General features: G+C 72.6%; 179 protein-coding genes, 2 tRNA genes and 5 pseudogenes (2 of these 186 only partly in view). 85 read left to right on the top strand and 101 right to left on the bottom strand.

Going from position 1 to position 230,686, the window contains the following annotated elements; genetic code table 11:
- Positions 1–1,053, bottom strand: the 5' portion of a protein-coding gene (locus AC2RP6_RS24025) for a nucleoside triphosphate pyrophosphohydrolase (RefSeq protein WP_486448071.1). The gene continues 15 nt to the left of window position 1, outside the view; the window shows 1,053 of its 1,068 coding nt (coding positions 1–1,053); it begins with the start codon at positions 1,051–1,053; its stop codon lies off the left edge, out of view.
- 28 nt (positions 1,054–1,081) lie between these two features.
- Complete coding sequence (locus AC2RP6_RS24020) at positions 1,082–1,702, bottom strand: SurA N-terminal domain-containing protein (protein ID WP_486448070.1); 621 nt, start codon at positions 1,700–1,702, stop codon at positions 1,082–1,084.
- Between the two features lie 193 nt (positions 1,703–1,895).
- Here AC2RP6_RS24020 and AC2RP6_RS24015 point away from each other — a divergent pair, with 193 nt between their 5' ends.
- Positions 1,896–4,244, top strand: a complete 2,349-nt coding sequence (locus AC2RP6_RS24015) for a YfhO family protein (protein WP_486448069.1) — start codon at positions 1,896–1,898, stop codon at positions 4,242–4,244.
- A 168-nt stretch (positions 4,245–4,412) separates the two neighbouring features.
- Here AC2RP6_RS24015 and AC2RP6_RS24010 read toward each other — a convergent pair whose 3' ends face one another.
- The 3 genes from AC2RP6_RS24010 to mfd all read right to left on the bottom strand — a co-directional run bounded on the left by AC2RP6_RS24010 (position 4,413) and on the right by mfd (position 10,344).
- Positions 4,413–5,948 carry a protein kinase domain-containing protein gene (locus tag AC2RP6_RS24010; RefSeq protein WP_486450426.1) on the bottom strand — a complete coding sequence of 512 codons (1,536 nt, stop codon included), beginning with the start codon at positions 5,946–5,948 and terminating at the stop codon, positions 4,413–4,415.
- Positions 5,949–6,004: 56 nt separating this feature from the next.
- Complete coding sequence (locus AC2RP6_RS24005) at positions 6,005–6,637, bottom strand: hypothetical protein (protein ID WP_486448068.1); 633 nt, start codon at positions 6,635–6,637, stop codon at positions 6,005–6,007.
- A gap of 170 nt (positions 6,638–6,807) precedes the next feature.
- Positions 6,808–10,344: a transcription-repair coupling factor gene (gene mfd, locus AC2RP6_RS24000; protein WP_486448067.1), complete on the bottom strand. Its 3,537-nt coding sequence runs from the start codon at positions 10,342–10,344 to the stop codon at positions 6,808–6,810.
- 241 nt (positions 10,345–10,585) lie between these two features.
- On the opposite strand from mfd, the gene AC2RP6_RS23995 reads away from it, so the two are divergent.
- Positions 10,586–12,037: a DUF2079 domain-containing protein gene (locus AC2RP6_RS23995; protein WP_486448066.1), complete on the top strand. Its 1,452-nt coding sequence runs from the start codon at positions 10,586–10,588 to the stop codon at positions 12,035–12,037.
- Positions 12,038–12,125: 88 nt separating this feature from the next.
- On the opposite strand, the gene AC2RP6_RS23990 is transcribed toward AC2RP6_RS23995, so the two are convergent.
- Together AC2RP6_RS23990 and AC2RP6_RS23985 are read right to left on the bottom strand one after the other, a co-directional pair.
- Complete coding sequence (locus tag AC2RP6_RS23990; RefSeq protein WP_486448065.1) at positions 12,126–14,711, bottom strand: ABC transporter permease; 2,586 nt, start codon at positions 14,709–14,711, stop codon at positions 12,126–12,128.
- Entirely contained in the window at positions 14,708–15,484 is a 777-nt protein-coding gene (locus tag AC2RP6_RS23985; RefSeq protein WP_486450425.1) for an ABC transporter ATP-binding protein, read from the bottom strand. The genes AC2RP6_RS23990 and AC2RP6_RS23985 overlap by 4 nt, the downstream gene beginning before the upstream one ends.
- 388 nt (positions 15,485–15,872) lie before the next feature.
- Between AC2RP6_RS23985 and AC2RP6_RS23980 the strand changes: the two genes are divergently transcribed.
- Positions 15,873–17,483: an MDR family MFS transporter gene (locus tag AC2RP6_RS23980; protein ID WP_486450424.1), complete on the top strand. Its 1,611-nt coding sequence runs from the start codon at positions 15,873–15,875 to the stop codon at positions 17,481–17,483.
- A gap of 76 nt (positions 17,484–17,559) precedes the next feature.
- Positions 17,560–18,396: a hypothetical protein gene (locus AC2RP6_RS23975; protein WP_486448064.1), complete on the top strand. Its 837-nt coding sequence runs from the start codon at positions 17,560–17,562 to the stop codon at positions 18,394–18,396.
- 266 nt (positions 18,397–18,662) lie between these two features.
- On the opposite strand, the gene AC2RP6_RS23970 is transcribed toward AC2RP6_RS23975, so the two are convergent.
- The 3 genes from AC2RP6_RS23970 to AC2RP6_RS23960 all read right to left on the bottom strand — a co-directional run bounded on the left by AC2RP6_RS23970 (position 18,663) and on the right by AC2RP6_RS23960 (position 23,294).
- Positions 18,663–19,535, bottom strand: a complete 873-nt coding sequence (locus AC2RP6_RS23970) for a cellulose-binding protein (RefSeq protein ID WP_486448063.1) — start codon at positions 19,533–19,535, stop codon at positions 18,663–18,665.
- 143 nt (positions 19,536–19,678) lie between these two features.
- Complete coding sequence (locus AC2RP6_RS23965; protein ID WP_486448062.1) at positions 19,679–22,291, bottom strand: SUKH-4 family immunity protein; 2,613 nt, start codon at positions 22,289–22,291, stop codon at positions 19,679–19,681.
- A 7-nt stretch (positions 22,292–22,298) separates the two neighbouring features.
- The gene (locus tag AC2RP6_RS23960) at positions 22,299–23,294 is read right to left on the bottom strand and encodes an SMI1/KNR4 family protein (RefSeq protein ID WP_486448061.1); all 996 of its coding nucleotides are present in this window, start codon (positions 23,292–23,294) and stop codon (positions 22,299–22,301) included.
- A 230-nt stretch (positions 23,295–23,524) separates the two neighbouring features.
- On the opposite strand from AC2RP6_RS23960, the gene AC2RP6_RS23955 reads away from it, so the two are divergent.
- Both AC2RP6_RS23955 and AC2RP6_RS23950 read left to right on the top strand, forming a co-directional pair.
- Positions 23,525–24,085 carry a YwqJ-related putative deaminase gene (locus AC2RP6_RS23955; RefSeq protein ID WP_486448060.1) on the top strand — a complete coding sequence of 187 codons (561 nt, stop codon included), beginning with the start codon at positions 23,525–23,527 and terminating at the stop codon, positions 24,083–24,085.
- 2 nt (positions 24,086–24,087) lie between these two features.
- Positions 24,088–24,603, top strand: a complete 516-nt coding sequence (locus AC2RP6_RS23950; protein ID WP_486448059.1) for an SUKH-3 domain-containing protein — start codon at positions 24,088–24,090, stop codon at positions 24,601–24,603.
- A 29-nt stretch (positions 24,604–24,632) separates the two neighbouring features.
- Here AC2RP6_RS23950 and AC2RP6_RS23945 read toward each other — a convergent pair whose 3' ends face one another.
- The gene (locus AC2RP6_RS23945; RefSeq protein ID WP_486448058.1) at positions 24,633–25,898 is read right to left on the bottom strand and encodes a histidine kinase; all 1,266 of its coding nucleotides are present in this window, start codon (positions 25,896–25,898) and stop codon (positions 24,633–24,635) included.
- A 201-nt stretch (positions 25,899–26,099) separates the two neighbouring features.
- Here AC2RP6_RS23945 and AC2RP6_RS23940 point away from each other — a divergent pair.
- From AC2RP6_RS23940 to pth, 5 genes are all read left to right on the top strand, one after another.
- Positions 26,100–26,171: transfer RNA gene (locus AC2RP6_RS23940), tRNA-Gln, on the top strand.
- Positions 26,172–26,281: 110 nt separating this feature from the next.
- Positions 26,282–27,727: a bifunctional UDP-N-acetylglucosamine diphosphorylase/glucosamine-1-phosphate N-acetyltransferase GlmU gene (gene glmU / locus AC2RP6_RS23935; RefSeq protein WP_486448057.1), complete on the top strand. Its 1,446-nt coding sequence runs from the start codon at positions 26,282–26,284 to the stop codon at positions 27,725–27,727.
- Positions 27,728–27,860: 133 nt separating this feature from the next.
- Positions 27,861–28,838: a ribose-phosphate diphosphokinase gene (locus AC2RP6_RS23930; RefSeq protein WP_030027111.1), complete on the top strand. Its 978-nt coding sequence runs from the start codon at positions 27,861–27,863 to the stop codon at positions 28,836–28,838.
- 186 nt (positions 28,839–29,024) lie between these two features.
- Entirely contained in the window at positions 29,025–29,618 is a 594-nt protein-coding gene (locus AC2RP6_RS23925) for a 50S ribosomal protein L25/general stress protein Ctc (RefSeq protein WP_486448056.1), read from the top strand.
- Between the two features lie 99 nt (positions 29,619–29,717).
- Complete coding sequence (gene pth, locus AC2RP6_RS23920; protein ID WP_486448055.1) at positions 29,718–30,308, top strand: aminoacyl-tRNA hydrolase; 591 nt, start codon at positions 29,718–29,720, stop codon at positions 30,306–30,308.
- A 75-nt stretch (positions 30,309–30,383) separates the two neighbouring features.
- On the opposite strand, the gene ppc is transcribed toward pth, so the two are convergent.
- Positions 30,384–33,152, bottom strand: coding sequence for a phosphoenolpyruvate carboxylase (gene ppc / locus AC2RP6_RS23915; RefSeq protein ID WP_486448054.1), 2,769 nt, complete (start codon positions 33,150–33,152; stop codon positions 30,384–30,386).
- Between the two features lie 380 nt (positions 33,153–33,532).
- On the opposite strand from ppc, the gene AC2RP6_RS23910 reads away from it, so the two are divergent.
- Both AC2RP6_RS23910 and AC2RP6_RS23905 read left to right on the top strand, forming a co-directional pair.
- A complete protein-coding gene (locus AC2RP6_RS23910; protein WP_486448053.1) occupies positions 33,533–34,513 on the top strand; it encodes an acyl-CoA desaturase in 981 nt (326 codons plus the stop codon).
- A complete protein-coding gene (locus tag AC2RP6_RS23905) occupies positions 34,510–35,184 on the top strand; it encodes a TetR family transcriptional regulator (protein ID WP_386186608.1) in 675 nt (224 codons plus the stop codon). Before AC2RP6_RS23910 ends, AC2RP6_RS23905 begins: the two co-directional genes overlap by 4 nt.
- Positions 35,185–35,253: 69 nt before the next feature.
- Here AC2RP6_RS23905 and AC2RP6_RS23900 read toward each other — a convergent pair whose 3' ends face one another.
- From AC2RP6_RS23900 to AC2RP6_RS23890, 3 genes are all read right to left on the bottom strand, one after another.
- On the bottom strand, positions 35,254–35,628 hold the full coding sequence (locus tag AC2RP6_RS23900; protein ID WP_486448052.1) for a VOC family protein: 375 nt from the start codon (positions 35,626–35,628) through the stop codon (positions 35,254–35,256).
- A gap of 2 nt (positions 35,629–35,630) precedes the next feature.
- Positions 35,631–36,488: a trans-aconitate 2-methyltransferase gene (locus AC2RP6_RS23895; protein ID WP_486448051.1), complete on the bottom strand. Its 858-nt coding sequence runs from the start codon at positions 36,486–36,488 to the stop codon at positions 35,631–35,633.
- A gap of 77 nt (positions 36,489–36,565) precedes the next feature.
- On the bottom strand, positions 36,566–36,793 hold the full coding sequence (locus tag AC2RP6_RS23890) for a hypothetical protein (protein ID WP_486450591.1): 228 nt from the start codon (positions 36,791–36,793) through the stop codon (positions 36,566–36,568).
- On the opposite strand from AC2RP6_RS23890, the pseudogene AC2RP6_RS23885 reads away from it, so the two are divergent.
- Positions 36,710–37,148, top strand: a pseudogene (locus AC2RP6_RS23885) (MarR family winged helix-turn-helix transcriptional regulator). The gene AC2RP6_RS23890 and the pseudogene AC2RP6_RS23885 sit on opposite strands and share 84 nt — an antisense overlap.
- Here the strand turns inward: AC2RP6_RS23885 and AC2RP6_RS23880 are convergent.
- The 13 genes from AC2RP6_RS23880 to rsmI form a co-directional block, all read right to left on the bottom strand.
- Positions 37,107–37,874: a LuxR C-terminal-related transcriptional regulator gene (locus tag AC2RP6_RS23880; RefSeq protein WP_486448050.1), complete on the bottom strand. Its 768-nt coding sequence runs from the start codon at positions 37,872–37,874 to the stop codon at positions 37,107–37,109. The pseudogene AC2RP6_RS23885 and the gene AC2RP6_RS23880 overlap by 42 nt on opposite strands.
- A gap of 601 nt (positions 37,875–38,475) precedes the next feature.
- Entirely contained in the window at positions 38,476–39,438 is a 963-nt protein-coding gene (gene galE / locus AC2RP6_RS23875; protein ID WP_486448049.1) for a UDP-glucose 4-epimerase GalE, read from the bottom strand.
- A 123-nt stretch (positions 39,439–39,561) separates the two neighbouring features.
- On the bottom strand, positions 39,562–40,260 hold the full coding sequence (locus AC2RP6_RS23870; RefSeq protein WP_486450423.1) for a response regulator transcription factor: 699 nt from the start codon (positions 40,258–40,260) through the stop codon (positions 39,562–39,564).
- A 127-nt stretch (positions 40,261–40,387) separates the two neighbouring features.
- Complete coding sequence (locus AC2RP6_RS23865; protein ID WP_486448048.1) at positions 40,388–42,118, bottom strand: outer membrane protein assembly factor BamB family protein; 1,731 nt, start codon at positions 42,116–42,118, stop codon at positions 40,388–40,390.
- Between the two features lie 79 nt (positions 42,119–42,197).
- Positions 42,198–43,838 (bottom strand): outer membrane protein assembly factor BamB family protein, encoded by a 1,641-nt coding sequence (locus AC2RP6_RS23860; protein WP_486448047.1) that lies wholly within the window; start codon positions 43,836–43,838, stop codon positions 42,198–42,200.
- A gap of 153 nt (positions 43,839–43,991) precedes the next feature.
- Positions 43,992–45,794, bottom strand: coding sequence for an ABC-F family ATP-binding cassette domain-containing protein (locus tag AC2RP6_RS23855; RefSeq protein ID WP_486448046.1), 1,803 nt, complete (start codon positions 45,792–45,794; stop codon positions 43,992–43,994).
- Between the two features lie 28 nt (positions 45,795–45,822).
- Positions 45,823–47,154 (bottom strand): acyltransferase family protein, encoded by a 1,332-nt coding sequence (locus AC2RP6_RS23850; protein WP_486448045.1) that lies wholly within the window; start codon positions 47,152–47,154, stop codon positions 45,823–45,825.
- A gap of 272 nt (positions 47,155–47,426) precedes the next feature.
- Positions 47,427–48,338: a 4-(cytidine 5'-diphospho)-2-C-methyl-D-erythritol kinase gene (locus AC2RP6_RS23845; RefSeq protein WP_486448044.1), complete on the bottom strand. Its 912-nt coding sequence runs from the start codon at positions 48,336–48,338 to the stop codon at positions 47,427–47,429.
- The gene (gene rsmA, locus AC2RP6_RS23840) at positions 48,335–49,246 is read right to left on the bottom strand and encodes a 16S rRNA (adenine(1518)-N(6)/adenine(1519)-N(6))-dimethyltransferase RsmA (protein ID WP_486448043.1); all 912 of its coding nucleotides are present in this window, start codon (positions 49,244–49,246) and stop codon (positions 48,335–48,337) included. The genes AC2RP6_RS23845 and rsmA overlap by 4 nt, the downstream gene beginning before the upstream one ends.
- Positions 49,247–49,341: 95 nt before the next feature.
- The gene (locus tag AC2RP6_RS23835; RefSeq protein ID WP_486448042.1) at positions 49,342–51,084 is read right to left on the bottom strand and encodes a resuscitation-promoting factor; all 1,743 of its coding nucleotides are present in this window, start codon (positions 51,082–51,084) and stop codon (positions 49,342–49,344) included.
- Between the two features lie 116 nt (positions 51,085–51,200).
- Positions 51,201–52,082 (bottom strand): TatD family hydrolase, encoded by an 882-nt coding sequence (locus AC2RP6_RS23830; RefSeq protein WP_486448041.1) that lies wholly within the window; start codon positions 52,080–52,082, stop codon positions 51,201–51,203.
- A 10-nt stretch (positions 52,083–52,092) separates the two neighbouring features.
- The gene (locus AC2RP6_RS23825) at positions 52,093–52,587 is read right to left on the bottom strand and encodes a hypothetical protein (protein ID WP_486448040.1); all 495 of its coding nucleotides are present in this window, start codon (positions 52,585–52,587) and stop codon (positions 52,093–52,095) included.
- Positions 52,588–52,747: 160 nt separating this feature from the next.
- Entirely contained in the window at positions 52,748–53,665 is a 918-nt protein-coding gene (rsmI, locus tag AC2RP6_RS23820) for a 16S rRNA (cytidine(1402)-2'-O)-methyltransferase (RefSeq protein WP_486448039.1), read from the bottom strand.
- A gap of 130 nt (positions 53,666–53,795) precedes the next feature.
- Here rsmI and AC2RP6_RS23815 point away from each other — a divergent pair, with 130 nt between their 5' ends.
- From AC2RP6_RS23815 to AC2RP6_RS23805, 3 genes are all read left to right on the top strand, one after another.
- Positions 53,796–55,523 (top strand): dolichyl-phosphate-mannose--protein mannosyltransferase, encoded by a 1,728-nt coding sequence (locus AC2RP6_RS23815; RefSeq protein WP_486450422.1) that lies wholly within the window; start codon positions 53,796–53,798, stop codon positions 55,521–55,523.
- A 202-nt stretch (positions 55,524–55,725) separates the two neighbouring features.
- Complete coding sequence (locus AC2RP6_RS23810) at positions 55,726–56,178, top strand: GntR family transcriptional regulator (protein ID WP_486448038.1); 453 nt, start codon at positions 55,726–55,728, stop codon at positions 56,176–56,178.
- Complete coding sequence (locus AC2RP6_RS23805) at positions 56,175–56,735, top strand: HD domain-containing protein (protein ID WP_486448037.1); 561 nt, start codon at positions 56,175–56,177, stop codon at positions 56,733–56,735. Before AC2RP6_RS23810 ends, AC2RP6_RS23805 begins: the two co-directional genes overlap by 4 nt.
- Here the strand turns inward: AC2RP6_RS23805 and AC2RP6_RS23800 are convergent.
- From AC2RP6_RS23800 to AC2RP6_RS23785, 4 genes are all read right to left on the bottom strand, one after another.
- Positions 56,718–57,680: a reverse transcriptase family protein gene (locus tag AC2RP6_RS23800; protein ID WP_486448036.1), complete on the bottom strand. Its 963-nt coding sequence runs from the start codon at positions 57,678–57,680 to the stop codon at positions 56,718–56,720. The genes AC2RP6_RS23805 and AC2RP6_RS23800 overlap by 18 nt on opposite strands.
- Positions 57,681–57,806: 126 nt before the next feature.
- Complete coding sequence (locus AC2RP6_RS23795) at positions 57,807–58,547, bottom strand: hypothetical protein (protein WP_486448035.1); 741 nt, start codon at positions 58,545–58,547, stop codon at positions 57,807–57,809.
- A 75-nt stretch (positions 58,548–58,622) separates the two neighbouring features.
- Positions 58,623–59,096, bottom strand: coding sequence for an NUDIX domain-containing protein (locus tag AC2RP6_RS23790; protein WP_486448034.1), 474 nt, complete (start codon positions 59,094–59,096; stop codon positions 58,623–58,625).
- 14 nt (positions 59,097–59,110) lie between these two features.
- Positions 59,111–59,863: a helix-turn-helix domain-containing protein gene (locus AC2RP6_RS23785; protein WP_486448033.1), complete on the bottom strand. Its 753-nt coding sequence runs from the start codon at positions 59,861–59,863 to the stop codon at positions 59,111–59,113.
- Positions 59,864–60,855: 992 nt separating this feature from the next.
- Here AC2RP6_RS23785 and AC2RP6_RS23780 point away from each other — a divergent pair.
- The 15 genes from AC2RP6_RS23780 (at position 60,856) to AC2RP6_RS23710 (ending at position 73,178) form a co-directional block, all read left to right on the top strand.
- Positions 60,856–61,119, top strand: coding sequence for a DUF6284 family protein (locus AC2RP6_RS23780; protein ID WP_486448032.1), 264 nt, complete (start codon positions 60,856–60,858; stop codon positions 61,117–61,119).
- Positions 61,119–61,394, top strand: coding sequence for a DUF6303 family protein (locus AC2RP6_RS23775; protein ID WP_486448031.1), 276 nt, complete (start codon positions 61,119–61,121; stop codon positions 61,392–61,394). The genes AC2RP6_RS23780 and AC2RP6_RS23775 overlap by 1 nt, the downstream gene beginning before the upstream one ends.
- Complete coding sequence (locus AC2RP6_RS23770) at positions 61,391–62,404, top strand: DUF2637 domain-containing protein (RefSeq protein ID WP_486448030.1); 1,014 nt, start codon at positions 61,391–61,393, stop codon at positions 62,402–62,404. Before AC2RP6_RS23775 ends, AC2RP6_RS23770 begins: the two co-directional genes overlap by 4 nt.
- On the top strand, positions 62,401–62,625 hold the full coding sequence (locus AC2RP6_RS23765; RefSeq protein WP_486448029.1) for a hypothetical protein: 225 nt from the start codon (positions 62,401–62,403) through the stop codon (positions 62,623–62,625). Before AC2RP6_RS23770 ends, AC2RP6_RS23765 begins: the two co-directional genes overlap by 4 nt.
- Positions 62,625–62,960, top strand: a complete 336-nt coding sequence (locus tag AC2RP6_RS23760; RefSeq protein WP_486448028.1) for an RRQRL motif-containing zinc-binding protein — start codon at positions 62,625–62,627, stop codon at positions 62,958–62,960. Before AC2RP6_RS23765 ends, AC2RP6_RS23760 begins: the two co-directional genes overlap by 1 nt.
- Before the next feature lie 183 nt (positions 62,961–63,143).
- Complete coding sequence (locus tag AC2RP6_RS23755) at positions 63,144–64,583, top strand: hypothetical protein (RefSeq protein ID WP_486448027.1); 1,440 nt, start codon at positions 63,144–63,146, stop codon at positions 64,581–64,583.
- A gap of 79 nt (positions 64,584–64,662) precedes the next feature.
- Positions 64,663–66,747 (top strand): hypothetical protein, encoded by a 2,085-nt coding sequence (locus tag AC2RP6_RS23750; RefSeq protein WP_486448026.1) that lies wholly within the window; start codon positions 64,663–64,665, stop codon positions 66,745–66,747.
- 187 nt (positions 66,748–66,934) lie between these two features.
- On the top strand, positions 66,935–67,432 hold the full coding sequence (locus AC2RP6_RS23745; RefSeq protein ID WP_486448025.1) for a hypothetical protein: 498 nt from the start codon (positions 66,935–66,937) through the stop codon (positions 67,430–67,432).
- Between the two features lie 11 nt (positions 67,433–67,443).
- Complete coding sequence (locus AC2RP6_RS23740; RefSeq protein ID WP_486448024.1) at positions 67,444–67,620, top strand: hypothetical protein; 177 nt, start codon at positions 67,444–67,446, stop codon at positions 67,618–67,620.
- Between the two features lie 85 nt (positions 67,621–67,705).
- Positions 67,706–68,440, top strand: coding sequence for a DNA methylase (locus tag AC2RP6_RS23735; protein ID WP_486448023.1), 735 nt, complete (start codon positions 67,706–67,708; stop codon positions 68,438–68,440).
- Positions 68,437–69,363: a bifunctional DNA primase/polymerase gene (locus AC2RP6_RS23730; protein ID WP_486448022.1), complete on the top strand. Its 927-nt coding sequence runs from the start codon at positions 68,437–68,439 to the stop codon at positions 69,361–69,363. Before AC2RP6_RS23735 ends, AC2RP6_RS23730 begins: the two co-directional genes overlap by 4 nt.
- Before the next feature lie 188 nt (positions 69,364–69,551).
- On the top strand, positions 69,552–70,787 hold the full coding sequence (locus AC2RP6_RS23725; protein ID WP_486448021.1) for a DUF3631 domain-containing protein: 1,236 nt from the start codon (positions 69,552–69,554) through the stop codon (positions 70,785–70,787).
- Between the two features lie 150 nt (positions 70,788–70,937).
- Positions 70,938–71,174, top strand: a complete 237-nt coding sequence (locus AC2RP6_RS23720; RefSeq protein ID WP_486448020.1) for a helix-turn-helix domain-containing protein — start codon at positions 70,938–70,940, stop codon at positions 71,172–71,174.
- Positions 71,175–71,243: 69 nt separating this feature from the next.
- A complete protein-coding gene (locus tag AC2RP6_RS23715; RefSeq protein WP_486448019.1) occupies positions 71,244–72,503 on the top strand; it encodes a tyrosine-type recombinase/integrase in 1,260 nt (419 codons plus the stop codon).
- A gap of 87 nt (positions 72,504–72,590) precedes the next feature.
- Positions 72,591–73,178: a hypothetical protein gene (locus AC2RP6_RS23710; protein WP_486448018.1), complete on the top strand. Its 588-nt coding sequence runs from the start codon at positions 72,591–72,593 to the stop codon at positions 73,176–73,178.
- 222 nt (positions 73,179–73,400) lie between these two features.
- Here AC2RP6_RS23710 and AC2RP6_RS23705 read toward each other — a convergent pair whose 3' ends face one another.
- Together AC2RP6_RS23705 and AC2RP6_RS23700 are read right to left on the bottom strand one after the other, a co-directional pair.
- Entirely contained in the window at positions 73,401–73,664 is a 264-nt protein-coding gene (locus AC2RP6_RS23705; protein ID WP_486448017.1) for a hypothetical protein, read from the bottom strand.
- A 172-nt stretch (positions 73,665–73,836) separates the two neighbouring features.
- Positions 73,837–74,091 carry a GNAT family N-acetyltransferase gene (locus AC2RP6_RS23700; RefSeq protein WP_486448016.1) on the bottom strand — a complete coding sequence of 85 codons (255 nt, stop codon included), beginning with the start codon at positions 74,089–74,091 and terminating at the stop codon, positions 73,837–73,839.
- Positions 74,092–74,270: 179 nt separating this feature from the next.
- On the opposite strand from AC2RP6_RS23700, the gene AC2RP6_RS23695 reads away from it, so the two are divergent.
- A complete protein-coding gene (locus tag AC2RP6_RS23695; RefSeq protein WP_486448015.1) occupies positions 74,271–75,896 on the top strand; it encodes a penicillin-binding transpeptidase domain-containing protein in 1,626 nt (541 codons plus the stop codon).
- A 153-nt stretch (positions 75,897–76,049) separates the two neighbouring features.
- Here the strand turns inward: AC2RP6_RS23695 and AC2RP6_RS23690 are convergent, their stop codons facing one another.
- Genes AC2RP6_RS23690 through AC2RP6_RS23675 form a run of 4 tightly spaced genes read right to left on the bottom strand, consistent with a single transcriptional unit; the run spans position 76,050 to position 79,821 of the window.
- Positions 76,050–77,207 carry a serine hydrolase domain-containing protein gene (locus tag AC2RP6_RS23690; RefSeq protein ID WP_486448014.1) on the bottom strand — a complete coding sequence of 386 codons (1,158 nt, stop codon included), beginning with the start codon at positions 77,205–77,207 and terminating at the stop codon, positions 76,050–76,052.
- Positions 77,208–77,235: 28 nt separating this feature from the next.
- On the bottom strand, positions 77,236–78,009 hold the full coding sequence (locus tag AC2RP6_RS23685; protein ID WP_486448013.1) for an energy-coupling factor ABC transporter ATP-binding protein: 774 nt from the start codon (positions 78,007–78,009) through the stop codon (positions 77,236–77,238).
- Positions 77,997–78,758, bottom strand: coding sequence for a cobalt ECF transporter T component CbiQ (gene cbiQ / locus AC2RP6_RS23680; protein ID WP_486448012.1), 762 nt, complete (start codon positions 78,756–78,758; stop codon positions 77,997–77,999). Before cbiQ ends, AC2RP6_RS23685 begins: the two co-directional genes overlap by 13 nt.
- 1 nt (position 78,759) lies before the next feature.
- Entirely contained in the window at positions 78,760–79,821 is a 1,062-nt protein-coding gene (locus AC2RP6_RS23675) for an energy-coupling factor ABC transporter permease (RefSeq protein ID WP_486448011.1), read from the bottom strand.
- Between the two features lie 167 nt (positions 79,822–79,988).
- On the opposite strand from AC2RP6_RS23675, the gene AC2RP6_RS23670 reads away from it, so the two are divergent.
- Positions 79,989–80,384 (top strand): SsgA family sporulation/cell division regulator, encoded by a 396-nt coding sequence (locus AC2RP6_RS23670; RefSeq protein WP_486448010.1) that lies wholly within the window; start codon positions 79,989–79,991, stop codon positions 80,382–80,384.
- Between the two features lie 69 nt (positions 80,385–80,453).
- Here the strand turns inward: AC2RP6_RS23670 and AC2RP6_RS23665 are convergent, their stop codons facing one another.
- Positions 80,454–82,655, bottom strand: a complete 2,202-nt coding sequence (locus AC2RP6_RS23665; RefSeq protein ID WP_486448009.1) for an MMPL family transporter — start codon at positions 82,653–82,655, stop codon at positions 80,454–80,456.
- Positions 82,656–82,790: 135 nt separating this feature from the next.
- Positions 82,791–83,381, bottom strand: coding sequence for a TetR/AcrR family transcriptional regulator (locus AC2RP6_RS23660; RefSeq protein ID WP_486448008.1), 591 nt, complete (start codon positions 83,379–83,381; stop codon positions 82,791–82,793).
- 158 nt (positions 83,382–83,539) lie between these two features.
- On the opposite strand from AC2RP6_RS23660, the gene AC2RP6_RS23655 reads away from it, so the two are divergent.
- Positions 83,540–86,809: a S41 family peptidase gene (locus AC2RP6_RS23655; protein WP_486448007.1), complete on the top strand. Its 3,270-nt coding sequence runs from the start codon at positions 83,540–83,542 to the stop codon at positions 86,807–86,809.
- Between the two features lie 75 nt (positions 86,810–86,884).
- On the opposite strand, the gene AC2RP6_RS23650 is transcribed toward AC2RP6_RS23655, so the two are convergent.
- From AC2RP6_RS23650 to AC2RP6_RS23640, 3 genes are read right to left on the bottom strand one after another with little or no spacing between them, the layout of a single operon-like run.
- Positions 86,885–87,775, bottom strand: a complete 891-nt coding sequence (locus tag AC2RP6_RS23650) for an SDR family oxidoreductase (RefSeq protein ID WP_486448006.1) — start codon at positions 87,773–87,775, stop codon at positions 86,885–86,887.
- Positions 87,772–88,698 (bottom strand): alpha/beta fold hydrolase, encoded by a 927-nt coding sequence (locus AC2RP6_RS23645; RefSeq protein ID WP_486448005.1) that lies wholly within the window; start codon positions 88,696–88,698, stop codon positions 87,772–87,774. The genes AC2RP6_RS23650 and AC2RP6_RS23645 overlap by 4 nt, the downstream gene beginning before the upstream one ends.
- On the bottom strand, positions 88,695–90,233 hold the full coding sequence (locus tag AC2RP6_RS23640; RefSeq protein WP_486450421.1) for a flavin-containing monooxygenase: 1,539 nt from the start codon (positions 90,231–90,233) through the stop codon (positions 88,695–88,697). Before AC2RP6_RS23640 ends, AC2RP6_RS23645 begins: the two co-directional genes overlap by 4 nt.
- A 188-nt stretch (positions 90,234–90,421) precedes the next feature.
- Between AC2RP6_RS23640 and AC2RP6_RS23635 the strand changes: the two genes are divergently transcribed.
- On the top strand, positions 90,422–91,147 hold the full coding sequence (locus AC2RP6_RS23635; protein WP_486448004.1) for a MerR family transcriptional regulator: 726 nt from the start codon (positions 90,422–90,424) through the stop codon (positions 91,145–91,147).
- On the opposite strand, the gene AC2RP6_RS23630 is transcribed toward AC2RP6_RS23635, so the two are convergent.
- A complete protein-coding gene (locus tag AC2RP6_RS23630) occupies positions 91,129–91,932 on the bottom strand; it encodes an exodeoxyribonuclease III (protein WP_486448003.1) in 804 nt (267 codons plus the stop codon). The genes AC2RP6_RS23635 and AC2RP6_RS23630 overlap by 19 nt on opposite strands.
- 38 nt (positions 91,933–91,970) lie before the next feature.
- On the opposite strand from AC2RP6_RS23630, the gene AC2RP6_RS23625 reads away from it, so the two are divergent.
- A complete protein-coding gene (locus tag AC2RP6_RS23625; protein WP_486448002.1) occupies positions 91,971–92,492 on the top strand; it encodes a GNAT family N-acetyltransferase in 522 nt (173 codons plus the stop codon).
- 261 nt (positions 92,493–92,753) lie between these two features.
- Here AC2RP6_RS23625 and AC2RP6_RS23620 read toward each other — a convergent pair whose 3' ends face one another.
- The 8 genes from AC2RP6_RS23620 to galU all read right to left on the bottom strand — a co-directional run bounded on the left by AC2RP6_RS23620 (position 92,754) and on the right by galU (position 99,735).
- The gene (locus AC2RP6_RS23620) at positions 92,754–94,121 is read right to left on the bottom strand and encodes a CoA transferase (RefSeq protein ID WP_486448001.1); all 1,368 of its coding nucleotides are present in this window, start codon (positions 94,119–94,121) and stop codon (positions 92,754–92,756) included.
- 108 nt (positions 94,122–94,229) lie between these two features.
- A tRNA-Ala gene (locus AC2RP6_RS23615) sits at positions 94,230–94,303 on the bottom strand.
- Positions 94,304–94,381: 78 nt separating this feature from the next.
- Entirely contained in the window at positions 94,382–95,440 is a 1,059-nt protein-coding gene (gene sepX, locus AC2RP6_RS23610; RefSeq protein WP_486448000.1) for a divisome protein SepX/GlpR, read from the bottom strand.
- Between the two features lie 189 nt (positions 95,441–95,629).
- Complete coding sequence (locus AC2RP6_RS23605; RefSeq protein WP_486447999.1) at positions 95,630–96,238, bottom strand: GNAT family N-acetyltransferase; 609 nt, start codon at positions 96,236–96,238, stop codon at positions 95,630–95,632.
- A gap of 17 nt (positions 96,239–96,255) precedes the next feature.
- Entirely contained in the window at positions 96,256–96,807 is a 552-nt protein-coding gene (locus AC2RP6_RS23600; RefSeq protein ID WP_486450420.1) for a MogA/MoaB family molybdenum cofactor biosynthesis protein, read from the bottom strand.
- A 38-nt stretch (positions 96,808–96,845) separates the two neighbouring features.
- Positions 96,846–97,325 carry a cyclic pyranopterin monophosphate synthase MoaC gene (gene moaC / locus AC2RP6_RS23595; RefSeq protein WP_486447998.1) on the bottom strand — a complete coding sequence of 160 codons (480 nt, stop codon included), beginning with the start codon at positions 97,323–97,325 and terminating at the stop codon, positions 96,846–96,848.
- A gap of 120 nt (positions 97,326–97,445) precedes the next feature.
- Positions 97,446–98,828, bottom strand: coding sequence for a molybdotransferase-like divisome protein Glp (gene glp, locus AC2RP6_RS23590; RefSeq protein WP_486447997.1), 1,383 nt, complete (start codon positions 98,826–98,828; stop codon positions 97,446–97,448).
- A gap of 4 nt (positions 98,829–98,832) precedes the next feature.
- Positions 98,833–99,735 carry a UTP--glucose-1-phosphate uridylyltransferase GalU gene (gene galU / locus AC2RP6_RS23585; RefSeq protein ID WP_030028537.1) on the bottom strand — a complete coding sequence of 301 codons (903 nt, stop codon included), beginning with the start codon at positions 99,733–99,735 and terminating at the stop codon, positions 98,833–98,835.
- A 91-nt stretch (positions 99,736–99,826) separates the two neighbouring features.
- On the opposite strand from galU, the gene AC2RP6_RS23580 reads away from it, so the two are divergent.
- Positions 99,827–100,441 carry a 5-formyltetrahydrofolate cyclo-ligase gene (locus AC2RP6_RS23580; protein WP_486447996.1) on the top strand — a complete coding sequence of 205 codons (615 nt, stop codon included), beginning with the start codon at positions 99,827–99,829 and terminating at the stop codon, positions 100,439–100,441.
- A 45-nt stretch (positions 100,442–100,486) separates the two neighbouring features.
- Here the strand turns inward: AC2RP6_RS23580 and AC2RP6_RS23575 are convergent, their stop codons facing one another.
- The gene (locus AC2RP6_RS23575; protein ID WP_486447995.1) at positions 100,487–103,357 is read right to left on the bottom strand and encodes a penicillin acylase family protein; all 2,871 of its coding nucleotides are present in this window, start codon (positions 103,355–103,357) and stop codon (positions 100,487–100,489) included.
- Positions 103,358–103,599: 242 nt separating this feature from the next.
- On the opposite strand from AC2RP6_RS23575, the gene AC2RP6_RS23570 reads away from it, so the two are divergent.
- The 7 genes from AC2RP6_RS23570 to mscL all read left to right on the top strand — a co-directional run bounded on the left by AC2RP6_RS23570 (position 103,600) and on the right by mscL (position 110,433).
- The gene (locus AC2RP6_RS23570; RefSeq protein WP_486450419.1) at positions 103,600–105,171 is read left to right on the top strand and encodes a potassium/proton antiporter; all 1,572 of its coding nucleotides are present in this window, start codon (positions 103,600–103,602) and stop codon (positions 105,169–105,171) included.
- Between the two features lie 433 nt (positions 105,172–105,604).
- Positions 105,605–107,005: an MFS transporter gene (locus AC2RP6_RS23565; RefSeq protein ID WP_486447994.1), complete on the top strand. Its 1,401-nt coding sequence runs from the start codon at positions 105,605–105,607 to the stop codon at positions 107,003–107,005.
- A 67-nt stretch (positions 107,006–107,072) separates the two neighbouring features.
- On the top strand, positions 107,073–107,384 hold the full coding sequence (locus AC2RP6_RS23560) for an FmdB family zinc ribbon protein (RefSeq protein WP_486447993.1): 312 nt from the start codon (positions 107,073–107,075) through the stop codon (positions 107,382–107,384).
- 73 nt (positions 107,385–107,457) lie between these two features.
- On the top strand, positions 107,458–108,384 hold the full coding sequence (locus AC2RP6_RS23555) for an S-methyl-5'-thioadenosine phosphorylase (RefSeq protein ID WP_486447992.1): 927 nt from the start codon (positions 107,458–107,460) through the stop codon (positions 108,382–108,384).
- Between the two features lie 5 nt (positions 108,385–108,389).
- Complete coding sequence (locus tag AC2RP6_RS23550; protein ID WP_486447991.1) at positions 108,390–109,103, top strand: carboxymuconolactone decarboxylase family protein; 714 nt, start codon at positions 108,390–108,392, stop codon at positions 109,101–109,103.
- A gap of 127 nt (positions 109,104–109,230) precedes the next feature.
- The gene (locus AC2RP6_RS23545) at positions 109,231–109,812 is read left to right on the top strand and encodes a hypothetical protein (RefSeq protein WP_486447990.1); all 582 of its coding nucleotides are present in this window, start codon (positions 109,231–109,233) and stop codon (positions 109,810–109,812) included.
- Between the two features lie 123 nt (positions 109,813–109,935).
- Entirely contained in the window at positions 109,936–110,433 is a 498-nt protein-coding gene (gene mscL, locus AC2RP6_RS23540; RefSeq protein ID WP_486447989.1) for a large conductance mechanosensitive channel protein MscL, read from the top strand.
- Between the two features lie 22 nt (positions 110,434–110,455).
- On the opposite strand, the gene AC2RP6_RS23535 is transcribed toward mscL, so the two are convergent.
- The 9 genes from AC2RP6_RS23535 to AC2RP6_RS23495 all read right to left on the bottom strand — a co-directional run bounded on the left by AC2RP6_RS23535 (position 110,456) and on the right by AC2RP6_RS23495 (position 120,700).
- The gene (locus tag AC2RP6_RS23535; RefSeq protein ID WP_486447988.1) at positions 110,456–110,668 is read right to left on the bottom strand and encodes a hypothetical protein; all 213 of its coding nucleotides are present in this window, start codon (positions 110,666–110,668) and stop codon (positions 110,456–110,458) included.
- A gap of 42 nt (positions 110,669–110,710) precedes the next feature.
- A complete protein-coding gene (locus AC2RP6_RS23530; protein ID WP_486447987.1) occupies positions 110,711–111,079 on the bottom strand; it encodes a hypothetical protein in 369 nt (122 codons plus the stop codon).
- A complete protein-coding gene (locus AC2RP6_RS23525; RefSeq protein WP_486447986.1) occupies positions 111,076–111,735 on the bottom strand; it encodes a QcrA and Rieske domain-containing protein in 660 nt (219 codons plus the stop codon). The genes AC2RP6_RS23530 and AC2RP6_RS23525 overlap by 4 nt, the downstream gene beginning before the upstream one ends.
- Positions 111,732–112,331, bottom strand: coding sequence for a 4Fe-4S dicluster domain-containing protein (locus tag AC2RP6_RS23520; protein WP_443299424.1), 600 nt, complete (start codon positions 112,329–112,331; stop codon positions 111,732–111,734). The genes AC2RP6_RS23525 and AC2RP6_RS23520 overlap by 4 nt, the downstream gene beginning before the upstream one ends.
- A 6-nt stretch (positions 112,332–112,337) precedes the next feature.
- Complete coding sequence (locus tag AC2RP6_RS23515; protein ID WP_486447985.1) at positions 112,338–114,668, bottom strand: molybdopterin oxidoreductase family protein; 2,331 nt, start codon at positions 114,666–114,668, stop codon at positions 112,338–112,340.
- Complete coding sequence (locus AC2RP6_RS23510; RefSeq protein WP_486447984.1) at positions 114,665–115,801, bottom strand: MFS transporter; 1,137 nt, start codon at positions 115,799–115,801, stop codon at positions 114,665–114,667. The genes AC2RP6_RS23515 and AC2RP6_RS23510 overlap by 4 nt, the downstream gene beginning before the upstream one ends.
- 95 nt (positions 115,802–115,896) lie before the next feature.
- Positions 115,897–116,754 carry a pyruvate formate-lyase-activating protein gene (pflA, locus tag AC2RP6_RS23505; protein WP_486447983.1) on the bottom strand — a complete coding sequence of 286 codons (858 nt, stop codon included), beginning with the start codon at positions 116,752–116,754 and terminating at the stop codon, positions 115,897–115,899.
- Positions 116,755–116,774: 20 nt separating this feature from the next.
- On the bottom strand, positions 116,775–119,045 hold the full coding sequence (gene pflB / locus AC2RP6_RS23500; RefSeq protein WP_486447982.1) for a formate C-acetyltransferase: 2,271 nt from the start codon (positions 119,043–119,045) through the stop codon (positions 116,775–116,777).
- Between the two features lie 236 nt (positions 119,046–119,281).
- A complete protein-coding gene (locus AC2RP6_RS23495) occupies positions 119,282–120,700 on the bottom strand; it encodes a NarK family nitrate/nitrite MFS transporter (protein WP_486447981.1) in 1,419 nt (472 codons plus the stop codon).
- Between the two features lie 270 nt (positions 120,701–120,970).
- Between AC2RP6_RS23495 and AC2RP6_RS23490 the strand changes: the two genes are divergently transcribed.
- Entirely contained in the window at positions 120,971–122,140 is a 1,170-nt protein-coding gene (locus tag AC2RP6_RS23490) for a low temperature requirement protein A (protein WP_486447980.1), read from the top strand.
- 109 nt (positions 122,141–122,249) lie between these two features.
- Positions 122,250–123,497, top strand: a complete 1,248-nt coding sequence (locus tag AC2RP6_RS23485) for a cytochrome P450 (protein ID WP_486447979.1) — start codon at positions 122,250–122,252, stop codon at positions 123,495–123,497.
- Positions 123,498–123,639: 142 nt separating this feature from the next.
- On the opposite strand, the gene AC2RP6_RS23480 is transcribed toward AC2RP6_RS23485, so the two are convergent.
- Together AC2RP6_RS23480 and AC2RP6_RS23475 are read right to left on the bottom strand one after the other, a co-directional pair.
- Positions 123,640–124,134 (bottom strand): DUF5949 family protein, encoded by a 495-nt coding sequence (locus tag AC2RP6_RS23480; RefSeq protein WP_364854633.1) that lies wholly within the window; start codon positions 124,132–124,134, stop codon positions 123,640–123,642.
- A gap of 57 nt (positions 124,135–124,191) precedes the next feature.
- Positions 124,192–124,794, bottom strand: coding sequence for a DUF4352 domain-containing protein (locus AC2RP6_RS23475; protein ID WP_486447978.1), 603 nt, complete (start codon positions 124,792–124,794; stop codon positions 124,192–124,194).
- A gap of 154 nt (positions 124,795–124,948) precedes the next feature.
- Here AC2RP6_RS23475 and AC2RP6_RS23470 point away from each other — a divergent pair, with 154 nt between their 5' ends.
- On the top strand, positions 124,949–125,386 hold the full coding sequence (locus tag AC2RP6_RS23470; RefSeq protein ID WP_486447977.1) for a DUF6299 family protein: 438 nt from the start codon (positions 124,949–124,951) through the stop codon (positions 125,384–125,386).
- Between the two features lie 42 nt (positions 125,387–125,428).
- Here the strand turns inward: AC2RP6_RS23470 and AC2RP6_RS23465 are convergent, their stop codons facing one another.
- The 5 genes from AC2RP6_RS23465 to AC2RP6_RS23445 all read right to left on the bottom strand — a co-directional run bounded on the left by AC2RP6_RS23465 (position 125,429) and on the right by AC2RP6_RS23445 (position 130,878).
- Positions 125,429–125,602, bottom strand: coding sequence for a hypothetical protein (locus AC2RP6_RS23465; RefSeq protein ID WP_168714568.1), 174 nt, complete (start codon positions 125,600–125,602; stop codon positions 125,429–125,431).
- A 70-nt stretch (positions 125,603–125,672) separates the two neighbouring features.
- Positions 125,673–127,760 (bottom strand): SpoIIE family protein phosphatase, encoded by a 2,088-nt coding sequence (locus tag AC2RP6_RS23460; RefSeq protein WP_486447976.1) that lies wholly within the window; start codon positions 127,758–127,760, stop codon positions 125,673–125,675.
- A gap of 12 nt (positions 127,761–127,772) precedes the next feature.
- Positions 127,773–128,072, bottom strand: coding sequence for a hypothetical protein (locus tag AC2RP6_RS23455; RefSeq protein ID WP_486447975.1), 300 nt, complete (start codon positions 128,070–128,072; stop codon positions 127,773–127,775).
- A gap of 25 nt (positions 128,073–128,097) precedes the next feature.
- Positions 128,098–129,402, bottom strand: a complete 1,305-nt coding sequence (locus tag AC2RP6_RS23450) for an NAD(P)-binding domain-containing protein (RefSeq protein WP_486450418.1) — start codon at positions 129,400–129,402, stop codon at positions 128,098–128,100.
- A gap of 78 nt (positions 129,403–129,480) precedes the next feature.
- The gene (locus AC2RP6_RS23445) at positions 129,481–130,878 is read right to left on the bottom strand and encodes a carboxylate--amine ligase (RefSeq protein ID WP_486447974.1); all 1,398 of its coding nucleotides are present in this window, start codon (positions 130,876–130,878) and stop codon (positions 129,481–129,483) included.
- 150 nt (positions 130,879–131,028) lie between these two features.
- Between AC2RP6_RS23445 and AC2RP6_RS23440 the strand changes: the two genes are divergently transcribed.
- Positions 131,029–132,675 (top strand): glycoside hydrolase family 26 protein, encoded by a 1,647-nt coding sequence (locus AC2RP6_RS23440; RefSeq protein ID WP_486447973.1) that lies wholly within the window; start codon positions 131,029–131,031, stop codon positions 132,673–132,675.
- Positions 132,676–132,686: 11 nt separating this feature from the next.
- Here the strand turns inward: AC2RP6_RS23440 and AC2RP6_RS23435 are convergent, their stop codons facing one another.
- From AC2RP6_RS23435 to AC2RP6_RS23395, 9 genes are all read right to left on the bottom strand, one after another.
- Entirely contained in the window at positions 132,687–133,829 is a 1,143-nt protein-coding gene (locus tag AC2RP6_RS23435; protein WP_486447972.1) for a GNAT family N-acetyltransferase, read from the bottom strand.
- A complete protein-coding gene (locus AC2RP6_RS23430; RefSeq protein ID WP_486447971.1) occupies positions 133,826–134,593 on the bottom strand; it encodes a YveK family protein in 768 nt (255 codons plus the stop codon). Before AC2RP6_RS23430 ends, AC2RP6_RS23435 begins: the two co-directional genes overlap by 4 nt.
- 68 nt (positions 134,594–134,661) lie before the next feature.
- Positions 134,662–135,930, bottom strand: coding sequence for a glycosyltransferase (locus tag AC2RP6_RS23425; protein WP_486450417.1), 1,269 nt, complete (start codon positions 135,928–135,930; stop codon positions 134,662–134,664).
- Positions 135,931–135,935: 5 nt separating this feature from the next.
- Positions 135,936–136,712: a polysaccharide deacetylase family protein gene (locus AC2RP6_RS23420; RefSeq protein ID WP_486447970.1), complete on the bottom strand. Its 777-nt coding sequence runs from the start codon at positions 136,710–136,712 to the stop codon at positions 135,936–135,938.
- Positions 136,702–138,330 carry a murein biosynthesis integral membrane protein MurJ gene (gene murJ / locus AC2RP6_RS23415; protein WP_486447969.1) on the bottom strand — a complete coding sequence of 543 codons (1,629 nt, stop codon included), beginning with the start codon at positions 138,328–138,330 and terminating at the stop codon, positions 136,702–136,704. The genes AC2RP6_RS23420 and murJ overlap by 11 nt, the downstream gene beginning before the upstream one ends.
- 533 nt (positions 138,331–138,863) lie before the next feature.
- Positions 138,864–140,246, bottom strand: a complete 1,383-nt coding sequence (locus AC2RP6_RS23410; protein ID WP_486447968.1) for an O-antigen ligase family protein — start codon at positions 140,244–140,246, stop codon at positions 138,864–138,866.
- Positions 140,246–141,766, bottom strand: a complete 1,521-nt coding sequence (locus AC2RP6_RS23405; RefSeq protein WP_486447967.1) for an exopolysaccharide biosynthesis polyprenyl glycosylphosphotransferase — start codon at positions 141,764–141,766, stop codon at positions 140,246–140,248. The genes AC2RP6_RS23410 and AC2RP6_RS23405 overlap by 1 nt, the downstream gene beginning before the upstream one ends.
- Positions 141,763–142,950, bottom strand: a complete 1,188-nt coding sequence (locus AC2RP6_RS23400) for a glycosyltransferase (RefSeq protein ID WP_486447966.1) — start codon at positions 142,948–142,950, stop codon at positions 141,763–141,765. The genes AC2RP6_RS23405 and AC2RP6_RS23400 overlap by 4 nt, the downstream gene beginning before the upstream one ends.
- Before the next feature lie 19 nt (positions 142,951–142,969).
- Positions 142,970–144,133 (bottom strand): DUF3344 domain-containing protein, encoded by a 1,164-nt coding sequence (locus AC2RP6_RS23395; protein WP_486447965.1) that lies wholly within the window; start codon positions 144,131–144,133, stop codon positions 142,970–142,972.
- A 99-nt stretch (positions 144,134–144,232) separates the two neighbouring features.
- On the opposite strand from AC2RP6_RS23395, the pseudogene AC2RP6_RS23390 reads away from it, so the two are divergent.
- The 5 genes and pseudogenes from AC2RP6_RS23390 (at position 144,233) to AC2RP6_RS23370 (ending at position 147,284) form a co-directional block, all read left to right on the top strand.
- Positions 144,233–144,476: pseudogene (locus tag AC2RP6_RS23390) on the top strand (chaplin).
- Between the two features lie 130 nt (positions 144,477–144,606).
- Positions 144,607–145,017, top strand: coding sequence for a rodlin (locus AC2RP6_RS23385; protein ID WP_030031071.1), 411 nt, complete (start codon positions 144,607–144,609; stop codon positions 145,015–145,017).
- Positions 145,018–145,256: 239 nt separating this feature from the next.
- Positions 145,257–145,490, top strand: coding sequence for a chaplin (locus AC2RP6_RS23380; protein ID WP_486447964.1), 234 nt, complete (start codon positions 145,257–145,259; stop codon positions 145,488–145,490).
- A gap of 120 nt (positions 145,491–145,610) precedes the next feature.
- Positions 145,611–146,762 carry a chaplin gene (locus AC2RP6_RS23375; protein WP_486447963.1) on the top strand — a complete coding sequence of 384 codons (1,152 nt, stop codon included), beginning with the start codon at positions 145,611–145,613 and terminating at the stop codon, positions 146,760–146,762.
- Positions 146,763–146,936: 174 nt separating this feature from the next.
- On the top strand, positions 146,937–147,284 hold the full coding sequence (locus AC2RP6_RS23370; RefSeq protein ID WP_486447962.1) for a hypothetical protein: 348 nt from the start codon (positions 146,937–146,939) through the stop codon (positions 147,282–147,284).
- 115 nt (positions 147,285–147,399) lie between these two features.
- Here the strand turns inward: AC2RP6_RS23370 and AC2RP6_RS23365 are convergent, their stop codons facing one another.
- Positions 147,400–147,639: a chaplin gene (locus AC2RP6_RS23365; protein WP_030649260.1), complete on the bottom strand. Its 240-nt coding sequence runs from the start codon at positions 147,637–147,639 to the stop codon at positions 147,400–147,402.
- 145 nt (positions 147,640–147,784) lie between these two features.
- Complete coding sequence (locus AC2RP6_RS23360; protein WP_486447961.1) at positions 147,785–148,234, bottom strand: hypothetical protein; 450 nt, start codon at positions 148,232–148,234, stop codon at positions 147,785–147,787.
- 277 nt (positions 148,235–148,511) lie between these two features.
- On the opposite strand from AC2RP6_RS23360, the gene AC2RP6_RS23355 reads away from it, so the two are divergent.
- The gene (locus AC2RP6_RS23355; RefSeq protein ID WP_030649254.1) at positions 148,512–148,922 is read left to right on the top strand and encodes a rodlin; all 411 of its coding nucleotides are present in this window, start codon (positions 148,512–148,514) and stop codon (positions 148,920–148,922) included.
- Between the two features lie 116 nt (positions 148,923–149,038).
- Here the strand turns inward: AC2RP6_RS23355 and AC2RP6_RS23350 are convergent, their stop codons facing one another.
- The gene (locus tag AC2RP6_RS23350; protein ID WP_486447960.1) at positions 149,039–149,680 is read right to left on the bottom strand and encodes a vitamin K epoxide reductase family protein; all 642 of its coding nucleotides are present in this window, start codon (positions 149,678–149,680) and stop codon (positions 149,039–149,041) included.
- Between the two features lie 192 nt (positions 149,681–149,872).
- Between AC2RP6_RS23350 and AC2RP6_RS23345 the strand changes: the two genes are divergently transcribed.
- Positions 149,873–150,643, top strand: a complete 771-nt coding sequence (locus AC2RP6_RS23345) for a DUF6227 family protein (RefSeq protein WP_486447959.1) — start codon at positions 149,873–149,875, stop codon at positions 150,641–150,643.
- A gap of 28 nt (positions 150,644–150,671) precedes the next feature.
- On the opposite strand, the gene AC2RP6_RS23340 is transcribed toward AC2RP6_RS23345, so the two are convergent.
- The 3 genes from AC2RP6_RS23340 to AC2RP6_RS23330 form a co-directional block, all read right to left on the bottom strand.
- Complete coding sequence (locus AC2RP6_RS23340) at positions 150,672–151,637, bottom strand: 1-phosphofructokinase family hexose kinase (RefSeq protein ID WP_486447958.1); 966 nt, start codon at positions 151,635–151,637, stop codon at positions 150,672–150,674.
- Positions 151,634–152,395 carry a DeoR/GlpR family DNA-binding transcription regulator gene (locus AC2RP6_RS23335; protein WP_486447957.1) on the bottom strand — a complete coding sequence of 254 codons (762 nt, stop codon included), beginning with the start codon at positions 152,393–152,395 and terminating at the stop codon, positions 151,634–151,636. The genes AC2RP6_RS23340 and AC2RP6_RS23335 overlap by 4 nt, the downstream gene beginning before the upstream one ends.
- 142 nt (positions 152,396–152,537) lie before the next feature.
- Positions 152,538–154,100 (bottom strand): MFS transporter, encoded by a 1,563-nt coding sequence (locus AC2RP6_RS23330; protein WP_486447956.1) that lies wholly within the window; start codon positions 154,098–154,100, stop codon positions 152,538–152,540.
- Between the two features lie 62 nt (positions 154,101–154,162).
- On the opposite strand from AC2RP6_RS23330, the gene AC2RP6_RS23325 reads away from it, so the two are divergent.
- Entirely contained in the window at positions 154,163–155,158 is a 996-nt protein-coding gene (locus AC2RP6_RS23325) for a helix-turn-helix transcriptional regulator (protein WP_486447955.1), read from the top strand.
- 129 nt (positions 155,159–155,287) lie between these two features.
- Here AC2RP6_RS23325 and AC2RP6_RS23320 read toward each other — a convergent pair.
- Positions 155,288–156,266 (bottom strand): annotated as a pseudogene (locus tag AC2RP6_RS23320) (sigma-70 family RNA polymerase sigma factor).
- 514 nt (positions 156,267–156,780) lie between these two features.
- Between AC2RP6_RS23320 and AC2RP6_RS23315 the strand changes: the two are divergent.
- A complete protein-coding gene (locus AC2RP6_RS23315) occupies positions 156,781–157,074 on the top strand; it encodes a hypothetical protein (RefSeq protein WP_486447954.1) in 294 nt (97 codons plus the stop codon).
- Here AC2RP6_RS23315 and AC2RP6_RS23310 read toward each other — a convergent pair.
- The 3 genes and pseudogenes from AC2RP6_RS23310 to AC2RP6_RS23300 all read right to left on the bottom strand — a co-directional run bounded on the left by AC2RP6_RS23310 (position 157,071) and on the right by AC2RP6_RS23300 (position 160,363).
- Positions 157,071–157,839: pseudogene (locus tag AC2RP6_RS23310) on the bottom strand (dioxygenase family protein). The gene AC2RP6_RS23315 and the pseudogene AC2RP6_RS23310 sit on opposite strands and share 4 nt — an antisense overlap.
- A gap of 179 nt (positions 157,840–158,018) precedes the next feature.
- Complete coding sequence (locus AC2RP6_RS23305; protein ID WP_486447953.1) at positions 158,019–159,563, bottom strand: MFS transporter; 1,545 nt, start codon at positions 159,561–159,563, stop codon at positions 158,019–158,021.
- Positions 159,564–159,625: 62 nt separating this feature from the next.
- Complete coding sequence (locus AC2RP6_RS23300) at positions 159,626–160,363, bottom strand: TetR/AcrR family transcriptional regulator (RefSeq protein ID WP_486447952.1); 738 nt, start codon at positions 160,361–160,363, stop codon at positions 159,626–159,628.
- Positions 160,364–160,635: 272 nt separating this feature from the next.
- On the opposite strand from AC2RP6_RS23300, the gene AC2RP6_RS23295 reads away from it, so the two are divergent.
- Positions 160,636–161,913, top strand: coding sequence for a M6 family metalloprotease domain-containing protein (locus tag AC2RP6_RS23295; RefSeq protein WP_486447951.1), 1,278 nt, complete (start codon positions 160,636–160,638; stop codon positions 161,911–161,913).
- A gap of 87 nt (positions 161,914–162,000) precedes the next feature.
- Here AC2RP6_RS23295 and AC2RP6_RS23290 read toward each other — a convergent pair whose 3' ends face one another.
- The 7 genes from AC2RP6_RS23290 to AC2RP6_RS23260 all read right to left on the bottom strand — a co-directional run bounded on the left by AC2RP6_RS23290 (position 162,001) and on the right by AC2RP6_RS23260 (position 171,504).
- Complete coding sequence (locus AC2RP6_RS23290) at positions 162,001–164,199, bottom strand: FAD/NAD(P)-binding protein (RefSeq protein WP_486447950.1); 2,199 nt, start codon at positions 164,197–164,199, stop codon at positions 162,001–162,003.
- Between the two features lie 51 nt (positions 164,200–164,250).
- Positions 164,251–165,366, bottom strand: a complete 1,116-nt coding sequence (locus AC2RP6_RS23285) for a 2-aminoethylphosphonate aminotransferase (RefSeq protein ID WP_486447949.1) — start codon at positions 165,364–165,366, stop codon at positions 164,251–164,253.
- Positions 165,363–166,487 (bottom strand): phosphonopyruvate decarboxylase, encoded by a 1,125-nt coding sequence (gene aepY / locus AC2RP6_RS23280; RefSeq protein WP_486447948.1) that lies wholly within the window; start codon positions 166,485–166,487, stop codon positions 165,363–165,365. Before aepY ends, AC2RP6_RS23285 begins: the two co-directional genes overlap by 4 nt.
- Entirely contained in the window at positions 166,484–168,085 is a 1,602-nt protein-coding gene (locus tag AC2RP6_RS23275) for an isocitrate lyase/phosphoenolpyruvate mutase family protein (RefSeq protein WP_486447947.1), read from the bottom strand. Before AC2RP6_RS23275 ends, aepY begins: the two co-directional genes overlap by 4 nt.
- A gap of 142 nt (positions 168,086–168,227) precedes the next feature.
- Positions 168,228–168,902 (bottom strand): 4'-phosphopantetheinyl transferase family protein, encoded by a 675-nt coding sequence (locus AC2RP6_RS23270; protein ID WP_486447946.1) that lies wholly within the window; start codon positions 168,900–168,902, stop codon positions 168,228–168,230.
- On the bottom strand, positions 168,899–170,581 hold the full coding sequence (locus tag AC2RP6_RS23265; protein ID WP_486447945.1) for an MFS transporter: 1,683 nt from the start codon (positions 170,579–170,581) through the stop codon (positions 168,899–168,901). Before AC2RP6_RS23265 ends, AC2RP6_RS23270 begins: the two co-directional genes overlap by 4 nt.
- Positions 170,578–171,504, bottom strand: a complete 927-nt coding sequence (locus AC2RP6_RS23260; RefSeq protein WP_486447944.1) for a sterol desaturase family protein — start codon at positions 171,502–171,504, stop codon at positions 170,578–170,580. The genes AC2RP6_RS23265 and AC2RP6_RS23260 overlap by 4 nt, the downstream gene beginning before the upstream one ends.
- Before the next feature lie 236 nt (positions 171,505–171,740).
- On the opposite strand from AC2RP6_RS23260, the gene AC2RP6_RS23255 reads away from it, so the two are divergent.
- From AC2RP6_RS23255 to AC2RP6_RS23210, 10 genes are all read left to right on the top strand, one after another.
- Positions 171,741–172,592, top strand: a complete 852-nt coding sequence (locus tag AC2RP6_RS23255) for an alpha/beta fold hydrolase (protein WP_486447943.1) — start codon at positions 171,741–171,743, stop codon at positions 172,590–172,592.
- A gap of 3 nt (positions 172,593–172,595) precedes the next feature.
- The gene (locus AC2RP6_RS23250; RefSeq protein ID WP_486447942.1) at positions 172,596–173,798 is read left to right on the top strand and encodes a beta-ketoacyl-[acyl-carrier-protein] synthase family protein; all 1,203 of its coding nucleotides are present in this window, start codon (positions 172,596–172,598) and stop codon (positions 173,796–173,798) included.
- On the top strand, positions 173,795–174,766 hold the full coding sequence (locus AC2RP6_RS23245; RefSeq protein WP_486447941.1) for a beta-ketoacyl synthase N-terminal-like domain-containing protein: 972 nt from the start codon (positions 173,795–173,797) through the stop codon (positions 174,764–174,766). The genes AC2RP6_RS23250 and AC2RP6_RS23245 overlap by 4 nt, the downstream gene beginning before the upstream one ends.
- A gap of 9 nt (positions 174,767–174,775) precedes the next feature.
- On the top strand, positions 174,776–175,588 hold the full coding sequence (locus tag AC2RP6_RS23240; RefSeq protein ID WP_486447940.1) for an SDR family oxidoreductase: 813 nt from the start codon (positions 174,776–174,778) through the stop codon (positions 175,586–175,588).
- Positions 175,589–175,652: 64 nt separating this feature from the next.
- Positions 175,653–175,919: an acyl carrier protein gene (locus tag AC2RP6_RS23235; protein WP_486447939.1), complete on the top strand. Its 267-nt coding sequence runs from the start codon at positions 175,653–175,655 to the stop codon at positions 175,917–175,919.
- The gene (gene fabG / locus AC2RP6_RS23230) at positions 175,919–176,665 is read left to right on the top strand and encodes a 3-oxoacyl-ACP reductase FabG (protein WP_486447938.1); all 747 of its coding nucleotides are present in this window, start codon (positions 175,919–175,921) and stop codon (positions 176,663–176,665) included. Before AC2RP6_RS23235 ends, fabG begins: the two co-directional genes overlap by 1 nt.
- Positions 176,666–176,677: 12 nt before the next feature.
- Positions 176,678–177,907: a beta-ketoacyl-[acyl-carrier-protein] synthase family protein gene (locus AC2RP6_RS23225; protein WP_486447937.1), complete on the top strand. Its 1,230-nt coding sequence runs from the start codon at positions 176,678–176,680 to the stop codon at positions 177,905–177,907.
- Positions 177,904–179,088 (top strand): beta-ketoacyl synthase N-terminal-like domain-containing protein, encoded by a 1,185-nt coding sequence (locus AC2RP6_RS23220; RefSeq protein ID WP_486447936.1) that lies wholly within the window; start codon positions 177,904–177,906, stop codon positions 179,086–179,088. The genes AC2RP6_RS23225 and AC2RP6_RS23220 overlap by 4 nt, the downstream gene beginning before the upstream one ends.
- A gap of 96 nt (positions 179,089–179,184) precedes the next feature.
- Positions 179,185–185,421 carry a type I polyketide synthase gene (locus AC2RP6_RS23215; RefSeq protein WP_486447935.1) on the top strand — a complete coding sequence of 2,079 codons (6,237 nt, stop codon included), beginning with the start codon at positions 179,185–179,187 and terminating at the stop codon, positions 185,419–185,421.
- A 2-nt stretch (positions 185,422–185,423) separates the two neighbouring features.
- Positions 185,424–187,169, top strand: coding sequence for a beta-ketoacyl synthase N-terminal-like domain-containing protein (locus AC2RP6_RS23210; RefSeq protein ID WP_486447934.1), 1,746 nt, complete (start codon positions 185,424–185,426; stop codon positions 187,167–187,169).
- Between the two features lie 76 nt (positions 187,170–187,245).
- Here the strand turns inward: AC2RP6_RS23210 and AC2RP6_RS23205 are convergent, their stop codons facing one another.
- Complete coding sequence (locus AC2RP6_RS23205) at positions 187,246–187,497, bottom strand: acyl carrier protein (protein WP_486447933.1); 252 nt, start codon at positions 187,495–187,497, stop codon at positions 187,246–187,248.
- A gap of 188 nt (positions 187,498–187,685) precedes the next feature.
- On the opposite strand from AC2RP6_RS23205, the gene AC2RP6_RS23200 reads away from it, so the two are divergent.
- The 11 genes and pseudogenes from AC2RP6_RS23200 to AC2RP6_RS23150 all read left to right on the top strand — a co-directional run bounded on the left by AC2RP6_RS23200 (position 187,686) and on the right by AC2RP6_RS23150 (position 210,505).
- Positions 187,686–188,396, top strand: coding sequence for a lysophospholipid acyltransferase family protein (locus AC2RP6_RS23200; protein ID WP_486447932.1), 711 nt, complete (start codon positions 187,686–187,688; stop codon positions 188,394–188,396).
- Positions 188,397–188,462: 66 nt separating this feature from the next.
- The gene (scoE, locus tag AC2RP6_RS23195; RefSeq protein WP_486447931.1) at positions 188,463–189,353 is read left to right on the top strand and encodes a (3R)-3-[(carboxymethyl)amino]fatty acid oxygenase/decarboxylase; all 891 of its coding nucleotides are present in this window, start codon (positions 188,463–188,465) and stop codon (positions 189,351–189,353) included.
- Between the two features lie 52 nt (positions 189,354–189,405).
- Positions 189,406–190,602 (top strand): cytochrome P450 family protein, encoded by a 1,197-nt coding sequence (locus AC2RP6_RS23190; RefSeq protein ID WP_486447930.1) that lies wholly within the window; start codon positions 189,406–189,408, stop codon positions 190,600–190,602.
- A 2-nt stretch (positions 190,603–190,604) separates the two neighbouring features.
- Positions 190,605–191,132 carry an FcoT family thioesterase gene (locus tag AC2RP6_RS23185; protein WP_486447929.1) on the top strand — a complete coding sequence of 176 codons (528 nt, stop codon included), beginning with the start codon at positions 190,605–190,607 and terminating at the stop codon, positions 191,130–191,132.
- A complete protein-coding gene (locus AC2RP6_RS23180; protein ID WP_486447928.1) occupies positions 191,129–191,524 on the top strand; it encodes an acyl carrier protein in 396 nt (131 codons plus the stop codon). Before AC2RP6_RS23185 ends, AC2RP6_RS23180 begins: the two co-directional genes overlap by 4 nt.
- A gap of 140 nt (positions 191,525–191,664) precedes the next feature.
- A pseudogene (locus AC2RP6_RS23175) lies at positions 191,665–194,595 on the top strand (type I polyketide synthase); the annotation flags it as partial.
- Between the two features lie 352 nt (positions 194,596–194,947).
- Entirely contained in the window at positions 194,948–198,028 is a 3,081-nt protein-coding gene (locus AC2RP6_RS23170; RefSeq protein ID WP_486447927.1) for an SDR family NAD(P)-dependent oxidoreductase, read from the top strand.
- A gap of 4 nt (positions 198,029–198,032) precedes the next feature.
- Complete coding sequence (locus tag AC2RP6_RS23165; protein WP_486447926.1) at positions 198,033–199,484, top strand: beta-ketoacyl [acyl carrier protein] synthase domain-containing protein; 1,452 nt, start codon at positions 198,033–198,035, stop codon at positions 199,482–199,484.
- A 17-nt stretch (positions 199,485–199,501) separates the two neighbouring features.
- A complete protein-coding gene (locus tag AC2RP6_RS23160; RefSeq protein WP_486447925.1) occupies positions 199,502–201,073 on the top strand; it encodes a long-chain-fatty-acid--CoA ligase in 1,572 nt (523 codons plus the stop codon).
- Between the two features lie 72 nt (positions 201,074–201,145).
- A complete protein-coding gene (locus AC2RP6_RS23155) occupies positions 201,146–201,985 on the top strand; it encodes an alpha/beta fold hydrolase (RefSeq protein ID WP_486447924.1) in 840 nt (279 codons plus the stop codon).
- A 72-nt stretch (positions 201,986–202,057) separates the two neighbouring features.
- Positions 202,058–210,505, top strand: coding sequence for a type I polyketide synthase (locus tag AC2RP6_RS23150; RefSeq protein WP_486447923.1), 8,448 nt, complete (start codon positions 202,058–202,060; stop codon positions 210,503–210,505).
- Positions 210,506–210,561: 56 nt separating this feature from the next.
- On the opposite strand, the gene AC2RP6_RS23145 is transcribed toward AC2RP6_RS23150, so the two are convergent.
- From AC2RP6_RS23145 to AC2RP6_RS23135, 3 genes are all read right to left on the bottom strand, one after another.
- The gene (locus tag AC2RP6_RS23145; protein ID WP_486447922.1) at positions 210,562–211,338 is read right to left on the bottom strand and encodes a thioesterase II family protein; all 777 of its coding nucleotides are present in this window, start codon (positions 211,336–211,338) and stop codon (positions 210,562–210,564) included.
- A complete protein-coding gene (locus AC2RP6_RS23140) occupies positions 211,335–212,273 on the bottom strand; it encodes a beta-ketoacyl-ACP synthase III (RefSeq protein ID WP_486447921.1) in 939 nt (312 codons plus the stop codon). Before AC2RP6_RS23140 ends, AC2RP6_RS23145 begins: the two co-directional genes overlap by 4 nt.
- An 80-nt stretch (positions 212,274–212,353) precedes the next feature.
- Positions 212,354–213,154: an AfsR/SARP family transcriptional regulator gene (locus tag AC2RP6_RS23135; RefSeq protein ID WP_486447920.1), complete on the bottom strand. Its 801-nt coding sequence runs from the start codon at positions 213,152–213,154 to the stop codon at positions 212,354–212,356.
- Positions 213,155–214,105: 951 nt separating this feature from the next.
- On the opposite strand from AC2RP6_RS23135, the gene AC2RP6_RS23130 reads away from it, so the two are divergent.
- Positions 214,106–215,743 carry a PKD domain-containing protein gene (locus tag AC2RP6_RS23130; protein WP_486447919.1) on the top strand — a complete coding sequence of 546 codons (1,638 nt, stop codon included), beginning with the start codon at positions 214,106–214,108 and terminating at the stop codon, positions 215,741–215,743.
- A 146-nt stretch (positions 215,744–215,889) separates the two neighbouring features.
- On the opposite strand, the gene AC2RP6_RS23125 is transcribed toward AC2RP6_RS23130, so the two are convergent.
- Positions 215,890–217,251, bottom strand: a complete 1,362-nt coding sequence (locus AC2RP6_RS23125; RefSeq protein ID WP_486447918.1) for an acyltransferase family protein — start codon at positions 217,249–217,251, stop codon at positions 215,890–215,892.
- A gap of 272 nt (positions 217,252–217,523) precedes the next feature.
- On the opposite strand from AC2RP6_RS23125, the gene AC2RP6_RS23120 reads away from it, so the two are divergent.
- From AC2RP6_RS23120 to AC2RP6_RS23110, 3 genes are read left to right on the top strand one after another with little or no spacing between them, the layout of a single operon-like run.
- Positions 217,524–217,994 carry a hypothetical protein gene (locus AC2RP6_RS23120; RefSeq protein WP_486447917.1) on the top strand — a complete coding sequence of 157 codons (471 nt, stop codon included), beginning with the start codon at positions 217,524–217,526 and terminating at the stop codon, positions 217,992–217,994.
- A 10-nt stretch (positions 217,995–218,004) separates the two neighbouring features.
- Positions 218,005–219,444, top strand: a complete 1,440-nt coding sequence (locus AC2RP6_RS23115) for a hypothetical protein (RefSeq protein WP_486447916.1) — start codon at positions 218,005–218,007, stop codon at positions 219,442–219,444.
- Between the two features lie 47 nt (positions 219,445–219,491).
- Positions 219,492–219,974, top strand: a complete 483-nt coding sequence (locus AC2RP6_RS23110; protein ID WP_486447915.1) for a hypothetical protein — start codon at positions 219,492–219,494, stop codon at positions 219,972–219,974.
- A gap of 1,094 nt (positions 219,975–221,068) precedes the next feature.
- On the opposite strand, the gene AC2RP6_RS23105 is transcribed toward AC2RP6_RS23110, so the two are convergent.
- Entirely contained in the window at positions 221,069–227,401 is a 6,333-nt protein-coding gene (locus AC2RP6_RS23105) for an RHS repeat domain-containing protein (protein WP_486447914.1), read from the bottom strand.
- A 543-nt stretch (positions 227,402–227,944) separates the two neighbouring features.
- Between AC2RP6_RS23105 and AC2RP6_RS23100 the strand changes: the two genes are divergently transcribed.
- Positions 227,945–230,686, top strand: the 5' portion of a protein-coding gene (locus AC2RP6_RS23100; protein ID WP_486447913.1) for a LamG-like jellyroll fold domain-containing protein. 1,239 nt of this gene lie beyond the right edge of the window; only the first 2,742 of its 3,981 coding nucleotides appear in the window; the start codon lies at positions 227,945–227,947; its stop codon lies off the right edge, out of view.

The following is a 230,686-nucleotide window of genomic DNA, read 5'->3' as shown; positions in this document are numbered from 1 at the left end:
CGCGACTCCCTCGGCCGCCCGGATCGCGTCCCGGTAGACGCGGGCCGCCGCGCGCAGCGCGGTCTCCGGGTCGACGCCCTCCGCCTCGGCGCGCGCGGCCAGTTCCAGCAGCTCGTAGCCGATGCCCTCGCCGCGGGGCAGCTCGACGGCCACCCCGCCCGCGCGGGCCCGGCCCGCGAGCTTGGCCGCGAGCGCCAGGCCCGGCTGGCCCACCGGGACGCCGTCGGTGACGGACTCCCGCCGCTTCTCGACCGCCTTGGTGCGCTGCCAGTGCGCGTGGACGTCCTCCGGGGTCTCGGCGTGCGCGTCGCCGAAGACGTGCGGGTGCCGGTGGATCAGCTTCCGCACCAGGGCTCCGGCCACGTCGTCGATGGAGAAGGCCCCGAGGCGCTCCTCGTCACCGTCGGCGTCGCCGTCGCCTTCGCCTTCGCCTTCGTCCCCGTCCTCGGGGCCGGGGATCCCCTCCTCGGCGATCCGGGCGTGGAAGACCACCTGGAGCAGGACGTCGCCGAGTTCCTCGCGCAGCTCCTCCCGGTCGCCGTCCTCGATGGCCTCGACGAGTTCGTACGCCTCCTCGATGGCGTACTTGGCCAGGCCGCGGTGGGTCTGCCGGGAGGTCCACGGGCATTCGCGGCGGACCCGGTCCATCACCTGCACCAGGTCGAGCAGGCGCGCGCCCGGCAGGTCGTACGAACCCGGCAGCAGTTCCAGGTCGGGCATGGCGACCCGGCCCGAGCCGGCCAGCCGGGCCAGGCCGTCGGTGAGCCGCTGGTCGCCCTCGCCGGCCGGGAGCACCACGACCGTCCGGCCGCCGGCGCAGGCCTCGACCAGCTCGTGCGCGTCGGGGACCGAGGACTCGACCTCGACGCCCGCCTCCCGCAGGTACGGCAGCTGCGGGTGGCCGGGGTCGGCGCACAGTACCCGGTCCGCGGCGTGCAGGGTCTGCCACGCCGGCCAGGACAGCACCCCGGGCGCGACCCGGTGGCTGGTGGTCAGCAGGACGATCCGGCCGGTGGGCTCGGGCGCGGCGGTGGGCTGGGAGTGGTCGGTCACCCTCCGAACCTACCCCCGCCGCGGGACGTCAGGCTCCGGCGGGGGCCTGCTCGGGACGCGTGCGCTGGGTGATCCAGGGGGTCTCCACCGGGCCGAGGCCGACCTGCTGGGCGTCCCACGCCCCGTACCGGGGGTTCACCTCGATGTGGAGGGCCTTCGACGCCTTGGCGAGCGGCTCGATGATCTTGTCCTCGCCGTAGCGCTCGCTCAGCTTGCCGAGCAGCAGCTGGAAGCGCACCTCCTCGTCGATCTGCCCGGCGGCGAGCGGGACCCGCCCCTGGAGGGCCGCCTGCTCCAGCGCCGCCGCGCCCCGGCCGCCCTCCTGGGCCGCGCGGGCCTCCTCGATCTCCTTGGTCGTGACCGAGATGCCCGCGTCCTGCGCGGCCCGCTCCAGCACCCGCAGCTGGATCATCTTGCCGAGCTTGATCCGGTCCAGCTGCGGGGTGTTGGAGATGAGCGTCGCCGCGTGCTCGGACCGGTTCTGCGCGGCGCGGACGTCGTTGACCTGGGCCTGGAGCGCGGAGGTGGTGATCCGTTCACCGCCGACGACGGCCGCGGTGCCGGGCCGGGTCTCGCCCGAGCAGGCGGACAGCAGGGGCGCCGCCACGAGCAGGGCGGCGGAGACGGAGAGCGCAGTGCGACGGTGCAAAGGAGCCTCCAGGGCCGGGAGATTGTGCGTCGATGCACAAGGGCCGTGCGGTGATCGATGGTATGCAGTAAGGGTGGCCCGGGCCACCGCTTCGACCAACGATTCACGGGGTGTCCGGGGTACGTGTCTGTTCGTGTCGCGGTCACTCCGCGGCCACTCCCGCGTCCCCCGGTCCTGCCAGGGTCGGCCCACCATGTCGACACCGCACCGCTCGCCGCGCCGCCGCAGTCTGTCCGGTTCGGCGCTGGCCGCCCTGCTCACGGCGGTGGCCGTGTGCGCCGGGGACGCCGCCGCCCGGGTCTTCCCGTACGGACCGCGCCACCGCAGCGTCAACGACCTCGGCAACCAGTTCGTACCCTTCCACGCGCACCTGTGGGACCTCCTGCACGGCCGTGCGCAGGGCGGGCTGCTGTTCAACTGGCAGTCCGGATACGGCACGAGCTTCCTGCCCGACCTCGGCACCTACCTGGCCGGCCCGTTCTCGGTCCTCGTCGCCCTCTTCCCGCGCGCCGACATCGACCTGGCCGTGTACGTGGTCACCGTGCTGAAGACGGCCGCCGCGGCGGCGGCCATGGCCTGGCTGCTGCGCACCCTGCACCGGGGGCCGTGGTGGGCGGCCGGTCTGCTCGCGGCCTCGTACGCGCTGTGCGGCTGGTCGGTGATCGAGGCCTCCTACAACCCGATGTGGCTGGACGGGCTGATCGCCTTCCCCCTCCTCTGCCTCACCGGCGAATGGGCCCTGCGGGGGCGGCGGGTGCTGCTCGCCCCGCCGGTCGTCGCCGTCTGCTGGACGGCGAACTTCTACACCGCCTACATGGCGACCCTGGGCGCCGCGCTGGTGCTGCTGGTACGGGTGGTGCTGACCCGGGACGGCGTCCGGACGCGGATCGCGGTGGTCGCGCGGGCGGCCGGCACCACCCTGCTGGGCATCGCGCTGGCGGCGCCGGTCCTGTGGCCGCTGTTCCTCAGCTCGGGGCAGGCCCACCCGGGGTGGGTCAAGGAGTTCCGGCCGGTGTCCTGGGCCGACCTCTTCGCCCGGCTGCTGCCGGGCACGTACTCCTTCTCCTCCCCGGCCGTCTTCGTCGGCACCGGCACGCTGCTGCTGGTCGCCGCGCTGCCCTTCCACCGGGCGGTGCCGGTGCGCGAACGGCTGGGGTGGACGGGGCTGACGGCGGCCGTCGTGCTCTCCCTTCAGTGGGGGCCGACCCATCTGGCCTGGCATGTGTTCGCCACCCCGAACGGCAGTCCCTACCGGCAGACCTTCGTCCTCGCCGGGATCGCCGTCATCGCCGCCTGGACGGCGGTGGAGCGGGGCCTGCCGCGGCCGCCGGCGCTGGCCGCGGGGGCGGGCGTCCTGGCGGCAGCCGCCCTGTGGGCGCACGGCAGCACGCTGACGACGCCATGGGGGTACGCGCTCTTCGCGGGCGGCCTCGCGGCGGCGGCCGCTGCCTGGTGGGCGCTCGGCAGGCGCCGCCCGGTCCTGCCCGCGGCCGGGCTGCTGGCGCTGGTCCTGCTCGCGCAGGCGGCGGCCACCATCGCCTTCGGCCACCGGGGCAAGCTCGGCGGGCTCGACGACTATCCGTCCTGGGGGCCGGCCCACACCGCGCGCGCCCGGGCCCTGGGCGCCGCCGAGGGCTGGCCGGCGTACCGCACCGATCCGAGCCGGCCCGCGCTGTCGGGCAACGACCCGCTGCTGCTGGGCGGGGAGGGCGGCTCGTACTACAGCAGCCACACGCCCGAGGTGTTCACCCGGACGATGGCCGCCCTCGGCGCCGGCTGGACCTCGCGCGGCCGCAACGTCCAGAGCATCGACAACCCGGTGACCGACGCCGTCTTCGCCGTCGGCGCCCGCCTGCGGCCGGACGGCTCGGTGCTGCGCGCCGAGGTGCCCCCGCTGGTGACGACCCGCCCGCCCGGCCCGCCCGTCTCCTACGGCGACTCGCCCTTCGCCAACCAGGAACTGCTGCTGGGCGCCCGCGTGTACGAGGATCCGCAGGCGCCCGGGGTGTGCCGCGCGGGCACCGAGGCCTACCTGTTCGCACCGGAGTACAACGCCACGGCCCGCCTCGCCGACGGCCCGGCCCTCCGTCTGAACGGCAACGCCCCCCGCAACCGGGCCGCCCTCCAGCCGCTGGGCGTCTCCCGCGGCGCCTCCTCGGCGCTGGTCTTCGACGCCGCCCCGCCCGCCCGCTGGACCCTGTCGTGCCTGGACCGCACCCGCCTGGACGCGGCGGTGGCCGCCCTTCGGGCCACGGCCGCGACCTCGGTCCGGGTCGGCTCCTCGGGCGTGCGGGCCGTGCTGCCCGCGGGCAGCACGGGGACGGCGGTCCTCTCCGTGCCCGCGATCGCCGGCTGGACCTGCAACGACCGGCCCGCCTCGGCGCACCTGGGGCTGGTCGCGGTCCCGCTGGCCCCCGGCACCACACGGGTCGACTGCTCCTTCCGCCCACCGGGCCTGCTGCCCGGACTGGCGGTCGCGGCACTGGCGCTGACGCTCCTGGCGGTCACCGCCGTCAGGAGCCGCGGGACCGGCCCGCCCTAGGTCCTGTCGTCAAAGTGGCGCCGGTCAGGCCCGCGGTGTCCGGTGCCGTGCATCGCAAGGCGGAGGCGCGCCCGAGTACTGGACGTACGTGGGCGCCCCGACAACGCGGCGAGGTGCGGTGCCGGGCGCCGCGGGCCAGGTGCAACTTTGACGACAGGGCCTAGTCCGTCAGCGGACCTGGCTCAGCCACTGCAGGGTGCGGCGGATCTCCGACGGGAAGGGGTGGGTCGGGCCGTGCAGCCGCTCCGCGTCGAACAGCAGCCGGGCCAGGGTCTCGTGGGCCGCCGGCCGGTCCCCGAGGGACAGCAGCAGCTGCGCGATCCGGCGGCGGATCTCCAGCGGCAGGGTCTGGTCCGGGTTGGCGTAGCGGTTCTCGAAGTACGGGAGCAGCGAGCGGTACTCCGCCAGGGCCGCGGCGGGCTCGCCGAGCTGCTCCAGGCACTGCGCCGCCTCGTAGCGGAACCGCAGGGACTGCGGGTCGCCCACCGGGAACTCCTCGGCGAGGCGGCGCAGTTCGGGCAGAGCGCGGCGGTACTGGCCGTCGTCCATCAGCGTGGCTGCGTACTGCTTGCGCAGCGAGCGGACCACCGGTGAGTGCTCGCCGTGCTCGGCGGCCGCCGCGGGGAGGATCCCGCCGAGGATGTCGACGGCCTGCGTGAGCCGGCCCTGGTCCAGGAGCGTGCGGGCCTGGTCCACGGCGCCCGGGATGTCAGGCTTCTGCGGCGCCTGCACCGGCGCGGGGGTCCGCGTGGGCGTCGGCGCGGACGTGGGCGGCACGGGGGTGTCCGCCGGGGTGGTCGTCGGCGGGGCGGTCGGCCGCGGCGGGATCACCGCGGCCCGGTCCGGCCAGGGGGCCTGGGGGCGGACGAAGGGCCGGGTCGGGTCGAGCGGGCGGGCCGGGCCGCGGCCGTCGCGGGCCGGCAGCAGCGGGCTCAGGGCCTCGTATACCTCCTGCGCCGAGGACGGCCGGTCCTGCGGGTCCTTGGCGAGCAGGCGCATCAGGAGCGCCTCCAGCTCCTGCGGGACCTCCGGGCGCTGCGGGCGGACCGGGACGGGGGCCTCGTACAGGTGGCGGTGGAGCACGCCCAGGGCGGTGGACCCGGCGAAGGGAACGTTGCCGCTGAGCAGTTCGTACAGGAGCACGCCGAGCGCGTACAGGTCGGTGTACGGGCCCACGGCGCCGCTCATCGCCTGCTCGGGCGCCATGTACGCGGGGCTGCCGATCGGCGTGCCGGTGCTGGTGAGGCGGGTGGTGTCGGTGTCCATCACCGAGGCCACGCCGAGGTCGAGCACCAGGACGGTGCCGTCGGGGCGGACCATCACGTTGCGCGGCTTGAGGTCGCGGTGGACGATCGGCACGGCGTGCACGGCCGACAGCACCGAGCACAGCTGCGCGACGACCGCGACCGCCCACTGCCAGGGGTACGGGCCGTGGGCGGACACGTGCGCGGCGAGGTGGTCGGCGAGGTCGGAGCCCTCGACGTAGCCCATCACGAGGAACAGCTCGTCGCCGTCGCTGCCCGCGTCGTGGACGGTGACGAGCCCGGGGTGGTCCACCTGGGCCGTGACCCGGCATTCGCGCACGAAGCGGCGGCGCAGCTCCTCGGCGACGGTGCCGGGGCCGGCGACCTTGTCGGGGCGCAGCAGTTTGACGGCGACCCGCCGGTCCAGACGGCGGTCGTACGCCGTCCAGACCTGGCCCATGCCGCCCTGTCCGAGGATGCTCGCCAGCTGGTAGCGGTCTCCGATGAGGCGTTCGCTCACTGCTGCGGATCCCGGAAGGCGGTCTGGTTCGGGTCCTGGTGGTGCCCGCCGGGCGGCGGGGTCTGCTTGCGCAGCAGCTCGCTGAGCTCGTCGAGTTCGGCGCGGACCTGCCCGATGCGCGGGGGCGGCGTCGGCTGCGGCGGGACCTGCGGGACGGCGGGCGTCTGGCCGGAGACGACGGTGGGCCCCTGCGAGGCGTGCGGGTAGCCGTAGGACGGCGAGGTCTGCTGCGGGTGGCCGTACGAGGTGGTCTGCCCCGGGTACCAGGGCGCGGGCGCAGCGGCCCTGACGGCCTCGTGGTGCTTGATGTCGGCGACGAGGAAGTACACGCAGATCGCGAAGCCCGTGAAGATCGAGCCACCGGCGCCGAGATTGCCCTGCCAGGCGTTGACGTCGGGCGTCGGGTCCAGCTGGATGAGCGTCATCCAGACGACGGCGAGCACACCGCTGGCCACCAGCAGCGTCCAGTCCCGGGACTTCCGGGTGACCAGCGCCAGCCGCAGCATCGAGCCCCACGCCAGGAAACCGCAGCTCAGAAGGGGCAGCAGCGTGAACACCACGCGCAGTGCCACCACGCTGCCCGAGGTGGACTGGGGGGCGTGCTGCGGCGGAAGGCCGGGGCCGTGCATCGCTGCTCCTGACGGGCCGTGCGGAAGGGGTTTCGGGTCTGAGGGTATACAGCGTTCCCGGCCATCAGTGAGGGGATGCGCGCAACCGTTGCAGGGTCGCAGCACGACCCGCTCCGGCATGCCGGGCGCGGCCGGGGAGCACGCAGCTCCCCGGCCGCGCCCGCGCAGGGTTACGAGCCGAGGATGGTGGTGAGGAACTCTCCGGTCCAGGCCAGCAGTTCGCGGCCCACCACCGGCTTGCCGCCGATCTTGCCCGCCTTGGGGCGCGGGACCAGGATCTGCGAGGTCGCGGGCTTGAGGACCGTGCCCGGATAGAGCCGCTTGAGGCGCAGCTCCTGCGACTCGCGCAACTCCACCGGCCCGAAGCGGACGTTGTTGCCCTGGAGGGTGATGTCCCCGACCCCGCAGGCCCGTGCCAGCATCCGCAGCCCGGCCACCAGCAGCAGGTTCTCCACCGGCTCGGGGAGCTTGCCGTAGCGGTCGGTGAGTTCCTCGCGGACGGCCTTGATGTCCGCCTCGGAGGTGGCCGACGCGATGGACCGGTACGCCTGCAGGCGCAGCCGCTCGCCCGGCGCGTAGTCGTGGGGGACGTGCGCGTCGACCGGCAGCTCGATCTTGACCTCCAGCGGCGGCTCCTCCTCCACCCCGCCGTTCTCGACGGCGGCCCGGTAGTCGGCCACCGCCTCCCCGACCATGCGGATGTACAGGTCGAAGCCGACGCCCGCGATGTGACCGGACTGCTCGCCGCCGAGCAGGTTGCCCGCGCCGCGGATCTCCAGGTCCTTCATCGCCACGTACATGCCGGCGCCCATCTCGGTGTGCTGGGCGATCGTCGCGAGCCGCTCGTGCGCGGTCTCCGTCAGCGGCTTCTCCGGCGGGTACAGGAAGTAGGCGTACCCGCGCTCGCGGCCGCGGCCGACGCGGCCGCGCAGCTGGTGCAGCTGCGACAGGCCGAAGTTGTCGCCGCGCTCCACGATCAGGGTGTTGGCGTTGGAGATGTCGATGCCCGACTCGACGATGGTCGTGGAGACGAGGACGTCGAACTTCTTCTCCCAGAAGTCGACGACGACCTGCTCCAGCGCCTGCTCCGACATCTGGCCGTGCGCCGTCGCGATCCGCGCCTCGGGCACGATCTCGCGCAGCTTGGCCGCGGCCCGGTCGATGGACTCGACCCGGTTGTGGATGTAGAAGCACTGGCCCTCGCGCAGCAGTTCACGGCGGACGGCCGCGCCGATCTGCTTCTCCTCGTAGGGGCCGACGAAGGTGAGCACCGGGTGGCGCTCCTCGGGCGGGGTGGTGATCGTCGACATCTCGCGGATGCCGGTCACCGCCATCTCCAGGGTGCGCGGGATCGGCGTCGCGGACATCGTCAGCACGTCGACGTTGGCCCGCAGCTTCTTCAGCTGCTCCTTGTGCTCCACGCCGAAGCGCTGCTCCTCGTCGACGATGACCAGGCCCAGGTCCTTGAACTTCGTCTCCTGGGAGAACAGCCGGTGCGTGCCGATGACCACGTCCACCGAGCCTTCCCGCAGGCCCTCCAGCGTCGCCTTCGACTCGGTCTCGCTCTGGAAGCGGGACAGCGCCTTCACGTTCACCGGGAATTGGCTGTAGCGCTCGGAGAAGGTCCCGAAGTGCTGCTGCACGAGCAGGGTGGTCGGGACGAGGACGGCGACCTGCTTGCCGTCCTGGACGGCCTTGAAGGCGGCGCGCACCGCGATCTCGGTCTTGCCGTAGCCGACGTCGCCGCAGATCAGCCGGTCCATGGGGACCGACTTCTCCATGTCCTCCTTCACCTCGGCGATGGTGGTGAGCTGGTCGGGCGTCTCCGCGTACGGGAAGGCGTCCTCCAGCTCGCGCTGCCAGGGGGTGTCGGGGCCGAAGGTGTGCCCGGGAGCCGCCATGCGCGCGCTGTAGAGCTTGATGAGGTCGCCGGCGATCTCCTTGACGGCCTTCTTCGCGCGCGCCTTGGTCTTGGTCCAGTCGGCGCCGCCGAGCCGGTGCAGGGTCGGGGCCTCGCCGCCGACGTACTTGGTGACCTGCTCCAGCTGGTCGGTGGGGATGTAGAGGCGGTCGCCGGGCTGGCCGCGCTTGGCGGGGGCGTACTCGACGAGGAGGTACTCGCGGGTGGCGCCCTGCACGGTGCGCTGGACCATCTCGACGTAGCGGCCCACGCCGTGCTGCTCGTGGACGATGTAGTCGCCGGCCTCCAGGGTCAGCGGGTCGATCGTCTTGCGGCGGCGGGTCGGCATCCTGCCGAGGTCCTTGCTCGCGGTCCGCTGCCCGGTCAGGTCGGTCTCGGTGAGCACGGCCAGGCGCAGCGCCGGGTCGACGAAGCCGTTGTCGATCGAAGCGCAGGAGACGTGGACCAGGCCGGGCTCCAGGACGTCCAGGTCGGACTCCAGCCGGGCGGCGATGCCTTCGCCCGCGAGCACCTCGACGGTACGGGCGGCCGGGCCGTGGCCCTCGGTGAGGTAGACGGTGTGCCAGCCGCCGGCGATCCACCCCTTGGTGTCGGCCAGGGCGCGGGCGGTGTCGCCGCGGTAGGCCTCCGGGGCCTGCATGCCCAGCTTGAGGGTGTCGGCGGCCAGGTCGGTGTCGTCCGCGGCGAACGGGGAGATCGACCACCACATCATGTCCAGCTCGCGGGCCCGGTCGCGGACGTCGGCGATGCCGCGCAGCGACGCCGCCCCGACGTCGATGGGCGCGTCGCCGCCGCCCGCGGTGGCCGCCCAGGACGCCATCAGGAACTCCTGGCTGGTGGCGACGAGGTCGGCGGCCCGGGTCCGGACCCGCTCGGGGTCGCAGACGACGGCCATCGCCCCGGCGGGCAGCACGTCGATGAGCAGTTCCATGTCGTCGACCAGGACCGGCGCGAGGGACTCCATGCCCTCCACCGCGATCCCCTCGGCGATCTTGCCGAGCAGTTCGCCGAGTTCCGGGTGGGCCTCGGCGAGGGCCAGGGCCCGCTCGCGCACGGCGTCCGTCAGCAGCAGCTCACGGCAGGGCGGCGCCCACAGGCCGTGCTCGGCGATCTCCAGGGACCGCTGGTCGGCCACCTTGAAGTAGCGGATCTCCTCGACCTCGTCGCCCCAGAACTCCACGCGCAGCGGGTGTTCCTCGGTGGGCGGGAAGACGTCGAGGATGCCGCCGCGGACGGCGAACTCGCCGCGCTTCTCGACGAGCTCGACGCGTGCGTACGCGGCCGCGGCGAGGGCTTCGGTGACCTCGCCCAGATCGGCGCCCGCCCCCTGCCGCAGGCTCACCGGTACGAGCTCCCCCAGGCCCTTGACCTGCGGCTGGAGCACGGACCGGATGGGGGCGACGATCACGCTGACGGGCCCTGCGGCCGGGTCGTCCTTGCTGGGGTGGACCAGGCGGCGCAGTACGGCGAGCCGGCGGCCCATGGTGTCGCTGCGCGGGCTGAGCCGCTCGTGCGGGAGGGTCTCCCAGGACGGGTAGTCGGCCACCTCGTCGGGCGGCAGCAGGGAACGCAGCGCGGCGGCCAGGTCCTCGGCCTCGCGGCCTGTGGCGGTGACGGCCAGCACGGTCCGCCCGGTCCGCCGGGCCAACGCGGCGATCGCGAAGGGACGCGCGGCGGGCGGTCCGACGAGGTCCACGTGCATGCGGTTGCCGTCACCGGCCGCGGTGACCGCCTCGGTGAGGGCGGCGTCCCGGGTGACGGCGTCGAGCAGTCCGTGCAGGCTCATGAGGAGGCTTTCCGTCCGGTGAGATCTGGGGCTGGGGCTGGGATGGGGGCGTGGAGGGGGCAACGCGAAGCACCCGACACGTCGTACGGGCCGGGGGTTCCCACCCTACGACGGCGCCCGCGACGACGCGCGAGGGATTCGGGTCACGGCGCGGGCCCCGACCCACCTCACCCCTGTGACGTTGCTCCCGCTTTACGATGTTGACGTAACCACCGTCTGAGCTCGCCGCGTCCCTGTCCGCATGAGTTCACGCCGAACGGCCGAGGAGCACGAGTCCGTGACGAGCGATGCCATAGCCCGCCCGGCACCGGCCCCCCAGGCCCCGCCCCGGGCGGCCGGGCCGCGCCGGGCCGGACCCTGGCTGGTGGCCTGCGGGCTGTTCCTCGTCTACCTGGTGCTGTCCGTCGGCCGGTTCCGCCGCATGGACTGGGCCTCGTGGGACCTGGGGATCTTCGAGCAGGCGATCCGGGCGTACGCCCACCTCCAGGAGCCCGTCGCCGACCTGAAGGGGCCGGGCGCGAACATCCTCGGCGACCACTTCAGCCCGATCATCGCGCTCGTCGCACCCGTCTACCGGGTCTTCCCCGGGCCGATCACGCTGCTGGTCGTCCAGGCCGCGCTGTTCGCGCTCTCCGCGGTCCCCGTCACCCGGGCGGCCGGGCGCCTGCTGGGCCGGGCCCGCGGGATCGCCGTCGGCGTCGCGTACGGACTGTCCTGGGGCATCCAGCGGGCGGTGGAGTTCGACTTCCACGAGATCGCCTTCGCCGTGCCGCTGCTGGCCTTCGCCCTGGAGGCGGTCCTGGCCCGGCGCTGGCGGGCCGCCCTGCTGTGGGGGCTGCCGCTGGTCCTGGTCAAGGAGGACCTCGGCTTCACGCTGGCCGCCCTGGCCGTCGTGGTGGCCTGGCGCGCCCGCGCGACCGACCGGCGCACCGCCGTGACCGCGCTCGGCGTCGCGGCCGCCGCGTGCGTGTTCGCCGTGCTGGTGTTCACCGTTCTCATACCGGCCTTCGCGACCGACGGCTACGGCTACTGGCACAAGATCGACGGGGAGGGGCCCTTCGCCGGCCTCGGCACCAAGCTGGCCACGCTGGGCTGGGTGCTGATCCCCACCTCCGGGCTGCTCGCCCTGCGCTCCCCGCTGCTGCTGGTCGCCGCGCCCACCCTCGGCTGGCGGTTCCTGTCCGGGGACGACCACTACTGGTCCACCGACTGGCACTACAGCGCCGTCCTGATGCCCGTCGTCGCGCTCGCCCTGGTCGACGCGATCGACACCGTCCGCCGCGGCGACCGGCCCCGGCTGCGCGCCTACGCCCTCCAGATGCCCACGGCGGTGCTCGCCGCCTCCCTCGCCCTGGCCATGACGAGCATGCCGACCGCCAAGCTCACGGAGGCGTCCACCTACGAGAAGCCCGACCGCGTCACCGCGATCGAACGGCTCCTCGACCGGATTCCCGACGGGGCCACCGTGGAGGCGGACACCACCCCGCTGACCCGGCTGACCTCCCGCTGCCGCGTCCTGTGGATCGGCGGCAGCAAGGGCGTCGTACCGGACTGGATCACCCTCGACAACGGCAACAAGTGGGCCGGCGAGGACCCGACCCACTACGCCTCCCAGCTCCACCCCGGCGAGCGCTACACCCTGGTGGGCGAGGCCGGGGGCGTGGTCCTGATGCAGCGCGCCACCACCGGCTGAGCGGGCCCGTACCCCGCCGCGACAAGGGCGCAGGCCCGGGACGCGGTGTCCCGGGCCTGCGCCCACCCCCGTTCGAACGCGGCGCCGGCTACTCGCTCGCGATGGCGTTCAGGACGTTCATCCGGCCGGCCCGGAAGGCCGGGACCAGTGCGGCGAACAGGCCCACGAAGGCCGACGCCGCGAACACCCCGATGATGGTCGGCCACGGGATCTCCAGGACCTTCAGGCCCTCCAGCGCCAGCAGCTGCTGGGCGGTGGCCCCCCAGCCCATGCCCAGCCCGAGGCCGAGCAGGGCGCCGAAGAGGGCGATGACGACCGACTCCAGGCGGATCATGCGGCGCAGCTGGCGGCGGGAGAGGCCGATGGCGCGCATCAGGCCGATCTCGCGGGTCCGCTCGACCACCGACAGGGCGAGGGTGTTCACCACGCCGAGCACCGCGACGACGATCGCGAGGCCGAGGAGGCCGTAGACCATGTTCAGCAGCTGGCCGACCTGGTCCTTCAGGGCCTGCTTGTAGTCGGCCTGGTTGCGCACGACGTACTGCGGGTACTCGCTCAGCGCCTTCTTGACCGACGCGTACGCGGCGGTGTCGGACTGACCGTCCTTCGCGGTGGCCAGCATCATGAAGGGCAGCGGCATCCGGTCCGCAGGGACGTTCGCCCGGGCGGTCTCGGTGCTGACGTACTTCATGCCCTTGTCGAGGTTGCCCTCGTCGCTGGTGATGGCCGCGACCTTCAGCTTGACCGTCTTGCCGCCGGTGAAGGCGACCGTCATCTCGTCACCGGTCCTGATGCCGTGCGCGCTGGCGTAGAGCGAGCCGACCGACATGGAGCCCGCGCCGTAGGCGTCCGCGTGCTCACCGGCGGTCATCTTGCGCCGGATGTCCTTGGCGTACGTCGGGTCCGTCGCGCCGACGTCGGTCTTCTCGGTGCTGCCGTCGGGCGCGGTGAGCGTGACCTCCAGCTGCCGGTAGGCGGTGACGTGGTCGAGGCCGGGGGTGGCGCGCAGCGCCTGCTCGGCCTGCGGCAGGACGGGCTGGCCGGACTCGGAGGCGACGATGTAGTCCGCGCCGACCGACTTGTCGAGCTCGTCGGTCGCGGAGGCCACCATCGAGGAGCCGACCACCGACAGGCAGGCGACCAGCGCGAGGCCGATCATCAGGGCGGCTGCGGTCGCGCCGGTGCGGCGCGGGTTGCGCAGGGCGTTGCGCTCGGCGAGCCGGCCCACCGACCCGAAGGGCCGCAGGACCACGCCGGAGAGCACCCGCACCACGCCCGCGGCGAGCAGCGGGCCGATCACGATGAAGCCGACGAGGGTGAGGACGACGCCCAGTCCCAGCCAGAGGGATCCGGCCGCGGCCTTCTCGGCGGTCGCGGCGAGGTAGAGGCAGGCTCCGCCGACGGCGGTGAGGACCAGGCCGAGGGCGGCGCGGACCCGGCCGGCCTTCTTGTCGCCGGGGCTTCCGGACTCGCGCAGGGCGGCCATCGGGGAGACCTTGCCGGCCCGGCGGGCCGGGACGAAGGCGGAGACGACGGTCACGACGACGCCGAGGACGATGCCGACGACGGGCGTGGTCCAGGCGACCGTCAGGTCGTCGGTGGACAGGTGCATTCCCATCTGGCCCATGAGGGCCATCAGACCCACGGCCAGGCCCACACCCGCGGCGACGCCCAGGACCGAGCCGACCACGCCGAGCAGGAAGGCCTCCACGACCACGGACTTCAGGACCTGCCCGCTGTCGGCGCCGATGGCGCGCATGAGGCCGATCTCCCGGGTGCGCTGGGCGACCAGCATGGAGAAGGTGTTGAAGATCAGGAAGATGCCGACGAGGAAGGCGATGCCGGCGAAGCCGAGCATGACGTACTTCATGACGTCGAGGAAGGCGCCCACGTCCTTGCGGTTGGCGTCCGCGGCCTCCTTGGCGGTCTGGAGCTTGTAGGCGTCCGCCCCGAGGGCGCTCGCGACGTTCGTCTTGAGCTGCTCGTCGCTCACCCCGTCCTTGGCGGTGACGTTGACGTGCGTGAAGGAGTCGGCGGAGCCGAGCAGCGACTTCTGGGCGGTGGCCGTGTCGAAGTAGACGACGGCCGCGCCCGGGTTGGTCACGGTGAAGGCGGCGATACCGGTGATCTTCGCGCGGATGTCGCCGGTGATGGCGATGGTGCGCAGCTCGTCACCGAGCTTCAGGCCGTGCTTCTTCGCGGTGTCGGCGTCGACCATCACCTCGGTGGGGCCGCGCGGCGCCTGCCCCGAGGTGATCTTCATGGACTTCAGCTCGTTGTCGCTCCAGTTGCCCGCGATGGTCGGGGCGCCCGTGGTCGAGCCCATGTTCTCGTTCTGGGCGTTGACCACCGTGACGGCCATCGAGACGACGCCGCCCTCGGCGCTCTTGACGCCCTCGGCCTTCCTGACCTGCTCGACGACCGAGCCCGCCAGCATCTCGGGCTTGCCGCGGTCGGGGGTCTCCTCGCCGCTCTCGGCGGCCTTGGGGCTGACCGTCACGTCGGAGTTGGTGACCGCGAACAGCTTGTCGAAGGTGGTGTTCATGGTGTCGGTGAACACAAGGGTGCCGCAGACGAACGCGACGGAGAGCAGGACCGCGACGGCCGAGAGCGCCATCCGCCCCTTGTGCGCGACGAAGTTGCGCCGCGAGGTCTTCAGGACGGTGTTGCTCATGAGGTCCGCCCGCGCGCGTCGAAGTCCTTCATCCGGTCCAGGACCTGGTCGGCGGTGGGCGCGTGCATCTCGTCGACGATCCGGCCGTCGGCCAGGAAGATGACGCGGTCGGCGTAGGACGCGGCCACGGGATCGTGGGTGACCATGACGATGGTCTGGCCGAGCTCGTCCACCGAACGGCGCAGGAAGCCGAGGACCTCGGCGCCCGCACGGGAGTCCAGGTTTCCGGTCGGCTCGTCACCGAAGATGATCTCGGGGCGGGCGGCGAGGGCACGGGCCACGGCCACCCGCTGCTGCTGGCCGCCGGACAGCTCGGTCGGCCGGTGCTTGAGCCGGCCGGCCAGGCCCACCGTCTCCACCACCCGGTTCAGCCACTCCGCGTCGGGCCTGCGGCCCGCGATGTCCATGGGGAGCGTGATGTTCTCCAGGGCGTTGAGCGTGGGCAGCAGGTTGAAGGCCTGGAAGATGAAGCCGATCCGGTCGCGGCGCAGCCGCGTGAGCTTCTTGTCCTTCAGCCCGGTGATCTCGGTGTCGTCCAGGTGGATCTGCCCGCTGGTCACCGTGTCGAGGCCGGCGAGGCAGTGCATCAGCGTGGACTTGCCGGAGCCGGAGGGGCCCATGATCGCGGTGAACTGGCCGCGCATGATGTCCACGTCCACCTCGTCGAGGGCGACGACACGCGTCTCCCCGGAGCCGTAGGCCTTGACGACCTTCCGCGCCCGGGCCGCGACGGCAGCATGCCCTCCAGTACCCCCGTGCCTGGTTTCGGTCATTGCCGTTGTCACGGTCTGTCTCCTTCTTCGCAATGCGTGCGTGTGCGTGTCCGTGCGTGCGTGTTCCGCCGGGACGAGTCTCCGGCGGCGGGGCCCTGCGGCGCGCTGGTGCCCGTAGCCGTATCCACCCGGGGGTTAACCCCACCCGGCCCCCCGGTTCGTATGCTCCAGTCAAGAAGACGCCGCGCGCCGCCACCTCCTCCGCCGGGAGGAAACGCCCCTGGCCCGTAGTGCGGAGGGACCCCTAGGGGTTGTCCGCCCTTCGGACGACACGGCCTGGGGGATACCGCCCGCCGGGAGGCGGTGAGATGGTGTCACCCGCAACTACGTGCAGGGGGAAGGAATCTCGGTGCCGGCAGCGGACAGCACGGACGCGGGCCCGGACGGCATACCCGCCGGGCCGGCGGGCGCCGCCCCGGGTGCCGCCGTTCCGGCCACGGACGGTACGGCCGGCGGGGCCGCCGGCCCGGGGACGGACACGGCGGGCGGCGGCACGGACCGGCCGGGGGGACGTCCCGCGACCCCCGTGGTCGCCTCCCTGATGCTCGGCATGGCCCTCGTCGCCCTCGACAGCACCATCGTGGCCACCGCCGTCCCGCAGATCGTCGGCGACCTCGGCGGCTTCTCCGTCTTCTCCTGGCTCTTCTCCGGCTACCTGCTCGCCGTCACCGTCACCCTGCCGGTCTACGGCAAGCTGTCCGACACCTTCGGCCGCAAGCCCGTCCTGCTCTTCGGCATCGCCCTCTTCCTCCTCGGCTCGCTGCTGTGCGCGTCCGCCTGGAACATGGCCGCCCTCATCGCCTTCCGCATCGTCCAGGGCCTGGGCGGCGGCGCCCTCCAGGGCACCGTCCAGACCCTGGCCGCCGACCTGTACCCGCTCAAGGAACGCCCGCGGATCCAGGCCCGCATGTCCAGCGTCTGGGCCACCTCGGCCGTGGCCGGCCCCGCCCTCGGCGGACTGCTCGCCTCCTACGCGCACTGGCGGTGGATCTTCCTGATCAACCTGCCGCTGGCCGCCCTCGCCCTGTGGATGATCACCCGCCACCTGACCGAGCCCGTACGCTCCCCCGGCCGCCGCGGCCCGGTCGACTGGGCGGGCGCCCTGGGCGTCTTCTGCTGCGGCGGCCTGCTGCTCTTCGCGCTCGTCCAGGGCGGGGTCGCCTGGCCCTGGCTGTCCGCGCCCTCCCTGGGCCTGCTCGGCGCGAGCGCCGTCCTGGCCGCCGTGGTCGTCCGGGTGGAACGCCGGGCGGAGGAACCGATCCTTCCCGGCTGGGTGTGGCGCCGGCGCACCATCGCCGCCGTCAACCTGGCCATGGGCGCGCTCGGCCTGCTGATGGTCGCCCCGATGGTCTTCATGCCGACGTACGCCCAGTCCGTCCTGGGCCTCGGTCCCGTAGGCGCCGGACTCGTCATGTCCGTCATGACCCTGAGCTGGCCCGTCACCGCCGCCCTCAGCCAGCACGTCTACCGGCGCATCGGCTTCCGCAACAGCGCGGCGGTCGGCATCGGCCTCGCCGCGGTGGTCCTGTACTCCTTCACCCTGCTGCCCCACCCCACCCGGCCCTGGCAGCCCGCCCTGATCATGCTGCTGCTCGGTGCCTCGCTCGGCCTCTTCCAGCTCCCGCTGATCGTCGGGGTCCAGTCCACCGTGGGCTGGGCCGAACGCGGCACGACCACCGCCTCGGTGCTCTTCTGCCGCCAGGTCGGCCAGAGCGTGGGCGCCGCCCTGCTCGCCGCCGTCGCCAACGCCACCATCGCCGCCCGCCTGGCGGACGCCCCCGTCGCGGGACTACCGCGTCACCTGGACGACGTGGCCAAGGCCCTGGAACACCCGGACCTGCTCCCCCGGGCCGCCGCCGACCACCTGCGCGGGGCCGTGGCCGCCGCGGTGGAACACATCTTCCTCGGGGCGACGGCGGCGGCCGTGGCCGCGCTGCTGGTCCTGCTCCTGGTGGCGCCCAGGCGGTTCCCCGTCCTCCCCGAACTGCGCGACGACTGACGCCCGTCGTGTCGCCTTGTCATGGCCAGAGCAGTCGGCGACCCTCGTACGCAGCACCGTCATCCGGGGGGACACCATGGCATCCGCACTGCTCGCACTGCTGTTACTGGTCGCGCTGGCCGGCCCGGTCTGCCTGCGGCTGATCCGCCACCCGGCCTTCATCACCGGCCGCGACGGCCGCCTCTCCACCTCCACCGCGCTCGCCCTGGCCTGGACGGTGATCCTGGTCTGGCTGCTGCTCGCCGTCCTGGGCTACGGCCTCACCGCCGGCGGCGGAGTGACCTACTTCCGCGGCTCCGACGGCCCGTTGTCCACCCTGACGACGGTGTACCTGCCGCTGCTCGGCGGCCCGTACGTGGCGCTGATCGCCGCCAAGATCGTCGTCGGCCTGCGCGTGGAGCACGGCAGCCTGGCCAAACCGGCCGCCCCGCCGACCCCGTCGGGCCGCCGCCCGCTGCGGGAGCTCATCGCGAACGACAGCGGCCGCACCGACCTCGTCGACCTCCAGTACGTCACGCTCAGCGCGATCACGATGCTCTACGTCGTCCTCTTCTTCCTCGCCGACGTGGGCGCCGGCCTGCCCCGCCTGCCCGAGGAGATCTGGGCCCTGACGGGCGCACCGGCGGGCGCGTACCTCGTCAACAAGGTGGCCACCCGCGCCAACCCGGTGATCACCGGCGCCTCCGTCTCCGGCGACCGCCTCACGGTCGAGGGCGGCGGCTTCGCCGATGCCCGCCTCACCGTCGACGGCGCCCCCGTGCCCACCGAGACCGATCCCCTGACGGGCGCCCTGACCGCCCCCCTCCCGCCCCGGGCCCACCCGCCGCTCACCCTGGTGGTCACCGCCCGCGGGCTGCGCAGCGACCCGTACTGCTACGAGCCCGCCACGATCCCGGCCCAGCAGCCCGGGTGACCGCGACGGCACTCCCGCGGCCCGGCCCCCGGGACGGCTGAGGCCAGTCCTCGTCGTGGCGGGCGTCGTAGCGGGCCACGCGGGCTCCGGCGCCTCGGACTCCGGCGCCTCGGACTCCGGCGACGCGGACTCCGGCGACGCACCGGCGGCGGCGCGGGTGCGCGGAGAGGAACAGCAGCGCGCAGTCGTGGACCTCGCCCTCCCGCCCCTGGCCGGCCTGCGGGCCCGTCAGCAGTTCCGCGACCGCGTCCGCCCGTTCGGCCGCCTCAGCCCTCCGCCGGGGCTCGCCCCGTCAGCGACGACAGGCTCGCCTTCACATGGGCCATGTGTGCCCGCATCTCCTCCTGGGCCTCCGCGTGCTCGCGCAGCACCCGCTCCGTCTCCCGTGCGATCCGCTCCTGAGCCACCCTCGCCCGCGCCACCGACTCGGCGCCCCGGGCCTCCGCGTCCTCCTGCCCGTGCCGCGCCGCCTCCTCCGCCTCCGCGTACCCCCGCCGCGCCTCCGCCAGCACGGCCTCCGCGCACCGCTCCGCCTCCGCGTGCCGCGCGTCCGCCTCGGCCTCCCGCGCCGCCGACTCCCGGCCGGCCGCCTCCCAGCGCTCCCCCTGCTCCCGCTCCCGCTCCACCCGGGCCGCCTCCGCCCGCCGCCGCACCTGCGCCAGTGCCGCCGCCGCGTCCGCCCGCCACCCGTCCGCGTCCTGACGGGCCTCCGCCCGCAGGTCGTCCGCCTCCCGCTCCGCCCGCGACAGGCCCTGCCGCGCGCGGACCTCGGTCTGCTCCCGCACCGCCTCCGCGTCGTCGCGCGCCAGTTCCGCCACCCGCTCGGCCCGCGCGCCGGCCGCGTCCAGGGTCGCGGCCGCGTCCGCCCGCGCCTCCGCCCGTACGGACTGCGCCTCCTCCTCCGCCAGCAGCAGGATCCGCCGGGCCCGTACGCCCAGCTCGTCGTACGTCTGCGGGGCGAGACGGGCGACCACCTCGCGCAGGCGTGCCGCCTCCGCCTCCATCTGCTTGGCCAGGACCGTCAGCCGCGCCACCCGCTCCCAGGCCTCGTCGCGGCTCCCGGAGAGCCGGGCGAGATACCGGTCGACCTCTTCGATGCGGTAGCCGCGACCTCGCACGGTCGCAATGGGTGCACTCATCCTGGATGCGCCTCTCTCGCGGGGATTCCCGTCAAGGATGCGCCATTTGCTCCCTGAAGCCCGAATGGCCGGGCCGAGGCCCCCTTCGAGGGGTCCCGACCCGGCCACTCACGCCGAGCACCTCACGTCGCCTCAGACGGCCGTCACAACAACCCGTCCCACATCTGCTCCAGCAGCACCGACCACCAGCTCTCCGGCGACGCCAGCGCCGCACTGTCCAGCCCCGCCAGATTCGCCTGGAAGTCGACGGTCCAGCGTCCCGCCTGCTCCGGCGTCAGATGCTGCCGCAGCCGCCACATGTGACCGAGCATCGCCATCGAGCGCACGAACTGCGGCAGGCTCGAGTTGACGAACTGCGGGGGCACCGGCGCACCTCCCGGACCACCCTCCACCGGCACCGCCACGATGTGCGCGGTCCCGTACTGCACGCACAGCGCCTTGCCGAAGTCGCTGCCGATCACGAGGTACGAGCCCGCGTCCGTCGCCGGCTGCACCTGCCGCTGCCCCGCCAGCTCGGCCAGCGTCGGCACCGGCTGCCCCGGCACCGCCTGCGCCCAGAAGAACGGCCCGAAATCGACCGGCAGCCCCGCCCACATCAGCGTCTGCGCCACGATCTCCGGCACGCCCTGGCGGGACACCGCCCGCTGGTCGAACCGGAACACGCCCTGCGGGCCGAACGCCGCCGCCAGCTCCTGCCCGATGGCCTCCAGCGGGATCGCCTGCTGCAGCGGGACCTGCGGCAGCGGCGCGCGCACCGGCGCCGGCCGCGCCGGACCGTCGGCGACCTGGTGCAGCTCGCCCTGGTGGGTGAGCAGGTGCCGCATGCCCTGCTGACGGCCCGCGTGGTCCTGCCCGTACGGGGCGACGCTCGTGATCCGCACCTGCGGCCACGTCTCCCGGATCATCCGGGCGCAGTAACCGCCGGGCAGCTCACAGGACTCCAGCTCGGTGTGCAGCTCCAGCACCTGCTGCGGCGGCACGTTCATCGCGCGCAGCTCGTAGAGGATCTGCCACTCCGGGTGCGGGGTACCGGGCGCCGAGCGGCGGATGAGCTGCTGCTCGGAGCCGTCGGGAGCGCGGTAGCGCAGCACCGCCTGGTAGCCGGGGCCGACCGTGGGCGCACCCGTCGGGGCCTGCGGCTGCGCCGCGGGCCCACCGGGCGGCGGACCGGGAGGGCCGGGAGGCTGGGGTACGCCGGGACCCGCGAGCATGGTCGCGGCGTGGTCGAGCCCGCCACCGGGAGCCCCGGGCGCACCGGGAGCCCCCGGCGGACCGGGGGGCTGGGGTACGCCGGGACCCGCGAGCATGGTCGCGGCGTGATGGGCCCCGCCACCGGGGGCCCCGGGCGGACCGGGCGGGCCGGGAGGCTGCGGCGCACCGGCCCCGGGAGCACCGGGCGGACCCGGAGGCGCCGGAGGCTGACCCGTCACGGCCGGACCGGCCAGCATCGTCGCGGCATGGTCGAGCCCACGGCCCAGCGACCCGGGGGCCCCGGGCGGACCGGGCGGACCGGGAGGCTGCGGCGCACCGGCCCCGGGAGCACCGGGCGGACCCGGAGGCGCCGGAGGCTGACCCGTCACGGCCGGACCGGCCAGCATCGTCGCGGCATGGTCGAGCCCACGGCCCAGCGACCCGGGGGCCCCGGGCGGACCGGGCGGGCCGGGCGGACCGGGGGGCTGCGGCGCACCGGCCCCGGGAGCACCGGGCGGGCCCGGAGGCGCCGGAGGCTGACCCGTCACGGCCGGACCGGCCAGCATCGTCGCGGCGTGATCGAGCCCGCCACCGGGAGCACCGGGGGCCCCGGGCGGGCCGGGGGGCGTCGACGGCTGCCCCGCACCCGGAGCGTCCGCGGCGCCGGGCCGCGGGACACGGGCCTTGCTGGTCGGCGCGTCGGCGATGTCCTGCGACGCCGAGTCCGGCGCGGGCGGGTCCAGGGCGGGCACGATCGCGGTCCTCGGCAGCTGGCTGCCCCCGGGCATCAGCGTCGTCTTCGCCTCGGAGGCCACCGAGGAGGACGCCGGGGCGTCGTCCAGGTCCGACCCGGACAGCGGCGGCGCGAACACGGTCGCCGGAAGCGGCACGGACGCGTCGTCGGTGCCGTTCACATCGGTCCCCGCCCACGGCGTGGCCCCGGTCGGCACGGCCGCCGCGGGCGTCGCCGGGACCCCGTCGTTGGCCGTCGGCTCGTACGGGATCTCACCACCGCGACGCAACGGCACCGCGTCCGCGGCGCCCGGCACCTCGGCGGGAGACCCGACCGGCCCGGACTCCGCGGCAGGCGCCGGCGCCGACGCGGAAGCCGAGCCGGAACCGGAGCCGGAGCCGGAGTCCGCGCCGGAGCCCGGGTCCGCGCCCGCAGCCGCGGCCGGCGTGCGCGGGATCCCCGCGCGGTCCGCCGCCTCCTGCAGCCACTCCGGCGGGCTCAGCATGAACGACGTCTGCTCCGAGTCGATCCGCGGCGGCGGAACCGAAGCCTCCGAGGGCGGTGTCGCGGCCGCGGCCCCGTACTCCTCCTCGTACCGGCGGATCACCTCACCCACCGGCAGTCCCGGCCACAGCGTGACCTCGCCGCTGTCCCGGGCGATGACCAGCCGCTGCCGGCCGCCCCCCGACACCGGGCCCGCCGCCCGGTCCTCCGCCCACACCACGAACCCGAGCCCGAACTCCCGTACGCGCACCTCCCGGTGCTGGTAGGCGGGCACGTCCCCGTTGATCCACTCCTCGGCGCGCTCCTGCGCCTGCGCAAACGTCACCATCGCGCCGTCACCCCTCATCCGAACCGGTGCGCGCCACCGGAACCGAACGCGCGAATCCGCCGTCCACCATCAGACCGGCCACCGTCTCCAGTTCCGGCGGGTTACCCGCCAACCGCTCCAGAAAGGCGTCGAAATCAACGCCGCACGGCAGCAACAGCCGCTCCACGCGCTCCTGCACCGACCATCCGTCCCGGTCGCGTGCGTCGTCGTAGGGGGAGAACCACACCGATCCGATGTCCTCGCCCTTGACCTTCAGCGCGAGCAGACCGCCCTGCGCGAAGGCCACGCACAGGTAGTCCTTCGTGAGGTGGTCGCGCAGGCACTTGTTGACGTACACGAGGTCGTTGATCGCGGCCTCCTCACGCACCGTGAAGAACGGCTGGTCGACCAGGACGCCCAGGTCCACGTCCAGACCGGCGCCCACCGGCGCGCAACCGCCCGCGGCCTTCAGGAACGAGCGGTACGCCTCGGGCAGCCGGTAGCCGAGGTCCTCCTCGACCCCCTGGACCTGCTCCTCACCGACCGACACCACCGTCTTCGGCAGGCCCATGTGCGCCGGGCGCACCTCCTGCAGCGGCCGCGTCCCGCGCTTGTCGTGGTCCACCGGAGCCGTCGCCAGGCCCGCGTGGTGCCGCAGCAGTGCCTTCACCTCGACGGGGACCAGCTCCATGCGCCGCGAACCGGCCACGTGGTGCCAGGTCCAGCCGTGCGGGGTGGCCACCGGTCCGACCGTGTCCCACAGCTCGTGCCCCGCGGCCTTCATCGCCGCGTTCGCGGACACGTAGTCGGTCAGCCGCAACTCGTCCACGCCGAAGCCCTCGGGCGGCTCGGCGATCTCCACCGCCGCGCGGGCGTAGGCGGAGAAGTCCGGATACCCGTCGCCGTCCATCCGCACTCCGTGGGGATGCCGAGCGGCCCGGACCGGGTCCGGGAAATGCACGACCTGCCCCGAGTAAGCGGCGTTGGGTGGCGCGGCCTGCTGCCCGAGCCGACCTGTCGTCATGGCGGTAGCCCCCTGCTGGATCTGGCTGGTTCACCACAGCCTATGCGCTGGCACAAGAGGCTCCCCCGCCCGCGACCCGCACACCAGCCCGAGGGCCGGGAACATCCGAATTGATACGAAAATTCGACCCCGCTTCCGTATGACAGATGACATTTGGCAGGCTGTCCCCGCAGCACGGGGGCGTGCGCGCAAGCGGTCACCACCGCCGCCACGGGAGGGAAAGCGCGACCATGCAGAACACGGCAACACGTACGGATCCGGGCGACGGCACCGCCGGAGCGGCCGGCACACTAGCCGAAGCGGGCGGCCCCGCCGGGGACCCACGCCTGCGCTGGAGCAGCAGCGACGGCCGGCCCGTGCCACCCGTCCTGCGCTTCCGCCGGGACGGCATCCTGCCCACCGTCGCCGCCGCCCTCTCCGTACGCGGCGAGACCCTGACCGGTACCGCCGGCAAGGCCGACCAGCCGCCCACGCTCCACCCGCTCGTCCAGGACTTCCTGGACACCCTGACCAGCGGCCAGCGCGAACGTTTCACCGGCCGATGTCCCGAGGCGATACTGCTGTCGCGCCACCTGGCCGCCGTCGAGGGCGCCCGCTCCCGGCGCGCGTCCCGCAAACCCCTCTCGCCCAGCGAGGCACGCCGCTCCCTCAAGCACGCGAAGATCACCGCACGGCGCATCCGCGAGGACGGCGACCCCCTCCACGGCAGCTACGCGCCCCCCTGCCGCTCCTGCGACGCCCTCCTCGCCCACTTCGGCGTACGCTCCGTCGACCTCACCCCAGCCGAGTAGCCATGACGACCACCTCCGCCTCCTACGACCGCTCCTCGACCACCCGCTTCCCGGTCGCGGTGGACTCCGCGCTGCGGACCGCCGGGTGGGAACCCGGCCGCTGGGACATCAAGCAGGCCGAGTACTGGGCCGACGCCCTGCGGGACCACACCACCCCCGCGGGTCACCGGCACACGGTGTTCCCCGCCGCCGTCGAGGCCTGGGCCGAGTTCGGCGGCCTCACCGTCGCCGCCCCCGGCCCGGGCCGTCAGATCGCCCCGGTCCCGGTGCGCATCGACCCCCTCACCGGGCTGCACCTCGCGCGCACCTTCGCCGATCTGGGCCGGGCCCTGTCCACGCAGCTCTGCCCGCTCGGGGTCGAGGCCGACGGGGAGTCCCACCTCGCGCTCGACCGCGAGGGCCGCGTCTACGGCATCGACCACACAGGCGACTGGTACCTCGGCCCCACCGTCGACGATGCCCTCACCCTCCTCCTGACGGGCCTCCAGCCCCCTCGCCTCGCGCTCCCGCCGGGGTGACGGCCGAGGCTCCGGCCCCGGCCGAGGGGTCAGCGCAGGGGGAGGACCGCCGAGACGCGGAAGCCGCCCGCGTCCGTCGGGCCCGACACGAAGACCCCGCCCAGCCCGAGCACCCGCTCCCGCATCCCGACCAGCCCGTTCCCCCCGCTCGGGAGGCCGACCCCGTCCGCCGGCCCCTCGCACGGGCCGTTCTCCACCTGCATCGCCACCTCGCCGTCGCGGTGCGCGAGCCGCACCACGACCCGCGCCCCCGGAGCGTGCTTGTGGCAGTTCGTGAGCGCCTCCTGCACCACGCGGTACGCCGTCTGCTCCACCTCCGCCGCGTAGTCCTCGCCCGCGCCCTGGACGATCATCTCCACGACCATCCCGGCCGCCCGCGACTGCCCGACCAGGGCTTCCAGCTCGGCCAGCGAAGGCCCCTCCTCCGGGCCGCCCGCGAGCGCGGCCGGGCCCGCCGTCGCCACGGCCGCGGCCACGGCGGCCACGGCCGGCTTGGGCGCCGCCCGCAGCACGCCGAGCATCTCCCGCAGCTCCGTGAGCGCCTGCCGCCCCATGTCCCCCACCAGTGCGGCGTTCTTCGCCGCCCGGGCCGGGTCCTTGGCCGCGACCGCCTCCAGCGCGGCCGCGTGCACCACCATCAGCGAGACCCGGTGGGCGACCACGTCGTGCATCTCCCGCGCGATCCGGGTCCGCTCCTCCGTACGGGCCCACTCGGCCCGCTCCTCCGCCCGGTCCGCCAGCAGCGACAGCTCCCGCTCCAGCGAGTCGGCCCGCTCCTGCAGGCTCTCCATCAGCCGCCGCCGGGCGCCGATGTAGAGCCCGAGCAGCACCGGCGGCACGGTCAGGGCGATCGCGACGAAGCCGGACAGGGCGACCACGAGCGCCGGATCGGCCTCCACGTCGCCGCGCGTCTTCAGGTACATGACGATGAAGGTCGCGACGAGCGACATCGACGCGAGCCCGGCGATGATCCGCCGCGGCACCTCGGACGAGGCGAGCGTGTACATGCCCGCCACCGACAGCAGGAACCCCATCTCGGCCGGCGCCACGGCGATCCCCACGAGCACCACCGCGATCGGCCATCGCCGGCGCAGTACGAGCGTGGCCCCCACCACGGCCCCGAACAGCACCCCGGCGGCCGTGGGGATCCCGGCCTCGCGCGCGAAGCCGATCCCCTCCCACGCGCACTCGGCGGCGGACAGCGCGGTCAGCGCCAGGTCCACCGCGACGTCCCGCCTCCGCGTCCACCACAAAGGCGGCCCGGCAAGGCCTTGCTCTTCCCCCGTACTGGTCATGCCGTCCAGCGTACGCAGGCGCCCCTACAGACCACCGACAGCGACAACTCCCGCAGCGCGGGCCACGGGTGCCGCGGTACGCGTACGGCACGGCGCGGCACGGCACCGATCTTTACCGTCGCGTCCAGGGGCGCCGGTGCGGCATAGTAGGTGCCGTCGGCTCGACCACAGTGAAGTAATGTCCGGTTCAGTCGCACATAGTCCCCTGTGGTGTAATTGGCAGCACTGAGGCTTTTGGTGCCTTATGTCCGGGTTCGAGTCCTGGCGGGGGAGCTGTCGCACGTTCGGGTCCTGACCATCGCGGTCGGGACCCGGCTTCGTTTCGGGCCCCCGGCCCCCCGGTATCCTTCACGGGTCCACCCCCGAAGCCGAAGGGCACACCCGTGAGCGCCAACCGCCCGGCAGCCGTCGTCGTACTCGCAGCGGGTGAAGGCACCCGCATGAAGTCGGCCACACCCAAGGTCCTGCACGAGATCTGCGGGCGCTCGCTCGTCGGTCACGTGGTCGCCGCCTCCCGCGAGCTGGACCCCGAACACCTCGTCGTGGTCGTCGGGCACGCCCGGGAGCAGGTCACCGCGCACCTGGCCGGCATCGACGCCGACGTCCGCACCGCCGTCCAGTACGAGCAGAACGGCACCGGCCACGCCGTCCGCATGGCCCTCCAGGAGCTCGGCGGGCCCGTCGACGGCACCGTGATCGTCGTCTGCGGCGACACCCCGCTGCTGACCGGGGAGACCCTGGACCGGCTGGCGCGGACGCACGCCGCCGACGGCAACGCCGTCACCGTGCTCACCGCCGAGGTGCCCGACTCCACCGGCTACGGCCGCATCGTGCGCGACGCCGGGGGCGCCGTGACCGCCATCGTCGAGCACAAGGACGCCACCGACTCCCAGCGCGCGATCCGCGAGATCAACTCGGGCGTCTTCGCCTTCGACGGGGCCCTCCTGGCCGACGCGCTCGGCAAGGTCCGCACCGACAACAGCCAGGGCGAGGAGTACCTCACCGACGTGCTCGGCATCCTGCGCGAGGCCGGGCACCGGGTCGGCGCGGCCGTGGGCAGCGACCACCGCCAGATCCTGGGGATCAACAACCGCGTGCAGCTCGCCGAGGCGCGCGCGCTGCTGAACGCGCGCCTGCTGGAGCAGGCCATGCTCGCCGGCGTGACGGTCGTGGACCCCGCCAGTACCTTCGTGGACGTGACGGTCACCTTCGGGCAGGACGCGGTCGTGCACCCCGGCACCCAGCTCCTGGGCGCCACGCACATCGCCGAGGGCGCCGAGGTGGGCCCCAACACCCGGCTGCGGGACACCCGGGTCGGTGCGGGAGCCCGCGTGGACAACACGGTGGCCGAGAGCGCGGTCGTGGGCCCGCAGGCGAGCGTGGGGCCGTTCGCGTACCTGCGTCCGGGGACGACCCTCGGGGCGAAGGCGAAGGCCGGTACGTACGTCGAGATGAAGAACGCGACGATCGGCGAGGGCACCAAGGTGCCGCACCTGTCGTACGTGGGAGACGCCACGATCGGCGAGTACACGAACATCGGCGCCGCGAGCGTCTTCGTGAACTACGACGGTGAGCACAAGCACCACACCACCGTCGGCTCGCATTGCAAGACGGGGTCGGACAACATGTTTGTGGCACCCGTCACCATCGGGGACGGGGCCTACACGGCCGCCGGATCCGTGATCACGAAGGATGTGCCGCCCGGCGCACTGGCCGTGGCCCGCGGCCAGCAGCGGAATATCGAGGGCTGGGTGGCTCGCAAGCGTCCGGGAAGTGCCGCCGCCACCGCGGCGCAGTCGGCGGCCTCGGAGGACTCCGAGCGCCCCTGAGGTGAACTGACCGGAAACAGGTACGTCTCGAACGGCGTACCGTGATAGGTGCACGCAATTCGGCTGGCTCACCGTGTGCGGGACGGACGCACATGGGGGCGAGCAGCTTCAACACGTCTGAGGAGACAGTGCTGTGACCGGGATCAAGACGACCGGCGAGAAGAAGCTGATGCTCTTCTCCGGCCGCGCCCACCCCGAGCTGGCCGAGGAGGTCGCGCACCAGCTGGGAGTCGGCCTCGTGCCGACCAAGGCTTTCGACTTCGCGAACGGTGAGATCTACGTCCGCTTCCAGGAGTCGGCGCGTGGCGCGGACTGCTTCCTGATCCAGAGCCACACGGCTCCGATCAACAAGTGGATCATGGAGCAGCTGATCATGATCGACGCGCTGAAGCGCGCGTCGGCACGTTCCATCACCGTGATCATCCCGTCCTACGGCTACGCCCGCCAGGACAAGAAGCACAAGGGCCGCGAGCCGATCTCGGCCCGTCTGGTGGCGGACCTGCTGAAGACCTCGGGTGCGGACCGCATCCTGACGGTCGACCTGCACACCGACCAGATCCAGGGCTTCTTCGACGGCCCCGTGGACCACCTCTCGGCGCTGAACGTCCTCGCGGACTACGTGGGCGCCAAGGTGGACCGCACGAAGCTGACGATCGTGTCCCCGGACGCCGGTCGTGTGCGGGTGGCGGACCGCTGGTGCGACCGGCTGGACGCCCCGCTGGCGATCGTGCACAAGCGCCGCGACAAGGACGTCGCCAACCAGGTGACGGTCCACGAGGTCGTCGGTGAGGTCAAGGGCCGTGTCTGCGTCCTGGTCGACGACATGATCGACACGGGTGGCACGATCTGCGCCGCGGCCGAGGCGCTCTTCGCGCACGGTGCGGAGGACGTGATCGTGACGGCGACGCACGGCATCCTGTCGGGCCCCGCCGCCGACCGCCTGAAGAACTCCAAGGTGAGCGAGTTCGTCTTCACGAACACGCTGCCGGACCCGTCCGACCTTGAACTGGACAAGATCACGGTGCTGTCGATCGCCCCGATGATCGCGCGCGCGGTGCGCGAGGTCTTCGAGGACGGTTCGGTGACGAGCCTCTTCGAGGAGCAGCAGTAGACCCCCGCGGTTGCTGCGGCTAGATCCTTTTGAAGTGCGGCCTCCCCGCCGGGTACACTCTCCGAGTTGCTCGGCGAGGGAGGCCGCACTTCTGCGTGCGGATGCTCCGTTATCGACGCGCTCTTCGTAGCAGGCCGTTCAGGCCGGGTGACTGTGTCCTTTTCCATCACCCCACGAGGAGTGAGCATGTCCGAGGTCAAGCTTTCCGCTTCCAGCCGTTCCAACTTCGGCAAGGGTGCCGCCCGTCAGGCCCGCCGTGACGGCCTCGTCCCCGGTGTCATCTACGGCCACGGCACCGCCCCGAAGCACGTCGACGTCGAGGGCCACGGCCTGATGATGGCGCTCAAGACCCCGAACGTCCTGCTGTCCCTGGACATCGCGGGCGACGGCACCGAGCTGGTCATCCCCAAGGCCGTCCAGCGTCACCCGGTCAAGCGCACCCTGACCCACGTCGACTTCCTGATCGTCAAGAAGGGCGAGAAGGTCGTCGTCGAGGTTCCGGTCGTGACCGAGGGCGACCTGGCCGCCGGTGGCAACCTGCTGGAGACCCTCCTGACGGCCGTTTCCGTCGAGGCCGAGGCCACCCACATCCCGACCGAGATCACCGTCTCGATCGAGGGCCTGGAGGCCGGTGCGACCGTGCACGCCTCCGACCTGAAGCTGCCGGCCGGTACCGCCCTGGCCGTCGACGGCGAGACCGCCGTCCTGCAGGTCGTCGCCCCGCAGGCCGAGGAGCCGGCCGCCGACGCCGAGGGTGAGACCGAGGGCGCCGAGGCCTGAGCCTCGCCCCTCCCCCTCAGCAGTTGCTGACCGACCGCCGTCCGGCTCCACTGGAGCGGGACGGCGGTCGTCCTCGTTCTAGGCGGTAAGGAGCTTTTGATGTCGGACGACGCGGCGCCCTGGCTGATCGTGGGTCTGGGCAACCCGGGGCCGGAGTACGCCGGGAACCGCCACAACATCGGGTTCATGGTGGTCGACCTGCTGGCCGAGCGGATCGGCGGCCGGTTCAAGGCGCACAAGGCGCGGGCGCAGGTGGTCGAGGGCCGCATGGGCCCGCCCGGGCCGGCGAACCGCCGGGTGGTGCTGGCCAAGCCGATGTCGTTCATGAACCTGTCGGGCGGTCCGGTGACGGCCCTGCGGGACTTCTACAAGGTGCCGCTGGAGCGGATCGTCGCGGTCCACGACGAGCTGGACATCGACTACCCGACGCTGCGCCTGAAGCTGGGCGGCGGGGACAACGGGCACAACGGTCTGAAGTCGATGACGAAGTCGATGGGCGCGGACTACCACCGGGTGCGGTGCGGCATCGGGCGGCCGCCGGGCCGGATGCAGGTCGCGGACTTCGTGCTGAAGGACTTCTCCTCCACGGAGCGCAAGGAGCTGGACTGGTTCGTGGACCGGGCGGCGGACGCCGTGGAGTGCCTGGTCGCCGAGGGTCTGGAGCGCGCGCAGTCGGCGTACAACTCCTGACGTCGGCGCACGGAGGGACGGGAGCCCCCGCACCGGTCCGTGCGGGGGCTCCTGTGCGTGGTGCCGCGGGGCGGGTCAGCCGGTGTTGCGCAGACCGGCGGCGACGCCGTTGACGGTGAGCAGCAGGGCGCGGGCGAGCAGCGGGTCGGCCGCCTCGCCACGGGCCGCGGCCGCGCGCTGGCGGGCCAGGAGGGAGACCTGGAGGTAGGAGATCGGGTCGAGGTAGGCGTCGCGTACGGCGAAGGTCTGCTGGAGCACGGGGTGCGAGTCGAGGAGTTCCTCGCCCCCGGTGATGCGCAGGACCTCGCGGACGGTCAGTTCGTGCTCGGCCTCGATGCGGGCGAAGACGTGCTTGAGGTGGTCGGGCACGAGGGTGTCCACGTAGTGGCGGGCGATCCGCAGGTCGGTCTTGGCCAGCGTCATCTCGACGTTGGACAGGAAGTTGCGGAAGAAGTGCCAGCGCTCGCCCATCTCGGTGAGGGCGTCCTCGTGGCCGGCGTCGCGCAGCGCCTTGAGGCCGGAGCCGACGCCGTACCAGCCGGGGACGATCTGGCGGGACTGGGTCCAGCCGAAGACCCACGGGATGGCGCGCAGGCCGTCGAGGCCGGCTCCGGAGTCGGGCCGGCGGGAGGGCCGGGAGCCGAGGTGGAGGTCGGCGAGCTGGTCGACGGGGGTGGCGGCGAAGAAGTAGGCGGGCAGGTCGGGGTCTTCGACGAGCTCGCGGTAGGCGGCGTGGGCGGCGTCGGAGACGGTGTCCATGGCCGCGTCCCAGCGGGAGAGGGCCTCGTCGGACTGGCGGGGCGCGGTGTGCAGGGCGGAGGCCTGCAGGGTGGCCGCGACGGTCAGTTCGAGGTTCTCGCGGGCGAGGGAGGGGACGAGGTACTTGTCGGAGATGACCTCGCCCTGCTCGGTGACCTTGATCTCGCCTTCGAGGGTTCCCCAGGGCTGGGCGAGGATCGCGTCGTGGGAGGGGCCGCCGCCGCGGCCGACGGTGCCGCCCCGGCCGTGGAAGAGGCGCAGGCGGACGCCGTAGCGGTGGGCGACGTCGCGCAGCCGGCGCTGGGCCCGGTGGATCTCCCACTGGCTGGTGGTGATGCCGCCGAACTTGGAGGAGTCGGAGTAGCCGAGCATGACCTCCTGGACGTCGCCGCGCAGGGAGACCAGGCGCCGGTAGGAGGGGTCGGCGAGCATCTCGTCGAGGATGACGTCGGCGGCGCGCAGCTCGTCGGTGGTCTCCAGGAGCGGGACGATGCCGATCTTGGCCCAGCCGGCGTGGAGGTCGATGAGACCGGCCTCGCGGGCGAGGACGGCGGCGGCGAAGACGTCGTCGGCGCCCTGGCACATCGAGATGATGTAGGACTCGATGACCTCGGGGCCGAACTTCTCGAAGGCGTCCTTGACGGCGCCGAAGACGCCGAGGGTCTTGGCACCGGCGGCGTCGAGGGGCGCCGGGGTGGGGGCCAGCGGGCGGCGGGAGCGCAGTTCCTTCGCGAGGAGCTTCTGCCGGTAGTCGCGGGGCATGTCGGCGTAGCGCCAGGACTCCTCGCCGAGGCGGTCGAAGAGCTGGCCGAGGGCGTGGTGGTGGGCGTCGGCGTGCTCGCGCACGTCCATGGTGGCGAGTTGCAGGCCGAAGGCGGCGAGGGTGCGGATGGTGCGGTCCATGTGGCCGTCGGCGAAGAGGCCGCCGCGGTGCTCGCGCAGGGACGTCTGGATGAGGGTGAGGTCGGTGAGGAACTCGGCGGTGCCGAGGTAGTCGCGGCCTTCCTCGTGCGGGATGCCCTTGGCGAGGCGCTCGCGGGTGTTGAGGAGCTTCTGGCGGATGCAGGTGGCCTTGAGGCGGTACGGCTCCTCGGCGTTCAGCCGCTTGTAGCGGGGGCTGATCTCGGGGAGGCGTTCGAGGTCGGCCTGGAGCGAGGCGAGGAGTTCCTCGGTGGCTCCGGTGTAGCGGATGGAGTTGGACAGCAGGCTGCGCAGGAAGTCGACGAGTTCGAGGGCGTCGGTGATGCCGTGTTCGTGCTGGAGGATCAGCACGTCGCGGGTGACGTCGGGGGTGACGTTGGGGTTGCCGTCCCGGTCGCCGCCGATCCAGGTGCCGAAGGTGAGCGGGCGGGTGCCCGGGGGCAGCTCGATGCCGACGCGGCGCAGCTCGGCGGCCAGGTCCTCCAGGACGTCGCCGACGGCGCCGGCGTGGAGCTCGTCGAGGTAGTAGATGGCGTTGCGGGCCTCGTCGGCGGGCTCGGGACGGACCACGCGCAGCTCGTCGGTCTGCCAGACGAGGTCGATGTTCTCGGCGAGGCGCAGGTCGTGGCGGCGGCGGTCGCCGGCGCCGGTGACGGGCTCCTCCAGGAGGGCCGCGATGCGGCGCAGCTTGTTCAGGACGCTGCGGCGGGCCGCCTCGGTGGGGTGCGCGGTGAAGACGGGGCGCACGTTGAGGTTCTTGACCGTCTCGCGCAGGTGCTCGGGGTCGGCGTCCTTGAGCATGTCGGCGGTGCGGGCGAGGAGCCCGCCCTCGGCGGCCCGGTGGGCGCGCAGTTCCTTGCCGCGGTGCACCTGCTCGGTGATGTTGGCGAGGTGGAAGTAGGTGGAGAAGGCGCGCACCAGCTTGGCGGCGGTCTCCAGGTCGGTGTCGCCGAGAAGGGCGGCGGCGGCCTCGCCGTCGGTACGGGTCAGGGCGCGGACGCGCTCGACGAGGTCGAGCAGGTCCTGGCCCTCCTGGCGTACGAGGGTCTCCCCGAGGAGGTCGCCGAGGCGGCGGATGTCCGCGCGCAGTTCCGCGTTGGCGGTGGCGGCCGGGGTGACGGGGGCCTGCTGGGCGGCCAGGGGGGCCTTGTCAGCACTGCTCACAGGTGCGGCTCCTTGCAGTGTTCGAGCGCTACTGGGCGGTGGGCTCCCGGCCGCGCGGCGTGCACCCGCCGGACTCCGTCCGGGGGACCGCCGCTCCTGAGGTGTGGCTCGGGCTGCCCGTGCGGACCGCGCTGTCCGACGGGGAACAGGATAGGTGTCCCGTGCCCGTGCCTGGGCAAACGTCTCACTGACCGAGTCGTCGGGGGTCCGGCGACGGCGGCCGGGCCGGGTGGTGCGCGCGGGCGCGCTGCGGTTGCGGTGGCCGTGCTCCTCTTGTCCGGGGCCCCCGCTTTGCCATACTTACGATGCCGTAGGTTACGGACCCGTAGGGTCTCGTGACCGGCGCGCCCGCCGACATCCCTCACCCCCCAGGGGACCCCATGACCACCAGTCCCGATCTGATCGAGGGCGCCTCCGCCCCCTCCGAGACACCTGTGCCGTCCGCGACGCTGGGCGGCGAGAACAAGCGGTCGATCGAGCAGGTCGCCCTGCTGCTGTTCATCACCGTGCCCTTCCTGGCCCTGCTGGCGGCGGTGCCGCTGGCCTGGGGCTGGGGGGTGAGCTGGCTGGACCTGGGCCTGATGGTGTTCATGTACTTCCTGGCCTGCCACGGGATCACCATCGGTTTCCACCGCTACTTCACGCACGGTTCCTTCAAGGCGAAGCGGCCGCTGCGGATCGTGCTCGCGGTGATGGGCTCGATGGCGGTGGAGGGTCCGCTGGTGCGCTGGGTCGCGGACCACCGCAAGCACCACAAGTACTCCGATCACGAGGGCGACCCGCATTCGCCGTGGCGGTTCGGCGAGACGGTGCCGGCGCTGATGAAGGGCCTGTGGTGGGCGCACATCGGCTGGCTCTTCGACGAGGAGCAGACCGATCAGCAGAAGTACGCCCCGGACCTGATCAAGGACCCGGCGATCCGGCGCATCTCGCGGGACTTCATCTTCTGGACGATCTTCTCGTTGGCGATCCCGCCGCTGGTGGGCGGCCTGGTGACGATGTCGTGGTGGGGGGCGTTCACGGCGTTCTTCTGGGGCTCCCTGGTGCGGGTGGCGCTGCTGCACCACGTGACGTGGTCGATCAATTCGATCTGTCACGCGGTGGGCAAGCGGCCGTTCCGGTCCCGGGACCGGTCGGGCAACGTGTGGTGGCTGGCGGTGCTGTCGTGCGGCGAGTCGTGGCACAACCTGCACCACGCCGACCCGACGTCGGCCCGGCACGGTGTGCTGCGGGGGCAGGTCGACTCCAGTGCGCGGCTGATCCGCTGGTTCGAGCAGCTGGGGTGGGCCACGGACGTGAGGTGGCCGTCCGCGGCCCGCATCGACGCCCGGCGCAGGGAAAACGAGCCGAACGCGGCATGATGGGGGGCGTGGCGATCGACGGCGGTAATTCCAGCAGCGACAAGCCCCGGCGTGGCCGCCGGGTGCGGATGACGGGCGCGGAGCGGCGCCAGCAATTGCTGGACATCGGCCGGACCCTGTTCGCGGAGAAGGGCTTCGAAGGCACTTCGGTGGAGGAGATCGCGGCGAAGGCCGGGGTGTCCAAGCCGGTGGTGTACGAGCACTTCGGCGGCAAGGAGGGGCTGTACGCGGTCGTCGTGGACCGGGAGATGCGCCAGCTGCTGGACGGGGTGACGGGCGCGCTGACCGCCGGGCACCCCCGGGAGCTGCTGGAGCAGGCGGCGTTCGCGCTGCTCGACTACATCGAGTCGTACACGGACGGTTTCCGGATCCTCGTGCGGGACTCCCCGGTCGCGCAGTCGACGGGTACGTTCGCCTCGCTGATCAGTGACATCGCCACGCAGGTCGAGGACATCCTGGGGCTGGAGTTCAAAGCCCGGGGCTTCGATCCGAAGCTGGCTCCGCTGTACGCGCAGGCGCTGGTCGGGATGGTGGCGCTGACGGGCCAGTGGTGGCTGGACGTGCGCAGGCCGAAGAAGGCCGAGGTGGCGGCGCACCTGGTGAACCTGGCGTGGCACGGGCTGGACGGACTGGAGTCGAAGCCGCAGCTGGTGGGCCGCCGCAAGAGCTGATCCCCCGCACGGCATGACGGCGCCCCGTCACCGGAGGTCCGGTGACGGGGCGCCGTCATGCCGTGCGGGCTACGGGGTGGCCGCTTCGTCCGGTTCCAGGAATTCGAGCCGGTTGCCGACGGGGTCCTCGGAGTAGAAGCGGCGGTGGCCCGGCAGGTTGTCGTCCCAGACGACCTTGGCGCCCCGCTCCTCCAGTCTCCGCGCGTACTCCTCGATGCCGGTCACCCGCAGGCCCGGGTGCGCCTTGCGGGCGGGCCGGAAGTCGTCCTCGACGCCGAGGTGGAGCTGTACGGGGCCGGCGGCGAACCAGCAGCCCCCGCGGGCGGCGAGGACGGGCGGCTTGGGGATCTCCGTCATGCCCAGGACGCCGCTGTAGTAGACGCGGAGCAGTTCCTCCGAGTCGGGCGGCGCGGCGAGTTGGACGTGGTCGACGGCGGTGAGCACGGTCAGGCCTCCTTGCGGGCGACGGCGAAGATCCTTCGGAACGGGAAGACGGTTCCGCGCGGCCCGCTCGGGTAGGCCGCGCGCAGCCGGTCGCGGTATTCGGCCAGGAAGGCGTCGACGGCTTCGCGGTCGTCGCCGAGGGCGGTGAGGACGGGCCGCAGCGCGGTGCCCTTGACCCAGTCGAGGACGGGGTCGGGGCCCTGGAGGAGCTGGTGGTAGGTGGTTTCCCAGACGTCGGCGGTGCAGCCCAGCGCGGTGAACCGGGCGAGGTATTCGGCGGGTTCGAGCAGGTGGATGTAACGGGCGCCGTGTCCGGCGAGGCGGGAGCGCCAGCGCGGGGTGTCGCACTGCTCGGCGAGCAGGGCGTGGCTGGGGGCGGTGAAATTGCCCGGGATCTGGAAGGCGAAGGTGCCGCCGGGGCGCAGCCCGTTGATCCAGGCGCCGAAGGAGCCGGGGTGGCCGGGGACCCACTGGAGGGCGGCGTTGGAGACGATCAGGTCGTAGGGCTCCTCGGGGAGCCAGCCGGCTATGTCCCCGTGGCGGAAGTCGAGGCTGCCGCCGCCCGCGGTGGGGCCGGCGTACTGCTCGGTGGCGCGCTGCAGCATCTCCGGGGAGAGGTCGAAGCCGGTGATGACGGCCTCGGGCCAGCGGGTGGCGAGGAGTTCGGTGACGTTGCCGGGGCCGCAGCCGAGGTCGGCGATGCGGGCGGGGCGGTGGGGCAGCTCGGGTATGCGGGTGAGGAGATCGAGGAAGGGCCGTGCGCGGTGGCCGGCGTGCCGGAGGTACTGCTGGGGATCCCAGGTCGGTGCGGAGGGCGCGGTGGACGTGGGGGTTCCTGCACGCGCGGTATCGGAATACATGTTCGAGCCTCCCTGCTGGCGGGGCGGTCGGAAGCGGAATCTGTTCCGGCCCCCTCCATGCCCCATGCTCGCTCCATTTATATCTCGATGTCAAGATACTCGTAATCGAGATACTCGGGATGAAGAGACTTCACATCGACAGACCCCTTACACTGATCGGCATGGAGGACGAGGTCGACCGACTGGTGGCGGCATGGCGGCGGGAGCGCCCTGACCTCGACGTGGAACCGCTCGAGGTGCTGAGCCGCGTCAGCAGGCTCGCGCGCCATCTCGACCGCGCCCGCAGGCTGGCCTTCTCCGAGCACGGCCTGGAGCCCTGGGAGTTCGACGTCCTGACGTCGCTGCGCCGGGCCGGGCGCCCCCTACCAGCTCTCCCCCGGCCAGTTGTTGACCCAGACCCTGGTCACCTCCGGCACCATGACCAACCGCATCGACCGGCTGGCCAAGAAGGGCCTCGTCGAGCGGCTCCCGGACCCCAGCGACCGCCGCGGGGTCCTGGTGCGGCTCACCCCCGAGGGCCGGGACCGCGCCGACCAGGCGCTCGCCGGGCTGCTCGCCCAGGAACGGGCGATCCTGGCCCAGCTCTCGCAGAGCCAGCGCGGTGATCTCGCCGGGCTGCTACGCCAGTTGACCGCTCCGTTCGACAACATCCCCGGTTAGGTCGGCGGGTCGTACGCCGGCCCGCCGGGCCAGCGCCACCGCGGCCAGGGTGGAGTGCACGCCGAGCTTGCCCAGCACGTTCTGCATGTGGGTGCGGACCGTGTGCGGGGACAGGAACAGCCTGGCCGCCACGTCCTTGCGGCCCAGCCCCGCCACCATGCAGCGCAGCACCTCGTGTTCGCGCGGGGTGAGGGACTCCACGAGCCGCTCGCTGTCCGTGCGGTGCTTGCGCGCAGCGGTCAGTTCGCGGAGCACTCCGGTGAGCAGTGCGGGCGGCAGGTGGGTCTCCTCCCGCAGGACCCCGCGGATCACGGCCAGCAGGCGTGAGAGCGAGCAGTCCTTGGCCACCCAGCCCGAGGCGCCCGCCTGCAGTGCGAGGGCGGCCCGGCGCGGGTCGTCGCGCTCGGCGAGGACGACCGTACGGACTCCTGGGTGGGCCACCCGCACGCCGGCCACGAGCGCGATCCCGTCCGCGGCGGGCGGTGGGGGCCCGGCCCCCGGCTCCCGCTGGGCCGGCACGGCCCCGGGGACAGCGCCGAGATCGGCGTCGACCAGCAGGACGTCGAAGCGGCGGCCCTCGGCCACCGCGCGTTCGAGGCAGCGCAGCGCGGCGGGGCCGCTGCCGGCCGCGGACACGTCCACGTCCGGCTCGGCCGCGAGCGCGGCTGCGAGCGATTCGGCGAAGATGCGGTGATCGTCGACGACGAGAACCCGGATACGAACCACAAAACCCCCAAGGGTAGGGGAACGGACGACGGCGGGTACGGCGCCAGGACCGGGTGATCCGCATGACCCGGCCGCCGCCGAGACATATCTGCACTACCCCGGACCGGACGCCGTACCCGACTTGTCTCGACCCCTGAATCAACACCGGCCCCCACCGGTGTCACGCATCAGCGTAGGGCCGGGCCCGGCTCGTGGTTGGCCGAATAGCAGAAGTTTTCCCGGCGGTTTTCGGGAGTGTGCGTTCCGAAGGGCCTCGGCCGTGGCCGGAAATCGCCGGAATCGGCGGCTGTGGGCGCGACGTGCGCGCGGGCGCGTGCCATGGGCAGTTGCACGGGGGGCATTTCACCCGGCGTGCGCACGCCGGGCGCCCGCGCGCAGCGCCCGGCCACAGCGCGTGGTCCCGACACACACGCCCCCGCCGGGCGCACGCCCCTGCCGGGCGCCCCGAGGCCCGACGGGGGCCGCTGCACGGGCGAGTGAGCCGAAGGGGCGCGCCGGGGAGTGGGGCCGAACGCGCGGAGAAAACCGCGAGGCACGAGCGGTTTTCGAGCACGTACGGCCCCACTCCCCGGCTACCGGCGCCCCGGAGGCGAACCGAGCCCTATGAAGAGGCGTGGGTGCGGGCGAAGTTCCAGGCGTCCTGGATGATGCCGGTGAGGTCCGAGCGGTTCGGGGTCCAGCCGAGGCGTTCGTGGGCGGTGCGGGCGGAGGCGACGAGCATCGCCGGGTCACCGGCCCGGCGCGGGGCGACGACTTCGGGGATGTCCCGGCCGGTGACCTTGCGGACGGTCTCGACGACCTCGCGCACCGAGAAGCCGCTGCCGTTGCCCAGGTTGCAGATGAGGTGCTCCCCGGCGGTGGCGGACCGGAGGGCCGCCAGGTGCGCCTCCGCGAGGTCGGCCACGTGGATGTAGTCGCGTACGCAGGTGCCGTCCGGGGTCGGGTAGTCCTCGCCGAAGACCGAGATCGACTCGCGCTCGCCGAGGGCGACCTGGAGTACGAGCGGGATCAGGTGGGTCTCGGGGCTGTGCCGCTCGCCGAACTCGCCGTAGGCGCCGGCCACGTTGAAGTACCGCAGCGACACGGCGGCCAGGCCGTGCGCCACGCATTCGCCCGCGATCATGTGGTCGACGGCGAGCTTCGAGGCGCCGTACGGGTTGGTCGGCGCGGTCACCGAGGTCTCGGTGAGCAGGCCCTCGGTCGGCTCGCCGTAGGTGGCGGCGGTGGAGGAGAAGACCAGCCGGCGCACGCCCGCCTCGCGCATGGCTGCGAGCAGGGCGAGGGTGCCGCCGACGTTGTTCTCCCAGTACTTGCCGGGGTTCACCACGGACTCGCCGACCTGCGAGGAGGCCGCGAAGTGCAGCACCGCGTCGAAGGAGGGGTCCACGTACCGGGCGGCGTCCTGGATCCGGCCCTCGACGAACGTCGCGCCCGCCGGCACCCCGACGCGGAAGCCGGTGCTGAGGTCGTCGAGGACGGTGACCTCGTGGCCGGCCTCCAGGAGGTGGGCCGCGACCACGCTGCCGACGTATCCGGCGCCACCGGTTACCAGGTACTTGCTCACTCGCCTACTGCCTCTCGCGGGGGACCACGCGCGTGTGCGTGCGCGTGCTGGCTCTGGCTTACCCGATGCGGCACCCGTGGGGGAAATCGGCGGGGGCGGCGGCGGCCGCCGGCGGCCGCCCGGTCAGCCCTGCTGCGGGGCGGAGGAGAGGCCGGGAACGGGCAGGGCCCGGTCCAGCAGTCCGGTACGGGCTGCCAGCGCGGCCGCCTCCAGCCGCGATCCGACGCCCAGCTTCATCAGGACCCGCTGGACGTGCGTACGGGCGGTGCTCGGGGCGATCGCCATGCCGGCCGCGATGAGCCGGGTGTCCTCGCCCTCGGCGACCCGCACGAGCACCTCCACCTCGCGCGGGGTGAGCAGCCGCAGCAGCCGGCTGCCCTCGTCGTCGGGCTGGACGGCGGGGTTCAGGAGCTCCGCGAAGGCTCCCTGGAGCAGTTGCGGGGCGATCGCCGCCTCGCCCGACCTGGCCTTGGCCAGGGCCCGTTCGACGCCCTCGATGCGCTCGTCCTGGCGGACGTACCCGGAGGCGCCGGCGGCGAAGGCGGCGGCGATCCCGCGCGGGCTGGGCACCGGGCCGAGGACGACCACGGCGATCTGGGGCCGCTCGCGCTTGATGCGGACGACGGGCTCGAAGGCGCCCGGCTCGGCGGGGTGGGCGGTGCCGAGGAGGCAGACCTCGGGGGCCCGGCTGATGACCAGCTCGGCGGCGCCGGCCGCCGGGGCCGCGGCCGCCAGGACCCGGTGGCCGCGCAGCTTCAGTGCAGAGGCCAGTGCCTCGGCCAGCAGCCGGTGGTCGTCGACCACCACGACGCGTACGCCCATTGAGGAACCCACCCCCCACCCTTCTGCCCCGGCAAGCTACACGCTTGTTCGACGGCGCGCGGGGGATACCGCGCAGAAGCCCCCGATCGGTACGGACCGTTCGGGGGCTTCGGGCGTGCGGTGGGGATCAGCTCGCGGTGAACGACACGAAGAGGTATTCCGGATCGGTCGAGTAGGGCTTGCTGACGTTCTGCTTGGACATGAAGAGCTTGCCGTTGTGGTAGCGCAGCTCGGAGGAGAACTCGGGCGAGAAGGAGGTCTCGGCGCGCCGGATGTCCTTGTCGGCCGGGTTCTCCATGAGGAGGGTCTCCTTCATCGTCCTGCCGTCGATGCTGACGACCTGACCGCCCTTGTCGTACGGGGGGATCTTGTAGGCGATGATGTTCGACCCGTCCATGCGCAGCGGGTACATGGTGTACCGCTCGCCCGCGTCGGCGCGGTCGGTGGTCTGCTTGCCGGTCTCCAGGTCGAAGGAGAGCAACTCGTTGGTGCGGCCGGTGGCGGACTGGCCCTGGTGCTCCGCGGAGGGCACGTAGATCTTGCCGTTGCCGACGACCATGTGCGAGCACTTCTCGACGTCGGTGGAGGCGCACTTGGCGGCGAAGGTGCCCGCGGCGAGCGGGATGCGGGCCTTCAGCTCGCCCTTGGGGTCGATGACGAAGAGGTCGCTGACGCCCTTGCCGCCCTTGGCGTTGTCGCCGACGTCGGCGCCGACGACGAAGGGCTTGGTGGAGACGATGTGCGCGTACTCGATGCCCTGGGAGAGCTTGTACGAGGCGGTGGGCGCGCCGGTGGCCGGGTCGAGGAGCTGCGCGTTCAGCGTGTAGTTGGGGTGCTGGCCGCACTTGCGGATGACGGCGAGGGCCTCGCCGCCCGCGTAGCCGGTGTCGCGGCAGCTTTCGCCGTCGACCTTGGGCTGCCACAGGTTCTTGCCGTCGGCGAGGTTCCAGGCGGCGCCGCCGCTGGAGACGCCGCCCGCGGCGACGGTCTTGCCGCTGACGGTGATCTCGGAGAACTGGACGGGCTTGTCGCCGCCGTTGGCGCTCTTGACGTTGCCGGACCAGGCGAGCTTGCCGGCCTCCAGGTCGATGACGCCGACCTCGGTGCACGGCGGGTACTTGTTCTCGGCCGTGGGCTGGGTGGGCCGGAAGATGATGGCGGTCTTGTTCTCGCTGATGTGGTGGGTGGCGCCGCAGATCTCGCCCGTGAGGGGGACCTCCCACTTCTTGGAGCCGTCGACGAGGTTGTAGCCGACGACCTTCGAGACGTCGGACTTGACGTAGGTGGTGTCGGTCAGCCAGGAGCCGTTGACGGAGACCAGGTCGGCGACCGTGGGCGCCGGCTGGTTGTAGAGGGTCTTCGACTTGGGGTTGCCGGGGACCTTCTCGGTGCCGGGCGTGGAGGTCTGGTTCTTGTCGCCGCCCGGGGAGGCACTGGGGTCGCTCTGCGCGGTGGTCCCGCCGCCGCCGTCGCCGGAGGCGTACCAGAGGCCGCCGCCGACGATCAGGACGATGGCCAGGAGGGCCGCGCCGACGATCATCAGCTGGGTGCGCTTGTCACCGCCGCCACCGCCTGCCGGGGGCTGGGCGGGGGGCGCCGGCGCGCCGTACGGGGAGGGCGCGGGGGGCTGCTGCGGGTAGCCGTAGCCGGGGTCGGCCTGCGGGTAGCCGTACGCGGGCCCGCCGGCGGGCGGCTGCGGGGCGGCCGAGGGCGGCCCGGGCGGCGGCGACGGCTGCCCGGCGGGCTGCGTGGGCGGTCCGGCGGGCGGCGTGGGCGCTCCGAACCCGCCCGGCGGGGGATCCTGCGGCGCTCCGAAGCCGCCGGACGGCGGCTGGCTGGGGGGCGGCGGGGTACTCATCGGTTGCTGTTGCCTCTCGGTGGGCGGCTCGTCGGGCGGCTCGTCGGGTTGCTCGTCGTACGGGGCGTGGGAGGGGTCCTCACTTGCCGAAGACCATCAGGAGCTTCTCGTCCTTGTCCTGGGCGAGCAGGCGGGACGTGGAGATGAAGAAGCGCCCGTCCGCGTAGTCGACCTGCGGGGAGTAGAAGGAGCTCTCGATCGGCGCGGAGGGGCCCGACGGGTGGCGCAGGAGTGCGGTGGGGGTGCTGCCGTCGGCCGGGATGGAGAGGACCTCGCCGCCCGTGGTGGGCTCGGCCTTGCGGTAGGCGATCAGCTGCCCGTTCGCGGCCTTGAGCGGTTCGAGGGTGCGCCCCTCCCCCGCCGGTACGCGCCATTTGGCCTTGCCGGAGGCGAGGTCGAAGGCGACGATCTCGTTGGCCTTGCCCAGGTCGGCCTTGGTGGACAGGTAGAGGGTGCCGGCGTCGGCGACGGCGGTGGCACAGCCCTGGAGGCTGTCGTCGTGGCTCATGCCGCACTCGGTGGAGAAGTTGCCCTCGCCGGAGAGGGTGGTGCGCTGCTTGCCGTCGGGGCCGAGGACCACGACGGAGTTCTCCTTCGTGGACGCGTTCGTCAGGTGCAGGACGATCGGGTCGAGCGCGTAGACGCGGGAGACCTTCCAGCCCTTGGGGAGGCGGTAGGTCCAGGTCTTCTTGCCGGTGGCCGGGTCGGCGTCCTGCACCTCGACGGTCATGTCGGGGTCGTTGCAGGTGGCGATGCCGATCAGCTTGCCGCTGCCGGCGGCGTAGGCGCCGGGCACGCAGCCCTCGGCGGGGCTGCCGAAGAGCTTCTCGCCGGTGCTGATCCTGAAGGCGGTGGCGCGGGTGAGCCGGTTGACGGTGACGACGTCCCCGGTCATGGCGAGGCTGGGGTCGATGAACATGTCGAAGGCGCTCTCCTTGGCCACCTCCTTCGACCAGCCCTCCTTCCCCGCCTTGAGGTCGACCATCCGGATCTGGTTGCAGTTGGCGGTCTCCGAGGCGCTGTCGGCGTAGAGGACCACGGTCTTGCCGTCGTCGGTGGTGCGCTGGGTCATGCCGCAGATGGCCGCCGGGAAGGTGATCGTCCACTTCTCTTTGCCGTCGGCGACCGCATAGCCCTTGATCGTCTTGCCGACGGTCTTGGCCACGGTGTCGCCGACGACCCACTGACCCTTGGTGGCCACGCCGGCGCCGGGTCCGTCGATCTTGGTGGTCTTGAGCCAGAGGACCTTGTCCTCGCCCTGCTTGCGCCCGGCGTTGAGGTCGGTCTGCTGGTTGCCGCCGGGGCCGCTGCCGTCGCCGACGTCCACGGACGGGGAGCCGGAGGGCTTGGCGTCGCCGGACTCCTGGGCGACGGGCGGCTCGGGGTCCCCGTCGTCCCCGCCGAAGGCGGCGTAGCCGATACCGCCGAGGACGAGGACGGCGGCGACCGACGCGGCGACGAGCAGGGCCGGCTTCTTCTTCGGCGGCATGCCGGGGGCGCCGGGCGTACCGGGCGCGGGCGGCTGCAGGTTGTGGGCCGGGTACGCCGGGACGGTGGGCGGCTGCTGCGGATACGCCGGCTGCGCGCCGTGCGCGGGCTGCTGCGCGTACGGGTTCTCGCCCTGCTGCGGGTATCCGTAGCCCTGCTGGGGCGGGCCCGGCAGGTGTCCGTAACCGGAAGGTGTCGGCGGCTGGTTCGGCGGCTGGGGCGGCTCGGTCATCAGCGCACTTTCGGCTTCGGGGGGTCGGGGAGAATGACCTTTCTATCACTGACGCCCGTCCTGCAACGGACCGGTCCGCCCCCTGTTCCCAAGGGAGGACCGGCCCGTGATGCCGCCGTTATCCGGCCAGTTGGCCCCGAGGACCGCTGGAACCTAGGCCTCCTCGGCCAGCTCCAGCCAGCGCATCTCCAAGTCGTCCCGGTCGGACAGCAGTTCGCGCAGCTCGGCGTCGAGCTTGGCGACCTTGTCGTAGTCGGTGGAGTGCTCGGCGATCTGGGCGTGCAGGTTCCCCTCGCGGTCGGCGAGCTTGTTCAGCTGCCGCTCGATCTTCTGGAGCTCCTTCTTGGCGGCACGCGAGTCCCCCGAGGAGCTGGACTTCGCCGCGGCGGCGGCGGGCGCGGGCGCCGGGGCGGCCGCCTCGATCATCTTCTGGCGGCGCTCCAGGTACTCGTCCAGGCCGCGCGGCAGCATCCGCAGGCTGGCGTCGCCGAGCAGCGCCATCACGGTGTCGGTGGTGCGCTCGATGAAGAACCGGTCGTGGGAGATCACGATCATCGAGCCGGGCCAGCCGTCGAGGAGGTCCTCCAACTGGGTCAGGGTCTCGATGTCGAGGTCGTTGGTGGGCTCGTCGAGGAAGAGGACGTTGGGCTCGTCCATCAGCAGGCGCAGGATCTGCAGCCGGCGGCGCTCACCGCCGGAGAGGTCGCCCACCGGCGTCCACTGCTTCTCCTTGGTGAAGCCGAACTGCTCGCACAGCTGGCCGGCCGTCATCTCGCGGCCCTTGCCGAGGTCGACGCGGTCGCGGACGCGCTGGACGGCCTCCAGGACGCGCAGGGACGGGTCGAGCTCGCCGACCTCCTGGGAGAGGTAGGCCAGCTTGACGGTCTTGCCGACGATGACCCGGCCCGCGGCGGGCTGCGCCTCGCCCTGGGTGCGGGCGGCCTCGGCGAGGGCGCGCAGCAGGGAGGTCTTGCCGGCACCGTTGACGCCGACCAGGCCGACGCGGTCGCCGGGGCCGAGGTGCCAGGTGAGGTGCTTGAGGAGGGTCTTGGGACCGGCCTGGACGGTGACGTCTTCCAGGTCGAAGACGGTCTTGCCGAGGCGGGCGTTGGCGAAGCGCATCAGCTCCGACTTGTCGCGCGGCGGCGGGACGTCGGCGATGAGCTCGTTGGCGGCCTCGATGCGGTAGCGCGGCTTGGAGGTGCGGGCGGGGGCGCCGCGGCGCAGCCACGCCAGCTCCTTGCGCATCAGGTTCTGCCGCTTGACCTCTTCGGTGGCGGCGATGCGTTCGCGCTCGGCCCGCGCGAAGACGTAGTCGCTGTAGCCGCCCTCGTACTCGAAGACCTCACCGCGCTGGACGTCCCACATGCGGGTGCAGACCTGGTCGAGGAACCAGCGGTCGTGGGTGACGCAGACGAGGGCGGAGCGGCGCGTCTGGAGGTGGCCGGCCAGCCAGGAGATGCCCTCGACGTCGAGGTGGTTGGTCGGCTCGTCGAGGATCAGGAGGTCCTGGTCGGCGATGAGCAGCTTGGCGAGGGCGATGCGCCGGCGCTCGCCGCCGGAGAGCGGGCCGATGACGGTGTCGAGGCCCTGGTTGAAGCCGGGCAGGTCGAGGCCGCCGAAGAGCCCGGTGAGGACGTCGCGGATCTTGGCGTTGCCGGCCCACTCGTGGTCGGCCATGTCGCCGATGATCTCGTGGCGGATGGTCGCCGCGGGGTCGAGGGAGTCGTGCTGGGTGAGGACGCCCATGCGCAGGCCGCCGGACTGGGTGACCCGGCCGCTGTCGGGCTCCTCCAGCTTGGCGAGCATGCGGATGAGGGTGGTCTTGCCGTCGCCGTTGCGGCCGACGACGCCGATCCGGTCCCCCTCGGACACGCCGAGGGAGATACCGTCCAGCAGGGTACGTGTGCCGTACACCTTGCTGACTGCCTCGACATTGACCAGATTGACGGCCATCAGACGCGCTCCAGGGAAAGGGTGTGGATCAGCCCCTCAGCCTAACCCTCCGGGCCGGGGCGGACCGTTCCACCAGCAGGGCGCCGCCCAGCGCCATGGCGATCGCGGCGGGCGCGGTGACCGGGACGGCGATGAGGGTGGCGGTGTGGCCGTCGAGGAGACCGCCGAGGCCGGTCATGGACAGGCCCAGCACGCCGAGCAGGCACAGGGTGGTCCCGACGGCGGCGACGGGGCCGGCGGCCGCTCCCGCCGGGCCGGCCGCCGGGGCCGGCGCGGGGGCCTCGAAGCGGCGCAGGAGGGCGACGAACACCCCGGTCAGCACGGCCGCGGCCAGGATCCGTACGGGGACCTGCGCCCACCAGGCGGCGGTGGCGGGGGCCGGGAGTTCCATGCCTAGCGCGAGCTGGGCCCCGTACACGGCGAGCATGGCGGTGAGGTGCCAGAGGAAGGCGGTCATGGCGACCCCGTTGGCGGCGACGACCGCGCGCCACACGCGGGGGCGCTCCAGCCAGGCGCCCGCGGGCCGGGCGGCGAGCTGCACGGCGCCGACGAGCCACAGGCCGTGGCAGAGGAGCGCCAGGGTGGGCGGGGCCATGTTGGAGACCTTCTCGCCGGGCATCCCGACCATGGACAGCGGGTAAGGGCCGAACGCCACCAGCAGGCCCGCCGAGGCGAGTCCGGCGGCGGCGAGGACGGCGGGCCGGCGGATGCGGCCGTCGGCGCGCAGGAAGCCGAGCTGGTGGACGGCGAGCCAGACGAGGGCGAAGTTGAGGAACTCCACGTACGGGACGCCGAGCGCGAAGCGCAGTACGTCGACCAGCGCGGCGGCGCCGGCCAGTGCGGCGAAGGCGGCCCAGCCGTGGCGTTCGTGCAGCTTCAGCAGCGGCGGGGTGAAGGCGACCATCGCCAGGTAGATCCCGATGAACCACAGCGGCTGGGTGACCAGGCGCAGGGCGGCGCCGGTCAGCGGTCCGTCGCCGCGCCCGGCGAGCTGCACGGCGAGCGCGACGGCGGCCCACACCAGGACGAAGGCGAGGGTGGGCCGCAGCAGCCGGCGCAGCCGGGCCCGCAGGAAGGCGGCGTAGACGGAGCCCTCGCCGCGGCGGGCCAGGGAGCGGTAGGAGAGGGCGTGCGAGAAGCCGCCGACGAAGAAGAAGACGGGCATGATCTGCAGCGCCCAGGTGAGCACCTGCAGGGCGGGCACGAGGGCGAGCAGGTTCCCTATGCCGTCGGCACTGACCGCGGCCATCAACCAGTGCCCGGCGATGACGGTCCCGAGCGAGGCGACGCGCAACAGGTCGACGTACCGGTCGCGGTCGGCGGGTGTGGCGGCGGCCATGGCGCGCGTGCTGGGTGTCATCCCCCCACGCTGCCCGCCCCCGCCCACCCCCCGACAGGGCGCGGGTACTCAATCGCGGCCTGAGTACGTGTCAGCCGAGCCGGACGACCCGGACGACCGAGATCTCCCTCAGCCGCTCCGGCGCCAGGAACATCAGGAAACCGCGGGAGTGAGCGCCGGCATGGGGATCAGCGGCGTTCCGGCCGCCACCGGCCCGGTCATCGGACTGCCTCCTGCACGACTCTCGACGGTGCCCTCAAGCCTGGCCACACGGCAGGCGGAGAGGGCGGGATTCACCGCGCCAGGACCGTGGCGCCCGGGGTGGGGCCGGAGGCGGTGCGGGTCGTGCGGCAGGTGCCCGAGGCGTCGAGGGCCGCGGCCACCTTCAGGGCGGCCTCCTCGTCGGCGACGAGGAAGGCCGTCGTGGGGCCCGAGCCGGAGACCAGCGCGGCCAGGGCGCCGGCGGCGATCCCGGCGTCCAGGGTCGCCCGCAGCGAGGGGCGCAGGGAGAGGGCGGCCGGCTGGAGGTCGTTGGCCAGGGTGGCGGCCAGCGCGTCCGGGTCGCCGGAGGCGAGGGCGGTCAGCAGCTCCGGCGAGGCCTGCGGCTCCGGGACCGCCACGTCGGCGGTGAGGCGGTCGAACTCGCGGAACACCGCCGGCGTGGACAGGCCGCCGTCGGCCACCGCGAACACCCAGTGGAAGGAACCGGCGGTCACGGGGGTGAGGACCTCGCCGCGCCCGGTGCCGAGCGCGGCGCCGCCGACGAGGCTGAAGGGGACGTCGCTGCCCAGCTCCGCGCAGATGTCGAGGAGTTCCTCGCGCGGCGTGCTCAGGCCCCACAGGGTGTCGCAGGCCAGCAGGGCCGCGGCACCGTCGGCGCTGCCGCCCGCCATGCCGCCCGCCACCGGGATGTTCTTGGCGATGTGCAGGTGGACCAGCGGGGAGAGGCCGTTGCGGGCGGCGAGGATCTCGGCGGCGCGCGCCGCGAGGTTGGTGCGGTCCAGCGGGACCTGGTCGGCGTCCGGGCCCTCGCAGGTGACCGTCAGGGCGTCGGCCGGGGTCGCGGTCACCTCGTCGAAGAGGGAGACGGCGAGGAACACGTTGGCCAGGTCGTGGAAGCCGTCGGGCCGGGCCGCGCCCACCGCCAGCCGGACGTTGACCTTCGCGGGGACCCGTACGGTGACGGGCGTCGTGCGCGTGCTCACAGGGCGGGCCTCTCCGGTGCGGGCTTGTGCTCGGCGATCGCGGCGAACTGCTCCACCGTCAGGGACTCCCCGCGGGCCTGCGGGGAGACGCCCGCGGCGACCAGCGCGGCCTCGGCGCCGGCCGCCGAGCCGGCCCAGCCGGCCAGCGCGGCGCGCAGGGTCTTGCGGCGCTGCGCGAAGGCCGCGTCGACGACCGCGAAGACCTCTTCCTTCGTGGCGCTGGTCTTGATCGGCTCGGTGCGGCGCACGAGGGAGACCAGTCCGGAGTCCACGTTCGGGGCGGGCCAGAACACCTTGCGGCCGATGGCTCCGGCACGCTTGACGTGCGCGTACCAGTTGGCCTTGACGGAGGGCACCCCGTAGACCTTGTTGCCGGGCTCGGCGGCCAGCCGGTCGGCGACCTCCGCCTGGACCATGACGAGGGTCCGCTCGATGCTGGGGAAGCGGTCGAGCATGGTCAGCAGGACGGGCACGGCCACGTTGTACGGCAGGTTCGCGACCAGCGCGGTCGGTGGCGGCCCGGGCAGCTCGGTGACCAGCATCGCGTCGGAGTGGACCAGCGCGAACCGGTCCTTCTTCGCCGGCATGCGGGCCTCGATGGTGGCGGGCAGGGCGGCCGCCAGGATGTCGTCGATCTCGACGGCGACGACCCGGTCCGCGGCCTCCAGCAGCGCGAGCGTCAGCGAGCCCAGGCCGGGACCGACCTCGACGACCACGTCGTCCGGGCGGACCTCGGCGGTGCGCACGATGCGGCGCACCGTGTTGGCGTCGATGACGAAGTTCTGCCCCTTCTGCTTCGTCGGGCGTACGCCGAGGGCGGCGGCCAGCTCCCGGACGTCGGCGGGGCCGAGGAGGGCGTCGGGGGTGCTGGGCGCGGGGTTATCGGGCTGCTGCTCTGCGGTGCTCACCGGTAAAGCGTCTCAGATCGGCGGAGCGGTCCCGACGACGACGTGGACCCGCGGCCCACGACGTGCACCCGCGGCCTACGAGGTGAGCCCGCGGCCTACGAGGTGAGCCTGCGGCCGCAGTGGGGCCACGGGCTCGCCCCCCGCTGCACGTAGAGCTTCTTCGCCCGGTAGGTCTGCTCGCCGGCCGGGGCGTCCTGGGGCCGGCCGCTGCCGCCCAGTCCCTGCCAGGTGCGGACGTCGAACTGGTACAGGCCGCCGTACGTCCCCGACGCGTCGGTGGCGGAGGCGCGCCCGCCGGACTCGCACTGGGCGAGGGCCCCCCAGTTGAGGCCGTCCGCGCCGGAGACGGAGCTCGGCAGCGACCGGGTGCCGACCCGGACGAGCTGGGTGACGGGCTCGCGCACGACCTCGTCGGCGATGGCGCGGGGCTTCTGCCGGACTCCGTTGACGGTGCGCAGGCTGTACGTGACCCGGCGCGCCCCGGGCCGCCCGGCGCGCTCGACGACCTCGGTCCCGGCGAACAGGTCGCCGTCCTTGACCCTTTCGGTCTCGAAGGGGATGCGCTCCTCGCGCACCTCGCGGGTGCCGGTGATCCGCAGCACGGTGACGGTCTGGCCGTCGCGCGGGAAGGCGGTGGGCGGCACGGAGGTGGTGTCCTGGCCCTGGAGGGTGATGCCGGCCTGGTCGAGGGCCTCCTGGACGGTGGCGGCGTTGGTGCGGATGGTCCGTTCGCGGCCGTCGGCCATGAAGGTGACGCTGCGCTCGGTGCGGACGCTGAGGGTCAGGCCGGAGCGCGGTACGGGGGCGGTGCGGGGGGCGGAGAGGTAGGCGCCCTCGGGGCGGATGCCGAACTGGCGCAGGGCGGCGTCGACGGTGCGGGCGGTGGTCCACACCTGGCGCTGCTGTCCGTCGAGGGTGAGCCTCAGGGGGCGGCCGTAGCGGACGACGATCTCCTCGCCGTCGTCGAGGGGCGCGCCGGGGGCGGGCGCGACGAGGTCGTGGGGGCCGACGTCGAGGCCTTCCGCGGCGAGCAGCTCCTCGACGTCACCGGCGAAGGTGTGCAGCTCCCGGGGGACTCCGTCCACGGTGAGGCGTACGGATTTGTCGGCGGCGACGAAGGCCGTGGTGCCGCCCGCGAGAAAGGCGACCACGAGGGCCTGGGGCACGATCCGCCGCCAGTTGCCGCCGGGGGCGGCGGGCGCGGCGGGTCCGGCGAGCACCGGCCCCGCGGCGCGGCGGCGGCCGTGGCCCGCCCCGGCGGGCACGGCGACGGGAACCGGGACGGGGGCGGCCGGGCCGCGGCGGCGGCCGGTGCCGGCCGGCGGCTCCTCGACGGCGGTGCGGGCGCGGGCCCGGCGGCCCGGGGCGGTGGGGTCGGCGAGGGTGGGGGTCGGGCTCGGCGTCGGCAGGGGGGCGCGGCGGCGGCCGGTCCCGGGGGCGGAGGCGGAGGCGGAGGCGGGCCCGGGCCGTTCGGCGTCCCGGGCGGCGGGCTCGGCGGCGCGCCGGCGGCGTCCGCCCCGCCGGTCGTCGGGGCGCGGACCGGGCACCGGGAAGGCGGGCTCGGTGTCCCAGGAGGCGGGCCCGGCGTCGGCGAGCGCGAGGCCGCCGGACGGGGCCCCGGCCGGTACGGGGCCGCCGGGTGCCGGATCCGCGGGGCCGGAACCTCCGGGACCGGGGCTGCCGGCCTGCTGCGCGCCGGTCCACGGATCGGCGGACCAGGGATCGGCCGCAAGGGGGGCGGCCGGAAGGGGGCCGGCCGGCCAGGCGCCGGGCGCGCTCCCGTACGCCTCCTCCGGGACCGGAGCGCCTCGGCGGTGGCTGCCCTGCGTATCGCTCACGACGCTCGCTCCCCTGGTGGTCCGGCACCCGCTGGTTGGGGCACGGCACCCTAGCGGAGGAGTCGTGACGGAACAAAGTCGTACGACTACCCTACGTGGCGGGCCGGTGGGGCCGGTCAGTAGCCGAAGGCGCGGGCGGTGTTGGCCGCCAGGGCGGTGGCCATCGCGTCCTCGTCGATCCCGCGGACCGCTGCCATCGCCCGCACCGTCAGCGGAATGAGGTACGGCGCGTTGGGCCGTCCGCGGTACGGCGCGGGGGTCAGGTACGGCGCGTCCGTCTCCACGAGCACCAGCTCCAGCGGGGCCACGGCCAGCGCCTCGCGCAGCGGCGCCGCGTTCTTGAAGGTGACGGTGCCGGCGAAGGACATGTAGTAGCCGGCCGCGGCGCACTCGCGGGCCATGTCGGCGTCCCCGGAGTAGCAGTGGAAGACGGTGCGCTCGGGGGCGCCCTCCTCGCGCAGTACGCGCAGCACGTCGGCGTGGGCGTCGCGGTCGTGGATGACGAGGGCCTTGCCCCGGCGCTTGGCGATCTCGATGTGGGCGCGGAAGGAACGCTCCTGCGCGGCCATGCCCTCCGGGCCGGTCCGGAAGTGGTCGAGTCCGGTCTCGCCGACGGCCTTGACGTGGTCGAGGGAGGCGAGGGCCTCGATCTCCGCGAGGGCCTCGTCGAGGGCGGACTCGCCGCCACCGGCCCGGGCGCCCTGGCGGGACCAGCCGTCGGCATCCCCGTGCACGATGCGCGGGGCTTCGTTGGGGTGGAGCGCGACGGCCGCATGGACGTTGTCGTACGCGGCCGCCGTGTCGGCGGCCCACCGGGAGCCCTTCACGTCGCAGCCGACCTGGACGACGGTGGTCACGCCGACCGAGGCGGCCTTGGCGAGGCCCTCCTCGACGGTCCCCGCCTGCATGTCCAGGTGGGTGTGCGAGTCCGCGACCGCCACCCGCAGGGGCTCGGGCAGCGGCGGCAGTGCGTCCTTGGATGCGGAGGAAGAGCTCATGGGGCCGATCTTATGACCGGTGGAAGAACCCCATCAGCCGGGAGAACAGCCCCCCGCGCTTCTCGGCCTCGCTGACGGCGACGGGTCCGGGGGCGTCATGGGGTTCGGCGGCCCCGCGGGGCTTGGGCGTGCGGGGGACGTTCGCTCCGGCCGGCACCGGTCCGGCGATGCCGGGGGCGATGCGGTGGTGGTAGAGGTGGTCGATCATTCCGAGGACCGAGGAGACCTGCCCCGCCCGCATGATCCGCACGACGTGCCCGCCGCAGTTCATGCAGGTCGGGTTGGACAGCGGGGAGGGCACCCGCTCACCGTCGACCGTGTACATGATGAACGGCTCGCCCCGGCCGTCGACGTGGTGCTCGATGCGGTAGTCCTGCTCCCAGCCGTACCCGCAGCGCATGCACGCGAAGGAATAGGCCTCGTGCACGGTCTGCACGTCGGGGCTGGAAAAACGCGCGGGGGCCGAGGCCTGGACCGGTACCGGGGTGTCTGCGATCTCACTCATGCCAGCTCCTCTTGTTCCACTGGTGCCTCTGCCAGTGGACGCCTCTTCGGGCGGGAGCGCATCAGGTCCTGTCCAGTGTTGGACGGCCTTTGGCCGACTCATGCCCAAAGCGCCCGGCGCGCGGTCTGAGCTTTGCTTTTCAGGTTAGCTCTTTACCGGTTTATGGCGCCTTTCGTGCCGCATTCTTTGCCGCCACGACAGCGTCGAAGACATCGCGCTTGGGTACCCCGGCCTCGGCCGCGACGGCCGCGATGGCCTCCTTGCGGCGCTCCCCCGCCTCCTCGCGCACCCGCACCCGGCGCACCAGCTCCTCGTCGTCCACGTCGCCGGGGCCGGCCGCCGGCGCGCCCTCCACCACGACGGTGATCTCCCCGCGGACGCCTTCGGCGGCCCAGGTGGCGAGTTCACCGAGCCCGCCGCGCTTGACCTCCTCGTACGTCTTGGTCAGCTCGCGGCAGACCGCGGCCCGCCGCTCGGCGCCGAAGACCTCGGCCATCGCCGCGAGGGTGGCGTCCAGCCGGTGCGGGGCCTCGAAGTAGACGAGCGTGCGCCGCTCGCCCTCGACCTCGCGCAGCCGGCCGAGGCGCTCACCCGCCTTGCGCGGCAGGAAGCCCTCGAAGCAGAACCGGTCCACGGGCAGCCCCGACAGCGCCAGCGCGGTGAGCACGGCGGACGGCCCGGGGACCGCGGTGACCTTGATGTCCTTCTCCACGGCGGCGGCGACCAGCCGGTAGCCGGGGTCGGAGACCGACGGCATGCCGGCGTCCGTCACCAGCAGGACGCGCGCCCCGCCGGCCAGCGCCTCGACCAGCTCCGGCGTGCGGGCCGACTCGTTGCCTTCGAAGTACGACACGACGCGCCCGGTGGTGTGCACGCCGAGCCCCTGGGTCAGCCGGCGCAGCCTCCGGGTGTCCTCGGCGGCGACGACGTCGGCCCGCTCCAGCTCCGCCGCGAGGCGCGGCGGGGCGTCGGCGAGGTCGCCGATGGGGGTGCCGGCGAGGACGAGCGTGCCCGTCCGGCCGTCGGCCGATGCGGCTGGGGAGGCGGGTTCGGTGCCGTGGGGCTGGTCAGTCGTCACCCGCCCATCCTCTCAGTCCCGCGGCGTCGCACGGCCCGTCACCCCACGCCACTGGGGCGTACACAGATCTCTTCCCTACGATGTGCCGGTGACCAGTACCGCGACGCCGCCGCCCAGCCCCGCGGGGGCCATGTCCTCCGCATCGGCCGGCGGCGCAGAAGAGCCGTCCACCTGGCTGCGCGACCTGCGCCGCTTCGGCTACGCGCCGCGTTCCGGCGCGTCGCCGCACGCGGACGTCCGCACCCGCCTGGTGCCCCCGTACGCGAAGCCGTCCCGGCAGCTGTGGCTGACCTTCGGGCTTCCGCCGCAGGTGTGGGGCACCTGGGAGCGCATCGTGGCGTGGGCCGGTCCGTTGCTGGTGGCGCTGGTCGCCGGCGTGCTGCGGTTCGTACACCTCGGCAGTCCGAAGGCGGTGATATTCGACGAGACGTACTACGCCAAGGACGCCTGGGCCACGATCAAGCAGGGCTACGAGGCGAACTGGCCCAAGGACATCGACAAGTCGATCCTCGCCAACCCGGACGGGGTCGCCCTGCCGGTCGACCCGGGTTACGTCGTGCACCCGCCCGTCGGCAAGTGGGTGATCGGGCTCGGCGAGTGGATGTTCGGTCTCACCCCCTTCGGCTGGCGGTTCATGACCGCCGTGCTCGGCACCCTGTCGGTGCTGATGCTGTGCCGGATCGGCCGCCGCCTCTTCCGCTCGACGTTCCTGGGCTGCCTGGCGGGCGCGCTGCTGGCGGTGGACGGCCTGCACCTGGTCATGAGCCGTACGGCGCTGCTGGACCTGGTGCTGATGTTCTTCGTGCTCGCCGCGTTCGGGGCGCTGCTCATCGACCGGGACCGGGCGCGCGCCCGGCTCGCGGACGCGCTCCCGGTGGACGACGAGGGCCGGACCCGTCCCGACGCGAAGATCGCCGAGACGCTGCGGCTGGGCCTGCGCCCGTACCGGATCCTGGCCGGGGTCTGCCTCGGGCTGGCCGCCGGCACGAAGTGGAACGGCTTCGTCGTCCTGGCCTTCTTCGGCATCCTCACCGTGCTGTGGGACGCCGCGGCCCGCCGCACCGCCGGCGCGGGCACCCCGTACGCGGCGATGCTGCGCCGCGACGCGCTGCCCGCCTTCGTGTCCACGGTGCCGGTGGCGGTCGTGACGTACGTGGCGTCGTGGTCGGGCTGGATCTTCAGCCCGGACAACGGCAAGGGCGGCTACCTGCGCGACTGGGCGGCCAAGCACGACCAGAACAGCTCGCTGTCCTTCCTGCCGGAATGGGTGCGCAGCCTGTGGCACTACGAGACCGAGGTCTACAACTTCCACGTCGGCCTGACCTCGGGGCACACCTACGAGTCCAACCCGTGGAGCTGGCTGGTGCTGGGCCGGCCCGTCTCGTACTTCTACGAGTCCCCCGAACCGGGCACCGACGGCTGCCCGGCGACCGCGGCGGGCAAGTGCGCCCGCGAGGTCCTGGCGCTGGGCACGCCGCTGCTGTGGTGGGCGGGCTGCTTCGCGCTGCTGTACGTGCTGTGGCGGTGGTTCTTCCGCCGTGACTGGCGGGCGGGCGCGATCGCGTGCGCGCTGGGCGCGGGTCTGCTGCCCTGGTTCAACTACCAGGAGCGGACGATCTTCTACTTCTACGCGGTGGTCTTCGTCCCGTACCTGTGCCTGGCGGTGGCGATGATGATCGGAGCCCTGCTGGGCCCGGCGGGCTCCTCGGAACGCCGCCGCGCCCTGGGCGCGATCGGCGCGGGCGTCCTGGTCCTGCTGATCGTGTGGAACTTCATCTATTTCTGGCCGATCTACACGGGCCAGACCCTGCCCATGGACTCCTGGCGCGGCCGCATGTGGCTGGACACCTGGGTGTGAGCAGGCCGATCGGGGGAATCTGCGGCGGGACCCGAGTAGCCCGAGGTGGTCGTTGCTGGCCCTCTCTGGTCACCAACGGCCACCCCGGGACGGCCCACAGACGGCCCAGCCCTTGGCCCCCTTCCACTGCCGCCAGGACATGTCAAAGTGGTCCGCGCGGGAGTCGTGCAGACGTCCGCGCGAATCGGATCAAGGAGGATGCGTGCCGAACCCGAGCCCGCGCGGGACGTACCTGACGATTGCCGAGGCTCTGCGCGAGAAGATCGAGAAGGGCAAGATCACAGAAGCCCTTCCGTCCGAGGCTGAGCTGATGCACACGTACGGCGTCGGGAGATCCACCATCGGACGGGCCTTGAAGACGTTGAAGAATGACGGCCTGATCGAATCCGTCCAGGGCGCCGGCTGGTACGTGACCGGTACGGGTGATCGACGGCCGTTGGTCGACCGCGTGACGGATCTACTCCGTGCCGACGCCCTGACGGTGGGTGACATCTTCCCCTCCGAGAAGGAACTCTGCGATGCCTTCGGAGTCTCCAGGACGGCCGTACGAAGCGCGATTGCGCAGATGGAAGGGCGAGGCCTCATCGTCATGGGCCCCGCCCGCCGACGTCACGTCCGGTCGCTACCGGACGACAAGGGGGTTTCTCAGCCGTGACAACGACCGACCTGACTCGCCACGCTTACGGCCTTGCTGAGGCCCTGCTCGCCGAGCCCCTCCCCCGCAGGTGGTCGCACTCATTGGGGGTTGCCGGGCGGGCCCGGTCTCTGGCGCCGATCCTCGGTGACGACGCTGCCCTCATGGAGGCGGCCGCAGTGCTGCACGATGTGGGCTACTCGCCTCGTATCGCGGCAACCGGGTTCCACCCCCTTGATGGCGCCCGCTTCCTCCGCGATCAGGAAGGTGTGGACGAGCGAGTCGTCCGGCTGGTCGCTCACCACTCATGCGCGCTTCTGGAAGCCGAGGAGCGCGGGCTCCGGCATGAGCTGGAATCGGAGTTCGCGCTTGAGGAGCCGTCCCTCGTCGACGCCCTCGTGTTCTGCGACATGACGACGACTCCCGACGGTGCACACACCACCTCAGAGGCCCGAGTATCGGAAATCGTCGGGCGCTATGGACCGGATACCATCGTCGGCCGATTCATCCAGAGGGCTGCTCCAGAGATTCACGCCGCCGTGCATCGTGTCGAAGAACGCCTAGGACAGGTCACATAGACCCTCTTCATCCCCTTCAAGTTCCTCTTCATCAGCAAGTACCTCGAAAGCTCGCAGCAGTGGGTAGCCGACATCTGGCTCGACCGCAGCGATATAGCACGCCCAGCCCATTAGGCGACGTCGAAACATCCCATCGTCCTTACCGCCAAACTCTGTCATATAGGCGGCGTAACCGAATTTCGATATCACGTGCAAGATCCATCGCATCTTACGCTTTACCCTGCGCGGAATACGCGGCCCGTCCGATTCACCGACATACAAACCGGTAACGTATTGCGGACCGCCGCGGCGCATGAAGACGGTCTTGCGCGTGTTTACCGACCAGCCAGCGTCGTCGAGAATACGCGCGATGTCCGCCGAGTGGCGGTCAGTGACATCTCCAGAGAATGTCAGATCGTCCACGTATCGCGTAAAAGAAAGACCCTCCGACCGCGCATACTCAGCGAGGGAGCGGTCCGTGCTCAGGAAAGCCAGATTAGACAGGAGGGGCGATGTACTCAGCCCGATCGGCAGCTTGCCGCCGATAGTAACGAGGTTGACGGCAAGTTCCGCAGCCTTCTCCTCATACCCTTGCTCTCGCAACAAATCCCGTATCGTTGCGGCCCCAATAGACGGAAAGAAGTCCTCAAGATCCATGCGCAAGACGCACTTCTTTGCAAGGTGCCGACTGGCATTGCTGATCGTGGAACGTCCGCGAACGAACCCGTGAACGTGGTCGGGAGCTTCATACGAGAACAGACTCGTAAAGCTTCGATGCAGATTCTTGCTAATCGTATCGAATGGCGACTTCAGCTCGAATACTTCTCGTATCCCGCCATGCTTCTTGCGATGCGCCCGCCGGACGTAGAAGATCCCTTCACCCGCAGGAAGATTTGCGGATAGCCATTCCAGATCCTTGACCGACAAAAAGGCTTGCTCCGCCAGGTGATCAACCGAAAAATCCACTGACCCCCCTGCGGTAGCACGTAAGGAGGTAGGGCCACACTCCCGTGCAAGGACTATCATGCAACGCACGCGAACTCGCGCACAACGTTGACCGCGACCCTACCTCGGGCGCGACTATACCACACGTCAATGAAGTGGGTCCTTTCGACTGGAAATGCGGCCATGCTCGAACGAATAGAGCATAGAAATAGACGGCTCAATCTCGCGGAATCCTCTGTAAGCCCACTCCGTAGGGTCCAAGGTGCGTCCGTGTTGAAGCCACCTAGCTACGGCTGCCATGACATAGTCGATAATTGCGGTAGACATGTAATCGCGCTTGGCGACCATTTCGAGATTCAATTTCGGCAGCGGTGCCGTTTGGCCGATTGTTTTGTGGGCCTGCTTGGTGACGGCATTCGACAGTCGGCCGATGATAGATGCCATCTCTTCGCTCTGCTCTATATAGCAAAACAGCTCGGATCGATTGCGATGCCGGATCAATACATCACTCAACAACTTTACATACATAAACTCGATTCGCTCGGATTCTGTACCACCGGCGACGCCCATTCGATTAGTGACGACCATATACGTCTTAAAGAAGGTGGCCCGCATCAGTTCTAGAAATGGAACAGAAATCTCCACCGGATCGTTCGCTCTGTGAAAGCCGTACTTGCGGAATTCTTCGAAGCTGCCAAATCCGGTCAGGCTACTCCTCGCTTCTAGGCGTTTGTACAAATCGCGAATTCTCGCCTCAACATCTTCCGCATCCTCACCCAGTTCGACCGCGCCGACGATCAACGGCTGGGAGGCATTTCCGTTTCCCGACTCATCCATAAATATTTTCACTAAATAGCCTTTCATGTAGCCTGCCGCAGCGGCCGCCAAGCTATCCGCACCATCGCACTTTGAGGGACCCACACCCTATACGGGAAAGCCTCTTGGGGCCGCAAGGAGTTCTACTCACCCGATGTAGGGGGCCGACCGAGAAGCATCAAGTCCGTGGGCGATCCTGAGCCGCATTGACGGGTGAATATCGAGAGTGTCAATGTCTGCCAGGTCCACCCACCGGACCTCCTTGGATTCCGAACTTATGCGAAGAGAACCGCCTACGGGACGCGCACGGAAACAGATACTGAACTGCTGTCGCACCTCTCCGTCGTCGTACGCCATGACATGCTGGGGGTCGGTGTAGACGCCGACGATGTCTTCTACGACGACCTGGATTCCGGTCTCTTCATCGACCTCTCGCACGACCGTATGTGCGATCTCCTCCCCAGCATCGTGACCACCGCCAGGCAGTGCCCAAAGGTCGTTGTCGGTCTTGTGGATGAGCAATAGGCGACCCTTCTCATCACGCACAACGGCCGTCACCGAGGGCACGACCGAATTAGCCACAGGGGCGTTCGGGTCACGGAAGTAATCAATTCGGCTCATATGTTGGCGCCTCCTCAATCCGTAGGTGACGTGATCCGCCGAGCGGACTCCCAGACCCGCTCGACGCTCTCCGCGTAGGTGTCAAAGAGTTCACCCCCGGGAACTCGCTGGAGGTGAAGAACCGGAGCCATGTAGGCGCCGACACCGAAGACGTGTCCGTTGGCCAGCAACTCGTCATCGCCCCTATAGATCGAGTTGTAGAGCGTCGTCGCGTGGAGCCTGAACTCCACTCCGGGAAGCCGGAACAGGGGCGCATAGTTCACCAAAGCATTCCGAATCTTGGAGGCCATCGCCCCGCCGATTCCCTCGTCCTCACCCCGGATGGCGACGGCAGGACTCGAAGGATCTCCAAGCATGAACCGGACAGGCACGCCGGCGGCCGACTTCTCTCGGACCAGCCGATGGAATTGCGCGTCCTCGGTGAGCCAGAATCCTGAGTACACCAGCACGTCAAAGTGAGAGACCACGTCGGCAAACAGCTTCGTCCAAGCCGCGGCGGGGACGACCGACCGATGCGGGTAGAGGGTGACCAATTCGGCTCCGCTGGACTCTGTCACCTCGTCCGAAGTCCGCTCGTCCGGCCAGAGGTACGAGACCTCTCGCCGCAGCATCGACGCCAACGCGTACTGGAACCGCCTGTACGGCTTGCGCTTTGGGTCGCTGATCCAGCGCTCCACCGTCTTCGGTGACACCCCGAGACGCTCCGCCACCTGCTCCAGCTTGAGGTTGCTCTCGACGATGGCTCCGCGGAGCCTCTCGTTGGCCATACGACCTCCCCCGCCTAGGACGCCCTGGGACGAGTTGGACTGTAGCGAGTAGGGCGCAAGTCGTACATGCGCGGAGTCCAACGTCCAGCACATCCCAGCCATGCTGGTCACGTCGCTGCGAAAGGCGGCGGACCCGACATCCAACAGCGAGCCGCTTGACGGCACGGATTCGATCTGCCACCTTGAGAGACATGTAGTACATGCCTCGCTTCGGCGGTGTGCGTGGCATCTCACGTGCTCCGGCGTGGCCCCGTGTCGCAAGGCACGGGAGACCTTCCCAGGCCTTCCACGTCCCGCCGTGAGTCGCAGGTCTTTGAGAACTGAACAGTGATCGTGCGGGGCTGACGCGAGTCGGCGGTCACGGTAGGTGCCTAGGGCGAGGGCCCGGGGGCAAACCGCCGTGGTGGACGCCAGCTCCCCCTATGCGCTTGGCAGGCGCCACCCGGTCTCGGGTGTGGGGATGTACAGCGGGGCCCCAACGCACGTGGCGGCAAGAGTGAGACCGCCCCCGAGACGACCGGGTGATGTCGTCGGCGGCACGCCATCCTGCACCGACTCGTGCAGGCCGCCTGCTGGCGTCAGAGCAGTGATGATGACGCACCCGATCCGTGGGCTCGGGACCGGACGGCCGTGACAACGGCCGCCGATGACGCCCACCACACCCAATCTGACCGGCCGTTGAGGAGGCTTCGCGATCCGGTTAAGACCCTTGGCCGTCGCCCTGCTGGACCGGCAGGGCGACGTTGCCCTTCGCGTCTCCCCGATCCGCCGCGCGAGCGCACCTGGAAAGCCGGTGATCCGCGGAATCGGGACACCCGCGCGGCACTAGCCGCGCCGGCTGCCTCCTCCGCCCGTCCACCGCCTTCACGCGGTGAACGGGCGAGGTTGAGGGGAGCTGGAGTTCTTCCTGTTCCACAACGGCGTGCAGCCCCGGTGCGCGAACACCGGGGCTGCTGTTCGGGCCCGTTCCTGTCTGAGAGGAGCAAGACCCAATGAAGTCCATCGTTGCACGTCACACGGGTGTTACCCCGCTTCCCGCCGACCTGGAGCCGTCGGACGCGGAGCTGAACGAGATCGAGGCCGAGATGGATGTCGTCCTGGCCGAGGTCGAGTTGCTGGACGCGCTGATCGTTCTGCTGGACCGGCCGGCGTCGGAGTTCGACGGCCGCCGGATCCGGCGGGCGCACCGGAGGGTGCTGGCGGCCCGCCGGGACGCGGCGAACAAGAGCTGCCCGGTTCCGCCGGCGGTGGCGTGATGCGCGGCGCGCACCTGGTCCACCGGGACGGCCGGTGGCGACTGTTCGTAGCGCTGCCTGGCAGCGTGGCGCACTGGCCGACGCACTACTTCGCGGGGCGGTCCGTGCCGAGTGTTCAGGAGCGCTCACGGGCGCTCACGGCGCTCGGCTTCGCGCTCACGGATGGTGCGGAGTGGTCCTGGACCGAGGACAGGGAGCGGGTGGACGACCCGTCCTCGCCGGTCATCCTGATCGCCCTCGCGCCCGTTGAACCGGTGGTTGGGGGTGTGTCGTGAGCGATGTTCATCTGCGCTCATCGGAACGCGCGTTGGCGTTCGGGACGTGGCTGATCGTGAGCGGGGCGATGCTCTACTCGATCCTCACGGTCACGCCGCTGATGGCCGCCCACACCCCGGACGCGTGGGACTGGACGGCACCGATCCTGCCGCTCGTCGTGGACGCGGCGGTGCTCATCGTGGTCCGTCTCGACTCGGTCCTGGCCCGGATGGGCGGGCACGGCGGGCCGTGGCCGGTGGCACTGCGCTGGATGACCGGCGCCATGACGCTCCTGCTGAACATCGGGGCATCCGCCCTGGTCGGGGACATGGTGGGGGTTGCGGTCCACGCGGTCGCACCCCTGCTGCTGATCGTCACCGCCGAGGCCGGCCTGGCCTACCGCCGTGCCCTGACCGCCGCCGTTCTAGCCGCCGAGGAACGCACGCAGGCCCAGCGGGACGCGGCCGTACGGGCGGCCGCGGAGCGCGAGCAGGATCGGCTGCGGGCGGAGCGTGAACGCCGCGAGTACGAGGCCGCGCAGGCGCGTGAGCTGCGTGAGCATGAGGCGAAGCTCGCCCGGGAAGCGGACGAGCGGCGGGCCCGGATCCTTCGTGAGGAGGCCGACCGTGCGGAGGCTGCGCGGCGGGCCGAGCAGGAGGCACGGGACGCGCGTGAGCGCCGTGAGCACGAGCGTGAGCAAGCCGAGAAGGCCCGTGAGCAAGCTGCCCGGCAAGCCGCCGCCCAGCGCGCGGCCGAGGACCGTCGCCGCGCCGAACAGGAACGCCAGGAGGCGGCCGAGCGGGCGGAGCGTGAGCGCGTCGAACTGCTCGCCGCCGGCCCCGCCAACGGTCGGCTCGAAGAGGCGCGGGCGCGGCAGGTCGTGCAGGCCGCGTACGCGGCGGGGCTGACGCAGCGGCTGGCCGTCGAACTCACCGGCTGGTCCGCCGGGTGGATCGCCGCCCGCTACCAGGAACAGCGCGAACTCACCTCCCCCACCCCGCGCCCGGCCCTCGAAGGAGCCACCCCGTGAAGCTCTCCCCGAACACCGCACCCGTAGAGCCGGACAACCTGCTCATCCGCTTCCACAACCAGATCGGCGCCGCCGTCGACGTCACGGGCTCCGTCAACCGGGCCCGCTGGTCCTGCCACGGATGCGGCGAGGCCCACGTCGACTACCACCTGAGCATCACCCGTGACGACGCCAACGGACATGCCGCGGCCTGCTGGGCCGCCTACCACCGCGTCCGCTAATGGCCACCCTGCCGGCCTACCCCTGGCGCCTTGCCCCCGACGGGCTCGCCACCCGCCGACAGCTCCGCGCCCTCGGCCTCCGCCCCGGAGGCCAGGATGTCGTCGCCCAGCTGGAGCGGCCCCGCCGCAGGCGCGGGCCGCTGGTGGCCTACCTCTACCGGATCGACCGGGCACGACCCGTCCGCCCGATGACCGAACGGCGGGCCGCGGCCCTGGCGAAGGCCAATGCGGCCCGCCGCCGGTGCCCGACCTGCCAACGCGATGCCGGATACGTGATCCCGGCCTCGCTCGGCATGTGCACCCCGTGCGCCTACCCCGAACAGCGCGTCGCCTGATCAGCACGAGAGCCCGGCCGTCCACCTTCCACAGTTTCGGCCGGGCTCTCTCTCCCGTGAAGGAGCACGTTCAGCATGACCGAGACAGTCGTCGAAGTGGTGCCGCAAGCACCATCTGCTCCAACTCCGCTCGAACCCAAGGGTTCTGAGGTTCTGGCGCCGTTGCCGGGTGTTCCGCTGGCTGTGGCCGGGGCGAATGCCCTGGGTGCGGTGGCGGCCGGCGCGGTGGCCGTGGGCGGTCCGGCCGGGTTGGCCGTGACCGGTGTCGTTGTGAGCGCCGCCGCGGCCACCGGCCTCGTCCGCCGCATCGCCGCCCGCCGGGCGGCCAGCAAGCCCAAACCCCTTCCCCAGCAGCGCACCCCGGCCGGGGGCCGAGACCGTTCCCCGTCCTCGCCGAGCGAGTCGGGCGGCGGCCACCACCGCACGACCGGACCGCGTTCCGGCGGGCTGCTCGGCAAGGGCCCGGGATCTTCCGCCGCTGGTATGCGGGCGGCGGTCCGCAACCTAGGCCGCCGCCGCCGCGCCGACGGACGGATCGGAGAACCTCAGAACCCGGGCACGGGACGGACCGCCCCGCCCGCGGGCGGGGCGCCCAACAGCCACAGCAGCAAGCGCAGCACCCCCACGTCCCGCCCGGTCTCGTCCGGCGGTACCGACAGGCCGCAGCGCCGTTCCGGTGGCGGGCTGGTCAAAGCGGCCCGGCGGGCCGCGGTCCGCGCGGCAGCGGGTGCGGTCCGGGCCGGGCACGCCCGCTACACCGCCGGCGCCCCGACCCGGACGGCGAAGGCCGCCGAGCGGTCCGCACGGCGTGTGGCGAGGGGTGAGGCGAAGGCCCGCCGCCACTCCGGCCTCGACGCGGCCGGCAACCGCACCCCCAAGCCCACGGCCACGCCTGCGGCGATACGGCAGAAGGCCCTGCGCCGCTCGGCCCTGCGGCACGCCGCCCGGATGACCGGCAGCGCGCTGCTGGCCGCGGGCGCCGGGCTGGTGTCGGGGGTGTGGAACTGGAAGAAGCCCGGCGTCACCACCCGGCACGTGCGGGCCGTGTGGCGGCGGCTGGCCGATCGTGCCCGGCAGGTGAAGGCCGCACGCGATGCCGCGATCAACGGCACGGCCACCGACGGCACTGAGCCCGAGGTGCCGGTTCCGGCGACGCAGGTGAACAACCCCAACCGCCCCAAGGACCGGCTGCTCGCGCCGGTTCTGCAGTCCGTGAAGTCCCGGCCCGTCGTTCTGGCGGGGGCCGACCGTAGTGGAGGCATCGTGTCCGAGTCCGGTACCGCGTTCACCCGCCTGTCCGACGCCGCCGAGGTCATGCTCCAGGCCGCGTCGACGTTCGACCCCGAATACATGGCCGAGTTCCAGGCCCTGATCGACGACCTGCCCGAGGCCATGTCCACGGTGCAGGAGACCCTGCGGGTTCTGGCGGAGCTGTCGCAGGAGAAGCTCCCCGTCGACCCGCTGGTGGTGGAGGAGATCGGCGAGGGCTACCGCGCCATGAGCCGCGTGGTCAGTGCCCTGGACGAGGTCGGCACCGTCTACCGGCGCGTCCACGCCGACGACATCGAGCGGATCGAGAACCCCCGCAACGGCATCGACGGCGAACGCCGCTGGAACGTCTAACCCCAACCCCCTGCACCACCGTTCGGCCCGCCCCTCACGTCTGGGGGCAGGCCGCTGTCATCGCAAGGAGAGAACACCTGTGAGCAGCAAAAAGAACACCGTGCGGGTCGATTGGAAGGCCCCGCACGGCATCCTGACCGGCACCCTTAACGCCACCGCCGGAACCCTCGTCACCACCGCCCTCGCCCACTCCGCGGGTATGCCGTCCGGGTACGCGCTCGCCGCGGGCGCGGCCGGGGCGGTCGGCTCGTCGATCTCGGGCTGGCGGAACCGGCTGACCGGCGCCACCGTCGCGTTCCGCTCCGCGTGCTGGACTGCGGCCGGCACCTGGTCCTGCTGGGCTCTCACCGCGGGTGGTCCGGTGACGCTGACCGGTCTCGGCTCGCTCCTCGTCGGTGGGATCGCCACGGGCACGCTGGCGGCGGGGTTCGCGGCGCACGAGGAGACCGAACAGGCCCGCCGCCGGCTGCTCCTGTCCATCGGCACCCGCCGTGCGCTCGCCGCGGAGTGGGTCGAGCGGATCGCCCGGGTGTGCCGGGTGGAGAACGTGAGCGTGCTGGGGATCGAGCACTGGCCTTCCGGCATGGGCTACACCATCGAGATCGAACTGCCCGAGGGCGGCGTCACCCGCAAGCACGTCGCCGACCGCACCGACGCGCTCGCCTCCGACCTCGACCTCCCCGACGGCTGCGGCCTCCAGGTCCTCCCCGGGGTGTCGCGGCGACGGCTGCTGATCGAGGTGGCGACCAAGACCTACCAGGGGCAGGAGATCCCGTTCCCGGTGGAAGAGATGGAAGAGACCACCACCATCAACAACCCCGCCCCCATCGCCCTGCTGTCGGACGGAGGGCGGGCGGAGCTGGACATGCGGCAGGCCTCCACCGTCGTCGCCGGCGGCACCGGCAGCGGCAAAACGAACTGGCTCCAGACCCTGATCGCCCGACTGCTGCAGACCAACGACACCCTCGTCTGGGTCATCGACCTCAACGCCGGCAGCCTCGGCCTGCCCTGGCTGCACGCCTGGCGCGAAGCCCAGACCGACCCCGCCCGGCGCGACGAGGTTCCGGCACCGGGGGTGGACTGGCTCGCGTCCACCCCGGCCGAGGCCAAGCTCATGCTCGACGCGGCCATCGCCATCGCCAGTGCCCGCAAGATCGCCTACCAACAGCACATGCGGGACGAGGACGACGACAAGCTGCCCGTCTCCCCGCAGATCCCCGAGATCGTGATCATCATGGACGAGAGCGCCGAGGTCTCCGCCACCAAGGCCGCGAAGGAGGTCATGGCGGGGGTCGTGAAGGTCATCCGCGTCGCCCGCGCCATGGCCATCCGAGCCGTGATTTCCGCGCTGCGGGTCACGCAGGACGTCCTGCCGGACCCGATGGTGCGGAAGATGGCCTCCAACCGCGTCTGCACCGGCGCCAACGAGGACTCCGAACTCGGCCACCTCTTCGGATGGCGCGCCCTCACCGCCGAAAACAGCTTCTCCGGCCCCGGCTCGATGCTGGTGGGGACGGAGGGCAAGCAGCCCAAGACCGCCCAGCAGTGGCGCATCACCCCCTCCGGCGTCGACGCCGTCACCCGCGCCACCGCACACCGCCGCCCCACCCTCGACACCGTCTCCCTCCAAGCCGCCGGCCCCGCCTACACCGAACGCTGGAGCACCGAACGCTGCGGCCACCTGTGGGGAGCCCCGGTCACCACCGGCGCCCCGGCTGCTCCCGGCACGCAGACGCTGCCGGGCCGCCCGGGCGGCGGGCAGTGGAAGGCCACCGCGGGTTGGGACCAGCCGCGGCCGGTGGCCACCCCGGGAGCGGATGAGCTGGAGGCCATGTTCCGGATGCCGTCCGCAGACCCCGAGGCCTGGGCCGAGAGCGACGGGCTCACCGACTGGTCCGACCCGTCCTCGTGGACGGCCGACCGCCCGGCAGCGGAACCGGAACAGCCCGACGCACGACAGGCCGCACTCGACCTGATCATCGCCGCCGGGCCCACCGGCACCGGCGCATCCGCGATGGAACGGGACCTGAAGAACTCCTACGGGACCCGGCGGCCGGTCATTCAGCGGTGGCTGAAGGAGTGGGCCGAGACCGGCGAGATCACCCGCGTCGGAGAGGGCAGCAAGGCCCGCTACGTCCACCGCCGCCACCTCCCCGAAGCCTGAACCCGGCCGCCTGTCTGTCACCTGTCACACCCTCCCCGGACCTCCTCCTGGACGGCTCGGGAGCCTGTCACCCCTGCTGTGACCTGCGGATGACAGGTGACAGACAGGTGACAGGTGACAGACAGGTGACAGGCCGGATGACAGGCACCCCACACGGCCATCCACCCCCGCCTGAAGGAGCCCCGACGTGCATGAGTCGAACCGCACGATCGCCACCCCCGCCACCCGCTACGGCGACCCCATCCACCGCCCCCGCCCGATCGAGCCGCACACCGTTCTGCTGCCGACCGAGATCCCGCCCGGCGTCGACTGGGTGACCCTCCCCAACGGGATCCGCACCCTCGCCTACACCCAGCCGCACTACGCCCCGACTCCCGAACCGGAACCGGTCCGGGAGTCGATTCCGCGCTGGGCCAGGACGACCGCGCTCCTCGCCCCGACTCTGGGCGGCGGGATCGCCGCGGCCGGGGTCGGGATCTCCTACGCCGCCCCGGGAGTCCTCGCCATGGCCGAAGCCCTCTGGGCCACCGTCGCCGTCATCGCCGCCGGCGGGCTGGCCGCGCTCCTCCTCCGCACCGGCCGCCGCAGCGGCGGCCGGGGTGGGAGGCCGGTGCAGCACATCACCCAGAACATCACCGCGTCCGGGATGTTCGGCCGCGCCTCCGGCGCCTTCAACAACCGCTGAAAGGCCACCGCGTGAACCAGCCCGATCCCTTGGCCGAGCGCGTGGGTGACGCGCTCGCGCTCCTCACCGGCACCCGCACCGTGCGCTGCCCGCACCCCGGCTGCCGCGTCTCGGTCCGCTACCGCCACGTCGCCCCCAACGAGGCCAAGCGGCTGACCGACCTGGCCACCGACCACACCCGCCACTGAACACAACGAGGGCGGCCCCCACTCACGCCAATGACCGGGGCCGCCCTCATCCACAACCCATCCAAGACCTGTGGAGGAATCCAGCATGACCCACCCCACCCACATCCGGCGAGACCACACGGGCGTCCGGCCGTTACTCCTTGACCGGTTCTGCTGCGCCGGCGGGGCAGCAATGGGATACCACCACGCCGGATTCACGGTCGTGGGTATCGACAAGATCGATAGGTCCGACCACTACCCGTTCGCGTTCCGACAGGGCGACGCCCTGACCATCCTCACCGACCTGATCGCCTCCGGTGAGATCCGCCGCTACGCCGTGATCCACGCTTCCCCGCCCTGCCAGAAGCGATGCGCGCTCACCGTCGGCACCAACAAGTCCCGCGGCTGGGGCGGCGAACACGTCGACCTCGTCGCCCCCACCCGCGACCTGCTGGACGCGTCCGGCCTGCCGCTCGTGATCGAGCAGCCCGACGGCAAGGCCGACGTCCGCAAGGACATCACCCTCTGCGGAGAGATGTTCAGCCTCGGCGTGCTGCGCCACCGCAACTTCGAACTCGGCGGCTGGACCACCACCCAGCCCAAGCACCTCAAGCACCGCGGCTACGTACGCGGGTGGCGCCACGGCGAGTACCGCGACGGGCCGTACGTCGCCGCCTACGGCAACGGGGGCGGCAAGGCGACTGTCCCGGAGATGCAGCAGGCGATGGGCATCGACTGGACCGACGTCCGCGAGGAACTCACCGAGGCCATCCCGCCGGCCTTCTCGGAGTGGCTCGGCCGTGCCTTCCTCACCCGTGCCCGGCTGGAGGTTTCGGCATGAGCGACCTGACCGGCATCGACCTGGCGGGCCTGGACCTGCTCGCCCACGCCATCGCCGCCGCCCAGCGCGGCTGGCACGTCTTCCCCCTGCGTCCCCGAGACAAGCGGCCCGCCGGACACGCCGAGCGGTCCTGCCCCGGCACCGGCCGCTGCGCGCACGGGCACCGCACCCCCGAGCAGCGCGCGACGACCGACCCGGACCTGCTCGCCGCCGCCTGGACCCACGCCCCGTACAACATCGGGATCGCGACCGGCCCGTCCGGACTGCTCGTCGTGGACCTCGACATACTCAAGCCGACAGACGAAGAGGGAACGCCTGACGGCGTAACGGCGTTTGAGGCGCTCTGCGAGCGCGCCGGGCAGGCCGTCCCCACCACCTACCGGGTCCGGACCGCCCGCGGCGGCATGCACCTGTACTTCACCCAGCCCGACGGCGCCCGGCTCGGCAACACAGCCGGACGTCTCGGGAAGCACATCGACACCCGCGGCTGGGGCGGCTATGTCGTCGCCCCCGGCAGCCACACCCCCGACGGCGCCTACACGGTCATGGACAGCATCAGCCCCATCCCGCTGCCCGGATGGCTCGCCGAAGCGCTCACGGCCCGTCCCAAGCGGGTCCGCGACGTGCCGATGCCGATGACGGCGAAGGGGTCCCGGTACGCGAGGGCGGCCCTGGACAGCGAGACGCACAACGTCGCCCACGCCGGGGACGGGACCCGCAACGACACGCTGCTCAGGGCCGCGAGGGCTCTGGGGCGGTTCATCGCGTCGGGCGACCTGACCCGGATGGAGGTTGAGCAGGCTCTTAGTAGCGCAGCGGCCGGGAACGCCACCGAGTCGGAGCGCTACTACGACGACGTCATCACCCGCGGGCTGGACTGGTCGATTGCCAACAACCCCGCCGGCGGCCGGAGCGCGGCATGACCACCCCACCCCCCGCTCCCTCTAAGAGCCCTCTCCACCACCATGCCGCCGAGGACGCCGAACAGCCGCAGCTCGAACCGGTGACGGGCGCCTCGGAGGGCGTCGCCGAAGGCGTCCCTTCTGGCTCTGACCCGCACTCCGCTGACCCGTCCCGCACCCCGTCCGCTCCTGCCCGGAGGGAAGCCCCCATGCCCGAGCCCATCGACGGCGCCACACTGCTTGACGAGGTGGAGGCCTTCCACCGCCGGTTCAACATCTTCCCGCGCGAGGCCGCCTACGTGGCCGTGACCTTGTGGGACGCGCACGCGCACCTGCTCGACGCCTTCGACGCCACCCCGCGAATCGCGTTCCTCTCCCCGGAGCCCGGGTCCGGCAAGAGCCGCGCCCTGGACGTGATCGAGACCCTCGTGCCCAACTCCATGGCCGCGGTGGACGCCTCGCAGTCCGCGCTGTTCCGGTCCGTCGCCGGAATCGAAGGCCAGCGGCCCACGATCCTCTTCGACGAGATCGACACCATCTTCGGCCCCAAGGCCGCAGGAGACGAGAACCTCCGCAAGTTCCTCAACGCCGGCCACACCCGGGGCCGGAAGATGTACCGGTGCGTCGGAGACGGCGCCAACCAGACCGTGGAAGGCTTCCCCGCCTTCAGCGCCGTGGCCCTCGCCGGGCTCGGCTCCCTGCCCGACACCGTCTTCACCCGCTCCGTCATCATCCGCATGCGCAAGAAGGCCCCCAACGAGTCCTGCGAGCCCTGGCGGGAGCGCATCCACAAGAAGCAGGGCAACGCCCTCCGCGACCGCCTCGCCGCCTGGGCCGAATCCGTCCGCAAGCGGGTCACCGAGTCCTGGCCCGTCATGCCCGACGGAATCACCGACCGGCCGGCGGACGTGTGGGAACCGCTCCTCTCCGTCGCCGAAGCCGCCGGGGGCGACTGGCCCGAGCGAGCCCGCGCCGCCTGCCTGGAGCTGGTCGCCGCCGCGAAGGAGAACGACGCCTCCTCCCTCGGGATCCGGCTGCTGACGGATCTGCGGGATCAGGTCTTCCGGGGTGAGGAGCGGATGCCGACCGCGGCCATCCTCGAATGCCTCCTGCGCATGGACGACGCCCCCTGGGCCGACATGGACGGCAGGCCCCTCACCTCCCGGATGCTCTCGCAGATGCTCGGCCAGTACGTCACGGCGGCCAACAAGCCCATCAAGCCCCGCGGGATCCGAGTCGGCTCCGCCACCCCCAAGGGCTACTACGCCGAAGACCTGGCAGACGCCTGGGCCCGCTACTGCCCCCCTCACCCCCAGAAGTCCGCAACATCCGCCACAGCCGCCACACCGCAGGTCAGAGGGGGTGAATCTGTGGCGGAAGCCGCCACATCCATCCGCCACACGCACGCGGAAGCCGCCACACAGCTCTTCCCCGTCGCCGGATAGTCCCCGCGAGCACCAGGTGCCGCCACACCCCGCGTGTGGCGGCACCGATCCGCAACAAAACCCGAATCCGCCACAAACTCACGCCGCTGACCAGCACTGTTGCGGCGTGGCGGCTGTTGCGGATCCCCCAGAAGGCCAGACGGAGAGCGAATGCCCACACCCTCGAACCCTCGCGCCACGCTGCGCGGCGGACTCCCCGACCGCTACCTGACCCCCGACGACATCGCCGAACTGCTCGCCGTACCGCTGGAGACCGTCTACCAGTGGCGCAAGAAGCGCACAGGGCCGCCCGGCTTCCGCGTCGGCAAGCACCTGCGCTACGACCCCACAGCCGTACGCGGCTGGATCAACGACCAGATGAACGCGGACGCCCAGCGCGCCGCCTAGACCACCCACTCCACCACGGGGGCGGCCCACAAAGGCCGCCCCCGCTCGCGTTCCATGAAGGGGCACAACGTGGCCGGCCACGTCCAAGACCGCTGGTACAAGACCGAGACCGGGACCGACGGCAGAACCCGACGGGTCAAGACCGACCGTTACGGCGCCGGCGCGCGCTATCGCGCCCGGTACATCGGCCCCGACGGCACCGAAAAGAGCAAGTCGTTCCCGGATAAGCAGAAGCGTCTGGCCGAGTTGTGGCTGAACGAGACCGCGGCTGACATGTCCCGAGGGCAGTACGTGGATCCGCGGGCGAGCCGCATCACCTTCCGGCAGTTCGCCGAGAAGTGGGTGAAGACCCACACGACGGAGATCAACAGCCGCGAGGCGGCGGAGCGGCGGCTGAGGCTGCACGCCTATCCGTACATCGGCACCCGCCCCATGCCGTCGTTTCAGCCGGGCCACATCCGGACCTGGCTGGGTGAGCTGGAGGAGAACGTCCCGGCCTCCTCGCACCGCCGCATCATCTTTGGCACGGTCAATGCCGCATTCGCCGCAGCGGTGGATGACGGCCTCCTGCCCAAGAACCCGTGCCGGGCCCGGTCGGTGCAGGTCCCCAAGCCCGCGCCGCCGCGCGTCACGCCGTGGACCCCGGCACAGGTGTGGGAGGTGCGCGCCGCTCTGCCCCAACATCTGCGGACCACTGTCGACGCCGGCGGCGGATGCGGCCTTCGCCAGGGCGAGGTGTTCGGGCTCTCCGAGGAGGAGATCGACTACGACGGCGCGTGGCTCCACGTGGAGCACCAGCTCAAGCGCATCCGGGGCAAGTACGTCTTTGCTCCGCCGAAGGGCGCCAAGGCGCGCTCCGTGCCACTGCCCAGATCTGTTGCGGCGGCACTGCGCGCGCACTCCGAGCTTTACCCGCCGGTGGCGGTCACCTTGCCCTGGCGGACACCGGACGGGCCCTTCGTGACGCGGTCGCTCGTCTTCTCCAGTCTGAGCGGCACGTTCATCCGGGTGAGCCACTTCAACGATCACATGTGGAAGCCCGCCCTCGCGGTCGCGGGCATCATCCCTCCGGCCGAGGGAGGCGAGCGCTACGCCTCCGCCCCGCAGCACGGTATGCACGCACTGCGACACTTTTACGCCTCCGTCCTGCTGGACGCCGGCGAGAACATCCGGGCCCTCAGCCAATACCTCGGCCACGCCGATCCGGGCTTCACGCTGAGGACGTACACACACCTGATGCCCAGCAGCGAGGGCCGCACCCGTAGGGCTCTCGATGTGCTCTTCACAGCGCAGTCGGTCCTCGACCAGACGCGCGAGGCCCCCCAGTAATCGCGCAGCCGCTTTTCGGCAGCGGCGCACCGTCCCTGACTGCCGATTTCGCCTGACGACGCGAGACCTCGCCGTCAGAATGATGCGATGGACCAGGGGATGGCTGCAGTCGCTGCCGGCATAGTCGGGCTCGTAGGCGCAGGGATCGGCGGCCTCGCCACGGCTTACGGAGCGCGAGTCGGTGCACAAAAGACCATCGAGGCGGCACGGACTCAGGTGGACCGGCAGGCAACCGCCGAACATCGTCATTGGGTTCGGGAGCAGCGGCGCCTAGCGTACAGCGCCGTTATGGAGGCGGATCTGGTGCTCACCATGGCAATCGACGGCTGCACGTCAGATCTACTCCGAGGGACGGCATTGTCCGAGGACGCCGTGAGCAGCATGGGACGCCATGTGAGGAACTTGGCCACCGCTGTGGCCAAGGCCACCCTGTGGGGGCCCGATGACCCGATCGATAAGGCACAAGATCTCATCAGCGCCAGGGGACGAACTGTAGGTAGAACTGTCGCCTGGTCTATGGCGGTCGCAAGCGGCAACGCCGAGGCCGCGCGAGCGGCAGTGAACGGCATGACTGGGTCGGAGGACAGAGAGGCGACCCGCGCCTTCGTCACAGCCGTTCGACGCACGCTAGCCGAGACGGCCATTCAAGATCACGGCCCCGAGGCGGCCCAGTAGGGCCGAACAGCCTCCACTCAAGAGAAAGCGTGCAGGTCAGGGGCACGCGTCACAGAGGGCGCAGAACTTCATCTATTTCTGGCCGATCTACACGGGCCAGACCTTGCCCATGGACTCCTGGCGCGGCCGCATGTGGCTGGACACCTGGGTCTAGCAGGCGAAACGACGGGCCCGGCACCGAAAGGTGCCGGGCCCGTCGTGGTTGTTGCCGATGGTCGCCGGTCAGCGGGAGGCTTCGCAGGCGGAGTTCGCCGCGTCCTTGCTCGCGCCGACCGCGACGAGGCTGGACACGCAGCTGGTCTGGTTGCCGATCTGGCCCTCGTAGCAGGCTTCCGCGGCGCCGTCCTTGGCCTTCGGGGCATGCTGGGCGACGTACTGCTCGCAGGCCTTCACGTCCGCCTGCGCGGAGGGGGCGGTGACCACGGCGCCTCCGGCGGCGAGGGCCAGGGCGGCGAGGATGCTGGGGATACGGGCCGACGGACGCATGCGGACGCACCTGCTCTCTCGGGTCGGTCGCGCGATCCGCGGGTGCGCCGGACCACGGGCGGGGGCGGCGGCGCGGAGCGGGGACTCCGGGGGCGGGCGACCGGCTCGCGCATCGGTCGCCCTCGCCCTTCCGACGCTAGAACACCGCTCCGGCCCGTGCACGTCGACCGGTTCAGGACGGCTCGTCGTCCCACCGGGCGGGCGTGGTCGTACCGGTGGACCAGTCCCGCCGCAGGAACGCGTAGCCGACGGCGTCGTGGACCGCGCTGCCGTCGGCGGCGGGCCACCCGTCCCGGTAGTGGGCCTCCTTGACGTAACCGCACCGGCGGAAGGTGCGCCGCATCGCGGCGTTGTCCTGGCGGGTGGTGCCCTCGATCCGCAGGATCCGCGGGAACTCGGCGAACAGGTACGCCGTCAGCCAGGTCACGGCCGCAGCCCAGGGGTCGGAGGGCGCCCGGCCCCAAGCCGGTGGACGGGATGCGGCGGACGGCCCTCCACATGTTCCGGTCCGGTAACAACCGCACACCGGGCGACTCCGCAGAGTAAGGTCGCAGCCAAGGGCTCTTTGAACGCGTTCAGGAGCCGTGACCATGGGGGAGGACGAAAGTGAACGGGGCGGCGAAAGGCGCCATCATCGGCGGGGTGTTCCTCGCGATGGTCGGCGGTGCCGGATACGGGGTGTACGCGCTGGTCGGGGACGGCGGCGGGGACGGGGACGAGGTCACCGCCCTCTCCGGGGGCAGCGGCCCGATCAAGGAGAAGGAGGCCGACGCGGCCGCGAAGGCCTTCCTCGCCGCGTGGGCGGCCGGGGACGAGCGGGGGGCGGCGGACCTGACCAACAACGCCGCTGCCGCGCAGACCGCGGTCGGGGAGTTCCGGACGAAGGCGTACGTCTCCAAGGCCGTGATCACCCCGGGCCGGGCGAACGGCACGACCGTGCCCTTCAAGGTCGAGGCGGAGATCACCTACGAGGGCACGACCAAGCCCCTCGCCTACGACTCCCAGCTCACGGTGGTGCGCGGCCTGACCAGCGGCAAGCCCCTCGTCGACTGGCAGCCCTCGGTGATCCACCCGCAGCTGCAGAAGGACGAGAAGCTGCGCGCCGGCGCTCCCGCGAGCCCGCCCGTCAAGGCGGTGGACCGCAACGGCGAGGAGCTGACCGCGGAGAAGTACCCCCTGCTGCGCCAGGTCCTGGACGAGCTGCGCCAGAGCTACGGCAGCAAGGCGGGCGGCAGGGCCGGGGCCGAGGTGTGGATCGAGCCCGCGGCGAAGGACGCTCCCAAGCGGACCCTGCTCACGCTGGTCGAGGGCGAGCCCAGCACCCTCAGGACGTACCTGGACGCGAAGGTGCAGGCGGCGGCGGAACAGGCGGTCGCGAAGTTCCCCGAGGCCTCGGTGGTGGCCGTGCAGCCGAGCAACGGGCACATCCTGGCCGTCGCGAACAACCGCAAGGACGGCTTCAACGCGGCGATGAGGGGCAACCGCGCCCCGGGGTCCACGATGAAGATCGTGACGGCCGCGATGCTGATGGACCGGGGCCTGGTCGCCGCGGACAAGCCGGCGGAGTGTCCGAAGACGGTGACCTGGGGCCGGGAGTTCCACAACCTCAAGAACTTCGACCTGCCGCCGGGCACCAGTTTCGCGACCTCGTTCGCCCGGTCCTGCAACACCGCCTTCATCAAGCAGATCAAGCCCGTCGACGACGATGCGGCGCTGCCAAAGGAGGCGACGGAGGTCTTCGGCATCGGCCTGGACTGGAAGACCGGCATCAAGTCCACCGACGGCAAGGTCCCGCCGGCGACGGGCGCCTCGGCGGCCGCCGCGTACATCGGACAGGGCCAGATCACCATGAACCCGCTGAACGTCGCGTCCATCACCGCGACCGCCCGCACCGGGGTGTTCCGCCAGCCGCTGCTCGTCTCGCCGGAGCTCGACGGCCGGACGATCGCCACGGCGGAGCGCCGGATGAAGTCCTCCGTGCAGCAGCAGCTCGTCGGCATGATGAAGCTGACGGCGACCAGCGGCACCGCGCGCGAGGCCATGGCCGCGGTCCGCGGCTCGGACAAGGGCGCGAAGACCGGCTCGGCGGAGGTCGGCGGCGCCGACGCCAGCCCGGACAGCTGGTTCACCGGCTTCAGCGGCGACGTGGCGGCGGCCGCGATGGTCGAGGGCGGCGGCCACGGCGGCGAGGCGGCCGGCCCGATCGTCGCGGCGGTCCTGAACGCGGGCTGACCCGGGACGGGGCGATTGCGCCCGGCCGCCCGGCGGCCCGACGCCGGCGCGGCGCCCGACACGGCGTGCCGTGCGGCCGGCGGCCGCCATCGCCTCGCGCGGCGCACCGGCACCGCGCTGGCGCCCCCGCATGACGACGAGGGCTCCGGCCCGTCAGAGGGCTGACCGCAGGGCCCGGACCAGCGCCTGGGCGCGGGGGTCTGCGGTGACCGACTTGGCCAGGGCGTTGGTGACGTAACCGAAGCCGATGCCGGCCTCCGGGTCGGCGAAGGCGAGGGAGCCGCCGCGGCCGGGGTGGCCGAAGGAGGCGGGCGAGAGCAGCGGCGAGGCGGGGCCGTGGAGCATGTAGCCGGCGCCGAAACGGGTGTTGACGACCAGGACCCGGTCCGGGCCCGCGGAGTGCTCCCGGGCTGCCAGCTCCGTGGTGGCCGGGGTGAAGATCCGCGCCCCGTCCTCGACCACGCCGATGGTGGCCCCGTAGAAGCGGGCCAGGGCGCGGGCGGTGCCGATGCCGTTGGAGGCGGGGAGTTCGGCCGCCCGGTAGGCGGGGGCGTTCTCGTCGGGCAGCGGATCGATGGCGGCGAAGGCGCGACGGGTGAGGGAGGCGGGGTCGGCGTACGCCTCGGAAACGTTCCTGCGTGGGCGGGTCCTCAGCATCCCGGCGCTCTCCGGCGGCTCGACGGGGGCCACCCGCCCCACCCGGCCGGTCTCGGTCTCGGGCAGACCGATCCAGAAGTCCACGCCGAGCGGCTCGGCGATGTCCTCCGCCAGGACGGAGCCCAGCGTGCGTCCGGTCACCCGGAGCACCAGCTCGGACAGCAGCCAGCTGTAGGTCTGCGCGTGGTAGCCGTGCCCGCTGCCGGGCTCCCAGAACGGCTGCTGTGCGGCGACGGCGCGCGGCCCGGACACCCCGTCCGCGGCCTCGGCGGCGGTCAGTCCGCGGTCCAGGGCCGGAATGCCCGCGCGGTGCGCGAGGAGGTCCCGTACGAGGATCCCCTCCTTGCCGCCCGCCTTGAACTCCGGCCAGTACGTGCCGACCGGCGCGTCCAGGTCGAGCAGCCCGCGCTGGTGCAGGAGCAGCGGCACGGCGGCGGCCACGCCCTTGGTGGCGGACCGGACGATCTGCGCGGTGTCCTCGGTCCACGGCTCGGTGCCGTCGGCGTCCCGGGTGCCGCCCCACAGGTCGACGACCTTGCGGCCGTCCCGGTAGACGGCCACGGCCGCGCCGCGGTCGCCGAGCACCTCGAAGTTGCGTACGAACGCGTCCCTGACGGGCTCAAAGCCCTCCGCCACCACACCCTGGATGTCCACGTGCGGTCCAACAAACGCGGACCGGTGCTTATGCCACCGATACCGAACGGGGGTCGAAGCCGAAGGGCAGCTCCAGCCGGTGGGCCCGCATCAGCCCGTCGTCGCACAGCAGGTCCTGGGTGCGTCCGTCGGCGGCGATGACCCCCTCGCTGAGGATCACCGAGCGCGGGCACAGCTCCAGCGCGTACGGCAGGTCGTGGGTCACCATCAGCACGGTGACGTCGAGCGAGCGCAGGATGTCGGCGAGCTCGCGGCGCGAGGCGGGGTCCAGGTTGGACGACGGCTCGTCGAGGACCAGGATCTCCGGCCGCATGGCCAGTACGGTCGCCACGGCCACCCGGCGGCGCTGCCCGAAGGACAGGTGGTGCGGCGGCCGGTCGGCGAACCCGGCCATGCCGACCTGGTCCAGGGCGGCCCCGACCCGCTCCTCCAGCTCGGCGCCCCGCAGGCCGGCCGCGGCCGGGCCGAAGGCGACGTCCTCCCGGACGGTCGGCATGAAGAGCTGGTCGTCGGGGTCCTGGAAGACGATCCCCACCCGGCGCCGGATCTCGGCCAGGTTCCGCTTCTCGACCGGCAGCCCGGCCACGGCCACGGTGCCGACCCCGCCGGTGAGGATGCCGTTGAGGTGGAGCACGAGGGTGGTCTTGCCGGCGCCGTTCGGGCCGAGGAGGGCGACGCGTTCGCCGCGCCCGACCGTGAGGTCCACGCCGTAGAGGGCCTGGTGGCCGTCCGGATAGGCGTAGGCGAGCCCGGCGACTTCGAGCGAGGGGGCGGGGGCGGGGGTAGCGGTCACAGGGTCCATCCCATCAGACAGACGGCGAGGGCCGTCACCGGGAGCACGGCCGCGTACGCCCACTGGCCGCGGGTGGCCACCACCTCGTCGATCACCGGCATGGAGCCGGTGTAGCCGCGGCTGACCATCGCCAGGTAGACCCGCTCGCCGCGTTCGTAGGAGCGGATGAACAGCGCGCCGGCGGTCTTCGCCAGCACCCCCCAGTGCCGGATCCCGCTGGCCTCGAAGCCGCGCGAGCGGCGGGCGACGGACATCCGGCGCAGCTCGTCGCCGATCACGTCGCCGTAGCGGATCATGAAGGAGGCGATCTGCACGAGCAGGGGCGGCAGCTTGAGCCGCTGCAGGCCCAGCAGCAGGGCGCGCAGTTCGGTGGTGGAGGCGAGCAGGACGGACGCGGCGACGCCGAGGGTTCCCTTGGCGAGGACGTTCCAGGCGCCCCACAGGCCGGAGACGCTCAGGGACATGCCGAGCACCTCGACCCGCTCGCCCTCGGCGACGAAGGGCATGAGCACGGCGAAGGCGACGAAGGGGATCTCGATCAGCAGCCTGCGCAGCAGCAGGCCCGCCGGGATCCGGGCCACGGCCGCGACCCCGGCGAGCAGGAGGGCGTACAGGCCGAAGGCCCACACCGCCTCCCGCGGTGTGGACACGACGACGAGGACGAAGCCGAAGGTCGCGGCGAGCTTGCAGTGCGGGGGCAGGGTGTGGACCGGCGAGTGGCCCGGGCGGTAGAGCCTGTGGGCGTGGCCGGCACCCATGTCAGGCGACCGGGGTGGAGGTGGCGGTGGCGGTCACGTCCTCCGTGCGGCGGCGGCGCACGGCCCAGAAGATCCCGGTGCCGGCGACGACGGTGACGCCGACGCCGATGACGCCGGCGAGTCCGCCGGACAGGCGGGCGTCGTCGACGTCCTTGACGCCGTAGTCGGCGAGCGGCGAGCCGGCGGCGGCGTGCTCCTCGACCTTCTCGTCGATGCCCTTGTCGGCGGCGACCTTCTCCAGGCCGTCGGGGTTGGCGGAGGCGTAGAAGGAGACGAACCCGGCGAGGACGAGGGCGGTGACCAGGCCGGTCACCCACACCTTCTTCGTCGACCCGGCACCGGTGGGGGCGGGTGCGGTGGCGGCGGCCGGCGGCGCGTCGACGAGCGCGCCGTCGACGCGCAGCTTCAGCGGCGCGGTCAGCCCGCGGGCCCCGTGCACCAGGTCGGGCCGTACGGCGATCACGGCGCCCACGGTCGCGGCGGTGATGAGGGCCTCGCCGATGCCGATGAGGACGTGGACGCCGACCATGGCGGTCAGCACCTTGCCGAGGGGCACGTCCGTCGTGCCGCCGACGGCGTAGACGGCGGTGAAGGCCGCGGCCGCGGCGGGCACCGAGAGCAGGGCCGCCACGAAGCCGGCCACGGTCACGGAGCGACGGGTGGGCGGCAGGACGCGGAGCAGACCGCGGAAGACCAGGTGGGCCGTGACGACGGTGACGACGCCCATGACGGTGATGTTGACGCCGAGGGCGGTGAGGCCGCCGTCGGCGAAGAGGATGCCCTGCATGAGCAGGACGACGGACACGCAGAGCACGCCGGTGTAGGGGCCGACGAGTATCGCCGCGAGCGCACCGCCCAGGAGGTGGCCGCTGGTACCGGCGGCCACGGGGAAGTTCAGCATCTGCACGGCGAAGATGAAGGCGGCGACGAGTCCGGCGAGCGGCGCGGTCCGCTCGTCGAGTTCACGGCGGGCGCCACGGAGGCTGACGGCCACCGCCGCGGCCGCCGCCACTCCGGCGGCCACCGACACGGGTGCGTTGATGAATCCGTCGGGCACATGCATGGAGTGGGCTCCGCTTCTTTACGGTCTTTAACCGTTCAAGAATAGTGCCCAGTTGCAAACCGTTGGCAAGAGCGGGTCCGTCACAAATAGCGTCGCGCGTTTTCGTCGGAATGTGCGAGGCTGGAGGGCAAACGGACGGATATGTTCCGATTCGAGGAGTCTGGTCGATGTCAGCCCCCGCCGAGAACCTCCCAGCGACCGCGACCGCGGCCCCCGTCGAAGAGCGGGTCCGCGCCCGTGTGATCACGGACGACCCCCTCTACCGGGCGATCCCCGTTGCCCTGCGTTTCACCCCGGCCGAGCCGCTGGCCGTCCGGATCGTCTTCCCCGCCGACCTCTCCCCCGAGGGCACCGACAACGAATGGGTCTTCCCCCGGGCCCTGCTCGAAGCGGGGCTCCAGGCTCCCACGGGGACCGGTGACGTGCGCGTGTGGCCCTGCGGTCGCGTCCAGGCGGTCGTGGAGTTCCACTCCCCCGAGGGGGTGGCGGTCGTGCAGTTCGACATCGCCGCGCTGCGCCGTTTCCTGCGGCGTACCTACGCCGCGGCCGCCCCCACCCGATAGGCGCAACGGGCCCGGCCCCGTACCCCCGGTCGATCGGGGGTACGGGGCCGGGCCGTCCTGACGCGGAGGTCAGGCGTTGACCAGCTCGCGGTCCTTGTCCGGGCCCTCGCCGTGCGCGGACTCGCCGGCGAGGTGCTTGCGCAGGCTCTCGCCCTCCACGTCCACGTTCGGCAGCAGCCGGTCCAGCCACTTGGGCAGCCACCAGGCCTTGTGGCCGAGCAGCGCGAGCACCGCCGGGACGATGGCCATGCGCACCACGAAGGCGTCGAAGAAGACGGCGACGGCCAGACCGAAGCCGATCATCTTGACCATCTGCTCGCTGGCTCCGATGAAGCCCGCGAACACCGCGATCATGATGACGGCGGCGGCCACGACGACCCGCGCGCTGTACTGGAAGCCGGTCACGACCGCCTGGCCCGGCCGCTCGCCGTGGACGTACGCCTCACGCATGCGGGTGACGAGGAAGACCTCGTAGTCCATGGCCAGACCGAAGACCACGCCGACCATGAAGATCGGCATCATCGACATGATCGGACCGGTCTGCTCCACCCCGAAGACGGAGCCGAGCCAGCCCCACTGGAAGACCGCGACGACCGCGCCCAGGGCCGCGACCACCGAGAGCAGGAAGCCGAGGGCCGCCTTGAGCGGGACCAGGACCGAGCGGAAGACGAGCATCAGCAGCAGGAAGGCGAGGCCGACGACCAGTGCCAGGTAGGGCAGCAGCGCATCGTTCATCTTCTGCGAGAAGTCGATGTTCATCGCGGTGGCGCCGGTGACGAGGACGTCGTCACCGCTGCCGTCGCGGATCTCGTGGACCAGTTCCTCGGTGTGCGTGGAGGAGGGACGGTCCTTCGGGACGACGGTGATCACTGAGGCGTCGCCGGCCTCGTTGGGGGTCGCCGGCATGACCGCGGCCACGCCCTCCAGCCCCTTGATCCGGTCGACGGTGGAGTCCGCGAGGGCCTTGTTCCCGTCGACGACCACCATCAGCGGGCCGTTGAAGCCCGGGCCGAAGCCCTCGGACAGCAGGTCGTACGCCTGGCGCTGCGTGGTGGAGACCGGCTGGGCGCCGTCGTCCGGCAGACCCATCTCCAGCTTGCTCGCCGGGACGGCGATGACGCCGAGGCCGATCACACCGGCCAGCAGCACCATGACGGGACGGCGCAGGACGAAGCGGGCCCAGCGGGTGCCGCCGTTGGCCTTCTTCTCGGCGCCGGCGGGCTTGCCCTTGCCGAACAGCCGGCTCTTCTCGCCCGCGGGCAGAACCTTCCTGCCGGCGAAGCCGAGGATGGCCGGGACCAGCGTGAGCGCGACGAGCACGGCGATGACCACGGTGCCCGCGGCCGCGAAGCCCATCTTGGTCAGCATCGGGATGTTCACGACGGCCAGGCCCACGAGGGCGATGACCACGGTCAGACCGGCGAAGACCACGGCGGAACCAGCGGTACCGGCGGCCCGGCCGGCGGCCTCGTCGCGCTCACGGCCCTCGGCGAGCTCCGCGCGGTAGCGGGAGACGATGAAGAGGGCGTAGTCGATGCCGACCGCGAGGCCGATCATCGTCGCGAGGGTGGCGGTGGTGTTGCCGAGGTCCAGCACGTTGGCGAGTGCGGTGATGGAGGAGACGCCGATGCCCACGCCGATGATCGCCGTCAGCAGCGGCAGGCCGGCCGCGACCAGCGAGCCGAAGGTGATCACCAGGACGATGGCGGCGACGAGGATGCCGATGATCTCGCCGGACCCGGTCTCGGGGGCCACCATCAGCGCGTCACCGCCGATCTGCACGTTCAGGCCCGCGGCCTTGGCGCCGTCGCCGGACTCCTTGAGCGCGTCGCGGGTGGCGTCCTTCAGCTCCATGCCGCTGACGGTGTACTTGGCGCTGATGTAGGTGGTGGAGCCGTCCTGGCTGACCGCCTGCACCTCGTAGGGGTTGGCCACGGAGGAGATCTGCTCCGCGCCCGGACCGGTCTTCAGCGTGTTGACGATCTTCTCGACCTCGGCCTTGGGGCCGGGGTCGGTGACCTTCGCACCCTGGGGTGCCTTGACGACGATGCGCGCGGTGGCGCCGTCGGCGGCCATGCCCGGGAACTTCTCGTCCAGCAGGTCGAAGGCCTTCTGGGCCTCCGTGCCGGGTATGGAGAACGACCCGGAGGTCGGGGCGGCGGCCGAGGCCGCGCCGAATCCGGCGGCGAACAGCAGCGCCACCCAGAGGAGGGCGACGAGCCCGCGGCGCCTGAAGGCGCCCCGGCCGAGTCGGTAGAGGAAGGTGGCCACGTCGGTGGTTCTCCCGTTCAGGTCGTGGGATGGATCCGCGAGGAATCAGGGCGTGGGGAGCCGGCCCGACGACGAGAGCGGCGTGTCAGGAGCAGCAAGCCGGCACGGCGTGCCGGGGACTGGGGACGGGGAGGCTCAGACGCCGAGGGCGGGGAAGACCACGGCGTCGATGAAGTCACCGAGGAACGCCCGGTCCACCGGCCGGTCCTCGATCAGCGGGAGCGCGATGAACGCCCCGATGAGCATGTGCGGTACGAATTCCAGGGCCGGGCACCCCGGAGCGATCTCGCCCCGGTCCACCGCGCGCTGCAGCATCACCTGCAGCCCGGTGATCTCCGGGTCGACCAGCAGGTCCCGCAGCGCCTTGTGGAGCTCCGGGCTCTCGTGGACGGCGTGGGCCAGGCCCCGCATCAGCGCGGTGTCCTTGGCCATCTGCGCGTCGTCCGAGTGCTCCACCATGCGCGCGAAGTCCCCGCGCAGACTGCCGGTGTCGATTTCGCGCAGCGAGACGGGCTGCGTACATCGCAGGGCCTTGGCGACCAGCTCCGGCTTGCTCCCCCACTGGCGGTAGAGGGTCGCCTTGCTGGACTTCGTACGGGCGGCGACCGCATCCATGGTCAGCGCCTCGTAGCCGACGTCACGCAGGAGGTCCAGGACCGCCTCGTGCAGTTCGGCCTGCCGTTCGGGCGTGATGCGGCTGCGCCGGGCCGCCATCGCCTCGGTCATCCCGTACCTCCATCCGAACGAAACTGTTCCGTACGCTTAAGACGATACCCCTCCCCCAAGCGAAACGAAACCGTTCCGTTTCGCTGGAGGGGGTGGCGTGGATCACCAGATCACCAGTACGAGTTGCCGCACCCCCCTCACACGGAAAGCATTGGGGGGTGAGTCACGACGTCGCGTACCTCCGGTTCCCGCACCTGCACGACGACCTCCTGTGTTTCGCCACCGAGGACGACCTCTGGGTCGCCCCGCTGGTCCCCGACGGCCACACCCCCGGACGGGCCTGGCGGGTCACCGTCGACCGCACCCGGGTGGGCCATCCCCGCTTCTCCCCCGACGGCCGCCACATCGCCTTCACCACGTGGCGCAGCCTCGATCCCGAGATCCACCTCGCGCCCGTCGACGGCGGCCCCGCCCGCCGGCTGACGCACTGGGGCGCCACCGACACCCGCGTGTGCGGATGGGACCCCGACGGCAACGTCCTGGCGGTCTCCTCGCACGAACAGCCCTTCTCCTACTTCTCCTGGGCCTACAAGCTGCCCACCGACGGCAGCCCCGGCGGGCGCCTGCCCTGGGGGCCGGTGTCCGACATCCAGGTCGCCGACGTCGACGGCGAGCACAAGAGCCTGCTGCTCACCGGCAAACCGCCGCACGAACCGGCCGCCTGGAAGCGCTACCGGGGCGGCGCCATGGGCCGGCTCTGGCTCCACGGGCGCCAGCTCCTGGAGGACCTCGAAGGGCACCTGGACGCGCCGATGTTCGTGGGCGGCCGGATCGCCTTCCTCTCCGACCACGAGGGCATCGGCAACCTCTACTCCTGCCTGCCCGACGGCACCGGCCTGCGCCGCCACACCGACCACGACGAGTTCTACGCCCGGCACGCCTCCAGCGACGGCTCGCGCGTCGTCTACCAGTGCGCCGGAGACCTCTGGCTCGTCGACTCCCTCGCCCCCGACGCCGGACCGCGCAAGCTCCAGGTCCGCCTCGGCGGACCGCGCGCCGGCCTGCGCACCTACCAGGTGCCGGCCGCCAGCCACGTCGACTCGCTCTCCGTGGACGCCACCGGGCGGGCCAGCGCCGTCGTGGTGCGCGGCAGCCTGTACTGGCTGACCCACCGCGACGGGCCGGCCCGGACCATCGCCGACACCCCCGGCGTGCGCGTACGGCTGCCGGAGATGCTCGGCAGCGGCGGGCAGGTCGCCTACGTCACCGACGCCGAGGGCGAGGACGCGATCGAGATCGCCTACCTGCCGCGGGCCTCCGGGGACCGGGAGCCGCGCCGCCTGGCGTCCGGCGGGCTGGGCCGCGTGACCGAGCTGCTCTCGGACCCGGACGGGGAGCGCCTCGCCGTCGCCTCGAACGACGGCCGGCTGCTGCTCGTCGACGCGACGGAGGACTCCGACGGCGAGGTCACCGAGCTGATCCGGTCCATCAACGGCCCCGTCACCGACCTGGCGTTCTCCCCCGACGGGGCCTGGCTGACCTGGTCGCACCCGGGCATCGGGCGCTCGCTGCGGCAGATCAAGATGGCCCGCATCTCCGGGCCCGGCGGGCGCGCCGTCGTGGACGTCACCAACGGCCGCTTCGCCGACGAGAACCCGGTCTTCACCCGGGACGGACGCTATCTGGCCTTCCTGTCCTGGCGCGGTTTCGACCCGGTCTACGACGTGCACACCGGCGACCTGTCCTTCCCCCTGGGCTGCCGCCCGTATTTGGTCCCGCTCTCCTCCGCCACCCCCTCGCCCTTCGCGCTGTCGGCCGAGGGGCGGCCCGCGGCGGGCGGACTGGACCCGGGCGACGGGGAATCGGAGGGCTCGGGCGAGGGCGGCGCCGTGACCGTCGAGGTGGAGGGCCTGGAGAGCCGGGTCACCCCGTTCCCCGTGAGCGCCTCCAAGTACTCGGCCCTGTACCCGGTGAACGGCGGCGGACTGGTCTGGCTGCGGTGGCCGATCTCGGGCGCGCTCGGCGAGACCTTCGCCAACCCCAACGACATCAGCGGCAAGCCGACGCTGGAGCACTTCGACCTGACCAAGGCCCGCAAGAGCGAACTGGCCTCGGGACTGGACTGGTTCGCGGTCAGCGGTGACGGCACCCGGCTCGTCATCAACGACGACGGCGACCTGCGCGCGGTCCCCGCCACCGAGTCGGGCGACGGCGATTCGACGGTGTACCTGGACCTGAGGCGCATCCTGCACGAGGTGGACCCGGCGGCCGAGTGGCGCCAGGCCTTCGAGGAGGCCGGGCGGATCATCCGCGCGTACTTCTGGGACCCGAACATGTGCGGCATCGACTGGGACGGCGTCCTGCGCCAGTACCGTCCCCTCGTCGAACGGGTCGCGTCACCGGACGAGTTCGCCGACCTGCTGCGCGAGGTCCTCGGCGAGCTGGGCACCTCGCACGCCTACGTCTCCCCGGCCCGCCGCAACGAAGGCCCCCCGCACTACCAGCGGGCCATCGGCCTGCTCGGCGCCAACCTGGTCCCCCGGGACGGGACCTGGGTGGTGTCCAAGATCCTGCCGGGCGAGTCCTCCGACTCCAAGGCCCGCTCCCCGCTGGCCGGAACGGGCATCCGGGAGGGGGCGGTGCTCACCCACGTGGACGGCCGTCCCGTCGACCCGGTCGCCGGCCCGTACCCGCTGCTGGCGGCGGCCGGCGGCACCACGGTCGAGCTGACCTTCCTGCCGGCGGAGGGCTCTGACCGCCCCCGCCGGGTCGCCGTCGTCCCCCTGATCGACGAGCGCCCGCTGCGTTACCAGGACTGGGTGTCCAAGCGCCGCCAGGTGGTCCGGGAGCTCAGCGGCGGCCGGTGCGGCTACCTGCACATCCCCGACATGGGCGGCTCGGGCTGGGCCCAGTTCAACCGCGACCTGCGCATGGAGATGTCCCGTCCGGCACTGATCGTGGACGTGCGCGGCAACGCGGGCGGCCACATCAGCGAGCTGGTGGTGGAGAAACTGACCCGCTCCATCCTCGGCTGGGACCTCACGCGCGACGCCCAGCCCGTCAGTTACGCCTCCAACGCGCCCCGCGGCCCGATCGTGGCACTGGCCGACGAGGCGACCTCCTCGGACGGCGACATGATCACCGCGGCCTTCAAACTGCTGGGCCTGGGCCCGGTGGTGGGCCAGCGCACCTGGGGCGGGGTGGTCGGCATGACGGGCCGGCACACCCTCGGCGACGGCACGGTCATCACGGTGCCGATGAACGCCGCCTGGTTCCCCGAGTACGGGTGGTCGGTGGAGAACCACGGCGTGGAACCGGACTTCGAGATCCTGCGCACCCCGCTCGACTGGGCGGAGGGGCGGCACGCCCAGATGGACGACGCCGTGCACCTGGCGCTGGAGCTGCTCGAACAGGACCCGGCCGCGATGCCGCCCGGCTACACCGACGTACCGGACCGGCGTCGTCCGAAGCTGCCGCCGCGGGAGTGAGCGCCGGACGCGACGGACGGGGCGCGACCGCCGTTGACGGTCGCGCCCCGTCCGGGTGCCGGGTGGCCCGGCCGGTCAGTGGCTGCGGGTGCGGGTGCGCTCCTGCTCGTCGGCGGCGCCACCCGCCCCGACGAGGCCCTTCGAGACACCGGACAGCCGGGGCTCGAAGCGCTTCATCTCGCGCTGCCCGACCGTCGCGATGATCCCGGGCAGGTAACCGCGCACCCCCTGCATCCCGCGCAGCCACCACTGCGCGTACACGTGCGGAGAGCGCCGCTCGATGCCCGCGACGATCCGGTCGACGGCGGGTCCCAGCGGGTAGGTGCGGTTCGACGGCCACGGCAGCCGTTGGCGCAGCTCCCGCATGACCTCGTCCCGGTCGGCGCCGCGCACCATGTCCGTGTCGGTCCACGAGAGGTAGCCGACGCCGACGCCCACGCCCTTGTACCCGACTTCGGCGCGCAGGCAGTGGGCGAAGGCCTCGACGCCCGACTTGGAGGCGCAGTACGCGGTCATCATGGGCGCCGGGGTGATGGCGGCGAGCGAGGCGATCTGGAGGAAGTAGCCGCGGCTCTCGGTCAGCACGGGCAGGAAGGCGCGGGCGGTGACGGCCCCGCCGATCAGGTTGACCTCGATCACCCGGCGCCAGGCGTCGGGGTCGGAGTCCGCGAACGGCCCGCCCGCGGCGACGCCCGCGTTGGCGACGACGACGTCCACCTTCCCGAACCGCTCCTTGACCTCCTGCGCCACGCGCGCCATCGCCTCGTGGTCGGTGACGTCGGCGTGCCAGTGCTCGCTGTCGGTGTGCAGGCGCTCGGAGACCTCCTTTAGGGCCTCCGGCTCCAGACCGACGAGCGCGATCCGCGCACCGCGCGCGGACAGCTTGCGGGCGAGCAGCTCACCGACCCCGCGGGCGGCCCCCGTGACCACGGCGACCTGGCCTTCCAGACTCCTGCGAGCACTCACGGTGTCTTCTCCTTCTCGGTGGTGTGGAGATGGCGGGCGGTCAACTCGGACAGGACGCGGGTGACGGCCTCGGGAGCCTCGACCGGGGTCATGTGCCCGATGCCGGTGAGCGCGGTGAGGCCGACACAGTGCGGCAGCGCCGCGGCGATCGCGCGGGCGTGCACGAGGGGCGTGAGCCGGTCCGCGGTGCCGCCGATCACGGCGGTGGGGACGGTCAGCCGCGCCACGTCGGCGTCGAGGTCCAGCCCGGCCAGCACCCGCGACCAGGCGCGGCGCACCCCGGCGGGGCAGGCGTGGACGATCGCGGCGCACGCCTCGACCCGGTCGGGTGCGCTGCCGGGGCCCATGGTGGCGTACTTCAGGACCGCTCGGGCGACGGGCGTGACCGGCCCGAGGGGGGCGCGCGACCCGAGGAGGGCGCCGGTGACACGGGTCCGTACGCGCCCGGCGGGCACCGGCAGCACCCGGGCCTGCGCGACCAGGGCGGAACTGCCGGTGCTGCACAGCAGCGCGGCCGCGGCGTGCTCGGTGAACTCCGGCCGGGCGGCGGCCGCCATGATGGTCATGCCGCCCATGGAGTGTCCGGCGACGACAGCGCGCTCGCCGGGGGCGAGGGTCGCGCCGAGCACGGCCACGAGGTCGTCGGCGAGGGCGGTGGTGCTGTGCTCCCGCGCGGCCGGGCTGCGCCCGTGTCCGCGCTGGTCGTAGGCGATGACCCGGTGGGTGGCGGCCAGGGCCCGTATCTGCGCGGCCCAGAAGGCGGTGGAGCAGGTCCAGCCGTGGGACAGCACCACCGCCGGCGCCCCCTCGTCCCCGTGCACCTCGACGTGCAGGCGGGCGCCGTCGGCGGAGACGGCGACGAGTTCGCGCCGTGCGACGGGCGGGGCGTAGGGGCCTGAGGTGACGTGCGCCGGCCGGCTCACGCCGCGCCCTCGGCGGCCGCGATCGCCGCGGCCACGACGACCGCCGGCACCTTCGTCCCGGCCCGTACGACCTCGTACTCCCCCAGGTCGACGCTGCGCGTCTCGCGGCGGAACTCACCGGTGGTGCCGGGCCAGACGGTGGTGTTGCGCCCGTTCGCGTCCAGGTACCAGCTGGTGCAGCCGCCGGTGTTCCACACGGTCCGCTCCATCCGGGCCTGGACCTGCCGGTTCCACCGGTTCACGGCGGAGGGACGGGCGGCGAGCGCCACCTTGCCGCCCAGCATGCCCAGCTGGCGCAGGTAGTCGGCCATGTAGTTCAACTGGGACTCGATCATGAGGATCATCGAGCTGTTCCCCAGCCCGGTGTTCGGCCCGATGATCGTCATCCAGTTGGGGAAGCCGGCCGCCGTCGCCCCGCGCAGCGACTGCATCCCGTCCTTCCACTGGTCGGCCAGGGTCCTGCCCTCCGCGCCCACCACCCGGTCGGCGATGGGCATGTCCGTGACGTGGAAGCCCGTGCCGAAGATGATCGCGTCCACCTCGGTCTCGGTCCCGTCGGCCGCGACCAGGACCGAGCCGCGGATCTCCTTCAGCCCGGAAGCGACGAGGTCCACATCGGGCCGGGCCAGCGCCGGGTAGTACTCGCTGGAGAGCAGGATCCGCTTGCAGCCGATCCGGTAGGAGGGCGTCAGCTTGGCGCGCAGGGCCGGGTCCTTGATCGACCGGGCCATGTTCGCCCTGGCGAGCGCTTCGACGAGTCCGAGCTGGTTCGGCCTCTTGGTGAAGGCGCTGACCTGGAGTTCCCGGATGCCCCACAGCAGCCCCCGGCGCGCGGCACGGGTGAACGGCAACTGCCGGTGCAGCCAGCGCTCCACGGCGGAGATCGCCCGGTCGGTGCGCGGCATCACCCACGGCGGGGTCCGCTGGAAGAGCGTCAGCCGCTCCACTTCGGGGGCGATGGCCGGCACGATCTGGATCGCGGAGGCTCCCGTACCGATCATCGCGACGCGCTTGCCGGTGAGGTCGTAGTCGTGGTCCCAGCGGGCGGAGTGGAAGACCTTGCCGGGGAAGTCCGCCAGCCCGGGGACCTCCGGGAGCTTCGGCTCGGACAGCGGACCGGTCGCGGAGACCACCACGTCTGCGGTCAGCCCGCCCCGCGCGGTCTCGATCTCCCAGCGCAGCTCGTCCGCGTCCCAGCGCATCATCAGGACCTCGGAGTCGAGCCGGATGTGCCGTCGCAGCCCGAAGGTGTCCGCGACGTGCTCCAGGTACGCCCGGATGGCCGGCTGCCCGGAGAAGGTCCTCGGCCAGTCCGGATTCGGCGCGAAGGAGAAGGAGTACAGGTGCGACGGGACGTCGCAGGCGCACCCCGGATAGCTGTTGTCCCGCCAGGTTCCCCCGACCGAGCCCGCCCGTTCCAGGACGACGAAGTCAGTGATCCCCTCGCGCCGCAGCCGCACGGCCGCTCCGAGTCCGCCGAATCCGGACCCGATCACCGCCACGCGTACGTGCTCGCGCACCTCGTGCCCGCCCATGCCGCCCATGCCCGCCGCCTTCCGCTCTTCCGCAGTTCCGCAGTTCCAGCCACGCAACGCCGCAACGCACCACACCATCGAAACACTGCCAGCAATTACTGGCACAATCGGGAGGGTAGAGCAGCCCCGTACTCATGGGTAGGGGGCGGACCCGGAAAGTTACCGCCGGTACTGCATAGGCTTCATCCGTGGCGAAGGAAGAGACGCGGGAAGAGACGCAGGAGAAGCCGGTGCGCGAGTACCGCACCGAGGAGCTGGCCGAAGCGGCCGGCATACCGGTGCGCACCCTGCGCTTCTACCGTGAGCGCAAGCTGCTCCCGCCGCCCCGCCGCCAGGGCCGCATCGCCTGGTACGACGACCACCACCTGGCGCGGCTGCGCACCATCGCCGGGCTGCTGGAGCGGGGCCACACCCTCGGCGGCATCGCCGAGCTGACCGCCGCCTTCGAGAAGGGCCGCGACGTCGGCCAGCTGGGCGAACTGCTCGGCATCGGCGGGTCGGAGGAGACCCCGGTCCGGCTCACCCCGGAGGAGCTGGCCGACTACTTCGAGGGCGAGGTGACCCCCGAGAACCTGGCGGCCTCCCTCGACCTGGGGTACCTCGCCGTCGACGGCGACGCGATCGTGCACGTCAGCCGCCGCCTGCTGGACGTCTCCTCGGCGCTGGTCCGCGAGGGCGTACCGCTGGCGGCGGTCCTGGAGACGGGGCGCCGCGTCCGCGAGCACGCGGACGCGATGGCGCTGCTGTTCACCGAGCTGATCTCGGAGCACATCTCACCGGACGCGCTCACGCGGCTGCGCCCGCTGGCCAAGAACGTGGTCGAGGCGGAGCTGACGATGGCGATGGACCGCCTGCCGGCCTCCGCGCCGCATACCGGCGCGGACTCCGCGCCGGGTCAGACGCCGAGCTCGTAGACGACCGTCACGGGCGCGTGGTCGGACCAGCGCTCGGGGTGCGTCTCGGCCCGCTCGACGAAGGCCTTCACGGCCTTGGCGGCCAGGCCCGGGGTCGCCACCTGCAGGTCGATCCGCCATCCGGCGTCGTTGTCGAAGGCACGGCCGCGGTAGGACCACCAGGAGTACGGCCCCTCGGTGTCGGGGTGCAGCTCGCGCACCACGTCGACGTAGCCGGCCTGCGCGTAGACCTTCCCCAGCCACTCGCGCTCCTCGGGGAGGAAGCCGGCGTTCTTGCGGTTGGTCTTCCAGTTCTTCAGGTCGGCCTCCTGGTGACAGATGTTCCAGTCGCCGCAGACCACGACCTCGCGCCCGTCGGCCGCGGCCCGCGCCTTCAGCCCGGTGAGGTAGGTCAGGAACTCGCCCATGAAGCGGTACTTCTCGTCCTGCTTCTCGGTGCCCGCCTCACCGGAGGGCAGGTAGAGGCTGGCCACGGTCACGCCGGGCAGGTCGACCTCCAGGTACCGCCCGGAGGCGTCGAACTCGTCACTGCCGAACCCGATCCGCACCTGCTCGGGAGCGCGCCGCGTGTACAGCGCGACACCGGCCCGCCCCTTCACGGCGGCCGGGGCGAAGACGGTGTGCCAGCCCTCGGGAGAGCGCACCTCGTCCGGGATCTGCCCCTCCTCGGCCCGTACCTCCTGCAGGCAGACCACATCGGCGTCGGATCCCGCCAGCCACGCCCCAAAGCCCTTCTTGGCGGCGGCCCGAATCCCATTCACATTCACGGAGGTCACAGTGAGCATCCCAGCACCATAGCGGGATGGTTCCGTACGATGTTCGGATGTCTCATGGGATCGACCTCCGCACCGTGCCGTACGACCACCCGGACGCGGTCAGGCTCAACGACCAGGTCCAGCTCGAATACCAGGTGCGGTACCAGGGCGAGGGCGACGCCACCTACCTGGACCCGGCGATGTTCGTCCCGCCGCGGGGCCGGTACATCGTGGCGTACGACACCACGGGCGCCCCGGTGGCGACCGGCGGCTGGCGCAGCCAGGAGCAGAACGACGAGGGCTACTCGGACGGCGACGCCGAGCTCAAGCGGATGTACGTGGTCCCGGAGGCCCGGGGCCTCGGCCTGGCCCGCCGCATCCTGGCGACCCTGGAGGAGGACGCGCGTGCGGCGGGCCGCCTGCGGATGGTCCTCGAAACGGGCGACCAGCAGCCGGAGGCGATAGCCCTCTACCTCTCCTCGGGCTACGCCCCGTCGCCGAAGTTCGGCTTCTACCGCTTCTACGACTCCAGCCGCTGCATGGCCAAACCCCTCCACTCCCCCCTCCCCGCCACCCCCGCCGGCGCCTGAGGCGCGGGGGCCGGGGGGCAGCGCCCCGATCCACCCCCGCCGGCGCCTGGGGCGCGGGGCACGGAGGCCGCGCCCCCGCAGCGGCGGCGCGGCCGGCCTAGGTCCTGTCGTCACAGTGGCGCCGGTCAGGCCCGCGGTGTCCGGTGCCGTGCATCGCAAGGCGGAGGGGCGCCCGAGTACTGGACGTACGTGGGCGCCCCGACAACGCGGCGAGGTGCGGTGCCGGGCGCCGCGGGCCAGGTGCAACTTTGACGACAGGGCCTAGGGTCGCGGGAGCCAGACGGCCCGGTCCGTGCCCCACCTCGACGGCCCCCCGGCCCACTCCCCGAAGGGGCTCACGGCGTGCCGCAGCACCCCGTACCCCGACCCGGTCTCCCGCAGCCACGGCTCCGCCGCGTACCCCCCGGCGCCGGCGGCAGCGGCAGCATCCGCCCGCGCCGGCCCCCGCACCAGCCACGACCCCGTCCCGGCCAGGGAGAACCGCAGCCCCCGCCCGCCGCCCCCGGCCAGGGCCCGCATCACGCCGGCCGCCACCAGGTACCCCGTCCCGTGGTCCAGCGCCTGCGCGGGCAGCACCCCCGGCGCCCCGTCGGGCCCCCCGCACGCGGCGGCGATCCCGTAGCCCGCCTGCACCAGCGAGTCGAACCCCCGCCGCCCGGCCCACGGCTCCGGCGCCCGCCACCCCCACGCGCACAGTTCGGCCACCACCAGCCCCGGCCGCCGCTCCAACAGTTCCCGCGCCCCCAGCCCGTGGCGCTCCAGCGCCCCCGGCCGGTACCCGGTCACCACCACGTCGGCCCCGGCCAGCAGCCCTTCGAAGGCCGCCCGGTCGCCCGCTTCCGCCAGGTCCAGGAGCGCCGACCGCTTCCCGAAGCCGGTGTCCGCGTACGCGTCGTCCGCCTCCGGCAGGCCCGGCGCGTCGATCCGCAGCACGTCCGCGCCCAGCAGCCCGAGCGTGCGCGTGGCGACGGGCCCGGCGATGACCCGCGTCAGGTCCAGCACCCGTACCCCCGCGAGGGGACGCCCGGACGGCGCCCCGCCGAGCGGCCGCCCGCGCCCCGGCTCCCCCGCGCCCCGTACGGTCTCCACGAGCGGCTGCGGATCCCCGTACCGCTCCGCCACGGCGACGGCGAGACCGCCCGCCCCGTAGGCGAGTTCCTGCACCTCGACGGCCGGCCGCGCGGCGACCGCCGCGCCCAGCGCCTCCGGCGTCGCGGACGGCAGCCCCAGCGCCCGTACGAGCGCGGCTTCGTGGTGCGGGTAGTTGGCGTGCGTGCGGACCCAGCCGTCGGCGGCCCGCCAGAAGCCGGAGAGCGGGGCGAAGGCCACCGTCGGCCGGCCGTCGATCCGCAGATGGCGTTCACTGACGAAGGCCGTGGCGACCGCCCCCTCGTCCACCACGAGGGGCGGGGGGTCCTCCGCCTCGCCTCCGGCCCGCACCGCGCCCAGCTCCCCCGCCGCCAGTCCGCAGACGGCGACGGTGGCTCGCGCCAACTCCCGCACCGGGAGCGGCCCTTCTGCGAGGTTTCCGCTGCCCGTGTACCGGACCCGTTCGACGAGTTCCGGGGCGCCGCCGAGCGCCTCCCAGGCCTGGGCCGTGCCGAGGTCCCGTTCACCACCGATCGTCATGAACACATCGTGGCCCAACAACCCCCGGAAACGCCGAAATCCCGCCCGGTCTTGCGACCGGGCGGGATTTCGTGACGTTCACGAGAGCTACTCGCGAACTGTCGTCTGTGGACCTGTGGGGATTTGAACCCCAGACCCCCTCGATGCGAACGAGGTGCGCTACCAGACTGCGCCACAGGCCCTTGCGACGTGTGAAACATTAGCACCCCTGCGCCGGTGCTCCAAAACGCGTATCCGCGAGGGTCCGCGCAGGTCACCGATCACTCGTTCGCAGCCCGGGGGCGGTCCTCGCTCTCGTACTGGTCGAACAGCGGTGTGCGTCCGCGGCCCTGGCCGCGGGGGCGTGGCGCGGTCCGGTCCTGCGGCTCGTCCTCGACGGCGGCCGGGGCCGCCGGGGCGGGGACCGCGGGCTGGGCGCGCAGGCGGGGCTCGGTCGGCTCGGCCGTGCTGGAACGGGTCGCACTCCAGGCGTCCGGAGCCACGGGGCCGGTGGCCCGCGGCGCGACCGGGGCCGTCACGTACGTCGGCAGCGGAACCGGGACCGGCTCCCAGCTGTCACCGCGGACGGGGCCGCGTTCGCGCTCGCGCTGCTGGTCCACCCACTCGGCGTGGTCCGTCTGCTCGACCAGCGCGCGCCGTCCGGCCTCCTGCGGGGAGACCGGTGGAGCAGGGTCCGGTTCATTGCCCGCCTCCGCCCCCTCCTCGGGGTGGCGGCGGCGGGGGCGGTCCTCCCGCAACTGCCGGGCGGCCGCCTCGGCGCGCCGCCGGTCCATGGTGAACTCGTAGCGCCGCCGCTCCTGCACCCGCAGGTGGGCGATGTACGCGCTCAGCAGGAGCGCGGGCACGGCGGGGGCCCACAGGTAGCGCAGGCCGCCCACCGCGGCGACGACGGCGCCGGCGGTGAAGACCAGGAAGAGGAGTGCGGTGGTGCGCCGACGGCGCGCGAGGACCTGGAGGCGTTGTTCCCTCCGGGCCCGCTCCGCCCGGTGCTCCCGCTCGGCGGCCGCCGCCCGCGGCTCCGCCCTGGTCGGGGACACGCCGAGGGCCCGGGCGTCGGCGTCGACGGAATTCACCGTTTCCGTCGCGGCGTCCGGGTCCGCGTGGGGCTGGGGGTCCGCCTCCTCGTCACCGCGCTCACGCAGCCCCTTGGCGTAACGGCGCTCCATTCCCGCCCGGCCGGAAAGCAGCCGAATGGCAGTGGAGAAGCGTTCCGTCGGACGGGCTTCGTTCAGCTCGTCCTGCCTCCGGAGCCACATGGGCACCAAGTAGGCGGCCCAGGCCCCCACAATGACTGCGTAGATGAGGCCGCTGCTGCTCACACCTCACACCGTAGAGGGGTGCGGGCGAGGGGATCGGCCAATTGGGCCGGTGTGTCGCGCGATCTCGCTGATATCACGGACTTTTTTTGTGATTCTTCGGATCAGGTTATGGGCGAATCGGTTACCTCGGGCCATTAATTCGAACAGATATTCGCTTATCGTCGTGGCCGCACCCGGGCGGTCCGCCCCCTATTTCGGCGGCGTCGGCGAGTGGCGCGACCGGTGCCAGCGGCGCAGCAGCCCCTCCGGCACCTCCTCCGCCGTGATCGCGTAGACGAGGTGGTCGCGCCAGGCGCCGTCGATGTGGAGGTAGCGCGGACGCAGTCCCTCCTCGCGCAGGCCCAGCTTCTCCACGACCCGTCGGCTCGGCCCGTTCTCGGGGCGGATGCACACCTCGATCCGGTGCAGGCCGACCTTGCGGAAGCAGTGGTCGATCGCCATCGCGACCGCCGTCGGCATGACGCCCCGCCCCGCCACGTCGCGGTCCACCCAGTAGCCGACGTGCCCCGCGCACATCGAGCCCCAGGTGATCCCGGCGACCGTCAGCTGGCCCACCAGCCGCCCCTGGTACTCGATGACGAAGGGCAGCATCCGGCCCGCGTTCGCCTCCGCCCGCAGGTGACGGACCATCTGGCGGTACGTGGGCCGCTGGACGACCGGCCCCCACGGCGCGGGCGGCGGGATCGTGGCCTCCCACGGCCGGAGCCAGTCGCGGTTGCGCTGGTTGACCTCGCGCCAGTCCTTCTGGTCGCGCAGTTTTATCGGCCGGAGCGTGACGTCGCCGTCGGTCAGGACCACGGGCCAGGTCGGGCCGTTCAGCTCGGGCTCCCGGAAGGTCCCGCCGGTCCGGGGTGGTCGCCGCCGCGGAGCTGGTCCACCGCGTGCGGCAGGATGCGGGACAGGACCGCGAGGCCGTCGCGCACCCCGCCCGTGGAGCCGGGGAGGTTGACGATGAGGGTGCGCCCGGCGACTCCCGCCAGACCCCGGGACAGGGCCGCGGTGGGCACCTTCGCCAGGCCTTCGGCACGGATCGCCTGCGGGATCCCCGGGATCTCGTAGTCCAGCACCCGCGCGGTGGCGTCCGGGGTGCGGTCGGTCGGCGAGATCCCGGTGCCGCCGGTGGTCAGGATGACGTCGTACGCGGCGGCCACGCCGTCGCGCAGGGCCCGCTCGACGGGATCGCCGTCCGGGACGACCCGCGGGCCGTCCACCGTGAAACCGAGCTGTTCCAGGGCCTCGGCCAGCAGCGGGCCCCCCTTGTCGGCGTACACGCCCTGCGAGGCACGGTTGGACGCCGTGACGACGAGCGCCCTCCCGAGCGGTGCCGCGGCCCCGGCGGGCGCCGCGCCGGCCTGCGCCGCGGCCACCGGGTGGTGGCCGTGCGCCTCCCCGCCGCGGGGGGCGTTCACGAGCGCGCCCAGTCGCCGGACTTGCCGCCGGTCTTCTCCTCCACCCGGACGTCCGTGATGACGGCGCCCTTGTCGACCGCCTTCACCATGTCGATCACGGTGAGTCCGGCGACCGCGACCGCGGTCAGCGCCTCCATCTCGACGCCCGTGCGGTCGGTCGTCTTCACGGTGGCGAGGATCTCCACGGCGTCGTCGCCGACCGTCAGGTCGACCTTCACGCCCGAGACGGCCAACGGGTGGCACAGCGGGATCAGGTCGGGGGTCTTCTTCGCCCCCATGATCCCGGCGATGCGCGCGGTGGCGAGGGCGTCCCCCTTGGGCACGCCCTCGCCGCGCAGCAGCTCGATCACCCGGGGGGAGACGCGTACGCGTCCACTGGCGCGCGCCGTCCGGGTGGTGACGTCCTTCGCGGAGACGTCGACCATCCGGGCCGCGCCGGCCTCGTCGATGTGGGTGAGCCTGCTCTCGGTACTCATTGCTGCCGCTCCGCTCTGGGCCCGGGGGGCCTGTGTGGTGCGACACACGCTACCCGCACGGGCCGCCCGGGGGGCGCCCCGGGGGAACGGCCCCGGGTGCGTCCGGAGCTGCGGCGCGGCTCAGCCGAGCAGGACCACTTCCAGCTCGGTTCCGGGCTCCACGGAGGTGACGTCCTCGGGTACGACCATCAGCGAGTCGGCGTGGGCCAGTGCGGCGATCAGGTGGGAGCCCGATCCGCCGACCGGAGTGACCGTGCCGGCCTCGGCGTCGTACGCGCCGCGCAGGAACTGGCGGCGGCCGGCCGGGGAGCCGAGCGCCTCGTCGGCCTTGAGCACGGCCCGCACGCTCGGCCGCCGCACCTCGGACTCCGGCAGCCCCATGAGGGCGCGGATCGCGGGGCGCACGAACAGCTCGAAGGAGACGTAGGAGGAGACCGGGTTGCCGGGCAGGGCCAGCAGCGGGGTGTGGTCCGGGCCGATGGTGCCGAAGCCCTGCGGCTTGCCGGGCTGCATGGCGAGCCTGCGGAAGTCGATCCGGGTCGCGTCCACGTCCGCGTCCGCGTCACCGTCCCCGTCGCCCGCAGCGGTGGAGCCGGCGGAACCGGACGAGCCGACCGCGGAGAGGGCCTCCTTGACCACGTCGTACGCGCCGACGCTGACGCCCCCCGTGGTCACCAGCAGATCGGCCCGGATCAGCTGGTCCTCGATGGTGGAGCGCAGGGTGTCGGCGTCGTCGGCGACGGCGCCCACCCGGTAGGCGATGGCGCCGGCGTCCCGCGCGGCCGCCGCCAGCGCGAAGCTGTTGGAGTCGTAGATCGTGCCGGCGTTCAGCGGCTCGCCGGGCTGGACCAGCTCGCTGCCGGTGGACAGGACCACGACGCGCGGGCGCGGCCGCACCCGGACGGTGCCGCGCCCGATGGCGGCGAGCAGGGCGATCTGGGGCGGGCCGAGGACCGTGCCGGCCGCGAGGGCGAGGTCGCCCGCCTGGACGTCGCTGCCGCGCGCGCGGACGTGCGCCCGCGCCCCGGCGGGGCGGTGCACCCGTACCTCGCCGCCCGCCCGCTCGGGGGCGGCGCTGGCCGGGGCCATTCCCGCGGCGGCGCCGCCTCCGGTGCCGCCGTCGGTCCACTCGACCGGTACGACGGCCTCCGCACCGGGCGGCAGCGGGGCACCGGTCATGATCCGGGCGGCCTCGCCGGGGCCGACGGTGGGCAGCTCGCCGCTGCCCGCCGCGACGTCCCCGATGACCGTCAGCACCGCGGGGAACTCCTCGCTCGCACCCTGGACGTCGGCCGTGCGGACGGCGTAGCCGTCCATGGAGCTGTTGTCGAAGGGCGGGAGGGCGACGGGCACGGTGACGTCTTCGACCAGGACACAGCCCTGGGCGTCCAGCAGCTGGAGCTCGATGGGCTCCAGGGGCCGGACGGCCCCGAGGACGTCCGCGAGGTGCTCGTCCACGGACCACAGACGGTGGCCTGTGTCCTGCGGTGCGGAACTGCTCAAGGTGCTACATCTCCTCCGTGACGTAACGGTGAAGCCAGGTGCGGAACTCGGGGCCCAGGTCCTCGCGCTCGCACGCGAGGCGGACGATGGCCCGCAGGTAGTCGCCGCGGTCCCCGGTGTCGTAGCGACGGCCCCGGAAGACCACGCCGTGCACCGGGCCGCCGACGCTCTCGTCGGCGGCCAGCTTCTGCAGGGCGTCGGTGAGCTGGATCTCCCCACCGCGGCCCGGCTCGGTCTCCCGCAGTATGTCGAAGATCGCGGGGTTGAGGACGTAGCGTCCGATGACCGCGTAGTTGCTGGGGGCGTCCTGGGGCTCCGGCTTCTCCACGAGACCGGTGATGCGGACCACGTCCGCCTCGTCGGTGGCCTCGACGGCGGCGCAGCCGTAGAGGTGCACGCTGGCCGGGTCGACCTCCATGAGGGCGATGACGGTGCCGCCGGTGCGCGCGTGGATGTCGGCCATCTGACGCAGCAGCGGGTCGCGCGGGTCGATCAGGTCGTCACCGAGGAGGACGGCGAAGGGCTCGCGGCCGACGTGCGGCTCGGCGCACAGCACCGCGTGGCCGAGGCCCCGCGGGTCGCCCTGGCGGACGTAGTGCATGGTCGCGAGGTCGCTGGACTCCTGGACCTTCTTCAGCCGATCGTCGTCGCCCTTGGCGATGAGGGCCGACTCCAGCTCGTAGTTGCGGTCGAAGTGGTCTTCCAGGGCACGCTTGTTACGCCCAGTGATCATGAGGACGTCGTCGAGTCCGGCCGCGACGGCCTCCTCGACCACGTACTGGATGGCCGGCTTGTCCACAACCGGGAGCATTTCCTTCGGGGTCGCCTTGGTCGCCGGAAGGAAGCGGGTGCCGAGGCCAGCGGCCGGAATGACGGCCTTCTTGATCACGGGGTGCAACATAGTCATGGCCAGAACGATAGTGGGTCCTGCCGAAAGTCCGACGAGTTCGCGGCTGCTAGGTCCACATATGCCCTGATTCGAAGGAAATTTGATTCTCGTGGCAGAGAAACCGCCGCCGGCGTCCGCCAAGTCCGAGCTGCGCCGGGAACTCCTCGCGGCCCGTCGCGCCCTGTCCCCCGACGCCCGCCGCACGGCCGCCGCGGCGCTCGCCGTCACCGCCCTCGAACTGCCCGAACTGGCCGGCGCGCGCACGGTCGCGGCGTACGTCTCGGTCGGCGGCGAGCCCGGCACCCGTGCGCTCCTCGACGCGCTGCGGGCGGCGGGCAAGCGGGTGCTGCTGCCCCTCCTGCTGCCCGACAACGACCTCGACTGGGCGGCGTACGAGGGGCCGGAGAGCCTCTCCGAGGCGGCGCACCCGGGGAGGATGCGGCTGCTGGAGCCGAACGGCCCCGCGCTCGGGCCGGACGCGGTGACGCGTGCCGACGCCGTCCTGCTGCCCGGGCTCGCGGTGGACGGGCGCGGCATGCGGCTGGGCCGCGGCGGGGGCAGCTACGACCGGGTGCTGCGGCGCCTGGAGCGGGCCGGGGCGCATCCGGCGCTGGTGGTGCTCCTCTACGACGACGAGGTGGTCGCGCGGGTCCCGGAGGAACCGCACGACCACCCCGTCCAGGCGGTGGCCACCCCGTCGGGGGTGCGCCGCTTCAGCTCGTGAAGCTCGTGAGGCAGCTCGTGTGGCGGCCGGTCACGAGGCGGCCGGTCACGAGGCGGCCGGCTTGAGGGTCAGGGTGTCGACCGTGGCCTTCTCGACGGCCTCCTTGCCGAAGGGCCACTCCAGCAGCTCTCCCTTGGCCCACATCTGCGTCTGGTCCGTGTAGTGCGAGTTGTACGCGTGGCCCGAGGCGCCGGTGAGGTTGATCCAGCGGGACTTGTCGAGGTCGTTGAGGTTGACGACCATCCGCATCGACGGCACCCAGGTGACCCCGTAGCCGCTGGAGGCGTTCCAGCCGGTGGCGTTGACGGTCGCCTCGCCGCCGCCCACGTTCCACGGGCCCCGGTTGAGGAGCCACTGCATGAAGCCGGGGCCCTCGGTGCCGATCGTCTGGTTCTTCAGGTTCAGCTGGTGCAGCCGGCCCCAGCTCCACGTGGACTGGTCCTTGCCGAGCTTGGCGGTCAGTTCCCAGCGGGCGTCGGCCATGGCCCGCGCGAACAGCTCGTCGCGGGTGGTGGTGGCGGGCTTGTTGAGGCCCTTGGCGGGCGCGCTCCACCACGCCGACTTCTCGTCCTTGACCAGGCGGCGGACCACCTCGAACCAGCGGTCGCCGCCGTCGGGCTGCGCCGAGTCCGCGTCCCGGGTGCCGCACTCGCGGACCGTCTTGGACAGGTCGTCGGCGGGGCCGGTGCCGTTGCCGAGGACGTTCATGCAGCTGCCCTCGATCCGCAGCTCCTTGGGCATCTTGTCGCCGAAGGACAGCTTGAGGATGTTGCGCCAGACCGCGTTGAAGTAGGCGGCCGCCGCCGAGTCGGACTCCTGCGTGTAGTTCCAGCCGTCCAGCAGCTTCTGCGCGGCGCGCACGCCGGGGTCCGAGATCTGGATCTTCGACAGCATCGGGGTCAGCAGCGCGGCGATCTCGCTGCTGTTGTCCATCTGCATGGTGCGCATGTCGTCGGTCGAGATCTTGCCGCCGTCCTTGGTCTTCGCCTCGATGAGGTCGTTGATCCGCTGGCTGCGGGCGCCGTAGCCCCAGTCGGTGGTCAGCAGGTGCGGGTACTTGCCCGCGCCGGTCCCGCCCTCGGCGACCGCCTGGTTGGCGGTGACGATGTAGCCGCGCGAGGGGTTCAGGTCCCAGGGCAGCTCGTTCTGCGGGATGTAGCCGGCGTTGCCGTCCCGGCCGCCCTTCCAGGCGTACTTGGAGTCCCAGCCCGGGGCGGGCATCCGGCCGTCGCCCTGGCCGCGGACCGGGATGCGGCCGGGGGCCTGGTAGCCGATGTTGCCGTTCTGGTTCTTGTTGTCGGCGTAGATCAGGTTCTGCGAGGGCACGTCGAAGTCGGCGGCCGCCTTGCGGAAGTCGTCGAAGTTCTTGGCCTGGTCGAGCTTGAAGACCGCGTCCATGGTCCGGCCCGGGTCCAGCGCGGTCCAGCGCAGGGCGATGGCGTAGCCGTCGCCGCGGTCGGGGGCGGAGACGTCCACGGGGGCGCGGGTGCCGACCGTACCGAGCTCCTCGCTGCGGTCGGAGACGAGCGGGCCGTTGTTGGTGGTGCGGACCGTGATCTTCTTGCTGGCGCCGCCCGCGACCTTGATGACCTCCTCGCGGGAGGTGAAGGGGAGCACCCGGTTGTCGTAGACGTAGCCCTCGGGCTTGATCTGCTCCAGGTAGAGGTCGGTGACGTCGGCGCCGAGGTTGGTCATGCCCCAGGCGATGTCGTTGTTGTGGCCGATGACCACGCCGGGCATGCCGGAGAAGGTGAAGCCGGCCACGTCGTACTTGCACTGGGCCGAGACGGTGCGGCAGTGCAGGCCCATCTGGTACCAGACCGAGGGCAGTTGCGGCGACAGGTGCGGGTCGTTGGCCAGCAGCGGCTTGCCGGTGGTCGTGTACTTGCCCGAGATGACCCAGGAGTTCGAGCCGATGCCGCTGCCGTTGGGGCCGAGGATCGCGGGGACCTTCTCCAGGGTGTCGGCCAGGGCGCTCAGCTGGGTGCGCAGGCCCACGGTCGCGCCCTGGGCGGCGGTGTTGCCGGCGAGGCCGGTCGGGTCGCCCGTGCCCGCCGCGGCGGAGGCCTGGGAGGCGGCGTTCCCGCCCGAGCCGCTGCCGGAGCCGGAACCCGAACCGGAGCCCGAGCCGCTGCCGGAGTTCCCGGTCTGGCCCTGGGGGGTGTACTTGCCGCCGTCGACCTTGCCGCCCTCGACGACCGGCTTGTTCCGGTCGAAGGGGTACGGCGGGTAGAGCTCGGCGATCTGCGCCTGCGACAGCTTGCCCGTCATCAGTGCGCGGTCGATCTCGTCCTGCATGTTGCCGCGCAGGTCCCAGGCCATCGCCTTGAGCCAGGCCACCGAGTCCACCGGGGACCACTTCTCGGGGGCGTAGCCGTCGCTGAGCTTGAGGGCGGCGTGCTCGACGGAGAGGTCCTTGCCGGACTTCCCGTTCAGGTACGCGTTGACCCCGTCGGCGTAGGACTGCAGATTCTTCTTGGTCTCCGCGGAGAGCTTGGTGTCGTACTCCTCCTGCGCGACCTGGCGCCAGCCGAGCGTGCGCAGGAAGGCGTCGGTCTCGACCTGGCCGGAGCCGAACATCTCCGAGAGCCGCCCCGACGTCATGTGGCGGCGTACGTCCATCTCCCAGAAGCGGTCCTGCGCGTGGACGAAGCCCTGCGCGCGGAAGAGGTCGCCGTCGTTGTCCGCGTAGAGCTGCGGAATGCCGTTGGCGTCGCGCTTCACCTCGACCGTGCCGGTCAGGCCGGGCACGTCGAGGGAGCCGGTCGTCTGCGGGAAGGAGGAGCGCACGCCGTCCACGCTCCAGTACGCCCCGTAGCCGAGGCCCGCGACGAGTCCCAGGACCAGTACGAGCACGATCAGACGGGCGCGTCGTCCCTTCTTCTTGGCGGGAGGAGCGGTTTCGTTGGCGGGCATCGCTGTCCTTAGAGGGGCAGGGTGGTCCTGGGAGTGCTGGGAGCAACCATAGGCGCAGGACCGACTCCGTTGATCCGCCAGGGGTGGAGGCCGTGTGGAGGGCCTGTATCCCGCGGGGGCCGGGGAGGCGGCCCGAAAACGATCTACCGGCGACTCCTGCGGTCCCGAGGACAGGGGCGGGTGCCCGTTTCACAATGTGGTTATCGCGTAAAGGGCGCGTCAAAGATTAGGTAAGGTAACGAATTACTTGCCGAACTTGTCGCCGGGAGGATCGATCCACCGGGCGCATTGAGGAGGGCCGCCCGCTGACTGTCCACACGCTCAATGAGCTCCTGCTGGTCTGCTCGCTCGTACTGCTCGTCGCCGTGGCCGCGGTGCGGGTCTCGTCACGCAGCGGCCTGCCCAGCCTGCTCATCTACCTCGGCATAGGCGTCGCCATAGGTCAGGACGGCATCGGGAACGTCGTCTTCGACAACGCCGAGCTGACCCAGGTCATCGGCTACGCCGCCCTCGTGGTGATCCTCGCCGAGGGCGGTCTGGGCACCAAGTGGAAGGAGATCAGACCGGCCCTGCCGGCCGCGATCATGCTGTCACTGGTGGGCGTCGCGATCAGCGTGGGCGTGACGGCGGCGGGGGCGCACTACCTCGTCGGGCTGGAGTGGCGCCAGGCGCTGCTGATCGGCGCGGTCGTCTCCTCGACGGACGCGGCGGCCGTCTTCTCGGTCCTGCGGAAGGTCCCGCTGCCCTCCCGGATCACGGGCGTCCTGGAGGCCGAGTCCGGCTTCAACGACGCGCCCGTCGTCATCCTGGTGGTCGCCTTCTCCACGGTCGGCCCGGTGGACGACTGGTACGTCCTGATCGGCAAGATCGCCCTGGAGCTCGCCATCGGCGCGGCGATCGGCCTGGCCGTGGGCTTCCTCGGCGCCTACGGCCTGCGGCACGTGGCGCTGCCCGCCTCCGGCCTCTACCCGATCGCCGTGATGGCCATCGCCATCGTGGCGTACGCGGCCGGTGCGATGGCGCACGGCTCCGGCTTCCTCGCGGTCTACCTGGCGGCGATGGTCCTGGGCAACGCCAGGCTCCCGCACTGGCCCGCCACGCGCGGCTTCGCCGACGGGCTCGGCTGGATCGCCCAGATCGGCATGTTCGTGCTGCTGGGCCTGCTGGTCACCCCGCACGAGCTGGTCCGCGACTTCTGGCCCGCGGTCGTCATCGGCCTGGTGCTGACGATGGTGGCGCGCCCCCTGGAGGTGTTCGTCAGCCTGCTGCCCTTCCGGCTCCCGTGGCAGGAACAGGTCCTGATGTCGTGGGCGGGGCTGCGGGGCGCCGTGCCCATCATCCTGGCGACCATCCCGATGGTGTCCGGGATCGAGGGCAGTGACCGCGTCTTCAACATCGTCTTCGTGCTGGTCGTCGTCTACACCCTCGTGCAGGGGCCGACCCTGCCGTGGCTGGCGCGCAAGCTGGACCTCGGGCGGGGGATGGAGACCGCGTCGGACCTCGGCATCGAGTCGGCGCCGCTGGAGAAGCTGCGCGGACACCTGCTGTCCTTCGCCGTCCCGCCCGCCTCGCGGATGCACGGAGTCGAGGTGAGCGAGCTGCGGCTGCCGCCGGGGGCCTCGGTCACGCTGGTCGTCCGGGACGCGAAGAGCTTCGTACCGGCGCCGTCGACCGTGCTGCGGCGCGGGGACGAGCTGCTGGTGGTGGCCACGGACCCGGTCCGGGACGCGGCGGAGGCGCGGCTGCGGGCGGTGGCCCGGGGCGGCAAGCTGGCGGGCTGGCTGGGGACCGGCAACGGGGCCGGATCGCATTAGACGGAGCGGGGGGACGTCAGAAAGACGTCCGAAAGCAGCTGCGGCGGCGTGAGGGCGCCGTTAGAGCGGCGTTCTAATTCGGCCGGATTCGGAGAGATCTGCCCGTTCTTATCCGGATATATACGGAGCTTTCACTGCGACGGGCCGGTTAATCCCAGGTGAAGAGAGGGCTTGTCAGCACAATCACAGGGCGTGATATCGGCTTCCCCTGTACGATGAAGGCACAACAGATCGAACCAACTCTGCCTGACGCAGAGCTGGCGCGACCGCAAAGCGGCCGTGGCACCCTCCCGCAGTGGGCGCCCAGGTATCACTCGGTTATGCGCAAGAGGACAGCTCTCGGGGCTCCCAACACGTACGGGTGCGACCGCTCACAAAGCACGGCACCGTCCGCAGACGGGGATGCTCTACCAGGCAGCGGAAAGGCAAGGCCGTGACATCCGCGGTCACGACCGACACGTCCGCCCGCCCCGGCTACGGGCAGCTCCTGCGCACGCCCGGCGCCCTCGGCTTCGTACTCCCCGGCTTCGCAGCGCGACTCCCCTTCGGCATGCTGACCATCAGCATCCTGCTGCTGGTCCAGCACACCACCGGTTCCTACGGCAGCGCCGGCATCGTCGCCGCCGTCACCGGCATCTCGATGGCCCTCTCCGCCCCGCTGATGGGCATCTTCACCGACCGGTTCGGCCAGAGCGCCGTGCTGGTGCCCGTGGTCCTCGCGCACGCCGCGTCCGTCACCGGCCTCGCCGCCCTGGCGCTGGCCGACGCCGACGTCTGGTTCCTGGCGCTGGCCGCGGTCCCGGCCGGCGCCTCGGTGCCGCAGGTCGGCCCGATGGTCCGCGCACGCTGGGCCGCCCGCCTGGAGGGCTCGCCGCTGCTGCCGACGGCCGCCGCCTTCGAGTCCGTCACCGACGAGTTCACCTTCGTCGTGGGCCCGGTCCTGGCCACCGCGCTGTGCACCGGCATCCACCCGGCGGCCGGCCTGGTCACCGAGGCCACGCTGACGCTGATCGGCGGTCTGCTCTTCGCGGCCCGCCGCTCCTCCCAGCCCACCGCGCACGCCCCGTCGGCCACCGGCGAGAAGCGCGCCTTCGCACTGTCGCACCCGGGCCTGCGCGTCCTGATCCTCGCCTTCCTCGGGATCGGCGCCGTCTTCGGCGGCATGCAGGTCTCGCTCGCCGCCTTCTCCGCCGAGATCGGCAACCCCGGCGCCAACGGCCTGCTCTACGGCGTCTTCGCGGCCGGCAACATGGTCTCGGGCATCGCCATGGGCGCCGTCGCGTGGAAGATCGGCCCGCGCCGCCGGCTGATCCTGGGCTACGTCGGCCTCACCGCCGCCGCGTCCCTCCTGTGGGCCGCGCACTCGGTGTTCCTGCTGGGCGCGCTCGGCCTGGTCGTCGGCCTGTTCATCGCCCCGGCCCTCATCACCGGCTACACGATGGTCGAGCAGCTGGTCCCCGCGAACGCCCGGACCGAGGCCTTCACCTGGCTGACCGGTTCGATCGCCTTCGGGCAGGCCCTCGCGGTCATCCTGGCCGGCCGGCTGACCGACGCGCACGGCTCCTCGTACGGCTTCCTGGTGCCGATGGCGGCCACCGCGCTGGCGCTGGCCACCCTGCTGGCGCTGCGGGCGAAGCTGGCCCCCAAGGCCCCGAGCCGGATCGTGAACGCGTCGGCCTCCGGGCACGAGGCCGAGGAAACGGCCACGGCCACGACCACGGCGATGGCCGTCGCACCGGCCCCGACGACGGGCCGGGCCACCCCCGCGCAGAGCCCCCGTAACCGGGTGAACGAGCGTGGGATGGGTCACCGCGTGCCGGTGACGGTGGACTGATCCGCCGGAATACGTCACCATGGAGCGTCGTTAGCACTCATTGAGTGAGAGTGCCAGGAGGAAATTCGTGCCGACCTACCAGTACCAGTGCACCGAGTGCGGTCAGGGCCTTGAGGCCGTGCAGAAGTTCACCGATGACGCGCTGACCGTGTGCCCGAACTGCGACGGACGCCTGAAGAAGGTGTTCTCCGCGGTCGGCATCGTCTTCAAGGGCTCCGGTTTCTACCGGAACGACAGCCGCGGCGCCTCGTCGAGCAGCACCCCTGCATCGAAGCCCGCCTCCAGCTCGTCGTCGACCTCGACCTCGACCGCCGCTCCCGCCGCTTCGTCCTCCTCGACGTCGTCGAGCACGAGCAGCAGCTCCACGTCGGCCGCCTGACGCTCCTTCCCGAGGCCCCGCCCGCCCCCACCGGGCAGCGGGGCCTCAGGCATGCCCGGTTAGGGTGAGCGGCATGGTGAACGCAGAGATCGGTGTCATCGGCGGCTCGGGCTTCTACTCCTTCCTGGAGGACGTCTCCGAGGTCCGGGTGGAGACCCCGTACGGGCCTCCGAGCGACTCCCTGTACGTGGGCGAGCTGGCCGGCCGCTCGGTGGCCTTCCTGCCGCGGCACGGGCGCAGCCACACGGTTCCGCCGCACAGGATCAACTACCGGGCGAACCTCTGGGCCCTGCGCTCGGTCGGTGTCCGCCAGGTGCTCGGCCCGTGCGCGGTCGGGGGCCTGCGCGCCGAGTACGGGCCGGGCACGCTGCTCGTTCCCGACCAGCTGGTCGACCGTACGCAGACGCGCGTCCAGACCTACTTCGACGGCGTGCCGCTCCCGGACGGCTCGGTGCCGAACGTCGTGCACACCACCTTCGCCGACCCGTACTGCCCGGTGGGCCGGTCCGTGGCGGTGTCCGCGGCCCGCGGGCGGGACTGGGAGCCGGTGGACGGCGGCACCATGGTCGTGGTCGAGGGGCCGCGCTTCTCGACGCGCGCCGAGTCGCGCTGGTACGCCTCGGCCGGCTGGTCGGTGATCGGCATGACGGGGCACCCGGAGGCGATCCTCGCCCGTGAGCTGGGGCTCTGCTACACCTCGATGGCGCTGGTCACCGACCTGGACGCGGGCGCCGAGACCGGTGAGGGCGTCTCCCACACGGAGGTGCTGAAGGTGTTCGGCGAGAACGTCGGCCGGCTGCGCGAGGTGCTCTTCGACGCGGTGGCCGCGCTGCCGCCCACGCAGACCCGCGACTGCCTGTGCACGCACGCACTGGACGGCTGGGACCTGGGGATCGAGCTCCCCGTAGTCCGCTCCGTCGCACCGGGCCGTCACATCCGGGGCGGCTGTCCTGTCTTCCTCCGTGAAGGCCCAGTCGGGACAGACCGCTCCGGGAGATGACAGTCATGGCGCGTATCTCGCTCACCCCGCCCCGCACCCTGCTGAACCGCATCGGCGCCTGGTACTCGCGACGCACCTACGGCAAGGTGCTCGAACCGGGCCTGGCCTACGGGCACCACGCGGGCGTGCTGACGGCGTACGTCCGCCTGGAACAGCGGGCGGCGAAGTGGAACGCGCTGGACGCCGGCCTCAAGCACCTCGCCGTGATGGCGGCGGCGGCCCGCATCAACTGCTCGTGGTGCATGGACTTCGGCCACTGGGAGGGCCGTGGGCTGGGGCTGGCGGCGGAAAAGATCGAGCGGGTGCCGCGGTGGCGGGAGGCCCGCGAGGTCTTCAGTGAGCAGGAGCAGCTGGTCATGGAGTACGCCGAGGCCATGACGGAGACCGAGCCGGCGGTCACGGACGAGCTCGCGGCGGCGCTTCTCGCGCGGCTCGGGGAGGCGGCGTTCGTGGAGCTCACGGCGGTGGTCGCGCTGGAGAACTGGCGCTCGCGCGTCAACAGCGCCTTCGGCCTGACCGGTCAGGGCTTCTCGGAAGCCTGCCGGGTGCCGGACGGACGGCCGGCGCCGACGGGAGCGGGGACGTCGGGGGCGGGGGCGTCCGGGGCGGCGGGTGCGGGGACGTCGGGGGCCGGGGCGTCGGGGGCGGCGGGTGCGGGGGCGTCCGGTGCGGGGGCGTCGGGGACCGGGGCGTCGGGGGCGCTTCACTCCGGAGGGTGAGGGGGTTTTCCACAGGCTGGGGACCGTCCACAGGCGGGAGCGGGGGCGGGGGTGGAGGGCGGATCGTGGGATGTGTCCGGGCGGTGGGTCCGGGCACAGGAACTCACTCCGTCTGGTGGTGCTCGTCATGTCCCGTGCGTCGATGGTCCCTTCGTCCTCGTCCTGCTCCACGGCCCCGGCCGTCCCTGGCGCTCTGCCGTCGCGTCCGCTGCCCGTCTGCGCGGCCTCCTCCGCGTGTCCGCCCCGGCGTCCCGTGCCGCCGTTCCCGCCGCTGCGGGTGGGGCGGGGGGCGGGACGGCTGCGCCGGGCCGTGCGGCGCCGGCGGCGGGCCGTCTCGGCCGCCCTGGCCGTCGTGGCGGCGGCCCTGGCCGTGGGGGGTGCCGAGGCGCAGGCGTCGCGGGGGGCGCCGCCGCCCGTGGTGAAGCCGCCGCCCGCGGCCGCCGTGCGGACGGTGTCGGCGCCCGTACGCATCGCGGACGCCGCGACCGTGCGGCTGCTGCGGCCCGGGGACCGGGTCGACGTGGTCGCGGCGGAGCGGGCGCAGCCGCCCCGGGTGGTGGCGGCGGGGGCCAGGGTCGCCGAGGTCCCCGCCGTCGAGCAGGGTGGCGGGGACGGCGGCGCGCTGGTCGTGCTGTCCGTTCCGCGGGAGACCGCGCGGGTCCTGGTGGGGGCGGGCGCAACGACGCGGCTGGCGGTGACGTTGTGCTGATCCGCACGCACGATCAGTCAATTCACCTCAAAGTGATGGCCGATTGGACACACCTCGGCCGGACTGACGTAACTTTCGGAACCGTTGGCTCCGTGTTCGGCTCCTGTGTAGAAGGGCTCAGCGATGAGCGAGAAGAAGGAAAGCGTGCTGGCGGGCTTCAAGGCCTTCCTGATGCGCGGCAACGTGGTCGACCTGGCGGTGGCCGTGGTGATCGGCGCCGCGTTCACGAACATCGTGAACTCGGTGGTCAAGGGGATCATCAGCCCGGTGGTGGGCGCGGTGGGCACGAAGAGCCTGGACGGCTACAAGTCCTGCCTGAAGTCGCCCTGCGCCATCGGCCCCGACGGACAGCCGACCGGTGTCGAGATCCTCTGGGGGTCGGTGCTGAACGCCACGCTGACCTTCGTGATCACCGCTGCGGTCGTGTACTTCCTGATGGTGCTGCCGATGGCGAAGTACCTGGCCCGGCAGGAGGCGCGCCGCAAGGCCCGCGAGGGCGTCCAGGAGATCGTCGAGATCACCGAGCTGGAGGTCCTCAAGGAGATCCGGGACACCCTGGTCGCGCAGCGCGCGGGCGGCGGCGGGGTCGGCGGCCAGGCGGGTTCGCGCAACGGCTTCTGACCGGGCCGGCCGGGCCGGCCGGTCAGATGTGGTGCGGTGGCTTCTCGTCGAGGAAGCGGGCCAGGTCGGCAGCGCTTCCGCCGGTGGGCGGCCGCTCGCCCCAGCCGCGGTCGGTGTCGTCGGACGACTGCTGGTCCAGCGGGTCGTCGAAGTCGATCCGCGGCTTCGGCCGGGGCTGCCGGGCCTCGGGGGCGGGGCGCGGGGGCTGCGGCTCGGAGGCGGGGGTGCTGCTCATGCCTCCAGGGTACGGCCGCCCGGGGTGGTGGCCCGGCCGTGATCAGCGGTCCTTCGGGTCGATGAGCCACAGTCCGAGCACCACGAGGAACGACAGGATCAGGAATCCCGCTCCCCACCAGGCCGTCCCCGTGTTGCCCTCCATCCATTCGTTGACCGTGACGGTCAGCGCCCAGAGCTGTCCGACGACGACGGTGAGGGCCAGCACCAGACGGGCGTTCAGCTTCGAGGACCGCTCCGGCTCCTGCTCGGTGCCGGCGCCCGGGCCGGGGCCCGTGTGCCGGATCCGCGGGTCTCCGTAGCCGCTGGTGGGGCGGATCTGCGGATAGCGTTCCCGCACGGGCCGGTTCAGCCTCGGCTGGGCGCTGCCCGGTTGGTAGTCCGGGCGCGGGGGGATCGGCCGGTCGCTCATGTCCGCCCCCTCTGGTCCGCGGCGGCCCGGCCCGCGCCGGGGCAGCCGAGCTGCCGGGTCATCTCGGGGTGGGAATCGCCGAGCTGCCGGCACAGGGCCTCCCTGGCGGGCTCCCCGGAGCGGGCGGTGGCGATGGCCCACACGCTGCCGTCGGGCTGCTCGGTGAGGAAGATCCTGGGGAGCGGCCGGGGCGGCGGGCCGGCGGTCACCTCGCCGGAACGCGCGTCGAAGACGCCCTCGTGGCAGGGGCAGTACAGCTCGCCGTCGGCGCCCCGGTCCTCGCGCCAGAGCACGGCGCAGGCCAGGTGGGTGCAGACGGCGGAGTAGCCGACGAGGGTGCCGTCGGAGAGGCGGACGGCGAGGGCGCGGTCCTCGTCCCCCGGATAGCGGAAGGCGACCGACTCGCCCGGCAGCATCCGGTCGGCGACCTTCTTCGGCTCGGGCATCGAGTCGCTGTCGCCGTGCCGGTGCAGGATGCCGGCGGCGACGCCGACACCGCCGACGGCGAGGCCGCCGGAGACGGTGGCGACGATCCGCAGGTAGTCGCGGCGGGTGGTGAGGGAGTCGGCGCTGATCCGGTCCCGCAGCCGTGCGGCGGCCTCGTCGCCCGCGGGGTCCGGTCCCGGTGCGGGGGCGGGCTGTTCGGTGACGCTCATCGGACGTCGACTCCATTCACCTCTACGACGGGCAGGCCGCCGGGGACGGGCCACTGGACCTTGTCGGCGGGGACGACCATCGCCACTCCGGTGCTGACCATCACGTCGCCGAAGGCGAAGGAGTCGGCGACCTGGACCCCGGGGCGCTCCGCCTGGAGCTCTTCGAGGGTTCCGTAGAAGAGGGCGCCGGTGGGGCAGACGGTGGCGCACATCGGGGCGAGGCCGTAGGCGGTGCGGTCGTAGCAGAGGTTGCACTTCATCTGGAGCTTCGCCTGGAGGTCGATCTTCGGGACGCCGAAGGGGCAGGCGTTGACGCAGTTGGCACAGCCGATGCAGCGGGTGGTGTCGGCCTGCTGGACCACTCCGTCGGCGGTCACCAGGATCGCGTCGGCAGGGCAGACCTCGGCGCAGGGTGCGACCGGGTCCTCACAGTGCATGCAGACGGTCGGGAGGGAGGCGACGGACATGCCGGGGTCGGTGTAGTCCAGGTGGATCATCGACTTGCCGCGGTGGGAGTCGCATTCGCGACAGGCGGAGACGCAGGCCTGGCAGCCGATGCAGCGGCCCGGGTCGATGAAGATGGTGCGGCCCATCATGGCGGGTCAGCTCCTCTCCGCCGTGCCACGGCCCTGGGAGGACGTGGGGGGCAGGGGGTCGGTGCGGGAGACCTGGGCTGCGGGGTAGGCCTGGTGGCCCGGGGCGGTGGGCGGTGCGGGCACCTCGTCGATGGTGTCGGCGGGCTCGATCCGGGCGGCGCAGACCTTGTACTCGGGGATCTTCGAGCGGGGGTCGAGGGCGTCGATGGTCAGGGCGTTCGCGGCCGTCGGCACGGGCCAGTGGTACGGGATGAACACGGTGTCCGGGCGGATGGCCTCGGTGACCAGTGCGGGGAAGACCTCGCTGCCGCGGCGGGTGACGACCCGGACCGGGTCGCCGGTGCGGTAGCCGTGCGAGGGGTGGACCTCGACCCACGGGCGCGGGGTCTGTTCGACGAGGCCGCCCAGGCGGCGGGTCTGGTTGCCGGAGAGGAAGTGCGCCACGGTCCGGCCGGTGGTGAGGGAGAGGGGGTACTCCTCGGTGTAGGGGTCCATCGGCGCGTGCCACTCGACGACCTGCAGGTGGATTTTGCCGTCGGGGTGGTAGGTCCTGCCGCCCTCGAACAACCGGGGCGTGCCCGGGTGTTCGGTGCTGGGGCAGGGCCACATGATGCCGCCGGTCTCCTCCAGCCGTTCGTAGGTGATGCCGTAGTAGTCGTTGACCGTGCCGGCCGAGGCGACGCGGAGTTCCTCGAAGACCTCGCGGGAACCGGCGAAGTCGAACTTGTCGCCGGCGCCGAGGCGCCTGGCGAGTTCGCACATCACCCAGGTGTCGGTGCGCACTCCCGCCGGGGGCTCCTGGGCCTTGTTGTGCTTGACGACGCGGGCCTCGGTGTTGGCCATGACGCCCTCGTCCTCGGCCCAGACCGTGACGGGGAAGACGACGTGGGCGTTGGTGGCGGTCTCGGAGAGGAAGAAGTCGAACTGGGCGTGGAATTCGAGGGTGTCGTAGCCCTGCTTGACCGCGCCGTAGTTGGGGAGGGAGACGAAGGGGTTGTTGCAGATGCCGATCAGGCCGCGGATCTCCTGGCGCTGCATCTGCCAGACCATCTCCATCATGGAGGTTCCGGCGAGCGGGAGTTCGGACTCCTCGATGCCCCAGATCGCGCAGATCTGGCGGCGGTGTTCCTCGTTGGTGATGGAGCGGCCGCCGGGGAGGAGGTCGGCCTTCTGGCCGTGCTCGCGGCCGCCCTGGCCGTTGCCCTGACCGGTGATGGTGCCGTAGCCGGCGCCGGGCCTGCCGAGGTTCCCGGTGGCCACGCACATGTTGATGATCGACAGGCAGTTCTCGACGCCCTGGGAGTGGTGTTCGACCCCGCGGGCGTGGAAGGCCATGGCCTTGGCCGCTCCGCCGAACATCCGGGCCACCTGGACGATCTGCTCCGCGGGGACGCCGCAGATGCCGGCCGCGCGCTCGGGCGGGTAGTCCTGGACGGTCTTCCTGACCTCGTCCCAGCCGGTGGTGTGGGCGGCCAGGTACGCATCGTCGGTGAGCCCCTCGGCGACGATGACGTGGAGCACGGCGTTGAAGAACGCCGAGTCGGTGCCCGGCTTGAGGGCGACGTGCACGTCGGCGGTGCGGGCGACGGCCGTCTCCCGCGGGTCGACGACGATCAGGGAGGCGCCCCGGTCGCGGGCGCCCCAGAGGTACTGGGTCATGACGGGGAAGCACTCCCCCACGTTCGACCCGGCGATCAGCAGGCAGTCGGTGAGGAGGATGTCGGAGAAGGGGTTGGCGGCCCGGTCGATGCCGAAGGAGAGCTTGTTGGCGCCCGCGGCGCTGACCATGCACAGCCGGCCGTTGTAGTCGACGTGCCGGGTCTTGAGGGCGACCCGGGCGAACTTGCCGACCAGGTAGGTCTTCTCGGAGTAGAGGCTGGCGCCGCCGAGCAGACCGAAGGCGTCGTTGCCGTGGGCGCCCTGGATGCGCCGGATCTCGGAGACGGTGAAGTCCAGCGCCTCGTCCCAGGACACCTCCCGGAAGGTGTCCTCCCGGGAGCGGCGCATCAGCGGGGCGGTCAGCCGGTCGGGGTGGTTGACCTGCTGGTAGGCGTTGAGGCCCTTGGGGCACAGCCGCATCCGGTTGATGTCGTGGTTGCGGGGCTCCACGCCGAAGACCTTCCCGCCGGAGTCGACGCGCAGGTACATCCCGCACTGCACCCCGCAGAAGCAGCAGTGCGTGGGGACGAGGGTCTCGCCGTTCTGGTCGGCGTGCCACTGGTCGGCGGGGATGCCGCCCGCGTCGCGGAAGTTGCGGGTACCGGGCGGCGCGATCGAGGGGTCGAGCGGGATCGGCGCGGGCCGGGACGGAACCTGCGGAGGATCGGTCGCGGTCACTTGAACCCCTTCTTCACGTGGCTCAGGTAGGCGTTGCCGCGCAGGACCCGCTTGCAGCGCGGGCAGTATTCGACGAAGGCGTTGAAGTCGAGCTTCAGGTCCTGCATGGTGCCGCGCAGGTTCTCCACGTACGGGGTGGTGTCGACGGGCTCCCCGCAGCGCTTGCAGGCGAAGACCTCCTCGTCCTGCCGGGCGGTGTACTTGAAGAGCTGCATGCCGACGGCGGCCGGGCGCTGGACGATGTGGAAGAACTTCCCGAACGGGATGTAGATGAGGGTGAAGACCACCGACACCATGTGCAGGACGGCCAGGAACTCGTAGCCCCCGCCGTGCAGGAAGATCGACGAGAAGGTCAGCAGCAGCCCGGTCACCGAGATCACGATCAGGCAGATCAGCGGCAGCAGGTCGTAGGCGAAGCGCTGGCCGGTGATGGCGCCGCGGTCCTTCATCCTGCGCCACAGGAAGTAGCAGGCGCCGGGGATGACCAGCACCGCGGCGATGTCCAGGCCGTGGAACATCAGCCAGCCGACGATGTCCAGCGCGTTGAAGCCGAGGACCTTGAACCCCCAGATCCGCATCTCGTAGCCGGGGCCGGATCCGCTGTCGGAGGTGAAGGTGAACCATCCCCAGGTCAGCGGGAAGGTGATGAGGGCGGCCAGGATGCAGCCCCAGAAGATCAGCTGGTGGGCGATCCAGCGGGGGCGGGAGCGGGCGCCGAGGAACTTCTGGAAGCCGAGGTAGGTGGCGATCATCCTCGGCAGGGCGGTGGGGGCCCTGCGGAAGTTCTCGGCGGAGAAGAAACTGCCGAAGCCCTTGCGGAACAGCCGGCGGGCACCGGGTGCGGAGACCCAGACCGTGTACCGGTAGGCCACGCCGAAGGCCAGGAAGACGGTGGCGACGGCGTAGGGCAGCAGCGCCGAGTCGAAGTCCCTCAGCAGCCTGCTGCCCAGCACGATCGCGGCGATGAGCAGCAGTGACACGAGGGTGCCGGCCAGGGTGGCGCGCACGGCGACCGACCGTCGTGGGCCCGGTCCGGGCGGCGGCGGGACCGACTGGGTTTCCGTGGCCCCGGCGGCGTCTGCGGGCCCGGAGGGCGGGGGCGGGACGGCGAGGGCTTCTGATGGCTCGGGCACAGCCCCACGCTAGGTGATCTATACCGATTCAGCCCGTTGTGTGAGGTTTTGGAGTGAGCCGAACGAGGAGGGCCGGGGGACGGGGTCCGAGGGCCTCACACCGCTGTCAGGCCGCGTGCCTCGAAGACCGCCCGGGCCGCCGCCGTCTGCTGCGCCGTCGGCGGCGGGGTGTCGCGGAGGGTGAAGTCCATGCCGAGGGCCTGCCACTTGCCGGCGCCCAGGGTGTGGAAGGGCAGGACGTCGACCCGGGAGACGTTGCCGAGGGACCCGGCGAAGGCGGCGACGCCCTCGACGTTCTCCCGGGCGTCGGTCAGACCGGGCACCAGCACGAAGCGCACGTGCACCTCCTTTCCCAGGTCCGCGAGGCGCCGCGCGAAGTGGAGGGTGGGCTCCAGCGGGCGGCCGGTGACCCTGCGGTAGGTCTCGCGGTCCCAGGACTTGATGTCGAGCAGCACCAGGTCCACGTCGCGCAGCAGGGCGTCGGTGGCCCGGGCGCCGAGGAAGCCGGAGGTGTCCAGGGCGGTGTGCAGGCCCAGCTCGTGCTTCAGCCGGTGCAGCAGTTCGCCCGCGAAGACGGGCTGGAGGAGGGGTTCGCCCCCGGAGACGGTGGCTCCGCCGCCGGACGCGGCGATGAACCTGCCGTACTTGGCGGCCTCGGTGATGACGTCGTCCGCCGAGGTGCGCGTACCGGCTCGCATCCGCCAGGTGTCGGGGTTGTGGCAGTACAGGCAGGTCAGCGGGCAGCCGGCGAGGAAGGTGACGAAGCGGGTGCCCGGCCCGTCCACACCTGTGGACAGGTCCCAGGAGTGCACCGACCCCTCGCTGGGCCGCCGTGTCACGGCGGCGGCCGGGGTGGCGGCGGGGGTCGGGGGGTCGGCGGGGGTCGTGGCGCGGCGGACGGCGCCGGGGGCGGCGGTGGGGCGGGTGCTCGGGGAGCCGAGGAGGACGGTCATGGCGGGCACTCCTGTTCTGTCTACAGCGAGCCGTGGAAGGTGCGGCCCAGCACGTCGAGCTGCTGGTCCCGGGTCAGCCGGACGAAGTTCACCGCGTAGCCGCTGACGCGGATGGTCAGCTGGGGGTACTTCTCGGGGTGCTCCATGGCGTCGAGGAGCGTGTCGCGGTTCAGTACGTTCACGTTCATGTGGAAGCCGTCACCGGCCATGTACCCGTCCAGGACGCCCGCCAGGTTCGCGATCCGCTCCTGCGGGGTGCGGCCCAGCCCGTCGGGGGTGACGGTGCTGGTCAGGGAGATGCCGTCCTCGGCGTGCTCGTACGGCAGCTTCGCGACCGACAGGGCGGAGGCGACGTATCCGTGGGTGTCGCGGCCGTTCATCGGGTTGGCGCCCGGCGAGAACGGCTCGCCGGCGCGGCGTCCGTCCGGGGTGTTGCCGGTCTTCTTGCCGTAGACGACGTTGGAGGTGATGGTCAGCACGGACTGGGTGTGCTCGGCGCCGCGGTACGTCTCGTGGCGGCGCACCTTCCTCATGAACTCCTCGACGAGACGGACCGCGATGCCGTCGGCGCGGTCGTCGTTGTTGCCGTACGCCGGGTACGCGCCGTCGACGCGGTAGTCGACGGCGAGACCGCTCTCGTCGCGCACCGCGGTGACCCGGGCGTGCTTGATCGCGGACAGCGAGTCGGCGGCGACCGACAGCCCGGCGATGCCGCAGGCCATGGTCCGGCGCACGTCGCGGTCGTGCAGCGCCATCTCGAGGCGTTCGTAGGCGTACCGGTCGTGCATGTAGTGGATGACGTTCAGCGCGTGGACGTAGGTCGCGGCGAGCCATTCCATCTGCGCGTCGAACTTGGCCATGACCTCGTCGTGGTCCAGCACCTCGGAGGTGACGGGGCCGGTCTCGGGGCCGACCTGGACCCCGGACCGCTCGTCGCGGCCGCCGTTGATCGCGTAGAGGAGGGTCTTGGCGAGGTTCACCCGTGCCCCGAAGAACTGCATCTGCTTGCCGACCGGCATCGCCGAGACGCAGCACGCGATGGCGGTGTCGTCCCCGAACCGGGGGCGCATCAGCTCGTCGGACTCGTACTGCACCGAGGAGGTGTCGATGGACACGCGGGCGCAGAACTCCTTGAAGCCCCGCGGCAGCCGGGGCGACCAGAAGACCGTCATGTTCGGCTCGGGCGCCGGGCCGAGGTTGTAGAGGGTCTGGAGGTAGCGGAAAGAGGTCTTCGTGACCAGCGGCCGGCCGTCCTCGCCCATGCCGGCGATCGATTCGGTGACCCAGGTCGGGTCGCCGGAGAACAGCTCGTCGTACTCCGGGGTCCGCAGGAAGCGCACGATGCGGAGCTTGATGATGAAGTCGTCGACGAGTTCCTGGGCCTGCTCCTCGGTGAGGCGGCCGGCCTCGATGTCGCGCCGGAGGTAGACGTCGAGGAAGGTGGAGGTGCGGCCCAGCGACATGGCGGCGCCGTTCTGCTCCTTCACGGCCGCCAGGTAGGCGAAGTACAGCCACTGGACGGCCTCGCGGCCGGTGGCGGCCGGACGGGAGACGTCGTGACCGTAGGCGGCGGCCATCGCCTTGAGTTCGGCGAGCGCGCGGACCTGCTCGGCGAGCTCCTCGCGCAGCCGGATGGTCTCCTCCAGCGAACGGTGGCCCGCGGGGAAGGAGTTCAGCTCCTCCTTCTCCTGCTCCTTGAAGGCGATGAGCCGGTCGACGCCGTACAGGGCCACGCGCCGGTAGTCGCCGATGATGCGGCCGCGCCCGTAGGCGTCGGGCACACCGGTCACGACGCCGGCCTTGCGCGCGGCGCGGATCTCGGGGGTGTAGGCGTCGAAGACACCGGCGTTGTGTGTCTTGCGGTACTGCGTGAAGACCTTCTCCAGTTCCCCGGAGACCGGGTAGCCGTACGTCTCCAGGGCGCCGGCGACCATCCGCCAGCCGCCGTACGGCATGATCGCGCGCTTGAGCGGGGCGTCGGTCTGGAGGCCGACGATCAGCTCCTTGTCGCGGTCTATGTAGCCGGGGGCGTGCGCGGTGATCGTCGACGGGACGTCGTGGGCGACGTCGAGGACGCCCTTGCGGCGCTCCTCCGGGAACCTGTCGGTGATGGCCTTCCACACGGCGGTGGTGCGCTCGGTGGGGCCGGTGAGGAAGGAGTCGTCGCCCTCGTAGGGCGTGTAGTTCTGCTGGACGAAGTCGCGGACGTCGACGGCGTCGCGCCACAGCCCGCCCCGGAAGCCCTCCCAGGCCCCGCCGTTCGTCGTGGTCTGCTCGGGGGTGACCGTCATCGTCCGCACCTTCCATCGGCTTCTTCGCGTGCTTCCATTGCACGCCTTCTGATCGATCATTTGCGGCCGCGTTGGTCCCGAGCCGTGGACCGGAGGTCCTGACGATTCCGGCCACTGCCGCATCGCTCCGGCTCTGACCTGGCCTTTCGCGGGGGCCGAAGGTCCTTCGCGCGCTTGTGAAGGCATTCACAAAATAGGGCGGGCGCCGGCCCCCGCGAGGGGCGTTTCATCAGCGGTCAGCTCGGCGCCTCGGCGCCGGGGCGGGCGTAGAACCACCAGGCCACCGCGACGCAGGAGGCGTAGAAGGCCACGAAGCCCCACATCGCGCCCGTCACCGAGAAGTTGGCGAACATCGCCGGGATGAAGAAGAAGCCGTAGGCGGCGATGCCGGCCGTGAAACCGGTGACGGCGCCCGACTCGATCTCCGCCTGCCGCAGGGCGGCCGCGTACTGCGGGGTGCCCTCCGTCAGACCCTTCAGGTGCTGTCCCCGGAAGATGACGGGGATCTGCCGGAAGGTCGAGCCGTTGCCGATGCCCGAGAAGAAGAAGGCCGCCAGGAAGCACAGGAAGAAGCCGCTGAAGGAGCCCTGGTCGGAGCCGGCCGGCAGGAAGGTGATCACGCCGATGATCGAGGCGGCCATGCCCGCGAAGGACAGGATCGTCACGCGGGCGCCGCCCAGCTTGTCGGCGATCCAGCCGCCCGCCCAGCGGGCCAGCGCGCCCAGCGCCGGGCCCATCCAGGCGTAGGCGGCCACGGAGTACGCCGGGAAGGTGGTCTTGATCAGCAGCGGCAGGGCCGCCGCGAAGCCGATGAAGGAGCCGAAGGTGCCGACGTACAGGTAGGTCATCAGCCAGTTGTGCTTGCGCTTGAAGATGATCTTCTGCTGGCTGAAGGGGGTGGAGGCGACCTTCAGGTCGTTCTGCCCGAACCAGGCCACCGCCGCCAGCACCACCAGGACCGGCACCCACACGAAGGCGGCGTTCTGGAGGTAGATCTCCGAGCCGTCCGCCTTCTTCTGGCCCGCGCCGACGGCCAGGACCGAGGAGGTGATCAGGACGGGGGTGAGCAGCTGCACCACGGAGACGCCGAGGTTGCCCAGGCCGCCGTTGATCCCGGTCGCGTTGCCCTTCTCCTGCTTGGGGTAGAAGAAGCCGATGTTGGCGAGCGAGGAGGAGAAGTTCGCGCCGCCGATGCCGCACAGCGCGGCGATCACGACCATCGTGCCGTACGGGGTGGAGGTGTCCTGGACCGCGAAGCCGAGCCACAGCAGCGGGACGATCAGGACGACCGTCGAGAGCGCCGTGAAGCGGCGCTGGCCGATCCGCGGGCCGAGGAAGGTGTAGAAGATGCGGGCCGTGCCGCCGGTGAGGCCGGGGACCGCCGTCAGCCAGAAGAGCTGGGACTGGGAGAAGCCGAAGCCGACGTCCGTGAGGTTGGTCGCGGTGATGCTCCAGACCTGCCAGACGACGAAGGCCACCAGGAGCGCCGGCACCGCGATCCACAGGTTGCGGGTGGCGACCCGCTTGCCGGTGGAGCGCCAGAAGGCCGGATCCTCCGGCGACCACCGGGTGATGGTGCGGCCGGGGCGGTACTGCGCCGGGTCGGCGGCGGGCGGGCGGTGGACTGCTTCCTGCTCCTGCGTGGCGGTGCTCATGGCGGGGTCCTGAACTGCGAGGGGAGTCCTGACATATCCACCTTCCGGTGCGGCGCCCCGCCCGCGGCAGAGGAGAAGGCACCGCGGCCGACGGAACAAGGTCCCGTCCCGCGCGGTGCGTTGGTCCGGGCCGCCGCCCGCCGTACGGCCGCCCCCCGCGGCGCGGTCTCCGCCCACCGCCCGGGGCGCGGCGTCCGCCCGGGGCACAGCCGCCGCCCGGACAGCGCGCCCGACCTGCCGGACGCCGGTTCCTCTGGTCTTCTGGCCGGTATGGCCTACTCCCCCATGACCGCCCGCAGCCGCGAAGAGGACCACCGCACCTCGACACCGCTGGAGCTGTTCTTCGACCTCTGTTTCGTCGTCGCGATCGCCCAGGCCGGCGCCCGGCTCGTGCACGCGCTCGCGGAGGGCCATCCCGGGACGGGGGTGATCGGCTACTTCTTCGTCTTCTTCGGCGTGTGGTGGGCGTGGATGAACTTCACCTGGTTCGCCTCCGCCTACGACTGCGACGACGTGCCGTACCGGATCGCGACCCTCGTCCAGATCGCCGGCGTCCTCGTCTACGCGGCCGGGGTCGCCGAGGCCTTCGACGAGAACGACTGGACGGTCGCCGTCGTCGGCTACATCATCATGCGCGTCGCGCTGACGGCGCAGTGGCTGCGGGCCGCCGCCGGGGAGAGCGGCACCGCCCGCACCGCGGCCCTGAAGTACGCGGCGGGGCTGGTGATCTGCCAGGCCGGCTGGGTGGGGCTGCTGTTCGCGTCCGACGACGCCAAGCGCTGGCTGTTCCTGGTACTGGTCGCGGCCGAGCTGATGGTCCCGGTGATCGCCGAGCGCGGCCACCAGACACCCTGGCACGCCCACCACATCGTCGAACGGTACGGGCTGTTCACCATCATCGTGCTCGGCGAGACCATCGCGGCGAGCACCGTGGCCGTGAAGTCGGCGCTCGACGAGCACGAGGCCCTCGACGTGCTGCTCCCCATCGCCGGGGGCGGGCTGCTGATCGTGTTCGCCGCGTGGTGGATCTACTTCGCCGTACCCATGCACGAGCACCTGACGTCCAACCGCGAGGCCATCCCGTGGGGCTACGGCCACCTGCTGATCTTCGCGTCCGGTGCGGCGATCGGTGCGGGCATCGAGGTCGCGGTCGAGCACGCGGTCGGCAAGGCGCACATCTCCCAGGTCGCGGCGAACGCCGCCGTGATGGTCCCGGCGGCGGCCTTCCTGTTCATGGTGTGGTTCCTGCACTCACGCCACTTCAAGCGCGGCCTCGCCCAGCAGCTCGTGCTGCCGGTCGCCGCCCTGGTCACCCTCGCCTGCACCTGGACGGGGACCCACGCCGTCCTCTACGCCGGCCTCGTCGGGGTGGTCACGGTCACCGTCGGCATGGTCCTGGCCGAGCGGCCGGCCACCCGGACCGGGCAGCGGGCCGGGTAGCGGGACCGTGCGGGGCGGCGGACCGGCCGGACCGTCACCCCCGCGCCCCCGCCGCCGTTCTCCAGCGCAGAACGAGCAGGACGAACCGCCACCGACTGGAGACCCGGCCATGACCCTCCCGCCGCAACGCCACGGCACCGACCCCGGTAGGGAGTTGGCCGAGCCGGGCTTCTGGCAGCAGCCGCCCGCCCACCGGCTCGCCGCCTTCGCCCGTCTGCGCGCCGCCGAAGCACCCGTGTTCGTGCCCGAGGGGGCGGGGCACTGGGCCCTGGTCCGGCACGCGCACGTGCAGGAGGCCAGCCGGCTGCCCAAAATCTTCGCCAGCGCTCCCGGCGTGACCACGCCCGAACCGGCCCGCTGGGTCCGCGCCCTGTTCGGCGACTCGATGGTCAATCTCGACGGACCGGACCACGCCCAGCTCCGGAAGATCGTCCAGCGGGCCTTCACCCCGCGCCTGCTCGCGGCGGCCGAGGCCGACATCCACGCGGTCGCCGCCCGCATCGTGGACGACGTCCTGGCGGACCGGCCCGACGAGTTCGTCTCGGCGGTGGCCTCCCGGCTGCCGCTGGAGGTCATCTGCAACATGATGGGCATCCCCGAGCGCCACCGCGCCGAGATCGCCGACCGGGTCGACCACGCCTCCGAGAACATCGGCGTGGAGCGCGGCCTGGCGTCCCGGCTGCGGATGCCCGGCCGCGGGCTGCGCGCGCTCGCCCGGATGCAGCGGATGGTGGCAGGCATCGGCCGGGAGCGGCGCAAGCACCCCACCGATGACCTGATCTCGGCGCTGGTCTGCGCGAACGTGGACGGACAGGCCCTCGGCGCCCGCCAACTCGGCGCCTTCTTCTCCCTCCTGATGGTCGCCGGGGTGGAGACCACCCGCAACGCCATCACCCACGGGCTGACCCTGCTGACCGATCACCCCGACCAGCGGGACCTGCTGCTCTCGGACTACGAGGCGTACGCGGACGGCGCGGTGGACGAGATGATCCGGCACTCGACGCCGATCATCCAGTTCCGCCGGACGGTGGTCGCCGAACACACCCTGGGCGGACGGACGTTCCGGCCCGGCGAGAAGGTGGTCCTGTACTACGCCTCCGCCAACCGCGACGAGGCGGTCTTTCCCGACCCGGACGCCTTCGTCATCACCCGCTCGCCCAATCCGCACCTGGGCTTCGGCGGCGGCGGTCCGCACTTCTGCCTGGGCGCGCACCTGGCCCGGGTGGAGATGAAGGCGCTGTTCCGCGAGTTGCTGACCCGGCCGGTCGGGCTGCGCGCGGTGGGCCTGCCTGACCTGGCGGGCTCGAACTTCGACAACCGGGTCCGCTCGCTGAGGTTCGCCTTCGAGCGGCCCTGACGGGCCACGCCGCCGGGGCCCGCCGGGCGCCCCGGCGGAGGTCGGAACGGCGGAGGGCGCCCCGGCGGAGAGGGACCGGCCACCGGGCAGGCTGGGAGCCCGGCGGCCGGAGCGGGTGGGGCGGGCCCCGGCGCGCGGGGCGCTACTTCTGCAGGCGCCGCACGGAGAGCACGCAGTGGGCGCTGCCCGTGAGGACCTCCTCGTCGCCCGCGAAGGCCTGCAGGGTCTCCGCGTCGACCGGGCGCCCCGGGACCGCCTCGGGCCATGCGCGCGTGGCGAAGAGGAAGTACGCCTGCCCGCTCTCGTCCGCCGCGGCGACCCACTCGTCGGGGGCGGTGCACTGCGCGTTCATCCCGGGCAGGGTGAGCGCGATCTGGTTGCCCTCCAGCAGGATCTGCACCGGGAAGCCCGCCGGGTTGCGGGTGCCGTCCATGACGACGTCGCCGATGGGCAGGCCGATCTCCTCCAGCAGCCCGCGTGCCGCCGCCTCACCGGCCTCCCGGCCACCCGGGCCGTCGCCCAGCGTGTAGGCGAGGAGGTACGGGATGTCGTGCGCCTCGGAGGGGTCGCCGATCCAGGCGAGCACCGAAAGGGTGCCGAGCTGGGACCGGTCGATTTCGGCTTGAGTAGAAGTCATGCGCCGCACCCTAGTGGTCCCGCGCCCGGGCCTTTCACGAGCCTTCACCCGGGCGGGCTAGACGGCCCAGAATCCCTCTCCGGAATTCGCCCTGATGTTCGCGTCCTGGTATTCGAGCCGCACAATGCGCGCGTTTTCCGGAATTTCGAACACCACCCATCCCTCTGCCCGCTCACCGACCTCCAGGGAATCGAAGACGATCGGTTTGCCGGTCGTCAGTTCACCGGTGGGGATCACGGGGTGGCGCTGCCCGGCGCCGTCGTGCGCCCACATGCGTCCGAGCGCCCCGTACGAGGCACCGCCCACGTTGACGAACGACATCGAGGCGGCCACCCAGCGCTTGCCGGGGGACGGGGCGAAGGCCTTGTCCGCGCTGATCGCGGGGTTCACGAAGGCGCCGAGCACGACCTCCAGGTGGCGTCCGACCTGTGAGCCGTGCACCCGTACGGCGTCACCCACATGGGCATCCTTCGCCCCGGGCCGTACCGGGGCGCCCTCGCCGCCCGGGGCCCCGTCGTCCACCGGGACGGCCGGCGCCGCGGCCGGGGCGAGGGCCGCTCCCTCGGGAACGCCCTGGCAGGCGGTGGCGCCGAACAGCAGCAACGGGAGCAGGGCGAGGGCTGGAAGGGCGGGGAGGGCAAGGAGGGCGGGCTGGCGCATGCAAGATCCCTTCGGGCGCGTATTTCGGCCAGTTTCACGCGCCCGGGCGGGCAATTGCACACAACGACACGAGTGCGCGGAGCGAGTGCGTACGTCCACCTGCCAGCACAATCGTTCCGGCGGAATACCGCCGTCCGCACCCCCTGGAGGAAGAATGCGCATCCCCGCCCGCCGCATGGCCCTGGCGGCCTTCTCCGCACTGGCCGCCACCACGCTGTTCGGCGCTCCGGCCGGCGCCACCGTTTTCAATCAAGGTATTTCCGTACATCACGATGCCTACGTCGCCGCGGACGGCACCGTCACCCTTTCCGGTTCGTACCACTGCGAGCAGGCGTCACCCTCGGGGGCGATGCAGATCAAGGCGACCGTCGAGCACGAGGGCGGCCGGCTGAGCGTCGGCGCGGAGCAGCCCGTGTGCGACGGCAAGGAGCGCCGCTGGGTGGCCACGGCCCCGGGCCGCTGGGTGAACGTGCGCCCGGGCCGTGCGGTGGTCACCGTCGAACTCCAGGAGATCCGCCTCTCGGGCCTGATGCCGAAGTCGGTCACCACGGTCGCCGAGGCCACGGCGGACGTCGAGGTCCGCGCGCACTGAACGGTGCCCGGCACGAGGGGCGCGTCCTCCCGGTAGCCGCCGCTACCGGGACCGGCACTCGGGGGCGACGCCCGTCATCGACATGAAGGCGACCGCCTGGCAGCCGGGATCCGCGTGCGGTCGCCCGGTCGTCCAGTCCACGACCGTCGGCACCCCGGCGGCCAGCAGGAGTACGGCGAGGATGCCGGTCACGGCACCCTTGCTCAGCCTGCGCACAGCGCGTTCCGTTCCATGGCGGCATCATCGCCCCGGCCCCCGCCGCCCACAACTCGGCGTGTCCGGCCGGTCACCCCGCGGCGCGGGAACTGCCGCCGACGTCGAACTCGCACCACACCGCCTTGCCGTCGCCCCGGGACTCCACGCCCCAGTGCGTGGCCAGCGCGTCCACCAGCAGCAGCCCGCGCCCCGTGGTGGCCGCCTCGCCCGGGCTGCGCCGGCGCGGCCACACGCTGGAGCGGTCCTTGACCCACAGCCGGATCCGCCGCACCGGCTCCGGGAGCACCTCCATGGTCAGCACCGCTCCGCCGTCGGTGTGCAGCAGGGCGTTGACCAGGAGCTCCCCCGCCGCGACCTCCACGTCGTCGGCCAGCTCCGGCACGCCCCAGTCGCGCAGGGCCTGGCGCAGGGCGTAGCGGGCCTCGGAAAGGCCCTCCGGGTCGGCCTGGTGGACGTACTGGTGGATGCGCGGTGCCCGGTGCGTGCCGGGGTCGGGAGCCCTGCGCAGCACCAGCAGGGCCACGTCGTCCCCGGACCCCCAGCGCTCCCACAGCCGGTCCGAGAGGTGGTCGGCGAGCGCCCCCGCGCCCTGGGGGCCGCTGCGCACCGCGTGGGCGAGGGCGTCCATGCCCGCGGTGATGGTCGTACCGGGCTCCTCCACGAGGCCGTCGGTGCACAGCACCAGCGTCTCCCCGGGGACCAGGTCGAGCTGGGTCTCGGGGAACTCCTCCTGCGCGAAGGCCGAGGCCAGCCCCAGCGGCAGGCCGCCGCGCACGTTGGGCCAGCCCGTTCGCCCGTCCGTGTGGCGGATCAGCGGGCCGAGGTGGCCCGCGCGCACGGCGCGCACCCCGCCCGTCTCCAGGTCCACCTGGGCGTACATGCAGGTGGCGAACCGCTCGGTGTCGAGCTCGGCGAGGAAGCGCGAGGCCCGCGCCAGGACGGTGGAGGGAGGGTGGCCCTCCCCCGCGTACGCGCGCAGCGCGATCCGCAGCTGGCCCATGATGGCCGCCGCGTGCGTGTCGTGGCCCTGTACGTCGCCCACGACGATGCCGACCCGGTTGCGGGGCAGGGCGATCACGTCGTACCAGTCCCCGCCGACCTCCCGCCCGCTCCACGCGGCGTGGTAGCGGACCGCGATCTCGCCGCCGGAGATCTCCGGGATCCGGCGCGGCAGCATGGCCGCCTGCAGGCCCGTGGCGAACTCCCGCTCCTGGTCGAAGAGGAGCGCCCGCTGCAGGGACTGGGCCACGATGCCGGCCAGGCCCAGGCACAGGTTGCGCTCCTCCGGGCTGAACTCCTCGCGGCGCCGGTAGAAGAGGACCAGCCCGCCGATGGCCTTGGCCTGGGCGATCAGCGGCAGGTAGGCGGCGGCGTCGAACCGGATGCGGTTCAGGTAGTCCGCCAGGAGCGGGAACTCGTCGCCGAGCTCGGTGAGCGAGGTGACGAAACGTGCCTGCCGGGTCAGGACCGCGTGCGAGAGCGGCAGCGACCCGTCCATCCGGGTGAACCGGCGCTCGCTGAGGATCTCCAGCGACTCCCCGCTCAGCGCGATGATCTTCATGGTGCCGCCTTCGACCAGCCCCAGGGCCAGCCCGTCGGCGCCGAGCCGTTCCAGGGCGCCGGCGCCGGTCAGCGCGGCCGTGACGTCGTCGACGGTCACCGCCCGCGAGAGGGCCTCGGTCGTGCGCTGCACGATCGTCGTCTGCTGGGCGCGCGCCGCCTCCAGCTTGCGCAGCAGCGTGGCGTGGGCCAGCTCCGCCGCCGCGTCCCGCACGATCCCGGCGATGTGCAGTGCCTGCCCGTCCCCGTCGCGCACCACCCGGCCCGTGGTGTGCGTCCACTGGTCGCTGCCGTCGCGGCGGTGCACCGTGACGTACGCGCCGAACGTCTCCCCGCCCTCTGCCAGGACCCGTGAGATGGTCTCGCGCAGCCGGGCGGCGTCCTCCGGGCGCATCCGCAGCGCGGCGCCCTCCGCGGTGCCGTCGTACTCCTCCGGCTCCAGGTCGAACACGGCCATCGCGGCCTCGTCCAGCGCCACCGTCCCCGCGCCGAGGTCCCACTCGAAGCTGCCCATGCCGTTCAGCGCGAGCCGCTCCGCGGCGTCGGTCACGGGGGCGCGCCGGGCCGGCCCGTCCCCGTCGCGCTCCGCCGCTGCCACCGTCCGCACCCCCTAACGGCCGGGCCAGCACGGCTGGGAGACCAGCCGCTCCCACTCCTCGTCCGGATGCCCCGGAAGGGTGCGCCCGGCCTCCCGCCAGCGCTTGACGAGGGAGAGGTAGATCGTGGGCTGGTCGGCGGCGGACGCCGTGGCGTACGGGCCCGCATACGGCGCCGGGTACGCCGGGGCCGGGTACGCCTGGGCCGGGTACGGGGGCCGCTCGTGCCCGGCGGGCCGGGCCGTGGCGGACTGTTCGCCGCGGCTGGCGGGAATGCGTACCCAGCCGCGGCCCTGTGCTCGCTCAGCGCTCATCACGGACCCCTTCTCCCCGCGGTTCTCACCGCAGGTACGTCTTCGGATGTCCCGGGGGCGGCACCCCCGCACCCGGTCCCGGCGAACCGGCCGGGACGGACCGGGCGGCACCGGGGGAGCCCGGCCGCGGTCCCCGGGCACCGAGGCGCTTGCGGACTCCTCTCACCAGTCTCCCCGCCGTGAAGCCCGCACCGTGCACGAATCGCATGGAAGGGCCGAATGAGGGAGCCGCCAGCAGCCCCGCGAAGAACAGCCCGGGCCACGAGGACTCGAAGCCGGGGCCCAGCTCCGGGGCCCTGCCGCCGCCGACGGTCGTCAGCGCGGCGCGCAGCCCCGCGTCGAGCATCTCCAGCCGGTCCAGGTCCGGGGCGAAGCCGGTGGCCGCGATGACGTGGGCGACGTCCAGGACCACCGGTTCGCCCTGGGGCGTGGTCAGCCCGAGCCGCGTCCGCTCGCCCACCGGCACGGCCCGGTGCAGCGCGTGCCCGAGCAGCGCCGGAACGCGCCCCTCGAAGCGGTCCCGCAGCCACCAGGCGCCGGCCGGTCCCAGCGCGGTCGACGCGATCCGCTCGCGGGTGGGTGCGGGCAGCCGGCGCACCGCCCAGGGCAGCTCCGACCACACCCAGCTGCGCCAGCCCGTGCCGAGGCCGCTGTGCGGATCGCGCAGGGCGCGCAGCGCGGGCCTGCTCAGCGGCTGCGGGACCGTGTTCCAGTTCAGCCGGGAGCGCCGGGCGACCAGGCAGGGCCGCGCGCCCTGCTCGGCCAGCAGGGCGGCGGTCTCCAGGGCCGCCTGCCCGGCGCCGAGCACGGCGACCTCCCGGCCGGCGAAGCCGGACAGGTCCCGGTGGCCGCTGCTGTGCGAGGAGTGGCCGGGCGGGAGCCCCCGCAGCGCCTCGGGGTACTGGGTGAAGGGCATCACCCCGACCGCGACGGCGACCGTACGGGCGAGCAGCGGCGGTCCCTCGGCGGTGCGGACGCGGAAGCCGTCGCCCTGCGGGGTCACCTCCGTGACGGTCACCTCCTCCACCTCCGGCCCGGCGTGCCGGGCGAACCACATCCCGTACGCGCTGAACGTGCCGATGGGCAGCGGAGTGCCGTGTTCCGCGACCGTTCCGAGGGTGGCGCAGTACTCGGCCAGGGTGTGCCTCCCGTCCGGCGCGGACAGGTTGGAGGACCACGGCTCCGACTTCAGGTACATGCCGCCGGGCATGTGGTCCCGCCACGAGGCCATGGGCCGCCCCAGCAGCCGTACGTCCAGACCGGCGCCGGCCGCGTGTGCGGCGATCGACAGCCCGTACGGGCCCGCGCCGATCACCACGAGATCGTCGATCCGCGTCACGGCCGTTCCTCCACCTCGATCGTCACCTGCGGGGCACCCGTCCGGCCCCGCCCGCCGGGCCGGGCCCGGTCAACGGCTCACCAGTTCGTCCGGCTCGGCCGAAGCCTCCGGCGGCGCGGGGCGGGACACCGGCCCGCCGGCGGTCCCGTCCTGCTGTTCCCGACCGCGCTGCCGGGGCGCCCTGACGACCGCCCGCGCGGTGCGGCGGCCCTGGGCCGGTACCCCGCGCAGGGCCCTCGCCCCCTTGGCCGCGCCACGCCCCAGGAACGCGGCGAGCATCGCCAGGAACGGCCGGACGTCGTCCCCCGCGAACCAGGCCGCCTCGACCCGCCCCCGCTCGGCGGCCCCGCCGTGCCGCGCGGGCGCGGGCACCGGCGCCGGGGAGCGGGGCGGCAGGGACCGGCCCCGCACCGCCGCCAGCAGCGCGTAGTTCTCTGCGACGAACACCCGGCCCGCGCCGCCCGTGGGCTGCGGGACCCGTTGCCCCGTCAGGTCCAGGTACATCGCCTGGACCACGTCCAGTCCGGCCGCGTCCGTGAACAGCCTGAACTGCGCGCCCGGGCGGGGGTTGAAGTCGACCAGCCGGAAGACGCCGCGTTCGTCCCGGCGGAAGTCCAGGTCCAGGATCCCCTGGTAGCCCAGGCGTTCGGCGAGCCTGAGCGCCGCCTCCTCCACCGCCGGGTCGGGCAGCCACCGCCCCACGGCGGTGAGACCCGTACGCACCGGCCAGGACAGCTCCTTGCGGCCCGAACCGGCGAGCAGCGGGCGCCCGCCCCGGGTGAAGGCGCCGTGGAAGAACCAGTCGGTGTCCGGCCCGGCCGGCAGGAACCGCTGGAGCAGCAGCCGGCTCCCGGCCTCGGCGGAGCGTTCGTACAGCCGGCGCGCCTCGGCGGTGGTGTGCACGAGCGTGGTGCTGCGCAGTCCGGCCGCGCCGGTGGGCAGCAACCAGGGCCGGCTCCACTTGGCGATCACCGGCAGGCCCAGCCGCCGGGCCGCCTCCGCCGCCTCCGTACCGCTGGCCGGGACCACGGTCTGCGGGTGCGGTACGTCCCACCGCGAACACAGCCTCGACAGCTCGGCCTTGTCGGCCACGCGGGCGGGCAGGTTGTCGGGCTGATGGGGGATCCGGAAACGGTCGCGGAGCTGCGGGGCGACCCGGGACACGGCGATGGCGCTCAGGTCGTCCATGGCGACGAGCACGGCCGGGCGGCCGATCCGCTCCGACACCCGCGCCAGGCACTCCGTCAGGGCCTCGGGCGCCTCCGGGTCCAGCCCGCCGACGGGTCCGGGATGGACGGCCCGCAGGTACCGCGAACGCCCCATGGGACCTCCCCCGGCCTCGACGACGGCATGGACCTCCACGCCCTTGCGGCCAAGGGATCTGACGGCGCCGAGGGTCCCGTGGTGGAACGGATTGCGGTCGAGTCTGAGCACAACGGCGGGCACATGGTTGGCGAACGCGTGCATGGAAACGGTGTCTTTCACCTAGTCGGACCAAGCGGGGGTGGTGCGCAGCTGCTAATGGCCTACGCGGCAGTCACCGAACAGGCCGTTCGTCAGATGTGATGCCTAACGTCTCTGGCAAGCACACCGATTCGGGAAAGCTCGGGAGACGCCATGCCCAGACCACGCCGCCGACTGGCAGGCACCTGCATCGGCACGGTGACGGCCGGACTGCTCGCCACCGGTGCCGCCCTCGCGACGCCGGACGACGACCGTGCCGGGCACTCCGGCATCGCCATGGGTGCCTATCTCGACTACGGGCCGAACGGCGTGGCCCGGATCGCGCACCTCTCGCGGTGGCTGGGCGGCAAGGACATCCGGGTCGGTCACACCTATCTCCCCGGCGACCAGTGGGCGGGCATCGAGGGCAGGGTGTCCTTCCTGGAGGACTGGGCGCGCTGGCGCCGCGCGGACGACGACCGGATGTTCGTGCTCAACGTGCCCATGCAGGCGCGCAACGAGGCACGGGTGTCCGACCAGGAAGTGGCCCGGCTGATCCGGGCGGGCGCGCGCGGCGAGTACGACGAGCACTTCCGCAGGCTCGCCGAGCGGCTGGTGTCGCTGGGCGTGCCGGACACGGTGATCGTGCTCGGCTGGGAGATGAACGGCATCACCTACACCCACCGGTGCCGCCCCGATCCGGCGAACTGGAAGGTGTACTGGCGGCGCGTCGTGGACGTGATGCGCGCCGTGCCCGGCCAGAAGTTCACGTTCGACTTCGCGCCCAACCGGGGTACGGACGCGATCGGCTGGACGAAGTGCTACCCGGGCGACGACCACGTCGACATCATCGGGATGGACTCCTACGACCAGGCCCCCGGCGAGTCCTTCGACGACCAGATCTCCCAGCCGTACGGGCTCCAGAAACACGTCGACTTCGCGCGGGCGCACGGCAAGGCGATCTCGTACCCCGAGTGGGGGCTGTTCCGGCGCGGGGACAATCCCGAGTACGTACGGCGCATGCTGGGCTGGATCGCGCAGAACAAGCCGCTCTACCACACCATCACCGACTACTGCCCGCACGGCGTGTGGCAGTGCAAGCAGAACCCCGAGTCCACCCGGGTCTTCCGGTCGGCGCTGACGCCCGAGCTGCCCGCTCCGGTGACCCCGACCCCGGTCGTACCCACGCCGGTCGTGCCCACGCCCGTGGTGCCGACCCCCGTGGTGCCCACGCCGGTCGTGCCCACGCCGTCCCTGCCCACGCCGCAGGTCCCGACCCCGGCCGTACCGACCCCCCAGGTCCCGACCCCGGCCGTACCGACTCCGGCAGTCCCGACGCCCCAGGTCCCCACGCCGCAGGTCCCCACCCCGCAGGTCCCCACCCCGCAGGTGCCGACGCCGCAGGTCCCCACCCCGCAGGTGCCGACGCCGCTCCCCGAGCCCTCGACGGCCGAGCCGAGCCCGGCCGTGCCGAGCCCCGAGGTCCCGACACCCGCGGACCCCAGCCCCGGCCCGCTGGAGCCGGACCCCGAGCCGAGCCCCGAGGTCCCCGGGCCCGGCACCCCGAGCCCCGAGGTGCCGAAGCCCACGCCCGCGGCGCCCTCGCCCGTGGCGCCGACGCCCGTCACCCCGAGCCCGGCCGTGCCGAAACCGGAGCCCACGCCGGCCAAGCCGCAGCCGCAGCAGCCGCCGCCGCCGCTGAACAACACGCAGTGGTGCCTCCCGATCAACTTCGGCGAGTGGCTGTCCAAGCTCGTCGGCAAGCAGTCGATCTGCGTCAAGATCGACCTGGGCGAGGGCTCCGGCTTCTGGCCCTTCTAGACCGGGAAGGGTCATCGCACCCGCAGCTCGTTGAGCCGCGCCCGCCAGTCCCTGGCGGCCGGCAGCGCCTCCCGCAGGGCCTCCACCGCCCGCTCGCGCCCCGTCACCTGCGACTCGTGCAGCCGCAGCAGGGGCGCGAGCGCGCCGGTGGACATCAGGAAGCGCTGGTTGACGACCGTCGCCGGCCGCCAGTGGTTCTTGTACGGCTCGTTGCCGCGCAGGAAGCTCACCACCGGCCGGCCCTCCTCCAGCGCCCGCCCGGCCTCGTAGCGCAGCAGCAGCGTCGCCACGTCCACCTTGCGCTCCCGCAGGTCCGGGTCCGCGCCGTAGAGGTAGCCGCCGCTCAGTCCCGCCGACAGCAGCGTGACGTTGGCGGCCACGACCTTGCCGTCCAGCCGGAACTCCGTCAGCCGGCCCTCCCCCGCCCGCACCATCCGCCGGGTGGCCCGGGTCAGGTGCTCCGCGAAGCGGGGCCGCATGTGCTCCGGCGTCACCCCCCGCCCGCGCCACTGCTTCTCGTGCAGCCGGAGCAGGTTCCGTACCGCACGCGGCACCTCCTGCTCGGTGGCTTCGTGCTCCTCGATCCCGGCCGCGTCGGTCTTGCGCAGCTTCGCCCGCACCCGCTGGGCGCCGGAGGCGGGCATCCGCTTGACCAGCTCGTCGAACGGCAGCGTCGGCAGCTCCATGCACGTGGAGTCGGCGAGCCTGCTGCCGACCCCGGGCCACTGCCGGTACAGCTCCTCGGCGGCGGCCCCGGGGCGGACCTCCCGCAGGTCGACCACCGCGCCGCGGGCAGCCCGGTGCAGCCCGTGGGCGAGCGCCGGGACGACCTGTGCGGCGTGCTCGGCGGCCACCAGCACGTCGAAGTAGTCGGTGATCGGGCCGCCGAGGGGCACCAGCAGCGGAAGCGGCCGGTGCACGAGCATCAGGGCGGCCGCGCCGACCAGTTCGCCGCCGCGCCGGACGAGGACGATCCGGAGCCGGCCTTCCTTGCCGTACGTCAGCCACCAGGAGTGCAGCCAGGCGTGGCTCTGGAAGGGGGTGGCGCTGGGACACGCGCGGACGAGCCGGTTCCACGGCTCCTCCAGCGCGGCGAACTGCCGGGGGTCGCGGCACAGCGTCACCGACAGGGCCCCGGCGGAGCCCGAACTCATCGAACGGACTCCTTCTCCTTGGCCGTGGCCGGCTCACCCTGCGCGGGGAGGCTGGCGTACTCCTCGGCCGGGACCGCGGCCCCGTGCTCCGCCGCGGGCCGGGCGCCCGGACCGGCGGCGGGCGTCGCCACGCCGTCCTCGGGACGCCGAGCGCGGCCGGGCCGGGCCAGCAGCCACAGACCGCCGAGCAGCCCGCCGGCGCACAGCCCCACGGCGCCGCTGATGGCGGCGGACGGGGAGGCCGGCTCGGCGGGGGCCACGGCCTGGTTGAAGAGGAGCAGCTGGACACCGGTGTTCTTGGCGGCCTGGTTGCTGCTGAGCGACAGGGCGTCGGCGACCGCGTTGGCGATGTCGGCGGCCTCGGAGGGGCTCGTGGAGGTACCGGTGACGGCGATCATCGGTGACTCGGGGGAGGTCTCGGCCCGCACCCGGGTGCGCAGCTGACGCGCGGTGAGGCCCGCGCGGGGCTGCGCGTAGGCGAGGGTGGAGCTGCTCGTGGCGATACGGGCGTACGCCTGCGCGAAGCCGAGGGCGGTGGCGGGCTCGGTGGTGTCGTCGGGGACGGCGACGACGTAGCTGGTGGCGGCGTACTCGGGAGCCTTGAGCACCCCGTACGCCCCTCCGGCGGCCAGGCCCAGCACGGCGCAGGCGGGCAGCGGCCACCACACGGGGGGCCGGGTGAAGCGCCGCCTGGGCCTCTTCCCGGAGCGGTGGTCCGCCTTCTTCTCCTGCTTCTCGGACTTCTTCTCGGCGCTGTCGGCCATGGTCGTGCTCGCTTCCTGGAGGGAGGTGGGTTCCTGCGGGTCCCGGCGGGACCCCTTCGGGTAGGGGGTCAGGCGCCGGCGCCGGGCGTCTGCCGGGGGGCGCCGGGCCCGGGCACCGGCAGCCCCGCCGGCGGTCGCGGGGCGGTGTCCGGTGCGGGGCTCCGGTCCGTCCCCGCCGTGCTCCGGTCCGGTCCCGCCGCGCCCGGCGCGACCGACGAGAGGGCGAGGTCGTACACGTCCAGCAGCCGGCGTGCGCTGCCCGCGATGTCGTAGCGGCGCACGACCGGCGGCGGGGGCAGCCGGCGCGCGCCCGCCTCCATGTGGCCGCGCAGTGCCGCGACGAGTTCCTCGGTGCCGGTGCCGATGCGGCGGGCGCCGGGGGCCTGGGAGGCGGGCAGGTCGTCGATGGCGGGACAGGTCACGTGCAGGACGGGGAGTCCGGCGGCCAGGGCCTCCACGACCGCGAGCCCGAAGGCCTCCTCCCGCGACGGCGAGACGAAGACGTCCATGGCGGCCAGCAGGGCCGGGATGCCGGGGGTCCGGCCGTCGGCGCTGTCGCCCAGCGGGTCCCGCTCCCCGAGCAGGTGGATCCGGCTCTGCGCGCCGAGTTCGGCGGCCAGCCTGCGCAGCCCCGCCCGTTCCGGGCCGTCCCCGGCCAGCAGCAGGTGCGCGCCGGGCAGCGCGGCCACGGCCCGGACCAGCACGTCGAAGCGCTTGCCCGGGACCAGCCGGCCGACGCCGCCGACCACGAAGGCCCGCTCGGGCAGCCCGGTGCGGGCGCGGGTGGCCCGGCGGACGCCCTCGTCGAAACGGAAGCGGACGGCCTCGATCCCGTTGGGTACGACGTGGACCCGGGCGGCCGGCACGCCCCACCCCTCCAGCCGGGCGGCGACGGTGTCGGAGACGGCCACGGTCGCCGCGCCCAGACGTTCACTGGCCAGGTAGAGGGCCCGGACCCCGCCCGAGAGCGGGCGGCCCTCGATCTCGCCCTCGCCGAGGGAGTGCTCGGTGGCGACGGTCGCCCCGGTGCCCGCGAGGCGGGCCGCGATGCGCCCGTACACGCAGGCCCGGTACAGGTGCGTGTGCACGAGGTCGTACCGGCCGCGCCGGATGAAGCGCACGAGCCGGGGCAGCGCCCCCAGGTCCCGGTTGCCGCGCATCCCCAGGTGCACGACGCGTACCCCGTCGGCGCGCAGCCCCTCGGCCACCGGGCCGGGGTTGGTCAGCGTCAGCACGTCGCACCGCATCGGCATGTGCCTCAGCAGCAGCCGCAGTTGCTGCTCGGCGCCGCCGACGCCGAGGCCGGTGATGACGTGCAGTGCCTTGACCGACTCCATCGACTTCACCGGAACACCGCCCGTCGCAGCTCGCGGACCTGGTGGCGCAGGTGCTTGGCCCGCAGCCGGACCCCGCCGTCGGCCTGGCTCACGTGCGTGCGCGGCAGGGCGTGCGGGCCGGCGAGCCGCCCGGGGTCGATGGCGCAGGCGTAGCCGTAGCCGGCCGCCCGGACCGCGTCGACGACGCGGGCGTCGAGGTGCCCGTACGGGTAGCAGAACCCCTCGGGCAGGGTTCCGGTCAGCTCGCGCAACAGGTCGCGGCTGCCGCGCAGTTCCTGCTGGAGGACGTCGTCCGCGGTCGCGGTGAGGTCCTGGTGGAGCAGGCCGTGCGAGCCGATCTCCACTCCGGCGGAGGCGACGTCGCGGATGCCCTCGGCGGTGAGCAGGGACTTGCGCGGCCCGAGCGGGTCCCACACGTTGTCCACGCCGAGGCGCCCGGGCAGGACGAAGAGGGTGGCGGTGCAGTCGTGGCGGCGGAGCAGCGGCAGCGCGTGGGTCAGGAAGTCGGTGTAGCCGTCGTCGAAGGTCAGTCCGACCAGCCCGGCCCCCCGGCCCGTCGCCCGGGCCCGCAGCAGCTCGCCGACCGACACCCCGCGCAGGCCCCGGGAACGCAGCCACAGCAGCTGGGTCTCCAGGGCGAGGGGGGTGACGGTGATCCCGTACGGGTCCTCGGCGGGGTCGGTGAACTCGGCGACCGAGTGGTACATCAGGACCCACGGCGGGGCGGTCCGGCGGGCGGGGGCCACCGCGGCGGCGGGAGCCGTGTCGGTGTCAGCGGACATTGCGGAACCTCTGCGTGAACTGGGAGATCTGAGCGGGCAGGGCGGTGATTTCGAGGGCGCGTATGGCCGTGCCGGTGGCGCAGAACATGGCCGGGACCAGCAGGCAGCCGAGGGCCGCGCTGAGCAGCGGGTCGGGGACCATGGGTCCGGCGATCCACCCGGTGGCGCAGGCGGCGCCGGCGGCCACCGCGAGCCGTCCGATACCGCCGGCGACGCGGCGGACGTGGATGGCGATGATCCGCGGGCCGAGTCCGGTGAGCAGCAGGGCGGCGGTGGTGGTGATGCCGGCGGCGTTGGCGGCGGCGATCCCGTAGGTGCCCCACCAGCGGACGGCGAAGGCTCCGGCCACGACGTTGACGAGCAGTCCGGCACCCATCGCGAGCGCCGGGAACCAGGTGGGCCGGGCGGTCGAGAAGAAGGGCCGGGACAGCGCCCCGACGAGGCAGTGGCCGAGCAGTCCGAGTCCGTAGACCCGCATGACGGAGGCGGTGGCGAGGGTGTCCTGGTGGCTGAAGGCGCCGCGTTCGAAGAGGACCTGGATGATCTGGGGGGCGTAGCCGATGACGAGCGCGGTGCCCATCAGCACGGCGAGGGCGGCCAGGGCCAGGTCCTGCTCGACCCGCCGCCGCGCCTTCTCGCGCTCCCCGGCGGCCATGGCCTGGGCGACGACGGGGAAGGTGACGGTGCAGATCATCAGCGACAGCACCATCGGCATCTGCGCGACCTTCTGCGCGTAGTTGAGGTGCGAGATCGCCCCGGAGGGGAGCGAGGCGGCCAGGAACCGCTCGACGAGCACCTGCGACTGGCGGAAGACGGCGAAGAGGATGACCGGGGCGATGACCCCGAGGGCGATGAGGGTGGGGCGGTCGCGGTCGCGCTGGCTGCGCGGGGCGGCGGCGCGCTTGGCCCGCGGCGGGCCGAAGCCCACGTGGCGGACGAAGGCGGGGAGTTGGACGAGCGCCATCAGCAGCCCGCCGACGGCGACTCCCGCGGCGGCGGCCCGCACGCCCCACAGGGTGTGCAGGGCCACCATGGTCGCGATGATGCCGATGTTGTACGAGACGTAGATCGCGGCGGGCGGTACGAAGGAGCGGTGCGCGCGCAGCGCCGCGCTGAAGTAGCCGGCGATGCCGAAGGAGAGCACGGTCAGCGCCGTCAGGCGGGTGCATTCGACGGCCAGCCCCGGGTCGGGCAGGCCGGGGGCGAGGACGGAGACGACGGCCGGAGCGGCGACGACGAGGACGGCGGCGACGGCGGCCAGGAAGACGAGGAGCCGCGGCAGGGTCGCCCCGACCAGCAGCCGTACGGGGTCCTGGGCCCGGGCCTCGGTGCGGGTCAGTCCGGCCCGGGCGGCGGCCCGGCGGGCCAGGGCGTGGCTGAAGGCGGGGACCATCAACAGCGCCATGGCGTCCTCGATGAGCAGCGTCGAGGCCATCTCGGGGACGGTCCAGGCGATGAGGAAGGCGTCGCTGGCATGGCCGGCGCCGAAGAGGTGCGCGATGGTCTGGTCGCGCACCAGCCCGAGCAGGGAACCGGCGGCGGTGAGCCCGGCGGTGACCGCTGCGGCCTTGGCCAGGAACCGCCCCAGCGGTGCGCCTGCGGCGGGCTCGGCGGACATCTCGGGGTCGTTCCCCCGTGAGCCGCGCCCGAACCGGTTCCCGTCGGGAGCGGAAGCCGCGGAAGACGCGGGGGCCGCGCCGCGGCGACGGGCGGCACCGCGGCGGCCCCCGCCCGGAGCGGCGGAAACGGCAGGCTCCCCCGCGCGGCGCTCGCCGTCGAACGGGCCGCCGCCGGGTACGGCGGGTACGGCGGACTCGGCGCCGAGCCGGCCACCGGCCGCTGCCCGTGAGGCTCGGGGCGCGCCGGCGGAGCCGCTCGCGACCCGCGCCGCCACCCGTACCCCGCGGCCCGCGGGGGCCCCGCCCGGATATCCGACGGAGCCGAAGCGCGGTTCCCGCACTGCGGGATCGCCGCCCGGCAGGCCTCCGGCGACGAAACCCGGGTCCGCCGGCCCACGTCCGGCGCGGCCGCGCCGGCCGGTGGACGTCGGGCCCGGCCCTCCGCCCAACGGGACGGGCGGGGGCGGCGGGACACGGGAGGGGCCCGCCCCGGCCGGGGGGCCGGGGGCGGGCCGCCAGGGCGTGGCGCCCGTCACCGGCCGCTCGAACTCTCGGGGGCCGGGCCCCCGCGCAGCGGCCCCGCGTCGCCCGGGGAAGGGCCCGGGGAGGCGAGCGCCCACCAGGCCGCCAGGCCGATGATCACGCCGGTCAGGACGGTGGACGGGCCGCCGATGTCGGCGTAGAGGAAGTCGGTCAGCTGCCACACGAACAGTCCGGTCGCGATCAGCCCGCAGTCCCGCATCCGCGCCCCCGTGCCGGAGGCGAGCCGTCGCAGTCCCGCGACCAGCAGCGCCGCCCAGCCGCCGACCAGGGCGAGCAGCCCGATCAGGCCCTGCTCGCTCAGGATCAGCAGGTACATGTTGTGCGGGGAGAGCAGCGGCTGGCGGATGTACGCCTGTCCCGCGCCGGCGGTGTCGCTGCCGGAGGAGAGCCCGAGCGAGGCGTGGCCGTCACGGTGGGCGGGGAAGCCCTTGAGGCCCACCCCCGCGGCCGGCCGCTCGCGCCACATCGACTCGGCGGCGGCCCACATCGTGTACCGGTCGGTCACCGACTGGTCGGGGGCGCTGGAGACCTGCGTGATGGAGGTCAGCCGCTCGGCGACCATGTCGGAGCCGACGCCGAGCCCGCCCACCAGGACCACCCCGGCTGCGGCCAGGGCGGCGAGGACGGTGAGCGCCCGCCGGATCCCGGCCAGCGCCATCACCAGCAGGGCCGCGCAGAGGGTGGCGATCCAGGCGCCCCGGCTGAAGGACAGCACCAGCGGCAGGACGAGCACCAGGGCACAGCCCGTGGCGATCCGCCGCAGACGGGGCGGCACACCGGGCGCGAGGGCGGCGGCGGTCGCGACGACCAGCCCGTAGGCGACGACCGTCGCCATGCCCATCACGTCGCCGGGGCCGAAGGTGCCGACGGCCCGGATGTCCTCGCCCTGGTAGGAGGCGCCCGTGTGGGTCGCGTACTGCACGACTCCCACCGCGCCCTGCACCAGGGCCAGGACCACGAAGCAGCCGGCCGCGATCCGGAACTCCCGCGCGTCGCGGACCAGCAGCACCACGGCGGCCGGGACGAGCACGAAGACCTGGAGGTAGCGGACGAAGCCCGGCAGGGCCGCGTACGGGTCCCCCGCGGTGACCGTGGCGACCGCGAGGCCGACGGCGGGCGCCCCGAGGACGAGGACCCCCAGCGGGGTCAGCGCCCGTACCCGGCCGCGCAGCGCCTGCACGGCGCAGACCAGGACGAGCAGCAGCGAGGCGGCGTCGGCCGGGCCCACCTTCCCGGAGGCGGTCGCGTCCCCCGCCGGGAGCGGGGCGAGCAGGAACAGCACGGTCGCGGCGAGCGGCAGCAGCGGCCAGTGCCGGCGCAGCATGCCCGGGACGTCCGGCCGGGCCCAGTGGTGGGGGGCGGCGAGGCTCATCAGCTGCCCCCCAGCCGGAAGCGGAAGAAGGAGGCCGCGGTGCGGGCGAGGATCCACAGGTCCTGCCACAGCGACCAGGTGTCGATGTAGTGGTTGTCGAAGCGGGCCCGGTCCTCGATGGAGGTGTCCCCGCGCAGGCCGTTGATCTGGGCGAGGCCGGTGATGCCGACGGGCATCCGGTGGCGGGCCTCGTAGCCGGGGTGGACGGTGGAGAACTTGGCGACGAAGAAGGGCCGTTCGGGGCGCGGGCCGACCAGGCTCATGTCACCCCGGACGACGTTCCACAGCTGCGGCAGCTCGTCGAGGGAGGACTTGCGCAGGAAGGACCCCACCGGGCTCATCCCCCGGTCGCCGGCGACCGTCCAGCGGGTGGCGGCCTCGTGCGCGTCGGCGCGCAGCGTACGGAACTTCAGGAGGGTGAAGGGGCGACCGTAGAGGCCGACCCTCTCCTGACGGAAGATCACACCGGGTCCGTCCCACAGCCGGACGGCCGCGGCGCAGAGCAGCATGACGGGCGCCGCGGCGACCAGGGCGACCAGGGCGAGCGCGGAGTCGAGGACGCGCTTGGCCCAGCGCTCCAGGAGCCGGGCCGGGCGCGGCAGCAGCGGCTGGACGGCGTATCCCCACAGCTGGTCGGCGGGGTGGGCCAGCCGCATGCCGGTGATCTTGGCGGTGCCGGCCGGGTCCGCGAGCCACAGCCGGCAGCCGTGGTCGTGGAAGAGCCGGACCAGGGAGGCGGTGCGCTCGTCGGCTTCGGGCGGGCGGGTGAACACCGCGTGCCGGACGGAGTTCTGGATGACCGCGCGCCGGACGTCCTCGTGGGTGGCGAGGAGCGGGAGGGCGCCGGTGTCGGCGTCGGCGGCGGCCGCGGTGTCGGCCAGCCCGACCGGGCGCAGCCCGAACTCGGGGCGGTTGTGCAGGGCGGCGGCCACCGCGCTCGCCCCGGCGCCGGGTCCGACGACGAGGGTGGAGGCGGGGTGGCGCACGGCGGCGCGGCGGTGCAGCTGGTTGGCGAGGCCGCGGCCGGCGCAGACCAGCACGGCCTGCAGGCACACGGCGGTCAGCAGGACGCTCCAGCCCATGGCGCGGGCGGGGGTCAGGGCGGCCGTGACGGCGGCCGCGGCGCACCACAGCACGGCGGAGCGCCCCACGAGCGCCGGGAGTTCGAGGACGGCGGAGGGGGCGAGCCGCGGCCGGTACAGGCCCGCCTGCGCGTGCAGTGCGACGAGCAGGGCGGGCAGCGCGGCGGCGACGGGCACTGCCGCCGGGGCGGGCAGGGTCGCCGCGGTGAGTACGGCGGCCAGCGCGTCGGCGGTGAGCAGCGGGAGCACCCGGCTGCGGCGGCGGACGCGCCGCGGCCGCAGGGCGGACCGGGCCTGCTCGGCCCGGGGCCCGCGCGGCGGGTGGATGGCGGTCGCGGAGCGGCGGGTCGCCGCGTGGGGCGCGGGCGCGAAGGCGCTGCCGCCGGGCCCTGTGCCGCCCTGCCCGGTGTGCCGGGCGGGTGCGCTGTCCATCGTCATCGGCTGATGCGCTCCTGGTTCAAGGGCCGGGGCCTGCCCAGCAGTTCGTGGTACAGGCCGCTGACCGCGTCCGTGGTCCGCCGCACGTCGAAGTCGGTCCGGGCGTGCTGCCGGGCCTGCTCCCCCAGTGCGGCGAGGAGCCGCGGCTCGGCGAGCAGCCGTCCCAGGGCTTCGGCCAGCGCCGTCGGGTCCTCCGGCGGTACCAGGCACTGGTGTCCCTGGCCGGGCGGCAGGCTCTCCCGGGCACCGCTGACGTCGGAGACCAGGACGGGCCGGCCACAGGCCATGGCTTCGAGCGGGGCGAGCGCCATGCCTTCCCACCGCGACGGCAGTACAACGAGATCGGCGGCCCGAAGCCACGGTCGGATGTCGGTGGCGGCGCCGGCGAAGTGCACTCCCGGCGGGGCGGTGCGCCGGAGCCGTTCGGTGTCGGGGCCGTCCCCGACGAGGGCGAGACGGGCCGTGGGGACCGTCGCGAGCACTTCGGGCCAGGCCCGCAGCAGGATGTCCTGCCCCTTCTGGGCGCAGATCCGGCCCGCGCATACGGCGAGCGGGCCGTCGGGCGGGAAGGAGGGCGGCAGCGGCAGGGCGGCGCGGGCCTCGGCCCGGTCGCGGCCGGGGTCGGGCGCGCCGGGCCGGAAGTGGTCCAGGTCCACGCCGTTGCGGATCACCGTCCAGCGGGCGGTGATGCCCTCGGTCTCGCCCGCGCGGCGTTCGGCCTCGCTGACGCACAGCACCCGGTCGGCCCACCGGGCCCCGTACCGCTCCCAGCGCAGGGCGAGCGCGGCGGTGGCTCCGCCGACGGCGTCGAAGGACCAGGCGTGGGGCTGGAAGACGGTGGGCAGCGTTCCGCGCGCGGCGAGGCGTCCGGCCAGGCCCGCCTTGGCGCTGTGGGCGTGCAGGAGGTCGGGCCGGACGCGGCGCAGGAGCCCGCGGGCGCCGGCGAGTTCGGCGGGAAGGCGCGGGCCGGGTGACCGTCCGGCCCGCCAGGTCAGCACCTCGGCCCCGGCCGCCCGGGCCGCGTCGCCGAGCGTGCCGCCGGGCGGGCAGCCGACGACGGCGCGGATGCCCTCGGCGGTCTGGGCTCGGACGAGGTCGGTGACGACCCTGGCCACACCGCCGTCGACGGGCTGTACGAGGTGGAGGACGGTCGTGGGCTGTGCCGCCCGGGAGTGCGTGGGCACGTGGAGTGGTCTCCTGCGTTCAGCGGCGCGCGTCTGTCTGAACGAAGAGCACACCGAGGAAATGACCCTGACTTTCGCCCGTGAACGTGAAGTTCAGGCTGCGGGCGCCACCGGACAGGGCGGGACTGAGATCGAGCACGTCCGCGTCATATCCGAGATTATTCATATGATCTGGCTGCCGCACGAACGGCTGGCCCCCGAATTCCGTGATCGTGGAATTCATAACATCATTAAAAGGATTTTCTCCGTCGCTGAGGCTCACCCGGCGACCGCTGTCGGCCGTCACGATGAGTGAGTCCCCGAGGGTTCCGCGGTCCCCGTCGTACCCCACGACCCCGACCTTGCCCGCCGCACCGGCCGGCGCGTCCAGGCCCTCGATCTCCACCGTCCCGTCACCGGCCCGGGCGGCGAGCGACTCGAAGCCCTCCCACAGCGAGATCCGGCGCAGCGGCTCCTGCGGGTGCTCGTAGGCGACGACCAGCGTCCAGCCGCCCCAGGCGCCGACCTCGGAATGGCCCATGGCGATGTTCAGCTGCGAAACCGTCCACATCCCGGCGCCGCCCTTGCGCACCAGCGGGGTCACGTCCGCGGACGCCTGGTAGGCGTCGCTGCCGGCGTCCGTGCGGTGGCCCATCACCGTGTCGGCGAGGACCTCCTTGTACGCCCCGCCCGGCTCGGCGACCAGCACCCGGCCGTTGTCCTCCGGCGGCTTCTGCTCGCCCACCCGCAGGTTCCCGCCCCAGTAGAGGCGGGCGTAGGAGACCTTCGCGCCCTGGGGGACCTTGAGTTCGGCCCGGGTGGAGTTGTAGGTGTCCGGGTCCTTGTCGACCTCGCTGTAGAACATCTCGAAGTCGCTGTTGACCCCCGCCGCGCCCCGCTTGACCTCGGCGCACGGCTCCGCCTGCGGGGACCGCTCCGTGCGGCAGCTGATGCCGGAGTTGGAGGCGCGGACCAGACCGCCGTGCTGCACGGCCTGGTAACGCTGGGTGAACGGGACCCGGGGCAGCTCCCTGGGGGCGGGTGCGGCGGCGACGGCCGCGGGGGCGTTCACGGAAAGTGCGAGGCAGGACAGCAGGCCGAGTGCGCCGAGGATTCTGCCGGAGGAACCCATGACCCTGTCTCCATTTTCGATCAAGGGGACAAAACAGGAGTGAACTTTGTCAGAAATCGGGCTGGAAATCACGTCGGACTCGCTCGTACGGCCTTTTGGGCGATAGCACGCACCCTCGCAACGGGCGGGTCGTTATGAGGGCACCATTGTTCGAACCGAAAAAATAGGCGGATGGAGAAGAGGCTGGTGCGCGGCACCACCGTCGCCGCCGTCGCCGCCGGGGCGCCGCCGTGCTGATGGGCGGCGCGGGCCCCGCCTCCGCGCCGGGCGATGCGTCGGCCGACGGCCCCGCCGCCGGTTCCCGGGCGTCCTGAGCGGCAACCCCGGCCAGGTCCCGGTGCACGCGCCCGTGAACGTCCGCGCCCTCACCGCGAACCTGGTGGGCGCGCCGAACCCCGCCTTCGGCAACACCTGAGTGAACGCCTGATCGTCAATCGGACCACGCGAAACGGCTGCATCCGGGTGAAGCCACGCAACCCGAGCCGGGTCCCGGCCGTTGATCCGGGTGCTCCACTACCGGGCAATCCTGCAAAAAAGGGACGACAATGATCAAGAAGATGATGGCCTCGGCCGCGGTTGCCGCCTCGGTCGTGGGCATGGGTGCCGCGATGGCGCCGCAGGCGATGGCGGTCGGCAACGACAACGGCATCAACACCGTCAACGGCAACAACTCCGCGCAGATCTACGGCAACCAGGCCACCTACGGCAACATGAGCCCGCAGATGGCGCTCATCCAGGGCTCGTTCAACAAGCCCTGCATCGCGCTCCCCGCGAAGGCCAACGTCCAGTCCGTGCTGGCCCTGGTCAACGTCGGCGTCCAGGACATCCCGGTCCTGTCCAGCCCGCAGAACCAGCAGTGCACCGAGAACTCCACCCAGGCCAAGGGTGACGAGGCCCTCTCGCACATCCTCAGCAACATCCCGGTCCTCTCCGGCAACGCCTCCGCCGGCAGCTGACCGCACCCCGCGCCCGCGAGGCCGTCGCACCTTCGGGTCGCGGCGGCCTCGCCGCATATCGGGCGGGACCGCATCGGCGGAAATGCACGACGTGAATATCCGGGAGACCGGTCGCCCGAATTCGGGCGGAGCATCGGGATGAATTTCCGGACGCCTCTCGAAAAGCGTGGTTTCTTTTGCGCCGGCAGCTCGTTGTGCATGCTGCAGCGGATATGCCTCTGCGGGAAGGAACAAACGAAATGACGTACAAGAAGGCAGTGGTGCTGGCCGCCGGTGCACTGATGGCAGCCGGTGCCGCCTCCCCCGCCATGGCCGACTCGGTGGCCGCCGGCACGGCCGTCGGCTCCCCGGGCGTCCTGAGCGGCAACCTCGGCCAGGTCCCGGTGCACGTACCCGTGAACGTCTGCGCCCTCACCGTGAACGTGGTGGGCGCGCTGAACCCCGCCTTCGGCAACACCTGCGTCAACGCCTGACGCAGCGCGTGCGCCCGCAAGGGCAGACCTCCTCGGGGTGGCCCCGGAGTGCACGGCGGTGCACTCCGGGGCCACCTCCGATACACCACCGGCGCCCGCCGGTAGACAGGGTAAGGACCCATGCGACAGGTACTGAGCCGACAGGTTCTCGGCAAGGGCATGCTCACGGCGGCAGCCGCCTCGAGCCTGCTGTCGATCGCGACCGGTGCGGCCTGCGCGGCTTCCGGGACGGCCGAGGTCTCGCATTCGCCGGGCGTGCTCGCCGGCAACAGCGTCTCGGTACCGATCACCCTCTCGCCGAACGTGTGCGGCAACAGCGTGGACGGCGGCGCGGCCCTCAATCCCGCGATGGGGAACACCTGCGCCACCGCTTCCGGCTCGCACACCGACGCGGGCCACGACTACGGGCGCTACCTGAGCCCCGAACACGCCGAGGCCTTCGAGCGCTACCTCGACGAGCGCCCGGGCCGCCACGCCCTGCCGGAGCAGCGCCGGGAACGACGCTACGAGGTGCCGCGGCAGGAGGTGCCGCAGCAGCAGGCCCCGCGCAAGGAGGGCCCCCGCCACGCCAAGCCGCGCCACGAGGAGCCGCGCCACGAGGGCGGCTACGGCGGCCCCGGCGGGCAGCAGCAGGGCGCGGAGGAGGAGTGCGACGACCACCCGGCGCCGCCCCCGCCGGCGCACCACGCCCCGCCCGCGCCCGAGCACCCGCACCCGATGCCGCACCCGGTGGACGACCACCCGGCCCCGCTGCCCGGTCCGGAACCGGTCCAGCAGGCGCCCGCACCCCCCGCCGAGCAGCCCGCACCGCTCCCGGCGCCGGCTCCCGCCCCGCAGCCCCCGGCCGCGGAGGCGCCGAAGCCGCTCCCGCAGCCGCAGCCGCCGGTCGAGGAGGAGACCCCGCACACGCTCCCCGCGCCCGCACCGGGCCCGGGCCCCGCGGTCGAGGAGGAGGCGCCCGCGCCGCCGCACGGCAGCCACCCGGTGGAGCGCCCGGCCCCGGCACCCGGTCCCGAGGCGGCGCCGCCCGCGGACCAGCCGCCGTCCGCCCCCGCCGGTGACACCCCCGTCCACCTGCCGCCGGCCCCGGCTCCTGCCCCCGCCCCCGCCCCCGCGCCGCTGCCCGCCCCGGCTCCCGCCCCGGCGCCGGCGCAGGTCGGTGCGCCCGTGCTGGCCGAGACCGGAGCGGGGCAGCCCGCGGCCGCGGCGATCCTCGCCTCGGCCCTGATCCTGGGCGGCGCCATTCTGTACCGGCGCTCGCGCGTGGCCTGACCGGCAATACCGGTAATCGGAAGAAATATCGGCCGGAGAATCCCTCGTCGGATTCTCCGGCCGCTGTCATGTACCCGCGTTCCGTTTCCACGGGGCCCGGGAATCGTTACGCATGGGGAAAGCGGCGCCGGTCGCCGCTGACGCCTCTGTCCACGAAAGAAGAGGATTTCACCAATGAAGCTCACGAAGGTCGCCGCTGTCGTCGTCGGCTCCGTCGCCGCCCTCGGTGCCTCCGGCACCGCGTTCGCCGCCGGGCCGGCCGCCGCGATGCCCCCCATGAGCCTGACCGGCGGGGTGACGGAGACCCTGGACGCCGTCGCCCCCGTGACCGAGAACCTTCCGCAGACGGTGGGCAACGGGCTGGCCGAGCAGGGGGACACCGTCAACAAGGTCGTGGGCACGGCCCAGAAGGTCAACAAGGCCCGCAACGACGTGCCCGGCACCGTCCTCGGCCTCGCGAACGGCGCCACCCAGGCGTCCCCGATGCTGGGCGGCGTACAGCTCAACGGCGGCAAGGGCTGACACACCGCCGGGGTCCGGCCGGGTTCCGTACGGGGTCCGGTCCGGCACCTGCCGACAAGACTGTGGGCGCCACCGGCAAGGCCGGGGGCGCCCACGGTCAGTTGTGCAACCGACCTCAGTTGTTGACGCAGGTGTTACCGAACGCCGGGTTCAGCAGGGCGATCACGTTCACGGTGTTGCCGCAGACGTTGACCGGGACGTGGACCGGGACCTGCACCAGGTTGCCGGAGAGGACGCCGGGGGAACCCACGGCCGCGCCCTCGGCCGACGAGTCGGCGACGGCGGAGCCGGCGGCGCCGGCCGCGGCGAGACCAGCGGTGGCCAGGACCAGGGCGGCCTTCTTGGCAGAGTTCATGGGAAGTGCACCTTCTGTTCGACGTTCCGCCCCGCTCCGGGGCTCACACCGAGCGAAACGGTCCACACTCCCGGACGACACGGTTCTGCACACGATCTGACCTGTTCGGCTCAATCGTCGTCACCGTGTTGCCGTCCGGCGGCCGTTACGGGAGGGCGGGGAGCTGGACGTCCGGGAGTTGGACGTCGGGGATCTCCACCTCGGGAACCTCCGGCACGAGTTCCACGGGAGCGGCCGGATCGGGCAGCGCCGGCGGGGTGAGCGGCGGCAACTGCGGGATCTCGACCCCCGGGATCTCCGGGAGTTGGACGCCGGGGATCTCGGGGAGCTTGATCTCCGGAAGCTTGATCTCGGGCAGTTCGATGTCCGGGATCTTGATGTCCGGCAGCGTGACGCCCGCCGGGAGCAGAGCCTTGATCTGCTGCAGGAGGCCGTTGACGAGGTCGTCGATCGGGCCGGCCGGGGCCGCCTTGGTGGACACCGCGCCGGAGCCGGAGTCGACGGCGCTCGCGGGGGCCGCCGCGCCGGTCAGTATGACGACGGCGAGGGCCGAGGGGACGAGGAGGCGGGCGCGGGACGGCTTCGTGCGGTGCATGGGGGTTCCTTCGCGTGGGGACACGGGGACACGGGAGCGGACCCGGTCGGAACCGCTCCTTACTCACCGTGGGAAGTCCTTGCACGGAGCGCAACACGAGCCGGCTCGACTGGGGCCGCGTACGGGCTTCGCGCACGTGTCCGCAGGCGGCTCACCCGGGCTGGGGAAAAGTTCGTGACGCGCGGGCCGTTTGAGTGAAGCGGCGGAACCAACCCCCTGACCGCCCAGTTGACCAGGGCGCTCCATCAGCGGGCACTCGTGCGACAAAAGGATCAAGATGTTCAAGAAGTTCATGACCGCCGCCGCGGTTTCCGCCGTTGCCGTCGGCGCGGGCGCTGCTGCCGCGGCCCCGGCCATGGCCATCGGCAACGACAACGGGGTCAACACCGTCAACGGCAATGGTGCCCAGCAGATCTACGGCAACCAGAAGACGCACGGCGACCAGAGCCCGCAGCTCAGCCTGGTCCAGGGCTCCCTGAACAAGCCCTGCATCGGCCTGCCGGCGAAGGTCAACGCCCAGTCGCTGATCGCCGCGCTCAACATCGGCGTCCAGGACATCAACGTCCTGTCCAACCCGCAGAACCAGCAGTGCACCGAGAACTCCACCCAGGCCAAGGGCGACGAGCCGCTCTCCCACATCCTGGACAACATCCCGGTCCTCTCCGGCAACGCCTCCGTCGGCAGCTGATTTTCCGCTCCCCCCGCCCCGCGCGGGGGTCGGGCCCCCGAGCCCGCGGAAGTGTGTGACAGGGCCCCGGCAGCGTCCAGCTGCCGGGGCCCTCACGCGTGCCGCACCCGCGGCGGTCAGCCGGTCCAGAAGTCCCACCACCGGGTGAGGACCAGCATCCCGATCACCCCGATGTGCAGGGCGGGCGGGGCCCAGCCGAAGTCGGTGAAGAAGACCCGCAGCGGGCCGGGGGCGGGCAGCACCCGGGTACGGACGTTGTGCGCGGTGACCGCCCAGAACATCAGCAGGGTCGCGACCCAGGCCAGGCAGCACCACAGGCACAGCGCGTTGATCTCGTAGAGCGACTGGACCATGAGCCAGCCGCAGAAGCCGGTGCCGAAGAGCGTGCCGGCGTTCAGTCCGAGCCAGAACCAGCCGCGGTAGCGGGCTCCCGCCAGCAGTCCGGCGCCGACGCAGACGACGACGGCGTAGGCGGCCAGCCCCAGCATGGGGTTGGGGAAGCCGAAGGCCTGCGCCTGCTCGCTCTGCATCACGCTGCCGCAGGAGACCACGGGGTTCAGACTGCAGGCGGGCTTGAAGTCCGGGTCCTCCAGCAGGAGGAACTTGTCGAGGGTGATCACCCAGGAGGCGAGCACCCCGGCCGCGCCGGTGACGGCCAGCAGCCACGCCAAGCCCCGCGGGGCGGCGTCCCGTTCTCCGTCGCGTGCACTGCGGGGCCGTCCCTGCTGGCGCGGGACACCCACTGTATTCGTTGCCATGCGGCCCATAGTCCCCCGCCTCCACCCAGACCGGGTCCAACCATGCCCATTCGTACGCAAGTTGACCTGAAGGTGTGGCGGGAACCCCCGATGCTTCCCGGACGTTTTACCGAACCCCGGACGTGATGTCAGAACCAGGCGTTACGTTGAGCGTCCGCGAAGTGACAAGCTGCGACGGCCTGGAGATCCCCCTTGAGCGATCCGTACGAGACAACCGAGGCGCACCTCGACCGACTCCTCGGCCGCGCCCTCAACTCCTTCGACCTGCCCGACCGGCTGGTCGAGCGCCTCGGTACGGCGCTCGCCCACAGTTCTTCGCTCCGCACCACCCATCACGACCCGGCGGCGGGCGTCTGGCGGGAGACGCGCCGGCACGCCTACCTGCTGGCCGACGGCGGCTCGGTCGCGCTGTGGGAGCTGTCGTACCGGCTGGAGGGCGACCGGGCCGTGCGGCACGAGGTCTTCGCGGACAGGGCGGAGGCCGGCCTGGCGGTGGCCCGGCTGTTCGGCGACTCCGCCGCAGGTGCGGTGTCCGATCCGCTGCCGTTCCCGGGCGAGGAGGGGCACGACGACGACCCGGCGGTCCTCGGCGCGCTGTTCACCGCCGGGGCGCCGCACGCCCGGCACCGGGAGTACGTGGTGGAGGAGTCCGCCGACCACGCCCGGCGCGTGCTGCGCCGCGCGGAGAACCCGGACCGGCCCGGCGAGGCGGTGGCGGCGCGGCTGCGGGCGGCGTACGCGCACCACATCACGCAGGCGTTCGGTACGCGGCAGTTCCTGCCGAACGGGCGGGGTGCGGGCTTCCACCTCTACGAGCACGCCTTCGTGCTGCTCGACGGGACCGAGCTGAGCCTGTGGGAGGTCGAGCACACGGCGACGCCCGACGGGCGGCACATGTGCGAGGTGTACGAGAGCGAGGCCGCCGCCCGCGGGGCGCTGGAGCTGCGCGCCCGCGTCGGCTGAGCCGAGACCCCTTGGGGGGTCCGGCGGGTCAGGGCGTCGCCGGTTCGCCGAGGGGGGCGTCCAGGGGCAGGTCCCGGGTGATGCGGACCTCGGCCTGCCGCAGGTCCGAGGGGGCCGGCATGGCCGGTCCCGGCAGCCGGTCCGCGGCCGCGCCGTGGGCCAGGGCGGAGCGCAGCGCTCCGGGGCCGTCGCCGCCGGCGATCAGGAAGCCGGCCAGGGCGGCGGCGCCCGCGGTGCGGCGGCGGGCCGGAGCGGGCGGCGCGGACTGCGCGGTCTGCGCGGTGCCGTGGCAGGCGCCCTGCCCGCCGACGAGGAGCAGGCCGTCCCGGCCGAGGCAGGCCAGTACCGCTCCCGCGCCCCGGGCGCGCAACTCCTGCGCGGCCCGGACCGCGTCGCCCAGGGTGGACAGCGGACGGCCCACGGCCGCCGAGAGCTGCGACGTGTTCGGCTTGATCACGTCGGGACGGGCGGGCAGGGCCGCGCGCAGGGCCGACCCCGGTGCGTCCAGCGCGACGCGGACGCCCGCCGTGCGGCCCGCGGCGACCAGGTCTGCGTACCAGCCGGGTCCGAGACCGCGGGGGAGGCTGCCGCAGCCGGCCATCCAGGAGGCGCCGGCGCGGGAGGTGCGGACGGTGTCCAGGAGGAGGGCGGACTCCTGCAGCGAGAGTTCCGGGCCGGTCGCGTCGATCTTCGTGAGGGTGCCGTCCGGTTCGGCGAGGGAGATGTTCGAGCGGGTCCGGCCGGCGATGGAGACGGCCGTGACGTCCACGCCCTGGCCCCCGAGGAGGTGGGCGAGGCGGACGCCGGGGGCGCCGCCGAGCGGGAGGACGGCGGTCGTGGGAACACCCGCGGCGGCCACCGCGCGGGAGACGTGGACGCCCTTGCCCCCGGGGTCGACCCGGTCCCCGGTGGCGCGCAGCACCCGGCCGCGGTCCAGCCAGGGCACCTCGTAGGTCCGGTCGAGGGAGGGGTTGGGGGTGACGGTGAGGATCATACGAGCACGACTTCCGTACCGGCGGCCTCGATGGCCGCTCTGTGGGCGGGGTCGAGCCCCGTGTCCGTGAGGAGGAGGTCGACGTCGGCGAAGGAACCGAAGCGCGCGAAGTGCTCCTGGCCCGCCTTCGCGGAGTCGGCGAGGAGGACGACGCGGCGCGCGGCGGCGACCGCGGCGCGCTTGACGGCGGCCTCGGCGAGGTCGGGGGTGGTCAGGCCGCCTTCGGCGGAGAAGCCGTTGGTGGCGAGGAAGAGCACGTCGGCGCGGATCTCGGCGTACGCGCGCAGCGCCCAGGCGTCGACGGCGGCGCGGGTGCGGTGGCGGACCCGGCCGCCGACGATGTGCAGGTCGATGCCGGTGTGGTCGGCCAGCCGGGCGGCGACGGGCAGCGCGTGGGTGACCACGGTGAGGGCGAGGTCGACGGGGATCACGGCCGCCAGGCGGGAGACCGTGCTGCCGGCGTCGAGGACGATGCTGCCTCCGTCGGGGAGCTGCGCGAGCGCGGCGGCGGCGATGCGGTCCTTCTCCGCGGCGGCGGTCGCCTCGCGTTCGGTGAGGTCGGGCTCGAAGTCGAGGCGGGCGACGGGGATGCCCCCGCCGTGCACCCGGCGGACCAGGCCGGCCCGGTCCAGCGCGGTGAGGTCGCGGCGCACGGTCTCGGCGGTGACCTGGAAGCGGTGGGCGAGGGAGAGCACGTCGACGCTGCCGGCCTCGCGGGCCAGGCGGAGGATCTCCTGGCGGCGCTCCTGTGCGTACATGTGGTTCTGCGTCCGTTCGATGCCCGGGCGGTTGATTCACCCCCACCGTACGCATATTTACGGACAGAAACAAAGAAAAACGGACATGCCCACCCACGACGGGCGGACATGTCCGGAGGAGAAGGCGAGCCAGGGGCAGGACCTAGCCGGCGGGCACCTTCTCGGGGGTGCCGTCCGCGTGCTCGGCCGCACCCTCGCGCTGGTCCATGGGGATCGCCTTGCGCGGCAGCATGAACATGACCACGGAGATCACGACCAGCACGCCCACGACCCACCAGAGCGCGCCGCGGAAGGCCTCGACGTAGGGCGGTCCGAAGACCATGTCGTCATCGATCAGCCCGAAGAAGACGACGGAGGTCAGGGCGAGGCCCAGGGCGTTGCCCATCTGCCCGGTGGTGTTGATCAGCCCGGAGGCCGAGCCCGCGTCGCGGCGCGGCACCTCGGACAGCGTCGTGTCGTTGAGCGGGGCGACGATCAGACCCATGCCGACGCCCATGAGGACCAGCGGCGCGGCCATCTGCCAGGACGCGATCTCCATGCCGTAGTGCTCGGACTCCCAGATGTAGAGGATCAGGCCCGCGGCCATGACCAGGGCGCCCGCCTGGAGCACCTTGCGGCCGAAGCGCGGCACGAGCTTCTCGACGGAGAGGCCGGCGGCCACCGAGACGGCGATGGAGAACGGGATGCCGGTGGTGCCCGCGCGCAGCGCGCTCCAGCCGAGGCCCATCTGCATGTAGAGCGTCCAGACCAGGAAGAAGATGCCGGTCGCGATGCCGAAGGTCAGCTGGACCGCGATACCGCCGGCGAAGCTCTTGACCTTGAAGAGGGACAGCTCGACCAGCGGAGAACCGTCCTTCTTGATCTTGTACTTCTCATAGGCGATGAACACGGCGAAGACGAAGGGCGACGCGATCATGCAGACGAAGCCCCACAGCGGCCAGCCGTTCTCGCGGCCCTGGGTGAGCGGGAAGATCAGCATGACCAGGGCGAGGGTCGCGAGGACGACGCCGACCAGGTCCAGCCGCAGGGCCTGGGGGGCCTTGGACTCGCTGATGAACTTGCGGCCCAGGATCACACCGGCGATGCCGACGGGCAGGTTGATCAGGAAGATCGGGCGCCATTCGAGGCCGAAGAGGTTCCACTCGGTGAGCAGCGCGCCGAGCATGGGGCCGGAGACGGCACCGAGGCCCACGATCGCGCCGAACATCCCGAAGACCTTGCCGCGCTCCTGCGGCGGGAAGGTGACGTGGATGATCGCCAGAACCTGCGGCACCATCATGGCGGCCATGCCGCCCTGCAGGATGCGGGAGGCGACGAGCATGGCCGGGTCGGCCGCGATGCCGCAGAGCAGCGAGGCGGCGGTGAAGCCGGATATGCCGATGAGGAAGAGGCGCTTGCGGCCGTAGATGTCACCGAGACGGCCACCGGTGATGAGACCCGCGGCGAAGGCGAGCGCGTAGCCGGCGGTGATCCACTGGATCGCGCTGGTGGAGGCGCCGAAGTTCTGGCGCATGGTCGGGATCGCGATGTTGACGATCGTGACGTCGACCAGGTCCATGAAGGCCGCGGTCATCACGATGGCGAGCGCCAGCCAGCGGCGGCGGTCGGGGGGCGAGCTGGGTGCGTCGTGGGCTACGTCGTTCCGCTCTTCTTGTACGGGCCCGTTCTCTCTTTCGGGCGATGTCCTGGTCGTCTCGGTGGTCATGAGGAGAAACCTAGACGGCATGTAGGTCAGTGAGTGTCCTATTTCGCTGGCAACCTGATCACATGACCGACACACCGGCACGGCTGCTGTCCCTGCTGTCCCTCCTGCAGACCCCGCGCGAATGGCCCGGCAGCGAGCTGGCGGAGCGGCTGAGGGTGAGTTCGCGGACCATCCGGCGCGACATCGAGCGGCTGCGGGAGCTCGGCTACCCGGTCGAGGCGACGCTCGGCGCCGAGGGCGGCTACCGCCTGGTGGCGGGGGCGGCGATGCCGCCGCTGCTCCTCGACGACGAGGAGGCCGTCGCCATCGCGGTGGGGCTGCGGGCCGGGGCCGGGCACGCGATCGAGGGGGTCGAGGAGGCCTCCGTACGGGCCCTGGCCAAGCTGGAGCAGGTCCTTCCGTCGCGGCTGCGCTACCGGGTGGGCGCGCTGCAGTCCGCCACGATCGCGCTGACGCGGGGGGACGGGGCGAGCGTGGACCCGCGGACGCTGACGACGATGGCGGCGGCGGTGGCGGGACCGGAGCGGCTGCGGTTCGCCTACCGGGCGCGCGACGGCGCGGAGTCCCGGCGCCTGGTGGAGCCCTACCGGCTCGTCAGCACGGGCAGCCGGTGGTACCTGGTCGCCTACGACATGGAGCGGGAGGACTGGCGGACCTTCCGGGTGGACCGGGTGGCCGAGGCCTTCGCCACGGGTGCCCGGTTCGCGCCGCGCGAGCTGCCGATGGACGCGCAGGAGTTCGTGCGCAGGGGGCTCGGGGCGCACGGCGCGCAGGCGTACGCGGTGGAGGTCGCCTTCGAGGCGGGGGCGGCGGAGCTGCCGGAGTGGCTGCGGGCCGCCGCCGTGCCCGGGGGCGGGGCCGGGGGCGGGGCCGGAGGGACCCCGACCCCGACCGTGGTCCGTTTCGACAGCCGGGACGCGCCGGAGTGGCTGGCGGCCCGGCTGGCCCTGACGGGCCTGGCCTTCTCGGTGCGGGAACCGAGCTCTCTGGCGGAGGCCGCCCGGGTGCTGGGGGCGCGGCTGTGCGGCGCCGGTTCCTCCCGGACGGCCGACGGGTAGCCGCCGCGTCGGCGGAGGGCCCGGCCCCGGGCAGGGGCGAGCCCGGGGCAGGGGGGAGCCCCGGCGCCTGGGGGGGATAGGCACCGGGGCTCGTACGGGGGGGGCTCGACGGCGGTGTCGGGGATGCCTCTAAGCGACCGCGTCGAAGCCGGTGTCGCGCGCCATCCGCTTCAGCTCCAGCAGGGCGTGCTTCTCGATCTGGCGGATCCGCTCACGGGTCAGGCCGTGCTGCTTGCCGACCTCCGTCAGGGTCCGCTCCCGGCCGTCGTCGATCCCGTAGCGCATCTTGATGATCGACGCCGTGCGCTGGTCGAGCTTGCCGAGCAGGTCCTCCAGCTCCTCGCTGCGCAGCAGCGAGAGCACGGACTGCTCCGGGGAGATCGCCGAGGTGTCCTCCAGGAGGTCGCCGAACTGCGTGTCGCCCTCGTCGTCCACCGACATGTTCAGGCTGACCGGGTCGCGGGCCCAGTCCAGGACGTCACCTACGCGCTTCTCCGTGGAGTCGAGTTCGGCGGCGATCTCCGCGTGCTCCGGGTCACGGCCGTTCTCCCGGTTGAACTCGCGCTGGATGCGCCGGATCCGGCCGAGCTCCTCGACCAGGTGGACGGGAAGGCGGATGGTGCGGGACTGGTCGGCGATGGAACGGGTGATCGCCTGGCGGATCCACCACGTGGCGTACGTGGAGAACTTGAAGCCCTTGGTGTAGTCGAACTTCTCCACGGCGCGGACCAGGCCGGCGTTGCCCTCCTGGATCAGGTCGAGGAGGGGCAGGCCGCTGCGCGGATAGCGCCGGGCGACGGCGACGACGAGGCGGAGGTTGGAGCGGATGAAGACTTCCTTGGCCCGCTCCCCTTCGGCGGCCAGCGCCTGCAGTTCCTCGCGGGTGGGGTCGTCCCCCTCGCGCTCCGTCGCGCCTTCGAGGATCTGCTGGGCGTAGACACCGGCTTCGATGATCTGGGAGAAGCTCCACTTCCCTGGCGGCGTCGAGGAGCGGGGTGCGCGCGATCTCGTCCAGGTACATGCCGACCAGGTCGCGGTCTGCGATCTCCCCGCCCACAGCGCGTGCGCTGCTCGTGGACTGACGGCGGGCGACGGCGCGGGTTGCCATGCGTGCTCCCTTGCGATGAGTTCGGTCGCGGTGCGGCTGCCGGACGGCCACCGGCGGTGCGGTGGTGCGCCCTCGGACACTCTCCCGAGTGCCCGCTTTCGAAGGAAACAACGACTGGAAACGGGACAGAATTCCCACGTTGGTCCCTCTTCTTCGAGATCTTGCAGTATCCTGCCCCGCCACGAGCGGGGGCCGAATGCCGCGGAATCTCGAAGAGGTGCAGGTCAGACCCGGAACGGGGGCCGGTCCGACCTCGCCCACGGACCCGTGGGGGTCACCGGTCCGTGAGACGGCCGTCACGCTCGGCCGACCCTGTTCGCTCCGGAACAGCGCCGCCCCCGGCTGCACTCCGTCCCTGAAGACGGCCTCCACCGGCTTCTGGTTGCCTGGACACCCGTTCGGGTGAGGGCCGGGCATATTTCGGCGGCACGGGACGCGGCCTCCGTAGCGTCGGGAACGTCGCTTGTGCCGCCGGGTCGGCGACGCCCACACTCGAGGAGGAGGTGCTGCACCCGTGACCGCACTCGCCCATGAGTCGGCCCCCGAGGCCACCGGTCCGTATGCGGACCTGGACGAGGCCCTGTGGCCGGCGTGGCAGGCCGCAGTCGAGACACTCCCCGAGGGCTTCCGTGCCGAGATCATCGAGGGGTCCATCGAAGTGTCGCCCCCCGGCCGCCGCTCACACGGCAGGACGGCCAACGACCTGCGTGTCGGCCTCGTGCTGTTCCTGGCCGGAAGCGACTACGCCGCCCGGCAGGACATGAACGTCATCGACGGCCGCAAGGTCTCGATCCCGGACACCCCCTAGCCGAACTGGAGGCTGCGCTTCGACAGGCCCATCCAGAAGCCCTCCACCGGATCGCGGCGGGCCGCGAGGTCGCCCGCGGCCTCGGCCGCGCCCAGGGTGACGAAGAGCGGGGCGAAGTGTTCCGTGCGCGGGTGGGCCAGGCGGCCGGAGGGGGACTTGGCCTCGAAGTCGAGCAGGGCGTCCAGATCGCCGGCGGCCAGCGCCTCGTGGCCCCACGCGTCGAACTCCGCGGACCAGGCCGGCACACCCGGGCCGGGGTGGCGCAGGGCGGCCAGGTTGTGGGTGAAGAAGCCGCTGCCGACGATGAGGACGCCCTCGTCGCGCAGCGGGGCGAGCTTGCGGCCGACGTCCATCAGACGGCGCGGGTCCAGCGTCGGCAGGGATATCTGGAGGACCGGTATGTCGGCCTCCGGGAACATCTCCACGAGCGGGACGTACGCACCGTGGTCCAGGCCGCGGTCCGGAATGTCCTGCACCGGCGTGCCGGGGGCCCGCAGCAGCGCCCGCACGGAGGCGGCGAGCCTCCGGGGCGCCCGGGGCGTCGTAGCGGACCCGGTAGTAGTGCTCGGGGAAGCCCCAGAAGTCGTACACGAGCGGGGCGGGTGCGGTGGCGCCGAGCGCCAGCGGCGCCTCCTCCCAGTGGGCGGACACGATGAGGATCGCCCGGGGACGCGGCAGCTCCGCCGACCAGGCGGCCAGCTCGCCGGGCCAGACCGGGTCGTCCGCGAGCGGCGGGGCCCCGTGACTGAGGTACAGCGCCGGCATGCGGGTCCCTCCGGAGGCCGGGGTGGGCCGGGGTGCGGGATCGGGGGCGGGGGCGGGGGCCGGGATCATGGGGCGCTCCTCCGTCGTCGTCCAGGGCTGCCTCGAAAAGACTAACCCCGCTTGGTTCAAATTTGAACCAAGCGGGGGGTTCCGTCATTCCCGCGGGCCTGCGGCCCGGATCAGTGGGCGATCACCGGGATCTTGAACTCGGCGTCCTCGGCGGAGCCCGCCCCGGAGCCGGAGGCCACCGGGTCGCCCGTACCCGGACGACCGGTGTTGATCAGCGCCAGGGCGATGGCCGCGCTGGCGGCCAGGATGCCCACGGCCCACCAGATGGCGGAGGCGTAGCCCTCGACCATGGCCTGCGCCTGCACCAGCTGGGCCGCGGGGCCGCCGGCGGCGGCCTCGGCGGCGTGGTCGGTCAGGTAGGCCGTGGTGGCCGAGGCGGCGATGGTGTTCAGCAGCGCGGTGCCGATGGCGCCGCCGACCTGCTGCGAGGTGTTGACCATGGCGGACGCGACACCGGCGTCGGCCGGGTTCACCCCGTGCGTGGCCAGGGACATGGCCGGCATGAAGGCCGTGCCCATGCCCAGGCCGAGCAGCAGCTGCGCCGGCAGGATCAGCGCCGGGTAGGAGGAGCCGACCTCCAGCTGGGTCAGCAGCAGCATGCCGGCGGCGGCGACCAGGAAGCCCGGGCCCATCAGCAGGCGCGGTGCGACGCGGGTCATGAGGCGGGCGCCGATCTGGGTCGAGCCCACGATCATGCCCGCGATCATCGGCAGGAAGGCGAAGCCGGTCTTGACGGGCGAGAAGCCCTTCACGACCTGGAGGTAGTAGGTGAGGAAGAGGAACAGGCCGAACATCGCGATGACGGCCAGGCCGAGCGAGAGGTAGACACCGCCGCGGTTGCGCTCCAGCAGGACGCGCAGCGGCAGCAGCGGGGACTTCACCTTGGACTCGACGAGGACGAACGCCGCCAGCAGCACCGCCGAGGCGACGAACATGGCCACGGTGACCGCGTCCGACCAGCCTGCGGACTCGGCGCGGGTGAAGCCGTACACGAGGGCCACGAGACCGGTGGTGGACAGGACCACGCCGGGGATGTCCAGCGGGGCGCGGTTGCGGGAGCCGGCGGGCTCGCGGATGACCATCCAGGCGCCCACGGCCGCGACGATCGCGAAGGGGATGTTGACGAAGAAGGTCCAGCGCCAGTTGAGGTACTCGGTGAGGAAGCCGCCGAGGATCAGGCCGACGGCGCCGCCGCCGCCCGCGATCGCGCCGTAGATGCCGAAGGCCTTGGCGCGCTCCTTGGCGTCGGTGAACATCACCGCGAGCAGGGAGAGGGCCGCCGGTGCGAGGAGCGCGCCGAAGGCACCCTGCAGGGCGCGGGCGCCGAGCATCATGGCCTCGCCGTTCGCGGCGCCGCCCAGCGCGGAGGCCAGGGCGAAGCCGACGAGACCGACGACGAAGGCGTTCTTGCGGCCCCACTTGTCGGCGATGCGGCCGCCGAAGAGGAGCAGTCCGCCGAAGGCCAGCGCGTACGCGGTGATGACCCACTGGCGGTTGCCGTCGGAGATGCCGAGGTCGGTCTGGGCGGAGGGGAGGGCGATGTTCACGATGGTCGCGTCGAGGACGACCATCAGCTGGGCCAGGGCTATGAAGACGAGTGCCTTCCAGCGGCTGGGGTCGGCAGCCGGCAAGGACGTCGCGGCTGTTTTCGGCATGGAGGTACCCACTTCACTGTGCGGAATGACTGAAAAAGGCTAATTCGTACGCTTTGGTGGTGTCACATGGTTTTCAGCGTCAGGTCTTCCAACGTGGCCGAGGAGCCGGGCAGTTCGGAGCGGGCCGGAGCCCGCAGCCCGTCGAGGAAGAGCTGGAGATGGCGGTGGGCGAAGGTGTCGGTGTCGAAGCAGGCGGTGCCCGGGAGGGGACGGCTGAGCTGGGACAGGGCGACCATCAGGTCGCCGGCGCCGATGTCCGCGCGGACCAGTCCGGCCTCCTGGCCGGCGGCCAGCAGGGTCTCGACGGCGGCGGCCAGGGCGGTCCGCGCCGCGAGGAGTTCGGGGTGGTCGCGGTCGAAGCCGTCGGCGAGCATCGGGCACAGGGCGCCGATCCGCTCGTCGGCGGCGGTGTGCGTGAACCGGCACAGCGCGGCGAAGGCGTCGGGCTCCTCGGCGAGGGAGTCCCGGGCCGAGGCCGTGACCCGCTCCGTGGTGAAGAGCACGACGTGGTGGACGAGGGCGTCCCGGTCGGGGAAGTGCCGGTAGAGGGTGGCGTTGCCGATGCCCGCCCGGCGGGCGACCTCGTCGAGGGGGGCCGCCGAACCGTGCGCGACGAAGGCCTCGCGGGCCGCCGCCAGGATCCGCTCGCGATTGCGGACGGCGTCGGCCCGCGGCCGCGGTACGGCGCCCTCACGGGAGCCGCGGCAGCCGCGGGAGCGGCCGGACGCCGGGTCCACCGGGTCCACGGCCGACTGCGGGACGGGCGGGGCGGCCACGGCGGTCGTGGTGGGGCGCTTCATCGCGGAGCCTCTCCGGGTGGTGGCGGGCGGACGGGACGTACGGGCCGGCTCCCCAAACGGGGAGTCGCTCCCCGCTTGGCGGGACTCACGTACAAACGGGGAACCGCTCCCCGGTTATTTCACTCCCCCGTGTGAGCCGGGTCACGCTGCCGAGGGGTGCCGGACACCGTTTGGCCTCTCCCGACGCGCGGGCGCGACGCGCCCGGCGGAGGGTGAGCCCACAGGGCGCAGACCGGACAGGGCCGGCTGCCGCGGACCCGAAGGCGATCTCCATGACGCAGACCCGCCACCGGATACGCAGACCACGCTTCACCGGTGCGTACATCGGCCTGACCGCGCTGGCGCTCGGCGTGACCGCGACGGCGAGCACGGGGATATCCGGGCGGGGCCAGTCCGCGGCCGGTCCGGTGGCCACGACCGTGGAATCGGCGCTCGCGCCGTGCCGGATCGCCGGGACGATGGGCGTGCAGATGTCCGAGGGCATGCCGACCCCGCCCGGGTACTCGCGCTCGACGGGTGAGGTCCGGGCGCTGAACCTGATGATCGACTTCCCCGACGCCAAGGGCGAGGGCACGGCACTGGACCGGCTGGCGGAGTTCTTCCCCCAGACCTCCGACTGGTTCCGCACCAGCTCCTACGGGCGGCTGACCTACCGGGCCGAGGCCCCGATACGGACCTGGCTGCGGATGCCGATGCCCTTCGCGGCGTACGGGATCGAGCGCGGGTCCTCCTACGAACCGGGCTACCGCCAGCTCGTCGAGCACATCGCGAAGGCCGCCGACTCCGAGGTCGACTTCAGCCGGTACGACCTGATCAACATCCTCGTCACGCCGAACGCCGGGCCGTCCGCCCTGGACACCGTCCTGTCGGTGACCTTCTCGGGCAACGGCGAGGCGCCGATGGCCGACGGGGTCCCGCTGGCCAACACGTCCTTCGTCTACAGCCGGCAGGACGACGGCTCCGGGACCTACCGGGAGACCGGCTACCGGGTGCTCCCGCACGAGAACGGCCACGTCTTCGGACTGCCCGACCTCTACACCTCCGACGGCGGGAACACCGTCGGGCACTGGGACATCATGAGCGAGGACTGGGGTGCCAACAACGACCTGATGGGCTGGCACAAGTGGAAGCTGGGCTGGCTGGACAGCACGCAGATCTCCTGCGCCTCGAAGTCGGGCACCAGCGACCACGTCCTGACGCCGCTGGCGGTGGAGGGCGGCATGAAGCTGGCTTTCGTACCGCTGTCGGAGAGCGTCGGGTACGCCGTGGAGGTGCGCACCCTGGCCGGCAACGACGAGGCGGTCTGCAGGCCCGGCGTGCTCATCTACAAGGTGGACTCCGAGGTGGACACCGGGCACGGGCCGGTGACCGTGTCGGACAGCTCGGACGCGAGTGGCGGCTGCACGCGCCGGCCCAACGTGCACGCCGAGCTGTCGGACGCGCCGTTCCGGCCGGGTGAGACCTTCACCGACGAGAAGGCCGGCATCAGCATCTCGGTGGTGGGCGAACTGCGCGACGGCAGCTACCAGATCCGCGTCGCCCGCCCGTGACGCCCGTCCGGGCGAAGACGGACCGTACTCCGGAGCCGGGACCGCGCCCGCGTGGCCCGGCTCCCTCCGGAGCCCCCCGCCGGCCGGTCAGCGGGCGGTGGCCCGGGGCCAGAAGGCGTCCAGCCAGACGAGGGTGTCCCGCATGACGTAGTGGTCGGCGTTCGGGCGCAGTGCGGACAGCAGGAAGGAGCGGGCGCCCTCGGAGGGCACTCCGAGGACGGTCAACCGCCGGTCCGGGGTGCCGTCGGGGGTGACGGGGTGGAACGCCGGACTCAGATCGAGGCCGCCCGGCTGGAAGACCTCGCCGTCCGCCGACTCGTTGCGCCACAGCCGCACCAGGCCCCGGTCGAGGAGGTTGCGGTAGAGCGGGAGGACGTCGAGCCGCGGGTCGAAGGCGTGCATGCGGGCCTCGACCAGGACGTCGACGGGCCGGGCCAGGCCCGTGTGCGGGCCCTCGACCACCGTCTTCCCGGTGGCGCCGTCGAGGCGGGCGCGCGCTCCCGGTCCGGCGCCGACGTCGAGCAGCCCGCAGTCGACGAGCGCGGCCATCTTCGCCATGATCCCGGCGGCGGCACCGTTGGCCAGCCGGTTGTGGTGGCGTACGTAGGTCCCCAGGAAGTGGCGCTGGGAGGAGGGGGTCAGGCCCGCGTGGTCCACGGCGTACGAGATGACCTGGCGCAGGTCGCGCCAGACTCCGTCGGCGGCGGCCTTGTGGGGGTTGCGCAGGTTGCCCTGCCGCGCCCACAACAGGTCGCGGGCCATGAAGGCGGCGACCGAGGCGCGGAACTCCTCGGGGGAGGCGGCGGGTGGGACCGGGGAGACGGCGCGGTGCCAGTCGAAGCGGTTGCCGTGGAGGTAGGTCTCCAGGCCTGACGCCGAGTCGAGGGGGTCGGTGACCGCGCCGGGCGGCAGGGACCGGTCGACGCACCGGCGGACCCCGGCCTCGGCCGAAGGCCCGTAGACGGTCCTCGTCCAGTGCAGCAGCACGTCCCGGACCGGCCAGGACACGGTGGCCTGGGCCCCGAACACCGCGCACTTGCCGCGCAGAACGCCCTCCAGGACGTCGGCGATCTCGTCCACGGCGCGTTCCAGCGGGGCGGTCAGGGCAGCGGGCCCGTCGGCGGGCGTGCCGGTCACGAAGGCCAGGTAGCCGGGCAGGGCGCGCTGCGTCAGCAGCAGCGCCGCGGCCGGGCCGAAGAGGGTGACGTAGTGCAGGTGGGCCATCTCCAGCACGACGAGCGGCAGGAGGTCGCGTTCGAAGTCCAGCTGCCGCAGGCCGGTGCCGTCGCCGCCCGGCGGCGTGCCGACGTGGGCGCGCAGCTGGTCGACGGCCCCGCGGGTCAGGAAGGTGCCGGGGTGGTCGCCGCCGCCGTCGCTGGGCTTGTGGTTGTCGGGGCGGGCGAAGGTGAACAGGCCGGAGCCGCTGAACGCCACGATGGCCGCGGGTTCCCGGCCGGAGGGCCGGTAGACCAGGCGGGGGCCGTCCTGGTGGAAGGTGCCGCCGCGGCCTTCGGTGAGGTGCAGGATCGTGTCGATGGCGGTGAGGCCCATGCCTTCGCAGCCGACGACCGTGTCCGGTCCGCAGCCGGCGGCGTCGAGCTGCTCCTCCAGCGGGTACGGGTGCGGTACGTGGCGGGTGGCGCCGCCGGTGGCCGGGCGGTCCGCGGCGGAGCGGCCGGGGTCGTGGTGGGAGTGGCCGGTCAGCAGGAGCACCTCGTCGGCGGTGCGCCGCTCGCCGTCGGCGGTGACGACCTCCAGCCGGTCGTCGGCGGTGGGGGCGATGTCGACGACCTCGGCGTGGTGCAGGTGGAGTGCGGCGCCGGGGTGGCGGCGCAGGTCCGCCGCGAAGGCGTCGAACATGTCGCGCAGGGCCAGTCCGTGGACGTAGCGCCTGGGCCAGTCCTCGGGGCCGAGGTCGAGGTCCGGGTCGCCGGTCTCCTCGAACCGGCGACGGCACCACTCGTGCAGGGTGGGACGCTCGGCGGGCGGGCGCAGCGGTCCGGCGCCGGGAACGGTCTCGTCGGCGGCGAAGCCCACCTGGGCGGCGATGCGGTTGAGGTAGCTGGTGCGGGCCTGGTCGGGGGCGTGCGCGCGGCCCGCGCCGAACGCGCCGGTGCGTTCGTAGAGATGGACCTCCAGGCGGCGCCCCTCCCCGAGCCGGTCGATCGTCGCCGACAGCCGCTCCAGGGCGTACGTGGCCCGCGGCCCGCCCCCCACCACGGCGAGCCGGTAGGGCTCGGGCGTCGCCGCGGGTCGGCCGGATGCGTCAGCTCGGGGGGTGGTCACGGGCACCTCATTCGGGGTCGGAGGAGATCTGCCGGGGCGCGGGGCCGGCCGTCAGCCGCGGGTCGGCAGGACGCGGGCGAGCACGGCGAGGAAGCGGTCGACGTCCTGCCGCGTCATCTGCCCCATCGTGGAGAGCCGGAAGAAGTCCGCCGCCAGCTGCTCCTGGGCGCTGTAGATGACGAAGCCCTCCGCGCGCAGGCCGCGGTGCAGTTCGGCGTAGCCGCAGCCGTCCGGGAGCCGGACGGCGGTGAGGGAGGCGGCCCGCTGGGCGGGCGGCAGCAGGATCTCCAGGCCGAGCGCCTCCAGGCCGTCGCGCAGCCGCCTGGCGAGGGCGGTGTAGCGGGCGTGGCGGGCCTCCCAGCCCTCGGCGAGGGCCAGGTCGAGGGCGGCGTCGAAGGCGTAGAAGCCGGGGACGGCCGGGGTGAACGCGGGGGCCTGCGCCTTCTCCTGGGCGGCGTAGTGCCGGTGCAGGTCGAGGTAGTACCCGCGGCGGGGGTGGCCGGCCAGGGCTTCGAAGGAGGCCCTGGCGGCGCTGACGAAGCCGAGGCCGGGGGCGCCTTCGAGGCACTTGTTGGCGGAGCCCGCCAGCCAGTCGACGCCGTCGGCGGCCAGGGAGAGGCGTTCCGCGCCGATGCTGCTCACGGCGTCCACGACCACCTCGCGGCCGTGGGCGTGGGCGATCCGGGTCACGGCGGCGACGTCGTTGAGCATGCCGCTGCTGGTCTCGTGGTGGACCACTCCGACGTGGGTCAGGCCGGGGTCGGCGGCCAGGGCCCGGTCGACGGCGGCGAGGTCGACGGGTGTGGCCCAGCCCAGTTCGAGCCGGTGGGCGCGGATGCCGTGGGCGTCCGCGATGTGCCGGAAGCGTTCGCCGTAGTGCCCGTTGTCGATGACCAGCAGTCCCCCGCCGTGGGGCACGGCCGAGCTGACGGCGGCCTCGACGGCGGCGGTGCCCGATCCGGTGAGGACGACGGAGGTGTGCCGGTCGTCGCCGCCCGCCGCGAGGGTGGTCTTGTGCCGGACGCGGGTGAGGAGCTCGGAGAACTCCGGTTCGCGGTGGCACATGTCGGGCCCGGCGAGCGCGGTGCGCACCCGGTCGTCGGTGATGACGGGGCCGGGGTTCATCAGGACGAGGCGCTGCGGGCGCGGCGGCGTGCTGTCGTTCATCGGGCGATCGCTTCCTTGAATCGGGCGGCGGAGGCGGGCGGGGCGAGGGCCGGCCGGCCGAGGTTCGGGTCCGAGCCGGGGGCGATGCGGACGCGGACCAGGTGGGCTCCCCCGTCGTGCTGGGCGCGCAGGACGGCGGCGCGCAGGGCGTCGGCGTCGCGGACGTCGTGGGTGGCCCGGTAGCCGCAGGCCGCGGCGATCCCCGCGAAGTCCACCCCGGCGGAGGCGGTGGGCTGCCCGCCGGTGGATTCGTAGGACTCGTTGTCCAGCAGGAGGTGGCACAGGTCGGTGCCGGCGTGGCGGCCGATGGTGGCCATGGCCTCCAGCCGCATCAGGGCGGCTCCGTCGCCGTCGAGTACGGCGACGCGGCGGCCGGGGGCGTGCAGGGCGACGCCGAGGGCCACGCTGGAGGCGCAGCCCATGGAACCGACGACGTACAGGTTCTGCGGGCGGTCCCAGTCCCGCTCCAGTTCCCGGGCGGTCTTGCCGGTCGTGGCGACCAGCAGGGTCTCGGGGTCCATGGCGGAGACGATGTGGCCGATGGCCTCGGCCCGCTTCATCAGCGGCGGCCCGGCCGCGGGTACGGGGGCCGCGGCGGGCGTCGCGTAGGGGGCGACGGCCCCCTTGGGCACGATGAACGCGAAGGGCAGTCCGGTGCTGTCCATGTGCTCGGCGGCCGCGTCGAGGCGTTGGGCGAGGAGCGCGGGGTCGTCGGGGAGCACCTCGTTGCGCACGCCCATGGACGTCAGCATGTCCTGGGTGATCCGGCCCATCAGCTCGTGCTGGGGCTCGTCGGGCCGGCCGGGGCGGCCGCGCCAGGTGACGAGGAGCAGGACCGGCAGGCGCAGGGTGTGGCACAGGGAGGTCAGCGGGTTGACGGTGTTGCCGAGGCCGGAGTTCTGGAGGATGACCACCGGGCGGCGTCCGGCGAGGACGGCGCCGGCGGCCAGGGCCACGGCCTCGCCCTCGTTGGCGGCGATGACGTACTCCTGCGGGTGTTCGGCTTCCAGGCAGGAGATGACGGGGCCGAGGAAGGAGCAGGGCACACCGGTGAACGGGCCGTGCCCCTGTGCCCGGAGCAGGTCGACCAGGGTGCGGGCCGGGAGGGCCGCGGCGCTCACTGGCCGCTCTCCCGGGCGGCGAACAGCCCGGTGGCGCGGGCGACGTCCTGTGCGGTCCGCAGTTCCAGCCAGCCGGAGGCGATCTCGACCGCGCCGACCCGGTGCCCGGCGGCGAGCAGGTCGGTGAGCAGGTCGGCCAGGGTGCCGTCGGTGCCGTCGGCGCGGCGCTTCTCGGCGACCTGGCGCAGTGCGGCGAAGCCCTGGGCGGAGAAGGCCGCGGCGCCGGCGAACTCGGCGTCCGCCCCGGTGCCGGCGACGGCGAGGACCTCGCTGCCGGAGGCTCCGCCGAGCCGTCGGCCGTCGCGGGCCGCGGAGTCCAGGGTCAGGGGCAGCGCGTCGGCGCGGCGTGCGGCGCCGGGTCCGCCGGACACGTCGACGAGGACGGCGATGTCGCCGCCCGCGGCGACGAGGCGGCGCAGCGGCTCGCCCTCGACGAAGACGTCTCCGGAGACCAGCACGGTGCCGCTCAGGCCGTCGTCGTCCAGGGCGAGTACGGCGCCGGTGGCGTCGGCCACGTCGGGCAGCAGCGTGACGTCCTGCGGGACCCCCGCGGTGTCGTCCCCGGCGGTGGCGGTGGCGGACACCGACTCGATGTCCGCGCGGCGCAGTGCGGCGCTCTGCTCGGCGAGCAGGCCGGCGGCGGGGGCGGTCGGCGCGCCGGGGACGACGACGGCCCGGGCGCGGCCGGCGTAGGGGGTGATGAACTCGGCCTCGTGGCGCTTCTGGAGCGGCATGCCCTGGAGGTCGAAGACGGTGGCCAGGGGCGCGATCCGGTCCTCGATGCCGGTGGTGCGGTCGTCGCGCAGGATCGAGGCGAAGGTCTCGGTGACGGCGGCGATGCCCGCGCGCAGGCCGTGGTTGGCGTAGATGACCATCTTCGCGCCGGCTTCGGCCAGTTCGGTGGCGGTGATGGTGTGGTAGGTGGTGGGGACGACGACCACGGGGGTGGGCAGGGTCCAGCGCTCCAGGAAGCGCAGGACCGGCTCCGGGGAGCTGCCCTTGGCGTGGATCAGTACGGCGTCCGCGCCGGCCGCCGCGTAGGCCTCGCCGCGGCGCAGTGCCTCGTCCATGCCCCAGCCCGCGATGAGCGCCTCGATCCGGGCGACGACCATGAGGTCCGGGGTGGTCTGGGCGGCCTTGGCGGCGCGCAGCTTGCCGCAGAACTCGGCGATGGGGGCCAGTTCCTGACGGCCCGGGATGAAGCTGTTGACCTTCGGGAAGCGCTTGTCCTCGATGGACACTCCGGCGATCCCGGCCGCCTCGTAGCGGCGGATCATGTTCATGACGTTGTGGGCGTTGCCGTAGCCCGCGTCGCAGTCGGCGACGACGGGGACGTCGACGGCGGCCGCCAACGAGGTCGCGGTGGCGAGGAGTTCGCTCATGGTCAGGATGTCGGTGTCGGGCACGCCCTGGGAGGCGGAGACCTCCAGGCCGCTGGACCAGACGCCGTCGAAGCCGGCCCGCTCGGCGAGGCGCGCACCGAGCGGGTTGTGCGCGCCGATGATGCGTACGGTGCCGGGGCGGGCGAAGAGGTCGCGGAGCTGCCGGGCTCCGGTCGTCCTGTGGTCCCCGCGTGCCTCTGTCGTCCCAGTAGTCATGCCGATTCTCCTGTTGTCCGCATTCGTGCGTGAGGGGGCGCAGCATCATCGGGGCGGCCCACATAATGCAATTGCCGGAAATTCAATTCGGTCGGGGCGGAGGAAAGGGCCGGATATGACGGCCCACTGCCCGCGCTCCCGGTCATACGGTGACGGCCGTGAATACCAGGCCGTCGGCCACCAGCCAGCGGCCGTCGAAATGCCGGACGGTACGGCCGGCCACTTCCGGGCCGTCGGCCAGGAGACGTGCGTGGAACTCCCCGCCGGTGGTGGCCGGGCCCGGTTCCGGGTGGAACCGCAGTTCGGCCTGGGTGAAGTCGAGCCAGCGACCGGTGAGCGGGAACCACGTCTTGTAGACGGACTCCTTGGCGCTGAAGAGGACCGTGTCCCAGTGGACACCGGACCCGGACCGGGCCAGTGTCCGCAGCCGGGCGCGCTCGTGCGGGAGCGCGACCGCCTCCAGGACTCCCGGGGGCAGCGGGACGTGCGGTTCGGCGTCGATGCCGATGCCCGTCAGATCGGCGGACCGGACGGCGGCCGCCGCCCGGTAGCCGTCGCAGTGGGTGATCGCGCCGGCCACCCCGGCGGGCCACAGCGGCTCTCCGGAGCCGCCCGCGGGCACGGGCCCGGCGGGCACCCCGAGGCGGTCCAGGGCGCGGCGGGCGCAGAGCCGTCCGGTGGCGAAGGTCCGCCTGCGCCCTTCCGAGGCGCGCGCCACGGCCGCCCGTTCCTCCGGGTGGAGGCGGGCCACGGCGCCGAGTACGTCCGCGTACTCCGCCGAGCTGGCGACGCACCCGGGCAGGATCCGCTCGATCACTTCGCGCGCCCCCCGCCCGCGTGCCGCGCGTCCGTGGGTTCCGCGTCCGTGGGTTCCGCGTCCGCGGGCCCGGCGTGCTCGGAGCCCGCCCGGCCGGGGCCCGCGAAGAGGCCCGCCACCGCGCCGAGGAGGGCGACCGCGGCGGTGGCGAGCAGGGCGTGCTGCATGCCCTCCAGGAACACGGTCCGGGCGATGTCCGTGAGGGTGGAGCGTGCCGCGTCCACGGTGCCCGGGTCCGGTGCGAGGCCGACGGCCACCGCGCGGACGGCCCCGTCCAGGGCGCCGGGGGCGATCTCGACGCCCTCCGCGGCGAGGCGCCCGGGCAGGGCGGACGCGGCGTGGGCCGCGACGAGGGCGCCCGCGGTGGCGGTGCCCAGGCTGCCGCCCACCTGCATGGCCGTCTGCTGCATGCCGCCGGCGACACCGGACAGTTCGACCGGTGCGCTGCTGATGACGAGCTTGGTGGCGCCCACCATGACCGGGCTGAAGCCGAGCCCGAGCAGGAAGAAGCACAGCGTCGTCTCCAGCGTCCCGGACTGCGCGTCGAGACGGGACAGGGCGCACATGGCGGTCGCGGTGACGAGCAGACCGGCGACCACCGGGGCCCGGGGTCCCGACCGGCTGATCCACATCGCCGCGAAGGGCGCGCCGACGATCATCAGCAGGGTCAGCCCCAGGACGCGGACGCCCGACTCGGCCGGGGTCAGCCCCAGCACGTTCTGCAGGTAGAAGATCAGGACGAAGGGCGCGCCGAACATCACGAAGGACATGGCGAGCATGGTCAGGACGCCGACGGTGAACCGTGTCGACCGGAAGAGGCGGGGCGGTACGAGGGGGTCGGCGGTGCGCCGCTCCCACCAGGTGAAGAAGGCGCCGAGGAGCAGCGCGGCGGTCAGCAGCGCCAGGGTCCGCGCGTCGGGACGGCCCTGGTCGGCGGCCGTGGCCAGGCCCCCGACGAAGAGGCACAGCGCGGCTCCCAGGACGACCGTGCCGGTCAGGTCCGGGCGGCCCGGGTCCCGCTCGGCGCGCACGTCGCGCAGGACGGTGACGCCGAGGGCCAGGGCCAGCGCGCCGAGCGGCACGTTGAGGAAGAACACCCAGCTCCACGAGGCGTGTTCGACGAGGAGGCCGCCGACGACGGGGCCGGCCGCGGTGGACGCGGCGATGACGGCGCTGCGCACGGCGATCGGCATGGTGAGCCGGTCGGCCGGGAAGGCGGTGCGCAGCAGGCCGAGGGTGGCGGGCTGCATCAGCGCACCGAACACGCCCTGCAGGACGCGCAGGGCGATGACCGGGCAGAGGCTGTCGGAGGCGCCGATGGCCACCGAGGTGACCGTGAAGCCGGCGGCGCCGACGAGGAAGACGGTGCGGTGGCCGTAGCGGTCCCCGAGCCTGCCGGCGGCGATGAGGAGGGCGGCGACGGCGAGCAGGTAGCCGTTCGTCACCCACTGGATGCCGGTCAGGCTCGCGTCGAGGTCGGCCTGCATGGCGGGCTGGGCGACGGTGACGATGGTGCCGTCGAGCGAGACCATCATGGCGCCGACCGACAGGGTCAGCAGGGTGAGCCAGGGGTGGCCCCGCACCCCGCGGCGCGGGGGGGAGGGCACCCCGCGGCGCGGCGGGGAGGGCGCCCCGCGCCGCCCCTCCGCGGCCGCGGTGTGTCCGGTCGGCCCGCTCATGTCAGGAGCTCACCCGGCTGTCCCGCGGCCGCCGGGGCGGTCGGAGCCGCCGGCCCGCCGGCGCCGTCCGCGGCCGGCTTCCAGCCGGGCGGGCCGAAGACGTAGCCGAGCTTGTGGCGCAGCGTGCTCGCGCCGCGCACGTCGCGGAACATGTTGCCGAACTCGTGGACCTGGATCTTCCAGATGGAGAAGGTCTCGATCTGCTTGGTGAGGCCGTACGTGGGCCGCTGCACCTCGGGCTGGAAGGTGCCGAAGATCCGGTCCCAGAGGATGAGGATGCTGCCGAAGTTCTTGTCCAGGTATTCCGGGTCGTTGCCGTGGTGCACGCGGTGGTGCGAGGGCGTCACGAAGACGTACTCGAACCAGCGGGGCAGCTTCCCGATCTTCTCGGTGTGCGCGAAGAGCCCGTACACGAGGTGGGCCGAGTGCATCGTGAAGACCAGCGCGGGGTGGACGCCCAGCAGCGGGAGCGGCAGCCAGATCATCTTCTCGAACCACTGCGCCCACTTGCGGCGCAGTGCGGTCGAGAGGTTGAAGTACTGGCTGGAGTGGTGCACCTGGTGGCCGGCCCAGATGAGCCGGATGCCGTGCGCGGCGCGGTGGTACCAGTAGAGGAGGAACTCCACGCCGAAGAAGAGGACGACCCAGGTGGTCCAGGACGAGGACGACAGGTGCCAGGGCGCCACGTACTCGTACACGAGCAGGTAGAGCGCGAGCGCCACGGTCCGCAGCACGGTGGACGAGAACAGCGCGCCGAAGCCGGTGAGGATGCTCGCGCGGTGGTCGCGCAGGTCGTATCCGGGCCGCTCGTCGTGGTCGTCGCCGAACTTGATCGCCAGCATCTCGATCACGATCAGCAACGCCATGGCGGGCAGGGCGTAGACCGCTGGATCGTGCAGCCGGTCTATGACCTTATCGAGCATCGCTCTCTCCTCGTTTCGACTTCCGCAAAAGCCTAAACACGCTCCCTAAAAAGCTCCCTAAAGCCCGCCTTAAGTACTGCCTTCACCCGGCACAACACACTTGCCCACAGAACTGTTTAGTGTCGTTTTAGCATCCCCCCGGTACGCTCGCCGTCGACTTGGCAGCAAATCGCAATTTCCGGATCGTCGCCACTATTTCGAGGAACCGGCCGCAATGATCCAGGAACGGGGTGCGAATGGGCGGGAACGGTCTCGCGGTCCGCATGGAGCGGCCGGCCCGCGTCGCAGGACCGGTGCGCGTGCTCGCCCTGCACGGGCTGGCCGCGAGTGCGACCGCCTGGACGGCCTTCGGTGAACACGCTCCGGCCGAAGTGGAGTTGTGGACGGCCGAGCTGCCCTGGGGAGTGGCCGGCCCGACCTCGTGGAGCCACCGCGGCGACCCCGCCGAGTGGATCGGACGGGCCCTGGACGCGGTCCCCGGTGGGGCCGACGTGCTCGTCGCGCACTCCTTCTCCGCCGTCCTCGCCGTCGAGCACCTCGCCCGCGCCCCGCGCGCCGGACGGCCCCGCGCCCTGGTCGCCGTGTCGCCCTTCCACCGCCGGGACCCGGCCGACTTCCGCTGGGACGACGCCGGCCACTACCTCGGCATCTTCCAGGAGGTGTTCGAGGAGGCACTGGGCATCGCCTCGGCGCGCCTGCTGTCCCCGCGGACCCGCCGGGACATGGCCCTGCTGGTGCGCGACCGCGTCGGCCCGTACGGCTGGACGCGCTTCTGGGAGAGCTATCTGCGCAGCCCCTTCGTGGACGTCGCCCGCCTCGACCTCCCGGTGCTCGTCGTGGCCGGGGAGGAGGACCGCTTCGCGCCGCCGCGGGACGCCGGGCTGCTGGCGGCCGCGCTGCCGCAGGGGCGGCTCGAACTGCTGCGGGAGTGCGGGCACTTCCCGATGACCGAGCGGCCCGGACCGTTCGCCGAGGCCGTCCGCCGGCTGATCGCCGGGCCGGCCGCGCAGCCGTCCGCGGAGTCGGCCGCAGGGCCGGCCGCGCTGCCGTACGCGCTGCCGTCCGCGGCTCCCACGAGAGTGAGTTGACCCTTGCGCCCCTCTGCCACCCCCGACGTCCTGGTGACCGGAATCGGCGCCGTCAGCTGCCTCGGCGCCACCGCGGACGCGTTCTGGACCGGCCTGCAGGCCGCCGCCTCGCGGCCCGCCCCCGTACCGGGTCTGACCGAGCACGTGCCCGACGTACTCGCCTACCAGGTGCCCGCCGGCGGCACCGCGGAAGCCTCGCCCGGCGCCCTGGGCCGTGCCGCGCGGTTCGCGCTGACCGCCGCCCGCGAGGCCGTCGCCGACGCCGGCCTGACCGCGCACGAGGTCGCGGAGGCCGCCGTGGTCATCGGCACGGCCGTCGGCGAGAGCGGCGGCCGCGAGGGGGGCCCGCCCGGCGCACTGCCCGGGGAGGAGGCGCCCGCCCGGCCGGCCGGGTCCTGGGAGCCGATGTTCTCCGTCGCCGCCGCGGTCGGCGCCGAACTCGCCGCCTTCGGGCCGAACATCAGCGTGAGCAACGCCTGCGCCGCGAGCGGGTACGCGCTGTCCGTCGCGGTGGACCTGATCCGCCGCGGCGAGGCCGACACCGTGCTGCTCGGGGGTGCGGAGGGCATCGCCCGGGTGCCCCTGGCCAGCTTCAGCCGACTGGGCGCGGCCGACCCCGAGACCTGCCGGCCGTTCGACGCCGGGCGCCGGGGGACCGTCTTCGGCGAGGGGGCCGCCGTGCTGGTCCTGCAGTCCGCCCGCGCCGCGGCCGGCCGGCCCGTCTACGGCCGGGTCCTGGGGTCGGCGTGGAGCTGCGACGCCCACCACCCCACCGCGCCCGATCCCGGCGGCGAGCAGCTGGTGCGGGTGGCCCGCGCGGCTCTGGCACAGGCCCGGCGCGCGCCGGACGACATCGGGTGCGTCATCCCGCACGGCACCGGCACCCGGCAGAACGACGTGGTCGAGTACCAGGTCCTGCGGGAGGTGCTCGGCGAACGCGCCGCGCACACGCCCCTGTTCAGCCTGAAGGCCTTCATCGGGCACACCGCCGGAGCGGCGGCCGCCTTCGCCGCCGTGTCCGCGGCACTGATGGCCCGGCACGGGGAGATCCCGGCGAACGTCCCGCTCGCGCAGCCGGACCCGGAGTGCCCGGTCTGGCTGCCGCAGGACGGGCCGACCGCGCTGCGGCGGCCGAACGTCATGGTCAACGCGTACGCGTTCGGCGGGAGCAACTTCACGATGGTGTTCGGGGGCGGGGCACGGTGACGGTACGGGTCGTGGTGGCCGAGTCCGTCGTCCACGGCGCGGGACTCGTCCTGCCGCCGGAGGGGACCGGCCCGGCGGAGTGCTGGTTCGACCACCGGGCACGGCTCGGCCGCGGGTACAAGTACCTGCCGCCGGCCTGCCAGTACCTGCTCGCGGCGGCCCGGGCGGCCCTGGAGGACGCCGGCCGGGTGGCCGACCCGCTCGCGCCGGCCCCGGAGCTGCGCGGCGCCGTCGTCGGGACCAACAGCGCCGTGGCGGCCCTGCACGCGGCCGTCGACGAGACCGTACGCCGCGAGGGCGCCGCAGCCCTCAGTCCGATGGCCGTGCCGTACTTCGCGGTGAACCTCATCGCCGGCCGCCTGTCCGCCGAGCACCGGCTCAAGGGCTTCAACCTGACCGTGACCTCGCCGCGGGCGGCGGGCGTCGAGGCCCTGCACCTGGCCGCCCACGAACTGGCCGCGGGCCGCGCCGCCGTGACCCTGGCCGGAGCCGCCGAGGCCCCGGATCCGCGGGCCGGGGACGCCGTACCGGAGGCGGGCGCCGCCCTGTTCGTGCTGCGCCCGGGCGGCGGACCCGTACCGGACGGCGGCGCGGTGCTGCGGACCGTACTGCGCTTCGTCCCGCCGCCGGCGCTGGCCGCCGCGGAGGGCCGCCGGCGCGCCCGGGACTCCGTACGGCAGGCCCTGGACGCGCTGGGAGCGGGCGGACCCGTACCGGACGAGGTCGAGCTGCTGGCCGACCCCTCGCCCGTCGGCGACACCGTCGCCGACGCCCTGCGCTCCTGGTGCGCGGACCGCGTACCGGTGTCCACGCGCCGGTCCGGGGCGCGGGCCGGGGCCCTGGCCCCCGTGGTCCGGCTGGCCGCCCGCCCCGGCCCGGCGGGCGCCGGCCGCCGGCTCGTCGTCACCGCCTCCCGCGCGGGCAACGTCGCGCTCGCCACGGCACACACCCCCCAACACACCGACTGAGAGGTACGCATGCTGACTTCCCTCAAGGGCTCCTGGTGCCTGATCCTGGGCGCCTCCAGCGGCATGGGCCGGGCCACCGCCCTGGCCATGGCCCGGGAGGGCGCCAACATTTTCGGCGTCCACTTCGGCACGGCGGCGCAACAGGAGGAGGCCGACGAGCTGGTGGCCGAGCTGCGCGCGACGGGCGTGCAGGTGTCCTTCCACAACGTCAACGCCGCCAGCAAGCAGACCCGCGCCGAACTGGTGCCGGTCCTCAAGGAGCTGGCCGGGCCGGAGGGCGTACGGGTGCTGCTGCACTCCCTCGCCTTCGGCAGCCTGCTGCCCTTCCTCCCGCAGCCCGGCGCGGAGGGCGGGGAGGCCCGGGAGGACGTCATCACCCCGCGGCAGATGGACATGACCGTCGACGTCATGGGCCACAGCCTCGTGTACTGGGTGCGCGACCTGTACGTGGCCGGGCTGCTGCCGCGCGGTGCGAAGGTGTTCGCGCTCACCAGCCGCGGCGACGGCCGGGTGATGCCCAGCTACGGCGCCGTGTCCGCCGCCAAGTCCGCCCTGGCCTCGCACGTGCGCCAGCTCGCCGTCGAACTGGCCCCCTCCGGCGTCTCGGTGAACGCCCTGCGCGCCGGACTGACCCTCACCCCGGCGCTGCTGCGCATCCCCGGCAGCGACGGCCTGGCCCGCTACGCCACCGAATCGAACCCGCACGGCCGACTGACGGTCCCCGAGGACGTCGCCGAGGCCGTCGTCATGCTCTCGGCCACCGACTCGTCGTGGATGACCGGCAACGTCATCGACGTCGACGGCGGCGAGGGCCTCGTCTGACCCCCGTCCGACCCTCCGGCTCCTCCCCGCAGCCCCCGCACACCCACCCCAGGAGAGAACGATCATGCCCGAGCAGACCACCGGCACCGCCGCCGCACTGGACACCGAGGACCTCCGCGCGACCATCGCCGAGATCCTGGACGTCGACCCCTCCGAGGTGACCGACACCGCCGACTTCAAGGAGGACCTCGACGTCGACTCCCTGCTGGCGCTGGAGATCCTCGTCACCCTGGAGCGCAAGTACCAGGTGAAGATGGAGGAGTCGAACCTCCAGCTGATGCGGTCCTTCAAGGTCGTGCACGACCTGCTGGCCGAGAAGCTCGCCGCCTGATGCCGCACGACACGCGCAGGGTCGCGGTCGTCACCGGCGGGTCGCGCGGCATCGGCCGCGCGGTCGTGGAGCGCTTCCTGTCCGACGGGTACGACGTCGGCTACTGCTACCGCTCCCGGCCCGCCGACGCCGACGCGGTCGAGCGGCTCGCCGCCGAGCACGGCGGCCGGGTCTTCGACGCGTCCGTGGACGTGACCGACGCCGACGCCGTACGGGCCTTCCTGGAGGGCACGCAGGAACGGCTCGGGGCGATCGACGCGCTCGTCACGAGCGCGGGCATCGTCCAGGACGGCCCGCTGGTGACGATGGGCCAGGACGCCTGGACCAGCGTCATCGACACCAACCTGACCGGCACCTACAACGTGTGCCGGGCCGCCGTCTTCACCCTGATGAAGCAGGGCCGGGGGAGCATCGTGACCGTGTCGTCCGTGGCGGGCGTCCGCGGCAGCGCCACACAGGCCAACTACGCGGCCTCCAAGGCCGGGATCATCGGCTTCACCAAGTCGCTGTCCAAGGAAGTGGCCCGCTTCGGCATCCGCGCCAACGTGGTGGCACCCGGCCTGATCGCGACGGACATGACCGACGGCATGACGGCGAAGGCCCGCGACGGCGTCATCGCCACGGTCCCGCTCCGCCGGATCGGCACCGCCGGGGAGGTGGCCGAGACCGTGGCGTTCCTCGCGTCGGACCGCGCCGCCTACATCACGGGACAGGTGATCCGGGTCGATGGCGGCATCAGCAACTGAGGGAGCGCGGTGATGGCAGCGATGGCAGCGGACAGGGGGCCCGTACGGGTCGTCGTGACCGGGCTCGGCGTGCTCACGCCGATCGGCACGACCGTGGCGGGCTTCTGGGACGCCGCGGTCCGCGGGGTGGTGGGCACGGGCCCGTTGACCCGGCCCGACGCGGCCGACTTCCCGGCCGCGCTGGCCGGCGAGGTCACCGGTTTCGACGCGCCGCGGTCCGGCGGGGAGCGCAGCCTGGCGCTCGCCCGGGCCGCGGCCTCGGCGGCCGCCGCCGACGCGGGCATCCACCGGTGGACCGGAGACCCGTACCGGGCCGGCGTCTGCCTGGGCACGCTCCTCGGCAGCCGCGCCGGACTGGAACCCGCCGTGACCGGCTTCCACCGCGGCGCGGACGGCGCCGGGGCGGCGGGCCCGGTGCCGCGGCCGGCACCGGACCTCACCGACGCGGTCGCCCGCGAACTGGGTTTCCACGGCCCGGGCCTGGCGGTGGCCACGGCCTGCGCCTCGGGCAACAGCGCGCTCGCGCACGCCGCGGACACCATCCGGGCGGGCCGCGCCGACGTGATGATCGCGGGCGGTGTCGACGAGCTCTCCAGCGGCATCATGATGATGTTCGCCAGCCTGCGCTCACTGGCCCCGGACGTCCTGCGGCCCTTCGACCGCGACCGCGCGGGCCTGATCGTCTCGGAGGGGGCGGCCGCCCTCGTCCTGGAGTCCTACGAGCACGCCCGCCGGCGCGGCGCGCACGTCCACGCCGAACTGGCGGGCTGGGCCTCGGCGGCGGACGCCCACCACATGACCGCACCGCACCCCCGGGGCAGCGGCGCCCGCCGCTCCATGCTGCGGGCCCTGAAGTCCGCCGGGATCTCCCCCGACCGCGTCGACCACGTCAGCGCGCACGGCACCGGCACCCCCTCCAACGACCGCGTCGAGGCACAGGCCCTGCGGGACGTCTTCGGGCCCCGCACACCCGCCGTGACCTCGCTGAAGGGGGCCCTCGGGCACACCCAGGGCGCCGCCAGCGCCATCGAGGCCGTGGCGTGCGTGCTGGCGCTGCGCGACGGGGTCGTCCCGCCCACGGCCAACCTGGTCGACCTGGACCCGGAGTGCGACGTCGACGTCGTACGCGGCCGGGCGCGCGAGACGCCGGTACGGGTCGCCGTCAACAACGCCTTCGGTTTCGGGGGCAACACCGCATGCACCGTCTTCACCCGGATGAGCACAGCAGGGAGCGCACGATGAGCCCCACGGCCGCCGTCACCGGCATCGCCCTGGCCGGCCCGCTCGGCGGCAGCCTCGACGCGACCTGGGAGGCGCTGCTGGCCGGGCGGACCGGATTCACGTCGGCCGCGGCCACCGACGGCCTGTACCCGGGCGTGGTGAAGGCCACGGCGGGCGCCCTCGCGGACGACCTGCCGGACGTACCGGCCTTCGGCCGCAGGCGGCTGCGGGCGCTCAGCCGCGAGTCCCTGCTGGTCTCCCGGGTCGGGATGCTCGCCTGGCAGGACGCCGGGTTCGGTCCGCAGACGTCCCCGGACCCGGAGGGCACCGCCGTCGTCCTGGGCACCGCCGCCGCCGGTCTGACGGGCTACCTCCGGGTGATGCGCGACGGACTGACCCTCGGTCCGGAGCTGGTCAGCCCGTACGCGGGCCCGCAGGGCAGCCTGAACGCCGCGGCCTCGGACCTGTCCATCGCCGCCGGTGCACAGGGCAGCATCGTCACCGTCACGGCCGGCCGCTGCTCCGGGGCGCACGCGCTGACCGTCGCCGCCGACCAGGTCCGTACCGGGCAGGCGGAGGTGGTGCTCGTGGCGGCCGTGGACGTGCTGGACCCGCTGCGGCTGGCCGCCGGTGAACGGGCGGGCGCACCCGGGCCGTTCGGCGCGGGCCGGACCGGCGCCCCGCCCGGTGAGGCGGCCGTGGTGCTGGTCGTCGAGGACGCCGACCGGGCGCGGGCCCGGGGGGCCCGGGCGCATGCCGAGATCGCGGGTGTGAGCACCCTGCGCGGCGGCGCCGACGGCGCGAGCGCCGCCGCCCCCGCCGTCGCCGCGGCCCTGCGCGAGGCCGGCGTCCGGGCGGGGGACCTCGCCCTCGTCTGCTCCTCCGCCGCCGGCGATCCGCACACCGACCGCGCCGAGGCCTTCGCCGTGCACGGGGCCGTCGGCTCCGGCACCCCCGTCCACAGCCCCTTCGGGGCCCTCGGGGACTGCGCCGGCGCCACCGCACTGCTCCAGGTCGCGCTGACCGCGCGGGCCCTCGCCGCGCGGTGCGCCCCGCCCACCGCGCGCCGCGGCGGCCCTGATCCCGAACTGCCGGCCGTCGCCACCTCGGACGGCCCGCGGGACCTGGCGGGCGGGCCCGCGCTGGTCCTGACGACCGACGCGCACGGCCAGGCCGCGGCCGTGGTGCTGCGCACCCCGTAGGCCGTCGCCCGCCGGTCCGTCCGGCCCGCGTACCAGAACCCATGAACGAACCAGGGAGAACCGGAGCTCCGGCCCCCTGCCGTACGGAGGTAGGAAGTGCATCACGACCCGGCTGAGCTGATCGCCATCGTGGGGATGGCGGGGCGATTCCCCGAGGCTCCCGACACGGACCGGTTCTGGGACCTGCTCATGGACCGCGGCGACGCAATCCGCCCGATCCCCTCGGCCCGCTGGAAGACCGACCAGCCCCTGGACCCGGAGAAGGAGATCCAGGGCCACGGCGGCTTCCTGGAGGGCATCGACGAGTTCGACGCCGCTTTCTTCGGGGTCTCCCCGCGCGAGGCGGAGGTCCTCGACCCCCAGCAGCGGCTGATGCTGGAGACCAGCTGGCTGGCCCTGGAGGACGCCGGAGTGCCCACCGCGAGCCTGGGCGGCACCCGGACCGGCGTCTACTTCGGCGGCCTGTGGCAGGACTACGAGCGGCTGCGCGAGGACCGCGGGGCCCGGCCGACCCAGCACTCCATCTCCGGCAACGCCCTCGACATGCTGTCCGCGCGGATCTCCTACTTCCTCGGCCTCACGGGCCCCAGCCTGACCCTGGAGACCGGCTGCTCGTCCTCCCTCGTCGCCCTGCACCTGGCCTGCCAGGCGATCCGGGCGGGCGACGTCGACGGCGCACTGGTCGGCGCGGCCAACCTCATGCTGACCCCGGACGTGACCATCGGGCTGACCCACTTCGGCGGCCTCTCCCCCAAGGGCCGGTGCAGCGCCTTCGGCGCGGGCGCGGACGGCTTCGTCCGCGGGGAGGGCGTGGCCGCCGTCTACCTCAAGACCCTGGAGCGGGCCCGCCGGGACGGGGACCGCGTGCACGCCGTGATCGTGCGGACCGCCTCGAACAACGACGGCGGCGGCACCAGCCTGGTGACGCCCAGCCTGGCCGGGCAGGAGGACCTGCTGCGCCGCGTCTACGCCGACTCCGGCATCCCCGTGGACCGGGTCGCGTACGTGGAGGCGCACGGCACCGGCACCCGGGCGGGCGACCCGGTCGAGGCGACCGCCCTGGGCAGGGTGCTGGGCCGGGCCCCCGAGCGGGCGGGCCGGCCGCTGGGCATCGGATCGGTGAAGACGAACATCGGGCACCTCGAACCGGTGGCAGCGCTCGCCGGCCTGTTCAAGGCGGTCCTCTCGCTGAAGAACGGCGTCGTGCCGCCCAGCCTGCACTCCGCCGAGCTCAACCCGGACATCCCCTTCGGCGAACTGGGCCTGGAGGTCGTACGGGAACCGCTGCCGCTGCCCGCGGACGGCGGCCCGGTCTACCTGGGCGTCAGCTCCTTTGGCTGGGGCGGCACCAACGCCCACGCCGTGATCACCGCGGCCCCGCCGGCCGACGCGGCGCCCGCCACCGGGGCCGCGCCGCCGGACCGCGGCCGGGCGCCCTTCGTCCTGCCGCTCAGCGCCCACAGCCAGGCGGCGCTCGTCCAGCGCGCCCGCGACGTCCGGGCGGCCCTGGACGCACCCGGCGCCCAACCGCGGGAGATCGCCGCCACCCTCGGCTGGCAGCGCGACCAGTTCCCCTTCCGGGCCGGCCTCGTCGCCACCGACGGCGACGGCCTGCGCGCCGCGCTCGACGCCTACGCCGCCGACCCGGACGCCACCTCGCCGGGCACCGTCGCGGGCCGGGCCCGCGACCGCGGCCGTACCGCCTTCGTCTTCCCCGGCCAGGGCTCGCAGTGGGCCGCCATGGGCGCCCGGCTGTACGCCGAGGACCCGGAGTTCGCCGCCGTGATCGACCGGTGCGCCGCCGCGCTCGCCCCGCACACCGACTGGTCCCTGACGGAGGTGCTCACCGGCCGCGACGGCGACGCCTGGACGGGGCGCGTCGACATCGTCCAGCCGGTGCTGTGGGCGGTGTCCGTCGCCCTGGCCGCCGCCTGGCGCACCGCCGGCGTCGAACCGGACGTCGTCGTCGGGCACAGCCAGGGCGAGATCGCCGCAGCCACCGTCGCCGGGATCCTCTCCCTGGAGGACGCCGCCCTCGTCGTGGCCCGGCGCAGCGCCGTCCTGCTGCGCACCGCGGCGGGCACCGGCCGGATGCTCGCCGTCGACCTCGACGCCGACGCGGCCACCGCCGCCCTGGAGGGCTTCGAGGACTGCGTGGCGCTCGCCGTGCACAACGGCCCCAGCTCCTGCGTCCTGTCCGGCGACGGCGACTCGGTGCTGCTGCTGAAGGAACTCCTGGAGGCGGACGGCACGTACTGCCGCCTGATCAACGTGGACTACGCCTCGCACAGCCCGCTCATGCTCGACCTGACCGACGAACTGCGGGAGGTGCTCGCCCCCGTCCGGCCCGGCGAGGGCGCGATCCCGCTCATGTCCACGGTGCGCGCCGCCGAGCTGGCGGGCCCGGAGATGGACGGCGCGTACTGGGTGGAGAACCTGTGCCGCCCGGTGCGCTTCGCGCAGGCGCTCGACGCGCTCCTGGACGAGGGCGTCACCCACGTCGTGGAGGTCAGCGCGCACCCCGTCCTGGTGCCGGCGCTGGAGCAGATCGGCGCGCTGCGCAAGGAGCCGCCGGCCGTGCTGGCCACCCTGCACCGCGACCGCGGCGCCCCCGAGGACCTCGCCGAGAGCTTCGCGCAGGGCCACGTCGCGGGCCTGACGGCGTACGGACCGCGCCCGACGTCGCGCGACGCGGGCGTGCCCGCCTACCCGTGGCAGCGCGAGAGCTACTGGGTCGGTGCGCCGCAGCGCGGAGCGGGCCGTTCGGCCGCGTTCGCCTTCCCGCTCGCCCCGCTGCCGACCGAGGCCGGTACCTGGCACGGCACCACCGAGATCGGCACCGCGTCCCACCCCTGGCTCGCCGACCACCAGGTGCACGACGCCGTCGTCGTGCCCGCGGCCGCCTCGATCGAGCTGTGCCTGGGCACGGCGGCCGCCCGGACCGGCGGTGTCCCGCAGTCGCTGCGCGGCCTGTCCTTCCTCAGCGACATGACCCTCGCGGACGGCGGGCTGCACCTGGGCGGTGTCTGGCGGGAGGACGCCGGCGAGGGCGCCGGCCTGGAGGTGCTGTCGCTGCCCGACGGCGCCGACGGCTGGACGCGGCACGTGACGGCGCACGCCTCCTACCGCGCCGAACAGGCGGCCCCGCCGGTCTTCCCCGGCGCACTGCTGCGGGAACCGGCCGACGACGCCGCGGCGTTCTACCGGTCCTGCACCGCCCGCGGCCTGCGCTACGGCCCGGCCTTCCAGGGCGTGCGGGAACTGCGCGTGCGCGGCGACGAGGCGCTCGGCCGGGTGTCCCTGGCCGAGCAGTGCCGGCCCGGCGCCCGCCGGTTCGTCCTGCACCCGGCCCTGTGGGACGGGGCGTTCCAGGTCTCCCTCGCGCTGTGCGGGCACGAGGACACCGTGGTGCCCGTCGCGATCGAGCGGCTCGCGCTGCTGCCGGGGCGGCCCTCGGACCTGACGGAGCTGTGGGTGCACGCCGTGCGCCGGCCGGACGGGCTCTTCGACCTGGCCCTGTACGGGCCGGACCGCCAGCCGGTGGCGCGCGTGAGCGGGCTGGCGCTGCGCCGCCTGAACACGGGCGAGCGCTCCGGGCCGGCCCCCGAGCGCGTGCACCGGTTCGGTTTCCGCGAACGCCCGTACGCAGGCCGGGAACCGGGCGCCGGGCACGGCCCCTGGCTGGTGTGCGGCCCGGACTCGGTCCGCGCCGCCGCCGTCGAGGTGGCCGGGGCGCTGGGCGGCACCGCCGTGACGCTGCCGCGGACCCGGTCCGGCGCGACGCCTGCCTGGGCCGAGGCGCTGCGCGCCGCCGAGGGCGGGGAGGTGGTGTTCGTCGCCCCGGACCGGGCGGCGGGCGAGGAGGAGCAGCGGGCGGGCCTCGTGGCGCTCGGCGCGCTCGCCGGGGCCTGCGCGGACCGGCCGGTGGCGCCCCGTCTGACGGTGCTGACCACGCGGGCGCAGGCCGCGTCGGCCGACGAGGCGCCCGACCCGGGCGCCGCCCTGTACTGGGGCTTCGTACGGGTGCTGCAGGGCGAGCACCCGGGGCTCGCGGCACGCCTGGTGGACACCGCGGGCGACGAGGGGTGGGCGGCCGGGGTCGTACGGGAACTCCTGGACGCCGAGCGCGAGGACCAGGTCCTCAGCCGCGGGGAGCGGCGGCTGGCCGGCCGGCTGGAGCGGGGCGGGCACCGCCCGGACGACACCGCCGCGCCGCTGCCGTACACGGGCCGTCAGCCGTTCCGGCTGCACCCCGGCCCGCGGCCCGGGCTGTGGGAGTCCCTGCGCTACCTGCCGCTGGTGCGCCGGCGGCCGGGACCGGGCGAGATCGAGATCGAGGTGGACGCGGCCTCCCTGAACTTCATCGACGTGATGAAGGCCGTGGGGACCTACCCCGACGAGGCCGGCGGCAAGGAGCTGCTCGGCGGGGACTGCTCCGGCCGGGTCGTCTCGGTGGGACCCGGAACCAGCGGGTTCCGCGTCGGGGACCGGGTGGTGGCGTGCGTGTTCGGCGCGATCGTCTCGCACGTGACGGTCCGCGCCGACCACGCCCGGCCGGTGCCGGAGGAGATGACGCAGGAGGACGCCGCCGCGCTGCCGCTGGTCCTGGCGACCGCCTGGTACGCGCTGCACGACCTGGCCCGCGTGGAGCCGGGCGAGACCGTCCTGGTCCACTCGGCGGCGGGCGGCCTGGGGCTGGCCGCCGTCCAGGTGGCCCGGATGCTCGGCGCCGAGGTCATCGCGACGGCGGGCAGCGCCGCCAAGCGCGCCTACCTGCGGGAACTGGGTGTCGCGCACGTCTTCGACTCCCGCGACCTGTCCTGGGCGGACGCCGTGCTGGAGCGCACGGGCGGCCGCGGCGTCGACGTCGTCCTCAACTCGCTGACCGGCGCCGCCATCGCGCGCGGACTGGAGGTGCTCGCCGAGGACGGCCGGTTCGTCGAGGTCGGCAAGAAGGACATCCACGGCGAGCGCACGCTGGGCCTCGCGCCCTTCCGCAAGGGCGTCAGCTTCGCGGCCGTGGACCTGGAGGGGCTCGTCATGCGGCGGCCCCAGCGGTTCGCCCGGCTGTTCCGCGCGGTCTGGGACGAGGTGGAGGCGGGCCGGCTCACGGCCCTGCCCGTCACCCAGTACACCTTCGGCAACGCCGCCGAGGCGCTGCGCGCCATGTCGCACGGCGACCACATCGGCAAGTTCGTGCTGTACGGACCGCAGAGCGTCGAGCGGGTGGTGGCGGACCCGCTGCCGTACGGCCGGTTCCGCGCCGACGGCACCTACCTGATCACCGGCGGCCTGGGCGACCTCGGGCTCTCCCTGGCCGGGCACCTGGTGGAGCGCGGCGCCACCGCCCTCGCCCTGGTGGGCCGTTCGGAGCCGTCACCGCGGGCGGCGGACCGCATCGCCGCGCTCCGCGCGGCGGGCGCCGAGGTCGCGGTGGTGCACGCGGACGTCGCCGACGCCACCTCCCTGGACCTGGCCCTCGCCCGCATTCGGGCCGAACTCCCCGCCCTGCGCGGCGTGTTCCACGCGGCGGGCGTCCTGTCCGACGCCGTCGTGCGCAACCTCGACGCGGCGGACGTGGCCCGGGTGCTGGCGCCGAAGGTCGACGGAGCCGCCGAACTGGACCGGTTGACGGCGGACGACCCGCTCGACCTCTTCGTGCTGTTCTCCTCGGCCGCCGGGCTCGTCGGCAACGTCGGACAGTCCGCCTACGCGGCGGCCAACACGTACATGGACGCGCTGGCGGTGGCCCGCCGGGCCGCGGGCCGACCCGCCCTCAGCGTCCAGTGGGGCACCTTCGACGGCATCGGCCTGGCGGCCCGGTCCGCCGAGCGCGGTGAGCGTCTCGCGGACCGCGGCATGGACGGCTTCGAGGCCGCCGAGGCCTGGCGGGCGCTGGAGTCGTTCCTCGCGGACGGCGAGAGCCTCGTGGGATACGTGGCCCTGGACCCGCGGCGCTGGTTCGAGACGTACCCGGCGGCGGCGGGCCTGCCCAGCTGGAGCCTGCTGCGCACCGCGCGGGAGCCGGGCACCGGCTCGGGCGGGGACTTCCGCCAGTTGCTGGGCGGCTGCCCCGAGGGGGAGCGGCACGCGGTGGTCGAGGAGCGCGTACGGCAGCTCGCCGGCCGGGTGCTGCGGCTGTCCGCGGACTCCATCGACCGCGAGACGCCGCTCAAGTCCCTCGGGCTGGACTCGCTGATGAGCCTGGAGCTGCGCAACCGGCTGGAGGCCGATCTGGGGCTGCGGCTGTCGCCGACGCTCCTGTGGACGTACGGGGCGCTGCGGCCGCTGGCCGGCGCGCTGGTGGAGCGGCTCGCGGAACAGGAGGCCTGACGGTGGCACAGGACGACGGCAGGGCGCAGGGCGCGGCCCGCGCCACCCCGGTGAGCCGGGCCATGGAGACCATCCGCGCCCTGCGCGAGGAGCTGGCGGCGCTGCGGGGCGCCCAGCCGGTCGCCGTGGTCGGCGTGGGCCTGCGGGCCCCCGGCGGCATCGAGGACCTCGACGGCTACTGGTCGGCGCTGGCGTCGGGGACGGACGCGGTGCGCCCGATCCCGCCGTCGCGGCGGGCCCCCTTCGGGGACGCCTGGGACGACGTGCCGCACCGGGGCGGGTTCCTGGACGGGGTGCTGGACTTCGACGGCCCGTTCTTCGGTGTGGCACCCCGCGAGGGGCGCTCCCTGGACCCGCAGCACCGGATGCTGCTGGAAGTGGTCTGGGAGGCCCTGGACGACGCCGGCATCCCGGCCGGCCGGGCGTCGGCCGCCGCGACGGGCCTGTACGTGGGCATCACCGGCCAGGACTACCGCGAGTGGATGCGCGAGGGGCCCGACTCGTACTGGGCGACCGGCAACGGGCACTGCTTCTCCGCCGGGCGGCTCGCGCACACGCTGGGCCTGACCGGTCCGGCCATGGCCGTGGACACGGCCTGCTCCTCCTCGCTGGTGACGGTCCACCTGGCACGGCAGGCGCTGCGCAGCGGGGAGTGCGACATCGCGGTGGCCGGCGGGGTGAACCTGGTGCTGTCACCGCACGGGACCGCGCTCGCGGCGCGCACCGGCGCCCTGTCCCCCGACGGGGTGTGCCGTCCGTTCGACGCGCGGGCCAACGGCTTCACCCGTTCCGAGGGGTGCGGCATCGTGGTCCTCAAGCGGCTCGCGGACGCGGTGCGCGACGGCGACCGGGTGCACGCGGTCATCCACGGTTCGGCGGTCAACCACGACGGCCGGGCCTCGGGCTTCACCGCGCCCAACGTGCTGGCGCAGACCCGGCTGGTGGAGCGGGCGCTGGCGGAGGCGGGCCTCGGGCCGGCCGACATCGGCCATGTGGAGGCGCACGGCACCGGTACCTCGCTGGGCGACCCGATCGAGGTGGAGGCGCTGGCGGCGGCCCTGGGCCGGCCCGGCGGCGCGGGGGCGCCGGTCCTGCTCGGTTCGGCCAAGGCGAACCTGGGCCACACGGAGTCGGCGGCGGGCGTGCTGGGGCTGATCAAGGCCATGCTGAGCCTGCGGCACCGGGCGGTGCCGCCCGTACCGCACTTCACGACGCTGAACCCGCGGATCGACCTGTCGGGGACGGACTTCCGCATCCCGACCCGGCTGGAACCGTGGCCGGCGGGCGCCGGGGCCTACGCGGGCGTCAGCTCCTTCGGGATGAGCGGCACCAACGCGCACGTGGTACTCGGCGCACCTGATCCGGAGCCGGAGCCGGCCGCCGTCGCCGTGACCGGTTTCGAGGTGTCGGCCCGGACCCCCGCCGCGCTGCGGTCCTACGCGGGACGGCTGGCCGCCCGACTGGGCGGCATCAAGGACGAGGAGTACGCCGCCTTCGCCTACACCGTCACCCACGGCCGCACGGCCCTGGCCACCCGCGTCCGGGTCGCGGCGGCCGACCGGCACCGGGCGGCGGCCGCGCTGAGCGCCGTCGCCGAGGGCCGGACCCCGCCGGAGGTCAGCGAGGTCCCGGCGGACGCCGCCGCCGCCTTCCCGGACCTGCCGCGCCGGGTCGTCGACCTGCCGGCGTACCCGTGGGAGCGGCGTCGCTACGCCCCCTTCGACGCGGAACACCCGTCCGCCGGCTGACCGTCCCGCGGGTACGCGGGAGGGCCGGTCCCGGATGGTGATCCGGGACCGGCCCTCCCCGCGCGACGCCGTCCGGTCAGACCGCGGCCGCGTCCTGGATCAGGGCGACGACCGCGGCGACGGTGAGGTCCTTGGTCAGCGCCTCCAGGGGGACGTCGACGGCGAACTCGCGCTTGACGGACGCGGTGAGCTCGACGACGCCGAGCGAGTCGATCTCCAGCTCCTCCAGCCTGGCCTGGTCCGTGATCGCGTCGGGCTCCGCCCCGAAGTCGACGAGCTCGCGCTCGACGAAGGCACGGACGGAAGCAAGATCGGCGGGCTGGGGCACGACATCCTCGTCTCTGAATCCTGAGCAGTGAAACGCGCAGCAGCCTAACAACGGGTGGACTACGCCCGGCTAAAGCGGCACTTTCATCCCGCTGACCGCGGCGCTAAACCAGCCTTGCCCGCCCTGTCGACCCCTCCTATATTCCCGGTGAACGCTCGGCCGAGACGTTCAGAGAGGGAGACCTGCACATGCTCCGGATGCTGCTGAGGCGGCTTCTCCTCATTCCGCTCAAGCTCGTCCTGCGGCCCCGTGTCAGCGGTGTCGAGAACCTGCCGGAGTCCGGCCCCTTCATCATCGCGGCGAACCACTTGTCCTTTTTCGACTCGATATTCATCGCCCTGCTGGTGCCGCGACGCCTGTACTTCGTCGGGAAGCAGGGGTGGCTCGAGATGCCGGGCCTCAAGGGCAGGCTGCAGGGGCTGTTCTTCCGCTCCGTCGGGATGATCTCCGTGGACAGCACGAGCGGCTCCGCGACCATGGCGGGCCTGGAGACGTCGCTGCGGATCATGCGCGAGGGGCACGGGGTGGGCGTGCACATCGAGGGCACCCGGTCCCCCGACGGCCGCCTGTACAAGGGCAACACGGGCACGGCCTGGATCGCGCTGCGGAGCGGGGCACCGGTGGTCCCCTGCGGGCTGACCGGCACGGAGCGGGTGCACCCGGCCGGCGCCAAACGGCTCCATGTCTCCCGCTTCGACGTCCGCTTCGGCGCCCCGCTGGCCTTTCCCGAGCACGCCGGACGCGAGGACGACCGGCGCGTGCGCCGCGCCGTGACGACCCGGATCACGCAGGAGATATCCGCTCTGACCGGCCAGGAGTACGTGGACCTCTACGCCGCGACGGTCAAGAGCCGGGCGGCGGAGGAATCCCGGACCAGGGCGGCGACAAGCACGGAATAAGAAGGGCTTTAGCCGCCGCCGATAGTTTCGTTTCCGAGCGCGACTTGACCACCGAGAGAGGTTCTCGTGAAGATTCTCCGCCAGGAAGACAAGAAGTTCGGCGTAACCGTCGAGGGTTTCGATCTCACCACCGCCACGGAAGCGGATTTCGAAGAGATCAAGAACCGCGTGTACAGCGACAAGATCGTCGTGCTGCGCAACCAGCACCTCTCCTCCCCGGAATTCGCCGACCTCGGCCGCCGCCTCGGCACCGTGGAGACGTACTACGAGCCCATGTACCAGCACCCGGAGGTCTCCGAGATCTTCGTGTCCTCGAACGTGGCCAGCGCGGACGGCACCCAGGTCGGCGTCCCGAAGACCGGCAAGTTCTGGCACGCGGACTACCAGTTCATGCCGAACCCCTTCGGGCTGACCCTCATCTACCCGCAGGTCGTCCCCAAGAAGAACCGCGGCACCTTCTTCATCGACATGGGCCGCGCCTACGAGGGCCTGTCCGACGAGCTGAAGCACGCCGTCGAGGGCACCCGCGCGGTCCAGAACGTCAGCCGCTACTTCAAGATCCGTCCCGAGGACGTCTACCGTCCCGTCGGTGAGCTGGTCGACGAGATCCAGGCCAAGACGCCCCCGTCGCCCCACCCGACCGCCTTCAAGCACCCCGCCACCGGCGAGACCGTCCTCTACATCAGCGAGGGCTTCACCACCGGTCTGATCGACGCGGACGGCAACCCGCTGGACAAGTCCCTGCTGACCGCCCTCCTGGAGGCGAGCGGCCAGCTGGACGACACGTTCGAGCACGAGAACATCCACCTGCAGACCTTCGAGCAGGGCGACCTCCTGGTCTGGGACAACCGCAGCCTCGTCCACCGGGCCCTGCACACCGCGACGCCGGAGCCCGCCGTCTCGCACCGCGTGACCGTGTACGACCAGTACCCCTTCTACGAGGGCCTCGGCGCCTGACGCGGTACGCGCTCCCGCCGGCCCCACGAGTCCCGCTCTACAGAGGTGAAGAATGACCGCTCCCCAGTGCCCGGTTGCCCATGAGGTGTTCGACCAGCAGTACATGAACGACCCCTACGGGACCTACGCGTCCCTGCACGAGAAGGGGCCCGTCCACCGCATCATGACCCCCGAGGGCTTCCCGGCCTGGCTGGTCACGGGCTTCGAGGAGACGCGGGACGCGCTCGCCGACCGGCGGCTCGTCCGCAGCATCGAGTACGCCGGTGAGGACTACCGCACCCTGCCCCTCCCGGCCGAGTTCAGCACCAAGACCGTCGCCACCGAAGACGGCGCCGAACACATGCGGCTGCGCAAGTTCATGAACAAGTCGTTCGCGATCAAGCGCGTGCGCGCCCTGCGCAAGCGCGTGGCCGAGCTGACCGACGGCTACATCGACGCGATGGGCGAGTCCGGCGAGACCGACCTCATGACGGCGATCGCCCTGCCCCTGCCGATCACCATCACCGGCGACATCATGGGCGTCCCCGACGAGGACCGCGCGAACTTCCAGTACTGGACCGACTCCATGCTGGGCATCAACACCGAGGTCGTGCGCGAGGCCGGCGCCACGATGCTGGGCTTCCTCAAGCGGCTCATCGACGACAAGCGCACCAACCCGGGCGACGACATCTTCTCCGACTGGATCGCCTGGACGGACGACGACGGCAAGCACCTCGACGACCACGAGCTGATCGGCCTGGGCTTCATGGTCCTGCTCGGCGGCTACGACACCACCGTCGGCATGATCGGCGGCGGCATGCTCGCCCTGCTGAACGACCGGCCCAAGCTGGAGCGGCTCCGCGCCAATCCGGAGCAGATCCCCGACGCCGTCGAGGAGCTGCTGCGCCTGTACGGCACCGCCCATACCGGTGTGCGCCGCTTCGCCACCGAGGACATGACCATCGGCGGCGTGGAGATCAGGAAGGGTGACGTCGTCCTGTGCTCCATGGGCGCCGCGGACCGTGACCCGCAGCGCTTCGAGAACCCGGACGAGGTCGACCTCGACCGGCCCAACCTCACGCACATCGCCTTCGGCCAGGGCCCGCACTACTGCCCCGGCTCGGAGCTGGGCCGCATGGAGATCGCCATCGCCATCGAGACCCTGCTGCGCCGCCTGCCCAACCTGGAACTGGCCGCGCCCGCCGACTCCGTCCAGTGGCGCGAGGCCTACCTCATCCGCGCCCCCAAGGCCATCCCGATCCGCTACTGATCATGACCGACACCGAACTGCTGGCGCGGGTGCTCAAGCCCTACCGGGAGCACTGCCAGTACCTGAAGTCGTGCGAGGTGGCGGTAGGGGGTGACGGGCCGGCCGGGCTGGTCTCGGCCCGCTGCGAGTTCGAGATCCCGGAGTCGTGCTACATCGACGACACCGGGCACTTCAACTCCGTCGAGTTCAACATCTGTTACAACCAGATGCTGTACTACGTCATCGCGAAGTCGGTGCAGGACGGGCTCCTGGAGTCCTTCGCGCACTGGTCCATGGACGACTACTGGCAGCGGCAGCTGGCCGACTTCCTGATCACCGACTTCCGCAGCACCTTCAAGCGGGCCATGCGCGGCCGCCACTTCTCCGGCGAGATCCAGATCCTGGACGTCGTGGAGTGGGAGGGCAGCGACCTCCGCGAGCCGCTGCTCGTCGTCCACACCGCCTGCCGGTACTGGGACGAGAGCGGCGGCAACTGCCACGGCGAAGTGAAGATCGCCATCACCCATCCGACGACTGCGGTGCAACGATGACCATCGACCCCCGTGCGGCCGACCGCTTCCGGCGGCTCCCCCGGTCGGAGTGGCGGACGGAACTGGAGGCCCTCGTGGTCCGGGAGTTCCGTACGGCCCTGCTGATGACCGGGGACGAAACCGTTCCGCTCGACGAGAACTACTTCGACCTGGGCCTGACCTCGCTGCGCGCCACCGAGATCAAGCAGCGGCTGGAGGCCGGTCTCGGCGTCACGATCGACACGTCCGTGCTCTTCGGCAGCCCGACGGTCGACCGGCTCCTGGACCACCTGCTCACGCAGCCCCTGGACGGTGCGCCGGTGGACGGCCCGGCGACCGCCGCCGCGCCCGCCGCACCCGATCTGCGCAAGTCCCTGGTCGACGACCTGCTGAGCGACCTCTACCAGGCCTGACCACGTCTCTCCGGCAGGGCCCTCGCGGCCCTGCCGGATCTGGAGGAAAGACCGTGCCCAACACGCCCGCCCATGAGCAGGATGAGCTGGAGGCGTCCCGTGAGGCTCTCCGGCAGCACAAGCAGCTCCTCAAGGAGCTGATGCTGGAGAAGTACGAGCCCATCGCCATCGTCGGGGCGGGAATCCGCTTCCCGGGCGGCAACGACACCCCCGAGGGCTTCACCGAGTTCCTGCGCGCCGGCGGGGTCGGGACCGGCCCCATCCCCGAATCCCGCTGGAACGTGGCGGAGTTCGCGTCCGGCGGCGAGAACGCCAAGGGCAAGATCCTTCCGCACAGCGGCGGTTTCCTGGACGGCATCGACCGGTTCGACCCCCGCTTCTTCAACATCTCCCCCAAGGAGGCCCAGTACATCGACCCGCAGCAGCGGCTCGTACTGGAGACCGCCTGGGAGGCGCTGGAGCACGCGAACATCGACCCGACCGCGCTGCGCGGCGGCAACGGCGGCGTCTACGTCGGCATCAGCTGCGTCGACTACACCATCGAGATCGACGACCTGGCCTACGACGAGCTGGACGCCAACGTCGGCACCGGCACGGCCCACAGCGTCGCGGCCGGCCGCATCTCCTACTTCCTCGGCATGCGCGGTCCGAGCATGGCCATCGACACCGCCTGCTCCTCCTCACTGGTCGCCCTGCACCTCGCGGTCGAGGGCCTGCGGCGCGGCGAGTGCGAGATCGCGCTGTGCGGCGGCGTCAACGCCATCCACCACCCGCGCAACCACATCGTCTTCTCCCAGGCGGGCATGCTCTCGCCCGACGGGACGTGCAAGACCTTCGACGACTCGGCCGACGGCTACAGCCGCGCCGAGGGCTGCGGCATGGTCGTCCTCAAGCGGCTGTCCGACGCCCTGCGCGACGGCGACCGCGTGATCGCCCTCGTCCGCGGCACGGCGGTGCGCCAGGACGGCGAGAGCGGCGGCCTGACCGTCCCCAACGGCTCCGCGCAGGAGCAGGTGATGCGGGCCGCGCTGCGCGCGGCCGTGCTGGAGCCGGGCGACGTCTCCTACGTCGAGGCCCACGGCACCGGAACCTCGCTCGGCGACCCCATCGAGATGGGCGCCATCAACGGGGTGTTCTCCCGCTCCCACACCGCGGACGCGCCGCTCGTCGTCGGCTCGCTCAAGAGCAACATCGGACACATGGAGGCCGCCGCCGGCATCGGCGGCGTCGTCAAGGCCGCGCTCCAGCTGCAGAACGGCGAGATCTACCCGCACCTGCACGCGGACGAGCCCTCCTCGCACATCCCCTGGGCGACCATGCCCGTCGAGGTGCCGCACGAGGGCCGCGCCTGGACCGCGCCGGTCCGCCGCGCCCTGATCAACTCCTTCGGCTTCCAGGGCACCATCGCCTCCGCCGTGCTGGAGCAGCCGCCCGCACCGGCCGGCGGTGCGCACCCCGCACCGGAGCCGTCGGAGCCCGCGGAGCACGTCTTCACCCTCTCGGCCAAGGGCGAGAAGGCCCTGGCCCTCCAGACGCAGAACTACCGCGCCTTCCTCGCCGCGAACCCGGACGCCGACCTCGCCGACCTCTGCTACACCGGCAACATCGGCCGCGCCCACTTCGGCACCCGGCTGACCGGTGTCGTCCGTGACCGCGCCGAGCTGGAGGCGCTGCTGGACAAGGCCCCCGCGGCCGCCTCCGACCTGCGCAAGGTCGCGCTGCTCTTCACCGGGCAGGGCTCCCAGTACCCGGGCATGGGCCGCTCCCTGTACGAGGCGTACCCGGTCTTCCGCGAGCACCTGGACGCCTGCGACACGCTGTTCGCGCAGGCCGTCGGGCGGTCGGTGAAGGACCTCGTCCTGGGCACCGCCGAGGACGCCGAGGTGATCCACGAGACCCGCTACACGCAGCCGGCGCTGTTCGCCCTGGAGTACGCCACCGCGAAGCTCTGGCTCAGCTGGGGCATCGAGCCGAGCGTCCTGATCGGCCACAGCATCGGCGAGGTCGTCGCCGCCGCGATCGGCGGCCTGTTCTCGCTGGAGGACGCCGTGCGGCTGGTCGCCGCCCGCGCCCGGCTGATGCAGTCGGTGACCGCCCCCGGCGGCATGGTCGCCGTGACGGCGGCCGCCGAGGAGGTGGCGCCGCTGCTGGAACCGTACGAGGACGTCTCCTTCGCCGCGTTCAACGCCCCCGGCCAGTGCGTGATCTCGGGCGGGACGGCATCGCTCGCCGAGATCACCGCCGCGCTCACCGCCCGCGAGGTGCGGACGAAGACTCTGCCGGTCTCGCACGCCTTCCACTCGCCGCTGATGCACGAGGTGTTCGACGCGTTCCGCGAGGTCGTCTCCACGATCGACTTCCGGGTGCCCGAGCTGACCCTGGTCTCCAACCTGACCGGCGCGGTGGCCGACCCGGCCGAACTGGCCACCCCCGAGTACTGGGTGCGCCACATCGGCGAGCCGGTCGACTTCAGCGCCGGGATGGCCACCATCGGTGCCCGCGGCCGCCACGCCTTCATCGAGGTCGGGCCCGCCGCGACGCTGCTGGGCCTGGGCCGGCGCATCCTCGACGCCCGCGACCACGTGTGGGTGGCGAGCACCGGCGCCCAGGACACCGCCGGCTCCACGGCCCGCAAGGCGCTCACCGACGTCTACGCGGCCGGCCTGCACGTCGACTGGGCCGGCTACCACGCGGGCCGCCCGCACCGCCGCGTCCCGCTGCCGCGCACGGTCTTCGACCGCAAGCGCTACTGGCTGCCGATCAACGGCGTCCGGCACTCCAAGGAGCTGGTGGCCGACGCCTCGCGCGTCCACCACCCGCTGCTCGGCCAGGAGGTCACCGACCCCGCCGGACGGGAGCGGGGTGTCCGGGAGTTCGCCGCGACCCTCGCCCCCGACCGCCCGGCCGAGCTCGCCGACCACGTGGTCATGGGCCAGGTGGTGTTCCCCGGAGCGGGCTACGTCGAGATCCTGCTGGCCCTCCAGGACGCCGTGTACGGCGAGACCGGCCGGCCGCTGGAGGGCGTGGACATCCTCGAACCGCTGATCCTCACCGAGGACCGGCCCACCGAGGTCCGCACCCGCCTGACGCAGCAGCCGGACGGCGGCGCCGAGGTGGAGATCGTCAGCCGGGTCGAAGGCGCCGGCCGGGCCATCGAGCGGCGGCACGCCGTCGCCCGGATCGCCGCCGGCTGGACCCCGCTGCCCGAGCTGGAGCAGGCGGCGGCGGAGCTGTCCGCCCGGGCCGCCGCCGACACCGGCGGGCCGGCTCGGCCCCGCGCCGCGCGGACGACCTGTACGCCGACTTCGCCGACCTCGGTCTGGAGTACGGACCCGAGTTCCGCCGCATCGAGCTGCTGTCCCGCGAGGGCGACGGCGTGGCCGTCGCCCAGCTCCTGGGCCTGCGGCCGGCGCGGTGGAGCACATGCCGCCGTCCGTCCTCGACAACGTCATCCAGTCCCTCGCGGCCGTCCTCGACAACGGCCACACCTACCTCCCGGTCGCGTTCGGCACCTTCCAGCTGCTGAAGAAGCCCAAGCAGGGCGCCCTGCGCAGCCTGGCGCGGATCACCGGCGAGGAGAGCGCCGACGGCGAACTCACCGCCGACCTGGTGCTGCTGGAGGGTGACCGGCCGCTGTTCGTCGTGCGCGACCTGGGCTTCAAGCGGGTGGCCAACACCGCCGGCGGGCCCCGCCGCAGGTTCTTCCACACCCCGCGCTGGACCAAGCGCTCGCTGGTGCGGCGCGGCAGCGAGGGAGCCCGCCGGATCCTGGTCGTCGGCCGGGACGAGAGCGCACTCGCCGGGGCCGTCCACGACCTGGAGGCGGCGGACGTCTCCCTGGCCTTCGCTCCGGACGCCGGCTCCGCGGCCCGCGCGGCCCAGGGCCTGGCGGGGCGTCCCACCGACGTCGCATGGTTCTGGCGCGCCCAGCCGGGCCCGGTCACCGAGGAACGGCTGCGCGCCGAGTCCGAGGCCAACTACCGGGACCTGCTCGCGCTGCTGGCCTCGCTGGAGCAGCAGGGCTTCGGCCGCGAACAGCGGCTGTGGCTCGTCACGGAGGGCGCCCAGCGGCTGCCGGGCGACGTGCCCGCGCCGGGTGCCGGCGCCGTGCCCGCCTCGTCCCTGTGGGGCTTCGGCCTCTCCCTGTGGAGCGAGTACCCGACGTACAAGGTCACCCTGGTCGACCTGCCGGAGGGCGGCGACGCACCGTCGCTGGCCGACGAGTGGCTGGCCGCGGAGGCGGAGGAGTTCCAGATCGGCTACCGGGCGGGCAACCGCCACGTGCGCCGGCTGCGCCCGGTGGAGCCGGCCGCCGCGGACGACGACAACTTCGAGCTCACCGTGACCGAGTACGGCGAGTTCGCCAACATCAGGCCGGTGCCGCTGGCCGACGTCGCCCCCCAGGGGGACGAGGTGCAGGTCCAGGTGCACGCCGCGGGCCTCAACTTCAAGGACGTGCTCAACGCGCTCGGCCTGCTCAAGCAGCACGCCGAGGACACCGGCGTGCCGTACCAGCCGCTGCCCCTGGGCTTCGAGGGCTCCGGCACGGTCCTCGCGGCCGGCCCGGACGCCGAGTTCGCCCCGGGCGACGAGGTCGTCCTCAGCCACCTCGGGTGCATGAAGCGCCGGGTGACGGTGCCGTCGGCCATGGCGGTGCGCAAGCCCGCGAACGTCGGCTTCGCCGAGGCGGCCGGTCTGGCCACCGCGTACGTGACCGCGTACTACGCCCTGCACGACCTGGCCGGCATCAAGGCCGGCGACAAGGTGCTGGTGCACGCCGCCGCGGGCGGGGTGGGCCAGGCCGCGGTGCAGCTGGCCAAACTCGCCGGAGCCGAGGTCATCGCCACGGCCAGCCCGCGCAAGCAGGCCCTGCTGCGCGCCCAGGGCGTCGAGCACGTCCTGAACTCCCGCTCCCCGGAGTTCGCCGGGCGGATCATGGAGATCACCGGCGGGGCGGGCGTCGACATCGTCCTCAACAGCCTGAACAAGGAGTACATCGCCGAGGGCATGCGGGCCCTGGGCCGGGGCGGGCGCTTCGTGGAGCTCGGCAAGATCGGCATCTGGTCCGCGGAGCAGGCGCGCGAGGCGCGTCCGGACGTGGCCTACCACAACTTCGACCTCAGCGAGTTCCCCGAGCACGAGCTGCGCGCGGTGAACAAGCAGATCCTGGAGACCGTCGCCGGCCTCCTGGAGCGGGAGGAGATCCGGCCCGTCCCGACGACCACGTACTCCCTGGAGGAGATCGAGGAGGCGTTCGGGGTCCTCAGCCGGGGGGCGAACATCGGCAAGCTCGTCATCGACCTCGGCCCGTCGGGCGACCGCCCGGCCCGGCCCGTGGAGATCACCCCGGACGCCACCTACCTGATCACGGGTGGTCTGGGCGCCATCGGCACCGTCACCGCCGAACGCCTGGTCGCCCTGGGCGCCCGGCACATCGGCCTGGTCAGCCGGCGGGCCGTGTCCGCCGAGCGGACCGCGGCCATCGCGGCCGGCCTCGGCGAGGGGGTCTCGGTCACCGCCCACCAGGGCGACATCGCCCGCGCCGAGGACGTGCTCCGCATCGCCGAGGACCTCAAGGCGTCCGGCAGGCCGCTCGCGGGCGTCTTCCACGGCGCCGGCGTCCTGGCCGACATGCCGATCTCGGCGATGGACTGGGGATGCGTCGAGAAGGTCTTCGAGGCCAAGGTGTTCGGCACCTGGCAGCTCGACCGGGTCCTGCGGACCTTCCCCGAGGAGCCGTTCCTCGTGGGCTACTCCTCGGTGGCCTCGGTGCTGGGACCGGTGGCGCAGGGCAACTACGCGGCGGGCAACGCCTTCATCGACACGGTGATGCAGTGGCGCTCCGCGGCCGGCCTGCCCGGCCTCAGCATCGGCTGGGGGCCGTGGGCCGAGGTGGGCATGGCCGCGAACCTCAGCGCCGAGCTGATCCGCGGCATCGAGGGTCAGGGCATGCGGTTCCTCAAGCCGACGGACGGCGCGCGGTGCCTGTTCAAGGCGCTGGGCGGCAGCGAGTCGCACGTCACCGTCGGCGAGTTCGACTGGGACCGGTACGCGTCCGGCCGTCCGGCGGTCAGCGCGCTCTACCGCGAGGTGGCGCGGGCGTCGGCCGCGGCGGTGCGCACCGTCGACCTGGAGGCGCTGCGGGCCCTGCCCCGGGCCGAGCGCCGGGCCACGGTCAACGAGCTGATCCGGGAACGGATCGCCGTGCTGCTGCACTTCGAGGGCGCGGACGACGTACCGGCGGACGCGAAGTTCACCGAGCTGGGGCTCGACTCCCTGGTGGCCGTCGAGCTGAAGAACGCCCTGGAGGCGGGCTTCCAGGTGCCGCTGCCGACGTCGATCGTGTTCGACTACCCGTCGATCCTGCTGCTGGCCGAGTACCTGGACCAGGAGATCGCCCCGCCGGCCGCCGACGGGACGGCCGAGCCCCGGGCGCCGAAGGACGTCCGGGAGCTGTCCGAGGCGGACGCCGACGCCGAACTCGCCGACCTGATGGACCTGTGACGCGGTGAAGGAGTACATCGAGTCCCTGTCGGGGCTCTCCCAGAAGCAGCTGGTCCTGATGCTGGCACGGCAGCGGCTGCGCGAGAGCGAGGGCATCGCCGTCACCGGGCTCGCCTGCCGCCTGCCGGGCGGCCTGGACAGCCCCCGGCAGTACTGGGAGGCGCTGCGGGACGGCCGGGTGGTGGCCGGTACCGGCGGGATACCCGTCGACTCCACCGGCCGCCCCCGGTGGAACGTGGCCGCGCCCGACCTGGCCCACCTGGCCGGTCTGCTCGGCCAGGGCTCCTACCTGGCGGACATCGACCTCTTCGACGCCGAGCGCTTCGGCATCGGCGAGGAGGAGGCGGCCTTCATGGACCCGCAGCAGCGGCTGCTGCTGACGGTGGCCGCCGAGGCGCTGCGGGACGCGGGGGCGGAGCCCGGCACCGACGCGCGGGTCGGCGTGTTCGCCGGGGTGAGCACCGTCGAGTACAACTACGCCTGCCTGCGCAACGGGGTGGGGCCCGAGGGGCTGTCCCCGTACATGGGCACCGGTGGCGCGCTGAGCGCCACCGCGGCCCGCGTCGCCACCGGGCTGCGCCTGGGCGGGCCGGTGCTCACCGTCGACACGGCCTGCTCCTCGGCGCTGACCGCGCTGCACCTGGCGTCGCACGCGCTGCGGGCCCGGGAGTGCGACCTCGCCGTCGTCGGCGCCTGCCACCTGCTGCTGGCGCCGTTCACCACGGCCGTGTTCGCCCAGGCGGGCATGGTCTCGCCGACGGGCCGCAGCCGGCCCTTCGACGCGGCGGCCGACGGGCACGTGCGGGGTGAGGGCTGCGGGGTGCTGGTGCTCAAGCGGCAGTCCGACGCCAAGGCGGACGGGGACGTCCCGTACGCGGTGGTCCGCGGCAGCGGCATCCACCAGCACGGTGACCGGCCCGCCATGGCCGCGGCGTCCGCGCTGGGCCAGCGGCGGGTCATCGCCGACACGCTGCGCTCCGCCGCGATCGACCCGCACGCCGTGAGTTACGTCGAGGCGCAGGCCAACGGCTCGAAGCTGGGCGGGGTGATCGAGGCGGAGACCCTCGCGGGGGTCTACGGCCGGGACGCGGCGGACGCCCCCGAGCTGCTCGTCGGCTCGGCCAAGGGCACCCTCGGCTACCTGGAGACGGCGTCCGGCGCGGCCGGCCTGATCAAGGCCGCGTTGGCGCTGAACCACCGCACGGTCCCGGTGCAGCCCGGCTTCGACGTGCCGGACCCGGCGATCCCGTGGCAGCGCATGGCCCTGCGGGTGCCGACGGCCTCGCAGCCGTGGCCGGACGCGCCGCGGCGGCTGGCCGGGGTGAGTGCGTTCGGCTTCACCGGAACCAACGCGCACGTCCTGCTGGAGGGCGTGGACGGACCCCCGCGGCAGGCGCCGGGACCGGCGCCCGTACGCGGCCGGCGGTACTGGCCGGAGGGCAACCAGTGGACTTGAGGAGCGAGGAGCCGGACATGTACCACCCGCAGTTGCAGACGCTGGACCGTACGGCGGCCTTCCACGCAGCCGAACGCCCGGACCGGACGGCCGTGGTCTGCGAGGGCCGCGAGGTCGGTTACGGGGAGCTGCACCGGCGCAGCAACAGGACGGCCCGCGCCCTGCACGCCGCCGGGGCGGTGCGCGGCTCCCGGGTGGCGTACCTGGGCAAGGAGTCGGAGCACTACTACGACATCCTCTTCGGCTGCGCGAAGGCCGGTACGGTCCTGGTCCCGATCAACTGGCGGCTGACGGCCTCCGAGGTGGACCACATCCTGCGGGACTCGGGGACCGCGCTGCTCTTCGTCGAGGACGAGTTCCTCGACGTCGCGCACAAGGCGGCCGCCGAACTGCCCTCGCAGGTGCGGATCGTCGCCCTCGACGGCCCGGCGGGCCCGGGCAGCGGATTCACCGCCTGGCAGGCGGGGCACTCGGACGCCGATCCGGAGGCGTCCGCCTCACCCGACGACCCGATCGCGCAGATCTACACGAGCGGCACCACGGGCCTGCCCAAGGGCGTGGTGCTCGCGCACCGCAGCTTCTTCAAGGTGCGCGACGCCCTCGCGTCCGAGGGCCTGGGGTGGATCGACTGGTGTGAGGACGACGTCAGCCTCATCGGCATCCCCGGTTTCCACATCGGCGGCCTCTGGTGGGCCACGCAGGGCTTCAACGCGGGCGTCACCAACGTCGCGATGCGGATGTTCGTCAGCGGCGAGGCGGTGCGGCTGATCCGCGAGCACGGGGTCAGCACCACCTGCCTGGTCCCGGCGATGCTGCAGATGATGCTGGCCGAACCGGGCGCGGACACCGCCGACTTCGCGACCCTCCGCAAGATCGTCTACGGCGGCTCGCCCATCTCCGAGAGCCTGCTCCAGGAGTGCCTGGAGCGGATCGGCTGCGAGTTCGCCCAGATCTACGGGCTCACCGAGACCGGGAACACCGCGGTGTGCCTGCCGCCGCACGAGCACGTGGCCGGCGGGGCCCGGCTGAAGGCGGCCGGGCGGCCCTACCCGGGCTTCGAGGCCAAGATCGTCGACCGGGCGGGCCGGGTGCTGCCCACGGGCGGGATCGGCGAGGTGTGCCTGCGCACGCCGTCGCGGATGCTCTCGTACTGGGGGCTGCCCGAGGCCACCGCGGACACCCTCGTGGACGGCTGGATCCACACCGGCGACGCCGGCTACCTCGACGACGGCGGCTACGTGTTCATCTGCGACCGGATCAAGGACACGATCATCGTGGCCGGCGAGAACGTCTATCCGGCCGAGATCGAGAACGCGCTGGCCCGGCACGAGGCCGTGGTGGAGGCGGCGGTCGTGGGCGTCCCGGACGAGCGGTGGGGCGAGGCCATCCACGCGTTCGTCGTGGTCAGGCCCGGTCACCAGGTCAGTCCGCGGCAGCTGGTGCTCGCCCTGAAGGGCACCGTCGCCGACTTCAAGATTCCGTCCGGTTTCGAGTTCATCGAGACGCTGCCGCGCAACCCCAGTGGAAAGATCCTCCGACGGGAACTGCGCGACCGTTTCTGGCAGGACCGGGAGCGTCAGGTCAACTGATGCCCACGGGCGTCGTGTTGGCGCCTGTTCCCCCACTTCCCGTCCCGAACCAGCGAGAAAGCAGGCAGCCGGATGGCTTCCCTCAGCACCATACGCAACGTCATCAACGCCGTGTCGTACGTCTCGGTCAAGGCGGCCGGCGGCCCGGCCTGGAAGCTGTTCCACGGCGCGCCGCCCCGCACCCCGGTCCGGCCCGAGCAGCGGGAGGTCCACGACCGCGCCGAGCAGGAGACGCTCACCGTCGGCGGCCACGAGATCCGCACCTACCGCTGGGGCAACGGCGAGAAGCCCGTCCTGCTGGTGCACGGCGTGAGCGGGCGGGCCGCGAACTTCGCCGGCTTCGTCGCGGGCATCGAGGCGCTCGGCCTGACCGCCGTCGCCTACGACGCCCCCGGCCACGGCTCGTCGGGCGGCTCGACCTGCACCATCCTGGAGCACGGCGCCGTCATGACGGCGATGCAGCAGCGGTACGGCGACTTCCACGCCGTCATCGGGCACTCCTTCGGCGGCACCTCCGCCTACCTGGCGGCCCGCCGCGGCCTCGTCACCGAGCGGCTCGTCTCCCTCTCCTCCGTGGCGGACTTCGGGTCGCTGCCGGACACCTTCTGCGGCCAGCTCGGCCTGCGCCCCGCGCTCGCCACCGAGCTGCGCCGGCGCACCGAGCTGTTCTTCGCGCCCGAGCAGGACGTCTGGAACCGCTTCTCCGCCGACCACCGGCCGGAGGAGGTCACGGCGCGGATCCTCGTCGTCCACGACGAGAACGACCGCGAGGTCGGCGTCGACCAGGGCCGCAGGCTGGCCGCGAGCTACGGCGACCGGGCTGAGCTGCTCGTCACGAGCAAGCTCGGCCACCGCCGGATCCTGGGCGACCCCGAAGTCATCGGCAGGGTACTGGACTTCCTCAAGGACTGACCGGCGGGCGGCGGCACACGCGGCGGGCCGGCGGACGGAACAGACGAGCGGACGAGCGGACGAGAGAGAGCGATGAGCAGCAAGCCTGGGACCACAGCCGGCCATCCGGAGCCGCACGCGCCGGCCGAACCGATCGCCGTGATCGCCATGGCCTGCCGCCTGCCGGGCGCGGCCGGACCACGCGCCTTCTGGCGCCTCCTGCGGGACGGGGCGAGCGCCGTCAAGGACGTCCCCGCGGACCGCTGGAACGCCGAGGAGTTCTACGACGGGGACGCGCAGCGGCCGGGCCGTGTCAACACGCGGCGCGGCGGCTTCCTCGACGACGTCGCCGGTTTCGACGCGGAGTTCTTCGGCATCTCCCCGCTGGAGGCCGAGGCGATGGACCCGCAGCAGCGGCTCGTGCTGGAGCTGGGCTGGGAGGCCTTCGAGAACGCCGGCCTGCGCCCGTCCGAGGTCCGCGGCAGCGCCGCGGGCGTCTTCGTCGGCTCCATCGCCGCCGACTACGAGGCCCTGCTCGCGCAGCAGGGACCCGAGGCGATCGGCCCGTACGCCTTCACCGGCCTGCAGCGGGCGCTCGTCGCCAACCGCCTCTCCCACTTCTTCGGCCTCACCGGCCCCAGCATGACGGTGGACACGGGCCAGTCCTCCTCCCTCGTCGCGGTCCATCTGGCCTGCGAGAGCCTGCGTCGCGGCGAGTCCGAGCTCGCGCTCGCCGGCGGCGTGCACCTCAACCTGATCCCGGAGAGCGCCGTGCGCGCCTCGCAGTTCGGGGTGCTGTCCCCGGACGGCGAGTGCTACACCTTCGACGCCCGCGCCAACGGTTTCGTACGCGGCGAGGGCGCGGCCGTGGTCCTGCTCAAGCCGCTGGCCCGGGCCCTCGCCGACGAGGACGAGATCGTCTGCGTCATCCACGGCAGCGCCGTCAACAACGACGGCCGCGGTGAGGGGCTCGGCGTGCCGAACCCGGACGCGCAGGGCGACGTCATCCGCGCCGCCCTGCGGCGGGCGGGCGTCACGGCCGCCGACATCGGCTACGTCGAGCTGCACGGCACCGGCACCCGGCGCGGCGACCGGCTGGAGGCCGAGGCGCTGGGCGGTGTCTTCGCGGCCGGCCGCAAGGCCGTCGGCCCGCTGCGGGTCGGCTCGGTGAAGACGAACATCGGCCACCTGGAGGGCGCGGCGGGCATCGCCGGGCTGCTCAAGGCGGCCCTCAGCGTCCGGCACGGGGAGATCCCCCGCAGCCTCAACTTCGAGCGGCCGAGCGACCTGGTGCCCCTGGACCGGCTGGGGCTCGCCGTCCAGCGGGAGCACGGAGCGTGGCCCGGCGGGAGCCGCCCGCGGCTGGCCGGGGTCAGCTCCTTCGGCGTCGGCGGCACCAACTGCCACGTGGTCATCGGCCAGGCCCCGCCGCGGTCCGCCGCCGCTCCGGCCGGTGAGAGCGCCGCGGGCGCCGTCGTGCCGTGGGTGCTCTCGGCCCGCAGCACCGCCGCGCTGCGCGACCAGGCCCGGGTCCTCGGCGAGCGATTCGCCGCCGACCTCGGCCTGACCCCCGCCGACGTGGCCTACTCACTGGCCGCCACCCGTGACCGGATGGAACACCGGGCCGTGCTCGTGGCGGGCACCCGGCGGGAGTTCCTGACCGGCCTGGACGCCCTCGCGCAGGACCGCCCCGCGCCGGGCCTCTTCCGCGGGCGGGTCCGCCGCCCGGCGCGTACGGTCTTCGTCTTCCCCGGCCAGGGCTCGCAGTGGGAGGGCATGGCGGTGGAGCTGATGGAGACCTCGGAGGTCTTCCGGGCGTCCGTCGAGCGGTGCGCCGCGGCCCTCGCGCCCCACACCGACTGGTCGTTGACGGAGGTCCTGCGCGGGACGCCGGGGGCGCCCGGGCTGGACCGGGTGGACGTGGTCCAGCCCGTGCTGTTCTCGGTGATGGTGTCGCTGGCCGCCCTGTGGCGCTCGCACGGCGTGGAACCGGACGCGGTGGTCGGCCACTCGCAGGGCGAGATCGCCGCCGCCTGCGTGGCGGGGGCGCTCTCACTGGAGGACGCGGCCCGCGTCGTCGCCCTGCGCAGCCGGGCCATCGTCCGCCTCGCGGGCACCGGCGGGATGATGTCGGTGGCCCTGTCCCCGCAGGAGCTGGAACCGCTGCTCGCCCGCCACCCGGGCGAGCTGGCCCTGGCCGTGGTCAACGGCCCCTCGTCGGCCGTGGCCGGGGGGTCCCCCGGCGCCCTCGCCGCCCTGCGCGCGGTCTGCGAGGACGCCGGCGTCCGTACGCACACCCTTCCGGTCGACTACGCCTCGCACTCCCCGCAGGTCGAGGCGGTCGCCGACGAGGTGCGCGCGGCCCTGGGCGGCATCCGGCCCCGCGCGTCCCGCGTCCCCTACTGCTCCAGCACGACCGGGGAGTTCCTCGACACCCGGGCGCTCGACGGCGACTACTGGTACCGCAACCTGCGCGACACCGTGCGCTTCGACCGCTCGACACGGACCCTTCTGGACGCCGGCTTCGACCTGTTCGTCGAGATCAGCCCGCACGCCGTGCTGGCCGCCGGGCTCGCCGACACCCTGGAGTCGCGCCCGGCCGGGTCCGGCACCGACGTCGGCGTGGTGGGCACGCTCGCCCGCGGCGAGGGCGGCCCGGACCGCTTCCTGCTGTCGCTGGCCGAGGCCCACGCGGGCGGCGCCGCCGCGGACCTGGCCGGGGTGGCCCGGGCCGCCGGGGGCCGCCGGGTCCCGCTGCCCACCTACCCCTTCCAGCGGCGCCGGCACTGGCTGCGCACCCGGCCGCGCCCCGCGGCCGGGGACTCCGGCGGGCCGGCCGTACCCGTCGAGCCCGTGCCCGGCGGGGCCGTGCCCGCGGCGGCGGCCGCCGGCCCGTCCGGCGCGGACCCGCTGGATCTCGTACTCGACCACGCGGCCGCGCTGCTCGGGCACGCGGAGCCGGCGGACGTCGACCCGCACGGCGCCTTCCGCGACCTCGGCTTCAACTCCCTGACCCTGGTGCAGCTGCGGCGGCGCCTCGCCGAGGCCACCGGCCTGCGGCTGCCCGCCACCCTGTTCTTCGACTTCCCCACGCCCGACGCCACCGCGCGGCGACTGCGGGAGCTGGCCGGCGGCCGGCCGCAGGAGCCCGCGTCCCCACCCGCCGCACCGGCCTGCGCCGATGCGCGGGAGGACGCCGACGCCCCGCAGGACGGCGGTGCGCGGGAGGACGATGGCGACCCCGTCGTCATCGTGTCGATGGCCTGCCGCTACCCCGGCGGCGTCGACTCCCCCGATGACCTCTGGCGGCTCGTCACCGAGGGCGGCGACGCCATGTCCGACTTCCCCGCCGACCGCGGCTGGGACCTGGACGCCCTGCACGACCCGGATCCCGCCCGCCCCGGCACCACGTACGCCCGCCGGGCCGGCTTCCTCCTGGACGCGGCCCGATTCGACACGGCCCTGTTCGGGATCAGCCCGCGCGAGGCCCTGGCGATGGACCCCCAGCAGCGGATCATGCTCGAACTGGCCTGGGAGACCTTCGAACGGGCGGGCATCGACCCCCGGTCGGTCCGCGGCCACCGCACCGGCGTGTTCGTCGGAGCCATGCCCTCCGGCTACGGGCCCCCGCTGCACGAGGCCCCCAGGAACGCCGAGGGCCACCTGCTCACGGGCTCCGCACCCAGCGTCATATCCGGCAGGATCAGCTACGTCCTGGGCCTCCGGGGGCCCGCGCTGACCGTGGACACCGCCTGCTCGTCCTCCCTGGTCTCCCTGCACCTGGCCGCGCAGGCCGTCGAGCGCGGCGAATGCGACGCGGCGCTCGCCGGAGGCGTCACCGTCATGGCCAACCCGGGGATGTTCACCGAGTTCAGCCGCCAGCGCGGCCTGGCCGCCGACGGCCTGTGCAAGGCGTACTCCGCGGACGCCGACGGCACCGGCTGGAGCGAGGGCGCGGGCCTGCTGCTGCTGGAACGCCTCTCCGACGCACGCCGCCACGGACACCCGGTCCTCGCGGTCGTCAAGGGCACCGCCACCAACCAGGACGGCGCCAGCAACGGACTGACCGCCCCGCACGGCCCCTCCCAGGAGCAGGTCATCCGCGCGGCACTCGACGCCGCCGGGCTCGCCCCGCACGAGGTGGACGCGGTCGAGGGCCACGGCACGGGCACCGTGCTCGGCGACCCGATCGAGGCCGGGGCACTGCTCGCCACCTACGGGCCGGACCGGCCGGACGACGCCCCGCTGTGGCTGGGTTCCCTCAAGTCCAACATCGGCCACACCCAGGCCGCGGCCGGGGTCGGCGGCGTGATCAAGACCGTCCTCGCGATGCGCCACGGCCTGCTCCCGCGCACCCTGCACGCCGCGACCCCCTCCCCGCACATCGACTGGTCGGCGGGCGGCGTACGGCTGTTGCAGGAGCACCGGCCATGGCCGGCGGCCGCGGCCCCTCGCCGGGCCGCCGTCTCCTCCTTCGGCATCAGCGGAACCAACGCGCACGTGATCGTCGAGGAGCCGCCCGCACCGGCGCCCACGGCCGCACCGGCGGCCGCACCGGCCGGGGCCGGTACGCCCGTCGCCTGGCCGCTGTCGGCCGCCGACGAGGACGCGCTGCGCGAGAGCGCCGTCCGGCTGCGCGCCGCGGTGACCGGCGACCGACCGCCCGCGGTGGCCGACGTCGCTCACTCCCTGGCCACCGGCCGGGCCGGCCTGGCACACCGCGCGGTGGTCCTCGCCACCGGCCACGAGGAGTTCACGGCGGCGCTGACGGCCCTCGCGGACGGCACGGACAACGCCGCGGTGCACCGCGGCACCGCCGCCTCCGCCCCGGGCCGGCTCGCCTTCCTCTTCACCGGGCAGGGCAGCCAGCGGCCCGGCATGGGTCGCGAACTGTACGAGGCCTTCCCGGTGTTCGCCCAGGCGCTCGACGAGGTGTGCGGACACCTCGACGGGCTCCTGGAGGGCCCGCTGCGCCCCGTGATGTTCGCGCCGGAGGGCACCGCCGGGGCCGCGCTGCTGGACCGTACGGAGTGGACGCAGCCGGCGCTGTTCGCCTTCGAGGTCGCGCTCTTCCGGCTGGTCGAGGCGTGGGGGCTGCGCCCCGACCGGCTGCTCGGGCACTCCGTCGGCGAGCTGGCCGCCGCCCACGTCGCCGGTGTGCTGTCGCTGCCCGACGCCTGCACGCTGGTCGCGGCCCGGGCCCGGCTGATGGGGGCCCTGCCGGAGGGCGGCGCCATGGCCGCGCTGCACGCGCCCGAGGACGAGGTGCTCGGCCGGCTCGCCGGGCACGAGGACGTCGCCGGCATCGCCGCCGTCAACGGCCCCCGCTCCGTCGTGGTGTCCGGGGACGAGGACGTCGTGACCGAACTCCTTCACCACTTCCGGAAGTCGGGACGGCGCGGCAAGCTCCTCAACGTCAGCCACGCCTTCCACTCGCCGCTCATGCAGCCGATGCTGGAGCGCTTCGCCGACGTCGCCCGGTCGGTGACGTACCACGCGCCGCGGATCCCCGTCGTGTCGTACCGCACCGGGCGACCGGTGTCCGCCGCCGAGCTGTGCGGCCCCGAGTACTGGGTGGAGCACGTCAGCCTGCCGGTGCGCTTCCTCGACGGGATGACCGCCCTCGACGCGGACGGCGTACGGGCCTGCCTGGAACTGGGACCCGACGGCGTGCTCGGCGCCATGGCCCGCGCGTGCCTGCCCGAGCCGGGGGCCACCGTACTGGCGGCGGCGGCCCGGCGGGGCCGTCCGGAGCCGGCCACGCTGCTCGGCGCCCTGGCCGAACTGCACGTGCGCGGGACGACGGTGGCCTGGGACCGGGTGCTCTCCGGGCGGGGCGCGCGCCGGGTGGACCTGCCCGCCTACCCCTTCGGGGGCGCCGCGTACTGGCTGCCGCTGCCCGGTCCGGCCGGCGGGAGCCTGGCCGCCGCTGGCATCGGGTCGAGCGGCCACCCGCTGCTCGGCGCGGAGATCGAACTGCCCGGCCAGGACGGCCTGGTGTTCACCTCGCGGCTGTCGACGCAGACCCACCCGTGGCTCGCCGATCACGTCGTGGGGGGCACGGTCCTGGTCCCCGGTACCGCCTTCGTCGAGATGGCGCTGCGGGCCGGGTCGGCCGTCGGGGCCGCGGGGATCGCCGAACTGGTGCTGCGGCGCCCGCTGGAACTGGCCCCGGGCACGGTGGTGGACCTGCGCTGCCAGGTCGGGGCTCCCGGCCCGGACGGCGCGCGCACCGTCACGGTGCACTCCCGCCCGGCCGGGGCGGGCCGCGGGGAGCCGTGGACCGACCACGCCGGAGGCCTGCTGCAGGCTCCGGCGGCGCAGGACGAACCGGCGCCCGCCGCCCCGGCGGTGGTGCACCCGGCCGCGGAGCAGGAACTGCCGGACGGCACGTACGAGCGGCTGGCCGAGCTGGGCTTCGCGTACGGTCCGGGCTTCCGGGGACTTCGGTCGATGCGGCGCTCCGGCGGTGTGCTGCGGGCCGAGGTGGCCCTGCCGGACGGCCAGCGTCCCGCGGGGGCGGCGTTCGCGGCGCACCCGGCGCTGCTGGACGCCGCGCTGCACCCCTTCTTGGTGGACTCCCTCGACGCGGGCGGCCGGGAGGTCATGCTGCCCTTCGTGTGGCGCGGCGTACGGCTGTACGCCCCCGGGGCCGGAGCGGCCCGGGTGCGGCTGGAGGCCGGGCCGGGTGCGGGCACGTTCGCCCTGGAGCTGACGGACGACCGCGGGCGGCCGGTCCTGACGGCGGAGTCCGTCGTGTTCCGGGCCCGGCCGGCCGGGGACGACCCGGCGGCCGGCCTGCTCGTGGTCGACTGGTCGCCGGCCCCTCGGACGCGGACGGGGACGGAGCCTCAGACGGGGACGGGGACACGAACGGGGACGCAGGACGGGACCCGGTCCGCGGCCGTGGACGGCGGGCGCTGGGCGGTGCTGGGCTCCGACAGCCTGGGCCTGGCCACCGCGTTCAAGGCGCGGGACGTCGCGGTCACCTCCTTCGTGGACCTGCTCGCCCTGGACGGGGGGCTGGGCGCGGCGCGGGAGGTTCCCGACGTCGTGTTCGTGGCGGCGCGGGGCGAGACCCCGGACACCGCCGGGGCGACCCGCTCGGCCGCGCAGCGCACCCTGCTGCTGCTCCAGGAGTGGCTGACGGACACCCGGCTCGGCGACAGCAGGCTGGTCTTCGTCACCTCCGGAGCGGTGGCCGCGACCCCCGAGGACGGGGTGGTCGACCTGGCCGGCGCCGCCCTGTGGGGGCTGGTGCGCAGCGCGCAGACCGAGCACCCCGGCCGCTTCGTCCTGGTCGACGTGGCCGCGGACGAGGAGGTCGACGCGCGCGCCCTGGCTTCGGTCGTGGCCTCGGGGGCGCCGCAGTCCGCGATCCGGGCGGGCGCCGTACTGCACCCGGCCCTGACCCGCGGCGGTGGCGGCGGTGGTGGTGAGGAGCCGGCCGCGGCCGCGTGGGACGGCCCCGGCACGGTGCTGGTCACCGGGGGCACCGGCGCCCTGGGCGCCCTGCTGGCCGAGCACCTGGTGCGCCGTCACGGGGTGCGTGACCTGCTGCTGCTCAGCCGCAGCGGGCCGCGGGCCCCGGGGGCCGGACGGCTCGTCGCCGCTCTGGCGGACCTGGGGGCCTCGGCCACCGTCGTGGCGTGCGACGCCTCCGACGCCGCGGCGCTGTCGGCCGTACTGGCGGACGTACCGGCCGACCGGCCGCTGACGGCCGTGGTGCACGCGGCGGGGATCACCGACGACTCGACGATCGCGGGACTCACCCCGCGCCGACTGGAGCGGGTCCTGGAGGCCAAGGCCACGGCGGCGCTGAACCTGCACCGCCTGACGGCGGGTGCGCCGCTGCGGGCGTTCGTGATGTTCTCCTCCGTCATGGGCCTGCTGGGTGGTGCCGGGCAGGCCAACTACGCCGCCGCCAACGCACAGTTGGACGCCCTCGCCCGGTACCGGCGGGACCTGGGCCTGCCGGGCCTGTCCCTGGCCTGGGGGCTGTGGGGCGGCGCGGGGATGGGCGGCCGCCTCGCCGCGGCGGACCTGGCCCGCATGGCCCGGTCGGGCCTGGCGCCGCTTTCGGCGGAGCAGGGCCTGGCACTGTTCGACGCGGCCTGCGCGGGCGGTGGGGCGATCGTCGCGCCGGTCGCCCTGGCACCCGCCGCGCTGCGGGGCGACGGGCGCCGCCTGCCGGCGCTGCTGCGGGGCCTGGCGGTCGGCGGCGGGACGGCGCCGGCCGGTTCCGCGGGGGCGGAGTCCCCGCGGCAGGCACTGCGCGGACTGCCGGCGGCGGAGCGGCGGGCGGAGCTGGTCGAGATCGTGCGCCGGCGGGTGGCCGAGGTACTGGGCCACTCCGGGGCGGAGGCGGTCGCCGCGGACCGCGACTTCTGGGAGCTGGGCCTGGATTCGCTGACCGCGCTGGAGCTGTCCGGCCGGCTCGGTACGGAGGCGGGTGTGCGGCTGGGCGCCACGGCGGCCTTCGACCACCCGACGGCCGTGGCCCTGGCCGCCCACCTGGCCGCCGAGATGGACGGGGCGTGAGGAACGGCCGCCGCCGCGGGGGGTGTTCCCGCGCGGCGGCGGCCGGCCGGGCCCGGTCAGTGCGCGAGGGCCTCGCGCAGGGTGTCCACGACAGCGCCGCGGTGTGCGTCGGCGAGGAGGAAGAAGTGGTCCCCGTCGAAACGGCGGACCCGGCAGGGGCCCGTCGTGTGGTCGGCCCAGTCGTCCAGCGGTTCGTGCGGGACCAGCGGATCGGCCGTCCCGCCCAGGACGTGCAGGGGAACCTGCAGGCGTACGTCCTCGAAGCCGACGGCCGCTTCCCGGCTGAGGTCGATGTCGGCGCGCAGGACGCGCGTGACGTGGGCGAGCATCTCCGGGTCCTGCATGACCCATTCCGGAGTGCCCCCGCCGTCCCGCAGCAGCCGCACGGCGTCCTCCTCGCTGCTGGTGGCGTGCGCCCTGCGCCTGGTCCGGCCCGGGACCTGGCCGCTGACGACGGCGGCGCGGCAGTGCGGGCCGAGGAGGTGCGCGGCGCGGACGGCGAGGAGCGCCCCGAGGCTGTGGCCGAAGACCACGGTGGGCAGCGGGTCCCGGCCGAGCACCTCGTCGGTGACGGAGTCGAGTACGTCGTCGAGACGGCAGCCGGGGGTCTCGCCGAACCGGCGCTCGCGCCCGGGCAGCGACAGCCCGAGCACTTCCACGTCGTCGGCTAGCGGTTCGACGAGGGGGAAGAGGGTGTTGGGGCCGGCGCCGGAGTGCGGGAACACCAGCAGGCGCAGCCGCGGCTCGACCGCCTCCGTCTGCAGCCGCAGCAGCGGCCACCAGGGGGCGGTGGAGGGGGACTTCACCGTGGTCACGTCGTCCTTCCCGGTCACGGGCAGTGGATGATCTGGCCGGCGTAGGACAGTCCGCCGCCGAAGGCGAAGAGCAGGACGGGCGCCCCCTTCTGGATCTCGCCGCGCTCGACGAGCTTGGAGAGCGCCAGCGGGATGCTGGCGGCCGAGGTGTTGCCGGAGTCCACGACGTCCTTGGCCACGACGGCGTTGACCGCGCCGATCTTGCGGGCCAGCGGCTCGATGATCCGCAGGTTGGCCTGGTGCAGGACGACGCCGCCGAGGTCCTCGGGCTTGACCCCGGCCCGCTCGCACACCTCCAGGGCGACCTTCGGCAGGGCGGTGGTGGCCCAGCGGTAGACCGACTGCCCTTCCTGGGCGAAGGTGTGGGTCGGCGCCTCGATGCGCACGGCGTGCCCCATCTCGGGTACCGATCCCCACACGACCGGGCTGATGAGGGACTCCTCGGAGGCGACGACGACGGCCGCACCCGCCCCGTCGCCGATGAGCACGCACGTGGTCCGGTCGGTCCAGTCGGCGAAGTCCGTCAGCTTCTCCACGCCGATGACCAGGGCCTTGGTGGCGGAGCCGGTCCGAATGCTCTGGTCCGCCAGTGCCATTGCGTGTGGGAATCCAGAGCAAGCCGTGTTCACGTCAATGGCAGCCGGGGCCTTCGCGCCGACGGCCGCGGCGACGCGGGCCGCCATGTTGGGTGAGCGGTCCTGCGCCGTGCAGGTGGCGACGATGACGAAATCTATGTCCGCTCCCGTCAGGCCCGCATTTGCCAGAGCGTTTGCTGCGGCCTTTGCTGCCATGTCCGAAACGGACTCGTCCTCGGCGGCCACCCGGCGGGTCTTGATCCCGACCCGGCTCTGAATCCACTCGTCACTGGTCTCGACCATTTGCTCCAGATCGGCGTTGGTCAAAACCTTTGACGGCTGATAGTGCCCGAAGGAAAGGACGCGGGACCCGACCATCAGTGATTCTCCTCGTTCCATGGACCCTGATCCGGATCCGGATTGACCAATGGTCAGCCTATGCAGCGGGGCCACCGCGCTCATGCGGCGTTCACGCCCACCAGCTGATCCGCGCCACAGTCGTCCAGGGACGGGGCATGGGTCAAGATCGCGTGCTGAAGCCGCTGGAGGCGGGGGGCGGGCTCGATCCCGTGGTCCTCGACCAGGTTCCGCCGGACCCTGCTGTAGGTGGCCAGCGCTTCCGCCGTCCGGCCGCTGCGGTAGAGCGCCACCATCAGGTAGGCGTAAAGGTTCTCCCACGTCGACCTGTCGTCGAGCAGCGCGTATATCTCGCCCACCAGAGCCTTGTGATTCCCGAGTTCGAGTTCGAGCTCGAAACGCTGCTCGTGCGCGAAAGAACGGCGCTCGTCGAGCCGGCGACCGAGGGATTCGAAAGCCGGAATGCTGCGCAGGTCTTCCAGAGCCTGACCGCGCCACAAAGAAATGGCCTGCTCGAAGGTTTTCGAGGCCTTTTCCCGTTCGCCGTTCCGGCGCAATTCCCGGGCCGTTCCGAGCAGCCGGTCGAATTCATAGACATCGAGATCGCACCCGACGAGCCGGAGTTTGTATCCGGGCGGCTGCGTGGTGATGAGGGCGGCTGCGTCGAGGTCGAGGCTCTGGAGGTGCTTGCGCAGCTTGGACACGTAGACGTGCAGGGCGGTGGAGGCGGTCTGCGGGGGAGCGCCCGACCACAGGGCCTCGATGAGCCGGCCGGAGGACACGGCCTCGCCGTGGTGGGCACAGAGATACGCCAGCAGCGAGCGGAGCTTGAGCGCTCTCGGCGAAACCTGGATCCCGTCCTCTGTCTCTATCTCAACCGGTCCGAGCACTTGGAACTTCACGGTATTCCCCCTGGTAGATCTCTGCGCCACGAAGGGGATGCGAACAACCGGCCCGCAACGTGCAGCCCCCCTCCGCACCCCTAGATCTTTCATGGGGGACCTAGATCGAGTCAAGCCGCCCAACTGCCTTCTGAGGAACTCTTGAGGTGTCGAGAGGGAATCTCCGGATTACGAACGCTCCACACGAATCGGCCACATCTCACACTCATCCGGGATGACCCGATTCCGTTTCCCCATCACACCCGAGCGACTATTTCTCGCCACCACGACCCAGCTGTTCAAGCCAAATTCAAACGGCTCGAAAGTGACCTGCGGCGGCTGCCGGTAGCGCCCCGAACCGGACATCCTCACCTCCGGCCGGGTGGACCGCCGCGCGCCCGGGAACCCGCCGGAGCCCATGGGCGGCGGGCCCTGCGGACCTCCGGCGCACCCTGGAAGCGATCAGGGGGCCACCCTCCGTACGTGCCCGCCGAAATCGCCGGGCGCGGTCCCGGCACCGGCCGCACACCCGGCCACACCCGGCCCGCCCTGCCGGGGCTTGCCGGTATGGTCCCGACTGACAGCCGCCGCCGGGGCCTTGGGGGACGTCCGCACCACGAGTGGGGCGACAGGGGCCGGCAGAGCGGCTGGCACGTCGGAGCGAGGGCCCGGAGGCACGGGGGGACCGGACACCCGGGCTCGCTCGACGACGCGGCGCGGCCGCGGGTGGTGGCCTGACCCCCATCGCCCGCACCGTCGCCGGTCGCCGCCGGCCTCCGCCGGGCGCACAGCGGCACCGTCCGCCCCTCGAACGAACCCGATCACTTTCGGTGCAACCACCACGCACGCCCCGTCGTCCCCTTCGGCAGGGCGTTCACACACTTCGGAAATCTGTTCGCATCGAGCAGCAGCCCTGTGCGACCCTGAACGCGCTTCATTTTCTGAACTGGTTCAAATAACAAGGGGGGACCGGTGCAGCGTCACCGCGTCATGATTTCGGCTGCCGTCGTAGCGGCAGTCGTCGGATTCGTACCGACCGCGGCCCAGGCCGCAGAGCAGCCCGCGGAGCGCCGGGGGAGCGCCTCCGCCACGATCGACGCGGCTGCGGCCGCGGCGGTGAAGTCGGCCGTCTTCCGCAGCCCTGCCGAGCAGACGGTCCGCACGTCCCACGGTGCCGCGGCCGCCGCGGCCAAGGGCGGCACGGACCTCTCTGTCGGCCTGGCCGCCTCGGGCACCAGCGCGCACGGCATCAGCCTGGACGCGCAGGTCAACACCGGCGGCGGATCGCCGGTCCGGGTCGACATCGACTGGGGCGACGGCAAGACCGACACCCGTCAGGTCACCAGGACCGAGCTGCTGACCTCGAAGCACACCTTCGCCCAGGTCGGCAAGCACAGGATCACGGTCACCCTGACCGACCGGAACAACAACGTCACCGCCACCAACAGCGTCGACGTCCAGGCCGCCGGCTCCAAGTTCACCCCGCACGCCCCGACCCGGCTGCTCGACACCCGCAGCGGCGTCGGCGGCGGCAACCGCCCGGTCACCCCGTACGGCGTGGCCCGGGTGAAGGTCGGCGGGAACAGCGGCATCCCGGCCGACGCGACCGCGGTGGCGCTCAACGTCACCGTCGTCAGCCCCCGTTCCGGCGGCCACATCACGGCCTACCCGTCCGGCACGGAACAGCCCACCACCTCGAACGTCAACTTCGTCGCGGGTCAGACCGTGCCGAACATGACGATCGTGCCGGTGGGCGCGGACGGTTACGTCGAACTCGTCAACCGCAGCTACGGCGACGTGGACCTGCTCGCGGACGTGACCGGCTACTTCACCCGGTCCGCCGCCGGCGGCTACACCGCGCTGGAGCCGTCCCGCATCGTCGACAGCCGTGCGGGCCAGGGTGCCTGGGGGCCGGTCGCCGGGCGCAGCGAGTTCCCGGTCCAGGTCACCGGCCAGGCCGGGGTCCCGTACAGCGGTGTCACCGCCGTCGCGCTCAACGTGACCGTCACGGGGCCGCGCGGCGCCGGTCACCTGACGCTCTTCCCGAGCGGGCAGTCGGCTCCGGACACCTCGAACGTGAACTTCAGCGGCGGCCAGACGATCGCGAACTCGGTGATCGTCCCGGTCGGCCCGGACGGCAGGATCACCGTCCGCAACGGCGCGTGGGACCCGGCCGACGTGATCGTGGACGTCGTCGGCTACTACACCTCCAACGGCGGGGCGGCCTACCTGCCCGTGCTCCCGACACGGCTGCACGACTCGCGTGAGTGGGACTTGCCGGTGCCGGGCCAGGACTACCGCTGGCTGCCGCTGGCGGACGGCAGGCCGAACAACACGGCGTACGTCCTGAACACCACGGTCACCAACACCCAGGGCAGCGGTCACCTGTCGGTCGCGCCCGACCCGAACACCTGGGCGCAGTACGGCAACGAGACGTGGAAGCGGCCGACGCCGCCGAACTCCTCGAACCTGAACTGGACGAGGGGCGCCACCGTCCCGAACCTGGTCCAGGCGAGCACCGGCAAGACCGGTGTGATCGACTTCTGGAACCGGGGCTGGGAGCAGACGGACCTCGTCGTCGACATGTTCGGCGTCTACCAGAGCAACTGATCCACCGCACGACCGTGGCCCGGGAGCAGCCGTACGGCCGGCTCCCGGGCCACGGCCCGCCGGAGGCGGACATCACAGCGGGGCGCCCCGCCCACCGGGCCGGGGCGGGGCGGGGCCGGGGCGGGATCGCGTACGTGCGAAGCCGCTCAGTCCCGCCGCGGCCCGGAGAGCGCGGGCTCGGGCTCGGCAGCGGTCGGGGCGGAGTCCTGCGGCGGGGCCGCGGGGCGGCGGCGCTCCACCGCCTGCTGCACCCGCCGGCCCGCGCGCTGCATCGGCATCTCGACCAGCCGGTACATCAGGTGGCTGACGGCCACCACGACACCGAGGAAGATCGCCGTCCAGGCGATCCTGCCGAGCGCGGAGGACGGCTGCGGCGGAACCCCCAGCAGCGGTTGGATGGTGTGCAGCACCGGGACGTGCAGCAGGTACACGGAGAAGCTGATCGCACCGAGCCAGGTCAGCACCTTCGGGAACCGGCGCTCGCGCAGGAGGAAGCCGACGGCGAAGAGCACCCATGCCGCGAGGTAGGCCACCGACCAGGCCTTCCAACCGGAGGACCAGGTCAGTTCGAGGACCGTGCCGCGGTTGTGGAACCACCCCACCAGCACGCCCGCGGCGACGACGGACCCGCAGGCGAACAGGGCCGGGACGCGGGCGAGCTGCCCGTGCTGGGCCCGGTACACGACGGTCCCGGCGAACATCGTCGAGAAGATCATCCAAGTCTCGAAGGCGGGTGCCCGGCCGTTCAGCGTGACCAGGACCAGGCCGGTGCCGCCGAGGACGAGCGCGCCCACCCCGGTCAGCGTTCGGTTCCCGCTGAGCACGCCGGCGAGCCCCACGAGCACGATCGGCGTGACGATCAGCAGGAGCGTGCGGGTCGAACCGAGTTCGGTGTTCAGCAGCCGGGTGCCGACGGCCGTGCCGGTCATCAGCGCCACGCAGGCCAGGCCCACCGCGATCGGCGCGCTGTGCCGGTGCAGGCCACGGGTGAACAGGGCGGTGACGAGGAAGTAGAAGACCATCTCGTAGCAGAGCGTCCAGGTGACGCTCATGCCGTTGATGACGCCGAGCAGGTCCTGGAGCATCAGACCGTTCGCGACCAGCGAGGCCAGGTCGTCGCCGGTGCGCAGCAACGCGACCGAACCGTCGCCGTCCGGCAGCATCATCAACGAGAGGACGAACGCCGCGATCAGGGCCGGGTAGATCCGGAAGATCCGGCCGATCCAGAAGGCACGCACGTCCCCCCGCCGCTCCAGGGAGGCGGGAATGATGTAGCCGCTGACGATGAAGAAGAGCATGACGCCGAAGAGGCCCATGTCGAAGTGCCGCCAGACCGCGCCCCCGAAGGGCAGCATCCGCAGCACGTCGAAGTGGTGCAGTGCCACGATCAGGGCGGCGGTGCCGCGCAGCGCGTCCAGCCAGCCCAGCCGGGCCCCGGACGTGGCGGCCCGCGGCCCGGCCGGTGGGCCGGACGTCCGCCGCTGGGTGAGGAGGGATACGAGCTTCACTGCAGGGACGATATCCGACACCCGGTGGCCGGCCCCGGCCCGTTCCGGAGGTGCGCACGTCGAGCGGGCCGCCGGTCGCGCCCGGTCCCGCGGCAATCCGTGCGACCGCTCCGCTCCCGGGGACAATGCGCGTCGAGGCTCCGACGCGGGCCGGTGACCGTGGCCGTGGCCGTGGCCGTCGTCATGGTCAACCGGAAGACCATCTTGTTCACATGTGAAAGCTGGCTCACATTACTCCTACCTCACCTGTCCAAACATGATCAAATGGCGCCATGGTGTGGGACGAATGGGAAAAGGCGAAGGTGGATGCGGCTGGCGAGCGACCGGTGTCGATGCGCCTCAACCAGGTGGCCAGCGGACCTGGTGGCGGTCAGGCCGACCTGGTTGTACACCAGGATGACCTGGGCGAAGTCGGGCATGAGGCCTTCCTGCTGCATGGCCAACTGCAGAAGCAGGCCGACATTGCCGGCGCCAGCGTCGACCGCTCAGGAAGCGGCTCCACGATGCAGGCCGCAGCATCCTTGAAAACGGCCGGCTTCTCACTCGGCGGCGAGCTGGAGACCACCGTGTCCGTGTGGACCTCCCAGGTGAAGACGGTCCTGCAGGCATGCGCCCACATCTCGAACCACCTGGACTACTCCAAGAAGGCGCACGCCGCGGACGACGAGGCCATCGCGGCCTCGCTCCGCAACCGCGACGGCTCGGCCGTGTCCGTCTCCCGTATCGACGAATACCTCAAGTAGGGAGCACGGCATGGACTACTCGGACCTCATGGAACTCGACCTCACGAAGCTGGGATCCGCCGTGCAGGACTGGAAGCGCACGGCCGACGCTCTGCAGAGTCTGGGGGGACAGGCGCGCGACGGGGTAAAGGCCAAAGCCGAGAGGGCTCGCTGGGAAGGCGTGAACGCCGGTGTGACCCGCGCCTTCGTCGGCAAGACGGTCAAGGAGATAGAGGACCTCCACACGGAGGCCAAGAGCATCTTCAGCGTCCTCCAGGACGCCCACTCCGAACTGGTGGCCATCCAGCAGCAGGCGAAGAACGTGACCGCCGATGCCAAGGAGGCAGGCTTCAACGTCCGTGTGGGGCAAGGCGGAGCGGTGACGATCGAGGATGCCCTGGTCTGCGAGGTGGACGGTCCCGGCCAGCGCAAGCAGGACCTCATGCGCTGGTACGCCGACACCCTGAGCGGAGTGGTGAGCCACGCGGCCGAGGTCGACGCCGTTGCCGTACGCGCTTTGCGCGGCAGCCACGGCGCGGATCCGCACAACGCCGGCCATGCGACATACACCTCCCTCGACCAGGAGATGCTCCCCCGAGCACTGAAACTGGCCGGGCTCGGCGAAGAGGCCGACACCAAGCAGCGGAAGGAGCTGCAACGGCTCTGGCAGTCACTCGGGCCCGAGGCCCGAGCCCAGTTGTGGTCCCGGCACCGGGACGACCTCCTTGCCGCCGGACTGCTCCGCCCTCAGGTCAAGCAGGTCTCTGCGGACGACGGCGCCGGACCGTACGACGTCGAATCCCCGGGGCTGTCGGACTACTGGAAAGAGATCCAGGCCAACGGCATCTCGAACTCCGGCGACGCCATGGGCAAGACCGACGCCGCCCGGCACATGGACCACTACCTCAACGGCAGCGGCAAGACGCTCGATCTGGACGTCGACCGCATGCTCGCCGACGACCCGTCGATCCGAGACGCGGTGGCGAAGATCCGGGCCGCAGAGCAGGACGAGTGGCGGCAACAGGCGCTGGAAGCCTTCGAGAAATCGGGCGGCAAGCCCGTCGCCATCCCCGTGGAATCCAGCAGTACGGGATACGAGCACGAGAAGGGGCCGGACGGCACGAACAACTGGTACCTGGCCGTAGGCAGCGGCATGACCAATACGACCGGGGTGGTCACCGCCGTCCCCGGACCCGACGGGGAACCGCAGGTCAGTATCGAGTACCAGGTCAATGTGTGGGACCGCTACAACTGGGACCCAGGCAAGGCCACGCCCATCGGACCGACCACCGTCACCGATGCCGACATGGCCCGCATGCACACAACGGGACTGGCCAGGGAGTTCGACATGCGAGGAAGCAGCTCGGTACAACGGCACGACCTGTCGGCAGGAGGATCCTGGCCCGCACCCGAGGACACCGGGCGGACCGGCACCCGCACGGACATCGGCCGCAATTCGGCAGCCCGGTGATCCGCGCACGACGACCGGGACGCGCCCCGGTACTCGCAGTGGCAACGGTGCTGCTTGGCGCGCTCGCCACCGGTTGCTCCGGAGCGTCCGGTGGTATCGGCAGGGAAACCGGCCGCTCCGCGGACCCGGGGACGTCCGACTGGGTCGAGGGAACCACCACCGAGTCCGTCGCCCGGACCCTGCACGTGGAGGTCCCCTCGACAGCGACCCAGACCGCGGCGGCGCACCGCAGGGGGTTCCAGGACGACGGGCTGATCCTGTCCTTCGTCCTGCCCACGGAATCCGTCGACCCCTTCCTCACCCAGCTGAAGCCGGAGCAGCCCCTCAGACTGCGCGAGCAGCCCTTCCCCGCGGAGGCAACACCGGCTACGCCCTTCGCACGCCTGGGGCTGCCGGAACCGGATTCGCTTCCCAAGGTCAGGGAAGGGCAGGTATGCGCTCCCTGCAAGGGCGACTTGAACTGGCTCAAGGTCGCGGTGGCGCAGATCGACGAACGGAGCAGCCGCGTCTACCTGAGAGGGGTCGACTGACGTCCGTAGGAATCCACGGTGCGGCTGACGCCCAGACGTCCGAGGAGACCGCGACGGCGTGCCTACCGGTCACGGCCGCCTTCGCGTCCCCGGGACAGACAGGGCCAAAGCCACCCGGGGCGCGAAGCGGAATGCCGCGGGACCTTGCTGAGTAAGCCTGCCGCCATCGCAGAGAGGATCGATGCAGTGAATCCTTCAACCAGCATCGGTGGCAGGTTGTGGCTCTGGGAGTGCTTTGCCGAGTCGCTCGCTGCCGCGTGTCGCCCGACCGCGTCCGCCCCTCCGGAGATTGCAAACGCTGTTAACGGACGCGAGATCTCAGCAGAGGTGGCAACCGCGCAGGATGTTGTCTACGAGTGGAACCTCCGAAGCTAAGAAATCGATCTTGAGCACCTCTCTCTGCCTCTCCCCCGCTAGAAGTGCGGCCGGTCAGGCCTGCTATTGGTGGGCGAAGTCCCACAGCTCAGGCGCGAGGCCGACCTAGGCCCCCGGAGACGCACTCCGGGGGCCTATGTGTGTCAGCCGGGCCTGATTCCTGCTGCGCTGCCGACGAGGATCCATGAGCAATCGAGACTAGAGCAGACGAAGGCCCGGCGTACGGAGGAAGTAGGCCATTTCAGCCCACTCGAACAGACATGCAGCCAGAATGGCGGGTGCTGTGGGATCGGAGAACTCCCAGCCACCACCCCTTCTCACGCCCCGCACGACACCGTCTTCCGCCAAGCTCATGGCCAGGCCTGTCGTCGTAAACGCAAGCTCGCCGTGGTCCCCTCGGAGGCCGACCGAACGCTTCGACCAAAGGTAGGCAGACGAGACCATGACTCGAAAAGGCTGACCCTCCACACTGCCGGCCACACCCGACCGAAGCCGCTTGCGGACCGGGAATCCCGGAGCTGCAAGCCCGTGGACTTTCATGCGCTGCCCAGACCGGAGGGTTACGGCCCAATCCTCCCACGCCTCTGCGGCCGATTCGGTGCGCTCGCGGTCCCCAGGCCCCCTGGTCAGGATTACAGAACCCAGAGGCGTATGACCGCTCGCATACACAGCCTCCCGGTGTGCAGGCGCCCGCCAGGTGGTCAGGGAGACGTCTCTCTTCAGTTCCACGTGCCATATCCTCGCGTCTGTGCTCGACCGGTTGCTTCCAGGGCCCTGTACGCAGCGTGGCCTACAGCTTTCCCTCCATGGACCAGCCCTCGGCCCACGACTGGTGCCATCTGTCGGACCCCCTGAACTCCAACCCCAAGCGGGCCTGCTCCCATGATCTGACGGAATCCTCCCTGGAAGCCGCCGCCTACGGCAGACCCAACGAGATACTTGGCCGCTTCACCACCGGACGTCTCATGCCCCATTGCCTTGTCGGCAATCAAGTGTGCAGGAGTCCCGACCAGCACCCCCACCGCCGCACCTGCGATGATGGCGCAGCCGATACCGGCCGTTCCGGCACAGATCGCAACTGCAGCGAGGCCTGCTCCGAAACCGACGCCGATACTGATGGCTCGATGGACAATTCGGCCCTTGTTCTTGTCCCACCAACTCTGCTTCGGTGGAGTCTTCGCTGCCTTCTTAGCGGTGGGGGCGTTGTAGCCGTAGGACGACTTGCAGCTGGATTCGAAGCGGCACGCCCTCTGGTAACTCTTCTTGCGGGCCACATACTTTGCATCGAGCGTGCCGCCGGCGATGGCGACTTCCTTCTCGTAATTGTGGCCGTAGTCGTACGGATTGCTGCCGTTGGTGCATTTGTACATGCCGCTCTGGCACTCCGGGAGGGCCTCACCCGTCGGGTCCCACTCGGTGAGCGGGCTGTTGTTGCCGTACTGGTAGCCGTTGTGCTGGCGCGGGTCGTCCGCCACCATCAGCGGGTCCACGGAGAGGAAGCGGCCCATCACCGGGTCGTATTCCCGGGCCTTCAAGTGGATGAGTCCGGTGCTCTTGTCCTGCGTGCCTCCGACGAAGCCCCGTTCTCCGGGCCATGAGGCCGGCCCCGAGCCGCGTTCCTCGCCGAAGGGCTTGGTCGCGCGGCGCTGGACCTGGAGGGTTGCGGCGTCGAGGGCGGTGGTGCCGGTGTTGTGGTGGTCGGCGGCGACGTAGGAGATCTTGCCGTCGGATGTCCGGACGATGGTGGTGCCGCCGGGGGTGGCGTAGTAGCGCGTGCCGGACATCGCGTTCGTGCTGGTGTTGAGGGTCAGTTCGTTCGAGCCGAGGTAGAGCGTGGTCTTTCCCGGATCCTTGCGCAGCAGCCGGTTGCCGTCGGCGTCGTAGAGGTACGTGGACGTGCCGGCTGCGGTTGTCGCCGAGGCGAGTTTGCCTTCAGGCGTCCAGGTCAGTGTCTGCGTGGTGTCAGCGGCACCGGGGCGGGTGAGTGTGTTGCCTGCTGCGTCGTAGGTGGTCGCCTTGCTGACGGAGGGACCTGCCCCTGTGGTCCTGGTGGTGGCGGTCGGAGCGTGGGGTCGCGGGGACCTGGGCGCCGGGTAGGTGTGTGTGGTCGTGACAGTCTTGGCCGTGTCGCCGGCGGGGTCGTGGTCGGTGGATGAGGTGCGGTTGCCGATCACGTCGTAGGTGAAGGACTGGTGGTATGGCACGATGCCGCCGACCTTGCCCGGCTGCGGAGAAACATTGGCGCAGGCGCCGATGCCGGGGACGGACGGTCCGGGCTGGGTTGTTGTGGTTCCGGTGTCGGTCCAGGCCTGAGTCAGGCGGCGCAGGTAGTCGTGCGTGAAGCACTGAGTCTCGCGTGCGGCGCCCTGGGTGCTGGTGACCGAGGTGACATCGCCGACCGGGTTGTAGGTGTAGTCCGTGATGTCGACGGGTGACCCGGAGTCCTGCTTCTTGAGCTGAGTGTTCAGAAGACGTCCGGTGGCGGGATCGCGGGTCTGGGTAAAGCTGACCTGCCGCGGGTCGTCACCGAAGGTCGTGCGCTGCACCATGCCGAACTCGTCGTAGTCGGTGAAGTTGACGTAGGCGACGTTGTCCGATCCGTAGGAGACCGGCAGACCGTTGACGTTGCGGCCGGTGCTCAGGCGCTCCTCGGGCAGGCCGCCCATGGCGGGCAGCGTGGTGCGGCGCTCCAGCCCCGTGATGGGGTCGTAGGTGGTGGCGGAGGTGTAGGTGCCGGTGAGCGCACCTTCGCCTGCGGGGACCGTGAGTTTGGTCCCGGTGGACCGGTACCCGGTGTCGTAACCAGTGGTTTCCCGCCGCCAGGGCTTGCCCTCCACCCAGCTGGTGGAGGCGGTGAGCTGGCCAGGGAGCAGGGTGTCGTACTCGTACGTGGCCAGCTTGGTGCCGTCGACGGTGTTCAGGTTGCGGGATGTGGGGCGGCCGAGGATGTCGTAGCTGGTGAAAATTTTGGTGCCGCGCGCATCCTCTGTGGATACGGGACGCCCGGCGTCGTCGTACGTGACGCTCGAGGCGCCCTTGTCGGGATCCAGTGAGCGGATCTGGCGGCCGCGGAGATCGTATTCGTAGGTCCAGACGTTCCCGGCCGGGTCGGTGATCCCGGTGAGTTTCCCGTCGAGGTTGTACGCGTACCGGGTGCTGTCGAAGTCCCCTTCGGGCTTGGCGGACTTGTACTTGCGCCGCTCGACCGTGTGCCCGAGGGCGTCGGTGATGACGCTGCCGGCTGTTTCTCCCTTCGGCGGTGTGGTGTCGGTGCGGTCGGCGCCGGGGTAGGTGGTGGTGGTGCGCCACTGCTCGATCGCTTTGGAGGAGAAGATCTTGGCGACCGGACGGCCGATTCCGTCGTAGATGGTGCCGTTCTGGCCCGGAACCATGTTCTCGTCGGCGATGAAGCGGGTCTTCACCGGGTCTGATGTGGTGTTGAAGTACTGCTCGTTGGTCTTGAAGGCACGGCCGTGGCTGTCGTAGTACGTGTCAGTGATCAGACGGCTGGTTGCCGCTCCGTTCTGCGGGGTCGATTGGACCTGGACCTGCTGTCCGAACGCGTCGAGGATTGCGATGGAGGTCGCGTAGGACTGGTTCGAGCGGAGCGTCCGGGTGGTGACGGAACTCGCGGCCGTGTTGGTGAGGTCGTATTCGAAGACCTTGCTGGCGCCGGCGCTGCGTGCGCGGCCGGGGAGCCAGACGCCCGTGGTCCTGCCGAGCGGGTCGTAGGCCACCTCGGTGGTGCGGTTGTTCTGGTCGACGGTCTTGACCGGCACGGCACGCAGCGGGTGCAGGGTCGTCGTCGTCGTCCAGTCCTTGGCGTTGGTGACCTTGACCGTGGTGGCGGGAGCGGGCCCGACCGGCTCGTAGACAGTGGTGGTCTTGGCGCCGATGGCATCGGTGGCACTGGTGACGCGACCGTAGGCGTCGTAGGTGGTGGCGCTTTTCACGCTGTACTTCGGCTGCCCGGACTCGAAGCGGTCCAGTTCCTCAGTACTCGTGACCTGGCCGGATCCGGTGAGAGTGCCGTGGGGCTGGCCGTCGTAATAGGTGCGGGTGCGACCGAGGGTGTTCGCTTCCGTCGCGTCCGCGGTGCAGTCGCTGCTGCGAGTCTCGACGGTTTCGGAGACGCGGTCGATCATCCAGGCGCCGGTGTTGCGGGCGTAGGACGTCACGGTGCAGGTGTCCGGGAAGCCATCGGCCCGGTCGAGGGTCCATTGCTCCGTGCCGTAGGTGTCGTCGTACTTCACGCTCTCCGAGGTGGTCTGCCACGTCTTGTCGGCACGCAGCTTCTTCTCCTGGGAGGAGCCCTCTCGCTGCATCTGGGCCGTGAGAGCGGGAAGTTTCGTACCGCGGCTGTGAGTTGCGGTGGCGCCGGAGAGCCACGGCTCGTTCTGGGTCACGGTGACGAGTTCGCCGCCGTCGGAGGCAAAGGTCTGGGTTTCGCGAAGGATGCCGGCAAGGGGGTTGCTGTCCTTGACCGTGTTGCCTGTGAGGCCGGTGAATGTGGCGGTGCGCTTGCTGCCGTCGGCCTTGACGTCTCCGTCCATACCGCGCAGGTAGAAGTTCGTGGTCTTGGAGACGGCGTCGGGGGCGGTGCCGGCTCGCGTGATGACCTGTTCGTATCCGCGGAACTGGTTCCAGGTCCGGCGCTTGTCCTCGGTCAGTTCCTCGTCGTCCCGGTGCCAGGCGGCGCCCCCGACGTACTCGTACCGCGTCTCTTGGGGGCGGGAACCGCCGAAGGGGTCGATCTCGGTGACGCGTGTGACGACGTACTTGTGGAACCAGTCCAGGGTCGGATCATTGGGACTCTTGTCGTCCGGGTTCCAGTAGACCGGGAAGCATCGTGTGGTGTTCGCGTCCTTCGAGGACGGCAGGCTGGCTCCCGGCGCGCAGTCCGGGTCCGCGTATCCGACGTCGATGACCTGGCCGGTTTCGGAGGTGATCCCGACGATGCGGCGCCGGTTCATCGCGGGCCTGTTGTCGACACTGGAGTCGACGCGATTGTTCCTCAGCTTGCCCGTGAAAGTGACGGGCTTGCTCTCGAACTTGGTCTCGCCGTCGTAACCGGTGCGGGTCAGCGAGGAGAGCCACAGGGCGGGCGCCGTGTGATCCTCGGGGTTGGGGAACTCGTGCTTGAGCTCGTAGAGGTCGACGTTGTCGTAGCCGCCGGCGGTGTTCAGGACCTGGGTAGTGATCTTGGTGAGGCGCTTGGTGGTCCAGAACGTGGCGGAGTAGTTCTCACAGGTGCCCGTGCCCGCGCACTTCTGGTCGAAGGGGACATCGGGCCACTTGGTTGCGTTGGCCTTGGTCAGCTTGGCCGAGGCGCAGTCGAAAACGTCCTTTTCGGGAAGGCAGCGCTCGGAGGTGTTGAAGAGCACCTGGGCGGTCGGCTTGACGGTGTCCGCGTCGGCAAGCTTCGAGCCATATGTGATCTTGGTCAGACTGCCGCCTCGGATGTACGGGGTGAGGTCGCCGTTGGGCGTCGCAGCCGATGCCCCGCGCTTGTAGTGATTGGTTTCCGTGTCGTACCAGTGGGTGATCAACCCGCCGCGCGGGTCGACCACGAAGTCCAGATTCCAGCGCCAGGCCTGCTGGCACCAGGACGCGGCAAAGGTGGACTGGTGGCACTCCTCGCCGGAGTTGTTGCCGTAGACCGGTGTGGTCCAGGCAGAGTTCGTCGGCGGAGCGGTCGTAGTGCCCGGCTTTCGGCCCACGCCGAAGTAGTACTGGGTACCGTCTGCGGTGGTGACCTTCCAGTACTCACCGTTGTTGTCGCCATTGACCGCGCCGGTCAGCCGTTCGACCTTCGATGCGTCGTCGTCCTCGAGCCGCCAAGTGCCGGTCGCGTCATTCCGCACGAGGGTCGAGGACTTGCCGTTCAGAGAGAGGGTGGCGTTGTGGCCGGCCAAGCACTGCTCGCTCGATTCGGCCTGGCCGTCCTTGGCGCATGGCTTGAAGGCCCGTTCGACGAACCCGGGAGAGTAGTCCCATCCTTCGCCGATCCATGAGGCCTGGTTGTTCGTGGCAGCGGTGCGACCGTCAACGGACTGGGAGTTGTAGGCGAGGGAGACAGCGGGCTTGGAACCGCCCAGCCCGTCGGGAACGTTGATCGGGTACGACCAGGAGAAGCCGCCAGCGTTGCTGCCACTGGTCCACTTGCCGGAGGGGGCAAGGCTGGTGGCCGTGTAGGTACCAGCCGGGCCGCCCGGAGCCGCTGATGCGGCGATCACGGTTGCCCCGCCTGCGGCGTCCGAGGCGCTGCTGGCGCGCTCGCCGCCCGCTGTCGAGGCGCCCTTGAGAGTCACTTCAGTGCTGAGCAAGCCGGCCCGGTTGCCGTCCTTCGCGGTCGGCAGGGGTGTCTGCGTACGGCACTCCGCCCGCTCGGGAGACGTCAGCGCGCACTCGGGCAGAGCAACCAGGCGAGCCCGGGACAGCCAGTCGCCGCCGAAGGCTCCCGCAACGTACGAGGCGTCCACCGAAACCCTGACAGGGCCGCCCTTCGACGCTTCCCCGACTGGTCGGACTGCGAGCAGCAGCCCTTGCACACCAGCCTTCTCCGCCCCCGACCTGTCCGTGACCTGCACGGCGGCCTTACCGGTGCGCAGCCCGTCCTTGGCCGACGCCGAGCTCACCCAGACGGGAGCGGCACCCGCGCGACTCGGGTCTGCGGCGGGAGGTGCCTCTACGCCGGAGGGCGTGGGCGCGGCGAGGAGATTGCTGCGCGGAGGGACGGACGCCACCGCGCCCAGGTCCACTTCCGCCCGTGAAGCGGGTGGCCAGTACACGTCCACCGGCCGCCATGCTCGCGCCCCGTCGCCCTTCGGATTTTTAACTTCCGCTTTCGGGGCATTCTTCCCGGAGACCGATTCGGTCTTCTTCAGGCTGCCCGGTGACCAGCGACGCTGCTCTTTGGGCTGCCACTGCGCGGCCTCGGCCGTGCCTGCTCCGACGACTAACGAGAGCGCCACTAAAACCGGAATCGCGACGCTCTGTTTAATCTTCGATTTTCTTCTTACTGGCTGAAATCCAGCCGCTGGTACCGACACGGCATTCCCCCCACGGTCGCCGAGTGGATCAATTGGCCTGGCAGCCTAGCGTGTTAGCAAATCGCAAAATCGAGAGCAATTCAGACAAGGGGTGCCCCACCGGCGTACACATCGACGAAAGATGACCGAAAGTTACCCGTCAGGCTGCAGGCTGTCTCGATCACGTCAGTCAATTGATCCCGATTGCGGAAATAAGCGCCAGGGAATCTGCGATTCCAGATTCGCACCCGCAGCGGCTGGGAGTAAAGGGCTGTTAGCGTTCACGCCCAGTTGACAGCCATCTATCAGACCGGGGAGTTTGCCGTGGGGGGCACACTGAGAGAGAGGCGACCAGCCAGTCGGCCGATCGCCGTTGCAGGGATGGTCTTGCTGGCCCTGACCATCACATCCGTGGGCGGAGCGCCCACCGTATTAGCGGCATCCGGAGTGGGCATATCGGCAGCCCCCGCCGCCCAAACGCCGCCGAAGCGGCCTAGTACCGAACGGGAGCGAGCAGAGGAGGCCGCCCTCGCGGAGGCCAAACGCACCGGAAAGCCCGTACCCGTGGCGGCGGCGACGACCGAGACCGACACCGTGGTGGCCAATCCGAACGGTTCCCTCGGCCTGACGCGCAGCGTCACACCCCTTCGTACAAAGCGCGACGGCAAGTGGGTCGATCTCGACGCCACCCTCGTCAAGGCGACCGACGGCACGCTCCGTCCGAAGGCCTCAGTGGGCAGCCTGACCCTGTCGGGCGGAGGCACCACGCCGCTCGCCACGCTGGACCAGGACGGCAAGCAGTTGGTGCTGACCTGGCCTGAGCCGCTCCCCACCCCTGCGCTGGACGGCGACAGCGCCCTCTACCGCGAAGTGGTGCCGGGCACCGATCTGAAGGTGACGGCCGACAAGGCCGGTGGAATCTCGCAGATTCTCGTGGTCAAGTCGGCGGAAGCCGCCAAGCATCCGAAGCTCGCCAAACTGACTACGGGCCTCAAGGGCCAGGGCGTGACCGTTTCCTCCGACGGCCACGGCAACCTGAAGGCCTCCGACGCCTCCGGCCGTACGGTCTTCCAAGCGCCCACCCCGACGATGTGGGACTCCACTGCCCCGGTCCGGGCGCCGCTGACCAAGTCCTCCGGCTCCACCACGTTCTCCGAGTCGGCCAAGAACACGACGCCGACCGGGTCGGACAACGAGCCTGCAAAGTCCCTCTCCGGTACCGACGGCCCCGGGGACTTCGCAAAGGTGTCCCGACTCCGGACCGAGCTGGGCAAGGATTCTCTCGTCCTGACCCCTGACCAGACCTTCCTGGCAGACCCGGCCACTGCGTACCCGGTCTACATCGACCCGGCCTGGCAGCCCACCAGCCGCGGCACGCAGCACTGGGCATGGGTCCAGGAGGCCTACCCCACCACCGTCAGCTACGACGACTACGGCGACACATACGACCCCGGCGTCGGCTACCAGCGCTGGCGGACCAGAACCGGGCTGGAGCGCTACTACGTCCAGCTCGACACCAGCGACCTGGGCGACAAGAGCATCAAGAAGGCTTCCTTCTTCGCCACCCAGTCCTACGCGGCGGACGCGACGTGCAGCAGGACCTACAACGTGGACCTCCACTCCACCGAACCGCTGCTCTCCGACATCACCTGGAACACCCAGCCGCGCGACTGGGAGGTCCTGCGCACCACTGCCCTCAACAGCGCCGGCGGCCCCGGCTGTCCCGGCTCCACGACCCGCGGCGAGTGGGACGTGCGTGACCACATCGCCGCCAACCACTGGCGCGGCAGCGTCACCTACGGCCTCTTCGCCTCCAATGAGTCTAAGAGCAGTGGGAACAGTTCCTTCAAGCGGTTCACTCGCGACAAGAACGATCTGCCGTTCCTGTACGTCGAGTACAACCGGCCCCCGTACGACCCATGGGAGCTGGGTACGTACCCGACTCCGAAGAACCCGAACGGCAACGGCTGTGGCTGGGTTGGCGCCACCAACTACGCCGGCCTCGTCCTCGGCGCATGGATCGGCGACCCGGACGGGCAACCCAACGACGCGCGCTTCGTCGTCCGCGACACCGCGGACTCCAGCCTCGCCCTCGACAGCGGCTGGGTCGGAGCCGCAAGCGGAACGCACTGGGTGTCCGCCCACCCCACCAACCTCGCGGACGGCCACACCTACAAATGGGACGTCCAGAGTGGCGACGGCGACATGGCCTCCAACTGGGTCACCGGGTGCACCTTCACCATGGACACCCAGCCACCGTCGGTTCCCGTGGTGACCTCTGCGGAATACCCGCCGTCCGGCACCCTGCCAGGCTCCACGCAGCACATCGGCCAGCCGGGGACCTTCACGGTGAAGTCCACCGACTCCCTCAGCGGAGTCATCTCCTACGAGTGGGCTCTCAACGGAACCATCCCGGTAGGTGGCGCGAATTCGGTCGACGTCAGCGCTGATGAAAGCGCCACCATCAGACTAACCCCCACGACCTGGGGCACCAACATCCTTCGCGTCCAGTCAGTGGATCGCGCGGGCAACCGCTCGCAGCAGCACACGTACGCCTTCTACGTGCCCGACAACCCGAACGCCAAGACGACCCTCGGCGACATCACCGGCGACGAACGGGTCGACTTCATCGCCCCCACCGACAACGGCGATCTCGTCGTCTACCCGACCGCCGTCGACCCGGCCGCCGGCGGCGTCATCGCCTCCAACGCGGCCAACAGCCCTGGAGGCAAGGGCTGGGGCAAGGGCACGCTGACCACCCACCGCGGGGGCAACGGCATCCGCATCGACGACCTGTGGGCCTACCGCGACGGACAGCTCACGCTCTACCGCAACTCTCTCACCCAGGGCGGGCTCGCAGCCAATGGCGGCCTCTACTACCACGCTGCCAAAGCCATGCCCGTCCAGCGGCCCTACACAGAGGACTGCACCGTCGCCGCGACAGGCCGGCCGTGTGGAAGCGAGTACGCCGAGAACTGGACCCGGGTAAACCAGATCCTCGCCGTCGGGGACGCGCTGCCGGAAGCAGGCGTCGCACCTCGTAATGACCTGCTCACGGTGGAGAACGACGGTACGAGTAGCTCGCTGGTGTTGTTCCAGGGCGCCGGTGCAACGGGCGAACTGCGCGATCCGGTGGTACTCGTGCTCAGCCCCTCCGGTTGGGACAACCTCACCCTGCTGGCCCCAGGGGACGCCACCGGAGACGGCCTCCCCGACCTCTGGGCCCGCGACAACATCACCGGCGATGTCTACCAGTACGCGAACGTCGCCGGAAACCCTGCCGCCCTCGGCGACCACACGAAGCGC

The organism is Streptomyces sp. WAC03905 (assembly GCF_057371075.1).
Note: the sequence above shows the minus strand (reverse complement) of the source record. Positions and strands in the feature narration are given on the sequence as shown.

Bases quoted from the DNA above. Each gene is read 5' to 3' on its own strand.
- AC2RP6_RS24005 (WP_486448068.1), bottom strand. From the start codon at position 6,637: ATGCACGGCCCCGGCCTTCCGCCGCAGCACGCCCCCCAGTCCACCTCG.
- AC2RP6_RS23435 (WP_486447972.1), bottom strand. From the start codon at position 133,829: ATGAGTTCGGGCTCCGCCGGGGCCCTGTCGGTGACGCTGTGCCGCGAC.
- AC2RP6_RS23950 (WP_486448059.1), top strand. From the start codon at position 24,088: ATGACGACCACCTCCGCCTCCTACGACCGCTCCTCGACCACCCGCTTC.
- AC2RP6_RS23830 (WP_486448041.1), bottom strand. From the start codon at position 52,082: ATGAGCTCTTCCTCCGCATCCAAGGACGCACTGCCGCCGCTGCCCGAG.
- AC2RP6_RS23850 (WP_486448045.1), bottom strand. From the start codon at position 47,154: ATGACACCCAGCACGCGCGCCATGGCCGCCGCCACACCCGCCGACCGC.
- AC2RP6_RS23295 (WP_486447951.1), top strand. From the start codon at position 160,636: ATGACGCAGACCCGCCACCGGATACGCAGACCACGCTTCACCGGTGCG.
- AC2RP6_RS23305 (WP_486447953.1), bottom strand. From the start codon at position 159,563: ATGCCGAAAACAGCCGCGACGTCCTTGCCGGCTGCCGACCCCAGCCGC.
- AC2RP6_RS24010 (WP_486450426.1), bottom strand. From the start codon at position 5,948: ATGGGCCAGGTCTGGACGGCGTACGACCGCCGTCTGGACCGGCGGGTC.
- AC2RP6_RS23760 (WP_486448028.1), top strand. From the start codon at position 62,625: ATGGCCACCCTGCCGGCCTACCCCTGGCGCCTTGCCCCCGACGGGCTC.
- AC2RP6_RS23255 (WP_486447943.1), top strand. From the start codon at position 171,741: ATGGGCGGGAACGGTCTCGCGGTCCGCATGGAGCGGCCGGCCCGCGTC.
- AC2RP6_RS23425 (WP_486450417.1), bottom strand. From the start codon at position 135,930: ATGGAGTCGGTCAAGGCACTGCACGTCATCACCGGCCTCGGCGTCGGC.
- AC2RP6_RS23670 (WP_486448010.1), top strand. From the start codon at position 79,989: ATGTCAGCCCCCGCCGAGAACCTCCCAGCGACCGCGACCGCGGCCCCC.
- AC2RP6_RS23725 (WP_486448021.1), top strand. From the start codon at position 69,552: ATGCCCGAGCCCATCGACGGCGCCACACTGCTTGACGAGGTGGAGGCC.
- AC2RP6_RS23330 (WP_486447956.1), bottom strand. From the start codon at position 154,100: ATGACCACCGAGACGACCAGGACATCGCCCGAAAGAGAGAACGGGCCC.
- AC2RP6_RS23955 (WP_486448060.1), top strand. From the start codon at position 23,525: ATGCAGAACACGGCAACACGTACGGATCCGGGCGACGGCACCGCCGGA.
- AC2RP6_RS23155 (WP_486447924.1), top strand. From the start codon at position 201,146: ATGGCTTCCCTCAGCACCATACGCAACGTCATCAACGCCGTGTCGTAC.
- AC2RP6_RS23815 (WP_486450422.1), top strand. From the start codon at position 53,796: ATGTCCTCCGCATCGGCCGGCGGCGCAGAAGAGCCGTCCACCTGGCTG.
- AC2RP6_RS23825 (WP_486448040.1), bottom strand. From the start codon at position 52,587: ATGAGTGAGATCGCAGACACCCCGGTACCGGTCCAGGCCTCGGCCCCC.
- AC2RP6_RS23985 (WP_486450425.1), bottom strand. From the start codon at position 15,484: ATGACCGAAACCAGGCACGGGGGTACTGGAGGGCATGCTGCCGTCGCG.
- AC2RP6_RS23190 (WP_486447930.1), top strand. From the start codon at position 189,406: ATGACCGCTCCCCAGTGCCCGGTTGCCCATGAGGTGTTCGACCAGCAG.
- AC2RP6_RS23115 (WP_486447916.1), top strand. From the start codon at position 218,005: ATGGACTACTCGGACCTCATGGAACTCGACCTCACGAAGCTGGGATCC.
- AC2RP6_RS23865 (WP_486448048.1), bottom strand. From the start codon at position 42,118: ATGAGTACCCCGCCGCCCCCCAGCCAGCCGCCGTCCGGCGGCTTCGGA.
- moaC (WP_486447998.1), bottom strand. From the start codon at position 97,325: ATGAGTACCGAGAGCAGGCTCACCCACATCGACGAGGCCGGCGCGGCC.
- pflA (WP_486447983.1), bottom strand. From the start codon at position 116,754: ATGACCGTCCTCCTCGGCTCCCCGAGCACCCGCCCCACCGCCGCCCCC.
- AC2RP6_RS23895 (WP_486448051.1), bottom strand. From the start codon at position 36,488: ATGTATTCCGATACCGCGCGTGCAGGAACCCCCACGTCCACCGCGCCC.
- AC2RP6_RS23200 (WP_486447932.1), top strand. From the start codon at position 187,686: ATGCTCCGGATGCTGCTGAGGCGGCTTCTCCTCATTCCGCTCAAGCTC.
- fabG (WP_486447938.1), top strand. From the start codon at position 175,919: ATGCCGCACGACACGCGCAGGGTCGCGGTCGTCACCGGCGGGTCGCGC.
- AC2RP6_RS23235 (WP_486447939.1), top strand. From the start codon at position 175,653: ATGCCCGAGCAGACCACCGGCACCGCCGCCGCACTGGACACCGAGGAC.
- AC2RP6_RS23150 (WP_486447923.1), top strand. From the start codon at position 202,058: ATGAGCAGCAAGCCTGGGACCACAGCCGGCCATCCGGAGCCGCACGCG.
- AC2RP6_RS23705 (WP_486448017.1), bottom strand. From the start codon at position 73,664: ATGCGTCCGTCGGCCCGTATCCCCAGCATCCTCGCCGCCCTGGCCCTC.
- AC2RP6_RS23220 (WP_486447936.1), top strand. From the start codon at position 177,904: ATGAGCCCCACGGCCGCCGTCACCGGCATCGCCCTGGCCGGCCCGCTC.
- AC2RP6_RS23445 (WP_486447974.1), bottom strand. From the start codon at position 130,878: ATGCACGCGTTCGCCAACCATGTGCCCGCCGTTGTGCTCAGACTCGAC.
- AC2RP6_RS23735 (WP_486448023.1), top strand. From the start codon at position 67,706: ATGACCCACCCCACCCACATCCGGCGAGACCACACGGGCGTCCGGCCG.
- AC2RP6_RS23785 (WP_486448033.1), bottom strand. From the start codon at position 59,863: ATGGCCAACGAGAGGCTCCGCGGAGCCATCGTCGAGAGCAACCTCAAG.
- AC2RP6_RS23275 (WP_486447947.1), bottom strand. From the start codon at position 168,085: ATGACTACTGGGACGACAGAGGCACGCGGGGACCACAGGACGACCGGA.
- AC2RP6_RS23475 (WP_486447978.1), bottom strand. From the start codon at position 124,794: ATGCGCCAGCCCGCCCTCCTTGCCCTCCCCGCCCTTCCAGCCCTCGCC.
- AC2RP6_RS23420 (WP_486447970.1), bottom strand. From the start codon at position 136,712: ATGTCCGCTGACACCGACACGGCTCCCGCCGCCGCGGTGGCCCCCGCC.
- AC2RP6_RS23185 (WP_486447929.1), top strand. From the start codon at position 190,605: ATGACCGACACCGAACTGCTGGCGCGGGTGCTCAAGCCCTACCGGGAG.
- AC2RP6_RS23990 (WP_486448065.1), bottom strand. From the start codon at position 14,711: ATGAGCAACACCGTCCTGAAGACCTCGCGGCGCAACTTCGTCGCGCAC.
- AC2RP6_RS23485 (WP_486447979.1), top strand. From the start codon at position 122,250: ATGACCCTCCCGCCGCAACGCCACGGCACCGACCCCGGTAGGGAGTTG.
- AC2RP6_RS23480 (WP_364854633.1), bottom strand. From the start codon at position 124,134: ATGACTTCTACTCAAGCCGAAATCGACCGGTCCCAGCTCGGCACCCTT.
- AC2RP6_RS23160 (WP_486447925.1), top strand. From the start codon at position 199,502: ATGTACCACCCGCAGTTGCAGACGCTGGACCGTACGGCGGCCTTCCAC.
- AC2RP6_RS23575 (WP_486447995.1), bottom strand. From the start codon at position 103,357: ATGCCCGCCAACGAAACCGCTCCTCCCGCCAAGAAGAAGGGACGACGC.
- AC2RP6_RS23530 (WP_486447987.1), bottom strand. From the start codon at position 111,079: ATGAGCGACCGGCCGATCCCCCCGCGCCCGGACTACCAACCGGGCAGC.
- AC2RP6_RS23470 (WP_486447977.1), top strand. From the start codon at position 124,949: ATGCGCATCCCCGCCCGCCGCATGGCCCTGGCGGCCTTCTCCGCACTG.
- AC2RP6_RS23710 (WP_486448018.1), top strand. From the start codon at position 72,591: ATGGACCAGGGGATGGCTGCAGTCGCTGCCGGCATAGTCGGGCTCGTA.
- AC2RP6_RS23170 (WP_486447927.1), top strand. From the start codon at position 194,948: ATGCCGCCGTCCGTCCTCGACAACGTCATCCAGTCCCTCGCGGCCGTC.
- AC2RP6_RS23870 (WP_486450423.1), bottom strand. From the start codon at position 40,260: ATGGGCGTACGCGTCGTGGTGGTCGACGACCACCGGCTGCTGGCCGAG.
- AC2RP6_RS23905 (WP_386186608.1), top strand. From the start codon at position 34,510: ATGATGGGGGGCGTGGCGATCGACGGCGGTAATTCCAGCAGCGACAAG.
- AC2RP6_RS23430 (WP_486447971.1), bottom strand. From the start codon at position 134,593: ATGGCCGACAGCGCCGAGAAGAAGTCCGAGAAGCAGGAGAAGAAGGCG.
- AC2RP6_RS23140 (WP_486447921.1), bottom strand. From the start codon at position 212,273: ATGGTCGGGTCCCGCGTCCTTTCCTTCGGGCACTATCAGCCGTCAAAG.
- AC2RP6_RS23675 (WP_486448011.1), bottom strand. From the start codon at position 79,821: ATGCATGTGCCCGACGGATTCATCAACGCACCCGTGTCGGTGGCCGCC.
- AC2RP6_RS23970 (WP_486448063.1), bottom strand. From the start codon at position 19,535: ATGAGTGCACCCATTGCGACCGTGCGAGGTCGCGGCTACCGCATCGAA.
- AC2RP6_RS23910 (WP_486448053.1), top strand. From the start codon at position 33,533: ATGACCACCAGTCCCGATCTGATCGAGGGCGCCTCCGCCCCCTCCGAG.
- AC2RP6_RS23355 (WP_030649254.1), top strand. From the start codon at position 148,512: ATGTTCAAGAAGTTCATGACCGCCGCCGCGGTTTCCGCCGTTGCCGTC.
- AC2RP6_RS23555 (WP_486447992.1), top strand. From the start codon at position 107,458: ATGGTGAACGCAGAGATCGGTGTCATCGGCGGCTCGGGCTTCTACTCC.
- AC2RP6_RS23925 (WP_486448056.1), top strand. From the start codon at position 29,025: ATGTCCGAGGTCAAGCTTTCCGCTTCCAGCCGTTCCAACTTCGGCAAG.
- AC2RP6_RS23365 (WP_030649260.1), bottom strand. From the start codon at position 147,639: ATGAACTCTGCCAAGAAGGCCGCCCTGGTCCTGGCCACCGCTGGTCTC.
- AC2RP6_RS23720 (WP_486448020.1), top strand. From the start codon at position 70,938: ATGCCCACACCCTCGAACCCTCGCGCCACGCTGCGCGGCGGACTCCCC.
- AC2RP6_RS23265 (WP_486447945.1), bottom strand. From the start codon at position 170,581: ATGAGCGGGCCGACCGGACACACCGCGGCCGCGGAGGGGCGGCGCGGG.
- AC2RP6_RS23945 (WP_486448058.1), bottom strand. From the start codon at position 25,898: ATGACCAGTACGGGGGAAGAGCAAGGCCTTGCCGGGCCGCCTTTGTGG.
- AC2RP6_RS23775 (WP_486448031.1), top strand. From the start codon at position 61,119: ATGCGCGGCGCGCACCTGGTCCACCGGGACGGCCGGTGGCGACTGTTC.
- AC2RP6_RS23640 (WP_486450421.1), bottom strand. From the start codon at position 90,233: ATGGGCGGGCACGAGGTGCGCGAGCACGTACGCGTGGCGGTGATCGGG.
- AC2RP6_RS23535 (WP_486447988.1), bottom strand. From the start codon at position 110,668: ATGAGCAGCACCCCCGCCTCCGAGCCGCAGCCCCCGCGCCCCGCCCCC.
- AC2RP6_RS23300 (WP_486447952.1), bottom strand. From the start codon at position 160,363: ATGAAGCGCCCCACCACGACCGCCGTGGCCGCCCCGCCCGTCCCGCAG.
- AC2RP6_RS23410 (WP_486447968.1), bottom strand. From the start codon at position 140,246: ATGAGCCTCGCCGCCCCCCACCACTGGGCCCGGCCGGACGTCCCGGGC.
- AC2RP6_RS23340 (WP_486447958.1), bottom strand. From the start codon at position 151,637: ATGATCCTCACCGTCACCCCCAACCCCTCCCTCGACCGGACCTACGAG.
- AC2RP6_RS23260 (WP_486447944.1), bottom strand. From the start codon at position 171,504: ATGCTCGATAAGGTCATAGACCGGCTGCACGATCCAGCGGTCTACGCC.
- AC2RP6_RS23285 (WP_486447949.1), bottom strand. From the start codon at position 165,366: ATGAACGACAGCACGCCGCCGCGCCCGCAGCGCCTCGTCCTGATGAAC.
- AC2RP6_RS23120 (WP_486447917.1), top strand. From the start codon at position 217,524: ATGGTGTGGGACGAATGGGAAAAGGCGAAGGTGGATGCGGCTGGCGAG.
- AC2RP6_RS23625 (WP_486448002.1), top strand. From the start codon at position 91,971: ATGTCTCATGGGATCGACCTCCGCACCGTGCCGTACGACCACCCGGAC.
- AC2RP6_RS23325 (WP_486447955.1), top strand. From the start codon at position 154,163: ATGACCGACACACCGGCACGGCTGCTGTCCCTGCTGTCCCTCCTGCAG.
- murJ (WP_486447969.1), bottom strand. From the start codon at position 138,330: ATGTCCGCCGAGCCCGCCGCAGGCGCACCGCTGGGGCGGTTCCTGGCC.
- AC2RP6_RS23780 (WP_486448032.1), top strand. From the start codon at position 60,856: ATGAAGTCCATCGTTGCACGTCACACGGGTGTTACCCCGCTTCCCGCC.
- mfd (WP_486448067.1), bottom strand. From the start codon at position 10,344: ATGAGCCTGCACGGACTGCTCGACGCCGTCACCCGGGACGCCGCCCTC.
- AC2RP6_RS23180 (WP_486447928.1), top strand. From the start codon at position 191,129: ATGACCATCGACCCCCGTGCGGCCGACCGCTTCCGGCGGCTCCCCCGG.
- AC2RP6_RS23685 (WP_486448013.1), bottom strand. From the start codon at position 78,009: ATGGACCCTGTGACCGCTACCCCCGCCCCCGCCCCCTCGCTCGAAGTC.
- AC2RP6_RS23225 (WP_486447937.1), top strand. From the start codon at position 176,678: ATGGCAGCGATGGCAGCGGACAGGGGGCCCGTACGGGTCGTCGTGACC.
- AC2RP6_RS23855 (WP_486448046.1), bottom strand. From the start codon at position 45,794: ATGGCCGTCAATCTGGTCAATGTCGAGGCAGTCAGCAAGGTGTACGGC.
- AC2RP6_RS23375 (WP_486447963.1), top strand. From the start codon at position 145,611: ATGCGACAGGTACTGAGCCGACAGGTTCTCGGCAAGGGCATGCTCACG.
- AC2RP6_RS23525 (WP_486447986.1), bottom strand. From the start codon at position 111,735: ATGAGCGTCACCGAACAGCCCGCCCCCGCACCGGGACCGGACCCCGCG.
- AC2RP6_RS23545 (WP_486447990.1), top strand. From the start codon at position 109,231: ATGTCCCGTGCGTCGATGGTCCCTTCGTCCTCGTCCTGCTCCACGGCC.
- AC2RP6_RS23730 (WP_486448022.1), top strand. From the start codon at position 68,437: ATGAGCGACCTGACCGGCATCGACCTGGCGGGCCTGGACCTGCTCGCC.
- AC2RP6_RS23335 (WP_486447957.1), bottom strand. From the start codon at position 152,395: ATGTACGCACAGGAGCGCCGCCAGGAGATCCTCCGCCTGGCCCGCGAG.
- AC2RP6_RS23960 (WP_486448061.1), bottom strand. From the start codon at position 23,294: ATGACGACAGGTCGGCTCGGGCAGCAGGCCGCGCCACCCAACGCCGCT.
- AC2RP6_RS23440 (WP_486447973.1), top strand. From the start codon at position 131,029: ATGCCCAGACCACGCCGCCGACTGGCAGGCACCTGCATCGGCACGGTG.
- AC2RP6_RS23490 (WP_486447980.1), top strand. From the start codon at position 120,971: ATGGCCTACTCCCCCATGACCGCCCGCAGCCGCGAAGAGGACCACCGC.
- AC2RP6_RS23975 (WP_486448064.1), top strand. From the start codon at position 17,560: ATGGCATCCGCACTGCTCGCACTGCTGTTACTGGTCGCGCTGGCCGGC.
- AC2RP6_RS23965 (WP_486448062.1), bottom strand. From the start codon at position 22,291: ATGGTGACGTTTGCGCAGGCGCAGGAGCGCGCCGAGGAGTGGATCAAC.
- AC2RP6_RS23620 (WP_486448001.1), bottom strand. From the start codon at position 94,121: ATGACGATCGGTGGTGAACGGGACCTCGGCACGGCCCAGGCCTGGGAG.
- AC2RP6_RS23550 (WP_486447991.1), top strand. From the start codon at position 108,390: ATGGCGCGTATCTCGCTCACCCCGCCCCGCACCCTGCTGAACCGCATC.
- AC2RP6_RS23790 (WP_486448034.1), bottom strand. From the start codon at position 59,096: ATGAGCCGAATTGATTACTTCCGTGACCCGAACGCCCCTGTGGCTAAT.
- mscL (WP_486447989.1), top strand. From the start codon at position 109,936: ATGAGCGAGAAGAAGGAAAGCGTGCTGGCGGGCTTCAAGGCCTTCCTG.
- AC2RP6_RS23360 (WP_486447961.1), bottom strand. From the start codon at position 148,234: ATGCACCGCACGAAGCCGTCCCGCGCCCGCCTCCTCGTCCCCTCGGCC.
- AC2RP6_RS24015 (WP_486448069.1), top strand. From the start codon at position 1,896: ATGTCGACACCGCACCGCTCGCCGCGCCGCCGCAGTCTGTCCGGTTCG.
- pth (WP_486448055.1), top strand. From the start codon at position 29,718: ATGTCGGACGACGCGGCGCCCTGGCTGATCGTGGGTCTGGGCAACCCG.
- AC2RP6_RS23240 (WP_486447940.1), top strand. From the start codon at position 174,776: ATGCTGACTTCCCTCAAGGGCTCCTGGTGCCTGATCCTGGGCGCCTCC.
- AC2RP6_RS23350 (WP_486447960.1), bottom strand. From the start codon at position 149,680: ATGGCAACGAATACAGTGGGTGTCCCGCGCCAGCAGGGACGGCCCCGC.
- galU (WP_030028537.1), bottom strand. From the start codon at position 99,735: ATGACTATGTTGCACCCCGTGATCAAGAAGGCCGTCATTCCGGCCGCT.
- pflB (WP_486447982.1), bottom strand. From the start codon at position 119,045: ATGACGGTCACCCCCGAGCAGACCACGACGAACGGCGGGGCCTGGGAG.
- AC2RP6_RS23860 (WP_486448047.1), bottom strand. From the start codon at position 43,838: ATGACCGAGCCGCCCCAGCCGCCGAACCAGCCGCCGACACCTTCCGGT.
- AC2RP6_RS23995 (WP_486448066.1), top strand. From the start codon at position 10,586: ATGAGTTCACGCCGAACGGCCGAGGAGCACGAGTCCGTGACGAGCGAT.
- AC2RP6_RS23520 (WP_443299424.1), bottom strand. From the start codon at position 112,331: ATGATGGGCCGCACCATCTTCATCGACCCGGGCCGCTGCATCGGCTGC.
- AC2RP6_RS23405 (WP_486447967.1), bottom strand. From the start codon at position 141,766: ATGACGATGGACAGCGCACCCGCCCGGCACACCGGGCAGGGCGGCACA.
- cbiQ (WP_486448012.1), bottom strand. From the start codon at position 78,758: ATGGGTGCCGGCCACGCCCACAGGCTCTACCGCCCGGGCCACTCGCCG.
- AC2RP6_RS23370 (WP_486447962.1), top strand. From the start codon at position 146,937: ATGAAGCTCACGAAGGTCGCCGCTGTCGTCGTCGGCTCCGTCGCCGCC.
- AC2RP6_RS23455 (WP_486447975.1), bottom strand. From the start codon at position 128,072: ATGAGCGCTGAGCGAGCACAGGGCCGCGGCTGGGTACGCATTCCCGCC.
- AC2RP6_RS23630 (WP_486448003.1), bottom strand. From the start codon at position 91,932: ATGCTCACTGTGACCTCCGTGAATGTGAATGGGATTCGGGCCGCCGCC.
- AC2RP6_RS23385 (WP_030031071.1), top strand. From the start codon at position 144,607: ATGATCAAGAAGATGATGGCCTCGGCCGCGGTTGCCGCCTCGGTCGTG.
- AC2RP6_RS23380 (WP_486447964.1), top strand. From the start codon at position 145,257: ATGACGTACAAGAAGGCAGTGGTGCTGGCCGCCGGTGCACTGATGGCA.
- AC2RP6_RS23660 (WP_486448008.1), bottom strand. From the start codon at position 83,381: ATGACCGAGGCGATGGCGGCCCGGCGCAGCCGCATCACGCCCGAACGG.
- AC2RP6_RS23495 (WP_486447981.1), bottom strand. From the start codon at position 120,700: ATGAGCACCGCCACGCAGGAGCAGGAAGCAGTCCACCGCCCGCCCGCC.